The sequence below is a fragment of the Szabonella alba genome, from assembly GCF_016765775.1.
Taxonomy (GTDB): Bacteria; Pseudomonadota; Alphaproteobacteria; order Rhodobacterales; family Rhodobacteraceae; genus Szabonella; species Szabonella alba.
Genome location: NZ_JAESVN010000001.1, coordinates 625,851 through 851,343 on the forward strand (window position 1 = coordinate 625,851; position 225,493 = coordinate 851,343).

Sequence of the window (225,493 nt, forward strand, 5' to 3'; positions counted from 1 at the left end):
TGGTCGCGCGGATGGAGTTGCCTTCCACCAGAAGGCGGAGGATCAGGGCGCGAGTTTTGGTGTCCAACTGTCTCATGCCTCACTTTTATTTCATATTGAACTTTAGTCAAGCATTTCCTGTCGCCACGAAATGAAAATGGGTGACGGTTGCCCGCCACCCCAGTTGAGTTACAGTGAGCCTCTTAGGCCGCATCTCGCATAGCCCAGAAGCCAAAGACTACGTTGTCAGGTCAGCGACTGCGCCAGTGGGCGCAGACATGCTCGACCCGGCCAAAGCGAACGCGCTCGTATGCGTTCACAAAGACACCATGCGACATGTCCCGTCTCCTTATGAGAGGGTTCCCCTTGAAATGGGGCGCAGAAGGTGTCAGATTCTCAGCGTGACCAGAGCATCTGGCAGGGCATCTGCGCCCCGCTACTTTGCCGCCTAGGGGGCCGACCGCAGAAATGCTGGTCGGCCTTTCCCTTTAGTCCCCCTGCAACGCCGAGCGGCTTCCGGAGCAGGGCTTACTCGGTCTTTTCAATTCCTATCCTCGCAACGACATCTTGCGGGGCGAGACGCGCTCTCCCCATAATCCGGACAGTAGCGCACCTGATCCACACCTTCAAGAGCAAAAGTAACCGTGATTGCTCTTGCTGAGTAATGGTGCTATCGTCCTGTCGAGACGCAATTGGAGAGAGTCATGAACACCAAACCTATCCGGAGCCCAGCTTACCCGAGCATGTCTCTCGGCGATGCGATTTCCGCTGTCGGAAAGATTGAGGCGCAGTACCGGTCATCACCGGTGGACCGTGAGAACGGGGCAAAACTGATCGGCTATTCAAGCCTGAGCGGCCCGGCGAACAAGGCGCTGGCGGCCCTCGCTTCGTTCGGATTGGTTGAGCGGGCTGGAAAGGGTATGATGAAGGTCACGACGCGAGCGCGAATGATCTTACACGCCCGCACCGAACAGGAGCGCGTCGATGCACTTAGGCAAGCTGCGACTGAGCCTCAACTCTTCAAAGATATTCGGGAGCGTTTTTCGGATATTGAAATGCCACCAGAAGATGGCGTGCGGACTTACCTGAACCGTGAGGGGTTTAACCCGACTGCGGTAGGCCCGGCGGCAAAGGCTTTCTTGGCAACCATGCGATACATCGAGGAACAAGGCGCAAGCGAAAGTCATGGTCGCGCAGCGCCGACGGTGGCAGAAACAATCTTGCCGGACGATAGGTTCGGCGGAGCGGCCATCGGAGACCTTGTTCAATGGGAAAGCGGCGGCGCGCTTCAGTTTGAAACACCTCGGCGCGTTCGATGGGTCTCAGATGATGGGGCTTGGCTGGCCGTTGAGGGGAGCGAGACAGGCATCCCAATGGACCAAGTTACGATAGAATCAGTGGCCAAAACTTCGCCGCCGAGGGTTTCTCCTCCGCCAGAGGTCCGGCCCGAGGTCGCAGCCGAAAAAGGCTTTTCTGAATGGTTTCGCGCAAAAGTCGGCGCAGACAAACTTGTGACCATTAATTTTAAGGGCGAGGGAGAAATCGGTCCCAAGGAGATTCAGAAGATGATCCTAGTGCTGGAGGCGCAAAAATCCGCGCTGGAGGACTAGTTGCCCCACCGGGTCTTGGCCGCTTTCTGGGCGATAGCCGCGCGCTCATCAGGCGAGAGCTTGTCGGCTCTCGCCTTTCCACCCTTAAGGCCCCCATCGCGCTGGGCCTCATGGTCTGGCAGCGGCACAGACGACTCACCATCCGTCGCCAGGTCCACGATGAACTTGGCAAGCTGGTTGGCGTCGCGGGGGCGTTTGGGTTTGTCTGCCATGGCCATAAGATAGTGCCTGTCCGCGCTGGGCGCAAACCCTGCCTCACGCGCGCGTGAAACTTTCTGATTTCAAACTGACCCACTACCGGTCAAGGTCATGCCGAGGGAGCGCCAGACCACAAGTGGCGTGAGAGCGGTCCGACGCCCGCCGGGCGGGCGCATCCGCGCCGCCGCTTCAGCCCTTGGGCTTGTCGCCCCGCGTTGCGCGGACCGTGTCCCACAGCGCCAGCAGCACCGTCAGCCCGACGATGATCGTCAGATCCAGCCGCTGCACCTTGGTCACAAGGATGCCCAGAAAGGCACAGAAGACGGCAAAGGCGGCCCAGGCCAGCACTCGGTTCATCATGCCTCGATCCTTTCCTGCAGCCCGGCGACATGCCGCAGCATCCAGTTCGCGTTGCGCAAAAGCCGCGCGTCATCGCCGCGCCGCGCGACCATCTGTAGTCCCATCGGCAGGCCGCTTTCCGCATGGAACAGCGGCAGCGTGATTGCCGGTGTGCCGCACAGCGTCCAGAGCCCGTTGAAGACCGCGCTGCCGGTGGAGGACAGCCCTTCCGGCGCCGCGGTCGGTGTCGCAGGGCACAGGATCGCGTCGCAACGGTCGAAAATCTCGTCCAGCCCCGCATTCAGCACCTCGCGCCAGTCCAGCGCGGCCAGATAGTCGCGGGCGAGGATGGATTTGCCCTCCTCCAGTGCGGCGCGCATTTCATCGGACAAAAGGTCGGGGCCGCGTCGTTCAACATGGAAGTAGAACTTTGCCATCTCCGCAAAATTGATCCGCTGGCGGATCGCGGCAGCCTCGTCAAAGGCATTTGGCAGCGGTGTCTGAAAAACCTGATCGCCCAGCGAAGCGGCCAGTTCCTCCATGGCGGCGCTGGTCTCGGAACAGGCAAGCCCGCCCTCGGGCAGCGAGACCATGGCGAAAGTCGGGGCGACAGGAACCCGCGCCCCGGCGGTCGTGACAAGACGCGGGGCGGGCAGGGGTTCGGTCGCGGGATCGCGGGTATCGTGGCCTGCCAGCGCCTCGGCCAGAAGGGCCGCACCCGCAACCGTCAGCGCAAAGACACCGACCGTATCCAGATGCGGCGATTGCGTCAGAATACCCGTGCGCGGGATCAGGCCGAAGCTGGGCTTGAACCCCACGACACCGCAATAGGCCGCCGGGCGGATGACCGATCCGCCGGTCTGGGTGCCGATGGCCAGCGGCACCATCAGCGCCGCCACCGCCGCCGCCGATCCGGCCGAAGACCCCCCCGGCGTATGGGCGGGATCATGCGGGTTGCGCGTCTTGCCGGGATGCAGAAACGCCCCCTCGGTTGTGACGGTCTTGCCCATGATGATGGCGCCCGCCGCCTTCAGCCGCGCGACGACCACGGCATCCTCGGACGGAACGCGGCCCGCATCCACCGCGAAACCGTTCGCGGTTGGAATGCCCTTGGTGTCGATGATGTCCTTCACCCCCACCGGCAGCCCGTGCAGCGGGCCGATGGCGCGTCCCGACTGGCGGCGGGCATCCAGCGCCCGGGCCTGCGCCAAGGCATGATCGCCGTCCAGCCAGGCCCAGGCCTGCACCTGCGGTTCCAGTTCCGCAATCCGCTCAAGACAGGCCTCGACCAGTTCGACCGCGCTTAACGCGCCCCGGGCCAGCCGGTCGCGCAGTTCCACCGCACCAAGCGCCAGCAGGCTTTGCGCAGTCACACGCTTAACAGGCACAGGCTTAACGGGCGCCATAGAACAGCTCCGGCAGGTAGAAGACGATTTGCGGATAGGCATACATCAGCGCCATCGCCATGAACACCATGCCGACATAGGGCAGCACCCCGGCGAAGATCTGCGTCAGCTGGATATGGGGCGGCGCGATCCCCTTGAGGTAATAGGCCGACATCGCCATGGGCGGCGTCAGGAACGAGGTCTGCAGGTTCAGCGCGACCAGCACCCCGAAGAACAAGGGGTCGATGCCAAAGACCGGCAGCAACGGGAGGAAGATCGGCACAAAGATGATGATGATCTCGGACCATTCCAGCGGCCAGCCCAAGAGGAAGATGATGAGCTGCGCCATGATCAGGAACTGGAAGGGCGTCAGATCGAAGGATTTCACGAATTCCGCGATCACATGTTCGCCGCCCAGATAGGAAAACACCGCCGAGAACACATAGGACCCGACAAAAAGCCAGCATACCATCGCGGTGGTCCGCACGGTCAGATAGACGCTTTCGCGCAGGCGCTCAAAGCTCATCGCGCCATAGGCGACGGCCAGCACCATGCCGCCCAATGCCCCGATGGCCGCAGCCTCGGTCGGTGTGGCAAGCCCGAACAGGATCGACCCCAGCACCGAGAAGATCAGCAGCGCCAGCGGCAGGAATGAGGTTGCCAGCATCCATGCCAGCCGCAGGAAGGGTACATCGGGCACTTCCTCCTTGGTCGGGCGCGGCGCCAGTTTCGGGTTCAGCATGGCGCGGGCGATGATATAGACCAGATAGAGGCCCACCAGCACCAGCCCCGGCAGCAGGGCCGCCGCATAAAGCCGCACGATGGAAACCCCTGATGAGGCCGCATAGACGATCAGCATGATCGAGGGCGGGATCAGGATACCCAGCGTGCCGCCCGCGCAGATGATGCCCGATGCAAAGCTGGCATCATAGCGAGCCTTGAGCATGGCAGGCAGCGCCAGAAGGCCCATCAGGGTTACCACTGCACCAACGATCCCCGTGGCGGTTGCAAACAGCGCGCAGGTGATCAGCGCCGCGACCCCCAGCGATCCGGGCATGTTCTTGGTCGCGACCGCCAGCGTGTCGAACAACCGGCCGACGATATTGGCGCGCTCGACGATATAGCCCATGAACAGGAACAGCGGCACCGCCGTCAGCACCTCGTTCGACATGACCGTGTAGGTCTGGTTCACGAAAAGGTCGAAGATCCGGTTGTTGTAGAACCCCTCGACCCAGAGCGAGACACTGTCCCACCAGCCCGCATCTTCATCCAGCCGGTTATAGCCGCGCCACATGCGCGAGGGATCGTAATAGGCGAAGTAGCCAAAGCCGATGCCAAGCGCCATCAGCGTGAAGGCGATCGGAAAGCCCAGAAAGACGAAGGCGATGAAGATGCCGAGCATCAGCAGGGCGACTTGGGGATCGGTCACGGGAAAGCTCCGGTTCTGGACGCGGGGGCAGGGGGCAGGTCGCAGGGCAGGCGGGACTCGGGGTCAGGCACCTGTGGACCTCTCGGCCCGTTCGGCCTCGGCGCGTTGCTTGATCAGCAGGGCCTCGGTTTCCTCGACATCCTCCTCGGCCTCGATCCAGTAACCATCGCGCAGGCACAGGATGCAGCGGAAAACCTGTGCCAGACCCTGTATAAGCAGAAGGATCCCCGCCGCGACCATCACCGATTTGAACTGATAGATCGGGATCCCTGCGGGACTGTTGATGCTGACCTCGGCATAACCCCATGACCGCGATGAGTATTTCCAGCCGGTCAGGGTCAGGGCAAGAATGCCCGGGAAGAAGAAGAGGATATAAAGGACCAGATCGACCAGCGCCTGCCGCCGGGGTGCCCATGTGCGATAGATGAAATCGCCCCGCACATGGCCGCCGCGCGACAGCGTATAGGCGCCGCCCATCATGAACAGCGTGCCATACATGATGAAGGACACGTCCAGCGACCATGGGGTGGGTTTGTTGAACACATAGCGCACCAGCACCTCATAGCTGACCCCGAAGGTCATCAGCATGATAAGCCAGCCGAATGCCTTGCCGAACCATGCCGACAGGCGGTCGGCGAAACGGATGTAACCGAGCATGAAGGGTCCTTGCGGTCAAAGACCCCGGAGGCACGGATCAGGTGCCTCCGGGGATGGGATCAGCGATGCGGAAAGCCGGTCAGAGCTTCAGCTTGCCGGGGAAGTAATGCTCATAGGCCAGACCCAGATCCGGGGCGCCCATCAGCTCGTAATAGGAGACTTTCTCGACCCAGGCGCGCTGGCTGTCCATGACCTTCTTGTTGTAGGGGTCGGTTTCCAGATCGGCGATCAGCGTATCCCATGCCTCAAGCTGGGCTGCGAGGATTTCCTTGGACGTGCGGTGCACGGTCACGCCGTCCTGCGATTGCAGCTCTTCCAGATCCTTGGAATATTCGCGCATCGCCAGCGCAAGGTTCGACGTGGCCGATGCCTCGACGCCATATTTCAGGATCGCCTGAAGATCGGGGTCGAGATCGTCGAAGAAATCCTTGTTGAAGGTGAATTCGAACGCCTCGGACGCCTGATGGTAAGAAGACAGATAGTAGTTCTTGGCCACGTCCTGCGCGCCGAAACGACGGTCGGACGAGGGGTTGTTGAACTCGAACGCATCAATGACGCCGCGTTCCATCGCGGGCACGATTTCACCGCCCGGAAGCTGGGCGACCGACATGCCCATCTGCTGCAGCAGATCGGCGGCAAGACCCACGGTGCGGTATTTGAAGCCCTGGATATCGGCGACGCTATTCACGGTGCCCTTGAACCAGCCGAAGGGCTGGGCGGGCATCGGCATCCCCATGAAACCATAGACATTGAGCCCGAGGATATCCTGCGTCAGTTCGCGGTAAAGTTCCGCCCCGCCGCCCTGATAGAACCAGCCCAGCATGGTGGTGGCCGAACCGCCATAGACCGGCCCGGTGCCGAAGAACGAGGCCGCCTTGTGCTTGCCATACCAATAGACCGGCACGGTATGGGTGGCGTCGATCACGCCGTCATGCACCGCATCCATCACCTGAAAGGCGCCGACCACCGCCCCGGCGGGCAGCAGATCAACCCGCAGGCGGCCGCCTGACATCTCTTCGACCCGGGCGGTGTATTCGCGGGCGAAATCCATCCAGATATCCGAGGCAGGCCACGACGTCTGCATCTTCATCACGAGCGGGGATTGCGCCAGAACGGCGGGTGCTGCCAGCACCGACCCGGCGGCGGCCCCTCCGGCCAGTGCACCGGTGCGCAGGAAAGAGCGGCGCGAAAGCGCCTGCTTGTTGGAAACGGTCATATCATCCTCCCAGATGGTCTATCCCGGGTTTTGCCCGGTGACATTGGTCATTTTTGGTCACCAATTCTGGCAGTTCAGCAATTATCACTCGTTAAAGCAACAAAAAACCGAAGGAATTGGCAACCCGGTGGCTGAATACTCCCGGGGCGCGACACTTTCTGCGAAAGTCCGCTCCGGTCGGGCTTGCCGTTGGTCCCGCGCTTTCAGGCCTTGTCTGACCGCCAGCGGCATAGCTGCAGGGTTGGTGGCGCGGCATGACCGGTCTTGTGATGCCGGGCGGGGCGGGCAATGCTGCGCGCGGACCGGGCCGCAGACGCGGCCGGAAAGCCAGTGACAAAGGGGGAAAGAATGAATTTCGATGTGGCAGACCTGCCGCCGGGGCTAGCCTACAAGCTGCTGACCGCGACCATCGTGCCACGCCCGATCGGCTGGGTTTCGACGATCGGACCCGGGGGGGCCGTCAATCTGGCGCCGTTCAGCTTTTTCAACGCGATGGGCGGTGCCCCTCCGGTGGTGGCGCTTGGCCTGATGCGCGCCCCGGCGGGCGGGCGCAAGGATACCGCCCGCAATATCGCGGATCAGGGTGAGTTTGTGGTCAATCTGGTATCCGAAGATCTGCTGCCGCAGATGAGCATGACCAGCGCGCCCTTGCCCCCCGAGGAAAGTGAGCTTGAGGCGGCAGGACTGACGGCACTGGCTTCCGTCCATATCGCCCCGCCACGACTGGCCGAAAGCCCGGTTTCCTTTGAATGCCGGACCCTGCACTGCCTTGAGACCGGTCCCGACCAGATCCTTGTCGTGGGTTCGGTTCTGGCCATCCATGTCGCCGACCGTTTCGTGCTGGATGCCGAACGCGGCCATATCGACACTCCGGCGCTTGGGCTGGTGGCGCGGATGCATGGGGCAGGCTGGTATGCGCGCAGTTCGGATCTTGTGCAGCTTGACCGCCCGGCAGGCGGTGGCAGGCTCTGACCGCAAGGCGGGAATCCCGCGCCGCCTTGCCCTGCGGCGGGCCGGGTGGCATTGAGGCCGTGACAGAACCGAACCGGGAGAGAACCATGCTCGACGAATCCGCCAAGGGTGTTTTCACCATCGCGGTCACGCCTTTCCTGCCCGATGGGGCGCTGGATCTCGACAGCGTCGGGCGGATGACCGATTTTTATCTGGAAAAGGGGGCCACGGGCCTCACCATCCTCGGGATCATGGGGGAGGCGGGCAAGCTGACAGCGGCGGAATCGATGGCGGTCGTGCGGGCGGTGACGGCGCGGGCCGGCGTTCCGGTGGTCGTGGGCGTCTCGGCCCCCGGTTTCGCGCAGATGCAGGCACTGGCCACCGAGGCGATGGAGGCCGGGGCGGCGGGCGTGATGGTCGCCCCGACCCCTGCCTTGCGCAATGATGACCAGATCGCGGGATACTATCGCAATGTGGCCGAGATATTGGGGCCGATCCCCTTCGTGCTGCAGGATTTCCCGCTGGTGACCGGGGTCACGATCCCCACCTCGGTCATCCTGCGGATCGTCGAGGATTGCCCGACCATGGTGATGCTGAAACATGAGGACTGGCCGGGGCTGGACAAGATTTCGGCGCTGCGGGCGGCGTCCGATGCCGGGGCGCGGCGCATTTCAATCCTTTGCGGCAATGGCGGCCAGTTCCTGCCCGAGGAGGTGGCGCGCGGGGCCGATGGCGCGATGACGGGCTTTGCCTTTCCCGAAATGATGGCGGGCGTTGTCGCCGCTGCCGAAGCGGGCAAAATGGAGCGCGCGCGCGATATCTTCGATTGCTACCTGCCGCTGGTGCGCTTTGAGGCGCAGCCGGGGCTGGGGCTGTCGGTGCGCAAGTATATTCTGGCGCGGCGCGGCGCGATTGCCCATGCCACGCTGCGCAAGCCCGGTGCGGGCCTGAACGCGGCGGGCATTGCCGAGGTCGAGGCCCTGATCGCGCGGCAGGACCGGCGGCTTGCGGCCCTTGGCTGAGGTTTCGACGGCGGGGCTCCGGCATCGCGATACCTTCGGGGCGCATCCATGCCGCCCCGAAGGCCGCTGTGCCTGAACGGGCGAAAGGACGGCATGACCGGATTTGTCATGCGGCAAAGGCTTTTCAGCGGCGTCGGGCAATGGCACTCTGGCGCAGGTTTGGTCAAGGACAGGATGGTGACATGAGCCCCCGGACATTGCGACGCATTCTTGGTTCCGCCGCGATTGCGGCCTGTCTGACCAGCCCCGCCGGGGCGGAGGACCGCAGCGGCATGAACCTTGCCGAAGGCACCCCCGCCGCGCAGAACGCGGCCCCGGGGGGCGTCGCGCAATTCGCGCTGGCGCAGGATCTGCATGCTTTGGGCCTGCAGCTTTCGGATGCGCTGCTGGTGCTGACGGCGGCGCGGATCGCCTCGGGTGTGGTGCTGACCGATGTGACGCGCGAACGGCAGGGAGAGGCCGCGCCTTTCGTGATGACCGGCGAGGCCGCCGTTGCATCCTTGCCCGACAGCGCCCGGATGCTGGAGGATGCCCGCACCCTTGCCGGTGAGGATGAGCTTTTGCTGTCACTGGCCGATGATATCGAGGCCGAAGGCGCGCGTGGCCGGATTGGCGGGGCCTCGCGTGAGACCGTGCGGCTGGCGGCCGGGTCCAGCGATGTGTGGAAAGTGCCCTTCTATGGCGAGGCGCAGGCCGAGATCGGGGTTTCGGGCGGCGGGGATATCGCCTTTTCGGTCGTGGTCGAGGATGAGAACGGCAACCGCATCTGGTGCCCCGCCGGAATGCGGGTCAGTTTCTACTGCGATTTCACGCCGCGCTGGAACGGGTTCTTTCTGGTCACCGTTTCGAATACCGGGGCGGCGGAAAGTTCCTACATGCTGCTGACGAACTGACCGGGCAGGGCGTTGGGCAAGGGAAAGGCGGGTCCGCTGGACCCGGTTTTTGCTTTTGTGGCATCGCGTCTGCCGCGCGCGGTCATGAAGCGGTGGGGGAGCGCCGCCCAGCCGCCCCGACCGGCAAGGGACCGGCCCGCCACCAAACCTTGCCCCATAACCTGACAAGCACCAGGTCGTTTTGCTTCTTCAGCAGAAAAATTGCTCTCCCCCGGGATCGGCGTCAAAATCGGGCTTTCGCGGCACCGGGAACGAGCGTCTGCTATGCGGACGGAGCGGTTGATGAGGGATATACTTGTCCTAAGCGCCCGGAGGTGTGGAAAGCCGGTGCCAAGCATCCCTAAATTGTGGCTGATCGTAGGCCTTCGGTTGGAGCCAGTATGACTGCACCCCGCCGCGGCTCTTTTCGGGATCGCTGTGAAAACAAAGATCCGCAACCTCCTGCCGCCTCAAGATGAAGCAGGTCGGGGTGTCCGATTTCGCGTTGACCGTAATGATCCACCAATCCGACCGAAGGTTGCCCAGATTCGATCCCAGCCCAACCGGAGCTCTTTTAGACAGGCCCTTGCTCTGTACACCGAAAATGACGGTCTCTGCATCGTTGGCGCAATACAGGTCGCTTCCCTTCGCGTTCCGCGTCGTGGGCATCACGTTCCAGCCCCTCTTTGAAAGCTGCCATGCGACATAGTGCATGGCAGCATTTCCCGTCGCCTGCGATGATCTTACATCCACGTTGGTGCCCTCAGCCCCTATTCGAGGGAAATCTAGTCTTACCCTATCCTATCTGACAAGTCCGACACGGCTTGCGCTGCGCCGTGCCCGAAGGTCTCTGATGCCCTCCTTTCAGCCGTTCTCTGTGCGCCGTCCCGATGGCCGATTCCGCGGCACCGGTGCGCGTGGCGCGTCTGGTGTACGGCAAGCCTGTCTGACAATGAAGGCAGGTCCTGCGTCGGACAGGATTTTCACCTTACTGTTTACAAAGGAAAATTCATCGCATTCGAAGCAGAGCCTTGTGGCAATTCCCACAACCCGGCCACCACGGCCCCGCCAGGGCGGACGCCAGAGGAGGCATATGTGGCCAACGCAAAAGACCCCCCGACCGGTGCCGGGGGGTCTTGCCATGTTTGCGGGCGCGCTTCGCGGATCAGTTCGCGCCGATCACCGAATTCAGCCAGGGCAGGTAGTTCGACACCCGCGTATAGGCTGAAAACGGCGCGGTCTCGTCACAGCCCTTGCCGCCCGCACCCGACAGGCCCCAGCTGACCACTCCGGCCTGAATGAAGTTGCCATCCTGCAACTGCACCATCAGCGGCCCGCCGCTGTCGCCCGAACAGGCGGTCTTGCCGCCCTCATAGGTGCCCGAGCACAGCATATTCGTCGACATCGGGATCTTCGCCCCCGCGACCAGCACATCCCAGGCGCGATAGGCGTCGTCCTCGTTCAGCCCGAAGACCTGCACCGCATGGGCAAAACCCTTGACCGCCTCTTCTGCCAGATTTTCCAGCATGACCTGATTGCACAGGTTGCGGTCCATCATCTGGATCTCGACCTGCCGCAACTGTTCGGGATGGCTGCCGCCCTCGGTCAGGCCCCAACCGGTGACAAGGGTGATGACGCCGGGCTGATCAAGGTAATCGCCGAATTCCGCATCCGGCACGGTGATGGTGGAATAGCGGGTCTGCGGCGCGCGGGCCAGCTTGACCAGGGCGATGTCATTGTCAAACTCGGTTCCGCGATAATCGGGATGCACGAAGATCCGGTCAACCGGGACCAGATCGCCCTCACCCGGGGCGATGGTGTTCGTGCCGGCCAGAACCGAAATGGCGCGCGGGTTCACATCGCCGAAATTGCCATCATTATCGGCCATATGCACGCAATGCGCGGCGGTCAGCACCCAGCGGTCCAAGAGCATGGAACCGCCGCAGAAATGACCCTCGGGCGACATCGGCGCGCCGTTGATCATGAACCCCACCTGCCAGGGCCAGGCACCGGGTTCGGCAACCTGCCCGCCGATGATCCGCGCGCCTTCCTCGGCCGTTTCGGCCTTCTTGACGCGGGCGGCCTTCAGCCCGGCTTCGGCAAAGGCGAAGGGCGAGGCCAGCGCGGGGTTGGCCGCCTGCGCTGCCGCGCCAGCGAAATCGGGACGGTCCTGCGCCAGGGCGGGCAGGGCCGTCAGGGCGGCGGTCACAACAGCCGTCAGGGCCGGAATCGGGAAGGCCGGAATCGGGAAGTCTCGGGTCATGGAATGGTCCTTTCAGAAAGACCCGCCGGGGCGGGCGGTAAGGCATCAGGGGCGGGATGGCGCCAGCACCGCAACGGGCTGGGACAGCAGGGTCAGGGACGGGCGGCGCAGCGCAAAGCCGCGGTTCGCGCCCCCTGTTTCAGGGTCAAGCAGCACCCCGACCGCCGAGAGCAGCGTCTCGGAGGGCGCGCAGCAATCGGCGGTGCGGGGCAGGTCGCGCAGCCGGTCCGGCGTAGCAAGCGCGGTCAGATCGCCGCGCCGTCCCCGCGCATCGGGGGGAAGGGCCAGCACAAGGATTTCCTCCTGCGCCGCCGCATCCGGGGTGGTCGCCTCGATCCGCAACCCGATCCGGGCGCTTTCCCCCAGCCCCAGCCGGTTGGACAGGTTCCGCACCGGCCAGATCGGCGTGATGGTGAAGTCCTGCGCCAGATACAGAACGGTGACATCCTGCGCGCTGCCTGACCGGTTGGTGACGGTCAGCCACAGTTCATCACAATCGGCGACGCCGCGGGCGGGGTCATGCGCGGTTTCCGGGCCGCTGGCGCGACAGGCGCCCCCGGTGCGCTTGCCCGCGCGGCGCTCGACTTCCAGCGTCAGGGGCGGGCCGCCGATGCCCAGACCGCGCCCGGCCATGCCGGCCAGCACCGCGCGGGTGCGCAAGCTGTGGGCGGCGTTTTCCAGCAGGCGGGCGGTGGCCTCGTTCAGGGTCTCATCCGCGCGGGGGCGGGCGCGCAGGGTTGAACCCGGTCCTTTCGGATCCAGCACACCGTCCGACAGCGCGAAGGCCAGCACCCCGCCGGTTTCTACGGGCACCAGATCGGGGCGGGCCGCATCCTCGACCGCAAGCCCTGCCGCCAGCGCCCCGGCAATCGCCTGCTGCGCGGCCGGGCTGGCCCCTTCGGGCAGGGGCGCCAGCCGCAGAGGCGGCGGCGGGGCGGGGCTTGTGACCTCAACCCAGCCGCCCCGGGGCAGGGGGTGGGCATCCAGCGGGTCAAGCTGCGCGGAACGCGCAGTCAGCGCGGCCAGCCTTGCATGGGCAACCGGCGCGCCACCTGACGGCGTTTCGAACAGCGCGACCTCGCTGCCTTCGGTCAGCCCCTCCAGCAGGCCAACCGTCAGTTCCGCCCCGGTCGCGGGGTAACGCTGCGGCAGGTCAGCCAATCCCCCGAAAACCGCCGCCTGCAGCAGTGGGCCTTCGCCATCGGGATCCTGCCGGACCGAACCCTGGCGCATCTCCTGCCGCGCGATGGTCAGCATCTGTTCCCAGCTTGCATCGGGCAGGCTGCGCAGCGCGCGGGCCAGCGCCAGCGTGAAGGCCCCATGCCAGGGCTGCCCCGCAGCCAGCGGAAATTCGAAGGACCGCTGATCGGGCTGTGAGGAGTAGAGAAAGGCGAAACCGCCCCCCGTCAGGCCCGGGTCAGGTCGCGTCAGGGGCGGATCGGGCAGATCATCGGGAATGCCCAGCAGATCGGGCGCGATCTCGCGCGCAACACCCTGTCCGCCCGCCGCGCGAAAGCCGGTGCCGGAATGACAGGCATCGAGGATCGCGATCAGCCGCACGCCGCGCCCGGTCAGCCCCTGTGCCCAGTCATGCAATTCGTCATCGACAATCGCATTCCCGACCATGGCAACTGCGCCGTTCCAGCCCGAGGCATCACGGGGCAGCAGGATCTCATCCGCGCCGCCGCCCTCATCCCCGTTCAGATCGGGGGCCTGACTGCCATGGCCCGAGAAATAGAACAGCACCGTGTCGCCGGGGACGGTTTCTTGCGTCAGGCGGTCAAGCTCGGCCATGATCGCGGCGCGGTCGGGCAGGCCCCGGCGCAGACCCTGCGGCAGATCGGGATGATCCGGCGCGGTGGTCAGCGCGGTGATCCGCGACGCCGCGACACCACGTTCGGTCAGCACCTGCGCCATGAGTGCCACGTCATTGGGCGGGCCCTGCAGATCGGCATCCAGATGCAGGTAGTCACCGACCCCGATCAGCAGGGCACGCACTTCGGCCACCGCAGGCAGCGGGGTCAGGATCAGGGCCGGCAGGCCAAGGACAAGGGCAATCAGGTGCGGTTTCATGGCAATACGATAGCCGCGCCGCGCAACCCCGCAACCCCCCGAACGGAGGTGACGGGATTTGTCATGCGCAGTCCCCGCTGTGGCGGTGAACCCGGTCATGGTACGGTTCCCGGCCAGTCGATTTCCAGCGCGAAACCGCTTTCGGTTTGCGGCAGATGCAGTTTTGCGCCATGGCGCGCGGCGATCGCCTGCACCAGCGCCAGACCCAGCCCGTGACCGGGTTTGTCGCGGTCGCGCGCGCCGCGGGCAAAACGCTCAAACCCGCCTGCGCGCAGCTCCGGGGGCAGGCCCGGGCCGGTATCGCGGATCGACAGCAGGATGCGCCCGCCGCCCTTCGCATCCCCGCTCCCGGCACCGCCTTGCGTCAGGGCCAGATGCACGGCATCGCCGGGGCGGCAGTATTTCACCGCATTGTCCAGCAGATTAGCCAGAATCTGCCCGATCAGCGTTGCATCGCCCAGAACCCTCAGGCCAGGCTCGACCCCCTCGGTCAGGGTCAGGCCCTGATCCTCGGCCAATGGGGCGTAAAGCTCGGCCATATCCGTGCAAAGGGCTGACAGATCCACAGGCCGCAGGCCCGAACCGTCACCCTGATCCGCCTCGGCCCGGGAAATATCCAGCAACGCGTCGAAGACACGGATCGTCGCGCGGATCTCCTCCTGCAGTTCGGCCTGCCGCGCGGGAGGGGCGTCCAGCGCCGCAACGCGCTGCGCGATCCGGTTCAGGGGGGTGCGCAATTCATGCGCGATATGATCCGACAGGCGGTGCGTCGCCCGGTTCAGCGCCGATATGCGGTCCAGCATGGCATGGACATGGGTTTCCAACTGGCCGAATTCATCCGGACCCGCCGGGCCGGGAAGGCGGGCCTGCAAGTCACCCGCGGCAACCCGGTCGGCCAGCCGGTTGACGCGGGCAAGACGCGCCATGACCCGGCGCGCCGCCCACCATCCGGCCAGTGCGGAGGCCAGCAGCATCGCCGCCCCCAGCCCCGCCATGCCACGCCTGAGTGCGGCCAGCGTGGCATCCATCGGCGCCAGCGATTGCGCGACCAGCAGTGGAAAGCCGCCGGGCAGCAACCGGCCCACCCCCAGCCAGCGCTGCCCGTCTTCGGTGAAGACCTGCGCCTGATCGGTGCCGAACCCGGCCCTGAATCCGGCCCCTGCGGGCGGCAGCGCGCTGGGCCAGTCGCTGCGCGTTCCGGCCAGCCATGCCCCGGCGCGGTCCTGCAGCAGCAGCATCTCGGCCCCGCTGGCGCTGGCGGCGCGATAGGCGATGGCCTCACGCAGGGCGATCACGCGGCGCTGGTCGTAAAGCGCGCCGAAGCCCTCCATCTCGGCGGCCAGCAGCCGGTGCTGCGCCTCCATCAGCCGGTCGGAGATCAGCCGGTATTGCAGCGCCATTCCCGTCAGCGACAGCGCGATCACCACCCCGGCCACAAGCGCCGCCAGCCGCAGCGTCGCCCGGGGCCTGCGGGGGGGCGGGGACGATTGCGGTGACGGCAGGCCGGGCAGGGTCACGTCGCGTTCCGCGACAGCGGGGTGAAGACATAGCCTTCGCCCCGCGCGGTCTGGATCAGCGGGCGGCCCGCCGCTTCTTCCAGCTTGCGGCGCAGGCGGCCGACATGGACATCGACGACATTGGTGCCGGGGTCGAAATGCAGGTTCCAGACTTGTTCCAACAATTGCCGCCGGGTCACGACCTGCCCTTCATGGCGGGCGAAATGCACGATCAGATCGAATTCGCGGGGCGACACCGCGACATGCACCCGCCCGACATGCACGGTGCGCGCCTTCAGCCGGATCTCCATATCGCCGAAGGCGATCAGGTCATGGCTTTCGCTCTGGGTTCCGGCGCGGCGCAGCAGGGCGCGCAGGCGGGCGCGCAATTCCTCGGGCGCATAGGGTTTGGCCAGATAATCATCTGCGCCTTTCTCCAGCCCCTCGACCCGGTTTGCGGCGCGGCCCAAGGCTGACAGCATCAGGATCGCCGCTCCGCCCCCCGCCCCGGCGCGGATCCGCGCGATGGCATCCACCCCGTCGCCCCCCGGCAGCATCCGGTCCAGCACGATGACACTGTGCCGCCCGGTCGCGGCCTCGTTCAGCCCGGCGTCAAACGTGTCACACAGAACGGCCCGGCAGCCAAGCGCTGCAACCTCGGCAGCGATGGCGCATGCGGTGGGGGCATCATCCTCGACGATCAGGATCGAGGGCGACGGATCCCGTGCCGGATGATCGGATGCGGGGCAGGAGTGTGGATCGGTCATCGGGGGTATCCTTTGCTGCGCGGATGTCAGAACAGCACGATGGCCGGGTCAAGCATATTCGCGGCACTCGAGACGCGCGGCACCTCCTCTGCGGCGCGATCCCAGGGATCAAGCATCACATGGCGGGTGCTTCCCTCGCCGCGTTCAGCCAGAAGAAGTGCAGGCGCGGTCAGTTCAAGACGGCGCAGCGCCGCCACATCAAAGGCATGGCCGTTCAGTGTCAGGATGCGGTCGCCCGGGGCCAGCCCGGCAATCGCGCCGGGGCTGTTTCCGGTCAGCCGCAGCACGCGGCCCTCATCGTCCAGCCGGATGCCCATATCCTCCAGCCGGTAGGCGGTGATGCGCGACAGTGCCGCCGCCCCGGCCATGCCGCGTGTGGCAAGTTCGGTGCCTTGCGCGGCTTCCAGCGGCAGCGAAACCGCGATCACCGCCCCGTCGCGGATCAGCGTCAGATCCAGACTGCCACGCGCCTGTGCCGCCTCCAGCGCGAAGGCCAGATCGCCGGGGTGGCGCAGCGCCTGCACACCAGCCGACAGCAGGATATCGCCGGGCAGCAGCCCCGCCGCCGATGCCAACCCGCCCGCCAGAACGCGGTCCAGCAACAGGCCCCCCGGTTCCAGCGCAAGGGCGGCAGCGATGCGGCGGTCGACGGCGCGCAGATGCAGGCCCAGATGGGGCAGGGTGGCATGGCTCTCGTTGATCATCGCGGGCACGATCCGGGCCAGATCGGCGGCGGCGATCGCATAGCCGATGCCGGTGTTCAGCCGTGAACCGTCCGCAATGCGGATATTCATTCCCACAAGCCGCCCTTCGGCATCGACCAGCGGCCCGCCCGAGGATCCGGGGTTGAGGGCGGCATCATGCTGGATCAGGTCCAGCGGCACGGATGGGGCAACCTGACGCGGCCGGGCCGAGATCATGCCCCGCGTCACCGTGAAATCCGCCTTAAGTGGCGCTCCAAGCGCCCAGACCGTCCCCCCGATATCCGTCTCTGCAAGGACCGGCGGCGGGGACAGTCCCACCCCCCGGGCCTTGACCGCGATCAGCGCGATGTCGCGCTGCGGGTCGCGGGCGATCACCTCGCCGATCTGTTCCTGCCCAAGATGGTCGGTCAGCCGCACCCGGTCAGCCCCGCGCAACACATGATCGGCGGTCACGGCAACCGATCCGTCCCCCCAAAGGAAGGCCGAACCAAGGAACCGGTCATGATTGTCGGCCGTGCGCAGCACATAAAGCGATTCAAGCGCCGAGGCGGGGCCGCGTTCGGCGGCGCTGGCCCCGCTGGCGGCCAGTACGGTCAGAAAGGCAAAGGCGGCCAGCACCGAAAGAACCGGGCGCAGCAGACGCGGCAGGGCAAGGTTCGGGGTCATCGTGGTGTCCTCCACTTGTCAGGTTGGCTTGATGGTATCGGGGGGCTTTGGAAGGGTCACATGACAAAAACCGTCATCTTGCGCGTGGTTGTTTACAGGGCTGCGGGGGGCTTTCTATTGTGGCTGGCGAAGGTCCGGCATCCGGGCCATGGAGTGTGCGCATGCAGGCCCGTTCCCCGTTGCCGATCCAGCCGCCGCAGCGACCCGTTGCCCGGTCGCTGCGCGCCGCTTGTGCCGCGCTGATGCTTTCGGCGCTTCTGATCCTGCCGCAACCCTTGCTGGCGGATCCTGCCCCGGCAAATCCCGGCCTGACCGATCTGCAGCGGATGGAGCTGTCGATGCGCCTGCACCGGGCGGGGCGGGCGGCGGGCGATGCGGTTCTGCTGCTGGCCGCCGCGCGGCTGCGGCAATCGGTGGCACCCCTGCGTGCCGCGGACTGGCCGGTGCTGCCGGAGGGGGATGCGATGGCGCATGGCGCCTCATCCCCGCTGAACGCGGCCGATATGCTGGCGCAGGCCCGCAGGCTTGCGGAAGGTCAGGACGCCCTGCTGGCGCTGATCGAGGATGCCGAGGCCGAACGCATGAAGGGCGTCGCCTCGGGACCGCTGCACCGGCTGGGCACCATCGCCCCGGATGCGCGCGACCGATACGAGGCGCTGCCCTTCCGGGGCGGCGAATATGCCGAGGTCTATGCCGAGGCGCAGGGCGGGGCCGATCTGCTGCTGACGGTACTGGATGCCGAAGGCCGGACCGTCTGTGCCGACAGCGACAATTCCGCGATTGCCTATTGCGGCTGGCGGCCTGAGCGTGCCGGCGAATTCACCATCATTCTGGAAAACCGGGGCGAAGGCGCCAGTTATGCCCTGATGACCAACTGACCCCGGCTGCCCGCCCCCGCCCGACCGCCCTGTCCAACTGATCCGACCGACTGGAGGACCATATGACGATACGCCGCCTGCTGTTTGCCACACCCCTTGCCCTTGCCTTGCTGCCGGGCCTGACGGGCCTTGCCCTTGCCCGCGAAAACCATGCGCTGCTGATCGGGGCCTCGACCTATCCCAAGCTTGAGGAACGGTTCTGGCTGCGCGGCCCGGCCAATGACATGCGGCTGGTCGCGACCTACCTGACAACACAGGCGCCGGTGCGCTTCGATCCGGGTAATGTGACCATCCTTGCCGACGGGGTGGAAGCGGCAGCGGGTGATCCGACCCTTGCCGCGATCCGCGCGGCCTTTGCCGGTCTGACCGAACGGGTGCAGCCGGGGGATTTCGTCTATCTGCATTTTTCGGGCCATGGCAGTCAGGCCCCGGCGAAAGACCCCGAGTCCGAGTTGAACGGGCTGGATGAGTTGTTCCTGCCGATGGATATCGGACCGTGGAGCGATACGGTCGGCACGGTGGAAAACGCATTGGTCGATGATGAGATCGGGCAGATGCTGGATGCGCTGCGCGCCAGGGGGGCCGATGTCTGGGCGGTGTTCGATGCCTGCCACAGCGGCACCGCAACCCGTGCCGCCCCTTCGGGCGATGAAGAGGTGCGGATGCGACAGTTGGCGCCCGAGGCGCTGGGCATTCCGACCGAGGCGCTGGACGCGGTGGCAAGCCGTGCGCTGCCGCAGCCCGAGGATCCCCGCGCAGCACCGGTCGCACCGGTTGTGACGCCCGTTGTCACCGCTGCCACCTCTGCTGCAGGCACTGTCGCGCCGGGCCGTCTGGTCGCGTTCTTTGCCGCACAAAGCGATGAGGTGACACCCGAAAAGCGCCTGCCCGCAGGCAAGCCGGGCCGCGTGCCGCAGGGGGTGTTCACCTATGCGCTGTTCGAGGCACTGGCCGAATATCCCGGTGCCACCTATGCCCAGATCGGGCAGGAGGTGCTGCGCAAATATGCGGTCAAGAACATGGCCCGATCCACCCCGCTGTTTGAGGGCGATCTGGATGCGGTGGTGTTTTCCGGCGATCCCGCGCCGCGTGTTGCGCAATGGCCCGCAACCCCCGATGACGCGGCGGGATTCACCCTTCCGGCAGGCAGTCTGCACGGGCTGGCGGCTGGCGCGCTGATGGCGGTGATGCCGGGGGCCGCCGCCCCGATGGAGGAGGCGCTGGGCTATGTCGCCCTGCGTGAGGTCGAGACCTTCACCGCCCGCGCCGAAGCGGTGGCGCATGAGGGCGTCACCCTGCCCGAAACGCTGCCGCGCGGGGTCTGGCTGCGCCGCATCGGCACGGATGTCGATTTCACCCTGACCGTGGCGCTGCCCGAACCGGGCAATGCGCCTGCAGACCGGCTGACGCAGGCGCTGGACAGTCTGCACGATGAGGCCGGACCGCGCCTTGCCTTTGTCGCGCCGGGGGATGCGGCCGATCTGCGCCTTGCCGTGATCCCCGACAGCCCCCGCCCCGATGCGATCTGGATCCTGCCCGCAACCGGGCTGGCCGAGGATCTGGGCCAGACGCCCTCGGTCGCGACCACGCACAAGACGGGCGAGGAACTGGCCGTCACGCTGGCCGATACGCTGATTCATATGGCCAAGGCGATCAATCTCCTGAAACTTGGGGCCGCGGTTTCCGGCAATGATCTGGCGGTTTCAGTCGATCTGATGACGCGCTCACCCGAGAACCGGACGCTGCGGGCGCTGGCCACGACGCCGGTGCCGCGCCTTGTTCCCGATGACGAGATTCATGTCGAGGCCGCCAATGACAACGCCTTTCCGGTGGATGTGAACGTCCTTTATGTCGGCTCGGATTACTCGGTGACGCATATGTTTGCCGGGCGGCTGGGGCCGGGGGACCGGCTGCGTCAGGGTTTGCTGCGCATCACGGATGAGGCCTTCGGGCGCGACCGGCTGGTGCTGGTCATGACCCCCGCCGCGACCCATTCGGCGGTGGAAAACCTGTCCTTCCTGTCGCAGGACGCGGTCGAGGTCACCCGTGCCGCTGGGGCGGTGGCCCAGACGGCGCGGCCCGGTCTGGCCGGTGCGTTGTTCGAGGCCGGGTTTGGCCAGACCACCCGCGCGGCGGCCAGCCTGATGGATGAGGAGGAGGAGGCGGGCGGTCCGGCGCCGATGATCCTGCAATTCGATCTGGATACGGTCTCGGCCGACTGACAGTCGGGTTTGGCCCTAGGGCCGGTCGGTCCTGCCTGTTCTGCAGGCGGCAGGGCCGACCGACCGCGAGGGTCAGGCGCCTATCGGGCAGACAGACCTTGCGCCAGCCGCATCAGGCTGATGGCCTCGGCGCGATAGCCGAATTCATCCGCGCCCCGGCCCTCCAGCGCCAGCGCGATGGCTTGCGTCCAGCCCCAATCCCCCAGATAGGTGGCCCCGGTCAGCAATTGTCCGAAGCCCGCAATCGCGGCGGCAAAGCGCGCCTCGGGATCGGGTTCCCCGCTGCCCGGCAGGATCGGCGCTTCGATCAGCGCCGATTGGGTTTCCCCCGGGGCCTTGTAGCGCAGGCGCAGAAACCCCAGTTCATCCGAGGTTTCGGCCACCGGTTCCGCCACCTGATAGCGCAGGGGCGGCAGGCGCAGGGCGGGGCTGTCGGGGGCGGTCACCTCATAAAGTGCCGTCACCGAATGGCCTGCGCCGATTTCCCCCGCATCAACGCGGTCATTGTTGAAATCCTCCCGCGCCAGCATCCGGGTTTCATAGCCGATCAGCCGGTATTCCGCGACTTCTGCCGGGTTCCATTCGACCTGTATCTTCACATCATCGGCGATGGAAAACAGTGCGCCTGACAACTGGTCCACCAGAACCTTGCGCGCCTCTTGCAGCGTGTCGATATAGGCGGCCTGCCCGTTGCCGTTCTGCGCCAGTGCCTGCATCGTGGCATCATCGAGATTGCCGCGCCCGAAGCCCAGAACCGACAAATAGATGCCGCTGTCCCTTTCCCGCGCGATCTGGTCGCGCAGCGCATCCGGGCCGGATGCGCCGACGTTGAAATCGCCATCCGTCGCCAGCAGCACGCGCGACACTTCCCCCGCGCCGGTCATGCGCCGCGCGGTGCGATAGGCCAGATCCAGCCCCTGCGCGCCTGCGGTCGATCCGCCCGCCTCCAGCCGGTCAAGGGCGGCAAGGATCGTCTCGCGCTCTTCGGCGCGGGTGGGGGGCAGCACCTCACCGGCGGAACCGGCATAGGCGACCATGGCGACCTGATCCTCGGGGCGCAGTTGCGGCAGCAAAAGACGCAGCGACTGTTTCAGAAGCGGCAGCCTGTCCGGCCCCTGCATCGACCCGGATGTGTCGACCAGCAGCACAAGGTTCAGGGGCGGGCGGTCGGCAATCGCGGGCAGGCGGCCCTGCAACCCGATCCGCACCAACCGCGTATCGGCATTCCACGGCGTTTCCATCACCGCGACCGAGGCATGGAACGGCGCCTCTCCCTCGGCCGGGGCGGGGTAATCATAGGGAAAATAATTCACCATCTCCTCGATCCGCACCGCATCGGCCGGGGGCAGGGCACCGGCCATCAGCGATCGCCGGATCACGGCGTATGAGGCCGTATCGACATCGACCGAGAAGGTGGACACGGGGTCCTCCACCGTCACCCGGACGGGGTTCGCCGCCGCATTGGCAAAGCTGTCGCGATCCTCGGGCACAAGGCGCGCGGGCAGATCGGTCGGGGCCGGGGTGACCGACCCGACCACCGCCACACCGGGCATTACGGCCTTGGGCGAGGCATCGCCCTGCACGCGGCTGCGCGCGGCGGGGGCGGGCGGTGCCGGGGCGGGCGGCGGCGGGGCCGCTTCCATCTGCGGTGCGGCCAGCATATCGGCATCCGCAGCCGAGGGCGGCAGCACGGTTTCGATATCGCGGCCGGGTGGCGCGCTTTCGGGGGCCATCAGGGTCTCGGCGGTGGGGGGGGTAACAGGGGGGGCTGGATTCGTGCCCGCCCTTATTTGCGGGCCGTCGGATTGTGGGTTCTCGGATTGAAATCCCTCAGGCGTGGTTTCCCCGACTGTCAGGCCGGGCGGCATGACCGGGCCGGGATTTGTGCCGATCATGGGCAGCAGGACGAAAAGACCGACCCCCAAAGCGGCGGCAGAGGTGGTTGCGGCAAGCACGGGGCGAAAGGCAAGATTGGACAACATGGTGCGAACTCCGGTCAGAAATCCCGCCCCCGAAACCGGGCGGTCCTGACTGGAACGCATCTGCGCGCCCGATCCTTGGGCGTCTGCCTGCGGCAAGGCGTCAAATGCGGCCAGTGCTGCCGCCATGGCCCGGTCGCGCGCGCCATCCGGAGCGGGCGGGGTGGCGGCAAGCAGGCCGCGCTGCAGCCTGTCCAGATCGCTGTCCTTCTGGTCGCGGGTCATGGCATGGCCTCCTGCCGCGCAATCGCGCGCAGCCGTTTCTTCACTTCCGACATCCGCCAGGCAATCGTGCCCTCGGACAGGCCCAGAACGGCGGCGGCCTCGGCCTGTGTCATGTCTTCCTCCACCGTCAGGGCCAGCGTGTCGCGCAATTCCTCAGGCAGCATCGCCATCGCCGCCCGCAGCCAGTCCTGTGCGGCACTGGCCTCGGACAGATCGGCCTGACGGTTCACCTCCCAGTCGCCCCAGCCAATGGCGGCACGGCTGGCGGCCCCCGTCCGGCGGCGGCGGTCATGGGCGGCATTCACCGCAACCCGGTAAAGCCATGTGGTGAACCGCGCCTCGGCCCGCCAGTGGCGCAGCTTGGCGGGCAGGGCCAGGCAGATATCCTGCGCCAGATCCTCGGCTTCGGCCCGGTCCCCGGTCAGCCGCCAGCAAAGGCGATAGAGCCGGTCGTAATGCCGCGCCAGCAGCCCCGCGAACGCATCGCGGTCACCGCGCGCGGCGGCAAGGGCAAGGGTGTCATCTGCGGTTTCCATCAGCATCACGATATTTGAGACGCGCCCCGGTGCGCAATCCTTGGCGCGATGACACAGAAAATCTGCCTCATGTTCCAGTCGTCGGAAAAGGCAATGGCAGGAAGGTGGGTCAGGGGGTGGCGGGAGTGCGAAAGCGCGGCGCGTTCAGGTCCCGCCCTTGGGGCTGTCCCCGAGGCTGTCGCCGAGACTATCCTTGGGGGGGTCTTCGGTGGCCGCCGGTTCGGGTAAGGGAAAGCGGCCATTCGGCCCCGCGGCGGCGGGCAGCGTGCCCCAGACCGAGACATGCAGATCGGCCTTGCCGTCCGGGGCCAGATGTTCGGGTGTGATCCCCACGATGCGCACCCGCAGACTGCCGCGCCGCGCCAGAAGGGGGGCCACAAGCGCCGCCGCTGCCGGACCAAGACAGCCGATCGTGCCCTGTTCCCGGCGGCTGAGAAACAGGAATCGCCGCCGGATCTGTGCCGCAACCCCGATCCGGCCATCCGTGGTTTCGAACAGTTCCGCCGCATCCCCGATGGAAAGACCGGTCCGGTTGATCCCCTGCCGCAGCCCGTAGACCGGGGCCTTGTGAAGGATGGGTTGTAGGAAATCCTGCATCGCGATGCCCTTTTCGGCAATTCTGTTGGCCCCATGGTCATCGCATGGCCCCGGATCGCAAGCCCCGCCGGGTTCCTTCCGGCCTGGACTGGCCGATCCCCGCCGAGGGGTCGTGCCGCAGTCGGCGGGGATCAGCCGCCGGGCTGCAGGGCCGATGCGAAATGGGGCGGATCGCCCGCCCCCGATGCCCCGTCCGGTCCTATCCCGGGCCGCAGGTCAGACCAGCAGCGCCTCCATCAGCGCATGCGCCCCGGCAAGGCTTTCCAGCCCGCCCGTGCGGCCCGACTGGCGGGCAAAGGCATAGATCGCCTCATGCGTACGCGGACCGAAGGCCCCGTCGATGGCGCCGCCGTAATAGCCATAGGCGGCCAGCCTGCGCTGGATCGCCTGACGCCGGGCGGGGCTGTAGCTGTTGAAGGCCCTTGCGCTGGCAGTCTGGTAAAGCCCCGAACTGACCGGCGGCTCTGCCCCCACGACCCGGCCCCGGCGGGGGCCGTAATCCTGCGCGCGCGGCCGGTCATGGTCGCGGTAGCGCGGCTGACCGTGATCCTGATAGCGCGGCGGCGGGTTATAGTGCGGCACCACCTGCTGCGGCGTGGCCGCGCGGGCCTGACGCTTGCGCTGGTCCAGAATGATTGCCCCGACAATCGCGGCAGCGGCGGCACCTTTCAGGAAATTGCGTTCATTCTTGCCAAGCGCATGGGCGGGCGCGACGGGGGTGGCGATCAGGGCCAGACCGGCAATCGCGGCGGCAATTGTGGTGCGGAACATGGGCAGCATGTCTTGTCCTTTCGATGGGCGCCCGGTGTTTCGGGTCGCAATGGACCAGAGATGGCCCGTAGCACTACGATAGGCAAAAACCGCCGCACGCTATCGAATAGCAAAAGGAATTTCAAAGACTTGGTGCCGCTCCTTTCATCTTGGAAAAAATACCTCACTGGGGGTCCGGGGGGCCTGAAGCCCCCCGGCCTTGGCCACAGTGGCGCAGCCAGACGCAGGGTCAGACGCGCGCTCAGACACTGAGGCAGATGTATTTCATCTCCAGGAAGTCCTCCATCCCGTGATGCGACCCTTCCCGGCCCAGACCAGATTGCTTCACACCGCCGAACGGGGCCACCTCGGTCGAGATCAGCCCGGTATTCACGCCGACGATGCCGTATTCCAGCCCTTCCTGCACTCGCGTCACCCGCCCGATATCGCGGGCATAGAAATAGGCGGCAAGGCCGAAGATCGTGTCATTGGCCCGGGCGATCACCTCCTCCTCGGTCGAGAACCGGAACAGCGGCGCCATCGGGCCGAAGGTCTCTTCATTGGTCACGGCCATATCCTGCGTCACATCGGTCAGGATGGTGGGCTGGAAATAGCTTCCGCCCCGTTCATGACGCGCCCCGCCCATCATGACCTTGGCGCCCTTGGCCTTGGCATCGGCGATATGGTCCTCGACCTTCTCGACCGCTGCCATATTGATCAGCGGGCCGAAATCCACCGCCTCGGTCAGGCCGTCGCCGACCTTGGTTTTTGCGACCGCCTCGGCCAGCTTGGCCGAAAAGGCGTCATAGACGGCGTCCTGCACATAGATCCGGTTCGCGCAGACGCAGGTCTGGCCGTTATTGCGGAACTTCGAGGCCATGGCGCCCTGCACCGCCGCATCCAGATCGGCATCGTCAAAGACGATGAAGGGCGCGTTGCCGCCAAGTTCCATCGAGCATTTCATCACCTGATCGGCGGCTTGCCGCAGCAGGATGCGCCCGACCTCGGTCGAACCGGTGAAGGTCAGTTTGCGCACGGCCGGGTTCTCGCAGAATTCCTTGCCGATATCCGAGGACTTCTTCGATGTAATGACCGAAAAGATACCCGCAGGCAGGCCCGCGCGTTCCGCCAATACCGCGATGGCCAGCGCCGAAAGCGGGGTTTCGGCGGCGGGGCGGGCGACAAAGCCGCAGCCTGCAGCAAGGGCCGGGCCGCATTTGCGGGTGATCATCGCATTGGGAAAGTTCCAGGGCGTGATTGACCCGACAACCCCGATCGGCTGTTTCAGCACGGTGATGCGCTTGTCGGGCTGATGGCCGGGAATGGTCTCGCCATAAACCCGCTTGGCCTCTTCGGCGAACCATTCGATGAAGGCCGCGCCATAGGCAATTTCACCCTTCGCCTCGGCCAGCGGCTTGCCCATTTCGGCGGTCAGGATCGCGCCCAGATCGTCCTGCGCCTCCATCATCAGATTGAACCATTTGCGCAGGATATTGGCGCGCTCCTTAGCTGTGCGCGCGGCCCAGCCTTTCATCGCGGTCTCGGCGGCGGCAATGGCGCGGGCGGTTTCGGCGCGGCCCAGATCGGGCACGCTGCAGATCACGTCGCCGCGTGCGGGATTGGTCACTGCAAAGGTCGTGCCATCATCGGCGTCGATCCATTCGCCTGCGACATAGGCTTTGGTCGCCAGCAGCGTCGGGTCCTTGAGCAGTGACTTGAGATCGGTCACGGTGTCGAGCATTGAGTATCCTCCGGTAAGATTGGCGCAATGCAATCACGCCAGCCCGGGGAAGTCCAGAAAGGGGAACGGGGATGAATATAGACCGCGCTTATATGAACGGTGCCTTCATCGCGGGGGCCGATGCCTATCCGCCCCGGTGGGAGGCGAAGGCTGCGGCCTTCCGGCAAGGCTTGGGCAAGCGGGCAGAGACCGGCATCGCCTATGGGTCCGGCGCGCGGCAGGCCTATGATCTGTTCCGCCCCGAGGGGACAGCGCGGGGGCTGATGGTCTTCATCCATGGCGGCTACTGGATCCGGTTTGACCGCTCGATGTGGTCGCATCTCGCCGCCGGGGCGCTGGCGCGGGGATGGGCCTGTGCGATGCCCTCCTACACGCTGGCCCCGGAGGCGCGGATCCGCGAGATGGGGCAGGAGATGGTAACGATGCTGGCCCATGCCGGGGCCGCCGTTCCGGGGCCGCTGGTGGTGACGGGACATTCGGCAGGCGGGCATCTGGCCGCGCGCATGGCCTGTGCCGATATCGCGGTTGCCGGGCTGCGCCGGGTGGTGCCGATTTCACCGCTGACCGATCTGGAACCGCTGTCGCAAACCGCGATGCAGGCGCAGTTGCAGCTTGATGCCGCCGAGATTGCCAGCGAAAGCCCCGCGCGCCTGAACCTGCGCACCGGGGTCGAGGCGCATATCCGTGTCGGCGGGCAGGAGCGCCCGGCCTTTCTGTGGCACGCAAGACTGCTGGCCGAGGAATGGAATTGTGATTGGTCGGTCGCGCCCGGCCTGCATCATTTCGATGTGATCGACGCGCTGGAGGATCCCGACAGCGAGTTGACGGAGATCCTGCTGGGCGGGTTTTAGCGGATTGCAAAAATAGCCGTTCGGGGGTGCAGGAAGCGGAGCGTCATGCCAGACTGCGCGGTAGTTATGACTGTTTCAGGCGGACGAGGAAAAGCACCGCTTTTCCCCGCCTGCAGCGCAAACTTCACCCCGGGACCGTCAGCCAGAAGCGATGACAGAGGCCAGCGCCCGCCCGGGCGGGCGCTGTCCGGCGGCCTTTGGGGCCACCGGACGAAAAGCGGCCACCGCTGCGCTTGACCGGGGTGATGGCCGTTACCATTGGACGATCCGGAGAGGTCTCCTGTTCTGAATATGTCGCGACGGGTTGCGGCACTTTTGTCGGCAACCTGTTGGTCCGCCAGACAGCGCCCGCCCGTCCCGAAGGCTGGCGATGTCCTTTGCTGTCGTTTTCAGCAGGCGGTCATTGGCAAGCGCCGGGGCGCCTTGCCTTCAGCCCCTGAAGGCAAGGCGAGCGGTGGCCCAGCTTGCAAGGGCCAACCCCGCTGCACCCAGAAGGAACAATCCGAACCCGGCAGCCGGCGCGGGCAGCGCGGTGATCCCCGGCATCAGCGCCGACCAGAAGCCCGGCAGCGCCCCGGTCACCACCGCAGCCCCCAGCGTCACGGCAAAGAGCAGCACCATGCCAAGCGCCGCGCCTGCCAGCAGGTGCCGTGCGGGCCGCGCCTCGGGCCGCTGTATCCGGGCGGCGCGGCGCAGGGCGCGCAGCCGCTTGCCGATATCCATCTGGATCGCCAGCACCGCAGGCACCAGCACCAGCACCAGCACCATGCCGAAGCCCAGACCATAGACCAGCGTGATGACGGTGGGTTTCAGGAACTCTGCCTGACTGGAGCGTTCATAGAGCAGCGGCGCCAGACCCAGCACCGTGGTCAGTGTCGTCAGCAGCACCGGGCGCAGCCGGTCGCGGACCGCTGCCACGATGGCGGGGTAAAGCCCGCGCCTTGCGGAATATTCGTCGATCGTCGTGATCAGAACGATGGAATCGTTGATGATGATGCCAGTCATGCCGATCAGCCCCACGACCGAGAACAGCGACAGCGGAACATCCCACCACAGATGCCCCCAAAGCGCCCCCGTCAGGCCGAAGGGGATGACGGACATGACGACGAAGGGCCGTGACCAGCTGGCAAAGACCCATGCCAGCACGAGATAGATGCCCAGAAGGCACAGGATCAGCCCAAGCTGCGCATCGCCCAGAAAATCGCGCTGCTGTTCGGCAAGGCCGCGTTCGCGCGTGGTGACACCGTAATCGGCCTCGATCCGGGGCAGGATCTCTTCGACAAGGGCGCGCTGCACCTCGGCGGCGCGGGCCGGATCATCCTCGGACACATCGCCGGTGACCGAAACAATGCGCAACCCGTTCTCGCGCCGGATGGTGGAAAAGCCTGACCTGCTTTCGACCGTCACCACATCGGCCAGCGGCACGTAGGTCCGTGCGGCGACGCGAATCAGGGTGGATTCAAGGAAATCGGCGGTCAGTTCCGTCTCGGGCAGTTCGACCCGGATCGTGGCCGAACGCGGACCCTCGGCAAAGGTCGCGGCCTCGATCCCGTTCAGCCGGTCGCGCAGCGTGCGGCCCAGATCCTCCATCGACAGGCCAAGCGCATGGCCCTGCGGTGTCAGGTTGAGGATCAGCTCTTCCTTGTCATAGGCAAGGCTGTCCTCCAGCGCCGAAACCTCGGGATAGGCCGCCAATGCGGTTTTCATCGCCTCGGCGGCGGCTTTCAGCGTTTCGGCATCCCCGCCCGCCAGATCGACCGACAGCGCATCGCCGCCCGGGCCGAAGCGCCCACCCCGGAAGCTGAGTTCTTCCAGCAGAGGATGGGGGCGCACCTCCTCCTGCAGGGCCGAGACGAAAACCGCCGAGGAATAGGGACGGAAATCAGGATCGACAAGATCGATGGAAATGCCGCCCAGCAGATCGGCATCCTTGTTTTCCGCGCTGGCCAGTCCGCGCCCCGCCCCGCCGCCGATCTCGGCCAGCGCGAAAAGGACCGGATTGCTGCCATGTTCGGTCTCAAGCCGGGCCGCAACCGTCTCGGTCGCGCGCTGCATCTCGCGCATCATGGCAAGACTGTCCTCGCGCGTCGCCCCCGGCAGCATGGCGAAATTGCCGTTGACCGAGGCCTGTTCCGGCCCGCTGAAGAACCGGAACTGCAGATCGCCGCGCAGGAAACTGGCGGCCTGTAGCGACAACAGCAGCACCGCCAGCGCCAGCACCACATAGCGCCCGGCCAGAACGGCGCGGGTAAAGGGGGCCATGATGTGCCGCGTGAACCATCCCAACCCGCGATTGACCTGCCGTGAGGGCCAGTCATACCACGCCTCGCGCGCCGAGGCCGCCAGCGCATGGCCCATATGGTTGGGCAGGATCAGGAAGCATTCGACAAGGCTGGCCAGCAGAACCGCGATCACGGTGAAGGGGATATCGGCGATCATCTCGCCAAAGCGGCCGCCGACCACTGTCAGCCCGGCAAAGGCGATCACCGTGGTCAGGGTCGAGGCGATGACCGGCATCGACATCCGCCGCGCCGCGCGTTCGGCGGCCACCATGGGCGGTTCCTTCAGATGGCGCGCCCGGAAATCGGCATGTTCGCCCACCACGATGGCATCATCGACGATGATCCCCAGCGTGATGATCAGCGCGAAAAGCGAGATCATGTTGAGCGTGAGGCCGAAAGCATACATCACCCCGATGGCCGCCAGCAATGCGACCGGAATGCCCGCCGCCACCCAGAAGGCCGTGCGCGCGTTCAGAAACAGAAACAGCAGCACCACCACCAGACCCAGCCCCATCAGCGCATTGTCCAGCAGCAGCGCCAGACGCCCCGAGATCTGTTCGGCCCGGGCGCGGACCAGTTCGATCTGCATTTCCGGGGGCAGCGAGGGCAGCATTTCTGCGACAACCCGTTCCACATCGGCCTGCATGCGGATCGCATCGCCGGTGTCGTTGCGGTCCACCCGGACGGTCATCGCCGGAAAGGGGCCGACAAAGGTGGCTTGCCCCCGGTCGGCGGCCTCGGCCCGGACATCGGCCAGATCGCCGACGGTCAGGCGCTCACCCTCCACCCCCTGCCGCAGCACCAGTGCCGCGATGGCCTCGGGGCTGCGCGCCTCGGTGCCGGTGCGGACCCGGGCAGTCCCGGCGCCCACATCCCCGGCAGGGGAGGTCTGCACCGCCGAGGAGATGGCCTGCGCCACCTCGGACAGGGTCACGTCATGGCGGATCAGCGCAACCGAGGGGATTTCGACCAGAATCTGCGGATCGGCCAGCCCGCGGATCGTGGTGCGGGTGATGCCTTCGGCGAAAAGACGCGTCACGAATTCATCGGCAAAACGGCCCAGCTGATCCAGCGAGACCGGCCCCGAGATCACCACATCCGTCACCTGATCGCGCCATGCGCTGCGGCGCACGACCGGGTCTTCGGCCTCGGCAGGCAGGTTGTTCACCGAATCCACCGCTGCCTGCACATCCTCGGCGGCCTGCATCAGGTCATGGCCGGGCTCAAAGCTCAGCGAAAGGCGGGCCGAACCTTCCGAGGCGCGCGAGGTCGCATCCGTCACCCCGTCCACGGTCAGCAGCGCGGGTTCCAGTACCTGCACGATCCCCCGGTCCACATCCTCGGCCCCCGCACCCGACCAGGCGACCGAGACCGAGATTTCCGAGATGACCACATCGGGAAAGAACTGCGCCCGGATCCGGGTCGAGGCGGCCAGCCCCGCGACGATCATCAGCACCAGAAGCAGATTGGCCAATGTCCGGTGGCGGGTGAAATAGGACAGGATGCCGCCTTCGGGGCGGTCCTCTCCGGGCCCTTCACTGCTGGACCGGTCACTGCTGGGCTGGTTGCTGGCCGACGGGGGGCCGTTCGGGTGATCGTGCACGGGAGGCGTCACAGGTCAGCCCCCCATCCGGCTTTCCAGCCGCTCGATCATGCGGGCGGGCACTTCTGGTTCGGCGAGTTGCGCAAGGATGCGGGCGCGGGCCTCGGGCGGGATGCGCGACAGGCCCTCGACATGGGCGATCAGCCGGGCGCGGCGGTCCTCGGTCAGGGTCATCATGGCCGGGGCGGCATCGGTCGCGGCCATGCGCGCGGGTGCGCCCGGGGCGTCCTGCGCCGTGTCCCCGGGCGTGCCGGGTGCCGCCTCGGGGCGCACGGGGCGCACCTTGATACCGGCCCCCAAGAGGGGCGAGCGTTCGGTGACGATCTCGCGCCCGGCAATCGCTGCGGCCTCGATCACGACATGGTCATCCTGACGGCGGATCAGCGTGACCGGCAGTTCCTCCAGCCGGTCCTCATTGCCTAGGGCCAGAACGGTGCCGCGCTGGCCAAGTGCGGTTGCAGGCAGGATCACGACCCCGTCCAGCAGCGGTTCGGCCACGCGGACGGTGACGAAATCGCCCGGACGAAAGCCGCCCGCCGCCTCAAGCGTCGCATAGACCAGCCGTCCGGTCTGGCCTTCGCCCACGGCCGCCCCCGCCCGGTCCAGCCGTCCCCGGGCCAGAATCTCGGTGCCCGCAATATCAAGGCCGACCGACAGTTCGGCGTCGATCAGGGCACCATCGGCCCCGATCAACCGCCCGAACTGGGTGGTCGAAAGGCGGAATGCCACCTCCATCGCGGTCGGGTCGATCAACTGGCCCAAAGCCTCATTGGCGCCCAGAATCCGGCCCTGCACGACGGAAACGCCCGACAGCACCCCGTCGAACGCGGCGTGAAGCCGGGTCTCGCGCAGCGCGCGTTCCGTCTCGGACAGCGCGATCTGCGCGCGGGTCAGCGCGGTTGCCGACTGGTCCACCCGCGCCTCGGCGGCATTCAGGGCCGATGCGCGTGACAATGTGGATTGCCGGGCCGAGGACAAGGCCAGGGCTGCGGTTTCAACCGTGGCCTCGGACCCCGCGCCGCGCACAAGGATTTCCCGCTGTCGTTCAAGGGCTTGCCGTCGCAGGGTTTCCTGTTCCTCGGCCGCCACAAGATCGTCGCGCGCAAGGGTCAGCGCGCGCGCGGCATCGCGGGTTTCGGCCTCGGCATTGGCCAGATCGACCTCTGCCAGATCCAGCGCCGCCTGCGCATCCGACGGATCCAGCCGCACCAGCAATTCCCCCGCCTGCACCGTGGCGCCATCGCGGAAACCGGGGGAAAGCTCCAGCACCTCGCCGCCGCGCGGCGCGCGCAGTTCCAGCGTGCGTGAGGACCGAATTTCCCCGAAGGCCAGCGTGACCGGGGCGAAATCCACCGGGGTTGCGGTCATCAGATTGGCGGTGAAGACGCGTTCGCGGGCGGGCATGGCCGGTCCGCCGCCCTCAAGCCTTGTCTGAACCGCATCGGTCAGCACTCGCCCGGACAGTGCCAGCAACCCCAGCGTCAGCGCCAGCAGGAAAAGCCCGCCAAGAGAGCGTGTCAGAAACCGCATCACATGCCTCGCATCACTGTCTGGTCCCCGTTCATGGGTCTTGAAGCCGATATAGGACGAATGCGCGCCGGGGGCATACGTTCTGCATCATTTACGCAGGAGCGGGGCATTTCCGTCGCGGCAGTCTGCAATCCGACCCTCCGGGGTGATTTCCGGAACGATGATCTGCTGACCGAGCGTGCAGGGGGGCGCTGCCCCCCTCTTTGGCTGCGCCAAATTCACCCCCCGGATATTTGGAGACAGAAAAAGGCAGGGAGGGGTGCAACGCGACAACCCGGAAAGACGCGTCACTTCCGGCGATGATGTTCGTCGAGCCGGGGGAAGATCTCGACGAAATTGCAGGGGCGGTGGCGGTAATCAAGCTGCCAGCGCAGAATCTCGTCCCAGGCATCGCGGCAGGCGCCGGGACTGCCGGGCAGGGCAAACAGATAGGTGCCCTGCGCCACCCCGCCCGTGGCGCGGCTTTGCACCGCCGAGGTGCCGATCTTCTGCATCGAGACCATGGTGAAGACGGTGCCGAAGGCCTCGATCTCCTTTTCATAGACATCGCGATGCGCCTCGACCGTCACATCGCGCCCGGTCAGCCCGGTGCCGCCGGTCGACAGGATCACATCCACATCCGGATCAGCGCACCAGTCGCGCAGGCGTGCGGCGATCACGGCGCGGTCATCTGTCACGATGGCGCGGGCGGCAAGGACATGGCCCGCAGCGGTCAGCCGGTCAACCAGCGTATCGCCCGAGCGGTCATCGGCAGGGCCGCGCGTGTCCGAAACGGTCAGCACCGCGATGCGGACGGGAATGAAGTCGCGGCTGTCATCAATTCGGGACATCTGTAAAATCTCCGGTTGTCAGGCGCGGGTCATCAAGGCAAGGCGCAGGGCCAGCAGGCTGAAAATCCCCGCCGTCGCAATGCCAAGAACCCGCGCCGCGCGGGCCGAGGCAAGGCGGCTGCCGAAGCGTCCTGCGGTCAGCCCGACCGCCGAATTGACGATCATGCCGCCCAGCCCGAGGATCGCCCCCAGCATCACGAATTGCAGCACCGGCTGGCCGCGTGCGGGATCGACGAATTGCGGCACGAAGGCCAGCACGAACAGGATCACCTTGGGATTGGCAAGATTGACAAGGAACCCGTCGCGAAAGGCCCCCAGTGGCGAAAGCGGGCGGCGGCGGTCGGGTGTTGCGCCGCCGGATCGCAGCGCGGAGACGGCGAGCCACAGCAGATAGGCCACCCCGATCCAGCGGATCACGTCGAACAGCACCGGCTGGGTCGCCAGCACCGCGCCAAGTCCCGCAGCGGCAAGGCCGATATGGACGAAACAGCCCGCCGTGATGCCCGCCGCCGCCCCGATGGCCGCCCCGGCCCCGCCACGCAGACCCTGACCCAGCGTGAACATCATATCGGCCCCGGGCGTCAGGTTCAGCGCCAGCGCCGCCGGAACGAAGGTCAGCACAGTCAGCAGATCCAGCGGAAAGGACATGGTGGCAACCTTTGTCAGGGGGCAGGTATCAGGAGTTCAGGTATCAGGAGTTCAGGTATCAGGGTGGTCAGATATCAGGCTGGTCAGGCAAGACTGTCCAGCCTTGCGCGGATTTCAAGCAGATCGGCCCATGCCTCGCGCTTGGCGGCGGGTTCGTGCAGCAGATAGGACGGATGGGTGATCGGCATCAGCGGATGCCCCCGCCAGTCCTGCCACTGGCCGCGCAGCCGCAGGATGCCGCGCTGACCCAGCAGGGCCGCGCAGGCGGTATTTCCGGTTGCGATCAGCAGGCGGGGGCGGGCCAGTTCGATATGGCGCGCCAGAAAAGGGCGCATCATCGCGATTTCCTCGGGTGACGGATCGCGGTTGCCCGGCGGGCGCCATGGCATCGTGTTTGTGATGTAGAGCGCGCGGGCCGGGTCGGTTTCCTGTCGCGACAGGCCGATGGCCGCAAAGATCCGGTCCAGCATCTGTCCGGCCGGTCCGACAAAGGGGCGGCCGCTGCGGTCTTCCTCGCGGCCCGGGGCCTCCCCCACGATCATCACATGCGCGCCGGGCAGGCCATCGGCAAAGACAAGATTGCGCGCGCCCAGCTTCAGCTCGCACAGATCGAAAGCCGCCATCGCCTCACGCAGCGCGGGCAGGTCGGGGGCGGCGGCGGCGGCTCGGGCGGCACTGTCCTCGGGCGGCTCGGCTGGGGCGGGGGGCGTTTGCGACGCAGAGGGTTGACGCCCCGGCCTCGCCGCGGCCCTGTCGGGCTGGGCGGCACTGCGCGGCGTCTCAAGCCGCTCGGGCAGGGCATAGGCGTCACAGGGCGTGTCCCCGATCACCTCGGTCACGCCAAGCTCGGCCTGCCAGACCAGTGCCGCCAACGCGCCATGCCAGTCCAGCCCGCCAGCCTCTGCCGCCTGTTCGATTCCCGTCACCTGTTCCATGGCACAAGGCTAGGCGCAGGCCCGGGGCGGGGCAATGCGATTTCGTTCGCGCCCGGGGCGCCGGGTTCGTTCGCACCGGACGCGCCGGGCGATTCCGGCCCCGCTTTGCGGCGGGGGATCGCCGCCGGGGCCGAATTGGCGATTGCCCCGCGCGGATGGCTTTGCGATAAGCCTCCTCGCCAACCGGACCGGAGCAGACATGAGCTTTCGCGCGCGCCACCTTCTGGGCATCCAGCACCTTGCCCCCGATGAAATCCGCAGCGTGCTTGATCTGGCGGAACGCTATGTCGATCTGAACCGCCGCACCGTGAAGCAATCCGATGCGCTGGCGGGGATGACGCAGATCAACATGTTCTTTGAGAACTCGACCCGCACACAGGCGAGTTTCGAACTGGCCGGAAAACGGCTGGGCGCGGATGTGATGAACATGGCCGTCGCACAATCCAGCGTGAAGAAGGGCGAAACCCTGATCGACACCGCGCTGACGCTGAACGCGATGCATCCCGATCTGCTGGTGGTGCGGCACGGATCATCCGGCGCGGTCAACCTTCTGGCCGAAAAGGTGAATTGCGCGGTTCTGAATGCGGGCGACGGGCGGCATGAACATCCCACGCAGGCGCTGCTGGATGCGCTGACCATCCGCCGCGCCAAGGGCCGCATCCAGCGGCTGACCGTCGCGATCTGCGGCGATATCGCCCATAGCCGGGTCGCGCGGTCGAACCTGATCCTGCTGGGCAAGATGGAAAACCGCATCCGCCTGATCGCGCCGCCGACGCTGATGCCTTCGGGCGTCGATGAATTCGGGGCCGAGGTGTTTGACGACATGAAGGCGGGGCTGGAAGGTGCGGATGTGGTGATGATGCTGCGCCTGCAGCGTGAACGGATGGATGGCGGTTTCATCCCCTCGGAACGCGAATATTTCCACCGCTACGGGCTGGATGCCGAGAAACTGGCCCATGCCAAACCCGATGCCATCGTCATGCATCCCGGCCCGATGAACCGCGGGGTCGAGATCGACGGCACCCTTGCCGATGATATCAACCGCTCCGTCATTCAGGATCAGGTGGAAATGGGTGTGGCCGTGCGCATGGCCTGCATGGACCTGCTGGCGCGCAACCTGCGGGCCGAACGCGGCGCGAAGGCGGCGGGGGACATCTATGTCTGAGAGCCGGGCAAACGCGTTTCGTGACGGGGCCGCAGTCTGATGGAGAAGCCGATGACGCTGTTTCTGGAAAACGCGCGGGTGATCGACCCCGAGGCGGGGGAGATCCGCGAGGCCAATGTCATTCTGGACAATGGCCTGATCGCGGCAATTGGCGATGCCTCCGCCCCCATGGATGCCCGGATCATAGATTGCGGCGGCAAGTACCTTGCCCCCGGCATTGTCGATATCGGTGTGAAGATCGGTGAGCCCGGTGAGCGGCACCGCGAATCCTTCCGCTCGGCGGGGCTGGCGGCGGCGGCGGGCGGGGTGACGACCATCATCGCGCGGCCCGATACAGTGCCTGCCATCGACACGCCCGAAGTGCTGGAATTCGTGACGCGCCGCGCGTTGGAATCCTCCCCCGTCCGCATCCGCCACATGGCCGCGCTGACCAAGGGCCGGGCCGGGCGCGAAATGACCGAAATCGGATTTCTGCTGGATGCGGGTGCTGTGGCCTTCACCGATGGCGATCATGTCGTGACCGATACCAAGGTTCTGAGCCGCGCGCTGACCTATGCGCGCAGTCTGGGCGCGCTGGTGATCGGCCATCCGCAAGACCCCGGACTGTCGGCGGGTGCTGCGGTTACATCGGGCAAGTTCGCCTCGCTGATGGGGCTGCCCGGCGTGCATCCGATGGCGGAACGGATCGGGCTGGACCGCGATCTCGGGCTGATCGAGATGACCGGCGCGCGCTATCATGCAGATCAGATCACCACCGCGCGCAGCCTTCCGACGCTGCAGCGGGCCAAGGCCAACGGTCTGCCGGTGACGGCGGGTGTCTCGATCCACCATCTGACGCTGAACGAACTGGATGTGGGCGACTATCGCAGTTTCTTCAAGCTGTCCCCGCCCTTGCGATCAGAAGAGGACCGGCTGGCCGTGGTTGCCGCCGTCGCCGAAGGGCTGATCGACGTGATCTCATCCATGCACACCCCCGCCGATGAGGAAAGCAAGCGCCTGCCTTTCGAAGAGGCGCAGGCGGGCGCGGTGGCGCTGGAAACCTTCCTGCCCGCGATGATGCGGCTTTACCATGCGGGGGCGCTGAGCCTGCCGGACCTGTTCCGCGCGGCATCGCTGAATCCCGCGCGTCTGCTGGGCCTGCCGCAGGGCCGGATGGAAGAGGGCGCGCCTGCCGATCTGGTGCTGTTCGATCCCGATGCGCCCTTCCTGCTGGATCGCTTCACCCTGCGCTCGAAATCGCGCAACACGCCCTTTGACGGGCAGCGCATGGAGGGTAGGGTGCAGGCAACCTTCGTCGCGGGACGGCAGGTTTTCGGGCAGGAGGGCTGAACCATGCCGGAGCTGACGACCGATCCTATGCTTCTGACGCTGGTGGCGGTGCTGTCCTATCTGCTGGGCTCGGTGCCCTTTGGCGTGGTCATCACCCGGGCGATGGGGCTGGGCGATCTGCGCCAGATCGGATCGGGCAATATCGGTGCCACGAATGTGCTGCGCACCGGCAACAAGGCGGCGGCGGCGGCGACGCTGATCCTGGATGCGGCCAAGGGCGGGGTGGCGGTTCTGCTGGCCCGCGCGCTGCTGGGTGAGGATGCCGCACAGATGGCCGCACTTACCTCGTTTCTGGGCCATCTCTATCCGGTCTGGCTGCGCTTCCGGGGCGGCAAGGGGGTCGCGACGTTTTTCGGCACGCTGCTGGCGCTGGCATGGCCGGTGGGACTTGCGGCCTGCGCGACATGGCTGGTCGTGGCGGCGCTGCTGCGGATCTCGTCGGTCGCGGGTCTGGCTGCGGCGGGATCCTCGACCGGCTGGATGCTGCTCTTCGGGCGCTCCGAGATGTTCTTTCTGGGCGTGGTCCTGACAGCCCTGATCTATTGGAAACACCGCGAGAACATGGTGCGCATCAAGGCAGGCACCGAGCCTCGGATCGGCAGCAAGCGCTGACCCCATTGCCCGGCAGTCGCCTTCCCGGGCGGATGGACGGTTGTGCGGGGATATCTTGCCGCGCGTCAAGATTGCGGCTTGCAAATTTCGTGCGGGGCCGCATCCTGTAAAGATCGGAGGAAAGATCCCGCAGGAAAGGCCCGCGACCGGCATGACAAAGATCAGGAACATGGAGGAGTTTGCCCGGCTGACCGGAATTTCACGGCCGACCGTGTCGAAATTCTTCAACGATCCGGCGAGTGTCCGCGTCTCGACCCGCAACCGGATCGAGAAGGCGCTGGAACAATATGACTACCGGCCGAATATCTTTGCCATCAACCAGAACCGCAAACTGACCAAGAATATCGGCATTCTGGTGCCCTATCTGGCCGATCCCTTCTTTGCCGAGATCGCGCGCAAGATCGAACGGCGCTGCATTGATGCCGGATTCTGGCCGATCCTGTTCAGCGCCCATGGCGAACAGAAAACCGAGAATGACATTCTGGACAGTCTGCGATCGCTGAAACCGGCAGGGGCGCTGCTGGCGCCCTTGGGGCGGCGGTCCGACCGCGCGGCGCTGGAACAGTTCTGCCGTGCCGTGCCGACCGTGCTGTTCGACAGCAATATCGAGGGTATCGGCACGGCCTTCATCGGTTCGGACAATGCCCATTTTGTGGGCCAGATCGTCGAATATCTGTGCCGCACCGGCGAGCCGCCCTGTTTTTTCGAGATGCAGCCGGTCAATCCCAACGCCAACAAGCGCCGCAATGCCTATATCGCGGTGATGGAGCGTCTGGGCCATGTGCCCAATGTGCTGCGTGTTGAAGGGGGCGGCTGGGATTTCGAGAAGGTGGGCTATGAGGGCGCGCTGGCCATGCTGGACGCGAATCGCCTGACGACCAACACGGTGCTGTGCAGCAATGACCGGCTGGCCATCGGCTTTCTGACCGCCTGCTATGAACGGGGGCTCAAGGTCGGCTATGCCGAAGGGTGCGCGCTGCGCGTTGCAGGCATCGACGACCACCCGTTTTCACGCTTCACCTGCCCGCCGCTGACCACCGTGGCGCAGGATTACGAATCCGTTTCAAACCGAAGCACTGAAACGCTTTTCCAACTTATCGACAGTGACGGCCCGCCTGCGACGCGGGTCGAGATGCTGTTCGAGGGGCGGCTGGTGATGCGGGCCTCGGCCTGAGGGCGGCTTTTGGCTGTCCCGATAAATTTACGCGCGGCAAGTTTTTATTGACTGCGCGCCGAATTTTGACTTAGCCTGAGAGACATCATCCAAAAGAACAAGGGAGGAGTTCGGATGTCTTTCAGAACGTCACTCGGTCTCGCGAGTGCGCTGGCCGTGGCTGCGTCCATGGCGGCCCATGCCCAGACCCCCAGCGGCACGATCACCATTGCCACCGTGAACAATGGCGACATGATCCGCATGCAGGGGCTGACAAGCGAATTCAACGCGCAATATCCCGATATCAAGGTCGAATGGGTGACGCTGGAGGAGAATGTCCTGCGCAGCCGTGTCACGCAGGACGTGGCCACCAAGGGCGGCCAGTTCGATGTCATGACCATCGGCACCTATGAGGTTCCGATCTGGGGTGAGAATGGCTGGCTGGTCTCGCTGAACGATCTGCCCGCCGAATGGGATGCCGATGACATCCTGCCCGCGATCCGCAGCGGGCTGACCGTAGACGGAGAGCTTTACGCAGCGCCGTTCTACGCCGAAAGCTCGATGGTGATGTATCGCACCGATCTGATGGAAGCGGCCGGGCTGACCATGCCCGAGGCGCCGACATGGGAATTCATCCGCGAGGCTGCCGAAGCCATGACCGAGGGTGATGTCTATGGCATCTGCCTGCGCGGCAAGGCGGGCTGGGGTGAAAACATGGCCCTGCTGTCGGCCATGGGCAACAGCTTTGGCGCGCGCTGGTTCGATGAGGACTGGCAAGCCCAGTTCGACACCGAGCAATGGGCAAACACGATCAATTTCTACATGGACCTGATGACGAATTACGGCCCTCCGGGTGCTGCGAATAACGGGTTCAACGAAAACCTGTCGCTGTTCCAGCAAGGCAAATGCGGCATGTGGATCGACGCCACCGTTGCGGCATCCTTCGTGACCAATCCCAACGATTCCACCGTGGCCGACAAGGTTGGTTTCGCGCTGGCCCCCGATAACGGGCTGGGCAAGCGGGGCAACTGGCTCTGGGCATGGTCGCTGGCGGTTCCGGCAGGTTCGCAGCAGACCGAGGCGGCGAAGGCCTTTGTCGCCTGGGCCACAAGCAAGGAATACACAGCCCTTGTCGCCGAAAAGGAAGGCTGGGCCAATGTGCCCCCGGGCACCCGGCAGTCGCTTTATGACAATGCCGAATACACCTCGGCGGCCAGCTTTGCCGATATGACGCTGCGCTCGATCAATTCGGCCGATCCGACCCAGCCCACCGTCGACCCGGTCCCCTATACTGGCGTGCAATTCGTGGCGATCCCGGAATTTGCGGGTTTCGCGACCGAAGTCGGGCAGGAATTCGCGAATGCGCTGGCAGGCCAGCAAAGCGCGGAACAGGCACTTGAGCGTGCTCAGGCCGTGACCACGGACGCGATGGAAGCGGCAGGCTACTAACGGCTCCTCCCTGGCCGGAGGGCAGGCGCAAGCCGCGCTCTCCGGTCCTTTTCTCTTCGAGTGTATCACGATTCCCGGGCCGGCCAGGCTGCCGTCCCCAGCGGAGGCATGACCATGGCAACGCAGCATTCCCGAACTGCGGCCCGTCTGATGCTGGCACCCGCTGTCATTCTGCTTTTGGGCTGGATGCTGGTGCCACTGACGATGACGCTGCTGTTTTCGTTCAAGCAATATCTTCCGATGCGGGGCGGTGACCTCGGTTGGGTCGGGTTCGACAACTATATCCGCTTTGTGGGATCCAGCGCCTTCTGGCCCTCGGTTGTCACGACACTGGTGATCGTGGGCAGCGTTCTGGTCATCACCATCGTTCTGGGTGTCCTGCTGGCGCTTCTGCTGGATCAGCCGATGTGGGGGCAGGGGGTCGTACGTATCCTTGTCATTGCGCCCTTTTTCGTGATGCCCACGGTGTCGGCGCTGGTCTGGAAAAACATGTTCATGGATCCGGTGAACGGGCTGTTCGCGCATCTGTGGAAATTCTTCGGGGCCACGCCGATCTCATGGCTGTCCGAGGCCTCGATGACCTCGATCATCATGATCGTGTCATGGCAATGGCTGCCCTTTGCGACGCTGATCCTGTTGACGGCGATCCAGTCGCTGGACAGTGAACAGCTGGAAGCCGCCGAAATGGACGGCGCCCCGCCGCTGTCGCGTTTCGGCCATATCATCCTGCCCCATCTGGGGCGCGCCATCGCGATTGTCGTGCTGATCCAGACGATCTTTCTGCTGGGCGTCTTTGCCGAGATCTTCGTGACGACCCAAGGGTCCTTCGGTACCCGCACGCTGACCTATCTCATCTTCCAGCGCGTGCTGGAAAGCCAGAATGTCGGGCTCGGTTCTGCCGGGGGCGTCTATGCAATCATCCTTGCCAATATCCTTGCCATCTTCCTGATGCGCATCGTCGGCAAGAATCTGGACAGGTGAGGAACACATCATGGCCCGCGCCGTCACACCCCGCCGCAAAGCCGTCAACACCGCCCTTGCCTGGGCCGTTGGACTGCTGATCTTCTTTCCGATCCTCTGGACGATCCTGACCAGCTTCAAAACCGAGGCCACGGCAATTGCCGATCCGCCGGTCTGGTTGTTCTTCGACTGGACGCTGGAAAACTATGCCGTCGTGCAGGAACGCTCGGACTATTCGCGCTTTCTGTGGAATTCGATCATCATCGCAGGGGGCTCGACCCTTCTGGGGCTGATCATCGCCATTCCGGCCGCATGGTCGATGGCCTTCGTGCCCTCGCGCTTTACCAAGGACATCCTGCTGTGGATGCTGTCCACCAAGATGCTGCCGGCGGTGGGGGTGCTGTATCCGATCTACCTGATCTTCATCCAGTTCGGACTTCTGGACACGCGGATCGGCCTGACCGTCGTCATCATGTTCATCAACCTGCCGATCATCGTCTGGATGCTCTACACCTATTTCAAGGAGATCCCCGGCGAGATCCTTGAGGCGGCACGGATGGATGGTGCCACCCTGCGGGAGGAAATCCTGTATGTCCTCACACCAATGGCCATTCCGGGCATCGCCTCGACGGTTCTGCTCAACGTGATCCTCGCCTGGAACGAGGCGTTCTGGACGCTCAACCTGACGGCGGCCAAGGCCGCCCCCCTGACGGCCTTCATCGCCAGCTATTCCAGCCCCGAGGGCCTTTTCTACGCCAAACTCAGCGCGGCCTCGACCATGGCCATCGCGCCGATCCTCATTCTGGGCTGGTTCAGCCAGAAACAACTTGTGCGCGGCCTGACCTTCGGCGCGGTGAAATAAGGAGAACAGTGATGGGACGTATCGTTCTCGAACAGGTGACGAAAAGCTTCGGCGAGGTCACCGTCATTCCGCCGCTGGACCTGACGATCGAAGACGGGGAATTCACCGTTTTCGTCGGTCCGTCGGGCTGCGGCAAATCCACCCTGCTGCGGCTGATCGCGGGGCTTGAGGATGTGTCCTCGGGCAGGATCGCGATTGACGGCACGGAGGCGACGGCGCTTTCGCCGTCGAAACGGCGGCTTGCGATGGTGTTCCAGTCCTATGCGCTTTACCCGCATATGACGGTGCGCAAGAATATCGCCTTTCCGCTGCGCATGGCGGGGATGGACAAGGCTGAACAGGAACGCCGCGTGACGCAGGCCGCGTCCGTTCTGAACCTGACGGATTATCTGGAACGCCGCCCGGGGCAGTTGTCGGGCGGTCAGCGCCAGCGTGTGGCCATCGGCCGGGCCATCGTGCGCGAACCGTCGGCCTTTCTGTTCGATGAACCGCTGTCGAACCTTGATGCGGCGCTGCGGGTCGGCATGCGGCTGGAAATTTCCGAACTGCACAAGCGGCTGGCCACGACGATGATCTATGTCACCCATGATCAGGTCGAGGCGATGACCATGGCCGACAAGATTGTCGTGCTGCGCGCGGGCCATATCGAACAGGTCGGCAGCCCGCTGGACCTTTATCACAATCCGCGCAATGTCTTTGTCGCGGGCTTCATCGGGTCGCCGACCATGAACCTGATCACTGGGCCCGAGGCCGCCAAGCACAATGCCAGGACTATCGGCGTGCGGCCCGAACATATCACGGTTTCGGCGACCGAAGGCCCCTGGTCGGGCACGGTTGCGGTTTCGGAACATCTGGGTTCGGACACGTTCTTTCATGTCCATGGCACGGGGCTGGCGGACTCGATCACCGTGCGCGCCGGTGGCGAGGTAGGTTTCCGTCACGGTGACCGCATCCACCTGACCCCGCGTGCCGATGTCATCCACCGTTTCGATGACAAGGGGCTGCGGATCGCATGAAGCGGCTTGAAGGGAAGACCGCCCTGATTACCGGGGCGGCGCGCGGGATCGGTCTGGCCTTTGCCGAGGCCTATCTGCGCGAAGGCGCCCGCGTCGCCATCGGCGATATCGACATCGCCCGCGCCCGGGCCGAGGCCGCGCGCCTCGGCCCGCATGTGATGGCGGTGGACCTGGATGTGACGAAAGATGACAGCATCGAGGCGGGCGTGGCGGCGGTCGCCGCACAGTTCGGCCAGATCGACATTCTGGTGAACAATGCCGCGATCTTCACCGCCGCGCCTTTGGTGGACATCAGCCGCGCCGATTATGCCCGCACCTTCGACATCAATGTCGCGGGCACGCTGTTCACGATGCAGGCCGTTGCCCGGCACATGATCGAACGCGGGATCAGGGGCCGGATCATCAACATGGCCTCGCAGGCCGGGCGACGCGGGGAATCGCTGGTCGCGGTCTATTGCGCGACCAAGGCGGCGGTCATCAGCCTGACGCAATCGGCGGGGCTGAACCTGATCCAGCATGGCATCAATGTGAATGCCATCGCGCCCGGCGTGGTGGATGGCGAACATTGGGACGGGGTCGATGCCTTTTTCGCGAAACATGAAGGCAAGGCTCCGGGACAGAAAAAGCGCGAAGTGGGCGAGGCCGTGCCCTATGGCCGCATGGGCCGCGCCGGGGATCTGACCGGAATGGCCGTGTTTCTGGCCTCGGATGAGGCGGAATATATCGTGGCGCAGACCTATAATGTGGATGGCGGCCAATGGATGAGCTGATCCCGCTTTCGCAGGCCAGTTTGGCGCGCCTGCCCGCATCCGTGCGCGTGCCGCGCTATGATCGTGGGGCGCTGACGCCCGGCATCGTGCATATCGGTCTGGGCAATTTCCACCGCGCGCATCAGGCCTGGTATCTGCACCGGCTGTTCGACATGGGTCTGAACCATGACTGGGCGATCATTGGCGCAGGCGTGCGGGCCAATGACGCGCAGATGCGCGACCGGCTGCTGGCGCAGGACTGTCTGACAACGCTGATCGAGCTGGACCCGGCCGGAAAATCGGCCGAGGTCACCGGCGCGATGATCGGCTTTCTTGCCGTGGAAGAGGGCAATGCCCCCCTGATCGCGCAGATGGCGGATCCGGCGATCCGCATCGTCGCGCTGACCGTCACCGAAGGCGGCTATTACCTTGATCCGGCAACGGGCGGGCTGGATGCGGCCCATCCCGATATCGTGCATGACGCCGCCCATCCCGACCGTCCGCGCACGGCCTTCGGCGCCATGGTCGCGGCATTGCGGATCCGGCGGGACCGGGGCACGGGTCCGTTCACGGGGCTTTGCTGCGACAATCTGCAGGGCAATGGCGCGGTGCTGCGCCGCGCGGTCGTGTCGCTGGCGCAGTTGTCGGATCCCGATCTGGCGGCATGGATCGACAGCGCCTGTTCCTTTCCCAATTCCATGGTCGATTGCATCGTGCCCGCCACCGGCCCGCGTGAAATCGCGCTGGCGCGGGATCTGGGCATCGCCGATGCCGCCCCCGTCACGCATGAAAACTTCCGCCAATGGGTGATCGAGGACGCCTTCTGCGCCGGGCGGCCCGACTGGGACCGCGTGGGGGCGACCTTCTCGGATGACGTCCATGCCTATGAGATGATGAAAATCCGCATCCTGAATGGCGGACATCAGATAATCGCGGCCCCGGGCGAAGTGCTGGGGCTGACGACGATCGCCGAAACCATGGCCGATCCGGGGATCCGCGCCCTGCTGCGCCGGGTCGTCACCGAGGAAATCGCGCCGCATGTCGCGCCGGTGCCGGGGATCACACCGCAGGATTATCTGGACCTGATCGACCGGCGCTTTTCCAATCCCGAGATTGCCGATACGACGCGCCGTGTTGCCTTTGACGGCTCCAGCCGACAGCCGGGCTTCATCCTGCCCTCGATCCGCGACGGGCTGCGCAGCGGCGCGCCGGTTGCAGGGCTGGCGCTGGTTTCGGCCCTTTGGGCGCGCTATTGCCGGGGCCTGCGCGAGGACGGGCGCGAGATCGCGCCGAATGATCCGCATTGGGGCCGGCTGCAGACCGTCGCGCTGGCGGCGGAAAGCCGGCCGATGGCATGGCTGGAACAGCGCGACCTTTACGGCGATCTGGCTGCCGAGCCGCGCTTTGCCGGTGCCTTTGACGGCTGGATGCAACAGATGCGCGAGAATGGGGTCGCGGCGGTGATTGCCGCCTATTGCCTGTCCTGACCATCGCGCGCGGCGGGACTATGGATGTGACGGGGACGTGGTGCTTGCCTCCATGGGATGATTGGTTATATTATTTTACCAGTTTCCCGGGAGAGGATCGCCATGGACATGCCCCAAGCCAATCCTGCGGTGCTGTCGCGCAAGGCAGAGCTTGTGGCCGCCCTGCACGGCTTGCTTCCCGGCGATGCGGTCATCTGGCAGGAGGAGGCGCTGCGTGCCTATGAATGCGATGCGCTGACCGCCTATCGCTGCCCGCCTTTGGTGGCCGTTCTGCCGCGCAGCACCGAGGAGGTCGCGGCGGTGCTGCGGCTGTGTCATTCCATGGGCGTGCCGGTCGTTCCGCGCGGATCGGGCACCAGCCTTGCCGGGGGGGCGCTGCCGACCGCCGATTGCGTCATTCTTGGCGTGGCGCGGATGAACGGTGTTCTGGAAACCGATTATGACAACCGCTTCATCCGCGTGCAGTCGGGCCGCACCAACCTGTCGGTGACCGGCGCGGTCGAGGCGGACGGATTTTTCTACGCCCCCGACCCCTCCAGCCAGCTTGCCTGCGCGATTGCGGGTAATATCGCGATGAATTCGGGCGGGGCGCATTGCCTGAAATATGGTGTCACGACCAATAACCTGTTGGGTGTGACCATGGTCACCATGGCGGGCGAGGTGCTGGAGATCGGCGGGCCCTGGCTGGATGCGGGGGGCCTTGATCTGCTGGGGGTGATCTGCGGGTCGGAAGGGCAGTTGGGTGTGGTGACCGAGGCGACCCTGCGCATCCTGCCGAAACCCGAGGGTGCGCTGCCGGTGCTGATGGGGTTTGACGCCAATGAGGTAGCGGGGGAATGCGTGTCCGATATCATCAAGGCGGGCCTTCTGCCTGTCGCGATCGAATTCATGGACCGGCCCTGCATCGAGGCGACCGAAGCCTTTGCCAAGGCGGGCTATCCGATGTGCGAGGCGCTCTTGATCGTCGAGGTCGAGGGCAGTCGCGCCGAGATTGACGAACAGATCGCCCGCATCCGCGAGATTGCCATGCGCCACAATCCGGTGGAGTTCCGCGAGGCGGCGGATGAGGATCAGGCAAGGCGCATCTGGCTGGGCCGGAAATCGGCCTTTGGGGCGATGGGTCAGATCAATGACTATATGTGCCTTGATGGCACGATCCCGGTATCCTCCCTGCCGCATGTGCTGCGCCGCATCGGGGAGATGAGCGCCGAGTTCGGGCTGGATGTCGCCAATGTCTTCCATGCGGGCGATGGCAATATGCATCCGCTGATCCTGTTCGATGCAAACAAGCCCGGCGATCTGGAACGCTGTGAGGCCTTCGGGGCCGAGATCCTGAAGCTTTGCGTCGAGGTGGGGGGCTGCCTGACCGGGGAACATGGTGTGGGGATCGAGAAACGCGACCTGATGACGGCGCAATATGCGCCCGACGATCTGGAGGCGCAGTTGCGCATCAAGGATGTGTTCGATCCGGAATGGCTGCTGAACCCGGCCAAGGTGTTTCCGCTGCATGTGACGGCCAGCCGCCGTGCGGCCTGAAATGTCCGGGGGGGCTGCTGTCTGCCCCAACAATGTAGCGCCGGGGGGCTGTCTGCCCCCCGGACCCCCCGAGGATATTTCGGAACAGATGAAGGGGCAGCGAATGCGGCCTGCGAATGAGGCGGAACTGGCAGAGGCGGTGCGGGCGGCAAATGGCCCGCTGCGGATTTCTGGTGGCGGGACGCGGGGTATTGGTCTTGCGTCGGGTGAGGCGCTTGCGACCGGGGGGCTGTCGGGGATTCGGCTTTATGAACCCGGGGCGCTGACGCTGGTGGCGGGGGCGGGCACGCCACTGGCCGAGGTAGAGGCGGCATTGGCCGCCGAAGGGCAAAGGCTGGCCTTCGAGCCGCCGGATCTGCGCGGGCTGCTGGGGCGGGACGGCCAGTCGACGCTGGGCGGGGTGGCGGCGGCCAATGCCTCGGGTCCGCGCCGTGTACAGGCCGGGGCCTGCCGCGACAGCATGATCGGGCTGCGTTTCGTCGATGGCAGCGGCACGGTCATCGCCAATGGCGGGCGGGTGATGAAGAATGTCACCGGCTATGATCTGGTCAAGCTGCTGGCGGGCAGCCATGGCACGCTGGGGGTGCTGACGGAACTGGCCTTCAAGCTGCAGGCCCGGCCCGAGGCCGAGGCGACACTCATCTGCCGGGGGCAGGGGGCAGAGGCGGGAATCGCGGCGCTGACTGCCGCCCTTGGCACGCCCTTTGACATCAGCGGTGCGGCCTGGCTGGATGCGGGCGCGACCGGCGCCGATGCGCGCACGCAGGTGCGGGTCGAGGGGCTGGCCGCCTCGGTCGCCTACCGCGCGGGACGGTTGCGGGATGGTGTGCTGCGCAATTTCGACATTGTCGAGGGGGAGGCCAGTGCGGCCCTGTGGCGCGAGGTGCGCGATGTGACGCCGTTTGCCGGGCGGGCCGGGGCGGTCTGGCGGCTGTCGGTCACGCCGACGCTGGCTGCGGGCGTGGTGGCGGCGATCCGCGCTGCGGGCCATGATGACCTTGCGGCGATCCATGACTGGGGCGGCGGGCTGATCTGGCTGCTGCTGCCCGTAGCCGGGGATGCCGAAAGCGGCGATGCGGGGGCGGGCGCGGTCCGGGATGCAGTGGCGCAGAGGGGCGGGCATGCGACGCTGATGCGCGGCCCGGCGGGTATTGCCGCCTTTCCGCCGCAACCCCCGGCCCTTGCGGCGATCGAGGCAGGGCTTCGGGCGCGGTTCGATCCGCGCGGGATCCTCAATACCGGATTGATGGGATAGGCCATGCAGACGAATTTCACCGCCGAACAGCTTGCCGATCCCGACACCGCGCGGGCCAATGACATCCTGCGCTCCTGCGTGCATTGCGGGTTCTGCACCGCGACCTGCCCGACCTATCAGGTGCTGGGGGACGAGTTGGACAGCCCGCGCGGGCGGATCTATCTGATCAAGGACATGCTGGAAAAGGACCGGCCTGCCGATGCGCAGACGGTCAAGCATATCGACCGTTGCCTGTCCTGTCTGGCCTGCATGACGACCTGCCCTTCGGGCGTGCATTACATGCATCTGGTCGATCATGCCCGCGCCCATATCGAGGCGACCTATCGCCGCCCCCTGATGGATCGCGTCCTGCGGCGGGTGCTGGCGGCAGTGATCCCGCATCCGACGCGGTTCCGGCTGGCGCTGCTGGGGGCGAAGATCGCGCGGCCTTTCGCGTGGCTGATCCCGGATGCGCGGTTGCGCGCGATGCTGGCCATGGCGCCGAAAACCATTCCCCCCGTCAGCCGCAATGACGATCCGCAGGTCTTTGCCGCGACGGGCGCGCGGCGGATGCGGGTGGCGTTGTTGACAGGCTGCGCGCAGAAGGCGCTGAACACCGATATCAACGATGCGACCATCCGGCTGCTGCGGCGTCTGGGATGCGAGGTTGTCGTGGCGCGCGGCATGGGCTGCTGCGGGGCGCTGACCCATCATATGGGCCGCGTGGAAGACAGCCATGCCAGTGCGGCGGCCAATATCCGCGCCTGGATGGCCGAGAAGGCAGCCGGGGGTCTTGATGCCATCGTCATCAACACCTCGGGCTGCGGCACGACGGTCAAGGATTACGGCCATATGTTCCGCAAGGGTCCGCTGGCCAGTGATGCGGCAGAAGTGTCGGCGCTGGCGCTGGATGTGTCTGAACTGCTGGCGCGGCTGGATCTGCCGCAGGGCGGGGCGCTTGTCGGGGCGCGGGGCCTGCGTGTCGCCTATCACGCGGCCTGTTCATTGCAGCATGGCCAGCAGGTGAAATCGGCGCCCAAGGATCTGCTGAAACGCGCGGGCTTCGAGGTGGTGGAACCCGCCGACAGCCATCTGTGCTGCGGCTCGGCGGGAACCTACAACTTGCTTCAGCCCGAGATTTCGGCCGAGTTGAAACGGCGCAAGGTGGCCACCCTTGAGGCAAAGAGCCCCGATGTAATCGCGGCCGGCAATATCGGCTGCATGATGCAGATCGGATCGGCCAGCGGGGTGCCGGTCGTCCATACGGTCGAACTGCTGGACTGGGCCACGGGGGGGCCGGAACCGCGGGCCTTGCGGGAAATGTTGCAAGCGTTCTGAGCAGGTCATAAAATCGCCCAGATGCGGGCCCAAGGAACAGCCCTGTCCGGAGGGTCCATGTCTGCCAGAATGCTTGCCTTTTTCCTGACTGCCCTGATTGCGGTGGCCGGGGTTTCCGCTGTGCCTGCCTTGGCGCAGGACGGTGCCTTGCGGCAGCTGGAAACCGGCGATGACAGTCGTGGCTGGAACGCGGTCGGGCGGCTGAACATGGGGCGGCGCAGTTTCTGCACCGGGGCGCTGATCGCGCCGCAACTGGTGCTGACAGCGGCGCATTGCCTGTTCGACAAGACCACCGGCAACCGCATCCCTGTCTCCGAGATCGAGTTTCTGGCAGGCTGGCGCAATGGCCGTGCTGCGGCCTATCGCGGCGCGCGGGCGGCAGTGGCGCATCCCGATTACACCTATGGCGGTGCCCGCATGGCGCGCGTCGCCCATGACCTTGCGCTGATCGAACTGGATCAGCCGATCCGCCTGCGGTCGATCCAGCCTTTCGGCACCGGATTGCAGCCGGAAAAGGGCGACCGGGTGGGCGTGGTGTCATACGCCTATGACCGGTCCGAGGCGCCTTCGGTGCAGGAGGTCTGCGAGGTTCTGGAGCGCCAGCCCGATATCCTGATGTTGTCCTGCACTGTCGATTTCGGATCCTCGGGCGCGCCGATCTTTGCCATGCGTGACGGGGTGGTGCGCGTGGTCTCGGTGATCTCGTCCAAGGCTGAATATGCCGGGCGCAATGTCGCCCTTGGCACCGCGCTGGAGGGCCCGTTGCAGGAATTGCGCGCCACGCTTGAGGCCGGGTCAAGGCCGTTTCAACAGGCCGATCCGTCGCGCCGCATGATGGAGGCGGGGGCGGGAAGCAGCGCGAAATTCCTCAAGCCTTAAATTCCTAAAGCTCTGAGGCAGGGCCTGGTTCCTGCGGTCCTGCAAGGCGGGGCAGGGCATTGCCGCGCCGCTCACATCGCCGTGAACGGGTCGGTGGGGCCGCGCTCTTGAAACGCACCAAAAACCTTCCCAGATCAAGTGCAGCCGGATGCCAGCAAGGGTCCGGCGTCCCGGCCCGTCCCGACACGGGAGGGCCACCAGACGCATCGCTTTACGGAGGATGACATGCGCAATCTCGACTTCGCACCGCTTTACCGGGCCACCGTCGGTTTCGACCGGATCGCCGATCTGATGGACCGGGTACTGGCCACCGATGTGGCCCAGCCCACCTATCCGCCCTATAATATCGAAAAGACCGATGACCATGCCTATCGCATTTCGGTCGCGGTTGCGGGCTTCGCGCCCGAGGAACTGACCGTCGAGGTCAAGGAGGCGACACTGGTCATCGCGGCCCGCAAGGCCGATGAGGATGGTGAACGCCGCTATCTGCATCGCGGCATCGCGACGCGCGCCTTTGAACGTCGTTTCGCGCTGGCCGATCATGTCCGCGTGACCGGGGCCAGCCATGAAAACGGCATGCTGCATATCGACCTTGTGCGCGAGATGCCCGAGGCGCTGAAGCCCCGCCGGATCGAGATCGCGCGGCAGGCGGATACCGCCCGCACCCGCGTTCTGGACAAGTCCGCGACCGAGGCCCAGACCATCGACGCCTGAATCCGGAAACAAAGCCTGAATCCGGAAACAAAATGTTACAGCGCGCGCCCCAATGGGCGCGCGTTTGTCATTTCCAGAGGATTTTCCGCCTGAGCGGCGCGGGCGGCGGCTTCTGCCCCGCTGTCTGCAGGGGATGCCGTGCTTTCAATTGTCGTGGGACGTGATACCGTTTTGTCATCCGTGGGGGCGGCATGACGGTTTCGGAAAAGGCGGGGCGCGGGTGTGAAAGTCCTTGTCGCAGACGACCATGACCTTGTGCGCGAGACCATCGCGGCCTTCCTGCTGGCCGAAGGCATTGCGGATGTGGAAACCGCCGCCTCGCTGGATGAGGCAATGGAGAAGATGCGCCTTGGCGGGTTCGATCTGGCCTTGCTGGATTTCGACATGCCCTCGATGCAGGGCTTTGCGGGGCTGGGGCTGGCGCTGGACGCCTCATGCGGCAGGCCGGTGGCGCTGATGTCGGCCAGCATATCCCGCGAACTGGCCGAGGCGGTGCTGGAGGCCGGGGCCATCGGCTTCGTGCCCAAGAAAATGCCCTCACGCGCCATGGTCGCCGCTGTCCGCCTGATGGTGCGGGGCGAAAGTTTCGCCCCCATCGGATTGCTGCGATCCGACCTTGCGCCGGGGGCACCGCTGGCGATGCTGACCCGGCGTGAGATTTCGGTGCTGCGCGGCATCTGCGAGGGCAAGTCGAACAAGGAGATCGCCCGCGACCTGACGCTGCAGGAGGTGACGGTGAAGCTGCATGTCAAGACGCTCAGCCGCAAGCTGGGCGCGAAGAACCGCACCCATGCCGCGATGATCGCGCGCAATGGCGGGATGACTTAACCCTTTGGACCGCTGGCGAATTCCGCGATCCGGTCACAGGCCACCGCAATCACCGCATCGGGTTGTGTCAGGCTGAGCCGCAGCCAGCCCCGCAGCGTTTCCCCGAACGAACCGCCGGGCATGGCTGCAACGCCGGTGCTTTCCAGCAGTGCCATGGCAAACGCCTCCCCATCCGGGGTGATCGCACTGACATCGAGAAGCGCGAACATGCCAGCCTGCGGGCGATGGACGCGCAACCCCGCAACCCCCTCCAGCCGGTCCGCGATCATATCCGCCCTTGCGGCAAAGCGCGCGCGCATCCCGTCGGCCACGGTCGGCGGCTGCATCAGCGCCTGTGCGGTCATATCGGCAATGAAGGGTTGATTGCCGAACAGCATTGTCTCGGACAGTGGCAGCAGCGCCGCGGTCAGACCCTCCGGGGCAACGCACCAGCCGGAACGGAATCCCGGTGCTGCATGGGATTTCGAGATCGAGGAGGCGACCACCACCCGGTCGGCCAGTTCCGGCAGATCCAGCGGAGATGCGAAGGGAGCGCCGTCAAAGACCAGATCCTCATAAACTTCATCGCTGAGGATCCACAGATCGTGCAGCCGGGCCAGTTCGCCGATCCCGGCCAGATCCGCCCGCGACAGCACGGCCCCGGTGGGGTTATGCGGGCTGTTGAGGAAGATCACCCGGGTTGCGGGTGTGATCCGCGCCGCCAGATCGGCGGCGGTCATGCGAAACCCGTTCTCGGCCCGCAGCGGCACCGGCACCATCCGGGCGCCCGTGGCGGCGATCAGCCCTTCATAGGTCGCATACATCGGATCACCGATCAGAACCTCATCCCCCGGGCCGGTCAGGCCGGTCAGCACGGTGTAAAGCACGGTCTGCGTGCCCGGAAAGCACAGGATCCGGTCGGTTCCGATCTCATGGCCCCGCCGGGCGCTGTAGCGCGCGGCCAGCCCGCGCAAAAGCCCCGCCTCACCCCGCCCGTTGCTGTAACCCGTGCGCCCGTCCCGCATCGACCGGGCCGCGACCTCGACCAGTTCGGGAGGGGTCGGCACATCGGGTTCCCCGATGGTCAGTTCGATCACGTCGCGCCCTTCGGCGCGCAATTCGCGGGCGCGGAAATGGACCTGCCATTTCGCGCCGCCAAGACCCGCCAGCCGGTCGAGGATTGCCGCATGTTTCATCGTTATTCTGTCCTTGTTTCCGGGGGGGCGGGTTCATCAGTGAAGGGCGGGGGCAGATGCGCGGCCAGGTCCAGCCCGAGGATCGCGCCCACGGCCTGCAGACCGATGGTGACAAGTTCCCCCTCGTCAAAGGCGTCAGGAAGGGCCGAGCCTTCCAGCCACAACCCGTCGATCACGCCGTTGCAGGCAATCGCATCGGCGCGCAACTGCCGCGCATCCGCCTGCCGGGGCAGGGCCGCAATCAGCCTCTGCAACTGGTCGCGATATTCCAGATAGGTGGCACGGTGGACTGCCCTGATCCGCGCATCGCGCCGGACCAGATGCAGAAAACCCGCCCACAGCCCCATCGCATCCGGGTCCATCACCGGCGGGCGCAGTGAGGCTGCGACAAATCCCGCCAGCCGCGCCTCGGCACCGTCGCCGACATGCGCGATTGCGGCAAGGCTGTTTTCGGTCATCCGGCCCATGATCCGGCCATAGGCGGCGAGCATCAGTTCATCCTTGCCGTCAAAGTAATGCCGGATCAGCCCCGCCGTCACCCCGGCCCTGTCGGCAATCGCGCGCACGGTTGCTGCCTCGGGGCCGCTTTCGGCCATCAGCGACAGGGCCGCCGCGATCAGCGCCTCGCGCCGGGCTTCCTCTCCCTGCCGGATGAATTTGCGCCGGTCCTCGGTCATGGGCGCTCCAAAACTATACGCTTGCATAAATACTATTCTGCGGGCTTACTGGAAATGTCAAAGCCCTGTGGAGCGAAATGTCGCAAAACCCGCCCGAGACAAGACCCGAAGCGATCAGGATCGAGAACCTGCACAAATCTTTCGGCACACTGGATGTGCTGAAAGGGGTGTCGCTTGTAGCGCGTGAAGGCGATGTCGTGGCGATCATCGGCGGCTCGGGTTCGGGCAAGTCGACAATGCTGCGCTGCATCAATTTTCTGGAAACCCCCAGTTCGGGCCGGATCGTGATCGGTGGCGAAGAGGTCGCAATGCGCCCCGATGGCAGCCCGGTCAGCCGCCGCCAGATCGAAAGGCTGCGGCGGCGTCTGGGCATGGTGTTCCAGAGCTTCAATCTGTGGACCCACAAGACGGTGCTGGAAAACCTGATCGAGGTGCCGGTGTATGTTCTGGGCGTGTCCCGGGCCGAGGCGGTGGAACGGGCCGGAAAACTGCTGGCACGGGTCGGGCTGGCGGAAAAATCCGGGGTCTATCCGGCCTTCATGTCGGGCGGCCAGCAGCAGCGCGCGGCGATTGCGCGCGCGCTGGCGATGGAGCCGCGCGCCATGCTGTTCGATGAACCCACATCCGCGCTGGACCCCGAACTGGTGGGTGAGGTGCTGGGCGTGATCCGCGATCTGGCCGCCGAGGGCCGCACGATGATCCTTGTGACCCATGAGATGAAATTCGCCCGCGAGGTGGCCAGCCATGTCATCTATCTGCACAATGGCCGGATCGAGGAGGAAGGCCCGCCCGAGGCCTTGTTCGGGGATCCGAAATCGGAACGGTTGCAACAGTTCCTGAAATCCGTGTCCTGACGCGAAATGTTCGAAATTCATAAGAAAGCCGGGGTAAACCCGTATAATCCCAACAGAAAGGTCGAAAAAATGAAAAAGATCCTGCTGACAACACTTGCAGCCCTCAGCTTTGGCAGCGCCGCAATGGCGCAAGAGGTCAAGGTTGGAATCGCCGCTGAACCCTATCCGCCCTTTGCCAGCCCCGATGCTGCCGGCAACTGGATCGGCTGGGAGATCGAGATGATCGGCGCGGTCTGTGCCGCGGCCGAACTGGACTGCGTGATCACCCCGGTCGCCTGGGACGGGATTATTCCGTCGCTGACCTCGGGGCAGGTCGACGCCATCATGGCCTCGATGTCGATCACCGAGGAACGGCTGAAAACCATCGACTTCTCGGACAAGTATTACAACACCCCGACCGTGATCGCCGTGGCCAAGGGATCGGGCATCGCGCCGACGCCTGAAGGGCTGGCAGGCAAGATCCTTGGGGTTCAGGTCTCGACCATCCATCAGGATTATGCGCAGACCCATTTCGGCGATGCCGAGATCAAGCTTTACCAGACGCAGGATGAGGCCAATCAGGATCTTGTCGCGGGCCGTATCGACGCCACGCAGGCTGACAGCATCGCGCTGGATGCGTTCCTTGCCTCGGCCGAAGGCACAGCCTGCTGTGAAAGCGCGGGTGCCGTGGCGGATGATCCGGCGATCCTTGGCCTTGGGGTGGGTGTCGGACTGCGCAAGGGTGAGGACGATCTGAAGGCGAAATTCAACGCCGGCATTGCCAAGATCCTTGAAGACGGCACCTATGAAACGATTTCGGCGCCCTATTTCGACAGTTCGATCTACGGCGGCTGACACTTGCTGGAGGCGCTTCTCGACGCGTTCCCGACCCTTGCCCTGCTGGCATGGGAGCCTCCGGGCTGGGGCGCCAACCTTGCGCGCGGTCTGGTCAATTCGGTCCAGATCGCGCTGGGGGCCTTTGCCCTTGGCCTCGTGATCGGCACGGCGGGGGCTTATGGCAAGCTTTACGGCGGGCCGGTCACGCGCGATCTGCTGGCGGTCTATACGACCGTTGTGCGCGCCGTGCCGGAACTGGTGCTGATCCTGATCCTGTATTTCGCGGTCACCGATCTGGTCAATCAGGCGCTGGTCAGTTTCGGCTATGCGCGGGTGCAGATTTCGGGCGTTGCGGCAGGGATCGCGGTGCTGGGCGTAGTGCAGGGGGCCTATTCGACGGAAGTGCTGCGCGGCGCGATCCTTGCCGTGCCGTCGGGCCAGATCGAGGCCGCGCGGGCGATGGGGATGCCGCCTGTGACACTGGCGCGGCGCATCACCTTTCCTCTGATGCTGGCCAATGCGGTGCCGGGGCTGGCCAATCTGTGGCTGATCGCGACCAAGGACACGGCGCTGCTGGCCATTGTGGGCTTTGCCGAACTGACCCTGCAGACGCGGCAGGCGGCGGCCTCGACCAAGGCCTTCCTGACCTTCTTTCTGGCGGCGGGGCTGCTTTACCTGCTGGTCACGCTGATCTCGACCTTCTTGTTCGCCCGGGCCGAGAAATGGGCTCGGCGCGGTCAACGCGGGGGGCAGGCATGAGCCGGGGCTTCTGGCAGCCGCACCGGATTGTGCTGATCGGGCTGGCGGTCCTGCTGGCGCTGTGGTGCGGTTGGGCGCTGCGCTGGGACTGGCTGCCGCGCTATCTGCCGCTGATGGCCGAGGGCATCTGGCGCACGATCTGGCTTCTGGCGGTGACGGTCACGCTGGGCTTTCTGCTGGCGATCCCGCTGGGGTTGGCGCAGGCGGCGGGCCCCTGGTATCTGGCGGCCCCCGCGCGGTCCTTCTGCACGGTGGTGCGCGGCACGCCGCTGCTGCTGCAACTTTGGTTGCTCTATTACGGGCTGGGGTCGCTGTTCCCGCAATATCCCTGGATTCGGGAAAGTGAACTTTGGCCCTATCTTCGGCAGGCCTGGCCCTATGCGGTTCTGGCGCTGACGATTTCCTTCGCGGGCTATGAGGGTGAGGTGATGCGCGGCGCCTTCAAGGGCGTGCCCTCGGGGCAGCTTGAGGCCGCGCGCGCGATGGGGATGCCGCGTTTCACCATCCTGCGCCGGATCTGGCTGCCACAGGCGATCCAGCGCGCCCTGCCCACACTGGGGGGCGAGACCGTGCTGCAGCTCAAGGCGACACCCCTTGTCGCGACGATCACGGTGATCGACATCTATTCCGTGGCTTCGCGCGTGCGGCAGGATACGTTCATCGTCTATGAGCCGCTTTTGCTGCTGGCGCTGGTCTATATGGCGATCACCGGGATCATCGTGCTGGTCTTCCGCGCGCTGGAGGCGCGGGTGCCGAGCCGGGTGGCCTGATGCAGGCGCCGGAGGGTAAAGCCGGGGGCGCTGCCCCCGGATCCCCCCGGACCCTTGAGGTATTTTGGCCAAGATGAAAACGGCAGGGTCAGTCAGGACGCGGGGCTTAGTCAGGACGGGCGACATCCTTGTGGATGATCACATCGGCCTGCGGATAGGCCAGCATGATCGTGCGGCGCAGGCCCGCACCGATATCATGCGCCTCCCGCAGGGTCAGGGTGCCATCCAGTTCGATATGCAGATGGACAAAGACCCGGCTGCCCGCGGTGCGGGTCTTGAGGTCGTGAAAGCCGCGCACCTCGGGCCAGTTGCGCGCCAGCGTCGCGATACCCTCGACAATCTCGGGATCGGCGGCGCGGTCCATCAGCGCATCCCAGGCCCCTTTGCCGATCTTCACCGCGCCAAGGGCAAGGAAGGCGGCGGCGGCAAGCGCGACGACCGAATCGATCTGCGTCAGCCCGAAGGCACTTGACGCCCAGAGCGCACCGATTGCACCAAGATTGGGGATGAGATCGCCCAGATAATGCAGCCGGTCGGCGGCAACGACGCGGTTTTTCGTGCGCCGCGCGATGCGCCCCTGCCAGAGCACCAGCAAAAGCGTCAGCACGACCGAGGCACCCATCACCAGCATGCCGCGCAGTTCCGAGGCAAGCTGCACGGGCTGGGGTGAGACCAGCCTGCCAAGGGCTGCAGCGGCAATGACAGCGGCGGAAACCATGATGAAGACTGACTGACCAAGGGCTGCCAGATCCTCGGCCGAGGAATGGCCGAAGCCGTGATCCTCATCCGGGGGGCGGGCCGCGTAAAGAATCGCGGCCATCGCCCCCAGCGACATGATGAGATCAAGCGCACTGTCGGCAAGTGAGGCCGCGACCGAAAGCGCGCCGGTTTCCGCCAGCGCCCAAAGCTTGAGCGCGACAAGGATCAGCGCCACCGTCACCGAAGCAGAGGCGGCGGAAAGGTTCATCCGTGTGGTGTCATTCAGGGCCATGGCCCGGTCCCTTTTCCGGCTATGGGTCCGCCGGGGCAGGCCGGGCAGGTCAGTCTAGTCGAAGCTTTCACCGGGTTCCACACCCCAAAGGGCCTGCCGCTCGATCCAGCCGCTGTCGGATCCGGCCGCGACGCGGCACCAGTCGCCCTGACAGGCCAGAGGCCGCACGATCACCCCGGCCTCGGCGCGCAGGATAACCGGCGCATCGGGCTGCGGGTTGCTGCGCAGATCTGCAATTTCGGGACGGATCAGCGCCGAACGCACGCCCGAAAGCAGCGAATAATGCACCCAGCCGCCCAGTCCGTCGGCATCCTCGACCCGGCGCCAGTTGTCATGTTCGGCGGTGATGCGCAGGGGCATTCCGGCGGTGGTGAACACCCAGTCGATGCGATGCGTCAGGCCGGGGCCGCGCCGGGCGTTGCCCTCCCGCGCCTTGAGCGAGACATAGCGCGGCAGGGGCAGGTTGGTGACAGCCCCGCGCTGGATGCCATCGACGGCTGGCACCGCGGTTTCCGCCACGCCCTGCGCGCGCAGATCCGCCGCCGCAAGGCCAAGCGCCAGCATCATGGAGGTGACGATCGGAAGAATCCGTCGTTTCATTGTCCTGTCCTGCCCATCCGGCGCATGCCGGCCTCGATTTGCGCCGCATTTCGGGCAAAGCGGCCCGGGTGCGGCGTCATTCAACGGCTTCATCGCCATCCTGTTCGCGGCAGGGGTTGTGCCGCCCTCCGCTTCCCGGCACCTTGCCAGTTGGGAAACCGATTTGGAAGAGGAACGGGATAGACATGCCTTCATCGCGCCTGTGTGTTGTCGTGACGCGACGCCTGCCTGAAGTGGTGGAAACCCGGCTTAAGGAGCTTTTCGACGTCGAGTTGCGCGACCCCGATACCAAGATGACGCGCGAGGAACTGGCCGCAGCCCTTGGCCGCGCCGATGTGCTGGTGCCTTGCGTGACCGATCAGATTGATGCCGGATTGCTGGCGCAGGCGGGGGAACGGCTGAAGCTGATCGCGAATTATGGCGCCGGGGTGGACCATATCGACGTGGAAACCGCGCGGCGCCGGGGCATACTGGTGTCGAACACGCCCGGCGTGGTGACCGAGGATACCGCCGACATGACCATGGCACTGCTGCTGGCGGTTACCCGGCGCATTCCCGAAGGGCTGGCCGAGATGCAGGCCGGAAACTGGGGCGGCTGGGCGCCGATGGCGCATCTGGGCGGGCGGATCGGCGGGCGCCGGCTGGGCATTCTGGGCATGGGGCGGATCGGTCAGGCCGTTGCGCGGCGGGCGCGGGTCTTCGGCATGCAGATCCATTATCACAACCGTCGCCGTCTGCGCCCCGAGACCGAGGCGGATCTGGATGCGACCTGGTGGGAAAGCCTGGATCAGATGATCGCGCGGATGGATATGATCTCGGTCAACTGCCCGCATACGCCCTCGACCTTCCACCTGATCAATGCGCGGCGGATCAAGCTGATGAAGCCGACAGCGGTGATTGTGAACACCTCGCGCGGGGAGGTGATCGACGAGAATGCGCTGACGCGCGGGCTGCGGGCGGGCGATATCGCGGGTGCCGGGCTGGATGTGTTCGAACATGGCCATGAGATCAACCCGCGCCTGCGGCAAGCGCCCAATGTCGTGCTGCTGCCGCATATGGGATCGGCCACGGTCGAGGGACGAATCGAGATGGGCGAAAAGGTCATCATCAATATCAAGACCTTCGCCGACGGCCACCGCCCGCCGGATCAGGTTCTGCCGGGGATGCTGTAGGGTCGGCCAAGGAGGCCAGTGGTTCGCGCCCGATTCTCAAGGAAACCGGGACAGCCTGCGCGCCTGATCGGATGGATTTGGAGCGGGCGACGGGAATCGAACCCGTGTCTCTAGCTTGGAAGGCTAGGGTCTTACCATTACACAACGCCCGCGTTGCCGGAACGGTATAACCGCCGAAACCGGCGGCTGCAAGACTTGCGGGGCGGATTTGGCGGCGGCGCGGCGGGATGCTGCGCCGGTTTATGCGTGAACGTCCTGAAGGTCGTGACTGTCCGGGAAGGCGGGGAATCGGGGCGGGACAAAGGGCGCGCGGGGCGGGGCGACAAAACACAAACGGGCGGCCCCGGCGAAACCCGGGCCGCCCGTCAGTCGCTGGCATTGCGCCTTATTTCACCGTGATGCGGCCATCCAGTCCGGCCTTCACCACCCCGTTTGCGGCGATATATTCGGCCAGCACATCGGCCAGATCGGGGCCGTAATCATAGGCGTTCTGCGCGTCGATGAAGACGCGGAACCCGTCGCCGCCCTGACGGACATAGTTGTTCGTCACTGCGCCATAGGTGGCATCGGGATCAATGGGCACCCAGCCCTCGCCGTCGCGCACCATCACCTCCGAGACGCGCGCGCCCGGTTCGGCGGCGGGGTCGATGGTGTATTTCAGCCCCGCGACCTGCGCAAAGCGGCCTGCGGCATCTTCCATCTGGCTGGCGCCGTTTTCCAGCGCCGCGACAACCTGCGCCCCGGTCACCTGAAAGGTTGAGAGCGTGTTCTGGAAGGGCAGAACCGCCAGCACCGCGCCCATGGTCACTTCACCCGCCGGGATGCTGGCGCGGATACCGCCGCCGTTCTGGATTGCGATGGTGACGCCCTGATCCTTCACCCGGTCCAGCATCGATTCCGCGATCAGATTACCAAGCGCGCATTCCACGGCCCGGCAGGTGTCGCGGCTGCCATCCAGATCAACCGGAGAATTCGCCACGATCCGGGATTTCAATTCCTCGATGGGACCGGCAAGCTCGGCCACCCGGGCCTCGATGGCCGGATCGGGCGTGACCGAGGCATCCAGCAGGATCGTGTTGCCCCCGGCATGGATCAGATTGCCCGCGTCATCGAAGGTCAGTTCGGCATGGCCGAGATATTTCGAATAGGCATAGGCCTGCACGACCGGCACGATGCCGCCCGCCTCGGTATCGACCCAGGTCGGATAGGGGCCGTGACGGTCGGGATTATCGGCCGAAAGATAGGTGTGCGAATGGCCGCCCACCACGATATCGACGCCCGCGACGCGGGCCGCGATCTCCATATCCTTGCTATAGCCGACATGGGTCAGTGCGATGATCTTGTTCACGCCTTCGGCCTCAAGGGCTGCGACATCGGCCTTCAGGCTGTCGATCTCATCCTGAAAGATCACATCGGGGCCGGGGCTGGAGGTGTCCACCGTATCGGTGGCCAGCGCCGAGATGATGCCGATCTTCTCGCCCCCCACATCCAGCACGACATGATTCTTCACGCGGTCGGCGAGCAGATTGCTCCGGCTGACATCCAGATTGCCGGAAATCACCGGAAAGCTGATCTTTTCGATGAAATCGGCCAGCGCCTGCGGACCGTCATCGAATTCATGATTGCCGACGGCCATGACGTCAAAGCCGATCTGCTCCATGAACTCTGCCTCAACCGCGCCCTTGTAGGTCGTATACATCAGGCTGCCCTGAAACTGGTCGCCCGCATCCAGAACGATCACATTCTGGCCGTCAGCGCGCAGCGCCTCACGCAATTCGTTGATCTTGGTTGCGACCCGCGCCACACCGCCGAAACATTTGTTTTCGGCCGCATCCTCGGCCGAACAGGTCGAATCATAGGCGTTGATCGCCTCGATACGGCTGTGCAGGTCATTGATGTGCAGCACATGCAGCGTGTAATCCGCCGAAGCGGTGCCGGCGGCCCAGATCAGGGCCGTCGAGGCCAGAAGTCGCGCGATCATCGGTCAGGTTCTCCCCGAAGTTGGTGATGGCTCAAGACTGCTGCGGTTGCCCTGCAGAGTCAAAGCCTGTTATCGGCACGACCCTGCCAGAGTTTTCCGGCGCTTATGTGACAGTCGGACTGGCTTGCGCGCCCCGCATCAGTGAAGGGCTGTGTCACGCCTTGTGATCCCGCACTGGCCCATTGACCGATCCCGCGCCACAGGGCATGAGGCAGCCATGCTGATCTTCAAGATTTTCCGCCGATCCGAATGGAATGACCTGATCGCCGCCGGCGAAAGCGCGGGCGCGCCCGTGGATATCGCCGATGGCTATATTCATTTCTCAACCGCAGCACAGGTGGCCGGGACGGCCGCGAAACATTTCGCGCGTGAAAGCGATCTGGTGCTGGTCGCGGTCGAGGCTGACCGGCTGGGCGTCGATCTGAAATGGGAAGCCTCACGCGGGGGGGCGCTGTTTCCGCATCTTTACCGGCCCTTGCGCCATGCGGATGTGGTCTGGGACAAATCCCTGCCGCTGGGGGCCTCAGGCCATATCTTCCCCGAAGGCCATCTGTTCCCGGGGTCACGGGCATGAGTGTGGCGGGCGCGCCCAACGGTCTGCGGGACCGGATCGGACTGGCGCTGCTGCACCGGCTGGACCCGGAACGCGCGCATGGCCTGTCTCTGACGGCGCTGCGGCTGGGGCTGGCGCCCTTGCCCGGGCCGGTGACGGGCGCGCGGCTGCGCTGCACTCTGGCGGGGCTCGATCTGCCCAATCCGGTCGGGCTGGCCGCCGGATATGACAAGAATGCCGAAGCACTCGCCCCGCTGATGCGCGCCGGTTTCGGCTTTCTTGAGGTCGGTGCCGCAACGCCGCTGCCGCAGCCCGGCAATCCGCGTCCGCGCCTGTTTCGCCTGACCGGGGACCGCGCCGCGATCAACCGCTTCGGGTTCAACAATAACGGGATGGAACCTATTGCCGCCCGTCTGGCGGCGCGGCCACAGGGCATTCCGGTCGGGCTGAATCTGGGAGCCAACAAGACATCGGCCGACCGCGCCGCCGATTTTGCCCACGTTCTGGCCCATTGCGGCCCCCATGCGGATTTTGCGACGGTCAATGTCTCCTCGCCCAATACCGAAAAGCTGCGCGATCTGCAGGGCCGCGCGGCACTGACGGCGCTGCTGGGGGGCGTGATGGAGGCGCGGGCGGGGCTGTCCCGGCCGATCCCGGTCTTTCTGAAGATCGCGCCCGACCTGACGGCGGATGAACTGGCCGAGATCGCCGAGGTGGCGCTGGCCTCGGGCCTGTCGGGGATCATCGCGACCAACACGACCCTGTCGCGTGAGGGGCTGACCAGCCCGCATCGCGCCGAGGCGGGGGGCCTGTCCGGCGCGCCGCTGTTTGAACGCACGACCCGCATTCTGGCGCAACTGTCGCAACTGACCGGGGGGCGGTTGCCGCTGATCGGGGTGGGCGGCATCGGATCGGCGGATCAGGCCTATGCCAAGATCCGCGCCGGGGCCTCGGCGGTGCAGATCTATACGGCGATGGTCTATCGCGGGCTGGGACTTGCCGCCGAAATCGCGACCGGGCTGGAGACGCTGCTGGCAAGGGACGGATTTGCATCGGTCGCCGAGGCGGTGGGAACGGATCGCGACCGCTGGCTGTAGGCCTTGGGCGCCTCGGACGGGGTGCCTTGCCGTGAAACCGGCCGCGGTGAGGGAACCGGGGAAGCCTCAGGCGGAGGTATTTTTGCCAGGATGAAAGACCGGATGAATGCCGGTGCTGTATTCCGGCGATCAGAAGGCGCGGAAGGTCATCGTGGTCAGGGTGCGCATGATGCCCGGAATGTCGAAAAGGCGTTCCGACAGGTAATGGCCGACATCCTGATCGGCGGGGATATAGATCTTGGCGATCAGGTCATATTCGCCGCTGGTCGAGAAAAGCTCGGACACGATCTCACGGTCATAGATGGCATTTGCCACCTCATAGGTCTTGCCGGGGGTGCAGCGGAACTGGACGAATACGCAGATCATCGGGGCCTCATCGGGTTTCGGGTCGATCCTAGGGCAAGCGCCTGCGCGAAGGAAGGGGTCAGCCGCCGCCCGACAGGTTGAGCGGGGCGGCAGGGCGCGGCAGATCCTCGATGCCCAGCGGTTCGGCGGGGCGGGCCAGCCGGTTGCGCACGACCCAGATCAGCCGTTCCTGCGCGCGGGTGATGGCGACATAGGCCAGACGTTTCCACAGTGGCAAGCCTGCCTCGGATCGCCCGGCCTGTGCTGCGGCCCAGAGATCGGGGGCAAAGACCTGCACCTGTTCCCATTGACTGCCCTGTGCCTTGTGGATCGTGACCGCCGCCCCATGCAGAAAGGCCGCGCCCATCCGCGCGGCGGAGGGGATGAAGGGTTCCTCTTCATCGGGTTTCTCGATCTTGATGATGGATGCCGCCGAAACCTGCGGTTCCTCGGCGCCGATGACATGCAGCCGGGCGAAGCCATCCCGGGCGCCGGGACCAAGATAGATGACCTGCGCGCCCTTGATCAGGCCGCGCGCCTCAAGGTCGATGCGTTTCTTGCGGTGTTTCAGGGGCAGTTCGATTCCGTCGCAGATCAGCGGCTCGCCGGGGATCAGCGCAAATTCCGGCGCGCCATGGGCGGTGCGGAAGGCGGTGATCAGCCGCACACGGGTCGCGTTGCGCCAGACCAGCACGGGGCTGCGCGCCATCAGCCCGGCATCGACGCGCTGCGCCACCTCAACCCGCGAATCGCGCTGTGCGGCCTCTTCGACCATGCGTTCGAAACTTTCAAAGGTCAGACCGGGATCGGCCAGCGCATGGGCCAGATCAAGGATCGGGTTTCCGGCGGTCTGGCGGTGGATGCGGCTGAGTTCAAGCCGTCGCGTCGGGCCCAGCCGGTCAAAGACCATCTGCCCGGACTGACCCACCGGGGCCAGCTGTGCCGGATCACCGAACAGGACCAGCGTGGGAAAGATTTCGCGCAGGTCGTCGAACTGGCGTTCGTCCAGCATCGAGGATTCGTCGACGAATCCCACATCCAGCGGTTCCTCCCGCCGTTTCCAGCCCTTGATGAAATCGGACCCGCGCAGACCCGCCGCCGCCAGCGCCCCGGGGATCGAGGCAACCTGATCGTAAAAGGCCTTGGCCCGGTCCAGTGCCAGTTCGGTCAGCCCCTCGACCTCGGGGCGGGGGCCATTGCCCGCCAGCCATTCGGCGATCTTTTCATATTGCGGGTCGTAAAGCGGAGTATAAAGGATGCGGTGGATAGTCGTGGCCGGAACGCCGCGCAGCCGCAGGACCGAGGCCGCCTTGTTGGTTGGGGCAAGGATGGCCAGCGTCCGGCGGTCCTTGCGCTTGCGGCCTTCATAATCGCCCGAAACGATGTCGACCCCGGCCGCAACCATGGCCTTGTAAAGGGCGGCAAGCAGCATGGTCTTGCCCGATCCGGCCTTGCCGATCACCGCTGTCACGCTGGCCTTGCCCTCGGCCCCGGGGGTCAGGCTTGCGTCATCCAGATCAATGCCCATGCCGCGCATCTGATCGGCAAGCCGGTCCCAGGCTTCGGCCTGATCTTCGGAAAAGGTAAGCGCGGGCACGGACATGGCGCGACATTATCCGCAGGCCGCGGGATAGGCCAGCACTGGCGGGCGGGTTGTGGCGCGAAAACGATGGGGGAAAGGCCCGGGCTGCGGCGTCAGTCGCGGCGCAGGCGGCCCTTTGCCGGATCGGGTGCATCCGCGTTGCTTTCATGGCAACCGTCTTCAGCCCCCGATGCGGCGGCTATTTCGGCCCGTGCCACGCGCAGCGCAAGATCTGCCTGCGCGGCAAGGGCCGGCAGATCATGGCGAAGCGCGTAGGATTGCAGATCCGTCAGCACATCGAAAATCCAGTCATGGCGCATCGGCGTCGGTCCGGTCAGGCGGCTTTGCCGTCAACAGTACCACCCACAGGCCGGGGCGGGTATCCGCAGCCCGGGTGACAGTCTGTCACCCCTGCCGAAACGGTCAGGCACCACAGACCGGCCCCGAGGGGCCTGCCTGATCTCCATGCTGCCCTGTCAGCGCCCGCGTCCGGCCTCAAGCGTGTCCTCGAAGGTGCGCAGACCTGTGCGCGGGGCCTGCACCAGCACCGCCATATTGCCGGGTTTATGCTCGTTGCGGCGCATCTTCATATGGGCGGCGGGGATCTCGTCCCAGCCGAAGACCTCGGACATGCATGGGTCCAGCCGCCGCTCGATCATCAGGTTGTTCGCCGCCGAGGCCTGCGCAAGATGCGCGAAATGCGAGCCCTGAAGCCGCTTTTGATGCATCCACATATAGCGCACGTCGAAAGTGCAGTTGAACCCGGTGGTGCCTGCGCAGATCACGACCATGCCGCCCTTCTTGCAGATCAGCGAGGAGACGGGGAAGGTTGCCTCACCGGGATGCTCAAAGACGATATCGGGATTGACGCCCTTGCCGAAAATGTCCCAGACCGCCTTGCCGAATTTGCGCGCCTCTTTCAGCCAGTCATTATATTCAGGGCTGCCAACCTTGGGCAGTTGGCCCCAGCAGTTGAAATCATTGCGGTTGATGACGCCCTTTGCGCCAAGGCCCATGACAAAATCGCGCTTGGTCTCATCCGAGATCACGCCGATCGCATTGCCGCCCGCCGTGTTGACCAGCTGGATCGCATAGGACCCAAGGCCGCCGCTGGCACCCCAGACCAGCACGTTCTGGCCGGGTTTCAGATCATGCGGCGCATGGCCGAACAGCATCCGGTAGGCGGTGGCCAGCGTCAGCGTGTAGCAGGCACTTTCCTCCCATGTCAGGTGGCGGGGGCGCGGCATGAGCTGCTGGGCCTGCGCGCGGGTGAATTGTGAGAACGACCCGTCGGGTGTCTCATAGCCCCAGATGCGCTGCGTGGGCGAATACATCGGATCGCCGCCATTGCAGAATTCATCATCGCCATCGTCCTGATTGCAGTGGATCACCACCTCATCGCCGACCTTCCAGCGTTTCACCGCCGAACCGACCGCCCAGACGATGCCCGCCGCATCCGACCCCGCGATATGATAGGGCTGTTTGTGCCCGTCAAAGGGACTGATCGGTTCGCCCCGGCTGGCCCAGACACCGTTGTAATTCACGCCGGCCGCCATCACGAGAACCAGCACCTCATTGCTGTCCAGCGCCCAGGTATCGACCACCTCGACCTGCATGGCCGTGTCGGGTTCGCCGTGCCGTTCACGCCGGATCGCCCAGGCATACATCTGGCGGGGCACATGGCCCAGCGGGGGCATTTCCCCGATCTCGTACAGGTCTTTTTGCGGGGCATCATAGGGGGTGATGCGGGAATGCGTGTCCAGTGCCATAGGGGGCCTCCTGAGCGGTTTTGAAATGCCGCAACGCAGAATCATGCGGCCTTGAGCGAAGGGATAGGGGGCTTCACGCAACAATGCAATGGGGTGCAGCTCTATTTTGTAATTTTATGTCCGCCGCGTCGCGGCATTTCCGTCGGGCGGTGCTTCCAGCCTTTGACGGACCTGCGCGGCATAGAAGGCCAGAAGGTCGTGCTTTCCGGGCAGCGGCGTTCCATCCGCGCCCAGGACGCCGCGTGCGGTCAGAACCGCGCGCCCCTCGGCCCGGGCCTGTGCGGCGCCGCCGGGCGGCAGTTTCATCACCGCGCCCTGCGCCAGCAGACGTTCGGCCAGCGCCTCCTCCGTGGTGTGTTCCAGAATCGCGGCGGCGCAAAGCGGGACCGGCAAGACCGGAACGGCGCGGCCGACCTCCTCCATCAGATCGGCGGCAAGGCTTTCCAGATCGCGCCCGGCCGCCAGATGCGCGCGCAGGCTGACCGGGGGGCCGAAGCCCACCCCGGCAGAGCCGAACAGATAGAGATGCCCGCTGGCGCGTTTCAGCCCGATCACCAGTGCCTCCCATGCCACGCGCAACAGGCGGGGCCGGAAGCGGCGCGTGCCGTCCTTGCCCGCCTGCACCAACAGCAGATCCTCGGGCACCCGGTCATAGGAAAGGCCGACCGGCACGAAGATCACATCGCGTCCTGCCGGGTCGAACCCGTCGATGATATAGTGCAGCAGGCCCAGTTTTGCCGGTCCGATCCGCCCGTCAAGGCTGAGCCCGCCTTCGGGAAAGAGCGCCTGCGTGATGCCGTCTGCTGTGGCCATCTGCACATGCCGTTCCAGCACCTTGCGATAAAGCGGATTGGACCGCCCGCGTCGGATGAAATAGGCCCCCATCGCCCGGATCATCGCGCTGAGCGGCCAGACCCGCGCCCATTCCCCCACCGCATAGGACAGTGCGCCACGCCGGGCGACCAGCCATGTGACCAGAACATAATCCATGTTCGACCGGTGATTGATGACAAAGATCACCGTCGCCTTGGGGTCGATGGCGTCAAGGGCTGCATCCATCCGCCCGATCCGCACCCGGTAAAGCACCCGCGACAGCGCCCGTGCGGCCCATGTTGCAAAGCCGAAATACAGCGTCGCGGAAAAGCCCGGCACGATTTCGCGCGCATAGCGGCGGGCCTGTTCGAAGACCACATTCTGCGGCACGCCGGTTTCCGCCGCCTGATCGGCAACCGCCTGCATCACCTTGGGATCAAAAACCAGACGCACGATGCGGTCCTGCCGCCGCATCAGCTTGAACGGCTCGATCGGGCGCTGCAGCCGCTGGTTCAGCCGCACGACAACCCGTTCCATGCGGCGGCGCAGAAACCAGCGAAGCGAGGGCACCAGCACACGATCCAGCGCACCAAATCCCGCAAGCAGCAGGGCCAGCACCACGATCCAGACAGGAATCTCGACAGTCTCGGTCATCTGCGCAGCCTAGGGCTTTGGCTGTTGGCGGTAAATCCACCCATGCCGCAGTGCGGCGAATTGACAGCGCCAGAAAGTTGCGTCTATTTGCGGGAGGTGGAAATAAAATTGCGTTTGTGATTCCGGAGGCTCAGAGTGACCCAGCCCAGCATGACCCAGACCGAAGCGGACCAACCCGACGCGGCGCAGAAAGACAAGCCCTGGCTGTTCCGCACCTATGCGGGCCATTCGACGGCAGCGGCCTCGAACGCGCTTTACCGCACCAATCTGGCCAAGGGGCAGACCGGCCTTTCGGTGGCTTTCGATCTGCCGACCCAGACCGGCTATGACAGCGATCATCTGCTTGCACGGGGTGAGGTGGGCAAGGTCGGTGTGCCGGTGGCGCATCTGGGCGACATGCGGGCACTGTTCGACCGGATCCCGCTGGACCAGATGAACACCTCGATGACGATCAACGCCACCGCGCCGTGGTTGCTGGCGCTCTATGTCGCCGTGGCCGAGGAACAGGGGGCCGATATCGCGGCCCTGCAAGGCACGGTGCAGAATGACATCATCAAGGAATATCTGTCGCGCGGCACCTATATCTGCCCGCCGAAACCCAGCCTGCGGATGATTACCGATATTGCCGCTTGGACGCAGGGCGCGATGCCGAAATGGAACCCGATGAATGTCTGCTCCTATCACCTGCAAGAGGCGGGGGCGACGCCGGAACAGGAACTGGCCTTCGCGCTGGCCACGGCCCTTGCGGTGCTGGATGACCTGAGGGGTAAGGTGCCTGCGGCGGATTTCCCCAATATGGTGGGGCGGATCTCTTTCTTCGTGAATGCGGGCATCCGGTTTGTCACCGAGCTTTGCAAGATGCGGGCTTTCGTCGATCTGTGGGATGAGATCCTGCTGGAACGCTATGGCATCGAGGACGCGAAATACCGCCGCTTCCGCTATGGCGTGCAGGTCAATTCACTGGGCCTGACCGAACAGCAGCCCGAAAACAACGTCTATCGCATCCTGATCGAGATGCTGGCAGTAACGCTGTCGAAAAAGGCCCGTGCGCGGGCGGTGCAGCTTCCGGCGTGGAATGAGGCGCTGGGACTGCCGCGCCCCTGGGATCAGCAATGGTCGCTGCGGATGCAGCAGATCCTGGCCTATGAAACCGATCTGCTGGAATTCGATGACCTTTTCGACGGCAATCCGGCGGTGGATCGCAAGGTTGCGGCGCTGAAGACCGGCGCGCGGGATGAACTGGCCCGGATCGACGCGATGGGCGGCGCGGTGGCGGCCATCGACTATATGAAGGGGCGGCTGGTCGAGGCCAATGCCGAACGCATCGGGCGGGTTGAAAGCGGTGAAACCGTGGTGGTCGGCGTGAACCGCTGGACCGAGGCTGCGCCCTCGCCCCTGACGGCGGGGGAAGGCGCGATCATGGTCGCGGATGCGCGGGCCGAGGCAGACCAGATTGCGCGGCTTGAGGCATGGCGCGCGGCCCGCGATGCGGCCGAGGTGCGCGCGGCGCTTGAGGCGCTGTCGCAGGCCGCGCGGGACGGGGGCAATATCATGCCGCCCTCGATCCGCGCAGCCAAGGCCGGGGTCACCACCGGCGAATGGGGGGCCACGATCCGTGCGGCTTTCGGTGAATATCGCGCGCCGACCGGAGTTTCCAAATCCCCGTCAAACCGCACCGAGGGGCTGGAGCCGATCCGTGAGGCCGTGGCCGATCTGGCCGCGCGTCTGGGGCGACCGCTGAAATTCGTCGTCGGCAAACCGGGGCTGGACGGCCATTCGAACGGTGCCGAACAGATTGCCGCCCGCGCCCGCGATTGCGGCATGGATATCCATTACGAAGGCATCCGCCTGACCCCGGCCGAGATTGTCGCGGCGGCGGCGGATCAGAAGGCGCATGTGCTGGGCCTGTCGATCCTGTCGGGCAGCCATCTGCCGCTGATCGCCGAGACCATGGCCCTGATGCGCGAGGCCGGGCTGGCGCATGTGCCGGTCGTGGTGGGCGGCATCATCCCCGAAGAGGATGCCGAGGCGCTGCGCGCCATGGGCGTGGCAGCGGTCTATACGCCCAAGGATTTTGAGTTGAACCGCATCATGATGGATATCGTGACGCTGGTGGACGGCGCGCCGCTGGCAGCCTGAGCGGGGCAGGGCAGGGGGGGCGGGATCGCCCCCCGCCTCCATCATGCCCCGGGAACCAGATCCCCGGGCAGATCCAGCCCCAGTTTGCGGGCCAGCGCGCGCAGCGTTTCCGTATCACCCGTCCAAGGGGCGGTGCGGGCGGCAAACAGCACCGCCTGTGAGCGGTGGATCATGCCATCCTCCAGCACCTTGAGGTGATTGGCCCGCAGCGTTTCGCCCGATGAGGTGATATCGGCAATCGCCTCGGCGGTCTGATGCTTGACGGTGCCTTCGGTGGCGCCCTGACTGTCGACCAGCTGATAATCCGCCACGCCTTGTGCGGTCAGGAAATCCCGCACCAGCCGGTGATATTTCGTGGCGATCCGCAGACGGTGGCCATGGCTGCGGCGAAAGGCGGCGGCGGCAGCGTCCAGATCATCCACCGTTTCCACATCGACCCAGCAGCAGGGCACGGCCAGAATAAGATCGGCATGGCCAAAGCCAAGCGGGGCCAGTTCCACCACCTGACGCGGCCAGTCGGCCAGTTTGTCGCGCACAAGATCCGACCCGGTAACGCCCAGGTGGATGCGCCCGGCGGCCAGTTCGCGCGGGATCTCACCGGCCGACAGCAGCACCAGTTCCACCCCGGCGATGCCATCCACCGCGCCCGCATATTCGCGGTCATTGCCGGTGCGGGCCATGGTGACGCCGCGCGCGCCGAACCAGCCAAAGGTCTTTTCCATCAGACGGCCCTTCGAGGGCACCCCGATCCTGAGACTCATGCCGCATCCCCCCGCAATCCGGCCACCAGCGCGGGGCGGATCACGCCCCCCACTGCCGGGATCGACCGGCCCTGTCCCAGAACCTCGGTCAGCGCGTCATAGCGCCCGCCGGTCGCCACGGGCGGCAGATCGGGGTTGGCGGCGTGGAAGCTGAACACGAACCCGTCGTAATATTCCATCGAACTGCGGCCATGGCCCGCCTCGAAGGGCAGGGTTTCGGGGTCAATGCCATGGGCGGCCAGTGCGGCCAGTCGCGCCTCAAACCGGTCCACGGCGGGGGCGATGGCGGGCAGCATTGGTTCGATCCCGCGCAGATGGCGCAGGGCAGCCCCTGCCGGGGCTTCAAGCGTCAGAAGATCATAAAGAAGTGCCGCCTCGGTGGCCGCAAGCGGCGGGGCGGCGGCATCTTCGACAAGGGCGGCTGCGCGGGCGGCAATCTCATCCTCGCTGCGCAGGCCGATCATCGGGCCTGCGGCCCCGATCAGGTCCTGCGCGCTGCCCGAGGTCAGCCGTTCCAGCAGCCGCGCGCGGGCGGGGGCCATGGCGGACCGGCCCGAAAACCGGTCCAGCAGCGCGCGGAATCGGTGCGGCCGCCAGACATGGCGCAAAAGCGCGGCGCGGCGGCGTTCGGTTGTCTTCAACCCGCGCACCGCCGCCATCAGGATGCCGATATCGCCGGTCACGGCGCGCAGGCCCAATGGCGCCAGCGCCTGCGCGAACAGCGCAAAGACCTCGGCATCCGCCGCCTGCGGCTCGGTGCGGTCAAAAAGCTCGAACCCCACCTGCAGGAATTCGCTGGGGCGCGCGCCGGGGCGGTCCTGTTTGCGGAACACCTCGCCCAGATAGCAATAGCGGGCGGGATCGGCACCATGGGCCATATGGGTTTCGACCACCGGCACGGTGAAATCGGGACGCAACATCATCTCTCCGCGCAGCGGGTCGGCGGTGACATAGGCGCGGGCGCGGATATCCTCACCATACAGATCCAGCAGCGTGCCTGCGGGTTGCAGCATGTCGCATTCGACCGGCAGCGCGCCTGCCGCGCGGAAGGTGGCCATGAGCGCCTCCCCCTCGGCCCGGACGGCGGCGCGGGGGGGTGCGATTTCGGTCATTGCGCCAGCATCCGTTGCACGGCGGCGACCAGATCGGCGCGCGGCACCTCGACCTGTGCAGGGCGGTCCTTCCATTCCTCGAGCGTGGCGTTTTCGGCGATCTTCGCGCCAAGGATCAGGTCTTTCAGAACCACGGTGCCGTTGGCTGCCTCATCTCCGCCCTGGATGATCGCGATGGGGCTGCCGCGTTTATCGGCATACTTCAACTGGTTGCCGAAGTTTTTCGGATTGCCCAGATACATTTCGGCGCGGATGCCTGCGGTGCGCAACTCGCCCACCATGGCCATGTAATCGGCCATGCGGTCGCGATCCATCACCGTCACGACCACCGGGCCGGGCGCGGGCGCCCCGGCATGGCCCTTGGCGCGGAGGGCGGCCAGCAGGCGGTCCACCCCGATGGAAACGCCGGTTGCGGGCACGGACTGCCCGGTGAAGCGTTTCACCAGATCATCATAACGCCCGCCCCCCGCGACCGAGCCGAATTGACGCGGGCGGCCCTTTTCGTCGAGGATTTCGAAGGTCAGTTCGGCCTCATAGACCGGGCCGGTGTAATAGCCCAAGCCCCGGACGACGGAAGGGTCGATCACGATGCGGTCGGGGCCGTAGCCTTGGGCGGCGAGAAGGGCGGCGATTTGTTCGAGTTCTTCAACTCCTTCTTGGCCAATTTGGCTCTGGCTCACTAAGCCGCGCAAATGGTCTAGGACCCCTGCATTCCAAACTGCCCCAAAGCCCTCGCGCACAGCTTCATTTTCGATGTTTGGGTTAGCATTCTGGCTCGCAGCGCCGCGGCGCAGAAAGTCAGCTTCTCGCGGGTTGCTGCCAACTTGCGACAACAAGGTTGTTCTGACTGCGCTATTCGCTCCAACAAACCCCATAACCACGTCCGCCTGTGCGTCACTCAGCCCGGCCCCCTTAGTGAAATCGCCGCTCTCATCCTTGCGGCCCTCGCCCAAAAGCGCGCGCACGCCCTCTTCCCCCAACCGGTCCAGCTTATCAATCGCGCGCAGGACGATGCCGCGTTCGGCCTCCTTGTCGTCGCCCGACAGGCCCGCGACCTCCATCACCCCGTTCAGCACCTTCCGGTTATTCACCCGCACGATGTAATCGCCCCGGTCGATCCCCACGGCCTCCAGCGTATCGGCCAGCATGGCGCAGATCTCGGCATCCGCCGCCACGGATGCAGCCCCCACCGTATCGGCATCGCATTGGTAAAACTGCCGGAACCGCCCCGGACCGGGCTTTTCATTGCGCCAGACCGGTCCGAAAGTGTAACGGCGATAGGGGGAGGGCAGGTCATTGCGGAACTGTGCGGCCACCCGTGCAAGCGGCGCGGTCATGTCATAGCGCAGGGCCAGCCACTGGTCATCCTCATCCTGCCAGCCGAACACGCCTTCATTCGGGCGGTCCACATCGGGCAGGAACTTGCCCAAAGCCTCGACCGTCTCAACGGCCGATGTCTCCAAGGGGTCGAAGCCGTAGCGCTCATAGACTTCGGAAATCTTCTGCAGCATGTCGCGCCGCTCGGTCACCTCCGCGCCGAAATAGTCGCGAAAGCCCTTGGGCGTCTCGGCGCGCGGGCGCCGGGGGGATTTGTCCTTGGCCATCGGGGAAACCCTTTGCTGCGGTCACGCGGGCGGTGTAACGGATGGCCGGAGGCGCGGCAAGCAAGGAGAGGGTCATGGCAGACCGCATCGAGGCGGCAGAGGAACAGATCGCCCATCTGATCCGCCTGACCGAGGATTTGTCCGGGATCGTCGCGAAACAGGCCGACCGGATCGACCTGCTGGAACGCCGGGTCGCGATGCTGCTGAACCGGGTTGCCGAACCGGATGAGGGCGGCGTGTTTCTGGCCGACCAGCGCCCGCCGCACTGGTAGGGCAGGGCGCCCCGGTATCAGGGTTCAGGCCCGACGGGACATGCCGAAATTCACCCGGGACGACAGCATCCCAAGGGCGAAGGGGGGCCTGCCCCCCTCTTTGGCTCTCGCCAAATTCACCCCCCGGGATATTTGGAGACAGAAAAAGGAAGCGGAGCGTTTCACAGGCGACAGCCCGTAAAAACCCCTGACATGACTTGCCTTTTCCGGCGGCATCCGGTTTTGTTGCCGCGCAAGCGCGGGTCCTGGGCGATCCGCGTGACCGCGAGGACCGCCTTTGCCCCTGCATCCGACAAGCCGAAAGTTCCACCCCGTTGGGGTGATTGTGACATTGGCCCTTGCGCTGACCGGGGGAATCGCGGCCACGCTGCTGCATCTGCCGCTGGCGCTTTTGCTGGGGTCGATGGTCGCGGTGGGGGCGGTTGCGATGGCGGGGTGGAAACCCATGGGCCATGAGGTCGGCCTGCCGGGCCTGTTCCGCCTGATCGCGATTCCGGTGATCGGCATCGCCATCGGCGGCAGTTTCACCCCCGACATCCTGCGGCAGGCGACGCAATGGGCCCCCAGCCTGCTCGCGCTGTCGCTTTTCGTGCCGCTGGCCCATATCCTTGCCTTCGGCATCTACCGGGCGGGCGGGGTCGATCCCGTCTCGGCCTATTGGGGCACGGTGCCGGGGGGGCTGATCGAATCCGTCACGCTGGGGGAGGAGGCGGGGGCCGATCCGGGAATGCTGGTGCTGATGCAGTTCCTGCGGTTGATCCTGACCATCGTGGCGGTGCCGCTTTTGTTCGTGATCCTGACCGGGGAAATGGTCGGATCGGGGGCGGGCGTGGCCCTGCAGGGATCGGACAAGGCATTGCGGCTGGCCGATATCGCCATTCTGGCCGTTGCGGGCTTTGCGGGCTTCCATCTGGGCCATCTTTTGCGCCTGCCGGCCGCGGTGATGACGGGGCCGCTGATCGCCTCGGCCGTCGTGCATCTGACCGGGCTGACCGAGGGCGTGCCGCCGGGCTGGGCCATCGCCGCGACGCAGGTCGTTGTCGGGGCAGGGCTTGGCGCGCGGTTCACAGGCATGTCGGGATCGGTGCTGCGGCGCGGTTTCGTGCTGGCCATGATCGCGACCATGGTCCTGCTGGCGGTGGCATGGGCCTTTGCGGTGCTGCTGGCCCCTTGGGTCGGGCAGCCGGTCGCGGCGCTGTTTCTGGCCTTTGCCCCCGGCGGGATCACGGAAATGAGCCTGATCGCGCTGAGCCTGCAGATCAGCGTGGTCTTCGTGACGCTGCATCATATTGTGCGGATCGTGTTGTCCATCGCGATTGCACGGGCCTTGGCGGGCCGTTTCGGCGGGCTGCACCGCTGACGCGCGGTTTGTGCCCCTACGGGGGGTGTCAGACCTCCTCCACCGTCAGCACCCCGCCCATGGCCTTGATCGCCCCCTTGACCTGCGGCGTCACCGGATAATCGCGCGGCAGTTCAAGGTCGATCTCTTCACCCGTATCGGGATCGGGCACGCAGAAGGTGATCGCGCCGCGCCCGCGTGCGCCCTTGCCGTCCAGCCCCGCCAGCAGCGCCGCGACCGAGGCCACGGCCTCGGCCCGGTCGATATGGATGCGCAGATTGCTGCCGCCCGCCTGCTGGGCGACCTGATCAATCGGCTGGGCGGCGCGCGCCAGCAGTTTCAGCGTCTCACCCTCCAGCGTCGCCTCAACCGTCAGCACGACATTGCTGCCCGGTTCCAGCGCATCCCGCGCAGCCTCCAGCGTGTCGGAAAACACCGTGACCTCATAGAGCCCGGTCGGATCGGACAGTTGCACGAAGGCAAAGCGGTTGCCGCGCGCCGATTTGCGTTCCTGTTTCGACGAGACCGAGCCTGCGATCTTTTCAACCCTCGGCCCACCTTGCGCCAGTTGCGTGATCTCGGCCAGCGTGCGCACGCCCTTGCGTTTCAGCGGACCCATGTAATCATCCAGCGGATGGCCCGACAGGTAAAACCCGATGGCCTTGTGTTCTTCGGTCAGCCGTTCCACCGGCAGCCAGTCATCGCGTGACCCAAGGCGCGGCTCGGGCACATCCGCGCCCGCCTCGCCGAACAGGGAAACCTGATTTGACGCCCGCGCCTCATGGATCGCCGCCGAAAAGGCGGTCAGCGCATCCAGCGCCTCAAACACCCGCGCGCGGTTGCGGTCCAGCATGTCGAAGGCCCCGGCCCGGACCAGCATTTCAAGCGAGCGTTTGCCGACGCGTTTCAGATCCACCCTGCGCGCGAAATCAAAGAGCGAGGCAAAGGGCCGGTCGCCGCGCGCCTCGACGATCATCCGCATCGCCTCGACGCCCACATTCTTCAGCGCCCCCAGCCCGTAAACCAGCGCGCCATCGGTCACGCTGAAGGTCGCCTGACCGCGGTTCACGCAAGGTGGCACCGTGGTCAGGCCCAGCCGGTCCACCTCACGTTTGTAGATCGCCAGTTTGTCGGTCAGGTGAAGATCGCAATTCATGACGCCCGCCATGAATTCCACCGGGTGATTGGCCTTCAGCCAGCCGGTCTGATAGCTGACCACGGCATAGGCGGCGGCGTGGGATTTGTTGAAGCCGTAATTGGCGAATTTTTCCAAGAGGTCGAAGACCTCACCGGCCTTTTTCGCGTCGATATTGTGGGTCTTCTTCGCGCCTTCGATGAATTTCGGCCGTTCCTTGGCCATTTCCTCGGCGATCTTCTTGCCCATGGCGCGGCGCAGAAGATCGGCGCCGCCAAGGCTGTAGCCCGCCATGACCTGCGCGATCTGCATCACCTGTTCCTGATAGACGATGATGCCCTGCGTTTCCTTCAGAATATCGTCAATCGTCGGATGGATCGAGGTGAGTTCCCGAAGCCCGTTCTTCACCTCGCAATAGGTGGGGATGTTTTCCATCGGGCCGGGACGATACAGCGCCACCAGCGCCACGATATCCTCGATGCAGGTCGGCTTCATGCGCCGCAGCGCATCCATCATGCCCGAGCTTTCCACCTGAAACACCGCGACCGTGCGGGCGGCGGAATAAAGCTCATAGGTGGCCGCGTCCTCCAGCGGGATATGGCCGATATCATTCTCGGTCCCCGGCTCGGGATCATAAAGCCGTCGTCCGTCCGACGTCTCATGCAGGCCGCGCCCCGAGGCACGGATCAGTTCGATGGCGTTCTGGATCACCGTCAGGGTCTTGAGACCCAGAAAGTCGAATTTCACCAACCCGGCCTGTTCGACCCATTTCATGTTGAACTGGGTCGCGGGCATGTCGGAACGCGGGTCCTGATACAGCGGCACCAGCGCATCCAGCGGCCGGTCGCCGATCACGACCCCCGCGGCATGGGTCGAGGCATTGCGCAACAGCCCCTCGATCTGCTGGCCATAGGTCAGGAGGCGGTCCACGACCTCCTCCTTCGCAGCCTCGCGCAGGCGCGGCTCATCGGCCAGCGCCTTGGTGATCGAGACGGGTTTCACCCCCTCGACCGGGATCATCTTGGACAGGCGGTCGACCTGCCCATAGGGCATCTGCAGCACCCGGCCCACATCGCGCACGGCGGCCTTGGACAACAGCGCGCCGAAGGTGATGATCTGGCCCACCTTCTCGCGCCCGTATTTGCGCTGGACATACTGAATGACCTCCTCGCGGCGGTCCATGCAGAAGTCGATATCGAAATCCGGCATCGAAACGCGTTCGGGATTCAGGAAGCGTTCAAACAGCAAGGCATAGCGCAAAGGGTCAAGATCGGTGATGGTCAGCGCATAAGCCACCAGCGACCCCGCACCTGACCCCCGGCCGGGGCCCACCGGAATGCCCTGATCCTTGGCCCATTTGATGAAATCGGCCACGATCAGAAAATAGCCCGGAAAGCCCATTTTCTCGATGATGCCCAGTTCGAAATCCAGCCGCGCCTCATAGTCACTGACCGGGGCGGCATGGGGAATGACGGCCAGCCGCGCTGCCAGCCCGGCCTTTGCCTGACGACGCAGTTCCTCCACCTCATCCTCGGCGAATCGCGGCAGGATCGGGTCGCGCCTCGCGGCGGCAAAGGCGCAGCGCCGAGCGATTTCCACAGTGTTTTCCAGCGCCTCGGGCAGATCGGCGAACAGCGTCGCCATTTCCGCCTCGGATTTGAAATAATGCTGCGGCGTCAGGCGGCGGCGCGGCGCTGACTGGTCGACATAGGCGCCTTCGGCAATGCAGATCAGCGCATCATGCGCCTCATACATCTTGGCTTCCGGGAAATAGACGTCATTGGTCGCGACCAGCGGCAGATCCATCGCATAGGCCATTTCGACAAAGGCGCGTTCGGTCACACGCTCGGCCTCGGGCAGTGCGCCGCCCGGCCCCGGATGGCGCTGCAATTCCACATAAAGCCGCCCCGGATAGATCGCGGCCAGCCGCGTCATCAGGGCCTCGGCCTTGGCCGCCTGCCCGCCCTGCACCAGCCGCCCGACCGCGCCTTCCGGCCCGCCCGTCAGGCAGATCAGGCCCTGCGCATAGGTCGCAAGCTCTTCCAGCGTGACCTGCGTCACCTGCCCGCCCTTGTCGAGGTAAAGGCAGGAATTGAGCTTCATCAGGTTCATGTACCCCGCTTCATCCTGCGCCAGCAGGACAATCGGGGCGGGCGGGCGCGGGCGTTCGCCGGGGCGGGCCGGATCATGGTCAAGGGCGACCTGACAGCCCAGGATCGGCTGCACCCCCGCCCCCCGTGCCACGACCGAAAATTCCAGCGCGGCAAAAAGGTTGTTGGTATCGGTCACCGCAACTGCCGGCATCCCGGCCGCCGCGCAAAGCTTCACCAGTTTCTTCAGCGGAACCGCGCCTTCCAGCAGCGAGTATTCCGTGTGGCAGCGCAGATGGATGAATCGGGGAGCATTGGACATGGCCACAGCCTAGCGATCCGGCAGGTCGGGGAAAAGGGCGCATCACTTTCAGGCAAATCCGGAAACTGCTTCGGCGCCTTCCCGAAAACTTGTGCTTGCCATGTAGCAATGCGCGGGGCTTCATGATTGACAGGGAAAAGGTGCCTTATCCGCTTTACGCCGCATCGGGCGGGCAGGCAACGCTTCGTGGGGATCAGCACCCCCCGAAGCCCTGAACGGGGAGAAGGCGGCGGGTTACCACATGACCGATATCGCGTTTCACCTGAACGGAACGCCGATCCGCCTTGGTGCCGGGGATCCGACCCGGACCCTGCTGGATTACCTGCGTGAGGATCGCGGACTGACCGGCACCAAGGAAGCCTGCCGCGAAGGCGATTGCGGGGCCTGCACAGTGATGGTGCGGGATGGGACGGGCCGGGCACAGGCGTTCAATTCCTGCATTCTGTTTCTGCCGCAACTGCAGGGCAAATCCGTCACGACGGTCGAGGGGCTGCGCGGCCCCGCAGGGCAGATGCATCCGGTGCAAGAGGAGATGATCGCCCATCACGGCAGCCAATGCGGGTTCTGCACACCGGGTTTCATCATGTCGATGGCCACCGCCCATCTGAACGGCGACCAGAACCACGACCGCGCGCTGGCCGGCAATCTGTGCCGCTGCACCGGCTATGCCCCGATCATCCGCGCGGCCGAAGCCGCCGCCGCCCGGCCCGTGCCAGACTGGATGGGGCAGGATGCGGCTTTCACCTGTTCCGAAATATCCTCGGGGGGGGAGGCCCGCACGGGCCTCGGGGGGCAGACAGCCCCCCTTGCGACCGGGTTCAGCCCCGCCAGCACCGACGATCTGGCGCAATGGTATCTGGCGAACCCTGATGCCACGCTGATCGCGGGGGCGACCGATGTCGGGCTCTGGGTCACCAAACAACTGCGTGACCTTGCCCCCGTGGCCTTTCTGGGCGGTATCGCCGATCTGGCCCAGATCCGGCAGCAGGACGGGCAGTTCCATGTCGGTGCGGGCGTCACCATCACTGATCTGATGGCGGCGGTCGAAGATACGCTGCCCTCTTTCGCGGCCCTTCTGGCGCGCTATGCCTCGCAACAGGTGCGCAATGCCGCGACCATCGGTGGCAATATCGCCAATGGCTCCCCCATCGGGGACGGACCGCCCGCGCTGATCGCATTGGGTGCAAGCCTGCATCTGCGCCGGGGCGATGCGCGGCGCCTGATCGCGATTGAGGATTTCTTTCTGGACTACCGCAAGCAGGACCGCCAGCCGGGCGAGTTTGTCGAGGCAGTCAGCTTTGCCGATACGGCGCCGGATCTGCGCTGCTACAAGATCTCGAAACGCTTCGATCAGGATATTTCCGCGATCTGCGCCTGTTTCAATGTCACCGTCGCGCAAGGCCGTGTGACTGCGGCACGGCTGGCCTTTGGCGGCATGGCGGGGATTCCGAAACGCGCGGCTGCGGCCGAGGCGGCGCTGACCGGGGCGGAATGGTCGCTGGACGCGATCCGGCAGGCTCAGGCGGCGATGGCGGGCGATTTCATGCCGATGTCCGATATGCGCGCCTCTGCCGCCTATCGGGCCGAGGTCGCGGCGGCGCTGCTGGAGCGGTATTTCCACGACCTTGCCGGCACTGCCACCGATATTCTGGAGGTGCGGGCATGAGCATGGGAAAACCGCTGCCGCATGATGCGGCCCCGCTGCATGTCTCGGGCGCTGCGCGCTATGTCGATGACATCCCGCTGCCTGCCAATGCGCTGCATCTGGCCTTTGGCCTGTCGACTATCGCGCATGGCGAGATCACGGCGATGGATCTGTCGGCGGTGCGGGCAGCACCCGGCGTTATCGGCGTCTGGTCGGCGGATGATCTGCGCGCGCGCTTCGGCGCAGTGCCGGATTGCTCGCCTTCGGCGCATGATGAACCGCTGCTGGCTGACGGTGTGGTGAAATATCTGGGCCATCCGGCGTTTCTGGTCGCCGCAACCAGCCATCTGGCCGCCCGCAAGGCCGCGCGACTGGGGCGGATCGACTATCGCGAATTACCCGCCCTTCTGACCGTCGATGACGCGCTGGCCGCCGACAGCCGGTTCGAGGACGGGCCGGTGATCTGGCAGAAGGGCGATGCCAGCACCGCCATCGCCGCCGCCCCGCATCAGGTTCAGGGCAGTTTCGAGGTCGGCGGGCAGGAGCACTTTTATCTGGAAGGTCAGGTCGCGGCCTGCCTGCCACAGGATGGTGGGGAACTTGTCATCCATTCCTCGACCCAGCACCCGACCGAGATCCAGCACAAGGTCGCCCATGCTGCCCATCTACCGATGAGTGCTGTGCGCGTCGAGGTGCGCCGCATGGGCGGCGGTTTCGGCGGCAAGGAAAGTCAGGGCAACCATCTGGCCATTGCCTGCGCGCTGGTTTCGCTGGAGACCGGGCGCCCGGCCAAGATGCGTTATGACCGGGACGATGACATGATGATCACCGGCAAGCGCCATGATCTGCGCATCCTTTACCGTGCGGGGTTCGATGCCGAGGGCCGGATTGCGGGGGTGGAGTTCACCCATCTGATGCGTTGCGGCTGGGCGCAGGATCTGTCCCTGCCCGTCGCCGACCGGGCGATGCTGCATTCGGACAATTGCTATTTCCTGCCTGCGATCCGCATCGAAAGCCACCGCTTGCGCACCCATACCCAAAGCGCCACCGCCTATCGCGGTTTCGGCGGGCCGCAGGGCATGGTCGGGATCGAACGGGTGATCGACCATGTCGCCCATGCGGTCGGGCGCGATCCGGTCGCGGTGCGGCAGGTGAATTTCTATGCCCCGATGGGGGAGGGCCCGGCAGAGGCCGGGGGCGCTTCGCCACCCCGTTCTACAAACTGGCCCCCCGAGGATATTTTCAGACAGAAAAAGGCCGGAGAGATCCAGACGACGCCCTATCATATGCCGGTCGAGGATTTTGTCGGCGATGCGATGGTGGCCGATCTGCTGGCCTCGTCGGACTATCACGCGCGGCGGGCGGCGATTTCCGACTGGAACCGCAACAGCCCGATCCTGAAGCGCGGGATTGCCCTGTCGCCGGTGAAATTCGGGATTTCCTTCACGCTGACGCATCTCAATCAGGCAGGCGCGCTGGTCCATGTCTATCAGGACGGTTCGATCCAGTTGAACCATGGTGGCACCGAAATGGGGCAGGGCCTGTTCCAGAAGGTCGCGCAGGTCGTGGCAGGTGTGTTCGGAGTGGATGCAGCGGTGATCAGGATCACCGCCACCGATACCGGCAAGGTGCCCAATACATCTGCCACGGCGGCAAGCTCGGGCAGTGACCTCAACGGGATGGCGGCGCGGGCGGCGGCCCTGACGATCCGTGACCGCATGGCCGACTGTCTGGCGCTGCAGCATCAGACCACGGCGAACACCGTGCGCTTTGAGGATGGCCATGTTCATGTCGGGGCCGAGGTTCTGGGTTTTGCCGAGGCGGCGGCGCGGGTCTATGCGGCGCGGGTCTCGCTGTCCTCGACCGGGTTCTATGCGACGCCCAAGATCATCTGGGACCGCAAGCGCGGCACCGGGCGGCCCTTCCTTTATTTTGCCTATGGCGCGGCGGTAACCGAGGTGGTGATTGACCGCCTGACCGGCGAAAACCGCATCCTGCGCACCGATATCCTGCATGATACCGGATCAAGCCTGAACCCGGCGCTGGATATCGGGCAAGTCGAAGGCGCCTATGTGCAGGGCGCGGGGTGGCTGACGATGGAGGAACTGGTCTGGGACGCCAAGGGCGCCTTGCGGACCCATGCGCCCTCGACCTACAAGATCCCGGCCTGTTCGGATCGTCCTCCGGTCTTCAATGTGCGGCTCTGGAACCGTCCGAACCGCGAGGACACGGTGGGCCGGTCCAAGGCGGTGGGGGAACCCCCCTTCATGCTGGGCATCTCAACCTTTCTGGCGCTGTCGGATGCGGTTGCGGCCTGTGGTGACGGCTCGGTTTACCCGGCGCTGGACGCGCCCGCGACGCCCGAACGGGTGCTGGCGGCGGTGAAGCGGGTGGCGCGCGATGTTTGACCGGGCGGGAGTGCTGGCCGCGATTGCGGCGCATGGCCCGGTGGCGCGGGTCGTGGTCGCGGGGATCGAAGGATCGTCCCCGCGAGAGCCGGGGGCGGCGATGCTGGTCTGGCCGCAGGGACAATCCGGCACCATCGGCGGCGGTGCGCTTGAATATCAGGCGGCGGCGCGCGCGCGGGACCTGCTGGCCCGTCGCGGCGCGCGGGTAGTGGACCGCGTGCCTTTGGGCCCGGCCATCGGCCAATGCTGCGGTGGCGCGGTGACGTTGCTGACCGAGATCTACAGCGCGTCGGACACGATCCCCGATGATGTCGTTGCGCGCCCGGTCACGGGGGAGGCGACAGAGCCGCCGCTGGCCGTGCAGCGCCTGCTGGCGCGGGCGCGCGGACAGGGACAGCGCCCGGCCCCGCAACTGCTTCAGGGTTGGATGGTCGAACCCGTCCTGCGGCCCGAGCGGCAGATCTGGATCTGGGGCGCGGGCCATGTCGGGCGCGCGCTGGTGGGTGTGCTGGCCCCGCTGCCGGGCTTTGGCCTGACATGGGTGGATACCGCGCGGGACCGCTTTCCTGACGCGATCCCCGAAGGGGTCGAGGCGCTCTGGACGCCGCATCCCGAACGGCTGGCGACCCATGCGCCGCAGGATGCCGAACATCTGGTGCTGACCTATTCGCATGCGCTGGATCTGGAATTGTGTCACCGGCTGCTGGGCCGGGGATTTCACCGGCTGGGCCTGATCGGGTCCGCCACCAAATGGGCGCGTTTCCGGTCACGGCTGGGCGCGCTGGGACATGGGGCGACATCCATCGCCCGGATCGACTGCCCGATAGGAGACCTCGCTCTGGGCAAGCACCCGCAGGCCATCGCCATCGGCGTTGCCGCGCAACTGATGAACAGACAACAACAATCCGAGACGGAGATCACGGATGACCTCAGGGATGACAGAACTTTTGCGGCTGGAGGGGCTGACCAAGGCCTATCCGGGCGTCGTCGCCAATAGCGACGTTTCCTTCGCCATCGGGACCGGTGAGGTCCATGCCCTTCTGGGGGAAAACGGCGCCGGGAAATCGACATTGGTGAAGATGATCTACGGGCTGGTGAAGCCCGATACCGGCAGGATGGTCCTGCGCGGCCAACCTTATGCACCCGACAGGCCCGCCGAGGCGCGGCGGCAGGGGGTGGCGATGGTGTTTCAGCATTTCAGCCTGTTCGAGGCGCTGGACGTGGCCGAGAATGTGGCGCTGGGCATGGAAAACCCGCCGCCCATGCGCGAACTGGCCGCCCGGATCCGCGCGGTGAGTGAGGAATACGGCCTGCCGCTGGACCCCGACCGCATGGTGGGCGATCTGTCGGCGGGCGAACGCCAGCGCGTCGAGATCGTGCGCTGCCTGTTGCAGGATCCGAAACTGCTGATCATGGATGAACCCACCAGCGTTCTGACCCCGCAAGAGGTCGAGATCCTGTTCCGCACCCTGCGGCAGCTTTCTGCAGAAGGCACGGCGATCCTATACATCAGCCACAAGCTGGAAGAGATCCGCGCGCTGTGCGACGAGGCAACGATCTTGCGGCGGGGCAAGGTGGTCGCCACCTGCACCCCGCGCGAACGGTCCGCGCGCGAGATGGCCGAACTGATGGTCGGCGCGGTGCTGACCCCGCCCGCCAAAAGCGCCAAGCCCAAGGGCGAGGTGGCGCTGGAGGTGCGCGACCTGTCCGCCGCCTCGCCTATCCCCTTCGGCACTTCGCTGAAACAGGTGAATTTCACCCTGCGCAAGGGCGAGGTTCTGGGCATTGCCGGGGTTGCGGGCAACGGGCAGGACGAATTGCTGCTGGCCCTGTCGGGAGAGTTGAAGTCCGATCCGGGCATGGTGCGGATCGCCGGGCGCGACATGGGGGCCACCGGTCCGCAGGCGCGGCGCGCGGCAGGGCTGGTTTCGGCCCCCGAGGAACGGCTGGGCCACGCCGCAGCCCCCGACATGTCGCTGGTGGAAAACGCGCTGCTGTCGGGTGCACTGCGCAAGGGGCTGGTGCGGAATGGATTCATTGACTGGGCCGCGACCGAGGATTTCGCGGCGGGTATCGTCAAGGATTTCGACGTGCGCACACCGGGCACCCATGTCGCGGCCCGGGCACTGTCAGGCGGAAACCTGCAAAAATTCGTGGTGGGCCGCGAACTGAGCCAGAGCCCCGAGGTGATCGTCATCAACCAGCCCACCTGGGGCGTCGATGCGGCGGCGGCGGCGGCGATCCGTCAGGCGATCCTTGACCGGGCCGAGGCCGGGGCGGCGGTTGTCGTCATCAGCCAGGATCTGGATGAACTGCTGGAAATTGCAGATGATTTTGCCGCGCTGAACGAGGGACGGCTGACACCGACCCGCCCTGTCGAGGGGCTGGGGATCGAGGAGATCGGCCTGATGATGGGCGGCGCGCATGATATGGAGGTGGCACATGGTCACTGAGGCACGGCGCGATTTGCGCCCTCTCGCGGCCCCGATGGGCCGGTTCACCCCCGGGGATGGCCCGGAACTGCAAGGGGCGGCCATGCCTGCGGGTTGCGCGCGTCATGGACAGGGGGGCACGGCATGATCCGGTTGGAAAAACGACCCTCCCCCTCGCGCTTCTGGCAGGTGGCGACACCGGTTCTGGCAGTCATTCTGACGATGATCGCGGGCGGGATCATGTTCGCGCTGCTGGGCAAGGATCCGGTTGCAGCGATCCGCACGATCTTCTGGGATCCGCTGTTCCATCCGCAATTTGCCGATTATTCGCGGCCGCAGCTTCTGGTGAAGGCCGGGCCGCTGATCCTGATCGCGGTCGGGCTGAGCCTTGGGTTCCGCGCCGGGATCTGGAATATCGGTGCCGAAGGCCAGTATATCATGGGCGCGATTTGCGGGGCTGCGGCGGGTCTGGCGCTTTACCCTGCCGACAGCCGCCTGATCTTTCCGCTGATGGTGATTGCGGGGGGCTTGGGCGGATGGGCCTGGGGGATGATCCCGGCGATCCTGAAGACACGATTCAACACCAATGAGATCCTTGTCTCACTGCTGCTGGTCTATGTGGCGCAATCGCTGCTGGCCTCGATGGCGCTGGGGCGTCTGCGCAACCCCGAAGGCGGCGGCTTTCCGGGCAGCCGGAACCTCAGCCGCTGGGAAAGCTCGGCCAATCCCGAACTGATTGCCGGGACGGGGATGCATTGGGGCGTGGTCGCGGCCTTCATCGCGGTGATCGCGGCTTATATCCTGCTGCAGCGTCATATCCTTGGCTTCCAGATCAAGCTGGCCGGACAGGCGCCGCGTGCGGCACGCTTTGCCGGTGTCAATCCGGCGCGGCTGGTGGTGCTGTGCCTTGGCATCTCGGGGATGCTGGCCGGTCTTGCGGGCCTGTTCGAGGTGACGGGGCCTGCGGGGCAGATCAGCATCGACTTCAATTCGGGCTATGGGTTCACGGCGATCATCGTGGCCTTTCTCGGGCGGCTCAACCCCCTTGGCATCCTGCTGGCGGGGCTGTTGATGGCGCTCACCTATATCGGGGGGGAACTGGCACAGCTGATGCTGGGGCTTCCCGCAGCGGCGATCCAGGCCTTTCAGGGGATGCTGCTCTTCTTCCTTCTCGCGGTGGACCTTCTGTCCAATTACCGCATCAGAATTGCCGGACCGGCGGGGGTGGCGTGATGGATTTCGGTGGTATCAATCCTGCGGTGCTGATCGCCTCGCTGATGGTGGCCTCGGTGCCGATCCTGCTGGCGGCGCTGGGGGAACTGGTGGTCGAGAAGGCGGGGGTGCTGAACCTTGGCGTCGAGGGCATGATGATCATGGGCGCGGTCTGCGGCTTCATCACCGCGGTCACGACCGGCAGTCCGCTGCTGGGCTTTCTGGGGGGTGCCCTGGGGGCGGCGGTGCTGAGCCTGATCTTCGCGCTGCTGACGCAGGTGCTGCTGGCCAATCAGGTGGCGACAGGTCTGGCGCTGACGCTGTTCGGGCTGGGACTGTCAAGCCTGCTGGGGCAGGGCTATGTCGGCATCAAGCCGCCCGCGACGGGGGTGGTTCCGCTGGGGCCGCTGGCCGATATTCCGGGGCTGGGGCGGATCCTGTTCCGGCATGACTGGATGGTCTATGCCTCCATCGCGATGGTGGCGGCGGTCTGGGCGGTGCTGCGCTTCACCCGCATGGGTCTGATCCTGCGCGCGGTGGGCGAAAGCGCCGATGCCGCCCATGCGCTGGGCTACAAGGTGACGCGCATCCGGATCATGGCGATTCTGTTCGGGGGCGCCATGGCGGGGCTGGGCGGGGCCTATGTCAGTCTGGTGCGCGTGCCGCAATGGACCGACGGGATCACCGCAGGCGCGGGCTGGATCGCGCTGGCCATCGTTGTCTTTGCCAGCTGGCGGCCGGGCCGGGTGCTGATCGGTGCCTATTTGTTTGGCGGAATCACCGTGTTGCAGCTTAATCTGCAGGCAGCGGGGGCGCGAATCCCCGTCGAATACTTGTCGATGTCGCCCTATCTGATAACCATCCTTGTGCTGGTCATCATGTCCTCCGGCAAGGGCCGGGCCTCGCTGAACGCGCCCGCCTCACTGGGCCGGAATTTCCACGCCTCGCGCTAGCGCGGGGCAAAACGCAGAAACGCCGCGCGGTGACGCGCGGCAAAAATCCAACAGGGGCCGGAACAAGGCCCCGCCAACCGGGAGCACCCCATGAATCGTAGAACTTTGCTGGCAACCGCAGCCCTTGGTCTGGGCCTTGGCCTTGGGGGCGCGGCCTCGGCGCAGGGCATGGACAAGGTCAAGGCCTGTTTCGTCTATGTCGGTCCGGTCGGCGATGGCGGCTGGACCTATCAGCACCATCAGGGCCTTCTGGCCGTAGAGGCGGAATTCGGCGACCGTGTCGAGACCGCCTATCAGGAAAGTGTGCCGGAAGGCGCGGATGCCGAGCGTGTGCTGACGCAGATGGCGCTGTCGGGCTGCAACATCATCTTCACCACCTCCTTCGGCTATATGGATGCCACCAACAACGTCGCGGCGAAGTTCCCCGATATCAAGTTCGAGCATGCGACCGGCTACAAGCGCGAACATCCGAATGTCTCGATCTACAATGCGCGCTTTTATGAAGGCCGCGCGGTGACCGGGCTTATCGCGGGGCATATGACGAAGTCGAACAAGATCGGTTATATCGGGTCTTTCCCGATCCCCGAGGTTGTCCAGGGCATCAACGCGACCTACCTGCATGCCAAGAAGGTCAATCCCGATGTCTCGATCTCGGTCGTCTGGGCCTATACCTGGTTCGATCCGGCGAAAGAGGCCGATGCCGCCAAGGCGCTGATCGAGCAGGGCGTCGATGTGATCGTGCAGCATACCGATTCGACCGCGCCGCTGGCCGAGGCCGCCAAGACACCCGGCGTGATCGGGTTCGGTCAGGCCTCCGACATGTCGGAATACAAGACCAATCCCGATGGCACCCCTGGCCCGCGTGTTTCGTCGATCATCGACGAATGGTCGCCCTATTACATCAAGCGCGTCGGTGCGCTGCTGGACGGGACATGGGAATCGATCGACAGCTGGGAAGGCATTGCCGCCGGTGAGGTTGTGATCGGTGAGATCACCGAGGCCGTGCCCGCCGAGGTGAAGGCCGAGGCCGAGGCGCTGCGCGATGCGATTGCCGATGGCAGCTATCACCCCTTCACCGGCCCGCTGAACAAGCAGGACGGTTCGGCATGGCTGGCCGAGGGTGAAACCGCCAGCGACGGGGATCTGCTGGGCATGAAGTTCTATGTCGAGGGCATTTCGGGCGATATCCCGAACTGATTGCCGGTCCGGGCTGACATGCGGTGAAGGGGGGCCTTTGTGCCCCCCTTTTCCTTGCGCCGAAGCCGTGGCAGGTTGCGCGGCATGGATATGGATTTTCTCATCATCGGGGGGGGCATCGCCGGGGTTTCGGCCGCCGCGCGTCTGGCCCCGCTTGGATCGCTCATGCTGCTGGAGGCCGAGACGGCACTGGCATGGCACGCCTCGGGCCGTTCGGCAGCCCTTTATGAACCGAATTACGGCTCTCCCCCGGTTGTGGCGCTGTCGCGCGCCTCGGGTGATTATTTCCGGCAGGCCGAGGGCGTGCTGTCGGAACGCGGATTGCTGCTGCTGGCGCGCGCGCATGAGGTCGCGGAGTTTGACCATGATCTGACCTCGATGGACTTCGCCGAAATATCCGTGGATGAGGCGCTGGCGAAAGTGCCGGTGCTGAAACGCGATGTCCTTTCGCGTGCGGGCTTTGCCGCTCATGCCTGGGATATCGACACCGATTTGCTGATTCAGGGATTCGCCGCGCAGGCCCGCGCCGAAGGGGCGCGGATCGTGACCGATGCGCGCATTACCGGCCTGCGCCGCGACGGGGCGGGCTGGCAGGTCACCTCGACCGCAGGCACCTTCACTGCGCGCATGATCATCAATGCCGCCGGGGCCTGGGCGGATGAGATTGCGAAACTGGCGGGGGTGCGCCCGCTGGGATTTCAGCCCTATCGCCGGTCGATGGCGCGGATCCCGGCACCGGGCGGCCATGATGTCAGCCGCTGGCCGATGATCTTTGGCGCAGGCGAAACATGGTATGCGAAACCCGATGCCGGCGCGCTGATCGTATCGCCGGCCGAGGAACATCCGATGGTGCCGCATGATGCCTGGGCCGATGACATGGTGCTGGCCGAGGGGCTGGCACGATACGAGGAATTCGTGACCGAACCGGTTACGCGGATGCTGGCGAACTGGGCCGGATTGCGCACCTTCGCGCCGGACCGCGCGCTGGTGATCGGCCCGGACCCGGTTGAGCCGGGGTTTTTCTGGCTGGCGGGGCAGGGCGGGCAGGGCTTCCAGTCCAGCCCCGCCGCAAGCCTTCTGGCCGCCGATCTGGTGGCCGGGCGCGCCCCGGAGGTCGGGGCCGATATCGTGGCGGCGGTGTCCCCGGCGCGCTTTGGCTGATCCTTCGGGCGTTGCCTTCGGGGGCGGGGTGACATTGCGCCGGGCGCCTGACAGACTGGCGCGCAAAGCAGGGTAAGAGGCGGGGCAGGCAGGCATGTGGCGCATCGGGGCGGCGTTTCTGGCAGTGGCGATCATGGCGGCGGGCTGTGGCCCGCGCGCGCCGCAATCCACAGGGCAGAGCGGTGCGGCAGCCCTGCCTGCAGTGGTCGTCAATCCGCCGCGTTTCGGCGATGACAAGCCCCATCCCTGGGACGGGCGCGACCCGTCCTCCTATCCTGTGCACGGGATTGATGCGGCCCGGTTCCAGACCGGGGTGGACTGGTTGCAGGCGCGTGAGGCCGGGGTCTCCTTTGCCTTTCTGAAGGCGACCGAGGGCGGCGACATGCTGGACCCGGAATTCCGAAGCCACTGGCAGGGGGCAGGCCGGGCGGGCATTCCGCGCGGCGCCTATCACTTCTTCTATTTCTGCCGCCCGGCCATCGAACAGGCGCGCTGGTTCATCGCCAATGTGCCGCGCAGCCCCGGCGCGCTGCCGCCGGTTCTGGATATGGAGTGGAACGCCCATTCACCCACATGCCGCCTCCGCCCCGATGGCGCAAAGGTGCGGGCCGAGGCGGGGATCTTCCTTGATGCGCTGGAACGCCATTACGGGCAGCGCCCGATCGTCTATACGACGGTGGACTTCTACCGCGACAACGATATGGGCCGCCTGCCCCGGGTGGAATTCTGGTTGCGCTCGGTCGCGGGACATCCCTCAAAGGTCTATCCGGGGCAGGACTGGCGCTTCTGGCAATATAGCGGCACGGGCCGGGTTCCGGGCTTTCCGGGGCGCACCGATCTGAACGTCTTTTCGGGATCGGTCGGCGACTGGCAGCGCTGGCTGGCCGCGCGCCGCCAATAGCCGCGCGTTTCCAGCCGCTTATCATGATGAAAGCAGCAAACATGGATGCCCTGACGGGCAATCCTGCGGATCCGGATGACTTGCTTGGGGGGGAATGCGGCATCCCCAGGGAGGAGGAGAGGGGATGCCGCCAGTCCGTCCGACCCAGGGAGGAGGAGAGGGTCGGCCGTGCCGTCCGGGGACACATATCCCCGTATCTGGTTGCGGCATCCCCAGGGAGGAGGAGGGGGATGCCGCCAGTCCGTCCGACCCAGGGAGGAGGAGAGGGCCAGCCGTGCCGTCCGGGGACACATATCCCCGTATCTGGTTGCGGCATCCCCAGGGAGGAGGAGGGGGATGCCGCCAGTCCGTCCGACCCAGGGAGGAGGAGAGGGTCGGCCGTGCCGTCCGGGGATCCATGTCCCCGTATCTGGTTGCGGCGACCCCAGGGAGGAGGAGGGGGCCGCCGCGTGCTCCTTTCGGCCCAGGGAGGAGGAAGGGCCGTCCGGTATTCGGCTCGGAAACCTGCCGTTTCGGCGATTTCCGGAAGAAAGGTGCGGCGACACCAGGGAGGAGGAGAGGGTGCCGCCGCTTTTGCTACAAGACCCGGGAGGAGGTGGGCCTTCGCAAAGACATGTTACTTGCCGTAAGCCGCTTCAAGAGCGATACGGGTGATCATCGTGCGATGGATGCCGAGATCGGCAAGTTCGCGCGAGGAAAGGGCGTTCAGCTCACGCTGCGTCTGCTTGAAGACGCGGCGGCGGTGCAGGGTCAGGCGGATGGATTTGACCATCTCGTCGAACCGTTCCGACAGGCTGGCGGTGAAACCGCGGGAGATGCTGATATAAGCCATGATGGGCCTCGTCTTTACTTTCTGCTGGCGTTCTGATCGTTGCGATCTGTGCCGTTGAAGCCAAGATGCCCCCTATGCTGCAATTGCACAATACCGATTGGCTGCAATGCTGCCATGCAGCATCGGAATGGCTGGGTGCTGAAATTACCCTGCGTAAACAGGCGCATCGCCTTAAATTTAGGCGCTGAAGTAAAGCGGGCTTGCCGTTTCCGACCGGAATGACAAGGTGAGTCGCACAATTGGGCAAAGGAGAAACGCATGGAAGCGGATCGCAAGCGGATCCTTGAGGCGCTGGCGGGCATTGCCTGCCCCGGGGGCGGCACACTTGTGTCGCGTGATCTGATTCGGGCGCTGTCGGTCGAGGGCGGTGCGGTGCGCTTTGTCATCGAGGCCGCCAGCCCCGATGAGGCGCGCGCGCTTGGCCCGGTTCAAGCGCAGGCCGAGGCGGTGCTGCGCGCGCTGCCCGGCATCGCGTCGGTTCAGATCGTGATGACCGCGCATGGCCCGGCGGCCAAGCCCGCCGCAGCCCCGCCCAGCCTGAAGATCGGCCAGCATCCGACCCCGCAACAGGGCGGTCCGCAGCCCTTGTCAGGCGTGGACCGGATCATTGCCATCGGTTCGGGCAAGGGCGGGGTGGGCAAATCCACCGTTTCCTCCAACATTGCCGTGGCGCTGGCCCGGCAGGGGCGGCGCGTGGGCCTTCTGGATGCCGATATCTACGGGCCCAGCCAGCCGCGCATGATGGGCCTGTCGAAACGCCCCGCCTCACCCGATGGCAAGACGATCATTCCGTTGCAGGCGCATGGTGTCACGGTCATGTCCATCGGATTGATGCTGAATGATGGTGAGGCCGTGGTCTGGCGCGGCCCGATGATCATGGGGGCGTTGCAGCAACTGATCGGTCAGGTGGAATGGGGCAAGCTGGATGTCCTGCTGATTGATCTGCCGCCGGGAACCGGGGATATCCAGCTGACCCTGTGCCAGCGCACGCAGCTGACGGGGGCCATTGTCGTCTCGACACCGCAGGATGTGGCCCTGATCGACGCGCGCCGCGCCATCGACATGTTCCGCAAGCTGAAAACCCCGGTGCTGGGGCTGATCGAGAACATGTCCTTTTATCACTGCCCCAATTGCGGGCATGAGGCGCATCTCTTCGGCCATGGCGGGGTCGCGGCCGAGGCGCAGGCGCTGGACCTGCCGTTCCTTGGGGCGTTGCCCATCGACCTTGCGGTGCGGCAGGGCGGGGACGGGGGCATGCCCGCCGCCCTAGGCGATGGCCCCGCCGCCGAGGCCTATGGCGCGATGGCCCGCCGCCTGATTGACGGCGGAATGGGCTGAGGCGGGATATTCCGGGCCCGTCTGTGGCACCGCCCGGGTCGGGGCGGGCGGCAGGTGGGACCGGGTGGGACGAGGCCCGGGGCGGCCATCCCGTTCCGAATCACTTTCGATGCCGGAACCGTGAATCGGGGTGAGTCCGCGAGGATTTCACCCCGATTTTTCAATGCGGGGATGCGTTGATCGGCCGGTAATGGAGAAATCTTGGGAAAACGTGGGACGAATTCTGGCGGCGGAGTATTCTGGCGGTTTGACTATATATGGTAGTATCTCAACATGCTTTTCGCCAGAGTTTGGTCTGATTGCCCCTGAGTAGCCACAATATCCTGTAATGCGCAGGGGGCCGGCACCAGATCTGCGCGGCATTTGCCCAGCTGGACCCATAGAAATCCGTTGCTTCCCATGAATTCCCATGGCATCAAGGTTTCACGGAAGCAGAGCGGCACGGAACAGGGGCAACCAAAGACCCCGAAATGGCGAAAAAGCAGGCTCATACAGGCAACCTCTCTGCTTCCGAAAATAAAGGATCCGGCGCGCGAGCGAGCAGACATCCCCCCAGGTGGCGCGCGCAGTCGGACATTCCCGGAGACGGGACAGGGCGGCGGATCGGGCAGTGGCAGCAGCCCGATCCGCCGTTGTCCGTTTCAAGGGGCTTGTTGGGGCAGTCGAGGTAACAGGAACGCGAGGCCGTGGCCGAGGATTTCAGGGGCGAATACTACCAGAAGGTAGATGGCAAGGCCCGGGTCTCTATCCCGGCTGCCTTTCGCCGTGTCCTTGAAGCTGGCGATTCCCCCAGCCCGGAATTTCCCCGCACCCGCATCGTGATGGTTTACGGCGACAAGCGCCGGCAGTTCGCCGAAGGCTACAGCCAGACCGGCGCCGAACGTCTTTCGAAAATGGTCAGAAAACTGCCCTTCGGGTCCAAGGCCCGATTGCGGGCCGAGCGTGACCTGCTGATCAGTTCGCTGACCATTGAAATCGACGAGGACGGCCGGATCGTGCTGCCGCAGAAGGTGCGCGACAAGATCGGCTTCACCGAGGGTGAGATCGTTCTGGCAGGCTCGCTTGACCGGTTCCAGATCTGGCGGCGCGATACCTATGAAGCGGTCTTTGATGCGCTGGATGACGATGACGACATCCTGCCCGAAGGCGCTGATATCCTGTCGCTGCTGAGCGATGTCGACACGGAGGAATGAGCCGTGCCGCGTCGTGATCCCGAAGCCCCTTCCGTTGAACCGAAATCCGCCGGGCCGCATGTCCCGGTCCTGATCCGTCCGCTGATCGACCTTGTCGCGCCGGTGGCGGGGGAATGGCTGGATGGCACATTCGGTGCGGGCGGCTATGCGCGCGCGTTGCTGGCGGCCGGGGCGGGGCGGGTGACCGGGGTTGACCGCGACCCGCTGGCGCTGGAGATGGCAGCCCCGCTGAAGGCCGAGTTCGGCGACCGGCTGCGGCTGGTTGCGGGGCGTTTTTCCGAACTGGACGCCCATGCGCCCGGCCCTTTGGACGGGGTGGTGCTGGATCTGGGCGTCTCTTCCATGCAGCTTGATATTGCTGAGCGCGGATTTTCCTTCCTGCGCGATGGCCCTCTGGACATGCGGATGAGCCAATCGGGCGAAAGCGCCGCTGATCTGGTGAATTTCGCCAGCGAGGAACAGCTTGCCGATGTGATCTATCACTTTGGCGAGGATCGCGCCGCGCGCCGCATCGCCCGCGCCATCGTGGCGGCGCGCAGCCCCGAGCCGATTACCACGACCCTGCGGCTGGCCGAGGTGGTGGCCTCGGTCCTGCCGCGCCCCAAGCCTGGGCAAAGCCATCCCGCCACCCGCGCCTTTCAGGCGATCCGCATTGCCGTCAATACCGAGTTTTCGGAACTGGTCGAGGGGCTTGCCGCCGCCGAACGGGCGCTGAAGCCCGGCGGGGTACTGGCTGTGGTCAGCTTCCACAGCCTTGAGGACCGCATTGTGAAGCGGTTTTTCCAGTCGCGGTCCGGTGGCGGCGGGCAGGGCAGCCGCTATGCGCCCGAACGACCCGCCGAGACGCCCCGTTTCACGCTTCTCAACCGCAAGGCCATCGGCCCGGATGAGGCCGAACTTGCCGAAAACCCACGCTCCCGTTCTGCGATCCTCCGGGCCGGGCGGCGCACCGATGCAGCCCCCGGTCCGCTCGATCCGGCCGAACTGGGCGTGCCCCTTCTTCCTGCTGCCAACAAGAAAGGACGCCGCTGATGCGCCCCTTCCTCTCTGTCCTTGCCGCCCTTGCGCTGATGGCGCTGGCCTTCTGGGCTTACCGCGAGAATTACACCACACAGGCCGCCCTGCGCGAGGTTTCGGCCCTCAATCAGGAAATTGTCGGCCTGCGGGAATCGCTGAACCTGCAGCGGGCGGAATGGGCCTATCTGAACCGGCCCGACCGGCTGCGCGATCTGGCGGTGCTGAATTTCGACCGGCTGGGCCTTCTGCCGATGGAGCCGGAACAGTTCGGCCGCGTCGATCAGGTGGCCTTCCCGCCGCCGCCGCCGCTGTTGCCTGCTGATCTCAACCCGGTCGATATCGCCGCCGCCATCGAGGGGGATCCGCTGTGACCCGCACCCCGCTGCGCCCGCTTGCCCGGATCCTGTCGGCCCGCGAGAAAGGCGAGAACCCCGACCATATCGAGGCCGAGAACAAGCGCCTGCGCGCAGAGGCCAGCCGCGACCGGCAGCGTGGCCGGGCGGAGGGGCGGTTGCTTATCCTCGGTTTTGCCTTCTTTGTCGGCTTTGCCGTGGTCGGGCTGCGGATGGGCGATCTGGCGGCTTCGGTCCCCGAGGAACCGCGCAGTTTTGCCTCGGGCGCGCAGATCAGCGCCGCCCGCGCCGATATCACCGACCGCAAGGGGCGGCTTCTGGCCACCAACCTGTCGACCCATGCGCTTTATGCCCATCCCAAACAGATGATTGATCCGCCCCGTGTGGCGCGGGAACTGGCCGCGCTGTTTCCCGAGATGAAGCCCGAGGATCTGGAACGCCGCTTTACCGATGGCCGGTCCTTCCTCTGGCTGCGCCGCAAGCTTAGCCCCGAACAGATGCAGGCCGTGCATGAAATCGGCGATCCGGGCCTTTTGTTCGGGCCGCGCGACATGCGGCTTTATCCCAATGGCACGCTGGGCGCGCATATCCTTGGCGGCAGTTCCTTCGGGGCCGAGGGCGTTCATTCCGCCGAGGTGATCGGCACAGCGGGGATCGAGCGCGCGATGGATGCGCGCCTGCGCGATCCCGCACTTGCCTCGCAGCCGCTGGCGCTGTCCATCGACCTGTCCGTGCAGACCGCGATGCGCGAAGTTCTGGATGCGGGCATGGTGATGATGAATGCCAAGGGCGCGGCCGGCATCCTGATGGATGTGCGCACGGGTGAGGTTCTCAGCCTTGTCTCGCTGCCCGATTTCGATCCGAATGACCGGCCCAATCCGCTGGTCAAGGGCGATCCCGCCGACAGCCCGCTGTTCAACCGCGCAGTGCAGGGCGTCTATGAACTGGGCTCGACCTTCAAGATATTTGCCACCGCGCAGGCGTTGGAACTGGGGCTCGTCAATCCCGATACGATGGTCGATGCCAATGCGCCGATGCGCTGGGGCAAACACACGATCAATGAGTTTCAGCGCAAGAATTACGGGCCGAAACTGTCGGTGACCGATGTGATCGTGAAATCCTCGAATGTCGGCACGGCGCGTCTTGCGCTGCAGATCGGGGCCGAACGGCAGCAATCCTTCCTGCGCAGGCTGGGCTTTTTCGCGCCGACCTCGCTGGAACTGTCCGAGGCCCCCGGTGCGCGTCCGCTGATCCCGGCGCGCTGGCCCGAAATTGTGACGATCACCACCTCCTACGGTCACGGCATGTCGGCCAGCCCGATGCATCTGGCCACCGCCTATGCCGCGATTGCCAATAAGGGCGTGATGGTCCAGCCGACGCTTTTGCGCCGGGAAGGCACGGTCGAGGGCGTTCGGGTGATGTCGGAACGTACCGCGCAGGCCTCGGTCGAGATGCTGCGCAAGGTCGTGACCGAGGGCACCGCCAGCTATGCCGAGGTTCCGGGCTATGCCATCGCCGGAAAGACCGGCACGGCGGACAAGCCGAAGCGGACGGGCGGCTATTACAAGGACAAGGTTATCAATACTTTCGCCTCGATCTTTCCCGCCGAGGACCCGCGCTATGTGCTGATCGTCACGCTGGATGAACCGGTCGATACCTCCGGACCCGAGCCGCGCCGCACCGCCGGCTGGACGGCCGTGCCGGTCGCCGCCGAGGTGGTGCGCCGCGTCGCCCCGTTGCTGGGGGTGCGGCCACAGATTGAAACCCTCGTACCGGATGCGGTATCAGCACGGCGCAACTGACGACAAAAAGGATGCCCCCGTGACCGTGGCCAGACCGCTTTCCGACCTTGGCCTGACGGCGCGCGCCGGGGCGAATCCCGCAGTGACGGGCCTATGCATCGACAGCCGCAAGGCCGGGCCGGGGGTGCTGTTTGCCGCGCTGCCCGGATCGGTGATCCATGGCGCGGCCTATGCCGAGGGGGCGCTTGCCCGGGGGGCGGTGGCGCTTTTGACCGATGCCGAGGGGGCCGCCCTTGCCACCGAGGTGATCACGCGATACCGCCCCGCCGTCATCGTGGCGCAGGATCCGCGCGCCGCCCTTGCCGCAACGGCGGCGCTGTGGTTCGGGGCGCAGCCCGACTGCATGGCTGCAGTGACCGGCACCAATGGCAAGACCTCGGTCGCGACGTTCACCCGGCAGATCTGGGCCGCCCTTGGCCATGCCGCGATCAATATCGGCACCACCGGGGTCGAAGGGGCATGGACCGCGCCATCGCCCCATACCACGCCCGAACCGCTGACCCTGCATGCCATGCTGGCCGATGCGGCCGGCGCCGGGGTCACCCATGCCGTGATGGAGGCCTCCTCGCACGGGCTGGACCAGCGCCGCCTTGACGGGGTGCGGCTGCGCGCGGCGGGCTTCACCAATTTCACGCAGGACCATCTGGATTACCATAAGACGTTTGACGCCTATTTTGACGCCAAGACGGGGCTGTTTACCCGGCTTCTGCCCGAGGATGGCGTGGCCGTGGTCAATCTGGATGATCCGCGCGGTGCCGATGTGGTGGCCTTGGCGCGGGGGCGGGGGCAGCGGGTTCTGACCGTGGGGCAAGGGGCCGGGGCGGATCTGCGCATCCTTGGTCAGCGGTTCGATGCCACCGGACAGGATCTGCGCCTGCAATGGGCGGGCCAGCCGCATCAGGTCCGGCTGGATCTGATTGGCGGCTTTCAGGCGGCGAATGCCGCCCTTGCCGCCGGGCTTGCCATCGGCGCGGGTGAGGATCCGCAGGCGGTGCTGTCTGTGCTGCACCGCCTGTCGGGGGTTCGGGGCCGGATGGAACGGGCCGCGACGCGGACCAATGGCGCGGCGGTCTATGTCGATTACGCCCATACGCCCGATGCGCTGGCCACGGCCCTGCGTGCGCTGCGTCCGCATGTGATGGGGCGTATCGTGGTCGTCTTCGGCGCCGGTGGCGACCGTGACCGGGGCAAGCGCCCGCTGATGGGGCAGGCGGCTGCCGAAAATGCCGATGTGCTCTATGTCACCGATGACAATCCCCGTTCGGAAGATCCTGCCACGATCCGCGCCGCGATCCTTGCCGCCTGTCCCGAGGCCGATGAGATCGGCGACCGCGCCGAGGCGATCCTGCGCGGGGTTGATGCGCTGGGGCCGGGGGATGCGCTGCTGGTCGCGGGCAAGGGCCATGAAAGCGGGCAGACCATCGCAGGCCAGACCTATCCTTTCGACGATGTCGAACAGGCCTCGGTCGCGGTCGCGGCGCTGGACGGGCTGATCTGATGCCCGGCACCGCAAGGCCTGCCGCATCAGCGCGAAAATTCCCCTGTCGCCTTCACCTTTGTCCAGATACCGCGCAGGGGGTAAGGCGCGCCCGCATCTTTGGGGGCGCAAAGCCCCGCTGCGCCCCGCCTGACCCAAGGATTTGCAACCCGAGAAAGGAGATGATGACATGACCGACCTAACCCCTCTCTGGACCTCGGCCGAGATTGAAGCCGCAACCGGCGGTCGGGCCGCGCGCAGCTTTGACGTTCAGGGAATATCAATCGACACTAGGACCTTGCAGCCGGGCGATCTGTTCGTGGCGCTGAAGGATGCGCGCGACGGGCATGAATTCGTGGCGCAGGCGCTGCAAAAGGGGGCGGCTGGGGCAATGGTCTCGTATCGGCCCGAAGCGCTGGCGGCCGATGCGCCGCTTCTGGTCGTGCCCGATGTGCTGGCGGCGCTGACAGCGCTTGGCGCTGCCGGGCGCGCGCGCCTTGCACCGGATGCCCGGGTGATCGCGGTCACCGGGTCGGTCGGCAAGACCTCGACCAAGGAAATGCTGCGCGCGGCTTTCGAGGCGCAGGGCGCGCTGCATGCGGCCGAGGCCAGTTACAACAACCATTGGGGCGTGCCGCTGACGCTGGCGCGGATGCCCGCCGCAACCCGCATCGCGGTGCTGGAAATCGGCATGAACCATCCCGGTGAGATCGCGCCGCTGGCGCGTCTGGCCCGCCCGCATCTGGCGCTGATCACCACCGTCGCCCCCGCCCATATGGAGGCTTTTGCCGCGATTGGCGGTCTTGAGGCGATTGCCCGCGAAAAGGCCGCGATCCTTGACGGGCTGGAGCCGTCGGGCATTGCCGTGCTGCCCGCGGATCTTGAGGTGACGCCGATCCTGACTTCGGTGGCGTCACTGGCCGGGGTGACGACGCTGATGTTCGGCAGCCATGCGCAGGCCGATTACCGGCTGGCCGATGTGCAGGTCACCGATAGCGCGACCATTGCCCGCGCCCATGCCCCCGCCCTGCCGGGCGAGGAGGGCGGGGCCGGTGGCCCGACGGGCCGGGATCTTCTGTTCAAGTTGTCCACGCCGGGGCGGCATTTCGCAGCCAATGCGCTGGCGGTGCTGGCGGCCTCGGATGCGCTGGGGTTCGATCCGACGATCACCGTCACCGATCTGGGCCGCTGGGCGCCGCCTTCGGGGCGCGGCCGGCGCGAAACTATCCTGCTGGATCCGGTCGAGGGGCTGGAATTCGGACTGATCGACGACGCGTTCAATGCCAATCCCGCCTCGATGGCGGCGGCCCTTGACCTGCTGGCGGCCTGCGCGCCGACCCATGGTATCGGACGGCTGCTCACGGGGCGCCGCATCGCCATTCTGGGCGACATGCTGGAACTTGGCCCCGAGGAAACCGCCCTTCACGCCGCCATCGCCACCCACCCGGCGCTGGCGCAGGTGGCCCTTGTCCATTGCGTCGGTCCAAGAATGCGCGCCCTGCACACCGCCCTGCCGCGCAATCGTCGTGGCCATTGGGTCGAACGGGCCGAAGATCTGGCCGCCATGGCCCCGGCGCTGGTTGATGCGGGCGATATTCTGCTGGTCAAGGGCTCCAAGGGGATCCGGGTCAGCCTTGTGGTTGACGCCCTGCGGAAATTGGGGCAACCGACGGCGGGCCGAACCGAAGGGACGTAACGGATGCTCTACTGGCTGACCGAGTTTTCAGACGGCGGAGATGTGTTCAACCTCTTCCGCTATATCACCTTCCGGGCGGGCATGGCCTTTGCGACCGCGCTGATCTTCGGCTTCATCTTCGGGCGGCCGCTGATCAACCTCTTGCGCCGCCGTCAGGGCAAGGGACAGCCGATCCGCATGGACGGGCCGCAGACCCATCTGGCCAAGGCGGGCACGCCCACGATGGGGGGGCTGCTGATCCTGTCGGCGCTTTTGTTCTCGACGCTGCTTTGGGCACGGCTCGACAATCCCTATGTCTGGATCGTGCTGGGGGTGACGGTGGCCTTTGGTCTGATCGGGTTTGCCGATGACTATGCCAAGGTCTCGAAACAGAACACCAAGGGCGTCTCGTCGCGTGTCCGGTTCCTTCTGGGTCTGCTGATCGCGGCACTGGCCTGCTGGTTCGCCGCCGCATCGCATCCCGAGGCACTGGCGGGGCAACTGGCGCTGCCGGTCTTCAAGAATGTGCTGGTGGATCTGGGGATTTTCTTCATCCCTTTCGGCATGATCGTCATCGTCGGCGCGGCCAATGCGGTGAACCTGACCGACGGGCTGGACGGGCTGGCAATCATGCCGGTGATGATCGCGGCGGGCACGCTGGGCGTGATTGCCTATATCGTCGGGAACTTCAATTACACCGATTATCTGGGCGTCCATTTCGTGCCCGGCACCGGGGAATTGCTGATTTTCACCGCCGCACTGTTCGGGGGCGGGCTGGGGTTTCTGTGGTATAATGCGCCCCCTGCTGCGGTGTTCATGGGCGATACCGGATCGCTGGCCCTTGGCGGTGCGCTTGGCGCAATCGCGGTCTGCGCCAAACATGAGATCGTGCTGGCGATTGTCGGTGGCCTTTTTGTGGTCGAGGCGCTGTCGGTCATCATTCAGGTGCTGTATTTCAAGCGCACCGGGCGGCGCGTCTTCCTGATGGCCCCGATCCATCACCATTTCGAAAAGAAGGGCTGGGCCGAGCCGCAGATCGTGATCCGCTTCTGGATCATCTCGCTGATCCTTGCGGCGATCGGTCTGGCGACGCTGAAACTGCGCTGAAAGCCGTGCGCCGGGGCTGGCCCCGGCGGCAAAGCCTGTTAGCCTGCATCCGGTGCCCACAGGCGGGGCACAAGACAGGCGACAGGCCCGATTGCGCATGACCGACGACCCGCAGACCCGCAGCCCGACCCGGCCCGAGATCCTGCCGCTGGGGCCGGACGGGGTGGTGCTGCGCGTCGCCCTGCGCGCCAGCGATGCTGCCAGCGCCCGGGTGCAGGCCCTTGCCGCCGCCCTGCGCGCGGCCCCGCCGCAGGGCATGGCCGAAATGGCGACCGCGCTTGCCTCGGTCTGGTTGCGCTTTGATCCGGCGCTTGTGTCGCGGGCGGAATTTCTGGCCAGGCTGTCGCCGTTTCTCGACATGCCTGCCGATCCCCCCCCCGCCCCGGTGTTGCGCCGCTGGACGGTCCCGGCGGCCTTTGGCGGGCAGGCCGGGCCGCAACTGGCCGAACTTGCCGCCCTGACCGGTCAGACCGAGGCGGCGGCGGTGGCCGGTCTTTGCGCGGCGGATCTGCGGGTGCTGGCCATCGGTTTCGCCCCGGGTCAGCCCTATCTGGGCCTGCTGCCGCCCGACTGGGACATTCCGCGCCAGACCGCCCTGACACCGCAGGTGCCCGCAGGGGCGCTTGTCGTGGCAGTGCGGCAGGTGGTGCTGTTCGCCAATGCGTCGGCCACGGGCTGGCGGCAGGCCGGGCGCTGCGCTTTCCGGCCCTTCCTGCCTGACCGGGCCCAGCCTTTTGCCCTGCGGGCGGGCGATGCGATCCGCTTTGCCCCGGTGGCCGAGGCCGAGCTTGCCGCGCTGGAAGGCGGTGACGGGCTGGGCGGGGCAAGGCTGGAGTCTCTGGCATGACGGGCGCATCGGGCACGAATGCTGCAAATGCGGCGAAAGACGCGGCACGGTTGACGGTGCTGAGCATCGGGCCGCAGGTGACCGTGCAGGATGGCGGGCGGCCCGGCCATATCGCGCAGGGCCTGTCGCGGGGCGGTGCGGCGGATCCGCTGGCGCTTCTGGAGGCGGCGGCGGTGCTGGGACTGGCGCAGCCCGGCCCGGGGCTGGAACTGGCAGGGTTTGGCGGGCGCTTTCGGGCCGGGGCCGACCTGCGTCTTGCCCTGACCGGTGCGCCGATGCAGGCGGAAATCGAGGGGCAACGGCTGGACTGGAACCGCGCCCATTGGCTGCGTGCAGGGCAGGTTCTGTCCATCGGAGGCGCGACGGCGGGTCAATATGGTTATCTGACCTTTGCCGCGCCGCTGCGCGCGCCTTTGCTGCTGGGCAGTCCGTCGGCCCATCTGGCGGCAGGGCTGGGATCGGTTCTGCGAGCCGGGGACGTGCTGGAATTCGGCCCTGATCCCGACCCCGCCTTACCGATGATCGCCCTGGCGGTGGCCGACCGGTTTTCGGGGGGCAGCCTGCGCATCGCGCCCGGACCGCAGACCGGGCTTTTCGATGCCTCTTGCCGCGCCCGGCTGGCGGAAACCGACTTTCGCCGTGGCGCGCAGGCCAACAGGCAGGGCATGCGGCTGGAGCATCCGGGGGCGGGGTTCAGTACTGCCGCAGCGGCCGGGCTGGTTTCGGATTTCGTGGGACCGGGCGATGTGCAGATGACCGGCGACGGGCTGCCCTATATCCTGCTGGCCGAATGTCAGACCATCGGGGGCTATCCGCGCATCGGCACGGTGATCGGCGCCGATATTCCGCGCGCTTCACAGTCCGGACCGGGTGCGCCCTTGCGATTCCATTGGGTCACCACCGACGAGGCGGACCGCCTGCGCCCCGATCCGCAGGCAATGCTGGCGGCGCTGCGCCGCACCGCGCGCCCGGTGATCCGTGATCCGGCGACGATACCCGATCTGCTGGCCTATCAACTGGTCGGGGGCGTGACGGCGGGTGATGATCTGGACAGGGGGAAGTGAATGCCAAGCGTCGATCTGAATGCCGATATGGGCGAAAGTTTCGGGCCGTGGCGGATGGGCAATGATGCGGGGCTGCTGGATATCGTGACCTCGGCCAATATCGCCTGCGGCTTTCATGCGGGCGATCCCGATGTGATGGCCGCGACGATGCGGCTGGCGCAGGACCGGGGCGTCGGCATCGGTGCGCATCCGGGTTTTGCCGATCTTCAGGGCTTTGGCCGCCGCAGGATGGCAGTTTCGACCGGGGAGCTGGGCAATCTGATCGCCTATCAACTGGGGGCAGCACAGGGCATGGCCCGGGCGATGGGCAGCGAAATCCGGCATCTGAAACTGCATGGCGCATTGTCAAACATGGCCTCAGAGGATGCCGGAATCGCGCGGGCCTGTTTTGAGGCCGCGTTGCGGGTCGCACCGGGGATCACGGTCATGGTGCTGGCCGCCACGGCAATGGAACAGGCGGCGCGTGATCTGGGCTGCGCCTGGGCCGGTGAGATCTTCGCCGACCGCGCCTATGAGGATGATGCAACCCTTGTGGCGCGGGGAAGCCCGGGGGCGGTACTGACCGATCCCGACCGCGCGGCCGGGCGGATCCTGCAGATGCTGCGCGAAGGCGCGATCATCAGCCGCAACGGACGGCGCATCCCGACCCGGATCGACACGATCTGTCTGCATGGTGATGGTGAGAGCGCCCTGCCCATGGCGCAGGGGCTGCGCCGCGCGCTTGAGGCGGCGGGGGTCCGGATCGCGCGGTTCTGAAGGTTTTACGCGGAATGCTGGTCAGGGCAGCGGGGCGCGTTCTCCCCCGCTGCACCGATAGGCGCGATCAGAAAAACGCCTGCAACCCCGTCACGGCGCGGCCAAGGATCAGCGCATGGACGTCATGCGTGCCTTCATAGGTGTTGACGGTTTCCAGATTGACCATATGGCGCATGATCTGGAAATCCTCCTGAATGCCGTTGCCGCCATGCATGTCGCGCGACCAGCGCGCGATTTCCAGCGCCTTGCCGCAATTGTTGCGCTTGATGATGGAAATCATCTCGGGGGCTGCATTGGCCTCATCCATCAGGCGGCCCACCCGCAGGCTGGCCTGCAGGCCAAGGCTGATATCCGTCAGCATATTGGCCAGCTTCAACTGGTAAAGCTGGGTCTGGGCAAGGGGGCGGTTGAACTGCTTGCGGTCCAGCCCGTATTGCCGCGCGGCCTGCATGCAGAATTCCGCAGCCCCCATGACACCCCATGAAATGCCATAGCGCGCGCGGTTGAGACATCCGAACGGCCCTTTCAGCCCCTCGACATGCGGCAGCAGGGCATCCTCGCCGACCTCGACATCCTTGATCACGATTTCACCGGTGATCGAGGCGCGCAGCGACAGTTTGCCGCCGATCTTCGGCGCTGACAGTCCTTTCATGCCCTTGTCCAGCACAAAGCCGCGGATCTTGCCGTCATGCGCCTCGGATTTCGCCCAGATCACGAAGACATCTGCGATCGGAGAATTCGAGATCCACATTTTCGCGCCGTTCAGCACATAGCCATTGGCGGTCTTTTTCGCGACGGTCTTCATCCCCGCCGGGTCCGAGCCCGCGTCGGGTTCGGTCAGGCCGAAACAGCCGATCCATTCGCCGCTGGCCAGTTTCGGCAGGTATTTCTGCCGCTGCGCCTCGGACCCATAGGCATGGATCGGATACATCACCAGACTGGACTGCACCGACATCATGGACCGGTATCCGCTGTCGACGCGTTCCACCTCCCGCGCGATCAGGCCATAGGCGACATAGGACGCGCCCAGCCCGCCATATTCCTCGGGCACCGTGACGCCCAGAAGGCCCATCTCCCCCATCTCGCGGAAGATCGCGGGATCGGTGGCCTCCTCACGATAGGCCGCCGTCACGCGCGGCTGCAGCTTTTCCTGCGCATAGGCACGGGCGCCGTCGCGCAGCATCCGCTCCTCCTCGGTCAGTTGATCCTCCAGCCGGAACGGGTCCTCCCAGTCGAAACGGCCCAGATCCGGGGCATCCTTGGGCTTCAGCTTGGGGCGGGCGGTCTGGTCCATCTGCGGTCTCCGGATCGGGTTTTCCTGACCTTCCTACGCCGAATCCCGGCCTGTGTTCAAATGAATTGCCTTTACAGGTTCATGAGTATTCCGCATGAACCAAGGGATGACACGTCGCAATTACACCCCGACATTGCCCGAATTGCAGGCCTTTGCCGCCTGTGCGCGGCAGGGCACGGCGACGCGGGCGGGGGCGGAACTGGGGCTGACGCAAAGCGCGATCAGCCGCGCGCTGGGGTCGCTTGAGGCACGGCTGGGGGTGGCGCTGTTCCATCGGATCCGTCAGCGCCTTGCCCTGTCGGATGCGGGCCGGGCCTTTCTGCCCGAGGCCGAGCGATTGCTGGCCGATCTGGACCGTGCCGCCCTGACGGTCATGAGCTTCGGGGGCCATCGCGATGTGCTGCGCCTTGCCTGCCTGCCGACCTTTGCCACGCATTGGCTGATCCCCCGGCTGGCGGGGTTTCAGCGTATCGCCCCCGGGATCAGCTTTGACATCACCGCAACCCTGACCGCGCCGGATTTCGACCGTGATCCGCGCGATGCGGCGATCCTGCGGGCGGGCCCGGGGGCAGGGGCGACCCTGCGGGGGGCAGGGCAGGATGTGCTGCTGGAGGAACGGCTGATCGTCGTGGCCGCCCCCGCCCTGCTGCCCGAGGGGGATCTGCCCGGGGATGCGGCCCTGTCGCAACTGCCGCTGTTGCAGCAGGCAACGCGGCCCGATCTGTGGCTGGACTGGTTCCGCGATGCCGGCACCGCGCCGACCCGCATCCTGCGCGGCCCCCGGTTTGAACAGTTCGGCATGGTGCTGGCGGCGGCGCGGGCAGGTCTGGGGGTGGCGCTGCTGCCCGAAGTGCTGGTCGCCTCTGATCTGGCCTCGGGCGCCTTGCGCGCGGCCTCACCGCGCAGCATGGTCACCGCCACGCCTTATGTGCTGATGGCCCCGCCGCGCAGTCATGACCTGCCCGCCTTCACCGCCTTTCGCGACTGGCTGCTGTGTCCCGGGGCGGTCCCCCCCCTCCATTGGTCGCAGGCGGCCCCATGCGGCCTTGACCGCCCGGCGGCGGCCCGCCACCCTGTGGCAGGGCAGGGACCATCACCCCAAGGACAGACCCCCCAAGGACAGGCCCGCAAGGAAGGCAAGCCGTGACCGCGATACCGCATTCCATCGACGCGACCGAAACCCTGCTGGCCGGGCAGGGCTATGTCGCCTCGCGCGCGCTGGCCACCGTGGTGTTCCTGTCGTTGCGTCTGGGTCGCCCGCTGTTTCTGGAAGGGGAGGCCGGCGTCGGCAAGACCGAGATCGCCAAGGTTCTGGCCGCATCCCTGGGTCGCCGCCTGATCCGGCTGCAATGCCATGACGGGCTGGATGCGGCCTCGGCGGTGGCCGACTGGAATTTCGCCGCGCAGATGATCGCGATCCGCACCGCCGAGGCGGCAGGCAATGCCGATCGCGATGCGCTGCGGGCCGAACTGTTCACCGAGGACTATCTGATCGAGCGCCCGCTTCTGGCCGCGATGCGCCCGCAACCCGGCGGTGCGCCGGTCCTGCTGATCGACGAACTGGACCGCGCCGATGAGCCCTTTGAGGCGTTTCTGCTTGAGGCGCTTTCGGATTTTCAGGTCACGCTGCCAGAACTGGGCACGATCCGCGCGCCGGAACCGCCCATCGTGATCCTGACCTCGAACCGCACGCGGGAAGTGCATGATGCGCTGAAGCGGCGCTGTCTTTATCACTGGGTCGATTATCCGGGTGCCGCACAGGAAATGCAGATCCTTGCCGCGCGCGCCCCCGAGGCGCAGGCGGTTCTGTCGCGGGAAATCGTGGCCTTTGTGCAGCGGCTGCGCGCCGAGGATCTGTTCAAGAAACCCGGCGTGGCCGAGACCATCGACTGGGCGAAGTGCCTGCTGGCGTTGGATGTCATCACCCTGACGCCCGAGGTGATCGCCGATACGCTGGGGGCGATCCTGAAATATCAGGACGATATCCAGAAGATCCAGGGATCCGAGGCGCGCCGTCTGCTGGAAGAGGCCCGGGCGGGTCTGGCCCCGGCATGATATCCGCCCCCTTTCATCTTGGCCCAAATACCTCACGGGGGGTGCGGGGGGCGTGAAGCCTCCCGCGCGGTCGATCATGGCTCGATACGCTGATATCCTCCTCCCGGTAGACGGCAAACTTGCCCGGAACATCGGGTATTTCGCCCGCGCGTTGCGCAAGGCGGGCCTGCCCATCGGGCCGGGCCGGGTGATCGACGCGATCCGCGCGGTCGAGGCGGCAGGCTTTACCGAGCGGCGGGATTTCTACTGGGTGCTGCATGCCTGTTTCGTCTCGCGGCCCGAACAGCGCGCGGTCTTCGGGCAGGTGTTCCGGCTGTTCTGGCGTGATCCGCGCTATCTGGAACATATGATGTCGCTGATGCTGCCTGCGCTGCGCGGCGCGCAGGAGGAGCGCAGCGCGCAAGCCGCCGAGAAACGCGCGGCCGAGGCATTGCTGGACGGGGCCGACCGGAACCTGCCCGCGCCCGATGAGGCCGCCCCGCCCGAGGATGCCCCGGTCGAGATCGACGCCTCGCGCACCTTGTCGACCGAGGAACGGCTGCGCAGTCTGGATTTCGAACAGATGTCGACGGCCGAGATTGCCGAGGCGCGGCGCATGCTGGCGCGGCTGTCGCTGCCGGTGAAACCCATTGTCACGCGCCGCCAGCAGCCCGCCGTCAGCGGGCAGGCCGATCCGCGCGCCAGCCTGCGCGCCGCATTGCGCCGGGGCGGAGAGATGTCGCGCATCATCCGGCGCGAACCCCGCACACGCTGGCCGAACCTTGTCGTGCTGTGCGATATTTCCGGTTCCATGAGCCAGTATTCCCGCATGGTGCTGCATTTCGTTCATGCCGTCGCCCATGCAAGGGGGCAGGGCTGGGCGCGGGTCCATGCCTTCACCTTTGGTACGCGGCTGACCAATATCACCCGCCATCTGACGGATCGCGATGTCGATCAGGCACTGGCGCGGGCCGGGGCGCAGGCGCAGGACTGGTCGGGGGGCACGCGGATCGGATCTTGCCTTGCGGCCTTCAACCGCGACTGGTCCCGCCGGGTGCTGGGGCAGGGGGCGGTGGTGCTCTTGATCACCGACGGGCTGGACCGGGATGATGCGGGCGATCTGTCCCGGCAGATGCAACGGCTGCATCTGTCCTGCCGCAGGCTGATCTGGATCAACCCGCTGCTGCGATGGCAGGGATTCGCGCCGAAGGCAGGCGGGATCCGGGCCATGATGCCCCATGTCGATGCCTTCCGCGCGGGCCATTCCATCGCCTCGCTTCAGGCGCTGGCCCGCGCCGTCTCGGACCCGCATGACCGGGGGGAGCGGGAGCGGATGCTGACGGCAATGAGGGCCGGAATGTCGGCACAGCCGGACTGACCGGCAATGCGCTGTGGTCATGATGCGCGTGAGGGCACCGGCGTCCTGCCTTTCGCGGCCCCGCTATCGCATGGCCGGGTGGCGCTATCGCATAACATCGCCGGTTCTTCCAGAAATGGGAACGTAATTGCGCCCTGCGACGTTCTCGCCGCAGACCCCTTCACGGGGAGCGCGACCGTCACCTGTCCTGAAAGGATGCCCGATGAAACGTCTGCTGACCTCGACCACTGCCCTTTCCCTTGCTTTCGCGCCTGTTTCCACCCTGCCTCTGGCCGCGCAGGTGGCGGTGGATACGGCCGGAGGCAGCGCGATCTGCCTGACCGCCGATAATGATCCTTGCCCGGAAGGCGAGGTCTGTTTTCTGGCCGAGGGTGGTGATTGCGCAGGTGAGGGGATCGCGGCCAAGGCCGATGCCGCGCTACAGGCCTCGGGCGGTGCGCCGGGGCTTGTCACGCCCGATATGATGCCGGGGCCCGATATGACGCCGGGGACTGCCGAGGCTGCCCCGGCTGAGGAGCCTGCGGGCGAGGCTGTGCCCGAAGGAAGCCCCGAGACCGCAGAAACGGCTCCGGAAGTGCCCGCGGAAGGGATGCCGGAGGCCCCTGCCGCCGCGGTGGAGGCCGAAGCTGCCGAGGAACCGGCAGAGGAAGCCGCAGCACCGGAAACCCCGGCAGCGGAAGCTGCGGAGGAACCCCCGGCAGCTGAAAGCGCTGAAACCGCGCCTGCTGCTGAGGCGCCCGTGAGCGAACCCGCCGCCGAAGAACCTGCCGCCGAAGACGCTGCAACGGAAGCTCCCGAAGCCGAGGCTCCCGATACGGAGGCTCCCGCCAGCGACACGGCCGCCGATCCTGCGCCCGAGGGCAGCCCCGAGGGCAGCACAGACGATGCCGCGCCCGAGACTGCAGCATCAGAGGCTGAAACACCCGACGCCCAGACCCCGGAAAGCGCCGTGACCGAGGCCCCGGCGGCCCCGGCGGATGCAGAGGCCGAAGCTGCGACTGCAGAACAACCACCGCAGGACGAACCCGGGACCCTTGGTGAGGCCGCGACGGCGCTGCAGGATATCCTCGGGATCACCCCCGATGCGGCAGGCAGCGGAGCCCCGGCTGCCGCGGCTGCCGGTGCGTCCGCCGAAGGTGGGGCCACCGAAGACGAGGCCGCAGGAACAGAAGAGGCGCCGGCCGGCGATGTCACCGAAACCGAGATCACCGAGGAAAATACCCGGTCCAGCGATGAGGAGTTCGCCCCGGCCCGGACCGAGACTGCCGAATCTGACGACCGTGATGAGGGCATGTCCGATCTGGAACGCTTCGGCCTTGTGGCGCTTGGCGCACTTGCGGTCGGTGCGGTGCTGAAGAATGGCGACCGCGTCCTGTCCAATACCGGCGACCGGGTCGTGATTGAGGATGACCGGGGTGCGGTGCGGGTTCTGAAAGATGATGACACCCTGCTGCGCCGCCCCGGATCGCGCGTCCGGACGGAATCCTTCAGTGACGGATCGACCCGCAGCACGCTGGACCGCGATGACGGATCTTCGATTGTCACGATCCGCGATGCGTCGGGCCGGGTGTTGCGCCGCGCGCGTTATGCGCCGGATGGCACTGAACTGGTGCTGATCGACGATCTGCGCGAGGTGGAAACGATTGACATGTCGACCCTGCCGCCGCCGCCCGCCCCGCGGGACCAGACGGTGATTTCCTCGGCACAGGATGCCGGTGACCTTGCCCGCGCCCTCGCCGCGATCGAAGGGCGGGAAAACGCGCGCGCCTACAGCCTGCGGCAGATCCGCGACTATCGTGAAGTCCGTGCGCTGGCCCCGACCATCGACGTGGAAAGCATCACCTTCCGCACCGGTTCGGCGGCAATCGACGTGACCGAGGCTGAAAAACTCAGCCAGCTTGGTGGCTTGATTGCCGAAGTTCTGGTCGAACGGCCCTATGAGATCTTCCTGATCGAAGGCCATACCGATGCGGTCGGATCGGCGGCGTCAAACCTTGCGCTCTCCGACCGCAGGGCGGAATCAGTGGCCCTGGCACTGACCGAGTATTTCGGCATCCCGCCGGAAAATCTGGTGGTGCAGGGCTATGGTGAGGCGGAACTGCGCATCGCCACGCAGACCGATGAGGCACGCAACCGCCGCGCCGCTGTCCGGCTGATCTCACCGCTGATGCGCACCGCTGGTCTGCGCTGACCGCCGCTAACGAGGATCATCCACGCCGCGCCCCTGTCCTGAGGACCGGGGCGCGGTCTTGCATTGTGGTGCTGTCCGCCCCCCAATCCTCCCTTTGCCACCCCACCTTTTGCCACCATTGGACAGTGGCATCCCGCCCCGCTTCGCGACATGATGCGCGGGCCGAGGGAGGACATCATGACCGATGAACGAACCGAAGACATGCCGGAATGCGCACTGGACTGGCACCGCGCCGGGCAGGGCGCGGTGCTGGCCACCGTGATCGAGACATGGGGCTCCGCCCCCCGGCCCGTCGGTAGCCAACTGGCGATCTCGGGCGACGGGCGGATGATGGGCTCGGTCTCGGGCGGCTGCGTCGAAGGCGCGGTCGTGACCGAGGCGCTGGAGGCGCTGGCCGATGGCCGCCCCCGTGTTCTGAGCTTCGGGGTCGCGGATGAAGAGGCGTTTGCCGTGGGGCTGGCCTGTGGCGGGCGCATTTCGGTTCTGGTGGAACCCGTCGGAGCCGGGCCGGATGCCTTGCCCGAGGCGCTGCTGGCCGATCTGGTTGCCGCCCGCGCCAAGGGCCGTGCGGTCGCATTGCTGACCCGTCCGGGCACGGGTGAACGCCGCCTGACGACGGGGGAGGGCGACCCGCTGGCCGGGGTGATTGACGCGCGGATGCGCGCCGACCGTTCGGGGCTGGAAGAGGACGGCTGGTTCATCGCGATCCACAATCCGCCCCTGCGCATGATCGTCGTGGGCGCCGTGCATATCGCGCAGCCGCTATTGCCGATGGCGCGCGCCTGTGGCTATGCGCCGGTGCTGATCGACCCGCGTGGCGCTTTCGGATCGGCGGCCCGCTTTCCGGGTGAGACGATTATGGATGACTGGCCGGATGAGGCGATGGCCGCCCTTGCCCCCGATGCCCGCACCGCAGTTGTCACCCTGACCCATGATCCGAAACTGGATGATCCCGCGCTGATTGCGGCGCTTGCCTCGCCTGCCTTCTATATCGGCTGTCTCGGCTCAACGCGCACCCATGCCAAACGTCTTTTGCGCCTGCGCGAGGCGGGCATTGACGACGCGGCCATTGCCCGCCTGCATGCGCCGGTGGGGCTGGATATCGGCGCGAAATCCCCTGCCGAGATCGCGGTTTCGATCATGGCCCAGATCACCCAGAGACTGAGGCAGGGCTGATGGAGTTTGGCGAGGTTCCGCTGGACCGGGCGCTGTCGGCAATTCTTGCCCATTCTGTGGCGCTGCCCGACGGGCGGCTGCGCAAGGGCAAGCGGCTGCAGCCTGCCGATCTTGACCGTCTTGCGGCGGCGGGGATCGGTTCGGTCACGGTGGCGCGGCTGGCCCCGACGGATGTGGATGAGGATGCAGCTGCCCTTGCCATTGCGCAGGCGCTCGTGCCTGATCCCGCCGCTGCCGGGCTGGACCTGCGCGCGGTCGGCACGGGCCGGGTCAATCTGCATGCGGCGGGGCCGGGCATCCTGCGCGTCGATGCCGCCGCGATCCATGCGCTGAACGCGACCGATCCGATGATTACCGTCGCCACCGCCCCGGAATGGCAGCGGATGGACCGGGGTGGCATGGTGGCGACGGTGAAGATCATCGCCTATGCTGTCGACGGCCCAGCGCTGTCGGCCGCTTGTCGGGCGGGCGGGGCGGCCCTGTCCTTGTTGCCGCCCCGCCGCCGCCGGATCGCGCTGATCCAGACCCGTGTCGATCCGCGCGAGGATGGCGCGAAGGGTCTGGCCGCGATCGCGCTGCGCACGGCGCGTCTGGCGGCGAAGATCACGCAGACCGATCTGGTGGGGCATCGTATCGCTGATCTGGCGGCGGCCATCACGGCCATCCGCGACTGCGACCTGATCCTGATCCTGACCGGTTCGGCCACCTCGGACCCGCGCGATGTCGCGCCCGAGGCGCTGCGCGTGGCGGGCGGGCAGGTCGATCATTTCGGAATGCCGGTCGATCCGGGCAATCTGCTGTTTCTTGGCGCGCTTGGCGCGGTTCCGGTGATCGGCCTTCCGGGCTGTGCCCGGTCCCCCGCGCTGAACGGCGCCGACTGGGTGATGGAACGGCTGATCTGCGGGCAGCCGGTGACGGCGGCGGATATTCAGGGCATGGGCGTGGGCGGTCTGCTGAAAGAGATCCCCACCCGTCCGCGCCCCCGTGATCCGGCAGCCCGCAGGCCGCCTGCCGATCCCGGGCCCGTTTCAGAATCAGATCCCGATCTTCCCGGGACCTGATTTCATCTTGGTGAAAATACCTCGGGTGTGCGGGGGCTGGCCCCGCCGGTCCCCCCGGAGGCCCGCTCCCTTAAAGGATCAGGCCCCGCAAAGGTCAGGCGCCGGTAGAGTTTGGATGACGGGCCTTATTTCGGCCCGATCATCATCACCATCTGCCGGCCTTCCAGCTTCGGCATCGTCTCAACCTTGCCAGCCTCGGCCTCGGCCACATCCGCGGCCACGCGGTTCAGCAATTCCAGACCCAGTTCCTGATGCGCCATCTCGCGGCCCCGGAAGCGCAGGGTGACCTTCACCTTGTCGCCTTCATCCAGAAATTTCAGGACCGAGCGCATCTTCACATCGTAATCATGCTTGTCCGTACCGGGTCGGAACTTGATTTCCTTGATCTCGATGATGTGCTGCTTGCGCCGTGCCTCGGCCTCACGTTTCTGCTGTTCATATTTGAACTTGCCGAAATCCATGATCTTGCAAACCGGTGGTTCCGCGTTCGGGCTGATCTCGACAAGGTCAAGCCCCGCCTCCTCGGCCATCGCCATCGCGCGGGCGGGCGTCACGACACCCACATTCTCGCCGTCGGCGCCGATCAGCCGGATTTCATTCGCTCGGATACGGTCATTCACACGGGGGCCCGTCTCGCGTTGCGGAGGGGCGTTGTGGGGTCTGCGGGCTATGGTTGTGTTCCTTCTTCGATGAACAGGACGGCTTTCGCCGAGGCGTAAAATAGACAGGCGCGCGCGCTTGTTCAACCGCAAACCGTGGCGAACCGCCATGTTCCGCATGCCAAAGGCGTCTTTGGGGGCCCGGATGCCGAAGGCTTTCGTGTCGCGGCATCAGGGTTTCCAAGTTCTGAATTTTCTGAAATAGGATGCGGCATCAATGCCGGGGATCGGCATGAAAGGAGAGATTATCATGAACAAGTCCGTCGTCATCGGGGCCGTGCTGATCGTCGTCGCGGGTCTTGGCTATTACCAGTTCAGCCATTTGCCCGCACAACGCGCCGCCGAACAGGCCGCCATGGAGGCTGAACAGCGCGCGGCTGCCGAGGCTGCCGCCGCTGAAGAAGCCGCTGCCGCTGAAGCCGCCGCTGCAGAAGAGGCCGCTGCCGCCGAAGCCGCAGAAGCGGAGGCCGCCGCTGCCGAAGCCGCCGCCGCAGAAGAGGCCGCTGCCGCTGCTGAAGCCACCGCAGCCGCCGAAGCCGAAGCCGCTGCTGCTGCCGCCGAGGCGGAAGCCGCTGCCGCTGCCGAAGCTGCCGCTGCCGCCGCAGAATCCGCGGCCGAGGCCGCCGAGGAAGGTACCGCCGAGGCAAGCGACAATGCCGCGCAATCGGCAACCGAGGCGGCCTCGGATGCCGCCGAGGCCGCCCAGTCGGCCGCCGAATCCGCCGAGACCGCTGCCGAGGCGGCCGCCGAGGCCGTGAACCCCGACGAGGCGCTGGACGCGTCCAGTTTCGATCCGGCACAGGTCAATGCGCTGATCGACAACTCGTCGCTGGATGAGACGACCAAGACCACGCTGAAAGCGGCGGTCGATGCGGCGCGCGACAACCCGGTGCTGGTTCAGGGTGTCATCGCCCAGGTCCGGGCCGCGCTGGGGCTCTGACCCGGCATCCGGCATCTGCCAGACAGAAAGGCCGCGCAAGGGATTGCGCGGCCTTTTTCATGGTTATTGTGAAAATCTGATGCACTGCTTTTCGCGGTCGTCCCGGGTGTGGCGGGGTCCGATCCCCCCTCAGATTCCCTCGCCGACAAAGGCCTTTTCGACCACATATTCGCGCGGGTCGGAATTGGCGCCCTCGGTCAGCCCATAGCTTTCCAGCACGGCCTTCACGTCGATATTGAAGGCCAGACTGCCGCAGACCATGGCCCGGTCTTCGGTGGCGTTCATCTCGGGCAGGCCCAGATCGGCGAAAACCTTGCCCGAGGACAGGTTGTCGGTGATCCGCCCCATCCGGTCTGAGGTTTCGCGCGTCGTGGTCGGGTAATAGTGCAGTTTGCCCTCGACCATTTCACCGATCAGCTCATCTGCGCGCAGGTTTTCAACCACTTGCCGCCCGTATTCCAGTTCGGCGCGTTCCCGGCAGGTATGCATCATGATGACGCTGTCGTATTTCTCATAGGTTTCGGGATCGCGCATCAGGCTGGCAAAGGGCGCGATGCCGGTGCCGGTGGCCAGAAACCACAGCCGTTTGCCCGGCAGCAGCGCATCATGGACCAGCGTGCCCACGGGTTTCGGCCGCAGGATCATCTGGTCACCCGGCTGGATATGCTGCAGGCGCGAGGTCAGCGGGCCATCCGGCACCTTGATCGAATAGAATTCCAGCCCGTCATCCCAATTGGGCGAGGCGATGGAATAGGCGCGCAGCAAGGGTTTGCCGTTGTCGCCCGGCAGCCCGATCATCACGAATTCGCCCGAGCGGAAGCGCAGGCTGGCGGGCCGCGTCACACGGAAGGAGAAGAGCGTATCCGTCCAGTGCCGCACCTCGGTCACGGTCTGGGCGTCGGGCAGCGTGGCTTGGGGCAAAGTGGCGGGGCGGGGGTCTGTCACGGTCAGGCTTTCGGTCATGGCGGGGCTCTTTCAGCGATGGGGCTGTCGCGCTGCACAGGAAACCGCTTTCGCAACCTTGCGTCCATCAGACGGAAAGTCGCATGAAAACTTGTTTCTATGCAAACAATATTTCGGGGGTCAGGCGCGCAGGCGCGCCTGATAGTCATGCGCCTGCCAATCGGCGCGGAACACCCATTGCGCCGCAGGCTGGCGGGCGGCGAGCTCTTGCGAGATTTCAACCTCGTCAAAGCCCACACGCCGCGCCATCGCATATTGATCGGCCAGAACATGGCCGCGCGCACGCAACCGGCCCTTGTAGCCCATCATCCGCAGCCGCCGCGCCAGCGTGAAGCCGCGCCCGTCGCTGAAGGCCGGGAAATCCACCCGTATCAGGCGCAGATCTGCCAGATAGGGGGTCAGGGCCGTGGGGTCATCGGTGTTGGTCAGGTCAATCGCGCCTTCATGGAAGGGCAGTTGGTCCAGCGTCACATAGGACGGGATCGGGTCTTCGCTTGCGAAGCCCTTGTCGGTGACGATCACGCTCATGCCGCGTTCTCCTGTTTGATGCGGACGGGTTTGCCGTCGATGAAATGGATGCCGCATTCGGTTTTCTGGCTGCCGCGCCAGCGTCCTGCGCGCGGATCCTCACCCGGTTTCACCGGGCTGGTGCAGGGTGCGCAGCCGATGGACGGATAGCCCTTTGCCACCAGCGGATGCCGGGGCAGGCGGTTGTTGACGATATAGTCTTCCAGATCCTCCCGCCCCCAATGGGCCAGCGGATTGACCTTGATGCGGGTATCGCCCTCGGCCTCGAAAAACTCCACCTCCTGTCGCGTCGCACCCTGATAGCGCTTGCGCCCGGTGATCCAGCCATCGAAACCGGCCAGCGCGCGTTCCAGGGGTTCCACCTTGCGCAACCCGCAGCAGGCATCGGTATTGAACTGGTGCAGCGTGCCGTCCGGATCCTCGAAATCCAGCCGGGCCGGATTGGCGCGGATCGTGCGGATGTCGCAAAGGTGCAATTTCTCGGCCAGTTCACGCTGATAGTCCAGCGTTTCGGGAAACAGCATCCGCGTGTCGATGAACAGGACCGGCGTTTCGGGGGCGATCACCGAAACCAGATGCAGCAGCACCACCGATTCCGCCCCGAAGGACGAAACCAGTGCCACCTCGCCCAGATCGGCATCCTTCAGCGCAAGCTCCAGCACCGCCGTCGCCGAATGGTGGCGATAACGGGCATTGAGTGTCGCAACCCGGTCGGCGACCGGGCCGGGATTCAGGTCACGCGGCATCCCGCGCCCCTTCCGCAGGGTAAAGGGCTGCCTTGAACGGCGCCAGACCAAGCCGGCGATAGGCGGCAAGGAAGGGTTCCCCGGGGCCTTCGCGATGCTCCAGATACGCCCGGACAAGCCGTTCGATTGCCGGGACAATTTCATCATAGGCAAAACCGGGACCGGCCCGTTCGCCGATGGTGGCCGTCTCGGTGCCATCGCCGCCAAGGGTGATCTGGTAATTTTCTACCCCCGCGCGATCCAGCCCCAGAATGCCGATATGGCCGACATGGTGATGCCCGCAGGCATTGATGCAGCCCGAGATCTTGATCTTCAGCGCACCGATATCATGCTCCAGCTTCAACTCATCGAACCGCGTCGCGATTTCCTGCGCGACGGGGATCGAGCGCGCGGTGGCCAGCGCGCAGTAATCCATGCCGGGGCAGGCGATGATATCCGAGATCAGCCCGATATTCGCGGTCTCAAGCCCGGTGCCGCGAAGCTCGGCATGAAGGGCGGCAAGGTTCGATTTGTGAACATGCGGCAGGATGACATTCTGTTCATGACTGATCCGCAGTTCCGAATGGCCATAGCGTTCGGCCAGATCGGCGATCAGGCGCATCTGATCGGCCGTGGCATCGCCCGGCGTGGCGCCATGCGCCTTGAGGCTGATCGACACGATGGCATATTGGTCATTGCGATGCGCGGCCAGATTGGTGTCGGCCCAGGCGCGGAACACCGGATCGGCCTTGCGCTGCAGATCATATCCGTCAGTCGGGGCATTTACAAAGGCGGGCGGCGCAAAGGCCGCCTCGATCCGCGCCAGCAGCGCCTGATCATGGCCACCGAACAGCGGGCGGATCTCTTCGAACCGCTCCTCGATCATGCGGGAAAGCTCTTCCTTTCCCGTTTCATGCAGGGTGATCTTGATGCGCGCCTTGTATTTGTTGTCGCGCCGTCCCAGCGTGTTGTAAACGCTCAGGATCGCCTCGACATAAGGCAGAAGATCCGCCTTGGGCAGGAAATCCCGCACCGTTTGCCCCACCAGCGGCGTGCGGCCCAGTCCGCCGCCCACGATCACCTCGAACCCCGGTTCGCCCGCCGCGTTGCGGACCATCCGCAGCCCGATATCATGGGCGCGGGTCACGGCGCGGTCATTGGGACTGCCGGTGATGGCAATCTTGAATTTGCGGGGCAGAAACTGAAACTCGGGATGATCAGTGGACCATTGACGGAGCAATTCGGCCACCGGGCGCGGATCCTCGATTTCATCGGCGGCGGCGCCGGCGAAATGATCGGCGGTGACATTGCGCACGCAATTGCCCGAAGTCTGGATCGCATGCATCCCCACATCGGCCAGCGCCGACAGTATGGCGGGCACATCGGGCAGTTTCGGCCAGTTGAACTGAATGTTCTGGCGCGTCGTGAAATGGCCATACCCCTTGTCAAAGGTCTCGGCGATCATCGCAAGCTGGCGCATCTGGCGCGGATTGATCGTGCCGTAGGGGATGGCGACCCGCAGCATATAGGCGTGCAGTTGCAGATAAAGCCCGTTCATCAGGCGCAGCGGGCGGAATTCATCCTCGGTCAGGGATCCGTCGATGCGGCGGCGCACCTGATCAGAGAATTGTTCGGTGCGGGCGCGGACGAAGGCCTCATCGAAATCGGTATAGTCATACATGGGACTGCTCCACCTGCTTGCCATGGCGGTAGTTGGAGGGCCCGCGCGTGCGGAAGGCCTCCCGGAAATGCACGGGCTCGGGGCCGTCGGGGCCGGGGCGCGCATCGGCCAGATAGGGGCCCACGGCACTAGCGCGCTGCGATTGCGCATGCAGCAGCCGCAACTGGGCATGGGCCTCATCCTCGATCAGTTCGGCCTCGTGATGCAGGCGCGACCAGCGGTCATCGGCGGTCAGATAGATCACGTCGCCCTCCAGCAGCGCATTGGCGGTGACGACTTTGGGGGTGAATGCGCGGCTCATGCGTGGGCCTCCTGCTGCGGATCGGGGGGCAGTTGTTCAAGCGAAGCGGCGGCATGGCGCGGGGCCAGACCATACAGCAGCACCGCCGGGCCATCGACCCCGTCCAGTGCTCCGGGCAGGGCGGCCAGCACCGTGCCGATAATGCGTTCATCGGGGCGCGAGACATTCTCGACCACTGTGACCGGCGTTCCGGGCAGCGCGCCATGCATCATCAGGCGGCCCTGCAGGAAACGGGCGGATTTCTTGCCCATATAGATCGCGGCCACCGCCCCGGGGGCGGACAGACCGCGCCAGTCCTGATCTGCGAAACCGGCCATGTCATGTCCGGTCAGAATGCGCAGCGACCGGTTGCGCCCGCGCCGCGTCAGCGATTGGCCGATGGCGGCGGCGGCAACGGCGGCGGCGGTCAGGCCGGGAATGATCTCGAATGGCAGGTGATGCGCCTCAAGCGCCTCCATCTCTTCGTCCAGCCGCCCGAAAATCCCGCAATCGCCGCCTTTCAGCCGCACCACCCGGCGCCCTGTCAGCGCCTTGGCGACAAGGGTCGCATTGATCGCGGCCTGCGGGGCCGAGGGTCCGAACCCCTCCTTTCCCATGTCGATCACTTCGGTTCCCTGCGGGATCAGGGCCAGAATCTCGGGGCCGACCAGCCGGTCATGGATCACCACCTCGGCCTGACGGAGTGCGTCCGCCGCGCCGAGGGTCAGATGGCACAGCGCGCCCGGTCCTGCGCCGATGAAACGGACGGGTTGGGGCGGGAGGGCGATCTGGCGCATGGGGCGGTCCTTTTATTTGCTGCAGGGAATATAGGACATTTTCCCGGATCGGGGCCATATGCCCTTGCAGATAAGGATGTTTGTTCCGATACTGCGCCGGATTGGAACAGTGTTCGGGATCATGGGGGATTTGAGGAATGGCCGCCCGGCTGGATGAGATGGACCGGAAAATCCTTGCCGAATTGCAGGAGGATGCCGCGCAGTCGCTGGATGAGATCGCCAAGAAGGTGGGGTCGTCGAAAACACCTGTCTGGAATCGTATCCGGCGAATGAAGGACAGCGGCGTGATCCTGCGCCAGACCGTGCTCTTGGAGGCCGAGGCGCTGGGGCTTGAGGCCTGTTTTTTCGTGCTGATCCGCACATCGGAGCATGAGGCCGAATGGCAGGCAAAATTCCTGCGCGCCCTGCGCGAGCGCCCCGAGGTGATGGAGGCGCATCGTCTGGCCGGAGAGATCGATTACATCCTCAAGGTCCGGGTGCAGAATGCCCGCGCCTATGACGTGTTCTATCAGGCGTTGATTTCCGAGGTGCGGATCTTCAACGTGACCGCGCTTTTGTCGATGGAAGAGATCAAGTCGACGACGGCGCTGCCGTTGTGACCCGCAGGCGCTGCGCGGCGCGGATCGCGGAGGAAGACGCATCAACCATCGGCAGGGTCACGAAACACCATGCCGGAAGGGGCGCGCGCCCCAGCCGCGCCGAGGCCGATTGCGGCAGGCGTGCCGATGACAGCACCCGCGCTGCCACCGAATTCAGCGCCGCCATCTGCTGCCCCGGGCGGGCCAGCACCCCAAGGGCTGCAAGATCCGCGATGCCGCGCCAGTCCTCCCAGCGGTGGAACTGTGCCAGATTGTCGGCCCCCATCAGCCAGACAAACCGCACCCCAGGATAAAGTTGTACTAGCCGCCGCAGGGTCTGCGCCGTATAGCGCGTGCCGATCCGCGCCTCCAGATCGGTGACCAGAACCCGGGGATGCCGCATCAGGTGCCTTGCGCGGGAAATGCGATCCGCCATCGGGGCCGGCTGATGGGCCTTCAGCGGATTGCCGGGGCTGGCCAGCCACCAGACCGCATCCAGCCCGAAGCGGCGCAGCGCGGCATGGGTGATCGCGACATGGCCTTCATGCGCCGGATCGAAGGATCCGCCCAGGATGCCGATTACCTGACCGCGCGCCGCAAAGGGAAGGTCCGCGCGTCTCATGCCGCGCGCCTGCGCGCAGGCCCTGTCGTCATTCCGTCTGTCTCCCGGTCCTTTTGTCGCCGCCCCGAGCCGCGCCCGCGAAGGCCCCGGCATCTTGTCCCCGGGCCGTGCTGTGCCCATCTGGGCCACGTTGCCCTCGGCCCCGACTGCCGTTAGAAGGGCCGCAAATGCACGGATGAGGGATGATCATGGCCAGCTACCAGTATGTCTATCACATGGACGGGGTTTCCAAGACCTATCCGGGCGGCAAGAAGTGTTTCGAGAACATCAATCTGAACTTCCTGCCCGGCGTCAAGATCGGTGTCGTGGGCGTCAACGGCGCGGGGAAATCCACGCTGTTGAAGATCATGGCGGGGATCGACACGGATTTCAAAGGCGAGGCCTGGGCCGCCAAGGGCGCGAAAGTGGGCTATCTGCCGCAAGAGCCCTGGCTGGACCCGAACCTTGACGTCAAGGGCAATGTCATGCTGGGCGTGGCCGCACAGCAGGCGATCCTTGACCGCTATAACGAACTGGCGATGAACTACTCGGACGAGACCGCCGAGGAGATGGCGCAGCTTCAGGACCAGATCGACGCGCAGAACCTGTGGGAGCTTGAGGCGACCGTCGGCGTTGCCATGGACGCGCTGCGCTGCCCGCCGGATGATGCCAATGTCGAGGATCTTTCGGGCGGGGAACGCCGCCGCGTCGCGCTGACCAAGCTGTTGCTGGAAAAGCCCGACATGCTGCTGCTCGATGAACCGACCAACCATCTGGACGCGGAATCCATCGCCTGGCTGCAAAAACACCTGATCGACTACAAGGGCACGATCCTGATCGTGACCCATGACCGTTATTTCCTTGACGACATCACCAGCTGGATCCTTGAGCTGGACCGCGGCCGGGGCATTCCCTATGAGGGGAATTATTCGGCTTGGCTGGACCAGAAGGCCAAGCGGATGCAGCAGGAGGCGCGCGAGGACAAGTCCAAGCAGAAGGCGCTGGAAAAGGAACTGGAATGGATCCGCTCGGGCGCCAAGGCCCGGCAGGCCAAGGGCAAGGCGCGGATCGCCAAATATAATGAGATGGCCGGACAGACGGTGCGCGAACGCTCCACCTCGGCGCAGATCATCATTCCCAATGGCGAACGTCTGGGCAACAAGGTGATTGAGGTTCAGGGCCTGAAAAAGGCCATGGGCGACAAGCTCTTGATCGAGGATCTGACCTTCACCGTTCCGCCGGGCGCCATCGTCGGCGTGATCGGTCCGAACGGCGCGGGGAAATCCACGCTGTTCCGCATGATCACCGGGCAGGAACAACCCGATGAGGGCACGGTCACGCTGGGCGATACGGTGCAGCTGTCCTATGTCGACCAGAGCCGCGACGCGCTGGATCCGAACAAGACCGCGTGGGAGGAAATCTCGGGCGGGTCCGAAGTCATCCATCTGGGTGATCTGGAAATGAACAGCCGCGTCTATACCGGGGCCTTCAACTTCAAGGGCACCGACCAGCAGAAGAAGGTAGGCCTGTTGTCGGGCGGGGAACGCAACCGGGTGCATATGGCGAAACTGCTGCGCTCGGGCGGGAATGTGCTGCTGCTCGATGAACCGACCAACGATCTGGACGTCGAAACGCTGCAGGCGCTGGAAGCGGCAATCGAGGATTTCGCGGGCTGTGCCGTGATCATCAGCCACGACCGGTTCTTCCTTGACCGTCTTTGCACCCATATCCTTGCCTTTGAGGGCGATGCGCATGTGGAATGGTTCGAAGGCAATTTCGAAGACTATGAACAGGACAAGATCCGCCGTCTTGGCCCTGATGCACTGGAGCCCAAGCGCGTGAAATACAAGCGCTTCAGCCGCTAAGACGCTGAGTTGCCGACCTTTGTCCCGCCGGCATCGGACGGGGCATCGCAATCCCAAGCCTGCCATCGTTTCGCCTGCAGAAGCGATGGCAGATATGGAGTCGACCTGTTGCCCCGACGCTAGCATTTGTGTCGATCCCGGTTCCTGTCGACCAGTTTTCCCTTTACATTCCGGGCGGCTGGCGGCAATCCTGTCAGCGACAATTATAATGCGGTGTGCCCGGGGGGGTTAAGGCTGTGAACAGTCAGTTCATTCATAGGATTTCGGCCTATGCCGGCGCGGTTGCGCTGGCGCTTGGCCTTGCGGTGGCGGGGCCGGTTGTGGCCCAGCCGAAAGTTTCCGGCGTGGTCGAATGGGGTCTGTGGGTCGACGATGACGGCTGCATGCACTGGTGGGCCGATGGCGGGCTCGAGGGCTATATGGTGCCGCGCCGCAATCCCCAGACGGGCAAGCCGGTCTGCCTGCGGGTCAATACCTGTCTGGTCGAGAATACCGACGCGCTGTTTGCCACGGACAGCCATCACCTGACGCAGCAGGGCCGCGCGCGTCTGGAACAGTTCTTCCGCGGGTCGGATGCGTTCGGCTATGGCATTTACGGCCATACCGACAGCCGCGCCTCGGATGAGTACAACATGCGTTTGTCGGATCGCCGCGCCAAGGCCGTGGGCGATGTGGCCCGGTCCGTGGGTGCTATGGTCGAGCGTCAGCAGGGTTACGGCGAACGCCGCCCGGTTGCCTCGAACAGCACCGCCGCCGGGATGCAGCAGAACCGGCGCGTCGAAATCGTTTGCTACAGGTGGTAACGGACATGATGACAATGAAAGTTCCCCTTATCGGTCTTGTCATGGCTTTCGGGCTTTCGGCCTGCACTGACGGCTTGCGGACGGCGCGTGGCGACGGAACGGATGTGATCGCGACGGGTGTCGACAAGGGCTATGATACCGGCGCGCTGCAGAACGGCCGGGCCGCCATCGTCTATGATCCGGACGGTTGCCAGAACTGGATGATTGATGACGGTGTGGAGGGCTATGCCAGCCCGCGCTATGACCCGGTCTCGGGGCTGCCGATCTGCAACAATCTTTACCCGCCCGGAACCGTGCTGCGCGATTACCAAAGCGCCGATCCGGGCATCCGTGACCGTGTGCCCGGGCCGGGGCGCAAGACGGTGGTGGTGCGCCGCTGATGCGGGCTGTGCGACCGGAAAAGATAGAGGCCGCGGCGAAAGCCGCGGCCTTTTTCGTTCCGGGCCGGAATTTTCGGCAAATTCCGGCCGGGGTGACACGGAAATTTTGCATCCGCGAACAAAGCTGGGGCAGGGGTGTCAGACTCTCTTGTCCCGGGCCTGCCGAAACCCCACAATTGGAAAAGGGACCCGCACCAGGGGTCCCCATTTGAAGGAGAGCCACTTGGGCATCAGCGCGCTGACCCCCCCGACCGCCCCGGATGATATCGTGGAAACGCTTATCGAATTTCCGGACAATCGGCTTTTGATAGATCTTTGCGGCGAATATGACCGCAATCTTGCGCAGATCGAACATCAGACCGGGGTTCACGTGCTGCGACGCGGAAACCGCCTTGCGGTGATCGGCGACAGGGATGCGCGGGAACTGGCATCGGCCGTCCTGCGCGCGCTTTATGCGCGGCTTGAGGCCGGGCGCGGGGTGGTCGCGGGCGATATCGACGCGGCACTGCGCATGGGCCGTCCGATGCCGGATGCGCCACTTGGCCTGACGGATCAGATCGAGATGTTTTCAGCCTCGCGCTATGAATTGCGCACCCGCAAGAAACCGGTTGAGCCGCGCACCGAGGCGCAGAAGGCCTATGTCGCCAATCTGTTCGACAATGAACTGGGTTTCGGCATCGGCCCGGCAGGCACGGGCAAGACCTATCTGGCGGTCGCTGTCGGCGTGTCGATGTTCATCAGCGGCGCGGTGGACAAGATCATCCTGTCGCGCCCGGCCGTCGAGGCGGGGGAGCGACTGGGCTTTCTGCCCGGCGACATGAAGGAAAAGATCGACCCCTATATGCAGCCGCTTTACGATGCGCTGAACGATTTCCTGCCGCAAAAGCAGATGCAGAAACTGATGGAGGAAAAGCGCATCGAGATCGCGCCGCTGGCCTTCATGCGCGGGCGCACGCTGTCCAATGCCTTTGTCGTGCTGGATGAGGCGCAGAACGCGACCACCATGCAGATGAAGATGTTCCTGACGCGGCTGGGCGAAGGGTCGCGCATGGTCATCACCGGCGACCGCACGCAGGTCGACCTTCCGCGTGGTGTGGCGTCCGGGCTGGCTGATGCCGAGCGGATCCTGAACGGCGTCAAGGGCGTCAGCTTCAACTACTTCACCGCCAAGGATGTCGTGCGCCACCCGCTTGTCGCGCGCATCATCGAGGCGTATGAGGCCCATGATGGAGCCTCTGGTTGACACGATAATCGAAGACCCGCGCTGGCAGGCAATCGACCTGCCGGCGCTGGCCGAACGCAGCGCAAGGGCGGCGCTTGCTGAGCTTGGGCTGCCGTCTGAGGGCTTTACCCTGTGTCTGATGGCCTGCGATGATGCGCGGATCGCGGCGCTGAATGCCGATTTCCGGGGCAAACCGCAGCCGACCAATGTGTTGTCATGGCCCTCGGAAGAACGCGGCGCGGATATCGAGGGCGCGCCGCCTGAACTGCCGGAGCCTGGCAGCGCCGATGCGCCCGAGGAACTGGGTGATATCGCGCTGGCATGGGAAACCTGCTGCGCCGAGGCCGAGGCGGCGGAAAAGCCGCTGGGTGACCATGTGACGCATCTGGTGCTTCACGGAATATTGCATCTTCTGGGTTACGATCACATCCGTGACGGCGATGCGGAGTTGATGGAGGCAATCGAGTCGCGCATACTTGCGCAACTCGGGGTCGCGGACCCATATGTGTGATGGCCCGCAATGGCGGGTGTTTTTGGAAAAGGAACGATGGGCAGTACGAATTTCGGGCCGTCAGTGATGCAGGATGCATCTGGCCCCAGCGATGCGGACGCTTCCGAACCTCCGCAGCGAAGCTTGCTCGGCCGTCTTTTTGGCGCGTTGGGCCCCTCGGACAGCGATACCTCGCGCGGTGAAAACCCTGCAGATGCAAGGCCAGCCCCGGTTGCCGCCTCCGCGTCGCTTCATGGTATCGCCAATCTGCGCAAACTGCGCGTCGATGATGTCGCCATCCCCAAGGTCGAGATCGTGGCCGTGCCGCTGGATATCGGCAAGGATGATCTGGTCGAGGTGTTCCGCGAACACGGATTTTCCCGCGTTCCGGTCTACAAGGGCACGCTGGACCATCCGCAGGGTCTGATCCTTCTGAAGGATCTGGCGCTGCAATACGGGTTCAACGGTTCGGCCGGGCGATTCTCCTTGCGCAAGATGCTGCGCCCGATGCTTTACGCTCCGCCCTCGATGCCGATCGGCGTGCTTTTGCAGAAGATGCAGAAAGAGCGTGTGCATATGGCGCTGGTGATCGACGAATATGGCGGCGTCGACGGTCTGGTGACCATCGAAGACCTGATCGAGACCGTCATCGGCGAGATCGAGGACGAACATGATGAGGTCGAGGGCGCGCTTTGGAAAGAGGACGGCCCCGCCAGCTATGTCGCCAAGGCAACGGCACCGCTGGACGAATTCGAACAGGCCATCGGCCTGACGCTGCGCAATGGCGAAGAAGACAGCGAGATCGACACTCTGGGCGGTCTGGTCTTCCTGCGCATTGGCCGGATCCCCGCAAGGGGGGAGGTCGTGGCCCATGAAAGCGGCGTGGAATTCGAGATTCTGGATGCCGATCCGCGCCGGATCAAACGGTTGAAGGTGCGCCTGCCGGGTGCTGCCGGACGACGCGCCGTGCCGGCCCTTCCTCCGCCCGAAAAGGCAAGGCCGGAAGCCGTGCCCGCCAAGTGACCTCGACAGACGAAATGCACCCGGCGCGGCGCGGTCTGCTGCGCCGGATGCGGTCGGTCTGGCCCGGACGGCGGCAGATCGCGGTGGCCTTTCTGCTGGGGGCCGCCATGGCGCTGGGGCAGGCGCCGTTCGGTCTCTGGCAACTGACGCTTCTGGCGCTGGCCGTGCTTTTCGCACTGCTGGTCCGCCAGAACGGCGCCGGTGCCGCCGCATGGATCGGGCTTTTTGCCGGGGCGGGGCATTTCGCGCTGGCGCTGAGCTGGATCATCGAACCGTTCCTGATCGCGCCCGAACGGCATGGCTGGATGGCCCCGTTCGCGGTGGTGCTGATCTCGTTCGGGCTGGGCCTGTTCTGGGCGCTGGCCTTTGCCACCGCGCATCTGACGGGACGGCGGGGCGCATGGATCGCGCTGGCGCTGCCGCTGACGCTGACCCTTGCCGAATTGCTGCGCGGGCGGATTTTCACCGGGTTTCCATGGGCAATGCCCGGCCATGTATGGGTCGATACCCCCGTCGCGCAACTGGCCGCGCTGGCCGGGGCGGGGGGGCTGACGCTGTTTCTGGCGCTGCTGGCCGTGCTGCCCGTGGCGTTGCAGTCCCGGCGCCGATCCGCCGCCGTGACCCTGGCGGTGCTGCTGGGCGCGGTCTGGTTCTGGGGGCAGTCGCGGCTTGCGGCGGAACTGCCCGTTCGCGCGGATGCTGCGGTGATCCGTCTTGTCCAGCCCAATGCCGAACAAAGCCTGAAATGGGATCCCGATCAGGCCCGTGTCTTTTTCCGCCGCCTGCTGGATCTGAGCGGCGAACCGCCTGCGGGCAACGGGCCGCGCCCCGATCTGGTGGTCTGGCCCGAAACCTCGGTGCCGTGGCTGCTGGAGACCGAGGGCGCGCTTTTGCCCACGATTGCCGAGGCTGGAAACGGGGCGCAACTGGCCGTCGGGATCCAGCGGGCCGAGGCCGGACGCGGCTGGAACAGTCTGGCGTTGATCGGCCCCGGGGCCGATCTGCGCGCGGTCTATGACAAACATCATCTGGTGCCCTTCGGCGAATATGTGCCTTTCGGCGATCTGATGTGGGACTGGTTCGGCATCGGGGCCTTCGCGTCCCAGCTTGGCGGGGGCTATTCGGCAGGGCCGGGGCCGGTGCTGCTGGATCTGGGCCCCCGTCTGGGGCGGGCGCTGCCCCTGATCTGTTATGAGGCGGTCTTTCCGCAGGATCTGCACGCGGCCCCGGCGGGCGCGGACTGGATCCTGCAAATCACCAATGACGCATGGTTCGGCACGCGGACGGGGCCATGGCAGCATCTGGCACAGGCGCGGCTGCGCGCGGTGGAACAGGGCCTGCCCTTCCTGCGCGCAGCCAATACCGGCGTTTCGGCGGTGATCGACGCGCGGGGGCGGGTGGTGATGCAACTGGAACTGGGGCAGATGGGTGTTCTGGACACGCCCCTGCCGCCTGCCGTGCCGGGGGGAACCGTCTATGCCCGCACCGGCGATCTGCCGCTTGGTCTGGCGATGCTGGCTGCACTGGCGCTGGTCGGACTTGCCGCCCGTCGGGCGAATGCGTCGCAGGGCCGGGGGCTCAGGGGGGCTTGACCTTCCGCCGGGGCGCGCGTAACCGGATCGGATGTACCGTCACAACGGCTTCCTGGCGTGACGGGTGTTTTTCAACGGAGCACTTCCCCATGAGTCGCAAGAATTATGTTTTCACCTCCGAATCCGTTTCGGAGGGGCATCCCGACAAGGTCTGTGACCGCATTTCGGATGCAATCCTCGATGCCTTCATCGCCGAGGAACCCCAGGCGCGGGTTGCCTGCGAAACCTTCGCCACCACCGGCCGCGTCGTCGTCGGCGGTGAGGTGGGACTGTCCGATGAGGGCAAGCTGGACAAATTCCTGGGCCGGGTCGAGGGAATCGTGCGCGATTGCGTCCGTGATATCGGCTATGAGCAGGATGAATTCCATTGGAACACCATCGAGGTGCAGAACTACCTGCACCGGCAATCCGCCCATATCGCGCAGGGCGTGAATGCGAATGAAGGCACCGGCAAGGAAGAGGGCGCGGGCGATCAGGGCATCATGTTCGGGTATGCCTGTTCCGAAACCTCGGTCCTGATGCCTGCCCCGATCCACTATTCCCATGCGATCCTGCGGCGTCTGGCCGAGGTGCGCAAATCCGGGGCCGAGCCGCTGCTGCGCCCTGATGCGAAATCGCAGATCTCGCTCCGCTACGCCGATGGCCAGCCGGTCGAGGTGACATCCATCGTGCTGTCGACCCAGCATGAAAGCGAAAAGCAAAGCAGCGCCGATATCCGCGACATCGTCGAACCCTATATCCTCGAAGTCCTGCCCTCGGGCTGGATCACCGATGCAACGCAATGGCATGTGAACCCCACCGGCACTTTCGTGATCGGCGGGCCGGATGGCGATGCGGGCCTGACGGGCCGCAAGATCATCGTGGACACCTATGGTGGGGCTGCACCGCATGGCGGCGGCGCATTTTCGGGCAAGGATCCGACCAAGGTTGACCGTTCTGCCGCCTATGCCGCGCGCTATCTGGCCAAGAATGTCGTGGCGGCCGGTCTGGCCGAACGCTGCACGATCCAGCTGTCTTATGCGATCGGCGTGGCGCGGCCCCTGTCGATCTATGTCGACACGCATGGCACCGGCAGCGTGCCGGATGCCGAGATCGAAAAGGCGGTTGCCGGTTCGATGGATCTGACGCCGCGCGGCATCCGGGAACATCTGGGCCTGAACCGCCCGATCTATGCCCGCACATCCGCCTACGGCCATTTCGGTCGCGCACCCGAGGCTGATGGCGGCTTTTCCTGGGAACGGACCGATCTGGGCGAAGTGCTGAAAAAGGCGCTGTGATCCACCCTTTGCAGGGGTAATCCGGCAGGGCCGGGGCGATCAGTCGTCCCGGCCTTTCCATTTTGCGGCCAGCGCCCGCGCGCTGCGGGTCAGCAGCGCGATATCCTGATCGACAGCGGTGAACAGCGTGCCCGCCTCGACCGCTTCGGCGGCAAAGGCAGGGTCGGACATCAGGATGCCCGCAGGCTTGCCCGCAGCCCGCACCCGGCGGATGGCGTCGAAGATGCGCGCCTTGACCTCGGGGTGCGAGGGTTGCCCCGGATAACCCAGTGAGGCGGCCAGATCGGCAGGGCCGATGAAGATGCCGTCCACCCCGTCAACCGCCGCGATCTCCTCGATCCGGTCCAGCGCCTGCGCGGTCTCGACCTGGACCAGAAGGCAGATCTCGGCATTGGCCCGTGCGGTGTAATCCTTGACCCTGCCATAGCGTGAGGCGCGGGTGGTCCCAGCCACCCCGCGCATCCCTTCGGGCGGATAGCGCACGGCGGCCACGGCCTGTGCGGCCTCATCCGGCGACTGGACATAGGGCACGATGATCGACTGCGCGCCCAGATCGAGGATGCGCTTGATTTCGGTCGCGTCATTCCAGCCCGGCCGCACAACCGCATGAGTCGGATAGGGTTCGACCGCCTGCAGCATGGCCAGCATGGTCGGCAGGTCCAGCGCGGTATGTTCGCTGTCGATCACCAGCCAATCGAAACCGCAGCCCGCAATCGCCTCGGCTGAGCCGGAACCGGGGATCGAGACCCAGATGCCGATCTGCTGGCGCCCTTCGCGCAGCGCCGTCTTGAAGCCGTTTTTCGGCAGATCCATCCTGTGTTCCCTTCTGCTATTGCGCGTCGATCAGGACGCGCCGCCGTTCGGCGGCCGCCAGTTTTATCGCCTCGATGACCTGAAGCGTCTTCATACCGTCCCGCCCCGACACCAGCGGCGCCTCGGTTCCCCGGATCACGGCGGCGAATTGCGCGATCTGCCGGATCAGCGGATCCGCCCGGTCATGCGGATGGATCGTGGCGGCCAGCGGTTCCCACCAGCCCTGCCGCCCCTCATGCCGCCAGAGCCGCAGGCGCGGCAGGTCCAGCGCACCCTCGGTCCCGCCGATCAGATAGCAGGACTGGTCGCTGGCCGGATAGGCCGGGTTCTCGGCGGCGGTCATTTCCCAGGACCAGGGCGCGGGGATCGTGTCCGAGACATTGACCGTGCCAAGCGCGCCATTCGCGAATTCCAGCAGGATCACGGCGGTATCCTCAACCGCGAAGCCGCGCGCGGCGCGGGCCTCGACCGCCTGAACCGACACGATATCGCCCGCCAGATGGCGCAGGAGGTCGATATCATGGATTAGGTTCACCAGAACCGGCCCGGCCCCCGCTTCGCGCCGCCATGCGGTGTCGTAATAGTCATCGGGCTTGCGCAGCCAGAACTGCGCCTGCACGCTGACCAGACGCCCCAGCCGACCTTCGTCGATCATGGCCCTGGCCTTGGCGATCAGCGGATTGTGGCGGCGGTGATGGCCGGTCAGGACCGGCACGCCCGCAGCCTCACCCGCCCCCACCAGTTCGCGCGCCTCGGCAACCGTTGTCGCCAGCGGCTTTTCCACCAGAACCGGCAGGCCCATCCCGATTGCCGCCAGCGCCCCGGACAGGTGCAGGGCATTCGGCGTGGCAAGGATCAGCCCGTCCAGCAGGCCCGGGCGCAGATCTTCGGGGCTGGCAAACCAGTCCAGCCCGCGTTCGGCGGCAAGTGCGCGGGCTGCCGGGGCGGGGTCGATGACCGCCCCCAGTCGGACCCCCGGCACTGCGTCGATGGCCGCGATATGGCGCAGCCCGATCAGCCCGGCCCCGGCCAGCCCGATGCGCAGATCACCCATGTCAGGCCAGAAGCTGTGCCAGACGGCGGACGGCGGCCTTGTAACCCTCGGTCCCCAGACCGGCAATCACCGCCTCGGCCCGGCCAGAGACGAAGGAATGATGACGGAATTCCTCGCGCTTGTGGATATTCGAGATATGCACCTCCATCACCGGCCCGTCAAAGGCGTTCAGCGCATCGAGGATCGCCACCGAAGTATGCGACAGCGCGCCGGGGTTGATGATGATGCCCGCTGCCTTGTGACGCGCCTCATGGATGGTGTCGACGATCACGCCTTCATGGTTCGACTGGAACAATTGCACCTCAAGCCCCAGTTCCGCCCCAAGCGCCGCGCAGGCCTCGCCGACATCGGCCAGTGTTTCGCGGCCATAGATTTCGGGCTGGCGCTGGCCCAGCAGGTTCAGGTTGGGGCCGTTGAGGATATAGACGGTTTTCATGGGCAGACGCCTCCGCTTCGCTGTCCGGATTTCATGTCCGGGGAGGGTCCCCCCGAATCCCGGCCCAATCTGCGCGGGGATGGGCTGCCATACAAGAGGCCACGGCCCATCCCGGGGGCTGCTCCCAAGGCCCGGGCAGTTGACGCAGGCCCCCGCGCCGGATAGGCCCTGCGCGCCTGACCCGGAGCCCGCGACGCCATGACCGATCCTGTGACCGATCCCGTGAACGACGACGATACCGCGCAATCCGCCCCGGATTCGGTGCCGGATTCGGCGCAATGGCGCAACTTCTATGGCCGCCGCCATGGCAAGACCCTGCGGCAAAGCCAGAAGGGTTATCTTGAGGATCTGGACCATCTGCGCCCGCGCGGGATCTGGCCTTCGGAAAACCCCGAACGCGCGCCGCTGGACCTTGCCGCCCTATTCGGGGCCACGAAGAATGGGGACCGCCCGGTCTGGCTGGAGATCGGCTTTGGCGGGGGCGAACATATGGTTCATATGGCCGCGCGCTATCCCGAAATCGGGATGATCGGCTGTGAACCCTATGTGAACGGGGTTGCGATGCTTTTGGGCAAGATCCGCGCGGCGGGTGTGACCAACCTTGCCGTGCATCCGGGCGATGTGCGTGAATTGTTCGACGTGCTGCCCGCAGAATCGCTGTCACGCGCCTTTCTGAATTACCCCGATCCCTGGCCCAAGAAGCGCCATCACCGCCGCCGTTTCGTGACACAGGATCATCTGCAACCGCTGGCCCGCGCGATGCGCCCGGGGGCGGAATTCCGCGTTGTGTCCGATATTGCCGATTACATGCGCCAGACCTTTGAAGAGGTGCCGCAGGCCGGATTCGATCTGGTTTGCGAAGGCCCCGAGCCATGGGAGGACTGGCTGTCCACCCGCTATGAACAAAAGGCCCTGCGCGAAGGCCGCCCGCCGCATTACGCGACCTTCCGTCGGCAGGGCTGAATTCCGCCGGAATTTTGCACCGCATTTGCCTGAACCGCCCGGCCCTGCCATTCTGGCAGCACAGCACAGGGGCGCAAAGGAGGGGCGGCATGGCGACGTTTGTCTATGGAATGAACCTGTCGCTGGACGGCTATGTCGACCATATGGCCTTTGACCCCGATCCGGATCTGTTCCAGCACTGGACCGATCATGTGCGGGGGCTTTCGGGCAGTCTCTATGGGCGGCGCATGTATGAGGTCATGCGCTATTGGGATGACGAACTGCCCGAATGGACGCCCGCGCGGCGCGCCTTTGCGCAGGTCTGGCGGGCGCAGCCGAAATGGGTGCTGTCGCGCAGTCTGACCGGCGTCGGGCCCAATACAACGCTGCTGACCGGTGATACCGAGGCCGAGATTCGCCGCATCAAGGCGCAGCATGACGGCGAGATTGCGGTTTCCGGCACGGTTCTGGCGCAGGGTCTGGGGGCGCTGGGGCTGATTGATGAATACCGGATGTATCTGCATCCGGTGGTGCTGGGCGGCGGCACGCCTTTCTTTGCCGGGGCCCGCCCGCCGTTGCGTCTGTTCGGAACCGACCGTTTCGGGGCCGGGGTGATCCGCCTGACCTATCGCCCGCTCTGACGGTCTTTCGGGGACGGATCGCCCGTTACTTCGCCATAATCGCCTGAATTCGCAGCAAGCAAACAATCCCTGCGGTCCGATCCGGCCTGTCCGATGCGGCCAGTCTGGAATCACAAGAAAAAATATTTCTTGAAGGGCAAATTTTCCTTTGTGACAGCGCATAACTGCGGCACTCTCCGCCAGCAGGCCCGCCAAGGGCCGCAGGGCCGGAACCGGAGACAGGCCACCTCTGCCATCGGGGTGGCAACGCCGGGCCGGGAACCATGGGAACAGGGGAGTTCACGATGGAAAACGAAACCGTGGCATTATTTGCGGATCAGGTAACGCTGAATTCGCTTGTGCAGAATCTCGTCTATGCCTCCGGCACGGTCGGGGCGATTTTTGTTGTTGTCGGCCTTTTGATGATCGATGCGGGTACGACCCGCAGAAAGGCGCTGTTCAACTCCACCATCGAGAAGGTGACGGGGTTCTTTCTGGGGTTCACCACCTATTATGTAATCGGTTTCGGATTCTGGGCGGCGCAGTATTACATCATCGAAGGCGCCACGATGACCGACAGTCTGAAGGACTGGTGGATCGGTGGCCCGCTGCTGAACGCCATCGCGCAGGAAACGGATCCGGCGGTGTTTCCGGGGATCAACACTTTCCAGATCTTCGTCTTCTTCCTCGCCTGCTTTGCCGGGATCGTGAACATCCTGTTCCACTTTGCGGTGGCCGAGCGGATGCGGGCCAAGGCCTATTACATCTTCGCGGTCGTCGCCGCACTGGCCTCATCGGTGCTGAGCTTCTTCACATGGGGATCGGTCGGTCCGCTGACCAATGCGGGCTTTCACGACTTCTTTGGCGTGGGCTTTGTCTATCTGTTCCCGGCAGGCATGGCGCTGGCCGTGGTGCCGATGCTTCCGGCCCGTCCGGGCATGTTTTCACCGCATCCAAGGGTGCCGGGCTATTACGCGCCCTCGATCGGTCTGGCGGCGGCGGGTCTGCTGACGATCTTTGGCGGGCTGCCCATGGTGATCCTGTCCTGCCTGTTCTTCGTTGATCCCGAGGCACTGGCGGTTTCGGTCACGATGGCGACAACAAGCGTCGGCATCGCCTTCAACAATTACGGTCTGGCCTGGGCCGGGGGCATGATCTCGGGCGCTGTCATCGCCTATTCGACGCGGAAATATGCCTATCTGCTGCTGGGGCCGCTGGCGGGCTATGTCGCCGGGGCCTCGGGCTTTGATGTCTATCTGCCCTGGCAGATCTTCCTTGTGGCCCTTGGCGCGCCGGTCGTGGCCTGGCTGGTCTATGAATTCACGCTGCGGCGCGGACTGGATGAGCATAAGCTGATCCCGCTGTTCATCGGGGCAGGCAGCTATGGGCTGATCATGCTGGGGATCGTCAAGGCGGGCACCCCACGCGGCGGCTATATCGGCATCGAAGAAGGCATCTATGCCTTCCAGAACGGCCAGATCGGGCTGGTGATGCAGGTTGTCGGGGTCGTGGTCTGTATCGGTGCGGGGGTCGTTACGGCGCTTGTCACCGCGATGGTGGCGAAGGCGACCGTCGGTCTGGCCGTCACCGAAGAGGAAATGGTCGAGGGTCTGGACGGTCTCTACTGGGGTCTTCAGGCCGATGTCGTGACACGGGAAGACCTGCCCCGCGACTGATTTAGGTCGGGGCGGAGCCGATGCATCCGCCCCACGACGGAAAACCAATGCCGGGGCGGAGCCATTGCATCCGCCCCGGCGCTTGTTCCGGTCACGAATGAACCGCAACCGCGTGCAGATCGGGCCGTCGCGACCGGCATTATTTCTCTCATGGGAAATATTGTTGAACTTGATTATTGATTTTTGGCGGGAATCGCCCGAGACTTGACGGAAATCAACGACCTTCTGGGAGAGTGCAGATGACCAATTCCTGGCGTTTTTCGGCGCTGATGGACCGCCACCGGGCCTTGGGCTCGGATCTTGAGGACTGGAGCGGGATGGGCACGGCCTGGTCCTATACCAAGGGCGATCCGGATGCCGAATATATGGCGGTGCGCACCAAGGCCGGGCTGATGGATGTGTCAGGGCTGAAAAAAGTGCATATCACCGGCCCTGCGGCCAGCCATGTGATCGAGCGGGCGACGACCCGCAATATGGAAAAGCTGATGCCCGGCCGCGCGGTCTATGCCTGCATGCTCAATGATGCAGGGAAATTCGTCGATGACTGTGTGATCTACCGCATGGGGCCGAATTCCTTCATGGTGGTGCACGGGTCAGGGCAGGGGCATGAACAACTGACCATGGCCGCGGCGGGGCGCGATGTTTCGATCCGCTTTGACGACAATCTTCATGATCTGTCGCTGCAGGGACCGCTGGCGGTGGATTTTCTGGAAAAACATGTGCCGGGCATCCGCGCCTTGCCCTATTTCAGCCTGATGCAGACCAGCCTTTTCGGCAAACCTGCGATGATCTCGCGCACCGGCTATACCGGTGAACGGGGGTATGAGTTGTTCGTGCGCGGGCAGGATGCGCCGATGATCTGGGACCGCATTCTTGAAGAAGGGGCCGGAATGGGGATCATTCCCTGCCGCTTCACCACGCTGGATATGCTGCGGGCGGAAAGCTATCTGCTGTTCTTCCCCTATGACAATTCCGAGATGTATCCCTTCGACGACGAGGGCCCCGGCGATACGCTGTGGGAACTGGGGCTGGATTTCACCGTGTCCAAGGGCAAGACCGGGTTCCGCGGCGCCGAGGAACATTACCGCCTGAAGGGCAAGGAACGCTTCAAGATCTGGGGGCTGAAGCTGGAGGGCAAGAATGCGCCCGGCAATGGCGCACCGGTCTTCAAGGGGGAAAAGCAGGTCGGTCTTGTGACGCAGGCCATGTATTCGCCGCTGAACGACTGGACCGTGGCCATTGCCCGCCTGCCGGTCGATTGCGCCAATGACGGCACGAAGCTTGAGGTGCGCTGCGGCACCCATGGCCCGATCGCGGCAACCACCCATTCGATGCCGTTCTATGACGTCAAGAAGGAACGCCGCACCGCCAAGGGCTGACCGGTCTGGCCTGTCCGGGGGGTGTTTTTGCAATTGCCCCCCGGACGCCATCCCTGAACGTCGGCCCCCATCCGTCACACCCACCGGACTGATTGCCACCGGAAGGAAAAGATGACCCTGACCCCCGTTGCCCCCACGATCCGATCCCGGCCCGTCTATGCCCCCCTTGCTGCCGTCCCCGGCCATCTGCATCTTGTGATCGCCGATGGTGAGGGCGCCGAGGCGGTCACCGATATGCTGGAGCGCGCGCCCGATGCGGCGGGCTTTCTGGCCTTGACGCATTTTCTTTACTGCCCCGGGCCGACGGGCACCGACCTGTCCGACCGGCTGCAGGCGCTTGGCGCGATGCAATTCTTTCGCGCGCCCACCATCCCTGCGCTGTTGCCGCGCCTGCAACGGGTCCTGACCGATGCCCATATGGGCAGCCGTTTCTATCTGGCCGGGTCCGAGGGGCTGATCGGGCAGGCCGAACGCGATATCATGGCCACGGGTTTTCCCTTCGCGGCGATCCAGAAGGAACATCGCGGATCGACCCTGCGCCGCGTGCAATGCGTCCATTGCAAGGGCATCACCGAAAATGTCGCGACCGATCCGTTTCAATGCAGCCATTGCGGGCTGAACCTTTTTGTCCGCGACCATTATTCGCGCCGCCTCGCGGCCTTTCAGGGCGTCAATATCGACGCCGAGGATCCCGGCGAGGTGCCCGAAAGCGTGGTGAGGTTCACATGAGCGGTGTTGCAAAACTGGCGGTCCGCGTGGCCGATGTGGTGCCGGTCAATGATCTGGTGACGCGGTTCCGGTTCGAGGCGCGGGACGGATCGCTGCTGCCGGCCTTTTCGGGTGGTGCCCATACGGTTGTCGAGATGGACGACCATGGCACAAGGCGGCTCAACCCCTATTCGCTGATGTCCGATCCGGGCGACCGGTCAGGCTATGAAATCTCGGTCCGGCGCGATGATGCGGGGCGGGGCGGGTCGCTGTTCATGCACCGCCATGTGCGGCCGGGGATGGAGATGGTTCTGTCCCATCCGGTCAACCTCTTCGGGTTGGACAGTCGCGCGCGCAAATATCTGATGATCGCGGGCGGCATCGGCATCACGCCCTTCCTGTCGCAGATTGCGCAATTGTCGCGGACGGGGGGGCGGTTCGAGTTGCATTACGCCGCCCGCAATCCAGCGCTTGGGTCTTATATGGACCGGCTGCAGGCTGCGCATCCCGACCGGGTGCAGTGCTATTTCGACGATGACGGCCAGCAGATCGACCTTGCCCGCGTCCTGTCGAGGCAGCCCATCGGCACACATCTTTATGTCTGCGGGCCGAAAGGCATGATTGCCTGGGTTCTGGGCACGGCCGAACGGATGGGCTGGCCGCCGCAATCGCTGCATTCTGAGGAATTCATCGCGCCGCCCGTCGGCCAGCCCTTCACGGTGGAACTGGCCGCCTCGGGCCACACACTCAACGTTGGTGCGGCACAATCGCTGCTGGAGGCGATCGAGGCCTCCGGGGTCGATGCGCCCTATCTGTGCCGGGGCGGGGCCTGCGGGCAATGCGAAACGAAGGTGATCCGCTGTGATGGCCAATTGCTGCACAATGACCACTGGCTGACCCCCGAGGAGCAGGCCGAAGGCCGCAAGATCATGCCTTGTGTCAGCCGCGCGGCAGGCGGCACGCTTGTCATCGACCGATAGGAGACGACCATGAGCCTTGATTACAAGTTCGCGTTCTCTCCGGACCATTTCGACGGGTTCTTCCGCGATGAAACCTTCCGGGGCGATTTCACCTATCGCAACACCGATCCGCGCCGCTTTCCCTTTCCCTTCGACCGGGACGATTACATGTATGCGGTCAATATCGAACCGCATGTGCCGGGCCGGAAGGGCACGGCCTTTGAGCATCTTCTGGATGTCGACGAACATTACATCGCCGAGATGACCGACCGCGCCAAGGTTCTGGCCGAGGATCCGCTGCGCTGCCAGTCGCTGCCGCATATGGAACTGGCGGGCTGGGATGTGCTGGAACTCATCATGGAGGCCAAGGCGCGCGACTATCCGCAATGGTTTTCGCTGGAACGCGACGGCAATCGCTGGCGCTGGATCAACCGGCCGCTGGGCATCGACGAAAGCTTTACCTTCCTTGATGCCTCAACCCTGCCTTATGGCCCCTTCGAATATATCATGCGCCAGACGCAGGGCGACTGGACCTTGCAGGATGAACGCGAGGGCACGCTGTGGATGGATGCGGGGATCGCAACCTCGCAGGCCGACTGGTCGCTGGATTTCGACATCGGCATGAATTTCCATGAATGGCATGCCCCGGTGCCGATGGCGCATGAAAAGGGCATTTTCGACCGGGCGCTGAAATTCCTGCTGAAACTGCAGCACGGTGCCCCGGTGCGGCGGTTCAACTGGACGATGACGGTCAATCCGCTGCTGGATACGGCCCCCGAGACCTATCCGAAATGGGGCACGATGAAGACCAGCGTGACGCCGGAAAATATCGGGCGGAAACAGCATCTTCGGGTGGAACTGCAATCGCTTTACCGGCTGCCCCGGTCCAATGCGATTGCCTTTGACATCCGGTGCTATCTGGCCAGTTTCGACGAGATCGTGACCGTGCCGAAATGGGGGCGGCGGCTGCATCGGGTGGTGCGCGATTTGCCCGAAGAACTGGCGACCTATAAGGGGTTCATCCGCAACCGCCCCTTGATGGTGGAATGGCTGTCGCAGTATGACGACGGCGCGCCCACGTCTTCGGGCTGGTTTGCCGATGACTGACGGGGGATCATGATGACTGTGGACGGGCCGCTGCGGCTTGGGTTCCTGATGTTTCCGGGCTTTCCGATGGCCTGCCTGACCTCGGCCATCGAGCCCTTGCGCGCGGCCAATGAAATCACCGGGCGGCGGGAGTTTCGCTGGCAGTTGCTGGCCGAGACGGCGGTGCCGGTCCGGTCTTCGGCCGAGATCGGGTTTGAACCCGATATCCTGCTGCAAGAGGCCGAAGGGCTGGATCAGCTTTACCTGATCGCGCCACCGACGGCGGAATTCGCGGATGCCCGCCGCAGCCCGGCCCGGCTGCGCTGGCTGGAGCGCACCGGCGTCACGCTGGGGGCCTTTTCGGGCGGGATCTTTCCACTGGCCCGGACGGGGCTGATGGAGGGGCGGCCCTGTTCGGTCCATTGGTGCTATGAGGCCGCCTTCAAGGCCGACTTTCCCGATGTCGAGGCGCGCGAGACCTCGATCCTGCGTGAGGGGCGGCGGATCACGGCCAGCGGATCAGGCGCGGTGTTCGACCTGATGCTGCGGCTGATCGAGGAACGGCTGGGCCGCGACTGCATGACCGAGGTGGCCTGCTGGTTTCAGCATCCGTTCATGCGCGACGCCGATGCCAGCCAGAAAGTGCCGGTCGCCCGGGCCGGGGGCACCACCGATGCGCTGCCCGCCCCGATCCGCGAGGCGATCCGCCTGTTCGAGACCCATGTCGAGGATCCGCTGCGCATTCCCGATGTCGCCGCCGCCATCGGCTTTTCGGGGCGGCATTTCGAACGCATGTTCAAGCGTGAAACCGGGCAAAGCCCGCTGCGGTATTATCACCACCTGCGGCTGATGAAGGCGCGGCAACGGGTGCTTTACTCCAACGAATCCCTGCGCGAAATCGCGGCCTCGGTCGGGTATATGACCTCAAGCCCGATGATCCGCCATTATACGCAGTTCTTCGGCGTCGGCCCGCGGGAGGAGCGGCGGATGATGCAGGAATTGCGCCGGGCCGGGCCGGGCCGGGTGGCAGCGGCGGAATAGGGCAGGGCCTGTCGGTCGGGGGTCAGCCCCGTAAACTCAGCGCGCCGATGCCGGTAAAGACCACCGCAATGCCCAGCCATTGCACCGGGCGCACGCGTTCATGCAGGAACCATGCCGCCAGAAGCACCGTCACCACCCCGAACAGCGCCGAGGCGACCGAGGCATATTCGGCCTTGGGCAGGCCGCCGGCGACGGTGACGAAACCCAGCGACAGCGCGTCCAGCACCCCCATGGCGCAAAGCACCCAGATCTGCGACCGCAGCAGCGGGGGCCTGCCCTTGCCGGTTCGCACCATGCGCAGCAGGATCAGAAAGGCCGCCAGCGCCGTGATCCGCGCCACCAGCATCACCGGCAGGTCCGATCCCTGACGGACCGCCTCTTGCGCCAGTGCAAAGGTTGCGGCGAATCCCAGTGCCGAAAGCGCCGCCCAGCCGGTCGCGACCGCTGGTCCCGCCGCATAGCCCTCAGGCCCGTCGCCTCGCGCCGCCAGCGCCACGATGGCGATGCCCGCCACGATTACCGCCACGGCCAGCCAGTCGCCCGGTGTGACCGGACGGCCCTGCGCCACCGCGATCAGCAGCACCAGCATCGGATAGGACCCCACGACGGGTGAGACCAGCCGCACCGGCGCAAGGCTGAAGGCGCGATACAGACTGCCCACCGCCAGCGCAAAGGCCAGACCCGAGGCCGCCGCCCCTGCCCAGGCGCGGCCGGTCATCGTCGACCAGTCCCCCGCCAGCAGCACCAGTGGCAGCAGCGCCAGCGCGCCCGAGGCCAGGACGATCAGCGCCATCGCCACGATGCCGGCCCCCTGGCTCAGCTTGCGCGCCAGAAGATCATGCACCGCCCAAAGCAGCGCCGCCGTCAATCCAAAACCCAGTGCCAGCATTCGGTCCGCTTTCCCCTGCTTTCTTACGCGCTTTTCACCGCGTGGCGCTTGTGTCAGGCTTACCCTGACGCTATTCTTCTGGATGAACAAGTTTTATCCTCATTAAACCTGCGCGGCACGATCCGCCGCCGGAACAGCCGGGGGAAGCCATGCTTGACACCTATCCCGCCATCCGTCCGGGCCCGCCCCGGCCCAGCCGGATCCTGACGCCGCAGACTGTGTCGCGCCATCCGGGACGGGAACGTCATGTCATTCCCGGCGCGGGTGCGGTCATGCTGCATTTGCTGCCGGGTGACCGGCTGGTGCTGGTCAATGACGAGGGCGGCCAGCCTGCCGAACTGATTGCGGCGGGGGCGGACGGGCGGATTGATGCGGGGCTGATCGGACGCGCGCCGAATTCAGCGGCCGAAGGGTTGAAGGCGATGCTGGGGCGGGGCGATGCGGGGCTGGAACGGCTGCGCGCAGGTCTGGCCCGGCGCGGCATCGACCTTGGCCGCGCGGGTGCGGTGCGGCTTTTCGCGCCCGATACGGTCGCGGGCAGCCGCGAAGAATTCGCAGCACTGGCCGAGGGCTGGCTGATCGTCGCCGCCCCGGGCCTGCCCATGGCCCCCGAGGCGCAGGACACCGCGACGCCGCTGACGCTGCTGGTCGAACGCGCCAATCCGCGCATCCTGGGCCATCATGACCTGCCCGACCCGCTGGCCGATCCGATCCTTGATCTGCGGGTGAAATCGGCCACGGCGGAAAGCTATTTCGTCAAGGCGGGCGATTACATCCAGATCCTGGATGTCGACGGGCGGCAATGCACCGATTTTCAATGCTTCGACGCGCGCAAGCTGGACCGGGGCATCCAGCACCCGCTGGATGTGACGACGACCCGCACCCTGATGGGGCACGCCTATCCGATGCCGGGCCTGCATTCGAAATATTACGATCATGACTGGGTGCCGCTGGTCGAGGTGGTTCAGGATACCGTCGGGCGTCATGACGCGTTCGCCATGGCCTGCGCCGCCAAATATTATGATGAAATCGGCTATCCCGGTCATGTGAACTGTTCTGACAATTTCAACCGCGCGCTGGCCCCGCATGGGGTGGAGGCGCGGCCGGGCTGGATGGCGGTCAATCTGTTCTTCAACACCGCGATTGACGCCCATGGCGTGCTGATCGCCGATGAACCCTGGTCGCGCCCGGGCGACTATGTGCTGTTCCGCGCCCTGACCGATATCGTCTGCGTGAATTCGGCCTGCCCCGATGACACATCGCCCGCGAATGGCTGGTATCTCAGCGATATCCATGTGCGGACCTATTCCGGGCAGGAGAAGTTCTCCCGCGCGGTCGCCTATCGCCCCACGCCCGAGACGGAGCCGAAAATGACCAAGGAAACCGCCTTCCACTCCCGCATCGCCGAGCGGACACGGCACCATGTCGAATACAAGGGTTATTGGCTGCCGCAGGTCTATTCGTCCAATGGCGCGCTTGAGGAATACTGGGCCTGCCGCGAAAAGGCGGTGGTGATGGATCTGTCGCCACTGCGCAAGTTTGAGGTCACGGGTCCGGATGCCGAGGCCTTGATGCAATGGGTGCTGACGCGCGACATGAAGAAGCTGTCGCAGGGGCAGGTCGTCTATTCCGCCATGTGCTATGACCATGGCGGCATGATCGACGACGGCACCGTGTTCCGGCTGGGGCGCGATCAGTTCCGCTGGATCGGCGGCGATGATTACGGCGGGGTCTGGATCCGCGAGCAGGCCGAGAAGCTGGGACTGCGCGCGATGGTGCGCAGCAGCACCGACCAGTTGCACAATCTGGCCGTGCAGGGGCCGAACAGCCGGGCGATCATGCAACGCATGGTCTGGACCGCCCCGCATCAGCCGACCATCGCCGAACTGGGCTGGTTCCGCTTTACCGTGGGCCGTCTGGGCGGGCCGGACGGCGCGCCGCTGGTCGTGTCGCGCACCGGATATACCGGTGAATTGGGGTATGAGGTTTTCTGCCATCCCAAGGACAGCGCGGCGGTCTATGATGCCGTCTGGACCCATGGTGAGGATCTGGGCCTGCGCCCGATGGGTCTTCAGGCGCTGGATATGGTGCGGATCGAGGCCGGGCTGATCTTTGCGGGCTATGATTTCAGCGATCAGACCGATCCGTTCGAGGCCGGGATCGGCTTTACCGTGCCCCTGAAATCCAAGACCGATGATTTCATCGGGCGTGAGGCGCTGATCCGCCGCAAGGAGCATCCTGCCCGCAAGTTTGTCGGGCTTGAGATCGCGGCCGAGGTTGATGTCGGCCATGGCGATTGCCTGCATGTCGGCCGCGCGCAGGTGGGAGAGGTGACATCCTCGGTCCGCTCGCCTCTGCTGGGCAAGAACATCGCATTGGCGCGGGTCGATGTGGCCCATGCCGCCCCCGGCACGGAACTGGAGGTCGGCAAGCTGGACGGGCATCAGAAACGCCTGCCTGCGGTGATCGTGCCCCTGTCGCATTACGACCCGAAAAAGACCCGCCCGCAAAGCTGACGCGCCGCGGGGCCGTTCTGTCTGGCCGGGCCGGTTCGGGACCGGGGGCATGCCTTGCCCTTGCGCCTTGACCTGCCCCGGTGCGGATGTCGGTGGCAGGATCATGCGCAGCGCTGTCCTTGCGGTTTGCCGAAGCGCGGGTCCGGCAGTATCAGGGATCTGCCGCAACCTGTCCGGGACCTGCGGCATTAAACGGCTGAACGCGGGGGGACGATGAAAGCGGGATTTTATGGAACTGCGCTTGCCGCCGCCTTCATGGTGATTGGCGCGCTGTCGCCCCTGCGCGCGCAATCACCTGCACTGCCATGGTCCTGCACGATTATGGCCGATGCGCAAAGCGGGGATGAGATCCTGCGGCAGGGGGTCTGCGATCAGCCCGTCACGCCGATGTCGAGTTTCAAGCTGCCGCTGGCCGTCATGGGCTTTGACAGCGGCATCCTGACCGGCCCGCATGATCCGGTCTGGCCGATCAATGAGGCGTTCAATCCTTCGCAACGCGAGCGCGCCTTTCCCCGCGTCGATCCCGAAATGTGGGAGCGGGAATCGCTTTTGTGGTTCTCGCAGGAGCTGACAACCCGGATGGGGATGGCGCGTTTCGCGGGTTATGTGCAGGGGTTCGGCTATGGCAATGGTGATCTGTCGGGACGGCAGGGCGACGGGCTGACGCGGTCATGGCTGTCCTCATCGCTGCGGATCTCGCCCGAAGGTCAGGTCGGCTTTCTGCATCGTTTCCTGACCGGGGATCTGCCGGTCACGCCCGCCGCGATTGCCCTGACACGGCAGATCATTCCGCAATTTGACGGCAGCGATGGCTGGCAGGTGCAGGGCAAGACCGGGTCAGGCTGGCTGCGCGATGGGTCAGACCGGATTGACCGCAGCAAACCGGTCGGATGGTTTGTCGGCTGGGCCGAAAAGGACGGCCGGCAGGTGGTTTTCGCCGAAATGCTGGTCGCGGCCGAGAGGCTGGACCGGCCCGGCGGCTTTGTCGCGCGCGACCGGATGCTGGCCCGGATCGGCGATCTGATGGCCGGACGGGAATAGGCCGCGCAACCGGGGTTGCCGCACGGCGCAGCGTCGGGGCAGGATAGCGGGCAGCAGCGCCGGAGGCGGAGAGGATGCACACAATCACGGCGGACGGGCTGATGGCGCATCTGTTGGACCGGTCTCTGGCAGCGGCGCAGCATCACGGGGCCGGACGGATCTTCTGCGCCATTGCCGGGCCGCCTGCATCCGGCAAATCCACGCTTGCCGAAGGTCTGACCGAGGCACTGAACCGGCATCAGCCCGGTCTGGCCGCACTTTTGCCGATGGACGGCTTCCATTACGACGACCTCTATCTGGGCCCTGCCGGGCTTCGCCCGCGCAAGGGCGCGCCCGAAACCTTTGATGTGGGCGGGCTGCGCCATGCGCTGAACCGCCTGCGCGCGCGGGAGGAGGAGACGGTTGCCGTCCCGGTCTTTGACCGGGAACTGGAGATCGCCCGCGCCGGGGCGCGCCTGATCGCGCAGACGGTGCAGATCATTCTGGTCGAAGGGAACTATCTGCTTCTGGACCGCGCGCCATGGGACGGGCTGCGGGACGCGTTCGATGTCACGGTGCGGATTGATCCGCCTGAAGGTGTGCTGCGCGCGCGGCTGGTCGCGCGCTGGCAGCATCACGGGCTGACGCCCGACGCAATGGCGGCGAAGATCGACGGGAATGACCTGCCAAATGCGCGGCTGGTTACGAAGGTCAGCCGCGAGGCGGATTTCCTGCTGCGGCAGGACAGATGATTCAGGGCGTCTGCACAGATGCCCCGGCACTGGCCGGTCCACGCCGCCCGGTGATGCGCCGTCCCATCAGTTCCTCAAGCCATGCGGCAAAGATTGCGAGGCGGCGCAGGCTGGCGGATTGCCCGATGAACAGCAGCGACATTTCCATCGCCTCGGGCCGGTGGTCGGGCATCACTTCGATCAGTTCGCCTGCGGCAAGGTGATGGGCGACGTCATAGGCCGGGATCTGGATCAGCCCAAGACCCGACAGCGCGCAGGAGATATAGCCTTCGGCGCTGTTGGCGCTGGCCCGCCATGGCACGGGTCGCAGATGGGTCCGGCCCTCGATATGCCATTCCCAATCGGTGATCCGCCCGGTTGTGGCCGAGGCGAAGGCCACCTGCCAGTGCCGGTCCAGATCATCAGGCGTCAGCGGCGTGCCATGCCGCGCCAGATAGCCGGGACTTGCGACATTGATCTGCGCGATCTTTCCCAGCCTGCGTGAACGCAGGCCGGAATCAGCCAATTCCCCCACGCGCAGCGCGCAATCCACCCTTTCGCTGACAAGGTTCACCGCCCGGTCCGTCATACCAAGTTCCACCCGGATGCCGGGCCATTCATCCAGAAATTCCGGCAGGGCAGGGGCCACGATCAGCCGCCCGATCCGGCTGGGCACATCAACGCGGATCCGCCCCTCGACCTGATGCGGCGCGGTGCGGAACATGGTTTCAAGTTCTTCCGCCTCGGACAGGAAGGCGCGGCAGCGGTTCAGGAACGCCTCGCCCTCATCCGTGGGGGTGACGCTGCGGGTGGTGCGGTTCAAAAGCCGCGTGCCGATCCGCGCCTCCAGATCCGCGATGGCCGTCGAAACGCTGGAGCGCGGCATCTGCAATGTATCGGCCGCACGGGTGAAGCTGCGCGCCTCGACCACGCGGACAAAGACATTGTAAAGCTGGATCCGGTCCATTGTTCGGATTTCCTGACAGGTGAATTCGGTCTGCGCAGCTTTATGCCTGTGTTTCAAACTGTCAATGAACCGACCGGAAACCCCCTAGGGATAATCTGCCCCTCGTCATGGATGCGTGCTATAGGCGCGCCACGGGATTCGTATGCGCATGGATCCTGCGGTGATGAGTGTGGCGCGGGACGCGCGGTTAACGAGGGAGATTTGGCGCAATGCATATGGCATCGGTAATATTCGGGGGGCTGCTGTTGCTGGCGGTCTTTGCCCTGTTCGGACGGCTTTGGGGCCATGACGCCGCAGGTGCTGCGCTGGGGGCAAGATGGTTCATTCCGGTCTGGGTCGGGGTTGCGTTGGTCAATATGTGGGTGGGCGTGACCCGTGCGGGCTACAGCGTCGCGCAGGAACTGCCGATCCTTGCGCTTGTGATCGCTGTTCCGGCCGTGCTGGCGCTGCTGCTGTCCCTGCAACTGGCGCGGGGCTGAGACGATGTCGGATACTCTGGATCACGCTGCGGACGCCGCGCATCACGGCTTTGACCTGCTTCCCGTCATTGTTCTTCTTGCTGCCGCCTGTATTGCAGTGCCGCTGTTCCGCCGGGCCGGACTGGGCACCGTTCTGGGCTATCTGGCCGCAGGTCTGCTGATCGGGCCTTATGGCTTGGGTTTCTTTCAGGATGCGCAGGCGATCATCCATTTCGCGGAACTGGGGGTCGTGCTGTTCCTGTTCATCATCGGTCTGGAAATGCAGCCCTCACGGCTCTGGACCATGCGGGGGGAGATTTTCGGCCTTGGCGTGATGCAGGTCGGGCTTGCGATCTTCGCGCTGGTCTGGGTCGGCATCCTGCTGGGCTATCCGCTTGAGGCAAGCTTTGTCGCGGGCACCGGTTTCGTGCTGACCTCAACCGCAATCGTGTTCCAGATGCTGCAGGAACGCGGACAGATGACACAGCCCGCCGGGCGGCGGATGATCTCGATCCTGCTGCTTGAGGATCTGGCCATTGTGCCGCTGCTGATCCTTGTCGCCTTCCTTGCCCCTGGCGGGGAAGAGGCGACCATGGCAGATCGTGTGACCGCCATCGGCATCGGGCTTGGCGCGCTGGTCATCGTGGTGGTGGCCGGGCGCTACCTGCTGGACCCGATGTTCCGCATCCTTGCCCGTTTCGGCGTGCGTGAAATCATGACGGCGGCGGCGCTGCTGGTCGTGCTGGGGGCTGCGGTGCTGATGGCCGAGGCGGGGCTGTCCATGGCGATGGGGGCCTTCCTTGCCGGCGTTCTGCTGTCGGAATCCACTTTCCGCCATCAGCTTGAGGCCGATATCGAACCCTTCCGGGGCCTGTTGCTGGGCCTCTTCTTCCTTGGCGTCGGCATGGCGCTGGATCTTGATGTGATCGCCGCGAACTGGGTGGTTGTCGCAATCTCGGTTCCGGCCTTCATGATCTTGAAGATGACGGTGATCTATGGCGTCGCGCGGTTCCTCAAGGCCGACCGGTCCGAGGCGCTGCTGCGCATGGTGCTGATGGCGCAGGGGGGCGAATTTGCCTTCGTCCTTTATGCGGCGGCCACGCAGGTGGGCATCCTGACCCCGGAATGGAACGCCAATCTGACCGCGATCGTCATCATCTCGATGGTGCTGACGCCGCTGATGATCCTGTTGCATGACCGTTTCGCGCCGAAAGCCCAGCCTTCGATGGACGGGGTGGAGACGGCCGAGGGACTTGCCGGTCGGGTGCTGCTGATCGGCTTTGGCCGCTTTGGCCAGATCGCCAGCCAGCCGCTGCTGGCGCGCGGTCATTCGCTGTCGATCATCGACACCGATCCGCAGGCGATCCGCGATGCCGAGAAGTTCGGCTTCAAGGTCTTCTATGGCGACGGGTCGCGGCTGGACATCCTGCATGCCGCAGGCGCGCATCAGGCCAGTCTGATCGTCGTCGCGGCCTCGGATCGCGATGCGATTTCCCGCATCGTTGAACTGGCACGGCACGAATTCCCGATGGTGCCGGTTCTGGCACGGGCGCTGACGCGGCAACATGCGCTGGAACTGGTTGCCCATGGCGCGGCCTTCCAGATCCGCGAGACCTATGAATCAGCGATGCTGATGGGGCGTGAGGCGCTGGCGCGGCTGGGAGAGACGGCCGAGACGGTCGAGGAAACCATGGCCGATGTCCGCGCCCGCGATGCCGAGCGCATGGCGCTGGAGCAGGTGGGCGGCATGGATGCCAGCAAGGCGCTGATCCATGGCAACCTGAACCAGACCGGGGGCGGCCATTGAGGCTGCCCGTCCCGGGCGCCGGTGCCGTGGTTGACTACTGGCACGCCGCAGGGGACCGGGGTGAATGGTTTTCCAAGCGCCCCGGTTTCGACCGGGATTTCCGCGACAGGTTTCAGACGTTGCATGAAACTGCGGCAGAGGGGGGCTGTGACGGCTGGATCGCCACGCCGGAAGGCGCGCTGGCGCTGATGATCCTGCTGGACCAGTTCCCCCGGAACGCCTTTCGCGGCACGGCGCGGATGTATGCAACCGATGCCCGCGCCCTGCCTTTGGCCCGTGAGGCCGAAAAGCGCGGCCATTGGAGCGCGGTGGAGCCTGACTTGCGGCTGTTTCTGGCGCTGCCCTTCTCGCATTCCGAAACCCTGGCCGATCAGGATATTTCCGTTCGGCTGAACACCAGGCTGGGCCAGCCCTGGCTGTCCCATGCCGAGGGGCATCGCGATATCATCGGCCGGTTTGGCCGGTTTCCGCATCGGAACGCCATTCTGGGGCGCGAAACGACGCCGGAGGAAGCGCGTTTCCTGCGCAAGGGCGGTTTCAGGGGCTGAGCGCAGGACCGGCCAGCCAGTGCAAGAGCCAGTGCCGACATGATGCGAAGCCAATTGCAGGGCCGCGCGGATTTCGTGCCGGGGCTTGACCTTTGTCCGATCAAGTAACATATGAAGTTACATGAATCGCGACAGCAGACTTTCCACCGTTCTTCACGCCCTTCTGCACATGGCCGAGCAGGAGGGACCAATGACATCCGAGGCGCTGGGCCAATGCCTTGGTGCCAATCCGGTCGTGGTACGCCGCACAATGGGACTTTTGCGCGAGGCTGGTCTGGTCGAGGCCGGGAGGGGCCATGCCGGGGGCTGGCGTATCGTGGCCGATCTGGAACGGGTCAGCCTGCGGCACCTGCATGCGGCGCTGGGGGAACCGGCGGTCTTTGCCATCGGCAACCGCAATGCCATGCCGGATTGTCTGGTGGAACAATCGGTCAATGCCGCGCTGGACGATGCCTTTGCCGAGGCCGAGGCCCTGCTGCTGGCGCGGTTCGAACAGGTGACACTGGCCGATCTGGCCCGGGATTTCGCGCAGCGTTACGCAAAAAGGCGCAGCAGACAGGAGTAGGACATGCAGGATTTGATCGTGATCGGGGGCAGCTACGCCGGAATGGCCGCCGCCCTGCAACTGGCGCGTGCGCGGCGCAAGGTTCTGATGATTGATGCCGGACAGCGGCGCAACCGCTTTGCCGGGCATTCCTACGGCTTTCTGGGCCAGGATGGCAGGGATCCGGCGCAGATCTGGACCGAGGCGCGCGCGCAGCTTGCCGCCTATCCCGGCGTGACATGGCTGCAGGACAGCGCGACCCATGCGAGCGGTGCCAAGGATGCCTTTACCGTCACCACGGCGGGGGGCGCAGAATTCACGGGGCGGCGCATCCTGCTGGCGACAGGTGTTACGGACGAACTTCCGCCGATTCCGGGGCTTGCCGAACGCTGGGGGCGGTCGGTCTTTCACTGCCCCTATTGCCATGGATATGAGCTGAATCAGGGGCGGATCGGCGTAATCGCCGCCGGACCGATGTCTTTTCATCAGGCGCAACTGCTGCCGGAATGGGGCGATGTAACTTTTTTCACGGACGAAAAACTGACCCTTGCGCCGGATCAACGGCAGGATCTGGTTCAGCGCGGCGTGACGGTCGAAGACACCGCGATCGCCGCCGTTGAGGGAGATGCCGATATCCGGCTGGCTGATGGACGGGTTCTGCCCTTTGCCGGGCTGTTCACGGCCAGCCGCACGCGGCCTTCAGATCCGATTGCCGGGACCATGGGGTGCGCGATGACAGAAACCGGCATGGGCAGCCAGATCCGCACGGATGAAGCAAAACAGACAAGTATTCCGGGGGTTTATGCCTGCGGCGATGTGGCGCGCGCGCCGCATTCCCTGTCGCTTGCGGTGGGGGATGGGGCCTGGGCCGGGGCGCAGCTGCATCGCTCACTGGTCTGGCCCGATGACTGACGGGCAGGCCCCGGTCACAAGGCGCGGGCGGAGCCGCGAATCACCGGCATCGCGCTGCGGTTCTCCGGTCCTGTCCTGCGCCGGTCCCTGCCGCTTTTCGCGGCCCTGATTTGCGGTCTGCCCTGTCGCCGGGCAGGCCCGGCCCGGGTGCTGCGGTGCAGCGGGATCAGGCCGGATTTTTTGCACAAGCCCTTTCCCTTCGGCGAATCCGCTGATTAACTGGTAGGCAAATGGACAGGCCGAAAGGCCGGAAGAGTGCGGGGAGTTTGCGTGTGACAGGCTATTTCAATGAAATGTATGACGGCGCGTCGGTGCGCCCGCCCTATGCAAGGCTTGGGGACTGGGTGAATGCGATGCCTGCCGAATTGCGCCAGATGAAACAGGCCGAGGCAGAGGCGCTGTTCCGCCGCATCGGCATTACCTTTGCGGTTTACGGCGAAGGCGGCGATCCGGATCGTCTGATCCCCTTCGACATGTTTCCGCGCGTCTTTACCGGGGCCGAATGGGCGCGGCTCGACCGGGGGGTGAAACAACGTGCGCGTGCGCTCAACGCCTTTCTGGTCGATGTCTACGGCCGTGGCGAAATCGTGCGCGCGGGCCGCATTCCGGCGCGGCTGGTCTATCAGAACGACGCCTATGAAAAGGCCGTCGCGGGCATCGTGCCGCCGAAAGGTGTCTACAGCCATATCGTCGGCATCGACCTTGTGCGCACCGGCCCGGATGAGTTTTTCGTGCTGGAGGACAATTGCCGCACGCCGTCGGGGGTCTCCTACATGCTGGAGAACCGTGAAATCATGATGCGGATGTTTCCGGCGCTGTTCCGTGAGAACCGTATCGCGCCGGTCGAGAATTATCCCGAGATCCTGCGCCGCACGCTGGCCTCGGTTGCGCCCAAGAAATGCAATGGCGAACCGACAGTGGTGATCCTGACGCCGGGGCATTTCAACTCGGCCTATTATGAACACAGCTTTCTGGCTGATCTGATGGGTGTGGAGCTGGTCGAGGGGCAGGATCTGTTCGTCGAGGGTGAATTTGTCTGGATGCGGACAACCGAGGGCCCGCGCCGGGTGGATGTGATCTATCGGCGCATCGACGATGCCTTCATCGACCCATTGTGTTTCCGTCCCGACAGTATGCTGGGGGTTCCGGGGCTGATGGATGTCTATCGTTCGGGCGGTGTCAGCATCTGTTCGGCGCCCGGGGCCGGGGTCGCCGATGACAAGGCGGTCTATACCTATGTGCCCGAGATGATCCGCTTCTATCTGGGAGAGGAGCCAATCCTGAACAATGTGCCGACATGGCAATGTTCCAAGGCCGATGACCTGAAATATGTGCTGGAGCATCTGGCCGAACTGGTGGTCAAGGAGGTGCATGGCTCGGGCGGCTATGGCATGCTGGTCGGACCGAAATCAACCGCAGCACAGGTTGCAGCCTTCCGTGAACGGCTGATTGCCGATCCGGGCAATTACATCGCCCAGCCGACGCTGGCGCTGTCGACGACGCCGACCTTTGTCGAAGAGGGTATCGCGCCCCGCCATGTCGACCTGCGCCCCTATTGCCTTGTCGGCGAACGGGTCGAACTGGTGCCCGGCGGCCTGACGCGGGTGGCGCTGACCGAGGGGTCACTGGTGGTGAATTCCAGTCAGGGCGGCGGCGTGAAAGATACATGGGTGCTGGCGGAGTAATGAGTATGCTGAGCAGAACCGCAGACAATCTTTACTGGCTCGCCCGCTATATGGAGCGCGCCGAAACCGCAGCCCGCCTGCTGGAAGTGGGGGCGCGGATCTCGCTGATCCCCTCGGCCCATGGCTATCGCAACGAATGGGACAGCCTGCTGCTGGCCGCCGGCACCGCCCATGCCTTTGCGCAGAAATACAAGGATCCGGTGCAGCGCAATATCGAAAGCCATCTGTTTTTCGATCTGGACAACCCGACATCGGTTGCCTCCTGCATCGGATCGGCACGGGAAAATGCGCGCATCGTGCGCACCGCACTGACCACGCAGGTCTGGGATGCGATCAACACCGCCTTTCAGGAATTGCGCCAGCTTGAGCGTCTGCCCCGGTCCGAGGTCGATCTGTCGCGCATGACCGACTGGACGATGCGCCATGCCGCACAGGTGCGCGGTGCCATTGATGCCACGCAATTGCGCAATGACGGCTGGGATTTCCTGAAACTGGGCTATGCGCTGGAACGCGCCGACAATACGGCGCGGCTGATCGACGTGAAATATTACGTCCTTTTGCCGCAGCTGGAATTCGTGGGGTCCGAACTGGACAATTACCAATGGACGACGCTGTTGCGCGCCATGTCCTCGCACCGGGCCTTTCACTGGGCCTATGGCGGCGATGTGACCGCCAAGAAGATTGCGCATTTCCTGATCCTGAACCCACAATGCCCGCGTTCGCTGATTACCTGCATCGAAAGTGCCAATCAGCATCTGGACCGTCTGTCGCGCGGCTATGGGCGGGCGACCGACGCGCAGTCGCAGGGGCGCAAGCTGCTGGCGGGGCTGTCGGAATTGCACACGGATGATGTGTTTGACGAGGGCCTGCACGAATTCCTGACCCGTTTCATCGGTGAAAATGGCAACCTTGGGGCTGCCGTGCATGACAGTTATCTGAGCGGGGACATACGCTGATGTTGCTGAGTGTCGATCACGTTACACGTTATTTCTACGATCAGCCGGTTCGCGCCGTGGTCCAAAGCCATCGCCTGACCCCTTCGGTTTTCGAGGGGCAGAAGGTGCTGGACTGGCAGGTGACGGTCACCGATGGCCTGCCCGGCGGTGCCTTTCGCGACGGGGCGGGGGACCGGGTGCAGGGGTGGTCGGTGCAGGGCCCGCTGACCGAGATCGAGGTGCGGGTGACGGGCCGGGTGGAAACCTTCGATCTTGCAGGGGTGTTGCGCGGGCATCGCGAAAGCGTGTCACCGCTTTGCTATCTTGACGATACGATGCCCACCCGCGCCGATACCGCGCTGGTCGAACTGGCACGGAACGCCATGGGTGAGGAGGCCACGCTTGCGGCGGCGCATCGCCTGTCCGATGCGGTGGCTGATGCGATCCGCTGGACCCCGGGCGTGACCGAGGCCTGCACCACCGCCGCCGAGGCACTGGCTTTGGGCGAAGGGGTCTGTCAGGACCATGCCCATGCCCTGATCGCGGTGGCGCGCGCCTCGGGACTGCCTGCCCGCTATGTCTCGGGCTATCTGATGTCAGGCAGTGAGGGGGCCACCGGGGATGCCGCCCATGCCTGGGCCGAGATCTGGATCGAGGGGCTGGGCTGGGTAGGCTTCGATCCGACCAACCGCTGCTGCCCCGATGACCGCTATATCCGGCTTGGTTCGGGCATGGATGCGCAGGAAGCGGCCCCGATCCGGGGCGTTGCGCGGGGAGCGGGACAGGAAAGCCTTGATGTCTCTGTTGCGGTCCAGCTTGCTGAACAATAAGGTCTCCGCGATATGAGTCTGCGGAGTTGCGAATGACCTATTGCGTGGGATTGCTGCTGGACGAGGGCATTGTGCTTCTCTCCGATACCCGCACCAATGCGGGGCTGGATAATATTGCGACCTATCGCAAGATGTTCACCTTTGAGGAGCCCGGCGAAAGGGTCATCACGATCCTGACCGCCGGGAGCCTGTCGGTCACGCAGACGACCCTTGCGCGGCTGAACGACGAGATCCGCGACCCGAATGCCGATGAGACGAGTTCGATCATGAAGGCGCCGACCATGCTGAAGGTGGCCGAGATGATCGGGGCCATGCTGGCGCGGGTGCGGGCCGAAGTGGATGAGAAACTGTCGATGGCGCAGGGGGCCTCGGCCTCGCTGATCGTGGCGGGACAAAGGGCGGGGGGCGAGATGCGCCTGTTCCTGATCTATCCCGAGGGCAATTTCATCGAGGCGACCGAGGACACGCCGTTCCTGCAGATCGGTGAGCATAAATACGGCAAGCCGATTCTGGACCGGGTGGTGAAACGCTCGACCAGCCTCGCCGAGGCGCAGAAGGCGGTTTTGCTGTCGATGGATTCGACGCTGCGCTCCAACCTGTCGGTCGGCATGCCGCTGGATCTTGCCGTGATCCGCAAGGATGACTGCCGCGTCTCGGAGCGCCGCCGGATCGAGGCGGGGGATGAACAGTTCCGCGCGATGTCCGAGGCATGGTCGCGGGCGCTGCGCGACGGGTTTTCGCAGATCGCGCTGTGACGGGCATTTCGGTTCTGGTCACCGAAGCGGTGCATGAGGATGCGCTGGCATTGCTGCGCGATGCCGGATGCGATCTGCGGCAGGCCGGTCCGGAACTGGAACCCGCCGATGCGCTGCTGGTGCGGGTGCGGCCGGTGCACGGCGATGCGCCCGGAAAGTTCCGGCTGATCGCCAAGCACGGGGTCGGGGTCGACAATATCGACACGCAGGCGGCAGCGGCGGCGGGGGTTGCGGTGATGAACACGCCGGGCGCCAATGCGGGCGCGGTGGCCGAACAGGCGCTGATGCTGATGCTGGCGCTGGCGCGGGACCTGCCCGCACAGCAGGCCGCCGCCCATGCCGGGGCGGCCCCGCCACGGGTTGCCGGGCTTGAGGGGCGGCGGCTGCTGGTGGTGGGATACGGGGCCAGCGGCGCGCGTCTGGCGCAGCATGGCCGCGCCCTTGGCATGGCGGTCACGGTGCTGAGCCGCCGCCCCGAAACGGTGCGCGCAGCAGGTTTTGCCGCCACCGATGATCTGGATGCGGCCCTGACCGAAACCGATGTGCTGTCGCTGCATTGCCCGCTGACACCGCAGACGGCAGGGCTGATTTCGGCGCCGCAACTGGCGCGCCTGCCCAAGGGGGCGCTGGTGGTGAACTGCGCCCGGGGCGGGCTGGTCGATGGGGACGCGCTGGCGGCGGCACTGGTTTCGGGCCATCTGGGCGGGGCGGGGCTGGATGTGACCGATCCCGAACCCTTGCCCGCCGGTCATGCCCTGCGCGCCGCACCCGGGCTGATCCTGACGCCCCATGCCGCCGCCATGTCAGAAGGCGCCTTTCGCCGCATGGGAATGATGGCCGCACAAAACATTCTGGACCATTTTGCAGGCCGTCCCGACCCGGCACATGTGGTACTGCCTGCCGCAGGCTGAACGCCCCGGATTTTCGAATGTTTTCCGTGTTTCGGTGGATCAGTGGCGCGGTATCACGCTGCGCTGTCAAACAGATCCAGCACGGATTGCAGGGCCGCATCGCGCAGGGCCTTCTGCTCCATCAGCAATTCATGCGCGGCCCCGTTAAGCATCTGCAGCCGCGCCGAAGGCCAGCGCGCCGCCAGCCGGTGGATCGCGGCGGGATCAACGATGCTTTCCCGGCTGCCCAGTAGGCACAGCACCGGCAGATCGGGCAGCGGCGCGCCTTCCAGCGCGCGCCCCTCGGCAATGGCAAGGCCCAGCCAGTGGAGTCCCGGCCCGCCAAGTCCAAGCGCCGGAACCTTGTGCAGATGGGCCTGCATCCATGCATAGGCGGCCTCATCCCCGGTCAGGAAATTATCGGCAAAGGGCGTGGCAAGGATATGGCTTTCGGACCTTGTGCTGGGCGTATACTGCTGCCCGCGCCCGGTCAGCCGCGCCGCGCCTGACATCAGCCGGGCGATCTGCCGCATCCCGGGGGAAAAGCGGATGCCCCACATCGGTGCCGAAAAGGCCGCCGCTCGGGGTGCGATCCGCCCGTCGACAAGCGCGCGCAGGCCAATGCAGCCGCCCATCGAATGGGCCAGCAGAAAGCGCGGCATCCCGGGTTCCGCCGCATCCAGATGCGCCAGCACCGCCGCCACATCGTGCTGATAGTCGGAAAAGCGCCCGACATGGCCCAGCATCGGATCGGGGGTCAGCCGGTCGGCCAGTCCCTGTCCGCGCCAGTCCACCGCCACCGAGCCATAGCCCGCCTGCGCCAGATCCTGCGCAACGCGGCCGTATTTCTCGATATATTCGGTGCGCCCCGGAAAGATCAGCACGCGCCCTTTCGGGCCTGCGGGCCAGATGCCAAGCCGGATGCGCACCCCGTCATGGGTGCGCAGCCAGACGGCGTGGCCCCCTTCCGGCCCCTCGGCCAGATCGGCATGGAAGGGGGCAGCCCCGGTCATCCCAGCGTCGCGCCCAGCTGCATCGCCATCCCCATCGAGCCGTCGACCGTCAGCTTGCCGGACATGAAGGCCGCCGTCGGGTTCAGATCACCGTCAAGGATCGCCTTGAAGGTTTCGGCATCCGCCGTCAGCGTCACATCCGCCGCCTCATCGCCGGCGCGCACGCCATCGCCATCGACCATGATCGCGCCTTCACCGGTGACGACGAATTTCGCCACCCCGTCGAACCCCTGCACTTTTTCGCTCAGCGCCACCACGGCGGCATCAATGATCTCGCTCATCCCGTCATCCTCCTGTTCGCGACCTCTCGCGGTTTCGTGCATGCGCGGCTCTGGCTTTTCGGCCACCCTGCGCTACATTGCCCTGTATGAAAGCCCCGCGTCTCTTTCTCAATCGTATCGTTGCGGCATTTGTCGCGATTTTCATTGCTGTATCCGGCCTTTCTGCGCAGGAGGCCGATCTGGACCGGCTTTTTGCCGAACTGCCCGGGGCCGAAGGGCGCAGTCTGCAACGGATTGAACGGCAGATCTTCGCTGAATGGTCGAAATCGGGATCGGCAACGGCGGATCTTTTGCTGACGCGCGGGCGCGATGCGCTGCGCGAGGGGGAGACCACGCTGGCCATCGAACATCTGACCGCGCTGGTCGATCATGCGCCGGATTTCGCCGAAGGCTGGAATGCACGCGCGACCGCCTATTTTCAGGCCGGACAATACGGGCCAGCGGTGGCCGATATCGTCCAAGTGCTGCGGCTCAATCCGCGCCATTTCGGGGCGATGACCGGCTTTGCCCGCATCCTTGAGGAGTCGGGCCGTGAAACCCAGGCGCTTGCGCTCTATGACGCCGCGCTTGCTATACATCCCCGGCTTGACGGGGTAAGGGAAGCGGCGGATCGGTTGCGTGTAAAGGCAACCGGGCAAGACCTATAAGCAACAGGCAGGCCAATGCAGGCACTCGGGCGGGTGACGGCGGTTCTGGGACCGACGAACACCGGAAAGACCCATTACGCCATCGAGCGGATGCTGGGTCACAGGACCGGGGTCATTGGACTGCCGCTGCGTCTGCTTGCGCGGGAGGTTTATGACCGGATCGTCGCCTTGCGCGGCCCTTCGGTCGTGGCGCTGGTCACCGGTGAGGAACGCATCGTTCCCGACCGCACCCAATACTGGGTCTGCACGGTCGAGGCGATGCCGCAGGAGATCGGCGCCGATTTCATCGCCATAGACGAGATCCAGCTTTGCGCCGATGCCGAGCGTGGCCATGTCTTCACCGACCGGCTGCTGCGCGCACGTGGGCGGCATGAAACCCTGTTTCTGGGGGCCGACACGATGCGCCCGGCCATCGCAGCGCTGGTGCCGGGCGTGCAGTTCATGGCGAGGCCGCGCCTGTCGGAACTGACCTATACAGGTTCGAAAAAGATAAGCCGACTGCCCGAAAGATCGGCAATCGTCGGATTTTCTGTTGAAAATGTATATGCGATTGCGGAACTGATCCGCCGCACCAAGGGCGGTTGCGCAGTGGTGATGGGCGCGCTGTCGCCCCGGACGCGCAATGCGCAGGTGGCTTTGTATCAGAATGGCGATGTGGATTATCTGGTCGCGACCGATGCCATCGGCATGGGGCTGAACCTTGATATCCGGCATGTGGCCTTTTCCTCGACCGTCAAATTCGACGGACGCCGGATGCGCGGACTGACCCCGCAGGAACTGGCGCAGATCGCAGGGCGGGCGGGGCGCTACATGACACCCGGCACCTTCGGCGTGACGGGAGAGGCCCGGCCTTTGACCGAGGATGTGATCGAGGCGATTCAGGAGCACCGCTTCCTGCCGGTGCGCAAACTGTCCTGGCGCAACGAAATCCCCGATTACGGGTCCATCGACCGGCTGATCGGCGCGCTGGAAAAGCATACCGGCAATGAATGGTTGAGCCGCGCACGCGATGCCGATGATCTGCAGACACTCAAGGCGCTGGCGGCGATGCCCGAGCTGCGGGACATGGTGCAGAGCCCGCAGGATGTGCGGCTTTTGTGGGATGTCTGCCGCGTGCCGGATTTCCGCGGCCAGTCGGACACCGATCACGCGACGCTGCTGTTGCGGATCTTCGAATTCCTGCGGGCCGGGCAGGTGCCTGCGGACTGGCTTGCGGCGCAGGTGGCGCGGATCGACCGGACCGAAGGCGATATTGACACATTGTCCCGGCGGCTGGCCTATATTCGGACATGGACCTATGTCACGCAACGCAAGGGATGGGTTGCTGACGAATCCCATTGGCGCGACGAGACGCGCGCGGTAGAAGACCGTTTGTCGGATGCGTTGCATGCGCGCCTGACCCAGCGATTTGTTGACCGGCGCACATCTGTTCTGATGCGGCGGTTGAAACAGAAGGAGAGCCTTGTGGCCGAGGTGAATGACAAGGGCGAAGTGACGGTCGAGGGAGAGTTCATCGGCCGTCTGGAAGGGTTCCGCTTCCGGCAGGACGGGACCGCATCGCCCGATGAGGCCCGCACGCTGCGGGCGGCTGCGGTGCAGGCGCTGAAGCCGGAATTCCATCTGCGGTCGGACCGTTTCTACAACGCGCCCGATACGGAACTGGATTTTACCGAACAGGGCGGCCTGATGTGGGGCACGCAGGCGGTGGGCAAGCTGGTCGCGGGGCCGGATGCGCTGCGCCCGGGCGTCGAGGCCTTTGTCGATGAAGATGCAGGCCCCGAGGTCGCCGAAAAGGTGCGCCGCCGGTTGCAGCATTTCATCGACCGCAAGGTGGCCGCGCAGTTTGAGCCGCTGACCAATCTCAGCCGGGATGAGACGCTGACGGGCATGGCGCGCGGCTTTGCCTTCCGTCTGGTTGAGGCATTGGGCGTATTGCCGCGTGATGCGGTCGCCGAGGATGTGAAAACGCTGGATCAGGAGGCGAGGGGCGCGCTGCGCAAGCATGGCGTGCGCTTTGGCCAGTATACGATCTTCCAGCCCTTGCTGCTGAAACCCGCGCCGACCCGGCTTCGGCTGGTGCTCTGGAGCCTTTACAGCGGCTTGCAGGAATTTCCCGAAAGCCCGCCGCCCGGTCTGGTGACCATTCCGCATATCACCGAGGTACCACGGTCGCATTACACGCTGGCGGGCTATCACCCGGCAGGCGCACGGGCGATCCGTATCGACATGCTGGAACGGCTGGCCGATCTGTTGCGCGCCAAGGACAGCCGCGGTGGGTTCGAGGCGACGCCGGACATGCTGTCGATCACGGGCATGACGCTGGAACAGTTTTCCGACCTGATGGGCGGGCTGGGCTATCGCGCCGAGCGGGGCGAACGGCCCAAGCAGCGTGAAGCGGCCCCCGAAGTGGCGGCAAAGCCCGATGTCGCGGCGGAAGCTGGCCGCGATGGTGCTGCAAGCGGGGCTGTGGCCGGGCCGGTCGATACCCCCACCGATGGGGTGGCAGATTCTGACACGACGGCCGATGCAGCGGCAGAGCCTGTGATACCCGCCACCGATGCGGCGGCGGAACCCGCTGCCGAGACCGCAACGGAGACTGTGGTCGAAAGCGCAGCCCAAGCCGCTGCCACGGCTTCGCCCGAGGCCGAAGTGATCCCCGAGGCCGAAACGCCTGCCGAAGCCGAAGCTAACACGCAGGCCGCCGGGGCCGAAGCGACCACCGAAGCCGAAGTGGCCACCGAAGCCGAAGCGACTGCCGAGGCCGCCCCGGCGGCGCCTGTCGAGATGGAAAGCTTTGTCACCTTCACCTGGGCACCGCGTCCGCGCCGGGACCGGGGTGATGGTGGCCGGCAGGGCCGGGGCCCGCGCCGTGAGGCGGGCGCCGATGGCGAGGGGCGTCGCGGCCCGAAACCCGAAGGCCGCCCGGACCGTGGACCGAAACGCGCAGGCGGCGATGCTCCGCGCGGTGGCGGGCCTGATGCTGGACAGGCGAATGCAGGACAGGCGAATGCAGGTCAGGCCCGGTCAGGTCAGGCCAAGTCCGGGCAGGGCGGCAAGCCCCGGGGCAAGGGCGGCAAGCCCGGCAAGGGTGGCGAGCGTGAGAATGACCGCGCCCGCAGCTATGAGGCCCGCCCGCCGCGTGCTGAAAAACCCATTGATCCCGACAATCCCTTTGCCGCGCTTCTTGCGCTCAAAGGCAAGGTCTGAGGCTTGGCGGCGCCGCAGGACAGGCCGGGCACCCGCCCTGTCCTGCGGCTGGACAAATGGCTTTGGCAGGCGCGATTCGTCAAATCGCGCAGCCTTGCCGCCGCCCTTGTTTCGGGCGGCCATCTGCGGGTGAACGGACAGCCCGTCAGCAAACCCGCCCATGCGATAGGCCCGGGGGATGTACTGACCCTGCCTTTGCCGGGACGGGTGCGCGTGATCCGGGTGCTGGATCTGGGGCTGCGGCGTGGCCCCGCCCACGAGGCCCGCGCGCTTTATGCCGATCTGGATGCGACAGCGCCGCCACCTGAATGCGCGGCCCCGCTTGAATGATCCGTCTGCCTGTTCTAACGAGGCGCGACCGAGCCTGAGGATAAGACCCGATGACCTATGTGGTGACCGATAACTGCATCGCCTGCAAATACACCGATTGTGTCGAGGTCTGCCCCGTCGATTGCTTCTACGAGGGGGAGAACATGCTGGTGATCCACCCCGATGAATGCATTGATTGCGGGGTCTGTGAACCGGAATGCCCGGCCGATGCGATCCGCCCCGATACCGAGGCGGATATGGAAAAATGGGTTGAGTTCAACCGCAAATATTCCGAGGCCTGGCCTGTCATCGTGACCAAGAAGGATCAATTGCCGGAGGCCGAGGAACGCGACGGTGAGACCGGCAAGCTGGAGAAATATTTCTCGGAAGCGGCGGGCGAGGGCGGCTGATCCCCGGCCGGCCGAATCGCCCGGTGATCCCCGACAGGGATTGAGCTGCGTCAATTTGGCCTGCTGCGGGCCGGGCCGGGCTTCATGATGATCGCAAAGCCGGAATCCGGTTCTGCCCGTTTGCGCGGCAGTTGGAATCGGGGTGATTCTGTGGTATACATTACAGACATGTAAACAATGGACGATCCGGCCCGGTTCAGAGCTGCTCGCCTGAACCCGGTTTTTATCTGACAGAAATGCGCATCGTCGGGGTCGATTTGACCGCGAACGGTGTTTTGTGTCGGGTAATGTCGGGGCGCCCTTCCTGAGGAAAGACCGGATGACCAAAGTCAAGAAGCCTGAATTCCGTCCCAACGAGTTCGTCGTTTACCCTGCGCATGGCGTCGGTCGGATCATTTCCATCGAAGAACAGGAAATCGCCGGACTGCGGCTGGAACTGTTCGTCATCTCCTTTGAAAAGGACAAGATGACCCTGCGCGTGCCGACGCATAAGGCCACGGAAATCGGCATGCGTTCGCTGTCCTCGCCCGATATCGTCACCAAGGCGCTGGACACGCTGAAGGGCAAGGCGCGGGTGAAACGCGCGATGTGGTCGCGCCGGGCGCAGGAATATGAACAGAAAATCAACTCGGGCGATCTGCTGTCGATTGCCGAAGTGGTGCGCGACCTGCACCGCACCGACGATCAGCGCGAACAAAGCTATTCCGAGCGTCAGCTTTACGAGGCGGCGCTGGAGCGGCTGACGCGCGAGGTTGCTGCGGTTTCGGGCGTTGACGAAAAGGGTGCGCAGAAAACCGTGGATGAGGTTCTGCTGTCCCGCGCGGCCTGATCGTTGCGGCAGGTCTGACCCTGCAAGGAAATTCTGGCGGCGGTCCTTCGGGGCCGCCGTTTCTGCATTCCGGGCGTGGAACTGCGCGTTCTGTCCCTTGCAGGCCGGAAATGGCCGAGGCCCACCATTGCGCAGTCAGGGCAAAAGAAGTGCGGCCAGAACGGCAAGGCAGGCCGCCTCGGTCAGTTGCTGGCTGGCCCCCAGCACGTCGCCGGTCTGTCCGCTGATCTTGGCGCGGGCCAGTGCACCAAGCGCCAGCGTGACCAGAAGGGCTGCCAGAAGTGCCAAAGCGCCCGGCATGACGCCACAAAACGGCAGGGCGATCAGCGCAGCCAGCGCCAGCGACCCGCCTGCAGTGCTGGCCATGGGTCGCCCGACCGCGCGGGACAGACCGCCCGTTCGCGCAGCGGGCAGGAATGCCATCAGCAACGCCATGGGTGCACGGCTCAGCGCCCCCACCGCCAGAACTGCAGCCCATTCTCCGGCCGCCAGCAGCGCGGTCAGCGCCGACCAGCGCAGAAGCCCGATGACCAGCAGCGCCATGACGCCATAGCTGCCGATATGGCTGTCCTTCATGATTTCCAGCCGTCGCGCGCGATCCCATCCGCCCCAGAACCCGTCGGCGGTATCGGCCAGCCCGTCCTCATGCATCGCGCCGGTCAGCATCGCCTGAACCCCCAGAACCACCACCGCCGCTATCCCTGCTCCGGCAGGCAGGGCAAGCCGTCCCGCCAGCAGCGCCAGCGCGGTGACCAGAAGGCCGGCCAGCGGCCAGGCCCAGGCCGAGGCGGGGCGCGGTGCGGCCTCCGAGGCGGGCAGCGGCAACCGTGTCAGCAGGCGTAGCGCCTCGGGGAGATCAGACAGGCGGGGAAGGTCGGATCTGGGCATGGGGTGGTCCGGTTCCGATCTGGTCAAGCGGCGTATCTGTCGATAACCAGACCGTGACGATTGGGCAAGGCGAGGGCGCAGATGACAATTGGATCGGTTGCGGAATTGCTGGCGGAACTGCGTGCGGCTCCGGGCCCGGATCTGGCCGCCCGCACCGCTGCGCAGGCCCGCGACGCGCAATTGACCAAACCCCCCGGTTCGCTGGGAAGGCTTGAAGAGATCGCACTCTGGTATGCGGGCTGGCAGGGTGATCCGCGCCCCAGCGGTCTTGCGCCGCAGATCGTGATCTTTGCAGGCAATCACGGCATTGCCGCGCGCGGCATTTCGGCCTTTCCGGCGGAGGTGACGGCGCAGATGGTCGGAAATTTCCGGGCAGGCGGCGCGGCGGTCAATCAGCTTGCCCGTGCCTTCGGCGCCTCGATGACGGTGCAGGCACTGGATCTTGACCGCCCGACCGCCGATTTTACCGAAGGCCCGGCCATGGATGACACGGATCTGCTGGCAGCGCTGAACACCGGCTGGTCATCGGTCGATCCCGGGGCGGGGCTGCTGGTTGTGGGCGAAATGGGCATCGGCAACACGACATCCGCCGCGGCCATGGCCTGCGCCCTTTTCGGCGGCGCGCCGCAGGACTGGATCGGGCGCGGCACCGGCGTCGATGCGGCGGGATTGCAGCGCAAGGCCGATGTTGTGGCCACCGGACTGGCGCACCATGCCGGGGCGCTGGCCGATCCGTTTGAGGTGCTGCGCCGTCTGGGCGGGCGTGAGATCGCGGCGATGACAGGCGCGCTGGCGCGGGCGCGGGTGCTGCGCATTCCGGTGCTGCTGGACGGGTTCATTGCCTCGGCGGCGGCGGCGGTGCTGGCGCGCGCGGTGCCCGCGGCACTTGATCACTGTCTGGCGGGTCATTGCAGCGCCGAGGCCGGACATGCGCGGTTGCTGGAAGCGCTGGACAAGGCACCGATCCTGTCACTGGGCCTGCGGCTGGGCGAAGGATCGGGCGCGGCGCTGGCCATCGGTATCGTGCAGGGGGCGCTGGCCTGCCATTCCGGCATGGCAACCTTTGCCGAGGCGGGGGTGGCGGGGGGCTGACCGTTTAGGCTGCACCGTCCTGCGGCCCTTGCGGGGCAGCGAGATCAGGGGCGTTTATCAGGGACGGTCAGCCGCGCGGCATCGCCAGGCTGAGCATCCGCCCGCCCTTCTGATAGCGCAATTCGTTTGAGGTGATCGCGGCCACGGTGCCACCATCGATGCGGTCGCCGACCTTGACCTTGGTGAAACGTCCGTTCCCGCTGCGCACCAGCGCATAGCGGTTGCTTGCGGTTCCATACACCCCGATCAGATTGATCCGCGACAGGTTGATCGCGTTCGAGAAGGTGGCCTGCTGCGCGACCGAGGCACGGGTCGGGATCCGGGGGGCGGCGCTGACCGCAACCTCGGGCTCATCCTCTTCCTCGATCTCGGCGGGGGCGGCCTGACGCTGCGCGGGGGCTGCGGCAGCGGCGGTGCTCGCCTGCGTTGCCGAGGCAACGGCAGCGGCCACCGCGCGTGAGAAATCGGCGGGCCGCCCGGCAGGGCGCAGCGAGATGGGCACGGGCAGCGCGGCCAGACGGGCGGCTGCGGCCTCTGCCTCGGCAGCCGCTGCCGCAGCGGCCAGTGAGGCGGCTTCGGCCAGTTCCTCGGGGCGCAGGCGGGGGCGGGCCCCGGCAAGCTGGCTGTCGGCGGTGGTGGACAGGGCCGCGTCATCTTCGGCCTGTTCGCTGGCGGGTGGGGCGCTGTCGTCCTGTTCGGGGGGTTCGGCGCTGGCCGGGCGGGTTTCGGGACGCCGCCGCGTGACCTCGGATGAGGGGGCAAAGACCAGTTCCGCGTCAGCCTCGGCCCCATCTTCGGCGGGCCCGGCGGGGGGCGTGTCTGTCGTCCCGGCAGCGGTTTCGGTCTCCGTCGCGGGCTCCGACGCGATCTCAGCCGCCGGATCCTGCGGCAGATCGCTGCCCGGGGTCGCACTGGTGTCAGTTTCCGCGCGGCTGCCCGTCTCGGCGGCCTGAGGTTCTGCGGTCTCGGCCTCGGGTTCCGCGCCTGCGGGACGTTCGGGCGGCAGGATCGGCGGGCGGGCCGCGATCAGCCAGAACCCGTCCGGCGTGACGACCCCGGTGGTCCCCGCGCGGATGGTGCCGTCGGGCTCGAATTCATAGCGTGTTCCTGCGGGCGGCGGCGGGGCTGCCGCCTCGGGCGGCGCATCCGGCCCCGTGCCCGGACGGGGCAGGGTGATGGCGTCAAAGGCCGGGGGCGGCCCGTCCATCGCGGCCAGCACGATCTCATCCTGCTGCCCGGCCTCGGATGCCGGACCCGCAGGCCCCGGACCTGCCGCTTCGGCATCGTCGGTTATCTCGGGGCGGAAATCGGTCGCAGTCGTCGTTTTGGTGGTGGTTTCGGTTTCAGAGCCGGTCTGCGCTGCGGTCTCGGCGGTCTCGGAAGCTGCCGGAAGCGGTTCAGCCTCTTCCGCCACTGTTTCGGCGGTGGGGACTTCCTGCTGCGGGCTGTCGGTGGCCGCGTCACCCGGAAGGGCGGCGGTGGAAACCGCACCGGGCGTCTCGGTTCCGGCCACGCCGATTGTCTCGGGGGCGCTGTCATCGCGCGACAGATAGACCGAGGACCATGCCGCGATCAGCGCCAGCACCACCAGCAGCACACCGGTCAGCGCCAGACCCAGAAAGCGCGGCTTGCCACGCTGTCTGTGCACCCGGTCGCCAAAAGCGCCCATGCCGGTGGCATCAGATCCCGGCGTGGCGGCGGACCGCGGCGTCAGGGCTTTCGGCCGCTGCGGCAGGTCTTTGGCGGTACTCGCAGAGGATTCACTGCTCTGGGCCGCAGGGATTGCGGGTTTGCGCGGCGGTGCGGAACCGTTGCGCCCGGGGATCTTGGCCGCCGTGACCATCGCGGCAAGCCGCTTGGCCGGGGACAGACCCTCGGATGAAACGGGGCGCGTGGGTGCTGCACTTCCGGAGGCAGGGCTGCCGGATGCGGGTGCCCGGGGCAAAAGCGTCTTGCCCGCCTGTGACGGCGGAACATCGCCCTGCGGCACGATCCTGACCGTCGGCGCCTTGCCCGCATCCGCCGGTGTGGCGGGGCCTGCGGATGGCTTTGCCAATCCGGCGGCGGGAGTGGGGGCGGAATTGGGCGCAGGTCCGGCGGCGGCTTCCGTGGCGGCCACGTCCTGCGTCGACACATCCTTGGCATCGCTGCCGGCCGGGGTCTTTTCTCCCGTCAGCGGGCCCGCTTGTTGCGGCTGCGGCAAAGTGGATTTGTCGCCGGTTCCGCTGCCGTCAGCTGCCTTGACGTTCTGCGCCGGGGCCGGGTTTCCGATCGAAGGCATTGCGCCAGCACCATCCTTGCCGGGTGCGCCGCCAAGCGACGGCCCTGCGGCGACCGGTGTCGTCGCGGACTGGGAACCAAGGGGCCGGGGCGTGCCGGAAGGCGCAGCCGTCGGAGAGGCGACGGGCGGTGCCATCGGAGGCGCGACAGAGGGTGCCGCGGGCGGGGCAGCAGGCGGGCGGGCAATTGCAGAAAAACCATTGCCGGGTGATGCGGCCTGCAGGGCCGGTGTCGCGGCAGAGGTTGCGGTGGAAAGCGGTGGCTCGGCGCGGCGTTCCTCACGCCTACGGCTGGCAAAGGTTGGAACCGGGCTATCGGTGCCGGTCGCATTGCCACCCCCCGCATCGCCATCAAGTGCAGGCGTCGCGGCCGGTTTTTCCGCGGCGAGCGCGGCTGTGGCGGCCCGGCGTGCGGCCTCTTCCTCGACCCGGCGCGCGGCCTTCTCGGCCTCGCGGCGTTCGGTCAGCAGCCGTTCTGCCTCAGCCTCGCGGGCTGTGGCCTCGGCGCGCATGCGGTCGGCTTCGGCACGATCGGCGGCCACACGCTCGGCCTCGGCGGCAGCGCGCTCCTCGGCTTCAGTCTCGGCCTTTGCGGCGGCTTCGGCCTCGGCTATGGCTTCTGCGGCCTTGGTATCGGCGTCCTTGCCAGCGGTATCCGTGCCTTCGCCAGTCTTGTCCGCATCCGCCCCCTCCGACCCTGCCGCATCCGTGTCGGATTTCGTCTCGGACCGATCACGGGACAGAATCGTGACCGGATCCTGATCGCGGGTGACCTTTTCGCCCTCGGGCAGCAGTTTCGCGCTCAGCTTCGACGTGCCGAACCACGGTTCCCCTGCGAATTCCGGGCTGTCGGGAATGGTGACAAAGGACACCGGGTTCAGCCGATGCGTCTCGGCAAAGGCCTCAGCCTCCTCCAGCGTTTCACGCGCCACGACGGCAACGCGCACCTCCGGCCCCTTGCCCCACCAGTCAAAGACCAGTTCATCCGGCGCATAGGGGGTGCGCCCGTCCAGCGCCTCAAGGATCTGCGCGCGGCGTGTGGCCTTGTCCGGTCCGGGGGCCTCGACCGTCAGGTAAAGCACCTGTGATCGCGGCAGCACCAGCTTGGTCGTCATGCCTTGCGGCGACAGGCCAAGTGCCGAGGCCCGCAGATAACCGATGGCCTCCTCCAGATCGGGATTGTCAAAGGCGACCTCACCCACGGGCATCCAGCCCCGCGAGGTGCGATGCAGGAGCGAGACATGGGATTCAGTGATATCGAGGGCGAAATTCGGTTTCATTGCACCGGTCTAGCACAGGGGTCCGAGTGCCGGGGAGTCCCCCGCCACAGGCTGCCCTTTCCTACAGCAGCTTTTCGCCGAATGAAAGAAAAAGCCCTGCAACTTTCTGTTGATCCGCGCCAAGGATCGCCCATCGGGATACGTCTGATCAATATCTGACCCGAATTTGCATGATGGAGAGTGCTATGCGTCTTGTCAAAACCGCCCTATTGGCCGCCCTGCTGCTGCAACCGCTGACCGCTGCGGCAGAAACTGCGCCGCCCCGGATCACCGTCACCGGTGAGGGAAGGGTCGAGACCCGCCCCGATATGGCAACGGTCAATCTGGGGGTGACCACCGAGGCCCCGACCGCAGCCGAGGCGATGGCGGCCAATTCCGATGAACTGGCCCGCGTGCTGGAACGGCTGCGCGCCGCCGGGATTGCAGAGCGCGATCTGCAGACCTCATCGCTGTCGCTGAACCCGAACTGGCATCACGCGGCAGGCGCCGAACAGCCGCGCATCACCGGCTATATCGCCTCGAACCAACTTATGGTGCGGGTGCGCGATCTGACGGCGCTTGGCGGCGTGCTGGATGCCGCCGTGAAGGACGGGGCCAATACGCTGAACGGGGTCACCTTCGGTCTGACCGATCCCGAACCGATGCTGGCCGAGGCGCGTCGCAAGGCGGTTGCTGATGCCCGCGCGCGTGCCGAACTGCTGGCCGAGGCGGCAGGCGTGGCACTGGGGCCGATCGATTCGATCACCGAGGCGGGGGCCATGAACGGTCCGCAGCCGATGTATCGTGGTGCCGCGGTCGCAATGGAATCCTCGATGCCCGTGGCCGAGGGGGAACTGTCCATCGCCGCCAATGTCACCGTGGTCTGGCAGATCAGCCAGTAATGCCCTGCGCCAAGGGCTGATCCTTGGGCGGATCTGCGGGCGGGCGGGCCAGTTGCGTAAGGCCTGCCCGCATCGCGTCGGGGTCGATGCCCTCGGCCAAAAGCCGCGTATCAAGCTGCGCATGGGCCGCGACCCAGACCGCATGGGCCCGCAGCATCAGCGCGCGGCCCTCGGGTGTCAGATGCAGATGGCGGGCGCGGCGATCCTTTTCACCGGGCTTTGTCACCACCAGTCCCCGTCGTTCCAGCGGTTTAAGGGCGGCCGTCAGCGTCGTGCGGTCCATCGCCAGAAAAGGCGCCAGTTTCCCGATGGTTGGCGGATTTTCCTGATGCAGCGCCATCAGCAGTGAAAACTGCCCATTGGTCAGGCCAAACGGGCGGAACGCCTCATCAAACTGCCGCGCAAGCGCGCGCGCCGCCCGCTGCACATGCAGGCAGAGGCAGGCATCCCGAACTGCGATCACCTGATCGCGGGTCAGGCCGGGTTGACTTTCAGATGTCATCATGTGTTGATATCAACCTATATCACGTGATGCAACAGATCAGGAGGATGTCATGGACTATGTGGATGGCTTTGTCGCGGCTGTGCCAGAGGCAAACCGCGAAAAATATATCGCACATGCGCGCGAGGCGGCGGTGCTGTTCCGCAATCTTGGTGCCACGCGGATCGTGGAATGCTGGGGCGATGATGTGCCCGAGGGCAAGGTGACGTCCTTTCCCATGGCAGTGAAGCGTGAGGAAGGGGAGGCCGTGATCTTCTCGTGGGTCTGCTGGCCTTCGAAAGAGGTTCGCGATGCCGGATGGAAGAAGATGATGGAAGACCCGAACATGGCGAATATGGAAATGCCCTTTGACGGCAAGCGGATGATCTATGGCGGTTTCCGGATGGTCGTGGATGACTGATCCCACGCCTCTTTTTAGGTCAGGGTTATTGACTTAAATCCAGCGCCCCGCCATTCTTTGCCGCAGTCAGGGACGGGAGGGGCGCATGGACTGGCAACAGGTATTCGCGACGCGGATGGGGCGGATGAAGGCGTCCGAGATCCGCGAGCTTCTGAAACTTCTGGATCAGCCGGATATCATTTCCTTTGCGGGCGGCATTCCCGATCCCGCGCTGTTCCCCTCGGATGCCTTTCAGCGCGCTTTTGCCCGGATCTTTGCCGAAGGCCGGGCCGAGGCCGCGCTGCAATATTCTGTTTCCGAGGGGTATTTGCCGCTGCGCCAATGGCTGGCCGGGCAGATGGCGGCGCTTGGCGTTCCCTGTGGCGCGCAGAATATCCTCATCACCTCAGGCTCTCAGCAGGCGCTGGATTATCTGGGCAAGCTGATGCTGTCGCCCGGGGATACGGCATTGGTGGGCTGGCCGACCTATCTGGGCGCGTTGGGGGCCTTCAACGCCTATGAACCCCGCTATGACCGGCTGGATCCGGGCGCGAATCGCAGCGCCGCCGATTATGCCAATGCCGCCACTGCGACGGGTGGGCGGGTGAAATTCGCCTATACTTCGGCCGATTTTGCCAATCCGACGGGCCGCACGCTGGACCGGGCCGCGCGCGAATCGCTGCTGGACATGGCCGACGCCCTGGACTGTGCGGTGATCGAGGATGCCGCCTATCAGGCGCTGCGTTTTGACGGTGATTCCGTGCCGCCGATCCTTGCGCTGGAACTCGCGCGCAATGGCACAATCGAGGACTGTCGCACGCTCTATTGCGGTTCCTTCTCCAAGACCCTTGCGCCGGGGTTGCGTGTGGGCTGGGTCTGTGGGGCGGCGGAAGTGATCGGGCGGCTGGTCCTGATGAAACAGGCCGCCGACCTGCATTCCGCCACGCTCAACCAGATGGTGATTGCCGAAGTGGCGGGTGAAATGTTCGATGCCCATGTGACAACGATCCGCGCCGCTTACCGCGAAAGGCGTGATGCCATGCTGGCGGTGCTGGATCGCGAGATGCCGCACGGGGTGGACTGGACCAGACCTGAGGGTGGCATGTTCGTCTGGTTGACCCTGCCCGAAGGGGCCGATGGCGCCGCATTGCTGGCCCGGTCGCTGCAGACCGAAAAGGTGGCCTTCGTGCCGGGATCGGCCTTCTTTGCCGACGGATCGGGCGGCAACACGATCCGTCTGTCGTTTTCGCATAGCCCGCCCGAGGTGATCGAGCGTGGCATCGCCGCCTTGGGGCGGCTGTTGCGCGGGTCGCTGGGCGGTTGAGGGATGCGGGGCCCGGGCGGGGCTTTTTTCCTTCGCCCGGGCCTTGTCCTGTCAGGCCGTGGCCTTGTCCAGCGCCTGATCGAGATCGGCGATGATATCCGCCGGATCCTCGATCCCGATCGACAGGCGCACGATATTGGGACCTGCGCCTGCCGCGATCTGCCGGTCTTCGGGCAGTTGCCGGTGCGTGGTCGAGGCCGGATGGATGATCAGGCTGCGGGTATCGCCAAGGTTTGCTACATGGGAAAACAGTTGCAGACTGTCCACCAGCTTGACGCAGGCCGCATAGCCGCCCTTGACCGCCACCGTGAACAGCGCCCCCGCCCCCTTGGGGCAGACCCGTGCAATCCGCCCGTAATAGGGTGAGCTTTCCAGCCCTGCATAGGTCACGGCCTCAACGCGGGGATCGGCCTCAAGCCATTTCGCGACGGCGCGCGCGTTTTCCACATGGCGGGCCATGCGCAGCGACAGGGTTTCGATCCCCATCAGCGTGTAATGCGCCGCCTGCGGGTTCATCGTCATGCCCAGATCGCGCAGCCCGATGGCGATGGAATGGAAGGTGAAGGCCATGCCGCCAAGGGCCTCATGGAATTTCAGCCCGTGATAGGCCGGTTCGGGCGCCGAGAGGGACGGAAACTTGTCCGAGGCCGACCAGTCGAATTTTCCCGAATCGACGATGCAGCCCCCGGTCACCGTGCCATTGCCGGTCAGGTATTTTGTGGTGGAATGCACGACCAGCGTGGCGCCCAGTTCGATGGGACGGCACAGATAGGGCGTGGCCGAGGTGTTGTCGACGATCAGCGGCAGGCCGACCTTGTCGGCAACCTTGGCGACCGCCGGAATATCGGTGATATAGCCGCCCGGATTGGCGATGCTTTCGCAGAAGATCGCGCGGGTATCGCCATCCACGGCCGCCTCAAGTGCTGCCAGATCATCGAAATCGACGAACTTCGCCGACCAGCCGAATTTGCGGATCGTATTGGCGAATTGCTGCATCGTGCCGCCATAAAGCCGGGTAGAGGCAACCACATTGCAGCCAGGGCCCATCAGCGGGAACAGCGCCATGATCTGCGCAGCATGGCCCGAGGAACAGCAGACCGCCCCCGCGCCACCCTCAAGCGCCGCAATCCGCTCGGCAAGGGCCGAGACGGTGGGATTGGTCAGCCGCGAATAAATGTAACCCACTTCCTGCAGGTTGAACAAAGCCGCCGCATGATCGGCATCGCGAAAGACATAGGCAGTGGTCTGGTAGATCGGTACCTGCCGCGCGCCGGTTGCCGGATCGGGGCGGGCACCGGCATGGATCTGCAATGTGTCAAAGCCGTAGGTCGGGGTGTCGGTCATCTTGTCCTCCCAGGGAACGGAAATCGGTCTCCGCGCCGTATCGGGGTCGCCGTATCGCGGGCGCGGTCGCTGATGACGTTAGGACAAAGGTCCGGACGATACAACGCCGGGGCAAAGACCGAGGTAGAGGACGGGGTACAGGGCGGGGCCGCGGCGGCACAGGCGGGAAGTTGCGCGATGACAAGGCCGTGTCTAGGCAAAGACCGCGCAGCCGCGATAAAGGGGGCCGAGCCATAAGGATCGCCGCCCATGCCCGCATTGTCCCGCCGCCTTGTTCTGTCAACCGCCCTTGCCTTTGCCGCTGTCACCGTCGCGGGCTGTGGCGGCACGTCAGATAGCGGCCGGATGGAGATGTTCGATCCGCCGCTGCATGTCAATGAAACGCCCGAATTGCGGCGGCTGATCAACCAATATGCCGATCTTTACGAGGTGCCGCGCCCCTTGGTGCATCGGGTGGTGATCCGCGAAAGCCGCCACCGGCCGGGCGCGCGCAACGGCCCCTATTACGGGCTGATGCAGATCCTGCCGCAGACCGCGCGGACCATGGGCTATCGCGGTGACGCGGCGGGCCTGCTGGATGCCGAGACCAACCTGCGATACGCCGTCCGCTATCTGCGCGGTGCCTGGCTTTTGGCCGATGGCAGCCATGACCGGGCGGTGATGTGGTATGCGCGCGGCTATTACTACGAGGCGCGGCGTCGCGGCATGCTGGTGGAAACCGGCCTGCGCAGCTGATTGCCGGGCCGTCCAGTTCCGGTCCATCTGTCCAGAACTTTACTGCCCCGCTAGATCATGGCGGCGGTTTCCGCGCGGAAATTCCGCCCGTTCCTGCAAAGGAAAGGCAGGATATTTCCATGCAGCGCGCGGCGCCCGGAATGACCGCAACAGTCAATTTCACAGTTGGTTCATACGGGAAAGATGGTGGGCGACCCTGGAATCGAACCAGGCACGAGTCGCCTCGGCGGAGTTACAGTCCGCTGCCGCACCTTGCAGCACGTCGCCCACTGGGGACGCTCATTAGTCGCAGCCCCGGGGGGCGTCAAGCGCAAAGCGGCAGGAAAATTGCGCGATTGCGCGGGGGGCTGCCCTTGCGCCGCGCGGCCACGCGGATCATTGTCTAAGCGGACCGGCGGGGCAGGGCCCCGCCACGAAAGGGCAGGACATGACGACGAAAAAACCCGCATGGGTGATCGACAAGGAACGCGCGAAGCGGCAGGCGGCAACCGAAACCGTCTGGCTGTTCGGGCTGCATGCGGTGCGGGATGCACTGGTCAATCCGGCGCGGGAAAAGCTGCATCTGGTGGTGACGCGCAATGCCGCCGACAAGCTGGCCGATGCGATTGCCGAGGCGGGGATCGAGCCGGAAATCGCCGATCCGCGCAAATTCACCGCGCCGCTGGATGAGGGATCGGTCCATCAGGGCGCGGCGCTGGAGGTCAAACCCCTGCATTGGGGCAAGCTGGACGAGGTTTGCGTCTCGGGGCGTGGTGCGCCGGTTGTGGTGCTGCTGGACCGGGTGACGGATCCGCATAATGTGGGCGCCGTGCTGCGCTCGGCCGAAGTGTTCGGCGCAAGGGCGGTGATTGCGCCGCAACGCCATTCCGCTCCGGAAACCGGCGCGCTGGCCAAGACCGCCTCGGGCGCGTTGGAACGTCAGCCCTATCTGCGGGTCGTCAACCTGTCCGAGGCGATGGAAACGCTGCGCGGCATGGGATTCGCGCTGATCGGTCTGGAAGGGGAGGCGGATCTGACACTGGCCGAAGGGCTGGTGCAGGCGGGCACGCGGCCGGTCGCGCTGGTGCTGGGGGCCGAAGGGCCGGGGCTGCGGGAAAAGACGCGGGAGACCTGCGATATTCTGGTGAAGATCCCGGCCTCAGGCGGTTTCGGCTCTCTGAACGTCTCGAATGCGGCGGCGATATCGCTTTATGCGGCGGTCAATCGCTGAATCTTCACAGATGCGCGACCGGGACTTTTCTTTTCCTGACTGCTGCCCATCTGACACATATGGCATCGGGTCCGGAACCCCCGTTGTCCCTTTACTGTCCCTCGTTCCGCGACTGGCGCCCGGCCTTTCCAAAGGCTCGGGCGCTTTTTTATGGGCCGTTCGCGGGGGCCTTGCCATGAGACGCCGCCACCCCGGGATCCTTTTGCCCTGACCCTTGCCAGAACCGCCGGAGATATCATGATGACCGATGACAAATTGCGCGAGATCCTGAACCGCACCCGCTGTGTCGCCTTGGTGGGGGCGTCGATGAACCCCGCGCGGGCCAGCCATTTCGTCGGGCAATATATGGTCGGGCGCGGCATCCGCGTTCTGCCGGTCAATCCCGGCCATGCGGGCGAAAGCCTGTTCGGTGAAACGGTTTTCGCCCGGCTGGCCGATATCCCGCCCGAATGGCCGGTCGACATGCTGGATATCTTCCGCCGCTCGAAGCAGGTTCTGCCCGTGGTGAAAGAGGCCCTGACCCATCTGCCGCATCTGAAAACCGTCTGGATGCAGATCGGCGTGCAGAATGAGGACGCGGCGGCACTGGCGCGGGCCGAGGGCATCGACGTTGTGCAGAACCGCTGTCCGAAACAGGAATTCCCGCGCCTGTTCGGGGATGGCTGACAGGCCGGGTCGGGGGGCAAGCAGGGTCTGTGGCCGAAACCGGCAATGGCCGCTCTCAGCCGCGCGCGGCCTTTTCGGCCAACCCGCTGCGGGATTCGCGGCGTGCAAGCTCGGCCTCGACATCGGCCAATGTCACATCGCGCGCGGCCAGCATCACCAGCAGATGATACAGCACATCGGCGGCTTCCGAGGTCAGCCGGCCACGGTCGCCCTTGACCGCCTCGATGATCGCCTCGATCGCCTCTTCCCCGAATTTCTCGGCGCATTTCTCGGGGCCCTTGGCCAGCAGTTTCGCGGTCCATGAACTGTCGGGATCGGCGCCCTTGCGGGCCTCGATCGTGGCGGCAAGCCGGTGCAGCGTCATTGCAGCCTCATGGGAATACCGGCGGCGGCCATGTGGGCCTTGGCCTGACCAATCGTATAGGTGCCGAAATGGAAGATCGAGGCGGCCAGCACCGCCGAGGCGCGCCCCTCGGTCACGCCCTCGACCAGATGGTCCAGCGTGCCCACCCCTCCGCTTGCGATGACCGGAACGGGCACCGCGTCGGCGATCGCGCGTGTCAGCGGCAGGTTGAACCCCGCTCTTGTGCCGTCACGATCCATCGAGGTCAGCAGGATTTCCCCCGCCCCTTTCGCAACGACAGTGCGGGCGAAATCCACGGCGTCAATGCCGGTGGGACGGCGTCCGCCATGGGTGAAAATCTCCCACCGGCCGGGCGCCACGGTTTTCGCGTCAATGGCGACGACAATGCACTGGCTGCCGAAGCGGTCGGCGGCCCCGGCCACCACATCCGGATCGGCCACGGCGGCGGAATTGAATGACACCTTGTCCGCCCCCGCCAGCAGCAGCGCGCGCACATCGTGATGGGTCCGCACACCGCCGCCCACGGTCAGCGGCATGAAACACTGTTCCGCCGTGCGGGTGACCAGATCGAACATCGTGCCCCGGTTTTCATGGGTGGCGTGGATATCGAGAAAACACAGCTCATCCGCGCCCGCCGCATCATAAGCGCGCGCGGCCTCGACCGGGTCGCCAGCATCGACCAGATCGGTGAAATTGACGCCCTTGACCACGCGGCCATCGGCGACATCGAGACAGGGAATGATGCGGGTCTTGAGCATGGGCCGATCCTAGCGCCTTTGGCGGGGCGGGGGGAAGGGGGCGCTGCCCCCTCGGGCCTTGCGGCCCTCACCTCCGGGATATTTACGGACAGAAAAAGATCATTCGGCAAGGGCGGCCAGCGCCGCCGCAAGATCAATTGCCCCGTCATAAAGCGCGCGGCCCGAAATGGCCCCGGCGATCACGCCCGTGTCGCGCAGCGCGATCAGATCGGCCATGGAGGAAACGCCGCCCGAGGCGATCACCGGGATATGCACGGCGCGGGCCAGTGCCTCGGTCGCCTCGATATTCGGCCCCGCCATGGCCCCGTCGCGGTCGATATCGGTATAGATCAGCGCCGCAACCCCGGCATCCTCAAAGCTGCGGGCCAGATCGGTGACCATCACATCGGTTTCGGTGGCCCAGCCCTTGGTGGCCACACGGCCCTTGCGGGCGTCGATCCCGACGGCAATGCGGCCCGGAAAGGCGCGCGCGGCCTCATGCACAAGGCCGGGGTTTTCAACCGCAACCGTGCCGAGGATCACCCGGGCCAGACCCTTTTCCAGCCACATCGCGATGGTGTCCATGTCGCGGATGCCGCCGCCTAGCTGTGCGGGCACGGTGATCCGGGCAAGGATCGCCTCAACCGCCGCCGCGTTCACCGGTTGGCCTGCAAAGGCGCCGTTCAGATCGACCAGATGCAGCCAGTCGCACCCCGCTTCCTGAAACTTTGCCGCCTGTGCTGCGGGATCGTCGCCGAAGACGGTCGCGGCCTCCATCTCGCCACGCAGCAGACGGACGCATTGGCCGTCCTTGAGGTCGATGGCGGGGTAGAGGATCATCGGCTTTCTCCGCATGGCCGGGGGCATGGCCGGTCTTTGGCATGGCGGGGCGGGGGCGGCAAGGGCCGATGGACCCCACGTCACGCTTGATCGGGGGATGATTCGGCCCACAATGGCGGCAGGCTTCAGGGAGGAGGCAGAAATGCGGAAACTGGTTCTGGCGGCGGCACTGGTCCTGGCGGGGGGGATGGCCTCGGCCGATCCCGTGATCGGGGTCTGGCAGACGCAGGTCGATGACGGCGCCTATGCACATGTCGACATGTCGGTCTGCAGCGGCAAGATCTGCGGCACGATTGCGCGGACCTTCAACGATACGGGCGAATACAAATCCCCCAATATCGGCAAACGGCTGGTCTGGGACATGTCGCCCGACGGCAAGGGCGGCTATGGCGGCGGACGGATCTGGCAGCCTTCGACCGGCAAGGAATACCGCTCCAAGATGGCGCTGGCGGGGAACCGGCTGGATGTCTCGGGCTGCGTCGGGCCGATCTGCCGCAAGCAGGTCTGGAGCCGCGTGAAATAGGCGCAGCTTTCGGGTCGCCCATGCCAGCGCGTCGTGCCAAAGGGGGTGCAGCACAGGCGGGGGCAGCATGGCAAGGCAGGACTGGTTCTGGATCACGGCGCTTTCGGTTCTATGGGGCGGGTCGTTCTTTTTTGTCGAGATCGCGCTGACCGGGCTTTCGGTGACGGCGGTGGTCTGGCTGCGGGTGGCGCTGGCGGCGCTGATCCTTGGCGCGGTGCTGCTGCTGCGGGGCGGGAACTTTCCGGCCCGGGCGCATTGGCCCGGCCTTCTGGTGATGGGATTGCTGAACAATGCGCTGCCTTTCTGCCTGATCGCGCTGGCGCAGGAACAGATCACCAGCGCGCTGGCCTCGATCCTGAATGCGACCACACCGCTGTTCACGCTGATCGTGGCACATCTGGCCACCACGGATGAACGCATCACCCCGCGTAAGGCGGCGGGCCTGGGGCTGGGCTTTGCCGGGGTGGTGGTGATGATGGCGGGGGAAAGCCTGACAGGCGCGGGGGCGGCCAAGATCGCCGTGCTGATGGCGGCTTTCTGCTATGCGTTGGCTTCGGTCTGGGGGCGGCGGTTCCGCGCCGCAGGGCTGGCGCCGCTGGGCGTGGCCTTCGGGCAGGTCACGGCGTCCACGGCGCTGCTGTTGCCGGTGATGCTGGTGCTGAACCGGCCTTGGGAGGCGACATTGCCGCCTGTGGGGGTGTTGCTGGCGGTGTTGGGGTTGGCGGTATTTTCCACCGCGCTGGCCTATCTGATCTTTTTCCGGCTTCTGGCCAGTGCCGGGGCCACGCGGCTGTCGCTGGTCACCTTCCTGATCCCGGTCAGCGCAACGGCACTTGGCGTGTTGCTGCTGGGCGAGGTGCTGCTGCCCCGGCATGTCGCGGGCTTCGCGCTGATCGCGGCAGGGCTGGCGGCGATCAGCGGCGGCAAAAGACCGGTCGCGGCAGCGGTTTTACCGCGCTGATGTTCGATACTGTAAAGCGGGGCCCCTGAAACGCCCGCTTTACGGCTTCCATTGCAGGAAATTTGCAATCAGCCGCAGGCCGGTGGCCTGACTTTTTTCGGGATGGAACTGCGTTCCCACCATCGTGTCACGCCCAATGATCGCGGTCACATCGCCCGCATAGTCGACATACGCCAGCCGATGCGCCGGATCGGTAACACGGAACTGGTAGGAATGCACGAAATAGGCGTGATCACCGGTCGAAATGCCCTCCAGCACCGGATGGGCATGGTCGATTACCAGATCGTTCCAGCCCATATGTGGCACTTTCAGCGCAGGATCGGCGGGGGTGATGCGCGCGACAGTGCCACCCACCCAGTCAAAGCCGGGGGTCTCGGAATATTCCAGACCCCGCGTGGCCATCATCTGCATGCCGACACAGATGCCAAGGAAGGGACGGCCGCCATGACGCACCGCGGTTTCGATTGCCTCAAACAGCCCGCCGCGATCACCAAGAGCACGGCGGCAGGCGGGAAAGGCGCCATCCCCCGGCAGCACGATCCGGTCGGCGCGGGCCACATCGTCAGGCCGGTCGGTGACCAGCACCTGCCCGCCGCCGACCTCGGCCGCCATCCGCTGAAACGCCTTTTCGGCGGAATGCAGATTGCCGCTGTCGTAATCGACCAGAACGGTCAGCATCGCCTACAGCATCCCCTTGGTCGAGGGCAGCGCATCGCCTGCGCGGGGGTCGGGTTCGACCGCCATGCGCAGCGATTTTGCCACGGCCTTGAAGGCGGCCTCGGCGATATGGTGGCTGTTGATGCCGTGGATCAGGTCCAGATGCAGGGTGATCCCGCCATGGGTGGACAGCGCCTGAAAGAATTCGCGCACCAGTTCGGTGTCGAAGGCGCCGATCTTGGCGGTGGGAAAGGGCAGGTTGCAGATCAGGAAAGGCCGCGCCGACAGATCCAGCGCGCAGGCCACCTGCGCATCATCCATCGCCAGCCGGAAATGGCCATAGCGGCGGATGCCGCGCTTGTCGCCCACGGCTTTGGCAAGCGCCTGTCCAAGGGCAATGCCCACATCCTCAACCGTGTGGTGATCGTCGATATGCAGATCGCCCCTGGCCGATATCGTGATGTCGATCAGCGCATGGCGGGCCAGCTGGTCCAGCATGTGATCGAAGAATCCGACGCCAGTCTTGCAGTCGGCACGTCCGGTGCCGTCCAGATTGACCGACAGGGTGATGTCGGTTTCATTCGTCTTGCGGGCGATCTCGGCCTTGCGCATGGGCGGCTCCGGATGGGTCAGGACATGGGCGGCTTATAGGGGGCGGGGCCGGTCTTGGGAAGGGGCCGGGCGGGGGAAGGGGTGCTGCGCCCTTGCCGGATCGCGGCAAGGGCCAGCATCCCTCCGGCCAGCACCGCGATCATGCCCGAGGCCGAGACAGAGAACCCCAGACCCAGCCAGAGCGGCCCGTAACCGCCCAGAACCACCCCGCCCGCCCCGGCAAGGATGGCAAGCAGAAGGCTCAGCCCGATCTGCCGGGGCAGGCGGTCGGTCAAAAGCCGCGCGGTGGCGGCGGGCACGATCAGCATGGCAATCGTCAGAATTGATCCGACCGCGGCAAAGGCCGCCACGGCGGCAAGTGCCGTCGCCACCATCAGTCCGGTCGAGATCAGCCGCACCGGCAGCCCCGCCACGGCGGCATGGATGGGGTCGAAACTGGCCATGACCAAGGGTCGGCGGAACAGCGCCAGCGCCAGTGCGAGCCCCGCAAGGATCAGCGCCATGCGCGGCAGTTCCGGCGGCAGACCCGCCCATGCCGCAGGATCGGTCAGCGCGCCCGGACCGGCGGCAGCTTCCAGCCAGACAAGGCTTTCCAGATTGCCGTAAAGCGCGTGTTCCACATCAAGATGCACCTCGGAGGCGCCGGTGGTTTCCAGCAGCACGACCCCTGCGGCAAACAGCGTGGTGAAGGTGATGCCCATGGCAGCCCCCGGATCAAGCCGGGCAAGGCGGGTGATCGTCTCGGTCATCCCGGCCGCCAGCAGCGCCGCCCCGACCGCACCTGCGTAAACCGCAGCCCCCTCGACGCGCCCGGTGATCAGAAAGGCCGTGACCAGTCCGGGCAGCACGGCATGGGCCATCATGTCGCCCAGCATTGCCTGCCGCCGCAGGATCAGGAAATTACCGGGAAGCGCGCAGGCGCAGGCGGCAAGGGCGGCCACCAGCATGGGCACAAGACTGAGCATCAGGAATTCGGTCATGCCACGCCGCCATTTCCGCCGCGTCGCAACACTCCGCGCGCCGATCCGAAAAGCAATGAGACAAGGAAGGCCGCGAAGGCCAGCAGCACGATCACGGGTCCGGTCGGCAGCCCGGGAAAGGAGGCCGAGAGTGCCGCACCACCATAGCCCGCACCGGCCCCGATCCCGGCGGCGATCAGCGCCATGATGCCGGCGCGGTCGGTCCACATCCGCGCCGCCGCCGCCGGGGTGATCAGCAGCGCGACAATCAGGATCGCCCCGACAACGCGCAGTCCCAGCAGAACCACGCCCAGAACCAGCGCCATCAGCGCCAGATCGACCCTGCCGGTGTCGATCCCCGCAACGCGCGCATGCAGCGGATCGAAGGCGACCATGACAAACGCGCGGCGCAGCAGGACCAGCAGCACCAGCGCAAGACCCGCCCCGCCCGCGATCAGTTGCGCATCCGCCGCCAGCATTCCCGAAGCCTGCCCCAAAAGGAAACTTTCCAGCCCGGCGGGGCGGCCCAGCCCCAGCCCCTGCACCAGTGTCAGCACCACAATCCCCGCCCCGTAGGAGACGGATAGCACCGTGCCGATGGCGGCATCCTCGGGCAGGCGGGTGCGGCTTGCCAGCGTCTGCAGGATCCACAGCCCCGCCAGCGCCGACAGCCCCGCCCCCAGCAGCAGACCGGGCAGATACCGGCCCTCGCCCCCGAAGGTGGCCATGATCAGAAAGGCGATACCCAGCCCCGGCAGCGTGGCATGGGCCATCGCATCGGGCACCAGCGCCCGGCGGCGCAGGATCAGGAAGGATCCGACCGCGCCTGCCGCTGCCCCCAGTGCAGCCGCCCCCAGCGTGACCAGCGTTGCGTTGTAACCCGCCTGCAGGAAAAGCGCGTCAATCAGCATCTGGGCGTTCCGGGCGGATCATGTGTTGCGCTCAGGCCGCCAGTATCGGGGGCAGGGCGCCACCATAGGCCTGTCGCAGGGTTTCGGGTGTGAAACTGCTGGCAACCGGGCCTTCGGCGATTACGCGGCGGTTCAGCATCAGCACGCGGTCGAAGCGGGCCGCAACGGATGCCAGATCGTGATGCACTGCCACCACGGCAGCACCCCGGTCGCGCAGATCCTGCAACACGGTGGCAATCGCGGCCTCGGTCGCGGCATCGACCCCGGCAAAGGGCTCGTCCAGCAGATAAAGATCCGCACCCTGCGCCAGCGCGCGCGCCATGAAAACCCGCTGCTGCTGCCCGCCTGACAGCGCCCCGATCTGGCGCGTGGCGAAATCGGTCATGCCGACGCGGTCCAGCGCGGTCAGGGCCGCATTGCGGTTATGCGCGGCAAGGGGACGCCAGAACCCGGTCTGCCGGTGCATCCCCATCAACACCACGTCGATCACCCGCACCGGAAAATCCCAGTCCACCGCCGCGCGCTGCGGCATATAGGCCACGCGCGCGCGGTGTTCCGCCAGCGCCCCACCAAAAAACCGAACCTCACCCGCATCAGCGGACATCAGCCCGAGAGCCCCTTTCAGGAGTGAGGATTTCCCCGCCCCGTTCGGCCCGACAATCGCGGTCAGTTGCCCGGCGGGAAAACGGGCCGAAACATCCTCAACCACGCGCAGCCCGTCATGCGACAGGGTCAGCCCCGAGATGGTCAGGGCATCCGTCATGTGCCTGCCGCCAGTTTGCCAAAGGCGCCGCGTTCCGGCGCGCTGCCGCCAAGGGCGCGGGCGATGGTGGTCACATTATGGTCGATCATGCCGGGATAGGTGCCTTCATGGCTGCCCTCGGGCCCCATCGCATCGGAATAAAGCTCTCCTCCGATGACGACGGTATGTCCGCGCGCGGCGGCACCTTCGATCAAGGCACGCATGGCCCGATCCGGCACCGAGCTTTCGACAAAGACCGCGCGGATGTCGCGTTCAACCAGCAGATCGACCAGATCGCGGATGCGCGCCAGCCCGGCCTCGCTTTCGGTCGAGATGCCCTGCAGGCCTTCGACCTCAAACCCGTAGGCGCGGCCGAAATAGCCGAATGCGTCATGCGCGGTGACCAGCACGCGCGCGGCGGGGGGCACGCTGGCCAGAACGCACTTGGCATAATCCTGCACCGCCGTGATTTCGGCGCGATAGGCGGCGGCATTTGCGGGAAGGGTTTCGGCGGGTTCGGGATCGGCCCCCGTGGTCGCGCCAGTGATTGCATCGGCGATGGCGGCGACCACCTGTAGCCACAGATCGGGATCCATCCACAGATGCGGGTCGGGCTGATCGGGGTAATCGGGGCTGCGCAGCAGGCGTGCAGGATCCACGGTCTCGGCCACGGCGACAACCGGGCCGCGTGCCTGCAGCGTTTCCATCAATCCTGCAAGCTGTGCCTCAAGCCGCAGCCCGTGCCACAACACCAGATCGGCCGAAACCAGCGCCGCAATATCCGACCGGGTCTGACGATAGCCATGCGGATCGACGCCCGGCCCCATCAGCCCCTGCACCCCGCCGCCCGAGATCGCGCGCGCGGCATCGGCGATCATGCCGGTGGTTGCGACGATGCGCAGCGGGGTCTGTGTCCGGGCTGCGCGCGGCAGCGAAAGCCCCGCCAATGCTGCCGCGCCAAGCGCCAGAAGGCTGCGGCGGGACAGGGAAGGGGTCATCATTGCAGAGTGCTCCATTGGGCTATGCCTGACACTTAATGAGAGTCATTCGCAAAGTCAATGATATTGAGAATTATTCGCAATAAGGAAGGCCGGAGACGGATGCCCCCGGCCTTTCATGCTTGTCTGCGGTCAAGGCCCCGCCCCAGGGCGGGGCCCCGGTCCGGCTGGATCAGGCCAGATCGAACCGGTCGGCGTTCATCATCTTGGTCCAGGCGGCGGCGAAGTCGCGCACGAACTTCTCCTTGTTGTCATCCTGGGCATACACCTCGGCATAGGCGCGCAGCACCGAGTTGGACCCGAAGACCAGATCCACCCGCGTCGCGGTCCATTTCACCGCACCGGAGTTGCGGTCCTGAATCTCATAGAGATTCGCGCCCTTCGGCACCCATTTGAAGGCCATATCGGTCAGATTGACGAAGAAATCCGTCGTCAGCGCGCCGACCCGGTCGGTAAAGACGCCATGCCTTGTGCCGCCGTGATTGGTGCCGATCACCCGCATGCCGCCGATCAGGCAGGTCATTTCGGGCGCGGTCAGCCCCATCAGCTGCGCGCGGTCCAGCAGCAGTTCCTCGGCGCTGACGACGTAATCCTTCTTCAGCCAGTTGCGGAAGCCGTCGGCCACCGGTTCCAGCGGCGCGAAGGATGCCGCATCGGTCATGGCATCGGACGCATCGCCCCGGCCCGGTGCAAAGGGCAGATCAAGCGCGACACCGGCGGCTTTTGCGGCCTTTTCCACGCCCAGATTGCCCGCCAGCACGATCACATCGGCAAGGCTTGCGCCGGACGCGGCGGCAATCGGTTCCAGCACGGACAGCACGCGGGTCAGGCGGGCGGGCTCATTGCCCTCCCAGTCCTTTTGCGGCGCCAGCCGGATCCGGGCACCATTTGCCCCCCCGCGCAGGTCGGAACCGCGGAAGGTGCGGGCCGAATCCCATGCGGTCGCAACCATGTCCGACACCGAAAGGCCTGCCGCGGCGATCTGTGCCTTGACGGCGGCCACATCGTAATCCTTGCGGCCTGCGGGCACCGGATCCTGCCAGATCAGGTCTTCCTGCGGGGCCTCGGGGCCGATGTAGCGGTCCTTCGGTCCCATGTCGCGATGGGTCAGCTTGAACCATGCGCGGGCAAAGGCATCATCCAGCAGCGCGGGGTTCTGGTAAAACCGTTCCGCGATCTCGCGATAGATCGGGTCCATCTTCATCGCCATATCGGCATCGGTCATGATCGGATTGCGGCGGATGGCGGGGTTTTCCGCATCGACCGGCTTGTCCTCTTCCTTGATATCGACCGGCTCCCACTGCCAGGCACCCGCCGGGGATTTGCGCAATTCCCAGTCATGGTTCAGCAGCATGTGGAGATAGCCGTTATCCCATTTGGTCGGATGGGTGGTCCATGCCCCCTCGATCCCGGAGGTGACGGTATTGGCCCCGATCCCGCGCGTCGTGTTGTTCATCCAGCCAAGGCCGCCTTCCTCAAGCCCGGCCCCTTCGGGTTCAGCGCCCAGCAGGTCGGCGCTGCCATTGCCATGGCATTTGCCGACCGTATGGCCGCCAACGGTCAGGGCAAAGGTTTCCTCGTCATCCATGGCCATCCGGGCAAAGGTTTCACGCACCTGCTGTGCTGTGGCCAGCGGATCGGGCTTGCCGTTCACGCCCTCCGGGTTGACGTAGATCAGGCCCATCTGGACGGCGGCCAACGGGTTTTCCATCGTCGAAGGGTTGGTCACATCGTCATAGCGGTTGTCGGACGGCGCCAGCCATTCCTTTTCGGCGCCCCAGTAGACATCCTTTTCCGGTGCCCAGATATCCTCACGTCCGAAGGCGAAACCAAAGGTTTTCAGCCCCATGGATTCGTAGGCGACCGTGCCCGCCAGCACCATCAGATCTGCCCAGCTGAGCTTGTTGCCGTATTTCTTCTTGATCGGCCACAAAAGACGCCGCGCCTTGTCAAGATTGGCATTGTCAGGCCAGGAATTCAGCGGCGCGAAACGGTGATTGCCGGTCGAGGCCCCACCCCGGCCATCGGCCAGACGATAGGTGCCCGCCGCATGCCAGGACATGCGGATGAACAGCCCGCCATAATGGCCCCAATCGGCAGGCCACCAGTCCTGACTGTCGGTCATCAGCGCCAGAAGATCCTTTTTCAGACCGTCAAAATCCAGCGATTTGACCTCTTCGCGATAGTTGAATCCCGCCAGCGGGTTCGCCTTCCGGTCATGCTGATGCAGGATGTCGAGATTGAGCGATTTGGGCCACCAGTCCATGACCGTCGTTCCGGTCTCGGTGATCGCGCCATGCATGACGGGGCATTTGCCGCCCGTCCTGATTTCATTTCCGTCCATCTCTGTCTCCGATCTGGCTATGGTCCAATGGCTTCGAAAAGGGGCGGGGCAGGCCCGTTTGGCGCGCAGGGGCGAATCCCCCGCAAAGCCTGCGACCCTTTTCGTTGCGCGTTTGGTATCATGAAGGTGCCATAATGAGAATTTGCATTTTCAAATGATCTTGATATGAAAAACTTATGATCAATCTTTCGATGAAACATCTGCGCTATTTCGATGCGCTGGCGCGGCACGGCCATTTCGGACGGGCTGCCGGGGCCTGCGCGATCTCGCAACCCGCGCTGTCCTTGCAGATCAAGGAACTGGAGGATCTGCTGGGTGCGCCGCTGGTGGAACGGGGTGGGCGACAGATCCGCCTGACCAGTCTTGGCGAAAGTTTCGCCGAGCGCGTGGGCGACATTCTGCGCGCAGTGGATGAACTGGGCGATCTGGCCCGCGCCTCGTTCAGCCCCCTGGCCGGGCGGCTGCGGCTGGGGGTTATCCCGACCGTGGCGCCCTATCTGCTGCCGGCTGTCATCAAGGATCTGAGCGCCGCCTTCCCGGGCCTCGATCTGCGCCCGCGTGAGGCGGTGACGGATCGTCTGATCGGTGATCTGCTGGAGGGGCAACTGGACTGCGCCATCCTTGCCTTGCCGGTCCCGGAACCCTCACTGGTGCAAGAGCCGCTGTTTGACGAGGAATTCGTGCTGGTCCGCGCCCTGTCCGAGGCGGCGCGCCCCGTGCCCAATCCAGAAACCCTGCGCGAGATGCGGCTTTTGCTGCTGGAGGAGGGGCATTGTTTCCGCGATCAGGCGCTGTCTTTCTGCCGCTTGTCAGGCGCGGTGCCGCGCGATCTGATGGAGGGCAGTTCGCTGGCCACGCTGGTGCAGATGGTGGGGGCCGGGATCGGCGTGACGCTGATCCCGGAAATGGCGGTGGGGATCGAGACGCGATCAGCCGCTGTCGCCGTCGCGCGGTTGGCCCATCCTCGACCCAACCGCCGCATCGGCATGGTCTGGCGGCGCACCAATCCGCTGTCAGGGCAACTGACCCATATCGCGGGCATCATCCGGGACGGGCATCTGAACGGCAGGGGCGGGGCGGGGGATCAGTCCCGCCAGAACGGGATCACCGGGCGGCAATAGCTGCCGACCGCCATACCCAGCGACATGGATCCGTCACGCGGCCCCGATCCGTATTCGGACAGGCCCGCGCCCTCGGCCTTTTTCGTTTCGTCCAGCGTGAACAGGATGCCATTGCCGACCCGCGCCGAGGCGGGCGTTGCCCGCCAGAGCCGCGTCCGGTTGGTCAGCCCCATCGCGCGGACCGCATAATCCCCGGCAGCGCACCAGTAATCCGTTGGCCGGGCCGAAGGGCGCGGCAGGACCAGAATTTCGGTCGGTCCCGCCTGTCGGGCCTGCATCCCGTTCTGCGCGATCATCACCCGTGTTTCTGCCATGGCGGTTAGCGGCGACAGCAGCAGGGCGGCAGCCAGAAGGGTAAGGATGGGCTTGCGCATGGGAACCTCCGGTTTCAGACAGGATAGCGCAATAAACGGCACAGGTCGCGCGCCCCGGCGCGCGCCCTGCATCAAAGCGTCGTGAGGGGAGGACGCGTGCGCAGGGGATAGCGGGCCAGTTCCTCATAATGCGGGGGATCGCCGCCCAGATGCGACCGGAACAGGATGAAATCACGCACCTCGAACAGGTCCGACCCGGTCCCGGACCCTGCCACGACCGCGCGTTCCAGCCGTGCGGCCTCCTCCGGGGGCTGGGGCGGGAAGCGGCCCAGTGTGATATGCGGCACGAAGCGCCGCTTTTCCGGCGTGGCACCCGCGCGCCGCAGCGCGGTTTCCAGTTTTGCTTGCAGCGCCTCCAGCGCGGGTTCCGGTGCGAGGCCTGCCCAAAGCGCGTTCGGCGCGGACCGGCCGAACAGGCCCAGCCCCTCGATCCGCAGTGCAAAGCCGGGCATCGACAGCGCCTCTGCGGCCTCGTGCAGGGCCTGCAGCCTGTCGGGCGGGACCTCGCCCAGAAAGACCAGCGTCAGATGCAGATCCTCTGGCGCCACGCGGCGCGGCAGGCGCAGGGCCAGCGCCTCGACCGCCAGCCGGTTGCGCAGATGAACGGGCAGATCCAGCCCGAAAAACACCCGCCATCCCTCGGGCCGCCGGCGCTTTGCCATCATCCTCTCCCGGTGGGTTCGCGCGGGTTCCGGACCGCGATGGTGTCGCGCCGCACAAGGGCGCCAAGGGCCGCGCGGATCTCGGGGCGGACCATGCCTTCGCGCGGGAGATCGCGCAAGGTGGTGACCATCGTCTCGGGGGGCATGGACCTGCCGCCGCCCCGCCAGTCCAGCCCGCGCAGCACCGCCTCGGCGGCGGGGGGCAGGCGTTCGGGGATCGCGGCCCCGGTCAGGTCCGCCCAGACCCGCGACCAAAGCCGCCCGACCGACCAGGGATTGTAACCGCCGCCCCCCAGCACCAGCAGGCGGGGTGCCAGCGGGCGCAATGCGCGCAGCACTTCGATATGGGCGTTGTTCGACAGCCCCAGCCGCGCCAGCGGGTCCTCCTCCAACGCATCGGCACCGCATTGCAGGATCACCGCATCGGGCCGGAAATCGGTGACGCGGGGCAGGATCAGATCCTGCAGCACCGCGCGCATCTCGCTGTCATTGAACCCGCGCGGCACCGGCAGGTTGAAGCAGTTGCCGCCGCCATCTTCCTCAAGCGTGCCGCTGAAAGGCCAGCGACCGGCCTCATGCACCGATATCAGCAGCGCCTCGGGATCCCCGGCAAATCCTGCCTCAACCCCGTCGGCATGATGGGCGTCGATATCGACATAGGCCAGCCGCCGCACCCCCATGTGCCGCAGCGCGATCATGCCAAGGACAACATCGTTGAGATAGCAGAACCCGTTGGCGCGATCCGGCATGCCGTGATGCGTGCCGCCGCCGGGCAGATGCACGATCCCGCCGCCTGCCAGCAATTCGGCGGCCAGCATCGCGCCGCCCGCGCCCGTTGCGGGGCGGCGGAACATTTCGGGAAAGACCGGGTTCGACAGCGTGCCCAGACCGAAACGCGCCTGAATTTCGGGACTTGCCTTGCCGATTGCCTCGGCCTCTTGCAGCGCCGCGATGTATTCGGGGTGATGCCAGAGTTCCAGCGCCGCAGGTCGGGCGCGCGGGCTGGTGCGATACTGCTCTGCGGGCAACCATCCCATGGCGCGGCACAGGTCCATCACGGTGGAAACCCGCGGCACGCGCAACGGGTGACGCCCGCCATAAGAGGTGCTTCGGTAAATCTCGGATCCGATGAAGACCGGCACGGGCGTGGCGGGCCGGACGCGGGGGGCCGTTGCCTGTGCCGCTGGTGTTTCCGGCGCTGGCCGATCCATGCAATTTTTACCTTCTTGATGCCTGATCGGACGCGGAATGCCGCAGTTCTGCCTTTGGATGGTTCTGCAACGCAACTATATTGCGGCCGCATGGCAGGGCAAGGTCCCGCCCGGACCGGTTTGCGTGATCGGCGCGGTTTTCCGGTGGCGGGGCAGGACAGGCCGGTTTTGCGTGGTATGAGTAAGGACAGGTTTAAAATGGTTAAGGCGATGGACCGGACCGGGGCAGAGGCGCTGCAGCATGGGGCGCTTTGCTGGCGTGAGGGCGCGCAGGGGCGTGAGGTGCTACTGGTCACCAGCAGGGAAACCGGGCGCTGGGTGATCCCCAAGGGCTGGCCGATCAAGGGGCTATCCCCGTCCGAGACCGCCGCGCGCGAGGCTTGGGAAGAGGCCGGGGTCAAACCCGCCGCACCGGAAGAGATGTGGCCGCTGGGCGATTACGGCTATGACAAGGTGCTGGACCGGGGTGGCGCCGCCGAACGGGTGCAGCCCTGCCGGGTGCAGGTTCATGCGCTGCGGGTGGCGGTGCTGACACAGGACTTTCCCGAGCGGGAGGAGCGTGATCGTCGCTGGTGCCCGGCATCCGAGGCGGCAAGGCTGGTGGAGGAACCGGAACTGCGCCGACTGATCGAAGGCTTTGCCCGGGCAGCCCTTCCCGAAGCCTGAAATGCGACGCGCCCTGAACCGCGATAGGCGCTTAATCCTGACAACCCTCAGACGCGGCAGGTCCTTCAACGCGACGGGCGCTTGAGCTTTCCGCAGCCGCGCTTATGTTTGACCAGGGCTTCGGCATGGCCGGAGACAGCAAAGGGCGTGGAAAATGATGGTCTATTCGCTTCGCTGTGCGGAGGGACATGGGTTCGAAAGCTGGTTCAAATCCTCGGATGCCTTCGAGGCATTGCGCAAGGGTGGCCATCTGGCCTGCCCGCAATGCGGTGATGCCCGCGTTGAAAAGGCGCTGATGGCCCCGGCGGTCAGTTCCGCGACGCGGCAGGATGTTGAATCGAAAGCGTCTGAAGGCGCGGCGGAACCGATGGGCGGTGCTGGACCGGTTTCGCTGGCGCGGCCCACGACCGAACTGGAACGCGCCATCGCCGCGCTGCGCCGCAAGGTCGAGGCGAATTCCGATTATGTCGGCCCGCGTTTCGTGCAGGAGGCCCGCGCGATGCATCTGGGCGAAGCCCCCGAACGCGCCATCCATGGCGAGGCCCGCCCCGAAGAGGCCCGGCAACTGGCCGAAGAGGGCGTGCCGATCCTGCCCTTGCCCTTCATGCCGGGCCGCAAGACGAACTGAGGGGGTGGGATTTCTGGTGGCGTTGGGCTGCTGGGGGGAAAGTTGGCGGTTTGGCCGAGGTCGCCATCTTTCGGGCAATAGGAAAGCGTTTGTAGGCGATTGTCGGATGTGCGGGACGGAGCCGCCGTTGGCCTTGGCCGGACCTACTGCGCTCCGGCCAAGGTCAGCATCGCGGCGACGAATGCTGTGGGGGCCTCTTGCGGCAGGTTGTGACCCACTCCATTTATGAGTCTGCGCTCATAGAACCCTGTGAAATGTTTGCAGTCGAGATCGTCATCTGCGGGCGGATCGACCCCATCATCCTGCCCCTGAAGCACGATACATGGCACGGTGATATCCGGCTGGGCGGCCAGTAATGCCTCGATCCTGTCATATGACGGATCACCGGAAACACCGCCAAAGCGATGCCGGTAGGAATGGAGCACGATCTCCACAAAGTCCGGATTGTCGAACGATGGGGCTGTTGCGCCCCATGTCACATCACTAAAACGCCAGCCAGGCGACCAGAGTGACCAAATATGACGGCAAAGGTCATGTCTGTTCTGGGTCAGTCCAACCCGCCCTCTTTCAGTGTGGAAGTAATACATATACCAATATCGGGCCTCTTCTACTGGTGGAGCCGGTCGCCACGCGTTTGCAATGTCTTGAATGTTGTAGCCTTGGCCGCAACTGATCAGGCCCCGCACACGCTCCGGCCAGAGCGCCGCGACGATACAGGCCGCACGTCCGCCCCAGTCATATCCGCCAAGGAAGGCGCTCCTGATGGCCAGCGCATCCATGAAGGCCAGAAGGTCAGCCCCGAGCGCAGCCTGCTGGCCCGAACGCATCGTCTCGGATGAACGGAAGCGGGTTGGTCCGTAACCGCGCAAATAGGGAACGAGGCAGCGGAATCCTCGCGCGGCAAGATCAGTCGATACGGCATCATAGGCATGGGCATCATAGGGGAAGCCATGAAGCAAGATGACGGGATCGCCCGCCTCCGGCCCGGTCTCATGATAGTGGATCTCGAGACAGCCTGCCTTAATTGACTTCATCAACCTCACCTTCCGCGCATTTTTCCGATGCTAGGGCATGGTGCCGACCGACGGCAATGGCTTCATACCACCTAAGACATGGACTCACCCAGTCCAGCACCCAGTCACCGACCAACGCCAGTTCCGCGCCCTGTCTCACAACCACCGCCCCCCATTCCCCCCAGACCCTCACACCTCCGGCGTTTCCCCCGCCAGAATCGCCCGCATCCAGCCCCGGTCGATATTTCCGCCGCTCAGCACCACGCCCACGCGCTGCCCCGCCAGTTGATCGCGTTCCGACAGGGCGGCGGCCAGTGCGGCGGCGCCTGCGCCTTCGGCAAGGTTGTGCGTGTCGGAATAATAGATCCGCACCGCCTCGGCCACTGCATCGTCGCTGACGGTGATGATGCGCTCTGCGCCTTTGGCGTAGATCTCCAGCGCCTCGGGCACCGGCACGCGCACGGCCATGCCATCGGCAAAGGTGCGGGCGGTGTCGGTCGGGGTGGGGTGGCCGTTTTGCACCGAGAGCAATGCGCATTGCGCGCCCTCACTGACCACGCCCACGATCCGGGTTTTCAGCCCCAGCGCATCGCGCGCGGCAATCGTGCCGCAGAGGCCCGAGCCGCAGCCGATCGGCACATAGACCGTATCCAGATCGGGCCGGGCGGTGAACATCTCCATTCCATAGGTGGCAACGCCGCGCAGCAATTCGCGGTGAAAAGGCGGCACGGGAAACAGCCCCTCGGTCGCGGCAACCCGCATCGCCTCTTCCCGCGCCATGTCGAAATCACTGCCGAATTCACGCAGCTCCGCCCCGAAGGATCGCATCGCCGCGTTCTTTTCGACCGAATTGCCCCTGGGCACATAGATCACCGCGCGCAGACCGGCGGCGGTGGCGGCGCGGGCCTGACTTTGCCCGTGATTGCCGCGCGTGGCGGTTATGACACCGGGACAATCGGAATGGGCGCGGCGCAGCCAGTCGATGAAGGTGATGCCGCCGCGCAGCTTGAACGCGCCGGTAGGCCCGTGATTTTCATGCTTGACCCAAAGTTCGGTGCCCAGCCGGGCGGAAAGCTGCGGCCAGTGATGCAGCGGGGTCGGCGGCATATGGGCGGAAACCAGATGGCAGGCGGCATCGAGTTCGTAGCGCGTGAACTGCATAGTCTTCCCTTTACACGGATGCGCCGAATCAGACCGGGCCATCCGCCGCCTGTCAAGCCGGGGCTGGTCAGATCGCCGCGCCTTATGGCAAGGATGGTTCGGGCGCGCTGGGGGGTGGCTCGGGCTCCGGTCCGTCGTCGCGGCGCGGCAGCACCGCTGCGATCTCGGCGGCCATCCGGTCGGGGTTCAGCGGTTTGGACAGATAGCCGTCGACGCCGCTGGCCAGATATTGGGCGCGATGGTCGATCAGCGCATCGGCGGTCATCGCGATCACCGGGATCCGCCCCGGCGCATCGGGCAGTGCGCGGATCTGGCGGATCGTTTCACGCCCGTCCATTCCGGGCATGTTCATGTCCAGAAGCACCAGATCGGGCAGGTCGCGCACCAGCAGGCGCAGCGCCTCTTCGCCGCTGGCCGCCTCGACTGTGCCTGCACCCAACATGCGCAGATAGGTCGCGGCGACAAGCCGGTTGGTGGCGATGTCATCGACCACCAGCACCCGCAGCCGCCGTCCGCGCTGGGCAGAAGGCAGGTTTTGTGCCGGATTGGCGGTCTGCGTCGCGACTGGCGCAGTGGTGGCATTTTCCAGAGCTTCGGATCGTTCGGGAAGCGCTGGCAGCGCGATGGTCAGACGGAACACTGCCCCCCGCAAGGGGCCTGCCCCCCCGTCCTCGCGGCTGGGGATGATGACCAGATCGCCGCCCATCTGGCGCGCCAGCGCGCGGCTGATCGACAGGCCAAGCCCGTTGCTTTCCACCGGCAGGGCCGGGGGCGCGGTTGTGCCGGTCCGGATTCCGCCCTGTCGTTTCTGCAGCGCCACCGGCATGCCGGGATCGTTGCAGAAGGGTTCAAAGACCAGTTCATGCAGATGTTCGGGAACGCCGCTGCCACTGTCGGCCACGTCGATCTGCAACCGGGCCGTGCCGTCGGGCAGGTCGATGCGCTGCGCGGTCACGCGGATTTCGCCCTCCTGCGTGTGTTTCAGCGCATTCGACAGCAGGTTTGACAGGCATTGCCGCAGGCGCTGGGCATCGGCCATGTCGGTCCGGTCCAGCGCGCTGTCGATCCGCAGACGCAGCGCCAGCCCCGCCGCCTCGATCCCCGGCTGGAACAGGCCCGCCGCCGCCGTGATCTCGCGCGATGGATTGACAGGCTGCCGCCGGATCGGCATGCGCCCTTCCTGAATCGCGGTCAGATCCAGAATATCGTCCAGGATCGAGGACAGCCCCTCGGCCGAGGCCATCAGCACCGAAAGCCGCTGCTGGCTGAGCATGTCACGGTTGCGGCGCAGTTCGGCATGGCCCATGCCCAGAATCGCATTCAGCGGTGTGCGCAGCTCATGGCTCATCTGGGCAAGGAAACGGCCCTTGGCGCGCTCTCCCTCTTGTGCGGCGCGGCGGGCGCTGGCGATTTCGGCATGCATCCCGTAATTGGAATAAAGCGCCACGATCGCATAGGCCAGCCCCGTCAGCGCGGCCACCGTCGACAGCACGAGGCCCGCGGCGTCATTCTGGTCGATCCAGTAGACCGCATTGCCCGGTATGATGACGACCGCGACCCCGGTAATCCCCGCCAGACCGAAAGGCTGGTGCAGCGCCCGCACCGTGGCCAGTTGCAGCAGGGTCGACATCACCATGCCGACAGCAAAGGCCTTGGCGTAATCGTCCGGGCTGTGCCAGGCAAGAATCGGAGGCAGGGTGAAGGAAATCTCCATCACGAAGCTGACAAAAATAGTCAAACGATAGCGCCACGGCATCCGGGCCGGGTCCAGCCGTTCCATCAGCATCATCGTCGCGAATTCGGCGGCAAGATTGGCCAGCGCGCAGATCAGCACGATCCAGACCGGAACGAAGATCGCACATAATGCGAAAGCGACATTGGTCAACCCGATCCGCTGCCAGCGCTCACGCCGGATCAGACAAAGTTGCCGGGTGATCTCATCCGGGGCGTCGGGTCCGGGCGCAACGGTCAGGGCAGGACGATTCGGCAAGGCGCGTGACGCTCCGTTCACAAAGGCTTGGGCAGTTGAGGCGGGCAAAGCTTCGCTGTCAACCACAACCGCAGGATGAGATGTCCGTCATGGCCCTTCAGGGACCGGTCAGACCGACCTCTTGCAAAAGCCGCCCGTCGGGCGCGAAGACCAGCAGGCGGTTATCCGAAGTGGCCACCGCCAGCCAGCCCTCGCCGAAGGTGATGGCGCGGGGTGTGGTGCCCTCGGGCAGGCGCACGGTTTCGGGAAGGGCGGGCAGCGGGCGCACCGCCTGCGGCATCCGGGTGACAATCACCGCAACCACCGTTATGACACCGCCGATCAAGGTCAGCGTGAGAACGATCACCAGCGCCTTGAGAAACCGCAGGCCGGGCGGCAGCCTGACCTCATCTTCCGGAGCCTGATCCATGTCCTTGCCGCCTTCCGTTCTGATCGTGACGATCGGGGAAGATCCCCCGGAACGCCTTGATAAGGCGCTGGCGCGCGATGTGCCAGAGCAGGCGGCCCTCTCGCGTTCACGCCTTGCACGGATGATCGCAGAGGGGGCGGTGACACTGGACGGGCGCGCGGTGACTGATCCCAAGGCGAAAGTGGCCGAGGGGCAGGACTATGCGCTGACGCTGGAACCGGCGGCTGAGGTGGACACCCTGCCCGAGGATATCCCGCTGACGGTCCTGTGGGAGGATGACGACCTGATCGTGATCGACAAACCCGCCGGACTGGTCGTCCATCCCGCGCCGGGATCCTGGACCGGCACGCTGGTCAATGCGCTGCTGCATCATTTCGGCGGCAATCTTTCGGGCGTGGGCGGCGAGCGGCGCCCCGGCATCGTCCACCGCATCGACAAGGAGACCAGCGGGTTGCTGGTCGTGGCGAAATCCGACCGCGCGCATCACGGGCTGGCCGCGCAGTTCGAAGCCCATAGCGTGACGCGACGCTATCTGGCCGTCACCCATGGTGTGCCCGATGCCGCCGATCCACGCCTGCGCGGTGTGGCCGGGCTGGGGTTTGAACCCGGCGGCATCATCGTCATCCGCACCCATCTTGCCCGGCACCGGACCGACCGGCAGCGGCAGGCGGTCTGTGCCGAGGGCGTGGGGCGCCATGCGGTGACGCGGGCTCGGGTGCTGGAGCCGTTCGGCAGGCCCCCGGCGGCGGCGCTGGTGGAATGCTGGCTTGAAACCGGGCGGACGCATCAGATCCGTGTGCATCTGGCCCATGCCGGGCATGGGCTGATCGGCGATCCGGTCTATGGCGGGCGCCGGAAGCTGGCCACCCGCGCCGTGGGAGAGGCGGGCGTCGCGGCGGTTACGGGTTTTGCCCGGCAGGCGCTGCATGCCGCAACGCTGGGCTTCGATCATCCGGTGACGGGGGAACGCCTCGATTTCGTCTCTGAGCTGCCGGAGGATATGACCGCCCTGATCGCTGCCTTGAGCGGCAGCGTCTGACCCTGCCGGTTTTTGCGGCAAGGCGGTGTTCTGCGGGCCGCCGCCGCAGGGCAAATTCGCTGTCAAAGGGTCACGGCGGGTGACATATGCGTGAAACTCCTGACACAGACCTGTCAGAGCGACGGAACCACAATCATCATCCGTTCATTGGATCATGACAGGGGCAGGCTTGACCTGCCGCGCCACGATCCCCAGATAGGCCGATCCCCGCGGCCGCCAGAGGGCAAGCCGGCAAGGCAGAGCCACCAAGGCAGACCGGGGCAGGAGGACAGTGCCAATGACGACTTATGCCAATTTGCCCGCCCCGAGCCCGGAACAGGGTCTGAACCGCTACATGCAGGAAATCCGCAAATTTCCGCTGCTGGAGCCGGAAGAGGAATATATGCTGGCCAAGCGCTGGGTCGACCATCAGGACGCGCAGGCGGCCCATCGGATGGTCACCTCGCATCTGCGGCTGGCCGCCAAGATTGCCATGGGCTATCGCGGCTATGGCCTGCCGCAGGCCGAGGTGATCTCCGAGGCCAATGTCGGGCTGATGCAGGCGGTCAAGCGCTTCGATCCCGAAAAGGGCTTCCGCCTTGCGACCTATGCGATGTGGTGGATCCGGGCCAGCATTCAGGAATACATCCTGCGCAGCTGGAGCCTTGTGAAACTCGGCACGACCTCGGCGCAGAAAAAGTTGTTCTTCAACCTGCGCAAGGCCAAGGCCAAGTTGGGCGCGCTGGAAGAGGGCGATCTGCGCCCCGAGAATGTCGCCCAGATCGCCAAGGATCTGAACGTCACCGAGGATGAGGTCATCTCGATGAACCGCCGCCTGTCGGGGGGGGATGCGTCCCTCAATGCGATGGTCGGCTCCGACGATGGCGGCGGCACGCAATGGCAGGACTGGCTGGAAGATGAAGACAGCGATCAGGCCGCCGACTATGCCGAGCGTGATGAGCTGGAAACCCGGCGCGAATTGCTGACCGAGGCGATGTCGGTGCTGAATGACCGTGAAAAGGACATTCTGGTGCAGCGCCGTCTGACCGATGTGCCGGTGACGCTGGAGGAACTGTCGGAAGGCTATGGCGTCAGCCGCGAACGCATCCGCCAGATCGAGGTGCGCGCCTTTGAAAAACTGCAGGGCAAGATGCGCGAACTGGCCCGCGGCAAGGGCATGCTGATCCCGGCCTGACGGGTCTTTTGCAGATCTGTTGCTGAAAAGGAAGGGGAGGGGGCTGTCTGCCCCCTCTGCCTTCGGCATTCACCCCCGAGGATATTTCGGAACAGATGAAGCTGCAGGGCGGGTTAGGTCGCTGCCGTTGCGCTGAATGTTTCAGGGCCATCAGCCGGGACTCCACAAGCCGTGTGATGTGACCTAGGGTCGCCGCAACCAAAGCGGGAGAGCGACATGGGTGATGCGGTGAAATGGGGCATTCTGGGGGCGTCGAAATTTGCCCGTGAATTCATGGGGCCCGCGATCCATGCGGCCCATGGCGCCGACCTGCTGGCGCTGGCGACCTCGGACCCGGCCAAGGCTGACCCGTTCCGGGCGTTCTGCCCCGGTATCCGGATCCATGACAGCTATGACGCGCTGCTGGCCGATCCTGAAATCGAGGCGGTCTATATTCCGCTGCCCAATCATCTGCATGTCGACTGGACGCTGAAGGCGGCGGCAGCGGGCAAGCATGTGCTGTGCGAGAAACCCATCGCCCTGAGGGGCGCGGATTTCGACCGGCTGATCACGGCGCGGGAGGCGTCGGGGCGTCTGATCGCCGAGGCCTATATGATCGTGCATCACCCGCAATGGATCCGTGCTGCGGAACTGGTGCAGGGCGGAGCCATCGGGCGGCTGCGTCATGTCGATACGGTGTTCTGCTACAACAATCCCGACCCTGCCAATATCCGCAACCGCGCCGATGCGATGGGGGGCGGGATCCGCGATATCGGGGTCTATACCTATGGCGGCGCGCGATTTGTCACCGGGGCCGAGCCTGACGACCTTCGCGCGCGCGTCATGACGGAAAAGGGGGTCGATACATGGGCGCAGGTGACGGGCAGTTTTGCCGGGCCGATGGGGCGCTTCACCTATTCCGCGCTGACCTCGACCCGGCTGTTCCCCCGGCAGGAAATCGTCTTTCAGGGTGATGAGGGGCTGCTGCGGCTGACCGCGCCGTTCAATGCGCGGGTCTTTGGTGAGGCGCGGGTGGAACTGCACCGCCCGGGCCTGTCGGTCACGACCGAGCGGTTTCCGGCGGTCAGCCAGTATGAATTGCAGGTCGCGGCCTTCTGCCGGTCGGTTCGCGATGGCGCAGCCTATCCCTGCCCGCTGGAGTTTTCGCGCGGCACGCAGGACATGATCGACCGGGTGTTCGATGCCGCCGAAGAAATCGCAGCGCCTTAGTGACGGGATTTGTCTTTCATCTTCCGGGATCGGTGCTGCGTGACCGCAGCCTGATGAAACCCTATTACGTCCGGCTGACCGAAGGGCTGGGCGCGCGTGGGTTCCCCCTGCGGCTGGTGGTGCATGACCGCGCCTGCCTGCTGGACCTCGTGGCACAGGACAGCGATTTCCACATTGTCGATCATGGATGGCAGCGCCATCCGCGCCTTCTGAACACAGGGATTGCCTATATCTATCCGTTCTGGAACCTTGACCCTTGGGGGATACGGGCGCATTCCTCGATTGTCGGCATGTCCTTTGATCCCGAAGCTGTGGATGCGGGTGCAGCTGCGGCATTTGCCGCCCGCCTGCGCCGTCGACTGTTGGAGGCGCGCAAGTCGCGCTATGAGCAGCCAGTGGCGGTGACGCCGGTCCCCCCGGGCTGCATTGCGGTTTTCCTGCAAGCCGAGGCGCATCGCGACGTGGCCGAGACCTGCCACCTGACGCTACGCCAGATGGTGCGGGGCCTGATCGCGCGTGACGATCCGCGCGCCATTGTCATCAAGCCGCACCCTTTGGATACTGACCCAGACACCCGACGCTTTCTGCGCCGCATGGCGGGGCGCGATGCGCGGGTGCAGGTGCTGGAGGCGAATATCCATGACATTCTGGCGCAGGCCTCTGTCACGGTGACGATCAATTCCGCCGTAGGTCTGGAAAGCCTGCTGCACCGAGTGCCGGTCGTGCTGTGTGGGCGCACCGATTTTCACCATGGCTGCCGCACCGCAACCGATGCCGCCAGCCTTGATGCCGAGATCGGCCAGGCGGCTGCCCGCCCGGTGCCGTTTGACGCCTATCTCTACTGGTACCTGGGGCTGAATTGTCTGAATGCGGGTAGCCCCCGGCTATTGGACGACTTTCTGGGCAGGGTGGCCGCGACCGGCTTTGGGATATCGCAGGCGAAATGATCCACGACCTTCACGCTTGCGCCTCTGATCATGGCGCTGCGGATGCCTTTCGCCACCCCTCCTGTCGGAGGAGGGGAGGCAAGGGCAGAGAGGTTATCAGTCCTCCATCGCCTCCAACTCGTCAATGAAGCCTGCGATCATCGACAGGCCCTTGTCCCAGAAGGCCGGGTCAGACAGGTCCAGCCCGAAGGGTGCGAGCAATTCGCGGTGATGTTTGGACCCACCCGCGGACAGAAGATCGAAATACTTCTCCTCGAACCCCGGCAGACCGTCCTCATAGGCGGCGTAAAGCGCATTCACCAGCCCGTCGCCGAACGCATAGGCATAGACGTAAAAGGGTGAATGCACGAAATGCGGGATATAGGCCCAGAAGGTTTCATAGCCTTCCATGAAATCGAAGGCCGGCCCTAGGCTTTCGGCCTGAACGCTCATCCACAGGGCGTTGATGTCATCGGGGGTCAGTTCGCCCTCGGCCCGCGCGGCATGCAGCTTGCATTCGAAATCATAGAACGCGATCTGCCGCACGACCGTATTGATCATGTCCTCGACCTTGCCGGCCAAAAGGGTGCGGCGTTCGGCAGTGGTTTTCGCGCCGTCCAGCAGCTTGCGGAAGGTCAGCATCTCACCAAAGACCGATGCGGTTTCGGCCAATGTCAGCGGTGTGGCCGACAAAAGCTCACCCTGCGCTGCGGCAAGGCGCTGATGCACACCGTGGCCCAGTTCATGCGCCAGAGTCATCACATCGCGCGGCTTGCCCAGATAATTGAGCATGACATAGGGATGCACGGTGCTGACCGTCGGATGGGCAAAGGCACCGGGGGCCTTGCCCGGCTTCACGCCTGCGTCAATCCAGCCTTGGGTGAAGAAGGGCTCGGCGAGTTCGGCGAGTTTCGGGGAAAAGGCGGCATAGGCATCGGTGACGGTCCTGCGCGCCTCGTCCCAGTCCACAAGGCGCGGCGCATCCATCGGCAGGGGCGCGTTGCGGTCCCAGACCTGCAGCCGGTCAAGCCCCATCCATTTCGCCTTCAGCGCGTAATAGCGGTGGCTGAGGCGCGGATAGGCGGCGACGACCGCATTGCGCAGCGCCTCGACCACCTCGGGTTCGACATGGTTCGACAGATGCCGCCCATGCTGCGGGCTGGGCATCTTGCGCCAGCGGTCCTCGATGGCCTTTTCCTTGGCCAGCGTATTATGAACGCGCGAAAACAGCTTGATATGCTTGTCGAAGGTTTCGGCCAGCACCCGCGCTGCCGCCTCACGCCGGTTGCGGTCCGGATCGGTCAGCAGGTTCAACACCGCCTCAAGGTTCAGCGGCTCATCCTCGAACGGCAGGGCAAAGGTCAGCCCGGCCATGGTTTCATCGAACAGCCGGTTCCAGGCGGCGGCACCGATGCTGGACTGGTCATGCAGGAACCGCTCCAGCTCATCCGATAACTGGTGCGGGCGCATGGCGCGCATGCGGTCAAAGACCGGGCGATAGCGGGCGAGATCGGCGTTTTGCGACAGCAGTTGATCAAGATGCGCATCGTCCAGCCGGTTGAATTCTAGGCTGAAAAACACCAGCGGCGTGGTGAAGGCGGTGATGCGGTCCTGCGCATCGGCCATGAATTTCGCGCGCTCGCTTTCCATCGTGTTCTGATAGTAGCGCAGCCCGGCATAGGACATGATGCGCCCGGCGGTGACGTCGATCGCCTCATAATCCTGCACGCAGGCCAGAAGGGCGTCGGCGTCCAGCGTGGCCAACTGCCCCTCATGGCGGGCAGCGAAATCGGTGCAGGCCGTTTCCAGCCAGCCCATGTCCCGGGTGAATTCCGGCGCATCGGGGGCGGGGTAAAGATCGCGCAGATCCCATTCCGGCAGCTTGCCAAAGCCCCCCGAACCGGTACTGGCGTCGAAAACGGGGCGGGGCAGCGGCAGGGTCATCGTCTCACCTTCTGGATTGGTCATGACCCATCTAGGGGGAGGGTCCCCCGGGTTTCAACCCCCGGGTTTCCGTCACGCGCGGTCGCGCTCAATGTCCGTCGGCGGAAAGGTCGGGCGGCGCGTCGGGGGCTTTCGCGCCGCTGCGCGCGGCTTCCAGCGCGCGGACGACGAAATCCTGCCCGCGCCTTGCGGCCAGCCGGATGCGGATCGAGGTCATGAAGGCCTCTTGCAGCGTGGGAGACGAGGCGCCGACGATCCGGCCAACCTTTTCATAGAACCGGTCGTCGTCAATCTCGTCCATCGCCGCAAGCGTGGCCTGTGCCAGATGGTCGCCCAGATCCTCGGCCACGCCCATGGATCAGCGCGACCCTTCGCCAAGACGGCGGCGGACATAATCCGAGACCGTGATGATCATCGGCGACATATGCGCCTCATCATCCTTGAAGAAGTGATCCGCCCCTTCGATCTGTTCATGGGTGACGGTGATGCCCTTCTGCTCATGCAGCTTGTTCACAAGGCTGACGGTATCTTTCGGCGGGGCCACCTTGTCGGCGCTGCCGTTGATGACCAGTCCCGACGACGGGCAGGGCGCAAGGAAGGAGAAATCGTAAAGATTGGCCGGAGGTGAGACCGAGACGAAGCCGGTGATCTCGGGCCGCCGCATCAGAAGCTGCATGCCGATCCAGGCGCCGAAGGAAAACCCCGCAACCCAGCAATGTTTCGAGTTCTGGTTCATCGATTGCAGGTAGTCCAGCGCCGAGGCGGCATCGGACAGTTCCCCAATACCCTGATCATATTCGCCCTGACTGCGCCCGACGCCGCGGAAGTTGAAGCGCAGCACGGTGAAGCCCAGATTGTAAAAGGCGTAATGCAGGTTGTAGACAACCTTGTTGTTCATCGTGCCGCCGAATTGCGGATGCGGATGCAGCACGATCGCAATCGGCGCGTCACGTTCCTTTTGCGGGTGGTAGCGACCTTCGAGACGGCCTTCGGGGCCAGCAAAGATGACTTCGGGCATGGGTCCGCCTGTTTCCTTCCATCGCGGGCTTTGATAGACAGAGCCGGCGAAATAACTTAGAACGATTCAAAACTGGCCGTCCTGAGACGCCAGAGATCCAATGCTGAGTTAAGCGGCCTGCCCCGGCAGGTCAATGGAGAAGCGGGAAAGGGAGGGCCGGGGCATGAAACTCTCGACAAAAGGGCGCTATGCGATGGTGGCGCTGGTCGATCTTGCGATGGCCGGCAGGGAGGACCTTGTGTCACTGGCCGCGATATCAAAACGTCAGGATATCTCGCTGCCCTATCTGGAGCAGCTTTTCGTGAAACTGCGCCGTGCCGGGCTGGTCGAGGCGGTGCGGGGGCCGGGGGGCGGCTATCGTCTGGCCCGTCCGCCTGTCGAGATCCGTGTCAGCGAGATCATGGAAGCGGTGGAAGAAACGGTGAATGCGATGCATTCCGGGGCAGGGGCCTCGGGCGGTGTTTCGGGAACCCGGGCGCAAAGCATGTCGAACCGCCTGTGGGAGGGGCTTGCGGCGCATGTCTATGTCTTCCTGCATCAGACGCGGCTTTCGGATGTGATCGGCAACGGGATGAAACCCTGTCCAGCGGTTCCGGCCCTGTTCCGGGTCGTGGATGAGGACTGACCGGCGCGGTGGGTGAACCGGGGCAGGGGGGCTGTCTGCCCCCCCGCCCCGTTTGCAGGCAAACGGGGCGCCCCCCGGAGGATATTTTCAAACAGGTGAAACGGCAGGGAACGGGACGTGAGCGGGCGCAGCTATCTCGACTGGAATGCGACGACGCCGCTGCGCCCCGAGGCGCGGGCGGCCATGGTCGCGGCGATGGATGTTCCGGGCAATCCATCCTCGGTCCATGCCGAGGGCCGGGCGGCCAAGGCGTTGCTGGAACGGGCGCGGGCGCAGGTGGCTGCGGCATTGGGGGCCTCGGCGGCCGATATCGTCTTTACCGGCTCGGCAACCGAGGCGGCGGCCATGGCCGCCGTGGGCCGCGCGCTGTCCTGTGGGGCGGTGGAACATGATGCGGTGCTGGCGGTCTGCAATCCCGATCTGGCGGTGACGCCTGCGGGCCGGGTGATCGTGCCGGATCCGGGACAGGCCGCGCTGCAACTGGCCAATTCCGAAACCGGCGTGATGCAGGACCTGCCGCCGGGGCTGGCGCTGTCGGATCTGACGCAGGGTTTCGGCAAGGTGGCCTTTGCCTTTGACTGGCTGGGGATCGAGGCGGGGATCGTCTCGGCGCATAAGCTGGGCGGGCCGAAGGGGGTGGGCGCGCTGGTGCTGCGGCGGGGCCTCGACCTTCCGGCGCTGATCCGGGGCGGCGGGCAGGAAATGGGCCGTCGCGCGGGCACCGAGAACCTGATCGGCATTGCCGGTTTCGCCGCTGCGGCCGAGGCGGCGGCGCGGGATCTGGCCGATGGGGTCTGGGACCGGGTTGCCGAACTTAGAAATATTCTAGAAAAGGCATTGGCATCTGCTGCGGATGGGACTATTTTTGTCGGGAAAGAGGCGGCAAGGCTTCCCAATACGCTTTGCCTGATGACCCCCGGCTGGAAAGGGGAGACGCAGGTGATGCAGATGGATCTGGCGGGATTCGCAATCTCGGCAGGGTCGGCCTGTTCGTCCGGCAAGGTCCGGGCAAGCCGCGTGCTGACGGCCATGGGCCATGATGCGGATCACGCCGCTTCGGCGATCCGCGTCTCGCTGGGGGCCGATACGACCGAGGACGATGTGCTGCGCTTTGCCGATGCCTGGCTTGCCGCCGCGAAACGATACCGCAGCCGCGCTGCGGGCTGACAACCGATCACCGGGCCCGGCCCGGAAGGAGAGACCGAATGACCGCCATGGACCAGATCGAGCTTGAAGTGCGCGAAGGCGTTGATCGTGAGACGATCGAAACCGTGCAGGCCATGGCCGGCAAATACAAACACGGCTGGGAAACCGAGATCGAGACGGAATATGCGCCGAAAGGGCTGAACGAGGATATCGTGCGGCTGATTTCGGAAAAGAACGGTGAGCCGGACTGGATGCTGGACTGGCGGCTGGCGGCGTTCCGGCGCTGGCAGCAGATGGAAGAACCCCGCTGGGCGATGCTCAACTACCCCGAGATCGACTATCAGGATCAGTATTACTATGCCCGTCCGAAAAGCATGGCCGAAAAGCCCAAAAGCCTTGATGACGTGGATCCCAAGTTGCTGGCAACCTACAAGAAGCTGGGGATCCCGCTGAAGGAACAGATGATTCTGGCCGGGGTCGAGGGGGCCGAAGCGCTTAGCGAGGCGCCGCGCAAGGTGGCGGTGGATGCGGTGTTCGATTCGGTGTCGGTCGGCACCACCTTCAAGGCTGAACTGGCCCGGGCGGGCGTGATCTTCTGTTCCTTCTCCGAGGCCGTGCGCGAGCATCCCGAACTGGTGAAAAAATATCTGGGCTCGGTCGTGCCGCAATCGGACAATTTCTTTGCCACGCTGAATTCGGCGGTCTTTTCCGACGGTTCCTTCGTCTATATCCCCGAGGGCGTGCGCTGCCCGATGGAACTGTCGACCTATTTCCGGATCAATGCCGAAAATACCGGACAGTTCGAACGCACCCTGATCGTGGCCGAAAAAGGCAGTTATGTCAGCTATCTGGAAGGCTGCACCGCGCCCAAGCGCGACACCCATCAGTTGCATGCGGCGGTGGTCGAGATCGTTATTCTGGAGGATGCGGAGGTCAAGTATTCCACCGTGCAGAACTGGTATCCGGGCGATGAGGAAGGCCGGGGCGGGATCTACAATTTCGTCACCAAGCGGGCCGATTGCCGGGGCGACCGGGCCAAGGTGATGTGGACGCAGGTTGAAACCGGATCGGCGATCACCTGGAAATACCCGTCCTGCATCCTGCGCGGCGATGACAGCCAAGGGGAATTCTATTCCATCGCGATTGCCAACAATGCCCAGCAGGCCGATACCGGCACCAAGATGGTGCATCTGGGCAAGCGCACCAAAAGCCGGATCGTGTCCAAGGGCATTTCGGCGGGCCGGGCGCAGAACACCTATCGCGGGCTGGTCTCGATGCATCCGAAGGCCAAGGAAAGCCGCAACTATACCCAATGCGACAGCCTGCTGATCGGCGATAAATGCGGCGCGCATACCGTGCCCTATATCGAGGTGAAGAACAATTCGAGCCGGGTCGAGCATGAGGCGACGACCTCGAAGGTCGATGACGATCAGCTGTTCTATTGCCGCTCACGCGGGATGGATGAGGAAGAGGCGGTCGCGCTGGTCGTGAACGGGTTCTGCAAGGAGGTGCTGCAGGCGCTTCCGATGGAGTTCGCGATGGAGGCGCAGGCGCTGGTGGCCATCAGCCTTGAGGGTTCGGTGGGCTGAAGGCCCGTCGCGGAAAAGGGGATCGGGTCACATGGCGGAAGGGGCGAAGGCACGGCTTGCCTGGCTGGCGCAGCGCATCGCGCCGGCCCGCCCCCTGCGCATTGCCGATGTGGGGGCCAATCCGCTGGGCAAACCGCCCTATCTGCCGCTGTTGCGCGCCGGATTGGCCGAGGTCTGGGGCTTTGAACCCGATCCGCTGGCCCTTGCCCGGCTGGACCGGACCGATCCGGCGGTGCATGTGCTGCCCCATGCGGTGGGGCGGGGCGGGGTGGCCGATTTCCATGCCTATCCGGCCTCGGAAATGTCCTCGCTCTACCCGCTCAGCGCGGCGGCAATCGGCTATCTGGGGCATTTCCGGCGCCATCTGGGAACCGAGACGCGCAGCCGGATCGAGACCCACAGGCTGGATGACATGGACGACCTGCCGCGCCTCGATCTGTTGAAGATGGATGCGCAGGGGGCCGAACTGGCAGTGCTTGAGGGCGCGCGTGACCGGCTGACCGGGGCGGTGGCGGTGGTCACCGAAATGCGGTTTTACCAGCTTTATGACGGTGAACCAGCGCTATGGGAACTGGACCGCGCGCTGCGCGAACAGGGCTTCGTTCTGCACCGTTTCCTGCATCAGAAAACCCGGATGCTGCATCATTCGCAGCGGGCCCGGGTCGATGCGCGGGCCATAGGGTCGCAATTGATTGATGGGGATGCGGTTTATATCCGCCGTTTTGAGGATCGCGCGGCTTGGGATGACGCGCAGATTGCGGCGCTGGCGCTTCTGGCCTGCGGGGTCTTCGGCAGTGAGGATCTGGTGCTGCTATGCCTTGACGAACTGGCCGCGCGGGGGCGGGTGAAGCCGAAGGTCGCGGCGGCCTATGCGGATATGCTGCCGCAGGCGGTGCCGGCATGAATGACACAACCCTTTCCGCGCCGGAACTGACCATGCCGCCCGAAGCGGCAGATCTGCTGCGCGAGACCTATGCAGGCGCGGGCGTGATCCTTGAATATGGCTCGGGCGGATCGACCGTGCTGGCGGGGTCGATGCCGGGCAAGCGGGTCTTTGCGGTGGAAAGCGACACGGGCTGGATCACCCGGATGAAGGACTGGTTCGCGGGCAATCCCCCGGCATCCAAGGTGGTGCTGCATCACGGCGATATCGGGCCGACCGGAAAATGGGGCCATCCTGTCGACGAAAGCCATTGGCGGCGGTTCCTGAACTATCCGCTGACGGTCTGGGACCGGCCCGATTTCGCCCATCCCGATGTGGTGCTGGTCGATGGGCGGTTCCGCATCGGCTGCTTTCTGGCGGTGCTGATGCGGATCACCCGGCCGGTGACCCTGCTGTTTGACGATTACACGGGGCGCGCGTCCTATCGCGCGGTTGAGGATTTCGCCCGCCCTGCGGGCTTTGCCGGGCGTATGGCACGGTTCGAGATTACGCCGCGCCCGCCCCGTCCCGAGGAATTCGGCCGCTGGGTCAAGCTGATGCAGCGCCCGCTTTGACATAGGCCCGGCACCGGGCAGCACAGATGAAATGAGGAAGAAATGCTGAAGATCGAAAATCTGCACGTCAAACTGGAAGAAGAGGACAAGGTCATCCTGAAAGGGGTCGATCTGACCGTCGAGGCCGGAAAGGTCCATGCGATCATGGGGCCGAACGGGTCGGGAAAATCGACGCTGTCCTATGTGCTTGCGGGCCGCGACGGCTATGAGGTGACCGAGGGGTCGGCGCAGCTGGATGGCGTGGAACTGCTGGACATGGATCCCGAGGAACGCGCGGCGGCGGGGCTTTTCCTTGCCTTCCAGTATCCGGTCGAAATTCCCGGCGTCGGCAACATGACCTTCCTGCGCACGGCGGTGAATGCACAGCGCAAGGCGCGTGGCGAGGAGGAAATGTCGGCGGGCGAGTTCCTGAAGGTGATCCGCGAAAAGGCCAAGGCGCTGAAGATCGATGCCGACATGATGAAACGCCCGGTCAATGTGGGCTTTTCGGGCGGTGAGAAGAAGCGCAACGAGATCCTGCAGATGGCGATGCTGGAACCCCGCATGTGCATCCTCGATGAAACCGATAGCGGGCTGGATGTCGATGCGATGAAACTGGTTTCCGAAGGCGTGAACGCGCTGCGCGATGCGGGCCGGGCCTTTCTGGTCATCACGCATTATCAGCGGCTTCTGGACCATATCAAACCGGATGTCGTGCATATCATGGCCGATGGCCGCATCGTGAAGACGGGCGGGCCGGAACTGGCGCTGGAAGTGGAGCGCAATGGCTATGCCGGTATCCTGTCCGAGGTGGCGTGATGGCACTGGCACAACGCAAATCCGACGCGCTGACGGCGCGGATCGCCGGGCTGGATCTGCAGGTCGGTGACTGGTCCGAGGCCGCACGCAAGGACGCGCTGTCGCGACTGGCCGCCATGGGCCTGCCCGACCGGCGTGATGAATACTGGCGCTATACCGACCCCGCAGCCCTGACCGCACCTGCGGCCCCGGCGGCGGCCCCGTCGGATGCCGATGATGGCGCGCTGGTCTTTGACAGCATCGACCGGCTGCGGCTGGTCTTTGTCGATGGCGTTTTCGACGCGGCGGCCTCGGACGATCCGGCGCTGGCGGGGGTCGAGATTTCCCGTCTGGCCGAAGGCGGCGCGCTGCATTGGGCGCGTGACCTTTACGGCACGCTTGAGACGCGGGCGCAGACCCCTGTCGCCCGTCCGCTGGCGACGCTGAACACCGCATTCGCGCGCGATGGCGTCCTGATCCGTGTGACGGAGCGGGCGGTCAGGCCTGTTGCGCTGATTTATCGTCAGGGCTCAAAGGGTTCCGACGCGATCCTGCATCACTGTGTGAAGGTCGAGGCCGGGTCGGAACTGACGGTTCTGGAAAGCGGCACGGCGGCGGCGCGGGTCAATTGCGTGCTGGAGGTCGATATCGCCGAAGGCGGGCGTTTCCACCATATCCGCATGCAGGGCCGCGACCATGACCGCCATGCGCTGACCCATGTCTTCGCGCGGCTGGCGGCGGAATCGCTGTTCAAAAGCTTCACCCTGACCGCCAATGGCCGCCTGACCCGCAATGAGGCGGTGATCGAGATCCTTGGCGACGATGCCGTGGCCCATGTCGCGGGCGCTGCCTTGGGGGATGGCGATTTTCATCAGGACGACACTGTCTTCGTCACCCATGGGGCCGAACGCGGCGAAAGCCGTCAGGTCTTCAAGAAAGTGCTGCGCAACGGGGCGACGGGCGTCTTTCAGGGCAAGATCCTTGTAAAGCAGGGCGCGCAGAAAACCGATGGCTATCAGATCAGCCAGAGCCTGCTGCTGGATGAGGACAGCCAGTTCCTTGCCAAGCCCGAACTGGAAATCTACGCCGATGACGTGAAATGCAGCCATGGCTCCACCTCGGGCGCGATTGACGAGACGGCGCTGTTCTACCTGCGCTCCCGCGGGCTGCCGGAAAAGGCGGCGCAATCGCTGCTGGTGCTGGCCTTTCTGGCCGAGGCACTGGCCGAGATCGAGGATGAGGCGCTGGCCGAGGATATCCGCGCAAGGCTGGAAAACTGGCTGACGCGGCAAGAAGCCTCTGCCGCGACCATGGACGGCGACGCCCCGGAGGCCCGGGGCTGAATGTCCGTCACCCGCGATATCGTGGCAAGCTGGCGCGGCCCCCGGGCCGTGATGCGGGCGCATCTGGCCCGGCCCCGGTCGGAGCCTTTTGCCTTCACGCTGCTGGTCACCTTCCTGATCGTGGCCTTTGTCGCGCAATGGCCCGCTGCCAGTCGCCAGACGGTGCTGCAACCCGATGTGCCGATGACGCAGCGCCTGCTGGCCGCGGCACTGGCGCTGGCGGCACTGGTGCCCTTCTGGTATCTGCTGGCAGCCATCGGCCATTGGGTGGCGCGGGCCATGGGCGCGGGGGGCGATCATTACCGCGCAAGGCTTGCGCTGTTCTGGGCGCTGGTCACGGTCTCGCCGCTGATGCTGCTGCAGGGGCTGGTCGCGGGCATGATCGGGCCGGGACCGGCGCTGACCTCGGTTTCGGTGCTGGCCGGTCTGGCCTTTCTGACCTTCTGGGTCATCAATCTGAATGAGGCGGGGCGCTGAGCGATGGATTTCACAGTATCAGGCTTGCTCAATCTCGCGCGGGATTCGGTGACGGATCCGCGCGGCGTGGCGCGCAGGATCATGGGGCTGGGCCTGCCCGCGCAGGTGGGCTGGATGGCGCTGGGGCTGATGGCGGTGGCCTCGGCCCTGCTGACGCATCTGAGCCTTGCGCTGTCCCCGCCCGCCGCGCAGGAGTTTTTCGGGGATGCCATGGCAAGCCCTTTGCGCACGGCGGTGCTGCAAGGGCTGGTGATGGTGATATCGGTCCATCTGATCCACCGCATCGGCGCGTTGCGCGGCGGGATCGGGGGGCTGACCGAAACCATCCTGCTGGTGGCCTGGGTGCAGTTCCTGCTGCTTCTGGTGCAGATGGTGCAGATGGCAGCACTGGTGCTGCTGCCGCCGCTGTCGGATCTGCTGGGGCTTCTTGGCCTTGCGCTGTTCTTCTGGCTGCTCAGCAATTTCGTGGCCGAACTGCATGGTTTCCAATCGGTCCCGAAGACCTTTCTGGGCGTTCTGGCGGTGATGGTTCTGGCGGGCTTCGTTCTGGCCATCATTCTGGCCACGCTGTTCGGCGCGCCGGCAACGGGGGTTTGATCCATGTATGACGTGACCAGGATCCGCGCCGATTTCCCGATTCTTGCCCGGCAGGTGAATGGCAAGCCGCTGGTCTATCTGGACAATGGCGCCTCGGCGCAGAAGCCGCAGGCGGTGATCGACGCGGTCACGCAGGGCTATGCGCAGGAATATGCCAATGTCCATCGCGGGTTGCATTATCTGTCGAACCTTGCGACCGACAAATATGAGGCCGTGCGCGGCAAGATCGCGCGCTTTCTGAATGTCCCCTCCGAGGAGGAGATCGTCTTTACCACCGGTACGACCGAGGCGATCAATCTGGTCTCTTACGCCTGGGCCGCGCCGCGCCTGCAGCCGGGCGATGAGATCGTGCTGTCGATCATGGAACATCACGCCAATATCGTGCCCTGGCATTTCCTGCGCGAGCGGCAGGGTGTGGTGCTGAAATGGGTTGATTGCGATGCCAATGGCGATCTGGATCCCAAGGCGGTTCTGGCCGCCATCGGACCGCGCACACGGCTTGTTGCGATCACCCATATGTCGAATGTCACCGGCACCGTCGTCGACATCGACGCGATCTGTGCTGGCGCGCGTGCCAAAGGCGTGCCGGTGCTGGTCGACGGGTCGCAGGCCGCCGTCCATATGCCGGTGGATGTGGCCGCAATGGGCTGCGATTTTTACGCCATCACCGGGCACAAACTTTACGGTCCCAGCGGTTCGGGCGCGATTTTCATCAAGCGCGACCGCATGGCCGAGATGCGCCCCTTTCTGGGCGGCGGCGACATGATCCGCGAGGTTGCACGGGACGCGGTCAGCTATGCCGATCCGCCGATGCGGTTCGAGGCGGGAACGCCCGGCATCGTGCAGCAGATCGGTCTGGGCGTGGCGCTGGATTACCTGACGGATCTGGGGATGGACAACATCGCCGCCCATGAACGCCGCCTGCGCGACTATGCCCGCGACCGTCTGGCCGGGCTCAACTGGCTGTCGGTGCAGGGCAATTCGGCAGGCAAGGGCGCGATCTTCAGCTTCACGCTGGAGGGGGCGGCCCATGCCCATGACATTTCCACAGTGCTGGACAAGCGCGGGATTGCCGTGCGGGCGGGCACGCATTGCGCCATGCCGCTGCTGACCCATCTGGGCGTGGGGGCGACCTGCCGGGCCTCCTTCGGGCTTTACAATACCGAGGCCGAGGTCGATGCGCTGATTTCCGCGCTTGAACTCTGTCACGATCTTTTCGCCTGAGATCCCGCTTCCGGCCGGGATCCGGGCGCGATTTGGCGTTGCAACCGCGTCCCATCTTCGTTACCTAATCGCGCAGAACGACCGGCGCGGGGCCGGACCCATCCCGCACAGCGCAGAAATGCGATGGTCCCATAGCTCAGCTGGATAGAGCGCTGCCCTCCGAAGGCAGAGGCCGCACGTTCGAATCGTGCTGGGACCGCCATTTCCGCCCCTTCTTTTCCGCTTCCTCCCCGGCATGCTGACCCTGTTCTGTCCACGGCTTTTCGCCGCCGGGTCGATTTTCCCTGGCTTGGGCGTTGACTATCCCGGGCGTTTCATGGACCTAGTATGGCAGTTTGTGATGCACCCCGGCCAGTACCTGCGCCGGGGCAGCAAGGGGGGCGGAATTGGGACGACTTGCAGGAAAGACAGCCTTCGTCACGGCGGCGGGGCAGGGGATCGGGCGCGCATCGGCGCTGGCGCTGGTACGCGAGGGCGCAAAGGTCATTGCGACCGATATCAACCCCGAAACGCTGGCAAGCCTGAAGGCCGAAGCACCGACGATTGAGACGCGGATCTTCAATGTGCGCGATGCCGATGCGGTCAAGGCCATGGCGGATGAGGTCGGCGCGCCCGATATCCTGTTCAACTGCGCGGGCTTTGTCGCCGCAGGCACGATTCTTGACTGTGACGAGGATCAATGGGCCTTTTCGGTCGATCTGAACATGACCGCACTTTACCGCGTGTTGCGCGCCTTCCTGCCGGGCATGATCGACAACGGCGGCGGCTCGATCATCAACATGGCCTCGGTCGCGGGCTCGGTTCTGGCCGCGCCGGGGCGGTTCGTTTATGGCGCCAGCAAGGCGGGCGTGATCGGGATGACCAAATCCGTCGCCGCCGATTTCGTGACCAAGGGCATCCGCTGCAATGCGATCTGCCCGGGCACCGTGGAAAGCCCGTCGCTGGAACAGCGCCTGCGCGATACCGGCGATTATGACGCCGCCCGCGCCGCCTTCATCGCGCGTCAGCCGATGGGGCGCATGGGCAAGGCCGAGGAAATCGCGGCCCTCGTCGTCTATCTCGCCTCCGATGAAAGTGCCTATACGACCGGCGTCGCGCATGTGATCGACGGCGGCTGGGCCAATACCTGAAGAAAGGACATAAGATGAAACTTCTGCGTCACGGCCCGCGCGGCCAGGAAAAGCCAGGAATGCTGGCTGCCGATGGCACGATCCGCGATCTGTCGGCCCATGTCGCCGATATTGGCGGCGATGTGATCTCGGATGCGGGGCTTGCGAAACTGGCCAAGATCGACCCGGCCTCGCTGCCCGAGGTTGCCGCCGGAACCCGTCTGGGCGCCTGTGTCGCGGGCACCGGCAAATTCATCTGCATTGGTCTGAACTATGCCGATCACGCTGCAGAATCCGGCCTTGCCGTGCCGCCCGAACCCGTGGTCTTCATGAAGGCCACCTCGGCGATCTGCGGGCCGAATGACGACATCATCATCCCACGCACGTCCGAGAAAACCGACTGGGAGGTGGAGCTGGCCGTCATCATCGGCAAACATGCCAAATATGTTTCCGAGGCCGATGCGCTGGATTATGTCGCAGGCTATGCGGTGGCCAATGACGTGTCCGAACGCGCTTTTCAGGCCGAGCGCGCAGGCCAGTGGACCAAGGGCAAAAGCTGCGACAATTTCGGTCAGCTTGGCCCCTGGCTGGTGACCCGGGATGAGGTCGCCGATCCGCAGAACCTGTCGATGTGGCTGACCGTCAATGGCGAAAAGGTGCAGAACGGCTCGACCACGACCATGGTCTACGGCGTTGCCCATGTGATCAGCTATCTCAGCCAGTTCATGTCGCTGCATCCGGGCGATGTCATTTCCACCGGCACCCCTCCGGGCGTCGGCATGGGGATGAAACCGCCGCGTTACCTCAAGGCCGGTGATGTCGTGGAACTGGGCGTCGAACGTCTTGGCCAGCAGCGCCAGGACGTGATTGCCGACGCGTGATGGGCCAAGGGGAGGGCAAGGCATGAATATCTATGACCTGAAAGGCCAGGTGGCCGTCATCACCGGCGGTGCGCAGGGGATCGGCCTTGCCGTTGCCGAACGCATGGCCGCCTCGGGCGCCCGCGTCGTGCTGTGGGATCAGGACGGCGCGATGGCCGAGGCTTCGGCGGCGAAGCTGGGCCAGGGCGCGATCGGGATGCAGCTTGACGTGACCGATGCGGCGGCCTGTTCGGCGCTGGCCGAACGGGTGGTTGCGGAATGCGGCCGGATCGACATTCTGGTTGCGTCTGCCGGGGTCGCGGGCGTCAATGCCCATGTCGCCGAATATTCGGTCGAGGAATGGCACCGCGTCATCGCGATCAACCTGCATGGCGTCTTTCATTGCTGCCGCGCCGTGCTGCCGCAGATGATCGCGCAGAAATACGGGCGGATCGTCAATATCGCCTCCATCGCGGGGAAAGAGGGCAATCCGACGGCGGGGGCCTATTCGGCCTCCAAGGCGGGGGTGATCGGGCTGACGAAATCCATCGGCAAGGAAACCGCCGGCATGGATATCGCGGTCAACTGCGTGACGCCCGCCGCCGCCAAGACGCGGATCTTCGACCAGATCACCCAGGCGCATATCGACTTCATGCTGTCGAAAATCCCGCGCGGTCGCTTCCTTGAAGTGGCCGAGGCCGCCTCGATGATCACATGGCTGTGCACGAAGGAAAATTCCTTCACCACCGGCGCGGTCTTTGACCTGTCGGGCGGGCGCGCGACCTACTGACGGCGCAGCCAAGGTTCTGAAATCAAAAAGGGGGCGGTGAAAAACCCGCCCCCTTTTTCTGTCTGAAAATATCCCGGGGGGAGTCGCGGCACGCGACGGGGGGCAGCGCCCCCCGCCTTTCTCCCGTCAGTCCCGCGTTCCGGCAAAACGCTGCGCCCAGTCGGCGCGCTCCTCATCCGTGATCTTGCGGAACAGAACCTCGGGCACGGTGAAGGCATGGCCCACCGGCAGCGCGGTCAGGGCCGATGCCAGATCGCCGGGCCAGGACCAGTCCTGCGTTCCCATCCCCTCCATCATCGACGCTGCGGCATCGGGAATGAACGGGGCCGAAATCACCGCATAGACCCGGATCAGGTTCAGCGCGAGGCGGATCTGGGCTGCGGCCTGCGCGGGGTCGGTCTTGACCACCGTCCAGGGGGCCGCCGATTGCAGATATTCGTTGCCCGCAACCCAAAGCGCGCGCAATTCAGCCGCGGCCTTGCGCACCTCCATTGCCTCCATCAGCGCCTCATAGCTGCGCAACCGGCCCTCAAGCTCTGCAATCAGCGCCTCTTCCGCCGGTCCCCATGCGCCGCCCTCGGGCACGGTTTCCCCGAATTTGGAACGGCAGAATTTCGTCACACGGCTGACCAGATTGCCCAGAACATCGGCCAGATCCTTGTTCACCGAGCCCTGGAAATTCTCCCATGTGAATTCCGCGTCAGAGGATTCCGGCGCATGGGACAACAGCCACCAGCGCCAGTAATCGGGCGGCAGAAGGCTCAGCGCCTGATCCATGAACACCCCGCGCCCGCGTGAGGTGGAAAACTGGCCACCATCATAGTTCAGGTAATTGAAGGACTTGATGTAATCGACCAGTTTCCACGGCTGTTCCGATCCCAGGATCGTGGCCGGGAAGGACAGGGTGTGGAAGGGCACATTGTCCTTGCCCATGAACTGCGTATAGGTCACGTCCTGGGCGCCCTCGTCGGTCCGCCACCAGCGCGCCCAGTCGCCGCCCGTCGCATCCGCCCATTCCTGTGTTGCGGCGATATATTCGATGGGCGCATCGAACCAGACATAGAAGACCTTGCCCTCCATCCCCTGCCATGGCGCGCCCTCGAACTGCACCGGAACGCCCCATTGCAGATCGCGGGTGATGCCGCGGTCCTGCAACCCGTCCCCGTCATTCAGCCATTTCTTCGCGATGGAGGTGGTCAGCAGCGGCCAGCCGGTCTTGCTGTCGATCCAGTCGGCCAGCTTTTCCTTCATGGCCGACTGGCGCAGATACAGGTGTTTCGTCTCACGCAGTTCCAGATCGGTGGATCCGGAAATCACCGAACGCGGCTCGATCAGATCGGTCGGGTCCAACTGCTTGGTGCAATTGTCGCATTGATCGCCGCGCGCCGAGGTATAGCCGCAATTCGGGCAGGTCCCCTCGATATAGCGGTCCGGCAGAAAACGGCCATCGGCGCGGGAATACATCTGCTTTTCGGTGACCTCGCGGATCAGCCCGATTTCGGCCAGCCGCGCCGCAAAGGCTTGGGTCAGCGCATGGTTCTGCGGGCTGGAGGAGCGCCCGAAATGGTCAAAGGACAGCCGGAAACCGCGCGCAATCTCGGCCTGAACCGCATGCATTTCGGCGCAATAATCCGCAACCGGCTTGCCTGCCTTGGCGGCGGCCAGTTCGGCGGGCGTGCCATGTTCATCCGTGGCGCAGATGAACATCACCTCATGCCCCCGCGCACGCAGGTAGCGGGCATAAAGATCTGCCGGCAGCTGGCTGCCGACAAGATTGCCCAGATGCTTGATCCCGTTGATATAAGGGATGGCGGAAGTGATAAGATGTCTGGCCATGTCGCGCCCTTCGCAAAGGTTCCGGCCCGCTCTTTAGCGCATGGTTGGCCTGAGGGCCAGAAGCGGCTTGACCGCGCCGGGGCGGCACGATCCTGTCAGCGCTCGTCATCCTTGCGGCGGTCACGCCCGCGTCCCAGCAGCCGCCCGATCAGGAAAGATGTGCGCGGCTCATAGGTATAGGCGGTTTTTGAATCCGGGGCAGGGCGGGCCCGCATCCGCGCGATGCCGAAGCCGATCAGCGCCAGATTGGACAGCGCGATCATCAGGAACATCGCCGAGGGACCGAAATGCTCGATCCCCAGCGAGGCGACCCAGGGGCTGGCAATTGCGCCGACCGCATAAAGAAACATCAGGGCCGCCGAAAGCTCGACCCTTTCGCGGGTTTCGGCAAAATCATGGGCATGGGCGGTGGCGACGGAATAAAGCGGCAGGGTGGCAAAGCCGAACAGGGCGGCCGCAGTAAAGACCGCGACCGTTCCGCCCCCCGCCAGCAACACGGTTGCGGCACAGGCAATGGCGCTGCCGACCGAAAGCCCGATCAGCACGCCGCGCCGGTCATATTTGTCGGCGATCCAGCCCACCGGCACCTGTGCCAGTGCGCCCCCCAGCACATAGGCCGCCAGAAACAGCGCGATCTGTTCGGCGCGCAAGCCCACCTCGATCCCGTAGACCGGGCCGACCATGCGGAAGGCCGCCCCCGTGACGCCCGAAACCACCACCGCCGCCGCCGCCAGCGGTGACCGCTGCCAGGCCAGCGAAGGGCGCAGGCGCGGTGCTTCGGGTGTTTCGGGCGGTGCGGTTTTCGTCAGGGTCAGCGGAAACAGCGCCGCACAGCACAATAGCGCCAGCAGGTTGTAGGAGACATATGAGGCAGGCTCCAGCACCCCGATCATCAGCTGCGCGCCAAGGCTGCCGCCAATATCGACCACCCGGTAGACCCCCATCGCCCGGCCCCGGGTCGCATTGGTGACCTTGGCCTGCAACCAGGCCTCGATGATCGTATAGCAGCCCGCGATGCACAGGCCTGACGCCACGCGCATCAAGGCCCAGGCATGGGCGTCGATTACCAGCATATGCGCCAGAATCCCGATCGTGCCGCAGGCGACAAAAGCCGCGAAGGCGCGGGAATGGCCGACCTCGCCCATCAGACGCGGCGCCCACCAGCAGCCGATGAAGAAGCCGAAGAAATGCGCCGAGCCCAGAATCCCGATTTCCGACGTGGAAAAGCCAAGCGCCGCGCCCGAAATCGCATCCAGCGGTGCCACCCCGCCCGATCCCAGTTGCAGCAGGATCACCGACAGGAAGAGGGCAGCGAATGAGATGAGAAGGCGCATTCCGGCAGAGGCTTTCGCAGATCGGAGCGGGGTCTGGGGTCGGATGTCCGGGCCGTCAGTCTGACCGGGGCGCGGTGCGGCCATCCTGTCGCGGTGACGCGGCGGCGTCCAGCCTTGATCTGCCCTGCCGGCGCGCAATCGGCACCGCGCGCTTTTCGGTCCGGCGCGCGGTCTCTTGCCCTTGTTTCCGTCCCGGCGGCACGGCTATTCTGCGCCGCGATCCCTGCGGCCACGGCCCGTCGGGGCGGCGAGGGTCTGCAGGAACGGGACAGGAATGGCGCGCGGTTGGGTAATACGGGGGGCGGTTGCGGGGACGGGGCTGGGTCTGGCGGTCGCGGTCGGGGTGCTCTGGTCCGGATGGCTGTTCACCGGGGATGCAATGTCGCCCGCCACGCAGCGGCCAGACCCGTCAGCCGGGATGATGCCCCTGCCCGCTGCCTTGCCCGCATCGGTGATTTCGGTGCTTGAAGCCGATCTGACAACGGTCAGGGCGGGCCTTGCCACCGCGCCCGAGGCGGAGAGGGCCGCATTTCTGCGCCGTCAGGACCGGCTGTTACGCATGCTGTCGCGTCCGGCTGAGTCACAGTCGGAAACCGCCGCCTTGCAGGCCGCGATGACAGAGGCGCTGACCGGATACGGTCTGATGCCGCAGGGTGAGGTTCTGGAGCGGTTTGCCGCAGGCGATCCCACAGCACTGCGCCCCGCCCTTGTTCAGGCCCGGACCGAGGCCGAGGCCGCGCTGCGGCAGGCGGCACGGACGGCCCATGCCTTTGGCCTTCTGGCGCTGCGGGACGGCGATGTCACGGCGGCCTCGGGCTTTCTGATCCGCGCGGCGGAACTCGATGCCCGCACCGACCATCTGCGCGAGGCCGAAGAGGCGGCAAGGTCGGCGGGCAATCTGGCGGCGGCGCTGGCCCTGGGGCCGCGCCTTCTGGCGGCGGTCGAGGCTGAACAGGGCGCGCAAAGCCCCGAATTTGCAGCGGCCCAGGCGCAGGTGGCCCAGACCCTTCTGGCCACTGATCGCCGGGATGAGGCGGCGGCATTGCTGCGCAAGGCGCTGGCAACCGCAGAGGCGGCGGGCGCGGGTGAGGGGGCGGCGCAGGCGCATCGGCTCAACCTGCTGGCGACGCTTCTGCATGCGGGCGGGCAGCATGATGAGGCCGAGGCGTTTTATCGTCGCGCGTTGGATCTGGACCGGAAGGGCATGACCGGTGAGGCCGGAGCGGATCACATGGACGAGGGCGGGACGGTGGCGGCCTCCATCGTCGCGGGCGCGGACCCGGTTGCCGAAACGCGCGTCGCGGCGCAGGGCCCTGCCGCAGATCTGATGGGGGCGGCACGGGGGCTGGATCTTTCCGCCCGTTCGGCGCCGCAGGGCTTCGGGCCGGATCAGGATGCCGCTGCCGTGCTGGTGCGTTTCGGCAATCTGGCAACACTTCTGGCCGCGACGGGTCGCGCCGATGCGGCGCTGGCCCTGCGGGCCGAGGCGTCAGCACTGGCGCGGACAGGCCTGCGCCCCGACCATCCCGACCTTGCCGCCCATCTGGCCGCCGAGGCCGATCTGCGCCGGGGGGCGGGGCAGGGGGCACAGGCGGTGGCGCTGTATCTTGAGGCGGCAACTGCGCTGCGGGCGGCTTTGGGCACAGCGCATCCCGACCTGACGAACGGGCTGGATGCGCTGGCCGGGGCGTTGCGGGCTTCGGGCGGTCTGGCCGAGGCCGAGGCACTTTACCGTGAAGTGCTGGAGCGCCGCGCGGCCACGGCCGGGCCTGCCCATGCCGATTACGGGCGGGCGCTTAACAATCTGGGGCTGGTGCTGCGCGATGCGGGGCGTCGGCAGGAGGCTGGCGAGAGTTTCCGGCAGGCCATCGCGGTGCTGACCACAGCGCTTGGTCCCGATCATGCCAATATCGGCACCGTGCGCGCCAATCTGGCCGGGTTGCAGCCCTGAAAGGGGCAGGACAGCCGCCCCCTGAGAGGTCTTCAGAGTTGCCAGCGCAATTCCGTTGTGGGCAGGGGTAGCCGCCAGTCCCGGGGCGGGGCGCTGCGCGCGCGCAGCCGCGACAGCAGCCAGCCCTCGGGCCGGTACTCCATCCACCAGCGGCTTTCGACCCCCGGAGCGCCGCCCTTGTCGGGCAAAAGCAGCAGCCCCAGCGGGGCCGACGCCATCCCGCGCCGCGCCATTCCGGCCTCGGCGGCCAGATGCAGGCGGCGCACCGGCGTCAGTTGCGGCGGCTCTGCCAGTTCGGCCACCACCAAGGGCACCGCACCGCTGCGCAGCGCCTCTTCCATCGTCCACAGGATATCCGGCGCCCGGGGCGCCTCGACAAGGATCAGCGCCCCGGGGTCGATGAACCCCGCCACCCCGCCGGGATAAAGCCGCCCCGGCAGCCAGCCCGGAACGATCCACAGCACCGAAGCCGAAGGCGGGGCCGGGGAAGATGCCGGGAATGCGCCCTTGCGGGGGGCGGGGGCAAAAGAGGTGGCCCCCCCGGGGGGCGGCTCGGCAAACCAGTCCGGGGGCGTGCCGTCCGCCGGATGGGCAGGGGTGGCCTGCAGATCCCGCCCGTCCATCGGGCCGGACGGCATGGCGCGCGTGGCAGGCGGGCCGTCGGGGCCAGATCCGCGCAACGCCCCTGCCTGCATCAGCAAAAGTGCCAGAACCCGCCGGGCCGGGCCGCAGAATTCATGCACCCGGCCCCGCAAAAGATCGGCCTCCACCCCGTATTGCGGGGGCAGCAGGGGCTGGGCCACCCGTTCGGGCCCGCGCCGCAGCGCCTTGTGCAGATCCTCGACGAACATGGCGCGATCCTGCCATGTTCACTTTATGTTCTCAAGCCCTTCGCTTGCGGAACCTTGCGAATGATGCAACCTTGCGCCCGCGTCCGGCCGGTTTCCGGCAGGCCGCCCAACCGGCCCGAAAGGCCACGCTTGCATGGAAAGGACCGCGGATGCGTCAGATCCCGCTTGGAAAAACCGGATTGACGGTCTCGGAGCTTTGCCTTGGCACGATGACATGGGGCAGCCAGAACACCGAGGCCGAAGCCCATGGCCAGATCGCCATGGCGCTGGAGGCCGGGGTGAATTTCTGGGACACGGCCGAGATGTATCCGACCAATCCGGTCCGCCCCGAAACCATCGGCGGCACCGAGACGATCATCGGCAACTGGTTCGCGAAGGCCGGCGGACGCGACCGGGTGGTGCTGGCCACCAAGATCACCGGCAAGGGCAAACTTGTGCGCCCCGATCAGCCGGTGACGGCCAGCAGCCTGCGTGCGGCGGTTGACGGCTCGCTGACGCGGCTGCAGACCGATTACATCGACCTGTATCAGATCCACTGGCCCAATCGCGGGTCGTATCATTTCCGTCAGATCTGGGGCTTTCAGCCCAAGACCGACCGGGCAGGCACGCTGGCCAATATGGCCGAAGTGCTGGCCGAGGCGGGTAAACTGATTGCCGAAGGCAAGATCCGCGCCATTGGCCTGTCGAATGAATCGGTCTGGGGCGCGGCCAACTGGATGCGTCTGGCCGAGGCGACGGGCCTGCCGCGCATGGCGACCGTGCAGAATGAATATTCCCTGCTCTGCCGCCAGTTCGACAGCGACTGGGCCGAGTTTGCCGCGATGGAGGAGATGCCGCTTCTGGCCTATTCCCCGCTGGGCGCAGGGCTTTTGTCGGGGAAATACGCAGGCGGTGTCATCCCTGACGGCACACGCCGGGTGCCGACGCCCGAACTGGGCGGGCGCGTGACGCCGCAGGTCTTTGAGGCGGTTGCGGCCTATATGGGCGTTGCAGCAAGGCACGGGCTGGATCCCTGCCAGATGGCGCTGGCCTTCGTGCTGGACCGGCCCTTTCCCTGCATCCCGATCATCGGGGCGACAAATCCGGGCCAGTTGCGCGCCAATCTGGGGGCGGTGGACCTTACATTGTCCGATGAGGTCAAGGCCGAGATCGCAGCGACCCACCGCGCCTTTCCGGCGCCGTATTGACCATGGCGGCGGGCGGGGCGGCCATGCTGCGCGGCGGGCGGGGGGCGCGTCTGCTTCCGGCGCTGGCGCTGCTGCTGGCCCTCGGGGCTTGCCTGCCCATGGGCGGGTCCGATCCCGCCCCGCCGATCACGGGGCCAGAGGTGGAAACCTCAACCCTGCCGCCGATGGGCGATGCGGGCGGCCTGACTGCCTCTGAGGTCACGCCGAGCAGGACCGAAGCGGTCTCGGCCGAAACCACCGCTTCTGAGACCGCTGCCGCCGATGCCATGGCGACTGCACCCGACGATGCAGAAATCACCCCGGCCGAACCGGCCCCCGCCGCCGAGGCGCCCGCGCCGGTGGTCAAATCCGCCGCGCATATCGCCTGCGAGGCGGATCGTGGACGCTATGTGCGCGTCGGATCGGGTTCGGTGATGGCCTGTCAGCGCCTGACGCGCGATGCCGGAGAATCCTGCAGCGTCAAATCCGATTGTCAGGGCGAATGTCTGGCCCGGTCCCGAACCTGCGCGCCGCTGACCCCGCTTTTCGGGTGCAATGAGATCTTACAGGATGACGGACGGCGGGTTTCCCTATGTATCGACTGATTGCCCTTGCCTTGCTGCTGTCGGCCTGTGGCGGGGCGCAGACGGTTCCGGGCTATCGCAAGCCCGGCACGGATATCTGGTCCAATGCCGTGCTGGAGGTGCCGCGCCTTGCCGGGGACTGGCGGCAGGCGGCGGATTTTGCGCCGCCGGGCGCGTCCTGCGCCGCCGGAGGGTTGACGATCCGCCCGGTTGCGGCGGGCGGGCTGGAGGTTTCCGGGCGGCTGTGCCTTGGCGGGCAGGCGCGTGCAATATCGGGGCAATTGGCCGCCTCGGGTCCGGGGCGGTTTAGGCCTTCCGGGCCGGGCTTTGCCGGGGCCGATGCCGAATGGTGGGTGCTCTGGGCCGATACCGGTTATCGGTCGCTGGTGATCGGCACGCCCTCGGGGGCTTTCGGTTTCGCGCTGGACCGGGAGGGCGCGCTGCCTGCCGACCGCCGGGCCGCCGCACGTGAGATCCTTGACTGGAACGGCTATGACGTGACCCGCGCGGTTTTCGTGGACTAGCGGACGGGTGGGAAGCGCGTCGCAACCCTCTGTAACCTAGAAAGAAAGCCGAGTTGCCTCGGCGGGTGCTTCGCCCCCGCCCGGGCAGGCGCTGTCCTCTGTTATTCTGCTTGGCAGGTGGTCCCGTTGCAACGCTTGCGCTTTGGGCGGGGAAAAGCGGTGCTTTTCCTTATCCGCCCGAAACTGCCGTAGCGGCCGCGCGGAATATCCTTTCCAACCGGATAGACCCGCCCCGCACCACTTACCCCCCTCAAATCACCCCGTCCCGCAGCTCGCGCAGATGGCCCGCCACGTCCCGCGCGCCAAAGGCGGCCTCACGCAGCAGCCAGTCGAAATGCCGGGTGATCGTTTCCACCCGCCCGGAATCGCGGAAGGCGATGTAATGGCGGCCCAAATACAGCACCGCCAACAGCGGCCCGAACACCGTGACCGGGGCCGAAAACACCCGTCTTGCGTCGAAAAGATAGATCCGCAGCGACGGGTAAAGCTGATCGCAAAGCCCGATCATGTGGTCCAGCTGCGCGCGCCGCAGATCCGCCCCCAAGCCGGCGTAATAGCCCGTTCCGGCGGCAAAGGCCGTGACCTCATGAAGGGGCAGGGCGATTTCATAATCCGACCGCGCCGCCCGCATCCAGTCCAGCCGGTCCTCTGACGCGCCGATGGCCTGCGCCGTGGTCCGGCCCAGATGCGGGTCATATTCCCATTCCAGCATCGCCCGGGTCTTGAGCATATCGGGAAGCGTCGCGGGAACATGGCGGATCTTGTAGCCTGCGGCCTCGCGATGCCAGTTGAAGATCTGTTCATCCACCAGCGCGCGCGGTGCCTCGGTCATGGTCATTGAGGCCGCCAGCAGATCGGCACCGCTCTGCGGTTGCTCGCTCAGCCCCAGCAGCCAGTCTGCACTGACCGAAAGCGCCAGCGCCGCCTCGGCCACGGCCTGCGCATTGGGCAGGCGCGTGCTGTTCGGCGCCAGAAGTTGCGAGATGGTCGAACGGTCCACCCCCACGGCCCGGGCAAGGGCGGCCTGCGACATCGCCTGATCGGCCATGGCGGCGGCAAGGCGGCTGCGGAACAGCGTGGCGCGGTCGCGTCTGTCGTGAATTGTCTGCATTGGTTATCTAAATCACCAAAGTTACGAAAAACTTGCGCATATACAGTCTACCGCAACATTACATTGCCCGCTATCCCCAAGACAACCCGGAGACAGTTTTGGACACAGCCCGCAGAACCCTTGTAAAAGCCCTTGTCTGGCAAGCTCTTGGCCTGTTGGTCATGGCGCTTGTGGGATGGGGCTTCACCGGATCGGTGGCCCTTGCCGGGGGCATGGCACTGGCGAATATGGCCATCGGCTTTGCCTCATACTTCCTGCATGAACGGATCTGGGCGCGGATCGGCTGGGGCCGGATGCCGCAGGGCGAAAGGCGTGGCGCATGAGCCTGCGGAACGCCCGGGCGCGGTCCATGGTCGAATGGCCGACGCTGGCGCTGTTTGCCGCGACGCTGATCCTCTGGGCTCTGGCGACATCATCGCTTTACACGTTTTCACCACTGGCAGGCATCCTGCTTGCCGGAATCGCGATTGCACAATTCTCCTCGCTTCAGCATGAGGCGCTGCACGGCCATCCGTTCCGCTCGGCCAGACTGAACGAGGTGATCGCCACGCCCGGCCTGTCGTTGACCGTGCCATACGGGCGCTTTCGCGAAACCCA

The 225,493-nt window shown here is 65.4% G+C and carries 211 protein-coding genes, 3 tRNA genes and 1 riboswitch (2 of these 215 only partly in view); of the genes, 131 read left to right on the forward strand and 83 right to left on the reverse strand.

The window, feature by feature from the left end; all coding sequences use genetic code 11:
• Nucleotides 1-76: the 5' portion of an IS1 family transposase gene (locus tag JL811_RS02880; RefSeq protein WP_202686792.1), read on the reverse strand. 821 nt of this gene lie to the left of the window's left edge; the window shows 76 of its 897 coding nt (coding positions 1-76); the start codon lies at nt 74-76; the stop codon falls past the left edge of the window.
• 607 nt (nt 77-683) lie between these two features.
• Here JL811_RS02880 and JL811_RS02885 point away from each other — a divergent pair.
• On the forward strand, nt 684-1,589 hold the full coding sequence (locus tag JL811_RS02885; protein ID WP_202686793.1) for a hypothetical protein: 906 nt from the start codon (nt 684-686) through the stop codon (nt 1,587-1,589).
• On the opposite strand, the gene JL811_RS02890 is transcribed toward JL811_RS02885, so the two are convergent.
• The 6 genes from JL811_RS02890 to JL811_RS02915 form a co-directional block, all read right to left on the reverse strand.
• Nucleotides 1,586-1,807 (reverse strand): histone H1, encoded by a 222-nt coding sequence (locus JL811_RS02890; protein ID WP_237684745.1) that lies wholly within the window; start codon nt 1,805-1,807, stop codon nt 1,586-1,588. The two genes, JL811_RS02885 and JL811_RS02890, sit on opposite strands and share 4 nt — an antisense overlap.
• A gap of 169 nt (nt 1,808-1,976) precedes the next feature.
• Nucleotides 1,977-2,147, reverse strand: a complete 171-nt coding sequence (locus tag JL811_RS02895) for a hypothetical protein (protein WP_202686794.1) — start codon at nt 2,145-2,147, stop codon at nt 1,977-1,979.
• Nucleotides 2,144-3,532, reverse strand: a complete 1,389-nt coding sequence (locus JL811_RS02900; protein ID WP_202686795.1) for an amidase — start codon at nt 3,530-3,532, stop codon at nt 2,144-2,146. The genes JL811_RS02895 and JL811_RS02900 overlap by 4 nt, the downstream gene beginning before the upstream one ends.
• Complete coding sequence (locus JL811_RS02905) at nt 3,519-4,940, reverse strand: TRAP transporter large permease subunit (protein WP_202686796.1); 1,422 nt, start codon at nt 4,938-4,940, stop codon at nt 3,519-3,521. The genes JL811_RS02900 and JL811_RS02905 overlap by 14 nt, the downstream gene beginning before the upstream one ends.
• 63 nt (nt 4,941-5,003) lie before the next feature.
• Entirely contained in the window at nt 5,004-5,597 is a 594-nt protein-coding gene (locus JL811_RS02910; protein WP_202686797.1) for a TRAP transporter small permease subunit, read from the reverse strand.
• Between the two features lie 79 nt (nt 5,598-5,676).
• Nucleotides 5,677-6,813, reverse strand: coding sequence for a TRAP transporter substrate-binding protein (locus JL811_RS02915; RefSeq protein ID WP_202686798.1), 1,137 nt, complete (start codon nt 6,811-6,813; stop codon nt 5,677-5,679).
• A 348-nt stretch (nt 6,814-7,161) separates the two neighbouring features.
• On the opposite strand from JL811_RS02915, the gene JL811_RS02920 reads away from it, so the two are divergent.
• From JL811_RS02920 to JL811_RS02930, 3 genes are all read left to right on the forward strand, one after another.
• The gene (locus JL811_RS02920) at nt 7,162-7,785 is read left to right on the forward strand and encodes a flavin reductase family protein (protein ID WP_202686799.1); all 624 of its coding nucleotides are present in this window, start codon (nt 7,162-7,164) and stop codon (nt 7,783-7,785) included.
• Nucleotides 7,786-7,871: 86 nt separating this feature from the next.
• Entirely contained in the window at nt 7,872-8,786 is a 915-nt protein-coding gene (locus tag JL811_RS02925; RefSeq protein WP_202686800.1) for a dihydrodipicolinate synthase family protein, read from the forward strand.
• Between the two features lie 182 nt (nt 8,787-8,968).
• Nucleotides 8,969-9,679, forward strand: a complete 711-nt coding sequence (locus JL811_RS02930; protein WP_202686801.1) for a hypothetical protein — start codon at nt 8,969-8,971, stop codon at nt 9,677-9,679.
• Nucleotides 9,680-10,823: 1,144 nt separating this feature from the next.
• On the opposite strand, the gene JL811_RS02935 is transcribed toward JL811_RS02930, so the two are convergent.
• The 5 genes from JL811_RS02935 to JL811_RS02955 are packed head-to-tail and all read right to left on the reverse strand — an operon-like array spanning nt 10,824 to nt 17,627.
• Nucleotides 10,824-11,921 carry a serine protease gene (locus JL811_RS02935; RefSeq protein WP_202686802.1) on the reverse strand — a complete coding sequence of 366 codons (1,098 nt, stop codon included), beginning with the start codon at nt 11,919-11,921 and terminating at the stop codon, nt 10,824-10,826.
• Nucleotides 11,922-11,966: 45 nt separating this feature from the next.
• On the reverse strand, nt 11,967-14,093 hold the full coding sequence (locus JL811_RS02940; RefSeq protein ID WP_202686803.1) for a caspase family protein: 2,127 nt from the start codon (nt 14,091-14,093) through the stop codon (nt 11,967-11,969).
• Nucleotides 14,090-15,511: an ATP-binding protein gene (locus JL811_RS02945; RefSeq protein WP_202686804.1), complete on the reverse strand. Its 1,422-nt coding sequence runs from the start codon at nt 15,509-15,511 to the stop codon at nt 14,090-14,092. The genes JL811_RS02940 and JL811_RS02945 overlap by 4 nt, the downstream gene beginning before the upstream one ends.
• A complete protein-coding gene (locus JL811_RS02950; RefSeq protein WP_202686805.1) occupies nt 15,508-16,257 on the reverse strand; it encodes a response regulator transcription factor in 750 nt (249 codons plus the stop codon). The genes JL811_RS02945 and JL811_RS02950 overlap by 4 nt, the downstream gene beginning before the upstream one ends.
• A 26-nt stretch (nt 16,258-16,283) precedes the next feature.
• The gene (locus JL811_RS02955; protein ID WP_202686806.1) at nt 16,284-17,627 is read right to left on the reverse strand and encodes a S1C family serine protease; all 1,344 of its coding nucleotides are present in this window, start codon (nt 17,625-17,627) and stop codon (nt 16,284-16,286) included.
• A gap of 161 nt (nt 17,628-17,788) precedes the next feature.
• Here JL811_RS02955 and JL811_RS02960 point away from each other — a divergent pair, with 161 nt between their 5' ends.
• Nucleotides 17,789-18,505 carry a hypothetical protein gene (locus JL811_RS02960; RefSeq protein WP_202686807.1) on the forward strand — a complete coding sequence of 239 codons (717 nt, stop codon included), beginning with the start codon at nt 17,789-17,791 and terminating at the stop codon, nt 18,503-18,505.
• Nucleotides 18,506-18,567: 62 nt separating this feature from the next.
• On the forward strand, nt 18,568-20,727 hold the full coding sequence (locus JL811_RS02965; RefSeq protein WP_202686808.1) for a caspase family protein: 2,160 nt from the start codon (nt 18,568-18,570) through the stop codon (nt 20,725-20,727).
• Nucleotides 20,728-20,807: 80 nt separating this feature from the next.
• Here JL811_RS02965 and JL811_RS02970 read toward each other — a convergent pair whose 3' ends face one another.
• From JL811_RS02970 to JL811_RS02990, 5 genes are all read right to left on the reverse strand, one after another.
• On the reverse strand, nt 20,808-22,931 hold the full coding sequence (locus JL811_RS02970) for a vWA domain-containing protein (protein WP_202686809.1): 2,124 nt from the start codon (nt 22,929-22,931) through the stop codon (nt 20,808-20,810).
• Nucleotides 22,928-23,467 (reverse strand): RNA polymerase sigma factor, encoded by a 540-nt coding sequence (locus JL811_RS02975; protein WP_202686810.1) that lies wholly within the window; start codon nt 23,465-23,467, stop codon nt 22,928-22,930. Before JL811_RS02975 ends, JL811_RS02970 begins: the two co-directional genes overlap by 4 nt.
• A gap of 144 nt (nt 23,468-23,611) precedes the next feature.
• Nucleotides 23,612-24,064, reverse strand: coding sequence for a hypothetical protein (locus JL811_RS02980; RefSeq protein ID WP_202686811.1), 453 nt, complete (start codon nt 24,062-24,064; stop codon nt 23,612-23,614).
• A gap of 216 nt (nt 24,065-24,280) precedes the next feature.
• Complete coding sequence (locus JL811_RS02985; RefSeq protein ID WP_202686812.1) at nt 24,281-24,844, reverse strand: peptidoglycan-binding protein; 564 nt, start codon at nt 24,842-24,844, stop codon at nt 24,281-24,283.
• 232 nt (nt 24,845-25,076) lie between these two features.
• Complete coding sequence (locus tag JL811_RS02990) at nt 25,077-26,555, reverse strand: NAD-dependent succinate-semialdehyde dehydrogenase (protein WP_202686813.1); 1,479 nt, start codon at nt 26,553-26,555, stop codon at nt 25,077-25,079.
• Nucleotides 26,556-26,626: 71 nt separating this feature from the next.
• Between JL811_RS02990 and JL811_RS02995 the strand changes: the two genes are divergently transcribed.
• Entirely contained in the window at nt 26,627-27,406 is a 780-nt protein-coding gene (locus tag JL811_RS02995) for an alpha/beta hydrolase (protein WP_202686814.1), read from the forward strand.
• Between the two features lie 429 nt (nt 27,407-27,835).
• Here JL811_RS02995 and JL811_RS03000 read toward each other — a convergent pair whose 3' ends face one another.
• The 5 genes from JL811_RS03000 to JL811_RS03020 form a co-directional block, all read right to left on the reverse strand.
• Nucleotides 27,836-31,192 (reverse strand): efflux RND transporter permease subunit, encoded by a 3,357-nt coding sequence (locus JL811_RS03000; protein ID WP_337924712.1) that lies wholly within the window; start codon nt 31,190-31,192, stop codon nt 27,836-27,838.
• Nucleotides 31,193-31,306: 114 nt separating this feature from the next.
• The gene (locus tag JL811_RS03005; protein ID WP_202686815.1) at nt 31,307-32,821 is read right to left on the reverse strand and encodes an efflux RND transporter periplasmic adaptor subunit; all 1,515 of its coding nucleotides are present in this window, start codon (nt 32,819-32,821) and stop codon (nt 31,307-31,309) included.
• 287 nt (nt 32,822-33,108) lie between these two features.
• Complete coding sequence (gene moaB / locus JL811_RS03010; protein ID WP_202686816.1) at nt 33,109-33,651, reverse strand: molybdenum cofactor biosynthesis protein B; 543 nt, start codon at nt 33,649-33,651, stop codon at nt 33,109-33,111.
• Nucleotides 33,652-33,669: 18 nt separating this feature from the next.
• A complete protein-coding gene (locus JL811_RS03015; RefSeq protein WP_202686817.1) occupies nt 33,670-34,299 on the reverse strand; it encodes a LysE family translocator in 630 nt (209 codons plus the stop codon).
• Between the two features lie 83 nt (nt 34,300-34,382).
• Nucleotides 34,383-35,234 (reverse strand): uracil-DNA glycosylase, encoded by an 852-nt coding sequence (locus JL811_RS03020; protein ID WP_202686818.1) that lies wholly within the window; start codon nt 35,232-35,234, stop codon nt 34,383-34,385.
• Between the two features lie 199 nt (nt 35,235-35,433).
• Between JL811_RS03020 and JL811_RS03025 the strand changes: the two genes are divergently transcribed.
• The 16 genes from JL811_RS03025 (at nt 35,434) to JL811_RS03100 (ending at nt 52,545) form a co-directional block, all read left to right on the forward strand.
• Nucleotides 35,434-36,399, forward strand: a complete 966-nt coding sequence (locus tag JL811_RS03025; protein ID WP_202686819.1) for an aspartate carbamoyltransferase catalytic subunit — start codon at nt 35,434-35,436, stop codon at nt 36,397-36,399.
• A 51-nt stretch (nt 36,400-36,450) separates the two neighbouring features.
• A complete protein-coding gene (gene pyrC / locus JL811_RS03030; RefSeq protein WP_202687192.1) occupies nt 36,451-37,728 on the forward strand; it encodes a dihydroorotase in 1,278 nt (425 codons plus the stop codon).
• Nucleotides 37,729-37,731: 3 nt separating this feature from the next.
• The gene (gene plsY / locus JL811_RS03035) at nt 37,732-38,340 is read left to right on the forward strand and encodes a glycerol-3-phosphate 1-O-acyltransferase PlsY (protein WP_202686820.1); all 609 of its coding nucleotides are present in this window, start codon (nt 37,732-37,734) and stop codon (nt 38,338-38,340) included.
• Between the two features lie 151 nt (nt 38,341-38,491).
• Complete coding sequence (locus JL811_RS03040) at nt 38,492-39,514, forward strand: LacI family DNA-binding transcriptional regulator (RefSeq protein WP_202686821.1); 1,023 nt, start codon at nt 38,492-38,494, stop codon at nt 39,512-39,514.
• Between the two features lie 114 nt (nt 39,515-39,628).
• Nucleotides 39,629-40,942 carry an ABC transporter substrate-binding protein gene (locus JL811_RS03045; RefSeq protein ID WP_202686822.1) on the forward strand — a complete coding sequence of 438 codons (1,314 nt, stop codon included), beginning with the start codon at nt 39,629-39,631 and terminating at the stop codon, nt 40,940-40,942.
• A gap of 114 nt (nt 40,943-41,056) precedes the next feature.
• Entirely contained in the window at nt 41,057-41,923 is an 867-nt protein-coding gene (locus JL811_RS03050) for a carbohydrate ABC transporter permease (RefSeq protein WP_202687193.1), read from the forward strand.
• Between the two features lie 10 nt (nt 41,924-41,933).
• The gene (locus JL811_RS03055) at nt 41,934-42,764 is read left to right on the forward strand and encodes a carbohydrate ABC transporter permease (RefSeq protein ID WP_202686823.1); all 831 of its coding nucleotides are present in this window, start codon (nt 41,934-41,936) and stop codon (nt 42,762-42,764) included.
• 11 nt (nt 42,765-42,775) lie between these two features.
• A complete protein-coding gene (locus JL811_RS03060) occupies nt 42,776-43,780 on the forward strand; it encodes an ABC transporter ATP-binding protein (protein ID WP_202686824.1) in 1,005 nt (334 codons plus the stop codon).
• Nucleotides 43,777-44,550, forward strand: coding sequence for an L-iditol 2-dehydrogenase (locus JL811_RS03065; protein ID WP_202686825.1), 774 nt, complete (start codon nt 43,777-43,779; stop codon nt 44,548-44,550). The genes JL811_RS03060 and JL811_RS03065 overlap by 4 nt, the downstream gene beginning before the upstream one ends.
• Nucleotides 44,538-46,016, forward strand: a complete 1,479-nt coding sequence (locus tag JL811_RS03070) for a mannitol dehydrogenase family protein (protein ID WP_202686826.1) — start codon at nt 44,538-44,540, stop codon at nt 46,014-46,016. Before JL811_RS03065 ends, JL811_RS03070 begins: the two co-directional genes overlap by 13 nt.
• Nucleotides 46,017-46,118: 102 nt before the next feature.
• Nucleotides 46,119-47,552 carry an FAD-linked oxidase C-terminal domain-containing protein gene (locus JL811_RS03075; protein ID WP_202686827.1) on the forward strand — a complete coding sequence of 478 codons (1,434 nt, stop codon included), beginning with the start codon at nt 46,119-46,121 and terminating at the stop codon, nt 47,550-47,552.
• A 103-nt stretch (nt 47,553-47,655) separates the two neighbouring features.
• Complete coding sequence (locus JL811_RS03080; RefSeq protein ID WP_202686828.1) at nt 47,656-48,807, forward strand: FAD-binding protein; 1,152 nt, start codon at nt 47,656-47,658, stop codon at nt 48,805-48,807.
• A 3-nt stretch (nt 48,808-48,810) separates the two neighbouring features.
• On the forward strand, nt 48,811-50,124 hold the full coding sequence (gene glcF / locus JL811_RS03085) for a glycolate oxidase subunit GlcF (protein ID WP_202686829.1): 1,314 nt from the start codon (nt 48,811-48,813) through the stop codon (nt 50,122-50,124).
• A 57-nt stretch (nt 50,125-50,181) separates the two neighbouring features.
• Nucleotides 50,182-51,003: a trypsin-like serine peptidase gene (locus JL811_RS03090; RefSeq protein WP_237684746.1), complete on the forward strand. Its 822-nt coding sequence runs from the start codon at nt 50,182-50,184 to the stop codon at nt 51,001-51,003.
• Nucleotides 51,004-51,228: 225 nt separating this feature from the next.
• Complete coding sequence (locus tag JL811_RS03095; protein ID WP_202686830.1) at nt 51,229-51,717, forward strand: Hsp20 family protein; 489 nt, start codon at nt 51,229-51,231, stop codon at nt 51,715-51,717.
• A 222-nt stretch (nt 51,718-51,939) separates the two neighbouring features.
• Nucleotides 51,940-52,545 (forward strand): response regulator, encoded by a 606-nt coding sequence (locus JL811_RS03100; protein WP_202686831.1) that lies wholly within the window; start codon nt 51,940-51,942, stop codon nt 52,543-52,545.
• Here the strand turns inward: JL811_RS03100 and JL811_RS03105 are convergent.
• Nucleotides 52,542-53,720, reverse strand: coding sequence for a pyridoxal phosphate-dependent aminotransferase (locus JL811_RS03105; RefSeq protein WP_202686832.1), 1,179 nt, complete (start codon nt 53,718-53,720; stop codon nt 52,542-52,544). The two genes, JL811_RS03100 and JL811_RS03105, sit on opposite strands and share 4 nt — an antisense overlap.
• A 2-nt stretch (nt 53,721-53,722) precedes the next feature.
• A complete protein-coding gene (locus tag JL811_RS03110) occupies nt 53,723-54,397 on the reverse strand; it encodes a TetR/AcrR family transcriptional regulator (RefSeq protein ID WP_202686833.1) in 675 nt (224 codons plus the stop codon).
• 77 nt (nt 54,398-54,474) lie between these two features.
• Here JL811_RS03110 and JL811_RS03115 point away from each other — a divergent pair, with 77 nt between their 5' ends.
• The 4 genes from JL811_RS03115 to JL811_RS03130 all read left to right on the forward strand — a co-directional run bounded on the left by JL811_RS03115 (nt 54,475) and on the right by JL811_RS03130 (nt 57,596).
• Nucleotides 54,475-55,251 (forward strand): ABC transporter ATP-binding protein, encoded by a 777-nt coding sequence (locus tag JL811_RS03115; RefSeq protein ID WP_202686834.1) that lies wholly within the window; start codon nt 54,475-54,477, stop codon nt 55,249-55,251.
• Nucleotides 55,252-55,320: 69 nt separating this feature from the next.
• Complete coding sequence (locus JL811_RS03120) at nt 55,321-56,085, forward strand: transporter substrate-binding domain-containing protein (protein ID WP_202686835.1); 765 nt, start codon at nt 55,321-55,323, stop codon at nt 56,083-56,085.
• Between the two features lie 6 nt (nt 56,086-56,091).
• Nucleotides 56,092-56,826 carry an ABC transporter permease gene (locus tag JL811_RS03125; protein ID WP_202687195.1) on the forward strand — a complete coding sequence of 245 codons (735 nt, stop codon included), beginning with the start codon at nt 56,092-56,094 and terminating at the stop codon, nt 56,824-56,826.
• Nucleotides 56,823-57,596 (forward strand): ABC transporter permease, encoded by a 774-nt coding sequence (locus JL811_RS03130; protein WP_237684747.1) that lies wholly within the window; start codon nt 56,823-56,825, stop codon nt 57,594-57,596. The genes JL811_RS03125 and JL811_RS03130 overlap by 4 nt, the downstream gene beginning before the upstream one ends.
• Nucleotides 57,597-57,702: 106 nt before the next feature.
• On the opposite strand, the gene JL811_RS03135 is transcribed toward JL811_RS03130, so the two are convergent.
• On the reverse strand, nt 57,703-58,587 hold the full coding sequence (locus tag JL811_RS03135; RefSeq protein ID WP_202686838.1) for a cation diffusion facilitator family transporter: 885 nt from the start codon (nt 58,585-58,587) through the stop codon (nt 57,703-57,705).
• A 54-nt stretch (nt 58,588-58,641) separates the two neighbouring features.
• Nucleotides 58,642-59,187, reverse strand: coding sequence for an SH3 domain-containing protein (locus JL811_RS03140; protein ID WP_202686839.1), 546 nt, complete (start codon nt 59,185-59,187; stop codon nt 58,642-58,644).
• 185 nt (nt 59,188-59,372) lie between these two features.
• On the opposite strand from JL811_RS03140, the gene JL811_RS03145 reads away from it, so the two are divergent.
• Nucleotides 59,373-60,359, forward strand: coding sequence for a 2-hydroxyacid dehydrogenase (locus JL811_RS03145; RefSeq protein WP_202686840.1), 987 nt, complete (start codon nt 59,373-59,375; stop codon nt 60,357-60,359).
• 78 nt (nt 60,360-60,437) lie between these two features.
• On the opposite strand, the gene JL811_RS03150 is transcribed toward JL811_RS03145, so the two are convergent.
• Together JL811_RS03150 and JL811_RS03155 are read right to left on the reverse strand one after the other, a co-directional pair.
• Nucleotides 60,438-60,511 (reverse strand) — tRNA-Gly (locus tag JL811_RS03150).
• A gap of 233 nt (nt 60,512-60,744) precedes the next feature.
• Nucleotides 60,745-62,340, reverse strand: a complete 1,596-nt coding sequence (locus JL811_RS03155) for a bifunctional metallophosphatase/5'-nucleotidase (protein WP_202686841.1) — start codon at nt 62,338-62,340, stop codon at nt 60,745-60,747.
• Between the two features lie 217 nt (nt 62,341-62,557).
• On the opposite strand from JL811_RS03155, the gene JL811_RS03160 reads away from it, so the two are divergent.
• Together JL811_RS03160 and JL811_RS03165 are read left to right on the forward strand one after the other, a co-directional pair.
• A complete protein-coding gene (locus JL811_RS03160; protein WP_202686842.1) occupies nt 62,558-62,914 on the forward strand; it encodes a DUF952 domain-containing protein in 357 nt (118 codons plus the stop codon).
• Entirely contained in the window at nt 62,911-63,990 is a 1,080-nt protein-coding gene (locus tag JL811_RS03165) for a quinone-dependent dihydroorotate dehydrogenase (protein WP_202686844.1), read from the forward strand. Before JL811_RS03160 ends, JL811_RS03165 begins: the two co-directional genes overlap by 4 nt.
• Before the next feature lie 129 nt (nt 63,991-64,119).
• Here the strand turns inward: JL811_RS03165 and JL811_RS03170 are convergent, their stop codons facing one another.
• The 5 genes from JL811_RS03170 to JL811_RS03190 form a co-directional block, all read right to left on the reverse strand.
• On the reverse strand, nt 64,120-64,356 hold the full coding sequence (locus JL811_RS03170; protein ID WP_202686846.1) for an Lrp/AsnC ligand binding domain-containing protein: 237 nt from the start codon (nt 64,354-64,356) through the stop codon (nt 64,120-64,122).
• Nucleotides 64,357-64,414: 58 nt separating this feature from the next.
• Nucleotides 64,415-65,938, reverse strand: a complete 1,524-nt coding sequence (locus tag JL811_RS03175) for an ATP-dependent DNA helicase (RefSeq protein ID WP_202686848.1) — start codon at nt 65,936-65,938, stop codon at nt 64,415-64,417.
• 92 nt (nt 65,939-66,030) lie between these two features.
• Nucleotides 66,031-66,237: a hypothetical protein gene (locus JL811_RS03180; protein ID WP_202686850.1), complete on the reverse strand. Its 207-nt coding sequence runs from the start codon at nt 66,235-66,237 to the stop codon at nt 66,031-66,033.
• A gap of 156 nt (nt 66,238-66,393) precedes the next feature.
• Nucleotides 66,394-67,686 (reverse strand): crotonyl-CoA carboxylase/reductase, encoded by a 1,293-nt coding sequence (gene ccrA, locus JL811_RS03185; protein WP_202686857.1) that lies wholly within the window; start codon nt 67,684-67,686, stop codon nt 66,394-66,396.
• Nucleotides 67,687-67,800: 114 nt separating this feature from the next.
• The gene (locus tag JL811_RS03190) at nt 67,801-69,153 is read right to left on the reverse strand and encodes a 1-acyl-sn-glycerol-3-phosphate acyltransferase (RefSeq protein ID WP_202686863.1); all 1,353 of its coding nucleotides are present in this window, start codon (nt 69,151-69,153) and stop codon (nt 67,801-67,803) included.
• Between the two features lie 150 nt (nt 69,154-69,303).
• On the opposite strand from JL811_RS03190, the gene JL811_RS03195 reads away from it, so the two are divergent.
• Nucleotides 69,304-71,292: a protein meaA gene (locus JL811_RS03195; protein ID WP_202687196.1), complete on the forward strand. Its 1,989-nt coding sequence runs from the start codon at nt 69,304-69,306 to the stop codon at nt 71,290-71,292.
• A gap of 41 nt (nt 71,293-71,333) precedes the next feature.
• Here JL811_RS03195 and hisG read toward each other — a convergent pair whose 3' ends face one another.
• Genes hisG through hisS form a run of 3 tightly spaced genes read right to left on the reverse strand, consistent with a single transcriptional unit; the run spans nt 71,334 to nt 74,769 of the window.
• The gene (gene hisG, locus JL811_RS03200; protein WP_202686865.1) at nt 71,334-72,053 is read right to left on the reverse strand and encodes an ATP phosphoribosyltransferase; all 720 of its coding nucleotides are present in this window, start codon (nt 72,051-72,053) and stop codon (nt 71,334-71,336) included.
• Nucleotides 72,050-73,165, reverse strand: coding sequence for an ATP phosphoribosyltransferase regulatory subunit (locus tag JL811_RS03205; protein ID WP_202686867.1), 1,116 nt, complete (start codon nt 73,163-73,165; stop codon nt 72,050-72,052). Before JL811_RS03205 ends, hisG begins: the two co-directional genes overlap by 4 nt.
• Nucleotides 73,162-74,769, reverse strand: coding sequence for a histidine--tRNA ligase (gene hisS, locus JL811_RS03210; RefSeq protein ID WP_202686870.1), 1,608 nt, complete (start codon nt 74,767-74,769; stop codon nt 73,162-73,164). Before hisS ends, JL811_RS03205 begins: the two co-directional genes overlap by 4 nt.
• 74 nt (nt 74,770-74,843) lie before the next feature.
• On the opposite strand from hisS, the gene JL811_RS03215 reads away from it, so the two are divergent.
• Nucleotides 74,844-75,041 (forward strand): SlyX family protein, encoded by a 198-nt coding sequence (locus JL811_RS03215; protein ID WP_202686872.1) that lies wholly within the window; start codon nt 74,844-74,846, stop codon nt 75,039-75,041.
• Nucleotides 75,042-75,366: 325 nt separating this feature from the next.
• A complete protein-coding gene (locus tag JL811_RS03220) occupies nt 75,367-76,401 on the forward strand; it encodes an AbrB family transcriptional regulator (protein WP_202686874.1) in 1,035 nt (344 codons plus the stop codon).
• 28 nt (nt 76,402-76,429) lie between these two features.
• On the opposite strand, the gene dnaE is transcribed toward JL811_RS03220, so the two are convergent.
• Nucleotides 76,430-79,927, reverse strand: a complete 3,498-nt coding sequence (dnaE, locus tag JL811_RS03225; RefSeq protein ID WP_202686876.1) for a DNA polymerase III subunit alpha — start codon at nt 79,925-79,927, stop codon at nt 76,430-76,432.
• A 241-nt stretch (nt 79,928-80,168) separates the two neighbouring features.
• On the opposite strand from dnaE, the gene xdhA reads away from it, so the two are divergent.
• From xdhA to JL811_RS03270, 9 genes are all read left to right on the forward strand, one after another.
• Nucleotides 80,169-81,593 (forward strand): xanthine dehydrogenase small subunit, encoded by a 1,425-nt coding sequence (xdhA, locus tag JL811_RS03230; protein ID WP_202686878.1) that lies wholly within the window; start codon nt 80,169-80,171, stop codon nt 81,591-81,593.
• The gene (gene xdhB, locus JL811_RS03235) at nt 81,590-83,980 is read left to right on the forward strand and encodes a xanthine dehydrogenase molybdopterin binding subunit (RefSeq protein ID WP_202686880.1); all 2,391 of its coding nucleotides are present in this window, start codon (nt 81,590-81,592) and stop codon (nt 83,978-83,980) included. The genes xdhA and xdhB overlap by 4 nt, the downstream gene beginning before the upstream one ends.
• Entirely contained in the window at nt 83,973-84,977 is a 1,005-nt protein-coding gene (xdhC, locus tag JL811_RS03240; RefSeq protein WP_202686882.1) for a xanthine dehydrogenase accessory protein XdhC, read from the forward strand. Before xdhB ends, xdhC begins: the two co-directional genes overlap by 8 nt.
• The gene (locus tag JL811_RS03245; RefSeq protein ID WP_202686883.1) at nt 84,916-86,433 is read left to right on the forward strand and encodes an ABC transporter ATP-binding protein; all 1,518 of its coding nucleotides are present in this window, start codon (nt 84,916-84,918) and stop codon (nt 86,431-86,433) included. The genes xdhC and JL811_RS03245 overlap by 62 nt, the downstream gene beginning before the upstream one ends.
• A 123-nt stretch (nt 86,434-86,556) precedes the next feature.
• Nucleotides 86,557-87,645, forward strand: a complete 1,089-nt coding sequence (locus JL811_RS03250; RefSeq protein ID WP_202686885.1) for an ABC transporter permease — start codon at nt 86,557-86,559, stop codon at nt 87,643-87,645.
• Entirely contained in the window at nt 87,645-88,577 is a 933-nt protein-coding gene (locus JL811_RS03255; RefSeq protein WP_202686886.1) for an ABC transporter permease, read from the forward strand. The genes JL811_RS03250 and JL811_RS03255 overlap by 1 nt, the downstream gene beginning before the upstream one ends.
• A gap of 90 nt (nt 88,578-88,667) precedes the next feature.
• Entirely contained in the window at nt 88,668-89,774 is a 1,107-nt protein-coding gene (locus tag JL811_RS03260; protein WP_202686888.1) for a BMP family ABC transporter substrate-binding protein, read from the forward strand.
• 84 nt (nt 89,775-89,858) lie between these two features.
• Nucleotides 89,859-90,935 carry an NAD(P)/FAD-dependent oxidoreductase gene (locus JL811_RS03265; RefSeq protein WP_202686890.1) on the forward strand — a complete coding sequence of 359 codons (1,077 nt, stop codon included), beginning with the start codon at nt 89,859-89,861 and terminating at the stop codon, nt 90,933-90,935.
• 94 nt (nt 90,936-91,029) lie between these two features.
• Nucleotides 91,030-91,836: a glycoside hydrolase family 25 protein gene (locus JL811_RS03270; RefSeq protein WP_202686892.1), complete on the forward strand. Its 807-nt coding sequence runs from the start codon at nt 91,030-91,032 to the stop codon at nt 91,834-91,836.
• Nucleotides 91,837-92,452: 616 nt separating this feature from the next.
• On the opposite strand, the gene JL811_RS03275 is transcribed toward JL811_RS03270, so the two are convergent.
• Entirely contained in the window at nt 92,453-92,668 is a 216-nt protein-coding gene (locus JL811_RS03275; RefSeq protein ID WP_202686893.1) for a DUF1127 domain-containing protein, read from the reverse strand.
• A 258-nt stretch (nt 92,669-92,926) separates the two neighbouring features.
• Between JL811_RS03275 and JL811_RS03280 the strand changes: the two genes are divergently transcribed.
• The 11 genes from JL811_RS03280 (at nt 92,927) to JL811_RS03330 (ending at nt 105,297) form a co-directional block, all read left to right on the forward strand.
• Nucleotides 92,927-94,006 carry an Mrp/NBP35 family ATP-binding protein gene (locus tag JL811_RS03280; protein ID WP_202686894.1) on the forward strand — a complete coding sequence of 360 codons (1,080 nt, stop codon included), beginning with the start codon at nt 92,927-92,929 and terminating at the stop codon, nt 94,004-94,006.
• Nucleotides 94,007-94,692: 686 nt separating this feature from the next.
• Nucleotides 94,693-95,199: a division/cell wall cluster transcriptional repressor MraZ gene (locus JL811_RS20235; protein ID WP_202686896.1), complete on the forward strand. Its 507-nt coding sequence runs from the start codon at nt 94,693-94,695 to the stop codon at nt 95,197-95,199.
• A gap of 3 nt (nt 95,200-95,202) precedes the next feature.
• Nucleotides 95,203-96,231 carry a 16S rRNA (cytosine(1402)-N(4))-methyltransferase RsmH gene (gene rsmH, locus JL811_RS03290; protein WP_202686897.1) on the forward strand — a complete coding sequence of 343 codons (1,029 nt, stop codon included), beginning with the start codon at nt 95,203-95,205 and terminating at the stop codon, nt 96,229-96,231.
• Nucleotides 96,231-96,587, forward strand: a complete 357-nt coding sequence (gene ftsL / locus JL811_RS03295; RefSeq protein WP_202686899.1) for a cell division protein FtsL — start codon at nt 96,231-96,233, stop codon at nt 96,585-96,587. Before rsmH ends, ftsL begins: the two co-directional genes overlap by 1 nt.
• Entirely contained in the window at nt 96,584-98,371 is a 1,788-nt protein-coding gene (locus tag JL811_RS03300; RefSeq protein WP_202686900.1) for a penicillin-binding transpeptidase domain-containing protein, read from the forward strand. The genes ftsL and JL811_RS03300 overlap by 4 nt, the downstream gene beginning before the upstream one ends.
• Before the next feature lie 19 nt (nt 98,372-98,390).
• Nucleotides 98,391-99,869 carry a UDP-N-acetylmuramoyl-L-alanyl-D-glutamate--2,6-diaminopimelate ligase gene (locus JL811_RS03305; protein WP_337924702.1) on the forward strand — a complete coding sequence of 493 codons (1,479 nt, stop codon included), beginning with the start codon at nt 98,391-98,393 and terminating at the stop codon, nt 99,867-99,869.
• A 169-nt stretch (nt 99,870-100,038) separates the two neighbouring features.
• Entirely contained in the window at nt 100,039-101,544 is a 1,506-nt protein-coding gene (locus tag JL811_RS03310; protein WP_202686902.1) for a UDP-N-acetylmuramoyl-tripeptide--D-alanyl-D-alanine ligase, read from the forward strand.
• Between the two features lie 3 nt (nt 101,545-101,547).
• Nucleotides 101,548-102,630 (forward strand): phospho-N-acetylmuramoyl-pentapeptide-transferase, encoded by a 1,083-nt coding sequence (gene mraY, locus JL811_RS03315; protein WP_202686904.1) that lies wholly within the window; start codon nt 101,548-101,550, stop codon nt 102,628-102,630.
• Between the two features lie 97 nt (nt 102,631-102,727).
• Complete coding sequence (locus JL811_RS03320; RefSeq protein ID WP_202686906.1) at nt 102,728-103,477, forward strand: 5-oxoprolinase subunit B family protein; 750 nt, start codon at nt 102,728-102,730, stop codon at nt 103,475-103,477.
• Complete coding sequence (locus JL811_RS03325) at nt 103,474-104,541, forward strand: 5-oxoprolinase subunit C family protein (RefSeq protein ID WP_202686908.1); 1,068 nt, start codon at nt 103,474-103,476, stop codon at nt 104,539-104,541. Before JL811_RS03320 ends, JL811_RS03325 begins: the two co-directional genes overlap by 4 nt.
• Nucleotides 104,542-105,297 carry a LamB/YcsF family protein gene (locus JL811_RS03330; protein ID WP_202686910.1) on the forward strand — a complete coding sequence of 252 codons (756 nt, stop codon included), beginning with the start codon at nt 104,542-104,544 and terminating at the stop codon, nt 105,295-105,297. It abuts the gene before it with no gap.
• A gap of 67 nt (nt 105,298-105,364) precedes the next feature.
• Here JL811_RS03330 and JL811_RS03335 read toward each other — a convergent pair whose 3' ends face one another.
• Nucleotides 105,365-106,591, reverse strand: coding sequence for an acyl-CoA dehydrogenase (locus JL811_RS03335; RefSeq protein ID WP_202686912.1), 1,227 nt, complete (start codon nt 106,589-106,591; stop codon nt 105,365-105,367).
• Between the two features lie 106 nt (nt 106,592-106,697).
• On the opposite strand from JL811_RS03335, the gene JL811_RS03340 reads away from it, so the two are divergent.
• The 6 genes from JL811_RS03340 to JL811_RS03365 all read left to right on the forward strand — a co-directional run bounded on the left by JL811_RS03340 (nt 106,698) and on the right by JL811_RS03365 (nt 114,431).
• Nucleotides 106,698-107,738 (forward strand): LysR substrate-binding domain-containing protein, encoded by a 1,041-nt coding sequence (locus JL811_RS03340; RefSeq protein ID WP_202686914.1) that lies wholly within the window; start codon nt 106,698-106,700, stop codon nt 107,736-107,738.
• Nucleotides 107,735-108,646, forward strand: coding sequence for an AAA family ATPase (locus JL811_RS03345; RefSeq protein ID WP_202686916.1), 912 nt, complete (start codon nt 107,735-107,737; stop codon nt 108,644-108,646). The genes JL811_RS03340 and JL811_RS03345 overlap by 4 nt, the downstream gene beginning before the upstream one ends.
• A gap of 76 nt (nt 108,647-108,722) precedes the next feature.
• Nucleotides 108,723-110,003 carry a vWA domain-containing protein gene (locus JL811_RS03350; RefSeq protein WP_202686918.1) on the forward strand — a complete coding sequence of 427 codons (1,281 nt, stop codon included), beginning with the start codon at nt 108,723-108,725 and terminating at the stop codon, nt 110,001-110,003.
• A gap of 202 nt (nt 110,004-110,205) precedes the next feature.
• A complete protein-coding gene (locus JL811_RS03355) occupies nt 110,206-112,194 on the forward strand; it encodes an OmpA family protein (protein ID WP_202686920.1) in 1,989 nt (662 codons plus the stop codon).
• A 177-nt stretch (nt 112,195-112,371) separates the two neighbouring features.
• A complete protein-coding gene (locus JL811_RS03360; RefSeq protein WP_202686921.1) occupies nt 112,372-113,370 on the forward strand; it encodes an XdhC family protein in 999 nt (332 codons plus the stop codon).
• Nucleotides 113,370-114,431 (forward strand): molybdopterin-binding protein, encoded by a 1,062-nt coding sequence (locus JL811_RS03365; protein ID WP_202686922.1) that lies wholly within the window; start codon nt 113,370-113,372, stop codon nt 114,429-114,431. The genes JL811_RS03360 and JL811_RS03365 overlap by 1 nt, the downstream gene beginning before the upstream one ends.
• Before the next feature lie 125 nt (nt 114,432-114,556).
• Here JL811_RS03365 and infC read toward each other — a convergent pair whose 3' ends face one another.
• The gene (gene infC / locus JL811_RS03370) at nt 114,557-115,051 is read right to left on the reverse strand and encodes a translation initiation factor IF-3 (RefSeq protein ID WP_337924704.1); all 495 of its coding nucleotides are present in this window, start codon (nt 115,049-115,051) and stop codon (nt 114,557-114,559) included.
• Between the two features lie 289 nt (nt 115,052-115,340).
• On the opposite strand from infC, the gene JL811_RS03375 reads away from it, so the two are divergent.
• Complete coding sequence (locus tag JL811_RS03375) at nt 115,341-116,030, forward strand: hypothetical protein (protein WP_202686923.1); 690 nt, start codon at nt 115,341-115,343, stop codon at nt 116,028-116,030.
• A 129-nt stretch (nt 116,031-116,159) separates the two neighbouring features.
• Here JL811_RS03375 and JL811_RS03380 read toward each other — a convergent pair whose 3' ends face one another.
• The 6 genes from JL811_RS03380 to cobA all read right to left on the reverse strand — a co-directional run bounded on the left by JL811_RS03380 (nt 116,160) and on the right by cobA (nt 121,004).
• The gene (locus tag JL811_RS03380; RefSeq protein ID WP_202686924.1) at nt 116,160-116,993 is read right to left on the reverse strand and encodes a ferredoxin--NADP reductase; all 834 of its coding nucleotides are present in this window, start codon (nt 116,991-116,993) and stop codon (nt 116,160-116,162) included.
• Between the two features lie 120 nt (nt 116,994-117,113).
• Nucleotides 117,114-117,521: a DUF934 domain-containing protein gene (locus JL811_RS03385; protein WP_202686925.1), complete on the reverse strand. Its 408-nt coding sequence runs from the start codon at nt 117,519-117,521 to the stop codon at nt 117,114-117,116.
• Nucleotides 117,518-118,267 (reverse strand): phosphoadenylyl-sulfate reductase, encoded by a 750-nt coding sequence (locus JL811_RS03390; protein WP_202686926.1) that lies wholly within the window; start codon nt 118,265-118,267, stop codon nt 117,518-117,520. The genes JL811_RS03385 and JL811_RS03390 overlap by 4 nt, the downstream gene beginning before the upstream one ends.
• Nucleotides 118,257-119,927, reverse strand: coding sequence for a nitrite/sulfite reductase (locus tag JL811_RS03395; RefSeq protein ID WP_202686927.1), 1,671 nt, complete (start codon nt 119,925-119,927; stop codon nt 118,257-118,259). The genes JL811_RS03390 and JL811_RS03395 overlap by 11 nt, the downstream gene beginning before the upstream one ends.
• The gene (locus JL811_RS03400; protein ID WP_202686928.1) at nt 119,920-120,228 is read right to left on the reverse strand and encodes a DUF2849 domain-containing protein; all 309 of its coding nucleotides are present in this window, start codon (nt 120,226-120,228) and stop codon (nt 119,920-119,922) included. The genes JL811_RS03395 and JL811_RS03400 overlap by 8 nt, the downstream gene beginning before the upstream one ends.
• Nucleotides 120,225-121,004 (reverse strand): uroporphyrinogen-III C-methyltransferase, encoded by a 780-nt coding sequence (gene cobA / locus JL811_RS03405; protein WP_202686929.1) that lies wholly within the window; start codon nt 121,002-121,004, stop codon nt 120,225-120,227. The genes JL811_RS03400 and cobA overlap by 4 nt, the downstream gene beginning before the upstream one ends.
• Nucleotides 121,005-121,141: 137 nt before the next feature.
• On the opposite strand from cobA, the gene JL811_RS03410 reads away from it, so the two are divergent.
• Entirely contained in the window at nt 121,142-121,603 is a 462-nt protein-coding gene (locus JL811_RS03410; RefSeq protein ID WP_202686930.1) for an Lrp/AsnC family transcriptional regulator, read from the forward strand.
• Here JL811_RS03410 and JL811_RS03415 read toward each other — a convergent pair.
• Nucleotides 121,575-122,204 (reverse strand): nicotinate-nucleotide adenylyltransferase, encoded by a 630-nt coding sequence (locus JL811_RS03415; protein WP_202686931.1) that lies wholly within the window; start codon nt 122,202-122,204, stop codon nt 121,575-121,577. The two genes, JL811_RS03410 and JL811_RS03415, sit on opposite strands and share 29 nt — an antisense overlap.
• A 188-nt stretch (nt 122,205-122,392) precedes the next feature.
• On the opposite strand from JL811_RS03415, the gene ettA reads away from it, so the two are divergent.
• The 8 genes from ettA to metK all read left to right on the forward strand — a co-directional run bounded on the left by ettA (nt 122,393) and on the right by metK (nt 130,835).
• Nucleotides 122,393-124,048 (forward strand): energy-dependent translational throttle protein EttA, encoded by a 1,656-nt coding sequence (ettA, locus tag JL811_RS03420; RefSeq protein WP_202686932.1) that lies wholly within the window; start codon nt 122,393-122,395, stop codon nt 124,046-124,048.
• Nucleotides 124,049-124,284: 236 nt separating this feature from the next.
• A complete protein-coding gene (locus JL811_RS03425; RefSeq protein ID WP_202686933.1) occupies nt 124,285-124,851 on the forward strand; it encodes an OmpA family protein in 567 nt (188 codons plus the stop codon).
• A gap of 14 nt (nt 124,852-124,865) precedes the next feature.
• Nucleotides 124,866-125,231, forward strand: a complete 366-nt coding sequence (locus tag JL811_RS03430; RefSeq protein ID WP_202686934.1) for a hypothetical protein — start codon at nt 124,866-124,868, stop codon at nt 125,229-125,231.
• A 223-nt stretch (nt 125,232-125,454) separates the two neighbouring features.
• A complete protein-coding gene (locus JL811_RS03435) occupies nt 125,455-126,474 on the forward strand; it encodes a PhoH family protein (protein WP_202686935.1) in 1,020 nt (339 codons plus the stop codon).
• The gene (gene ybeY / locus JL811_RS03440; protein WP_202687199.1) at nt 126,458-126,964 is read left to right on the forward strand and encodes an rRNA maturation RNase YbeY; all 507 of its coding nucleotides are present in this window, start codon (nt 126,458-126,460) and stop codon (nt 126,962-126,964) included. The genes JL811_RS03435 and ybeY overlap by 17 nt, the downstream gene beginning before the upstream one ends.
• A gap of 36 nt (nt 126,965-127,000) precedes the next feature.
• Entirely contained in the window at nt 127,001-127,966 is a 966-nt protein-coding gene (locus tag JL811_RS03445; protein WP_202686936.1) for a hemolysin family protein, read from the forward strand.
• Nucleotides 127,967-128,013: 47 nt separating this feature from the next.
• Nucleotides 128,014-129,558: an apolipoprotein N-acyltransferase gene (gene lnt / locus JL811_RS03450; protein WP_202687200.1), complete on the forward strand. Its 1,545-nt coding sequence runs from the start codon at nt 128,014-128,016 to the stop codon at nt 129,556-129,558.
• Nucleotides 129,559-129,591: 33 nt separating this feature from the next.
• A riboswitch (SAM-SAH riboswitch) is annotated at nt 129,592-129,640 on the forward strand.
• A gap of 7 nt (nt 129,641-129,647) precedes the next feature.
• A complete protein-coding gene (gene metK / locus JL811_RS03455; RefSeq protein ID WP_202686937.1) occupies nt 129,648-130,835 on the forward strand; it encodes a methionine adenosyltransferase in 1,188 nt (395 codons plus the stop codon).
• A 39-nt stretch (nt 130,836-130,874) separates the two neighbouring features.
• Here metK and JL811_RS03460 read toward each other — a convergent pair whose 3' ends face one another.
• The 3 genes from JL811_RS03460 to aroQ are packed head-to-tail and all read right to left on the reverse strand — an operon-like array spanning nt 130,875 to nt 133,138.
• Nucleotides 130,875-131,648 carry an HpcH/HpaI aldolase family protein gene (locus JL811_RS03460; protein WP_202686938.1) on the reverse strand — a complete coding sequence of 258 codons (774 nt, stop codon included), beginning with the start codon at nt 131,646-131,648 and terminating at the stop codon, nt 130,875-130,877.
• A 16-nt stretch (nt 131,649-131,664) separates the two neighbouring features.
• Complete coding sequence (locus JL811_RS03465) at nt 131,665-132,702, reverse strand: Gfo/Idh/MocA family protein (RefSeq protein ID WP_202686939.1); 1,038 nt, start codon at nt 132,700-132,702, stop codon at nt 131,665-131,667.
• Between the two features lies 1 nt (nt 132,703).
• Nucleotides 132,704-133,138 carry a type II 3-dehydroquinate dehydratase gene (gene aroQ / locus JL811_RS03470; protein ID WP_202686940.1) on the reverse strand — a complete coding sequence of 145 codons (435 nt, stop codon included), beginning with the start codon at nt 133,136-133,138 and terminating at the stop codon, nt 132,704-132,706.
• Between the two features lie 198 nt (nt 133,139-133,336).
• Here aroQ and trmB point away from each other — a divergent pair, with 198 nt between their 5' ends.
• From trmB to JL811_RS03510, 8 genes are all read left to right on the forward strand, one after another.
• Nucleotides 133,337-134,101, forward strand: coding sequence for a tRNA (guanine(46)-N(7))-methyltransferase TrmB (trmB, locus tag JL811_RS03475; RefSeq protein ID WP_202686941.1), 765 nt, complete (start codon nt 133,337-133,339; stop codon nt 134,099-134,101).
• 89 nt (nt 134,102-134,190) lie between these two features.
• Complete coding sequence (locus JL811_RS03480; protein WP_202686942.1) at nt 134,191-134,721, forward strand: dihydrofolate reductase family protein; 531 nt, start codon at nt 134,191-134,193, stop codon at nt 134,719-134,721.
• 284 nt (nt 134,722-135,005) lie between these two features.
• Complete coding sequence (locus JL811_RS03485; protein ID WP_202686943.1) at nt 135,006-136,376, forward strand: ammonium transporter; 1,371 nt, start codon at nt 135,006-135,008, stop codon at nt 136,374-136,376.
• 239 nt (nt 136,377-136,615) lie between these two features.
• Nucleotides 136,616-137,755 carry an aminomethyl transferase family protein gene (locus tag JL811_RS03490; protein ID WP_202686944.1) on the forward strand — a complete coding sequence of 380 codons (1,140 nt, stop codon included), beginning with the start codon at nt 136,616-136,618 and terminating at the stop codon, nt 137,753-137,755.
• Between the two features lie 111 nt (nt 137,756-137,866).
• Entirely contained in the window at nt 137,867-138,484 is a 618-nt protein-coding gene (locus JL811_RS03495; RefSeq protein ID WP_202686945.1) for a dimethylamine monooxygenase subunit DmmA family protein, read from the forward strand.
• Nucleotides 138,481-139,443 carry a PDR/VanB family oxidoreductase gene (locus JL811_RS03500; RefSeq protein WP_202686946.1) on the forward strand — a complete coding sequence of 321 codons (963 nt, stop codon included), beginning with the start codon at nt 138,481-138,483 and terminating at the stop codon, nt 139,441-139,443. The genes JL811_RS03495 and JL811_RS03500 overlap by 4 nt, the downstream gene beginning before the upstream one ends.
• A 9-nt stretch (nt 139,444-139,452) precedes the next feature.
• A complete protein-coding gene (locus tag JL811_RS03505; protein ID WP_202686947.1) occupies nt 139,453-140,529 on the forward strand; it encodes a heme-dependent oxidative N-demethylase family protein in 1,077 nt (358 codons plus the stop codon).
• Nucleotides 140,530-140,538: 9 nt separating this feature from the next.
• A complete protein-coding gene (locus JL811_RS03510) occupies nt 140,539-141,549 on the forward strand; it encodes a GlxA family transcriptional regulator (RefSeq protein WP_202686948.1) in 1,011 nt (336 codons plus the stop codon).
• A 22-nt stretch (nt 141,550-141,571) separates the two neighbouring features.
• On the opposite strand, the gene JL811_RS03515 is transcribed toward JL811_RS03510, so the two are convergent.
• Nucleotides 141,572-142,438, reverse strand: a complete 867-nt coding sequence (locus JL811_RS03515; RefSeq protein WP_202686949.1) for a DMT family transporter — start codon at nt 142,436-142,438, stop codon at nt 141,572-141,574.
• Nucleotides 142,439-142,587: 149 nt separating this feature from the next.
• Between JL811_RS03515 and JL811_RS03520 the strand changes: the two genes are divergently transcribed.
• The 3 genes from JL811_RS03520 (at nt 142,588) to JL811_RS03530 (ending at nt 146,726) form a co-directional block, all read left to right on the forward strand.
• Nucleotides 142,588-144,954: a trimethylamine N-oxide demethylase gene (locus JL811_RS03520; protein ID WP_202686950.1), complete on the forward strand. Its 2,367-nt coding sequence runs from the start codon at nt 142,588-142,590 to the stop codon at nt 144,952-144,954.
• A 213-nt stretch (nt 144,955-145,167) separates the two neighbouring features.
• Nucleotides 145,168-145,995, forward strand: coding sequence for a class D beta-lactamase (gene blaOXA / locus JL811_RS03525; RefSeq protein ID WP_202686951.1), 828 nt, complete (start codon nt 145,168-145,170; stop codon nt 145,993-145,995).
• A 101-nt stretch (nt 145,996-146,096) separates the two neighbouring features.
• On the forward strand, nt 146,097-146,726 hold the full coding sequence (locus JL811_RS03530; protein ID WP_202687202.1) for a nucleoside triphosphate hydrolase: 630 nt from the start codon (nt 146,097-146,099) through the stop codon (nt 146,724-146,726).
• 1 nt (nt 146,727) lies between these two features.
• On the opposite strand, the gene JL811_RS03535 is transcribed toward JL811_RS03530, so the two are convergent.
• Nucleotides 146,728-147,672 (reverse strand): LysR family transcriptional regulator, encoded by a 945-nt coding sequence (locus JL811_RS03535; protein ID WP_202686952.1) that lies wholly within the window; start codon nt 147,670-147,672, stop codon nt 146,728-146,730.
• A gap of 209 nt (nt 147,673-147,881) precedes the next feature.
• On the opposite strand from JL811_RS03535, the gene JL811_RS03540 reads away from it, so the two are divergent.
• The 10 genes from JL811_RS03540 (at nt 147,882) to JL811_RS03585 (ending at nt 157,057) form a co-directional block, all read left to right on the forward strand.
• Nucleotides 147,882-148,151, forward strand: a complete 270-nt coding sequence (locus JL811_RS03540; protein WP_202686953.1) for a hypothetical protein — start codon at nt 147,882-147,884, stop codon at nt 148,149-148,151.
• 4 nt (nt 148,152-148,155) lie between these two features.
• Nucleotides 148,156-149,937: a monovalent cation:proton antiporter-2 (CPA2) family protein gene (locus tag JL811_RS03545; protein WP_202686954.1), complete on the forward strand. Its 1,782-nt coding sequence runs from the start codon at nt 148,156-148,158 to the stop codon at nt 149,935-149,937.
• Nucleotides 149,934-150,485 carry a DUF924 family protein gene (locus JL811_RS03550; protein WP_237684749.1) on the forward strand — a complete coding sequence of 184 codons (552 nt, stop codon included), beginning with the start codon at nt 149,934-149,936 and terminating at the stop codon, nt 150,483-150,485. The genes JL811_RS03545 and JL811_RS03550 overlap by 4 nt, the downstream gene beginning before the upstream one ends.
• A 121-nt stretch (nt 150,486-150,606) precedes the next feature.
• Nucleotides 150,607-151,050 (forward strand): RrF2 family transcriptional regulator, encoded by a 444-nt coding sequence (locus JL811_RS03555; RefSeq protein WP_202686955.1) that lies wholly within the window; start codon nt 150,607-150,609, stop codon nt 151,048-151,050.
• 3 nt (nt 151,051-151,053) lie between these two features.
• Nucleotides 151,054-151,941 (forward strand): NAD(P)/FAD-dependent oxidoreductase, encoded by an 888-nt coding sequence (locus tag JL811_RS03560; protein ID WP_202686956.1) that lies wholly within the window; start codon nt 151,054-151,056, stop codon nt 151,939-151,941.
• A 293-nt stretch (nt 151,942-152,234) separates the two neighbouring features.
• Entirely contained in the window at nt 152,235-153,626 is a 1,392-nt protein-coding gene (locus tag JL811_RS03565; RefSeq protein ID WP_202687206.1) for a circularly permuted type 2 ATP-grasp protein, read from the forward strand.
• A 5-nt stretch (nt 153,627-153,631) separates the two neighbouring features.
• A complete protein-coding gene (locus JL811_RS03570; RefSeq protein WP_202686957.1) occupies nt 153,632-154,582 on the forward strand; it encodes an alpha-E domain-containing protein in 951 nt (316 codons plus the stop codon).
• Entirely contained in the window at nt 154,582-155,391 is an 810-nt protein-coding gene (locus tag JL811_RS03575) for a transglutaminase family protein (protein WP_202686958.1), read from the forward strand. The genes JL811_RS03570 and JL811_RS03575 overlap by 1 nt, the downstream gene beginning before the upstream one ends.
• Before the next feature lie 32 nt (nt 155,392-155,423).
• Nucleotides 155,424-156,146: a proteasome-type protease gene (locus JL811_RS03580; protein ID WP_202686959.1), complete on the forward strand. Its 723-nt coding sequence runs from the start codon at nt 155,424-155,426 to the stop codon at nt 156,144-156,146.
• Nucleotides 156,143-157,057: an NAD(P)-dependent oxidoreductase gene (locus JL811_RS03585; RefSeq protein ID WP_202686960.1), complete on the forward strand. Its 915-nt coding sequence runs from the start codon at nt 156,143-156,145 to the stop codon at nt 157,055-157,057. Before JL811_RS03580 ends, JL811_RS03585 begins: the two co-directional genes overlap by 4 nt.
• A 53-nt stretch (nt 157,058-157,110) precedes the next feature.
• On the opposite strand, the gene JL811_RS03590 is transcribed toward JL811_RS03585, so the two are convergent.
• Together JL811_RS03590 and JL811_RS03595 are read right to left on the reverse strand one after the other, a co-directional pair.
• Nucleotides 157,111-158,049, reverse strand: a complete 939-nt coding sequence (locus tag JL811_RS03590; RefSeq protein ID WP_202686961.1) for an alpha/beta fold hydrolase — start codon at nt 158,047-158,049, stop codon at nt 157,111-157,113.
• On the reverse strand, nt 158,046-158,330 hold the full coding sequence (locus JL811_RS03595; RefSeq protein WP_202686962.1) for an SCP2 sterol-binding domain-containing protein: 285 nt from the start codon (nt 158,328-158,330) through the stop codon (nt 158,046-158,048). The genes JL811_RS03590 and JL811_RS03595 overlap by 4 nt, the downstream gene beginning before the upstream one ends.
• An 86-nt stretch (nt 158,331-158,416) precedes the next feature.
• Here JL811_RS03595 and JL811_RS03600 point away from each other — a divergent pair, with 86 nt between their 5' ends.
• From JL811_RS03600 to JL811_RS03620, 5 genes are all read left to right on the forward strand, one after another.
• On the forward strand, nt 158,417-158,977 hold the full coding sequence (locus tag JL811_RS03600) for a tetratricopeptide repeat protein (protein WP_202686963.1): 561 nt from the start codon (nt 158,417-158,419) through the stop codon (nt 158,975-158,977).
• A 15-nt stretch (nt 158,978-158,992) separates the two neighbouring features.
• Nucleotides 158,993-162,184, forward strand: a complete 3,192-nt coding sequence (locus tag JL811_RS03605) for a helicase-related protein (protein ID WP_202686964.1) — start codon at nt 158,993-158,995, stop codon at nt 162,182-162,184.
• A 3-nt stretch (nt 162,185-162,187) separates the two neighbouring features.
• Nucleotides 162,188-162,514, forward strand: coding sequence for an RNA-binding S4 domain-containing protein (locus JL811_RS03610; protein ID WP_237684751.1), 327 nt, complete (start codon nt 162,188-162,190; stop codon nt 162,512-162,514).
• A gap of 50 nt (nt 162,515-162,564) precedes the next feature.
• Nucleotides 162,565-162,903 carry a ferredoxin FdxA gene (gene fdxA, locus JL811_RS03615; protein WP_202686965.1) on the forward strand — a complete coding sequence of 113 codons (339 nt, stop codon included), beginning with the start codon at nt 162,565-162,567 and terminating at the stop codon, nt 162,901-162,903.
• Nucleotides 162,904-163,222: 319 nt separating this feature from the next.
• Nucleotides 163,223-163,732 (forward strand): CarD family transcriptional regulator, encoded by a 510-nt coding sequence (locus tag JL811_RS03620; protein ID WP_202686966.1) that lies wholly within the window; start codon nt 163,223-163,225, stop codon nt 163,730-163,732.
• A gap of 135 nt (nt 163,733-163,867) precedes the next feature.
• Here JL811_RS03620 and cobS read toward each other — a convergent pair whose 3' ends face one another.
• Entirely contained in the window at nt 163,868-164,620 is a 753-nt protein-coding gene (gene cobS, locus JL811_RS03625; protein WP_202686967.1) for an adenosylcobinamide-GDP ribazoletransferase, read from the reverse strand.
• Nucleotides 164,621-164,701: 81 nt separating this feature from the next.
• Between cobS and cobT the strand changes: the two genes are divergently transcribed.
• Nucleotides 164,702-165,712 carry a nicotinate-nucleotide--dimethylbenzimidazole phosphoribosyltransferase gene (gene cobT, locus JL811_RS03630; RefSeq protein WP_202686968.1) on the forward strand — a complete coding sequence of 337 codons (1,011 nt, stop codon included), beginning with the start codon at nt 164,702-164,704 and terminating at the stop codon, nt 165,710-165,712.
• A gap of 67 nt (nt 165,713-165,779) precedes the next feature.
• On the opposite strand, the gene JL811_RS03635 is transcribed toward cobT, so the two are convergent.
• Nucleotides 165,780-169,271 (reverse strand): hypothetical protein, encoded by a 3,492-nt coding sequence (locus JL811_RS03635; RefSeq protein ID WP_202686969.1) that lies wholly within the window; start codon nt 169,269-169,271, stop codon nt 165,780-165,782.
• Between the two features lie 185 nt (nt 169,272-169,456).
• Here JL811_RS03635 and JL811_RS03640 point away from each other — a divergent pair, with 185 nt between their 5' ends.
• A complete protein-coding gene (locus tag JL811_RS03640) occupies nt 169,457-170,152 on the forward strand; it encodes an SIMPL domain-containing protein (protein ID WP_202686970.1) in 696 nt (231 codons plus the stop codon).
• Here JL811_RS03640 and JL811_RS03645 read toward each other — a convergent pair.
• A complete protein-coding gene (locus tag JL811_RS03645; RefSeq protein ID WP_237684752.1) occupies nt 170,142-170,657 on the reverse strand; it encodes a MarR family winged helix-turn-helix transcriptional regulator in 516 nt (171 codons plus the stop codon). The two genes, JL811_RS03640 and JL811_RS03645, sit on opposite strands and share 11 nt — an antisense overlap.
• A gap of 49 nt (nt 170,658-170,706) precedes the next feature.
• On the opposite strand from JL811_RS03645, the gene JL811_RS03650 reads away from it, so the two are divergent.
• A complete protein-coding gene (locus tag JL811_RS03650) occupies nt 170,707-171,054 on the forward strand; it encodes a DUF1428 domain-containing protein (protein WP_202686971.1) in 348 nt (115 codons plus the stop codon).
• Between the two features lie 85 nt (nt 171,055-171,139).
• Nucleotides 171,140-172,357: an aminotransferase-like domain-containing protein gene (locus tag JL811_RS03655; protein ID WP_202686972.1), complete on the forward strand. Its 1,218-nt coding sequence runs from the start codon at nt 171,140-171,142 to the stop codon at nt 172,355-172,357.
• Between the two features lie 51 nt (nt 172,358-172,408).
• Here JL811_RS03655 and JL811_RS03660 read toward each other — a convergent pair whose 3' ends face one another.
• Nucleotides 172,409-173,701, reverse strand: coding sequence for an O-acetylhomoserine aminocarboxypropyltransferase/cysteine synthase family protein (locus JL811_RS03660; protein ID WP_202686973.1), 1,293 nt, complete (start codon nt 173,699-173,701; stop codon nt 172,409-172,411).
• Nucleotides 173,702-173,950: 249 nt separating this feature from the next.
• Between JL811_RS03660 and JL811_RS03665 the strand changes: the two genes are divergently transcribed.
• Nucleotides 173,951-174,436: a lytic transglycosylase domain-containing protein gene (locus JL811_RS03665; RefSeq protein WP_202686974.1), complete on the forward strand. Its 486-nt coding sequence runs from the start codon at nt 173,951-173,953 to the stop codon at nt 174,434-174,436.
• Nucleotides 174,437-174,620: 184 nt separating this feature from the next.
• Here JL811_RS03665 and JL811_RS03670 read toward each other — a convergent pair.
• Nucleotides 174,621-174,704, reverse strand: a tRNA-Tyr gene (locus JL811_RS03670).
• A gap of 159 nt (nt 174,705-174,863) precedes the next feature.
• Here JL811_RS03670 and rlmB point away from each other — a divergent pair.
• Nucleotides 174,864-175,646: a 23S rRNA (guanosine(2251)-2'-O)-methyltransferase RlmB gene (rlmB, locus tag JL811_RS03675; protein WP_202686975.1), complete on the forward strand. Its 783-nt coding sequence runs from the start codon at nt 174,864-174,866 to the stop codon at nt 175,644-175,646.
• Nucleotides 175,647-175,883: 237 nt separating this feature from the next.
• Complete coding sequence (locus tag JL811_RS03680; protein ID WP_237684753.1) at nt 175,884-176,312, forward strand: CoA-binding protein; 429 nt, start codon at nt 175,884-175,886, stop codon at nt 176,310-176,312.
• 55 nt (nt 176,313-176,367) lie between these two features.
• Here JL811_RS03680 and JL811_RS03685 read toward each other — a convergent pair whose 3' ends face one another.
• The 3 genes from JL811_RS03685 to hisA form a co-directional block, all read right to left on the reverse strand.
• A complete protein-coding gene (locus JL811_RS03685) occupies nt 176,368-176,676 on the reverse strand; it encodes a phosphoribosyl-ATP diphosphatase (protein WP_202686976.1) in 309 nt (102 codons plus the stop codon).
• Nucleotides 176,673-177,434: an imidazole glycerol phosphate synthase subunit HisF gene (hisF, locus tag JL811_RS03690; RefSeq protein WP_202686977.1), complete on the reverse strand. Its 762-nt coding sequence runs from the start codon at nt 177,432-177,434 to the stop codon at nt 176,673-176,675. Before hisF ends, JL811_RS03685 begins: the two co-directional genes overlap by 4 nt.
• A 99-nt stretch (nt 177,435-177,533) precedes the next feature.
• Nucleotides 177,534-178,253, reverse strand: coding sequence for a 1-(5-phosphoribosyl)-5-[(5-phosphoribosylamino)methylideneamino]imidazole-4-carboxamide isomerase (hisA, locus tag JL811_RS03695; RefSeq protein ID WP_202686978.1), 720 nt, complete (start codon nt 178,251-178,253; stop codon nt 177,534-177,536).
• 142 nt (nt 178,254-178,395) lie between these two features.
• Between hisA and JL811_RS03700 the strand changes: the two genes are divergently transcribed.
• Together JL811_RS03700 and JL811_RS03705 are read left to right on the forward strand one after the other, a co-directional pair.
• On the forward strand, nt 178,396-178,776 hold the full coding sequence (locus JL811_RS03700) for a DUF2147 domain-containing protein (RefSeq protein WP_202686979.1): 381 nt from the start codon (nt 178,396-178,398) through the stop codon (nt 178,774-178,776).
• 67 nt (nt 178,777-178,843) lie between these two features.
• A complete protein-coding gene (locus tag JL811_RS03705) occupies nt 178,844-179,737 on the forward strand; it encodes a DMT family transporter (RefSeq protein ID WP_202686980.1) in 894 nt (297 codons plus the stop codon).
• Between the two features lie 39 nt (nt 179,738-179,776).
• Here the strand turns inward: JL811_RS03705 and hisH are convergent, their stop codons facing one another.
• The 7 genes from hisH to katG all read right to left on the reverse strand — a co-directional run bounded on the left by hisH (nt 179,777) and on the right by katG (nt 186,960).
• Nucleotides 179,777-180,415, reverse strand: a complete 639-nt coding sequence (hisH, locus tag JL811_RS03710) for an imidazole glycerol phosphate synthase subunit HisH (RefSeq protein WP_202686981.1) — start codon at nt 180,413-180,415, stop codon at nt 179,777-179,779.
• Nucleotides 180,416-180,418: 3 nt separating this feature from the next.
• Nucleotides 180,419-181,006, reverse strand: a complete 588-nt coding sequence (gene hisB / locus JL811_RS03715) for an imidazoleglycerol-phosphate dehydratase HisB (RefSeq protein WP_202686982.1) — start codon at nt 181,004-181,006, stop codon at nt 180,419-180,421.
• 17 nt (nt 181,007-181,023) lie between these two features.
• On the reverse strand, nt 181,024-181,986 hold the full coding sequence (locus tag JL811_RS03720; RefSeq protein WP_202686983.1) for a metal ABC transporter permease: 963 nt from the start codon (nt 181,984-181,986) through the stop codon (nt 181,024-181,026).
• Nucleotides 181,983-182,876, reverse strand: a complete 894-nt coding sequence (locus JL811_RS03725; RefSeq protein ID WP_202686984.1) for a metal ABC transporter permease — start codon at nt 182,874-182,876, stop codon at nt 181,983-181,985. Before JL811_RS03725 ends, JL811_RS03720 begins: the two co-directional genes overlap by 4 nt.
• Nucleotides 182,877-182,907: 31 nt before the next feature.
• Nucleotides 182,908-183,639, reverse strand: a complete 732-nt coding sequence (locus JL811_RS03730) for a metal ABC transporter ATP-binding protein (protein WP_202686985.1) — start codon at nt 183,637-183,639, stop codon at nt 182,908-182,910.
• Entirely contained in the window at nt 183,636-184,619 is a 984-nt protein-coding gene (locus tag JL811_RS03735) for a metal ABC transporter solute-binding protein, Zn/Mn family (RefSeq protein ID WP_202686986.1), read from the reverse strand. Before JL811_RS03735 ends, JL811_RS03730 begins: the two co-directional genes overlap by 4 nt.
• Before the next feature lie 169 nt (nt 184,620-184,788).
• Nucleotides 184,789-186,960, reverse strand: a complete 2,172-nt coding sequence (gene katG / locus JL811_RS03740) for a catalase/peroxidase HPI (protein ID WP_202686987.1) — start codon at nt 186,958-186,960, stop codon at nt 184,789-184,791.
• Between the two features lie 176 nt (nt 186,961-187,136).
• Between katG and JL811_RS03745 the strand changes: the two genes are divergently transcribed.
• Nucleotides 187,137-188,081 (forward strand): hydrogen peroxide-inducible genes activator, encoded by a 945-nt coding sequence (locus JL811_RS03745; RefSeq protein ID WP_202686988.1) that lies wholly within the window; start codon nt 187,137-187,139, stop codon nt 188,079-188,081.
• Here JL811_RS03745 and JL811_RS03750 read toward each other — a convergent pair.
• The 3 genes from JL811_RS03750 to JL811_RS03760 all read right to left on the reverse strand — a co-directional run bounded on the left by JL811_RS03750 (nt 188,045) and on the right by JL811_RS03760 (nt 190,328).
• Entirely contained in the window at nt 188,045-188,455 is a 411-nt protein-coding gene (locus JL811_RS03750) for a hypothetical protein (protein ID WP_202686989.1), read from the reverse strand. The genes JL811_RS03745 and JL811_RS03750 overlap by 37 nt on opposite strands.
• A 71-nt stretch (nt 188,456-188,526) precedes the next feature.
• Entirely contained in the window at nt 188,527-189,120 is a 594-nt protein-coding gene (gene thpR / locus JL811_RS03755) for an RNA 2',3'-cyclic phosphodiesterase (protein ID WP_237684754.1), read from the reverse strand.
• Complete coding sequence (locus JL811_RS03760; protein ID WP_202686990.1) at nt 189,117-190,328, reverse strand: acetoin utilization protein AcuC; 1,212 nt, start codon at nt 190,326-190,328, stop codon at nt 189,117-189,119. Before JL811_RS03760 ends, thpR begins: the two co-directional genes overlap by 4 nt.
• A gap of 198 nt (nt 190,329-190,526) precedes the next feature.
• Between JL811_RS03760 and JL811_RS03765 the strand changes: the two genes are divergently transcribed.
• Nucleotides 190,527-190,994 carry an NUDIX hydrolase gene (locus JL811_RS03765; protein ID WP_202686991.1) on the forward strand — a complete coding sequence of 156 codons (468 nt, stop codon included), beginning with the start codon at nt 190,527-190,529 and terminating at the stop codon, nt 190,992-190,994.
• 154 nt (nt 190,995-191,148) lie between these two features.
• Nucleotides 191,149-191,622, forward strand: coding sequence for a DUF1178 family protein (locus JL811_RS03770; protein ID WP_202686992.1), 474 nt, complete (start codon nt 191,149-191,151; stop codon nt 191,620-191,622).
• A gap of 143 nt (nt 191,623-191,765) precedes the next feature.
• Here the strand turns inward: JL811_RS03770 and JL811_RS03775 are convergent, their stop codons facing one another.
• The 4 genes from JL811_RS03775 to JL811_RS03790 form a co-directional block, all read right to left on the reverse strand.
• Complete coding sequence (locus JL811_RS03775) at nt 191,766-192,656, reverse strand: alpha/beta fold hydrolase (RefSeq protein WP_202686993.1); 891 nt, start codon at nt 192,654-192,656, stop codon at nt 191,766-191,768.
• A 168-nt stretch (nt 192,657-192,824) separates the two neighbouring features.
• A complete protein-coding gene (locus JL811_RS03780; protein ID WP_202686994.1) occupies nt 192,825-193,796 on the reverse strand; it encodes a threonine dehydratase in 972 nt (323 codons plus the stop codon).
• Nucleotides 193,797-193,878: 82 nt separating this feature from the next.
• Nucleotides 193,879-195,786: a response regulator gene (locus JL811_RS03785; protein WP_202686995.1), complete on the reverse strand. Its 1,908-nt coding sequence runs from the start codon at nt 195,784-195,786 to the stop codon at nt 193,879-193,881.
• A gap of 97 nt (nt 195,787-195,883) precedes the next feature.
• Complete coding sequence (locus JL811_RS03790) at nt 195,884-196,195, reverse strand: DUF6476 family protein (protein WP_202686996.1); 312 nt, start codon at nt 196,193-196,195, stop codon at nt 195,884-195,886.
• On the opposite strand from JL811_RS03790, the gene JL811_RS03795 reads away from it, so the two are divergent.
• From JL811_RS03795 to JL811_RS20240, 4 genes are all read left to right on the forward strand, one after another.
• The gene (locus tag JL811_RS03795) at nt 196,194-197,234 is read left to right on the forward strand and encodes an RluA family pseudouridine synthase (protein WP_202686997.1); all 1,041 of its coding nucleotides are present in this window, start codon (nt 196,194-196,196) and stop codon (nt 197,232-197,234) included. The two genes, JL811_RS03790 and JL811_RS03795, sit on opposite strands and share 2 nt — an antisense overlap.
• 277 nt (nt 197,235-197,511) lie before the next feature.
• A complete protein-coding gene (rpoH, locus tag JL811_RS03800; protein ID WP_202686998.1) occupies nt 197,512-198,408 on the forward strand; it encodes an RNA polymerase sigma factor RpoH in 897 nt (298 codons plus the stop codon).
• 216 nt (nt 198,409-198,624) lie between these two features.
• On the forward strand, nt 198,625-199,617 hold the full coding sequence (locus JL811_RS03805; protein WP_202686999.1) for a Gfo/Idh/MocA family protein: 993 nt from the start codon (nt 198,625-198,627) through the stop codon (nt 199,615-199,617).
• On the forward strand, nt 199,617-200,564 hold the full coding sequence (locus JL811_RS20240; protein ID WP_202687000.1) for a capsular polysaccharide export protein, LipB/KpsS family: 948 nt from the start codon (nt 199,617-199,619) through the stop codon (nt 200,562-200,564). Before JL811_RS03805 ends, JL811_RS20240 begins: the two co-directional genes overlap by 1 nt.
• 96 nt (nt 200,565-200,660) lie before the next feature.
• Here the strand turns inward: JL811_RS20240 and JL811_RS03815 are convergent, their stop codons facing one another.
• The 3 genes from JL811_RS03815 to JL811_RS03825 all read right to left on the reverse strand — a co-directional run bounded on the left by JL811_RS03815 (nt 200,661) and on the right by JL811_RS03825 (nt 203,505).
• Nucleotides 200,661-202,487 (reverse strand): M3 family oligoendopeptidase, encoded by a 1,827-nt coding sequence (locus JL811_RS03815; protein WP_202687217.1) that lies wholly within the window; start codon nt 202,485-202,487, stop codon nt 200,661-200,663.
• Nucleotides 202,488-202,575: 88 nt separating this feature from the next.
• Entirely contained in the window at nt 202,576-202,842 is a 267-nt protein-coding gene (locus JL811_RS03820) for a hypothetical protein (protein ID WP_202687001.1), read from the reverse strand.
• Between the two features lie 3 nt (nt 202,843-202,845).
• Nucleotides 202,846-203,505 (reverse strand): alpha/beta hydrolase, encoded by a 660-nt coding sequence (locus tag JL811_RS03825; protein ID WP_202687002.1) that lies wholly within the window; start codon nt 203,503-203,505, stop codon nt 202,846-202,848.
• Between the two features lie 163 nt (nt 203,506-203,668).
• Between JL811_RS03825 and iscR the strand changes: the two genes are divergently transcribed.
• The 14 genes from iscR (at nt 203,669) to JL811_RS03895 (ending at nt 215,539) form a co-directional block, all read left to right on the forward strand.
• Complete coding sequence (gene iscR, locus JL811_RS03830; protein WP_202687003.1) at nt 203,669-204,130, forward strand: Fe-S cluster assembly transcriptional regulator IscR; 462 nt, start codon at nt 203,669-203,671, stop codon at nt 204,128-204,130.
• Between the two features lie 117 nt (nt 204,131-204,247).
• The gene (locus tag JL811_RS03835) at nt 204,248-205,297 is read left to right on the forward strand and encodes an aminotransferase class V-fold PLP-dependent enzyme (protein WP_202687004.1); all 1,050 of its coding nucleotides are present in this window, start codon (nt 204,248-204,250) and stop codon (nt 205,295-205,297) included.
• 38 nt (nt 205,298-205,335) lie between these two features.
• On the forward strand, nt 205,336-206,865 hold the full coding sequence (gene sufB / locus JL811_RS03840; protein ID WP_202687005.1) for a Fe-S cluster assembly protein SufB: 1,530 nt from the start codon (nt 205,336-205,338) through the stop codon (nt 206,863-206,865).
• 31 nt (nt 206,866-206,896) lie between these two features.
• Nucleotides 206,897-207,769 (forward strand): FkbM family methyltransferase, encoded by an 873-nt coding sequence (locus JL811_RS03845; protein ID WP_202687006.1) that lies wholly within the window; start codon nt 206,897-206,899, stop codon nt 207,767-207,769.
• Nucleotides 207,766-208,362, forward strand: coding sequence for a hypothetical protein (locus JL811_RS03850; protein ID WP_202687007.1), 597 nt, complete (start codon nt 207,766-207,768; stop codon nt 208,360-208,362). The genes JL811_RS03845 and JL811_RS03850 overlap by 4 nt, the downstream gene beginning before the upstream one ends.
• A gap of 42 nt (nt 208,363-208,404) precedes the next feature.
• On the forward strand, nt 208,405-209,160 hold the full coding sequence (gene sufC / locus JL811_RS03855) for a Fe-S cluster assembly ATPase SufC (protein WP_202687008.1): 756 nt from the start codon (nt 208,405-208,407) through the stop codon (nt 209,158-209,160).
• Nucleotides 209,160-210,482, forward strand: coding sequence for a Fe-S cluster assembly protein SufD (sufD, locus tag JL811_RS03860; RefSeq protein WP_202687009.1), 1,323 nt, complete (start codon nt 209,160-209,162; stop codon nt 210,480-210,482). Before sufC ends, sufD begins: the two co-directional genes overlap by 1 nt.
• A complete protein-coding gene (locus JL811_RS03865; RefSeq protein ID WP_202687010.1) occupies nt 210,483-210,959 on the forward strand; it encodes a YIP1 family protein in 477 nt (158 codons plus the stop codon).
• A 3-nt stretch (nt 210,960-210,962) separates the two neighbouring features.
• Complete coding sequence (locus JL811_RS03870; protein ID WP_202687011.1) at nt 210,963-211,556, forward strand: YIP1 family protein; 594 nt, start codon at nt 210,963-210,965, stop codon at nt 211,554-211,556.
• A gap of 3 nt (nt 211,557-211,559) precedes the next feature.
• The gene (locus JL811_RS03875) at nt 211,560-212,780 is read left to right on the forward strand and encodes a cysteine desulfurase (RefSeq protein WP_202687012.1); all 1,221 of its coding nucleotides are present in this window, start codon (nt 211,560-211,562) and stop codon (nt 212,778-212,780) included.
• A gap of 125 nt (nt 212,781-212,905) precedes the next feature.
• Nucleotides 212,906-212,982, forward strand: a tRNA-Arg gene (locus JL811_RS03880).
• 184 nt (nt 212,983-213,166) lie between these two features.
• Complete coding sequence (locus JL811_RS03885) at nt 213,167-213,910, forward strand: SDR family oxidoreductase (RefSeq protein WP_202687013.1); 744 nt, start codon at nt 213,167-213,169, stop codon at nt 213,908-213,910.
• 14 nt (nt 213,911-213,924) lie between these two features.
• Nucleotides 213,925-214,770: a fumarylacetoacetate hydrolase family protein gene (locus JL811_RS03890; RefSeq protein ID WP_202687014.1), complete on the forward strand. Its 846-nt coding sequence runs from the start codon at nt 213,925-213,927 to the stop codon at nt 214,768-214,770.
• Between the two features lie 22 nt (nt 214,771-214,792).
• Complete coding sequence (locus JL811_RS03895; RefSeq protein WP_202687015.1) at nt 214,793-215,539, forward strand: SDR family NAD(P)-dependent oxidoreductase; 747 nt, start codon at nt 214,793-214,795, stop codon at nt 215,537-215,539.
• Between the two features lie 126 nt (nt 215,540-215,665).
• Here JL811_RS03895 and metG read toward each other — a convergent pair whose 3' ends face one another.
• Together metG and JL811_RS03905 are read right to left on the reverse strand one after the other, a co-directional pair.
• Nucleotides 215,666-217,375: a methionine--tRNA ligase gene (gene metG, locus JL811_RS03900; RefSeq protein ID WP_202687016.1), complete on the reverse strand. Its 1,710-nt coding sequence runs from the start codon at nt 217,373-217,375 to the stop codon at nt 215,666-215,668.
• Between the two features lie 95 nt (nt 217,376-217,470).
• Nucleotides 217,471-218,709: an MFS transporter gene (locus JL811_RS03905; RefSeq protein WP_202687017.1), complete on the reverse strand. Its 1,239-nt coding sequence runs from the start codon at nt 218,707-218,709 to the stop codon at nt 217,471-217,473.
• 274 nt (nt 218,710-218,983) lie between these two features.
• Between JL811_RS03905 and JL811_RS20130 the strand changes: the two genes are divergently transcribed.
• Entirely contained in the window at nt 218,984-220,660 is a 1,677-nt protein-coding gene (locus JL811_RS20130) for a tetratricopeptide repeat protein (protein ID WP_202687018.1), read from the forward strand.
• A gap of 32 nt (nt 220,661-220,692) precedes the next feature.
• On the opposite strand, the gene JL811_RS03915 is transcribed toward JL811_RS20130, so the two are convergent.
• Nucleotides 220,693-221,511, reverse strand: a complete 819-nt coding sequence (locus tag JL811_RS03915; protein ID WP_202687019.1) for an ImuA family protein — start codon at nt 221,509-221,511, stop codon at nt 220,693-220,695.
• Between the two features lie 149 nt (nt 221,512-221,660).
• On the opposite strand from JL811_RS03915, the gene JL811_RS03920 reads away from it, so the two are divergent.
• The 3 genes from JL811_RS03920 to JL811_RS03930 are packed head-to-tail and all read left to right on the forward strand — an operon-like array spanning nt 221,661 to nt 223,785.
• A complete protein-coding gene (locus JL811_RS03920) occupies nt 221,661-222,698 on the forward strand; it encodes an aldo/keto reductase (protein ID WP_202687020.1) in 1,038 nt (345 codons plus the stop codon).
• Nucleotides 222,695-223,282: a hypothetical protein gene (locus JL811_RS03925; RefSeq protein WP_202687021.1), complete on the forward strand. Its 588-nt coding sequence runs from the start codon at nt 222,695-222,697 to the stop codon at nt 223,280-223,282. Before JL811_RS03920 ends, JL811_RS03925 begins: the two co-directional genes overlap by 4 nt.
• Nucleotides 223,270-223,785 (forward strand): lipocalin family protein, encoded by a 516-nt coding sequence (locus tag JL811_RS03930; protein ID WP_202687022.1) that lies wholly within the window; start codon nt 223,270-223,272, stop codon nt 223,783-223,785. Before JL811_RS03925 ends, JL811_RS03930 begins: the two co-directional genes overlap by 13 nt.
• Before the next feature lie 250 nt (nt 223,786-224,035).
• Here JL811_RS03930 and JL811_RS03935 read toward each other — a convergent pair whose 3' ends face one another.
• The gene (locus JL811_RS03935; RefSeq protein WP_202687023.1) at nt 224,036-224,896 is read right to left on the reverse strand and encodes a helix-turn-helix domain-containing protein; all 861 of its coding nucleotides are present in this window, start codon (nt 224,894-224,896) and stop codon (nt 224,036-224,038) included.
• Between the two features lie 98 nt (nt 224,897-224,994).
• Between JL811_RS03935 and JL811_RS03940 the strand changes: the two genes are divergently transcribed.
• On the forward strand, nt 224,995-225,219 hold the full coding sequence (locus JL811_RS03940; RefSeq protein ID WP_202687024.1) for a DUF2061 domain-containing protein: 225 nt from the start codon (nt 224,995-224,997) through the stop codon (nt 225,217-225,219).
• A protein-coding gene (locus JL811_RS03945) for a fatty acid desaturase (RefSeq protein ID WP_202687025.1) crosses the window boundary here: on the forward strand, nt 225,216-225,493 show its start. It continues 661 nt past the right edge of the window; only the first 278 of its 939 coding nucleotides appear in the window; its start codon is at nt 225,216-225,218; its stop codon lies beyond the right edge, outside the window. Before JL811_RS03940 ends, JL811_RS03945 begins: the two co-directional genes overlap by 4 nt.

Coding starts and splice junctions, on each gene's coding strand:
- JL811_RS03825 (WP_202687002.1), bottom strand. CDS start 203,505: ATGCCCGAAGTCATCTTTGCTGGCCCCGAAGGCCGTCTCGAAGGTCGC.
- JL811_RS03460 (WP_202686938.1), bottom strand. CDS start 131,648: ATGGATCTGCCGAAAAACGGCTTCAAGACGGCGCTGCGCGAAGGGCGC.
- metK (WP_202686937.1), top strand. CDS start 129,648: ATGAGTCGCAAGAATTATGTTTTCACCTCCGAATCCGTTTCGGAGGGG.
- JL811_RS03170 (WP_202686846.1), bottom strand. CDS start 64,356: ATGATCTGCGTATTCGTCCAGTTCCGCTGCACCCCCGGCAAGACCTAT.
- thpR (WP_237684754.1), bottom strand. CDS start 189,120: ATGATGGCAAAGCGCCGGCGGCCCGAGGGATGGCGGGTGTTTTTCGGG.
- JL811_RS03820 (WP_202687001.1), bottom strand. CDS start 202,842: ATGGGCGTGGCCGAGGATCTGGGCGACCATCTGGCACAGGCCACGCTT.
- JL811_RS03620 (WP_202686966.1), top strand. CDS start 163,223: ATGACCAAAGTCAAGAAGCCTGAATTCCGTCCCAACGAGTTCGTCGTT.
- JL811_RS03565 (WP_202687206.1), top strand. CDS start 152,235: ATGTATGACGGCGCGTCGGTGCGCCCGCCCTATGCAAGGCTTGGGGAC.
- JL811_RS03735 (WP_202686986.1), bottom strand. CDS start 184,619: ATGATGACCCCTTCCCTGTCCCGCCGCAGCCTTCTGGCGCTTGGCGCG.
- JL811_RS03365 (WP_202686922.1), top strand. CDS start 113,370: ATGGAGTTTGGCGAGGTTCCGCTGGACCGGGCGCTGTCGGCAATTCTT.
- JL811_RS03310 (WP_202686902.1), top strand. CDS start 100,039: ATGACCGACCTAACCCCTCTCTGGACCTCGGCCGAGATTGAAGCCGCA.
- JL811_RS03380 (WP_202686924.1), bottom strand. CDS start 116,993: ATGACCGAAAGCCTGACCGTGACAGACCCCCGCCCCGCCACTTTGCCC.
- JL811_RS03705 (WP_202686980.1), top strand. CDS start 178,844: ATGGCAAGGCAGGACTGGTTCTGGATCACGGCGCTTTCGGTTCTATGG.
- JL811_RS03385 (WP_202686925.1), bottom strand. CDS start 117,521: ATGAGCGTGATCGTCACCGACAAGGGCTTCGCAAGCGAAGACCCGATC.
- JL811_RS03280 (WP_202686894.1), top strand. CDS start 92,927: ATGGAAGCGGATCGCAAGCGGATCCTTGAGGCGCTGGCGGGCATTGCC.
- xdhC (WP_202686882.1), top strand. CDS start 83,973: ATGTTTGACCGGGCGGGAGTGCTGGCCGCGATTGCGGCGCATGGCCCG.
- JL811_RS03770 (WP_202686992.1), top strand. CDS start 191,149: ATGATGGTCTATTCGCTTCGCTGTGCGGAGGGACATGGGTTCGAAAGC.
- JL811_RS03895 (WP_202687015.1), top strand. CDS start 214,793: ATGAATATCTATGACCTGAAAGGCCAGGTGGCCGTCATCACCGGCGGT.
- JL811_RS03090 (WP_237684746.1), top strand. CDS start 50,182: ATGTCTGCCAGAATGCTTGCCTTTTTCCTGACTGCCCTGATTGCGGTG.
- rpoH (WP_202686998.1), top strand. CDS start 197,512: ATGACGACTTATGCCAATTTGCCCGCCCCGAGCCCGGAACAGGGTCTG.
- JL811_RS03430 (WP_202686934.1), top strand. CDS start 124,866: ATGAAAGTTCCCCTTATCGGTCTTGTCATGGCTTTCGGGCTTTCGGCC.
- mraY (WP_202686904.1), top strand. CDS start 101,548: ATGCTCTACTGGCTGACCGAGTTTTCAGACGGCGGAGATGTGTTCAAC.
- JL811_RS02885 (WP_202686793.1), top strand. CDS start 684: ATGAACACCAAACCTATCCGGAGCCCAGCTTACCCGAGCATGTCTCTC.
- JL811_RS03780 (WP_202686994.1), bottom strand. CDS start 193,796: ATGCAGTTCACGCGCTACGAACTCGATGCCGCCTGCCATCTGGTTTCC.
- JL811_RS20130 (WP_202687018.1), top strand. CDS start 218,984: ATGGCGCGCGGTTGGGTAATACGGGGGGCGGTTGCGGGGACGGGGCTG.
- hisG (WP_202686865.1), bottom strand. CDS start 72,053: ATGAGTCTCAGGATCGGGGTGCCCTCGAAGGGCCGTCTGATGGAAAAG.
- JL811_RS03875 (WP_202687012.1), top strand. CDS start 211,560: ATGTATGACGTGACCAGGATCCGCGCCGATTTCCCGATTCTTGCCCGG.
- ettA (WP_202686932.1), top strand. CDS start 122,393: ATGGCCAGCTACCAGTATGTCTATCACATGGACGGGGTTTCCAAGACC.
- JL811_RS03500 (WP_202686946.1), top strand. CDS start 138,481: ATGAGCGGTGTTGCAAAACTGGCGGTCCGCGTGGCCGATGTGGTGCCG.
- JL811_RS03760 (WP_202686990.1), bottom strand. CDS start 190,328: ATGGATCGGCCAGCGCCGGAAACACCAGCGGCACAGGCAACGGCCCCC.
- sufB (WP_202687005.1), top strand. CDS start 205,336: ATGACCGCCATGGACCAGATCGAGCTTGAAGTGCGCGAAGGCGTTGAT.
- JL811_RS02935 (WP_202686802.1), bottom strand. CDS start 11,921: ATGACCCGAGACTTCCCGATTCCGGCCTTCCCGATTCCGGCCCTGACG.
- xdhA (WP_202686878.1), top strand. CDS start 80,169: ATGACCGATATCGCGTTTCACCTGAACGGAACGCCGATCCGCCTTGGT.
- JL811_RS03750 (WP_202686989.1), bottom strand. CDS start 188,455: ATGCGCAAGCCCATCCTTACCCTTCTGGCTGCCGCCCTGCTGCTGTCG.
- JL811_RS03480 (WP_202686942.1), top strand. CDS start 134,191: ATGGCGACGTTTGTCTATGGAATGAACCTGTCGCTGGACGGCTATGTC.
- JL811_RS03655 (WP_202686972.1), top strand. CDS start 171,140: ATGGACTGGCAACAGGTATTCGCGACGCGGATGGGGCGGATGAAGGCG.
- JL811_RS02925 (WP_202686800.1), top strand. CDS start 7,872: ATGCTCGACGAATCCGCCAAGGGTGTTTTCACCATCGCGGTCACGCCT.
- JL811_RS02970 (WP_202686809.1), bottom strand. CDS start 22,931: ATGACCCGCGACCAGAAGGACAGCGATCTGGACAGGCTGCAGCGCGGC.
- JL811_RS03665 (WP_202686974.1), top strand. CDS start 173,951: ATGCCCGCATTGTCCCGCCGCCTTGTTCTGTCAACCGCCCTTGCCTTT.
- JL811_RS02950 (WP_202686805.1), bottom strand. CDS start 16,257: ATGACCGATCCACACTCCTGCCCCGCATCCGATCATCCGGCACGGGAT.
- JL811_RS03680 (WP_237684753.1), top strand. CDS start 175,884: ATGATGACCGATGACAAATTGCGCGAGATCCTGAACCGCACCCGCTGT.
- JL811_RS03700 (WP_202686979.1), top strand. CDS start 178,396: ATGCGGAAACTGGTTCTGGCGGCGGCACTGGTCCTGGCGGGGGGGATG.
- JL811_RS03590 (WP_202686961.1), bottom strand. CDS start 158,049: ATGACCGGGGCTGCCCCCTTCCATGCCGATCTGGCCGAGGGGCCGGAA.
- pyrC (WP_202687192.1), top strand. CDS start 36,451: ATGACGCTGTTTCTGGAAAACGCGCGGGTGATCGACCCCGAGGCGGGG.
- JL811_RS03215 (WP_202686872.1), top strand. CDS start 74,844: ATGGCAGACCGCATCGAGGCGGCAGAGGAACAGATCGCCCATCTGATC.
- JL811_RS03120 (WP_202686835.1), top strand. CDS start 55,321: ATGAAAAAGATCCTGCTGACAACACTTGCAGCCCTCAGCTTTGGCAGC.
- JL811_RS03115 (WP_202686834.1), top strand. CDS start 54,475: ATGTCGCAAAACCCGCCCGAGACAAGACCCGAAGCGATCAGGATCGAG.
- JL811_RS03375 (WP_202686923.1), top strand. CDS start 115,341: ATGAACAAGTCCGTCGTCATCGGGGCCGTGCTGATCGTCGTCGCGGGT.
- JL811_RS02890 (WP_237684745.1), bottom strand. CDS start 1,807: ATGGCCATGGCAGACAAACCCAAACGCCCCCGCGACGCCAACCAGCTT.
- JL811_RS03075 (WP_202686827.1), top strand. CDS start 46,119: ATGGACATGCCCCAAGCCAATCCTGCGGTGCTGTCGCGCAAGGCAGAG.
- JL811_RS03105 (WP_202686832.1), bottom strand. CDS start 53,720: ATGAAACATGCGGCAATCCTCGACCGGCTGGCGGGTCTTGGCGGCGCG.
- JL811_RS02915 (WP_202686798.1), bottom strand. CDS start 6,813: ATGACCGTTTCCAACAAGCAGGCGCTTTCGCGCCGCTCTTTCCTGCGC.
- metG (WP_202687016.1), bottom strand. CDS start 217,375: ATGGCCAGACATCTTATCACTTCCGCCATCCCTTATATCAACGGGATC.
- aroQ (WP_202686940.1), bottom strand. CDS start 133,138: ATGAAAACCGTCTATATCCTCAACGGCCCCAACCTGAACCTGCTGGGC.
- JL811_RS03790 (WP_202686996.1), bottom strand. CDS start 196,195: ATGGATCAGGCTCCGGAAGATGAGGTCAGGCTGCCGCCCGGCCTGCGG.
- JL811_RS02955 (WP_202686806.1), bottom strand. CDS start 17,627: ATGACCCCGAACCTTGCCCTGCCGCGTCTGCTGCGCCCGGTTCTTTCG.
- sufD (WP_202687009.1), top strand. CDS start 209,160: ATGGCACTGGCACAACGCAAATCCGACGCGCTGACGGCGCGGATCGCC.
- JL811_RS03570 (WP_202686957.1), top strand. CDS start 153,632: ATGCTGAGCAGAACCGCAGACAATCTTTACTGGCTCGCCCGCTATATG.
- JL811_RS03520 (WP_202686950.1), top strand. CDS start 142,588: ATGCTTGACACCTATCCCGCCATCCGTCCGGGCCCGCCCCGGCCCAGC.
- JL811_RS03335 (WP_202686912.1), bottom strand. CDS start 106,591: ATGGACCAGACCGCCCGCCCCAAGCTGAAGCCCAAGGATGCCCCGGAT.
- hisF (WP_202686977.1), bottom strand. CDS start 177,434: ATGCTCAAGACCCGCATCATTCCCTGTCTCGATGTCGCCGATGGCCGC.
- lnt (WP_202687200.1), top strand. CDS start 128,014: ATGCGGTCGGTCTGGCCCGGACGGCGGCAGATCGCGGTGGCCTTTCTG.
- JL811_RS02985 (WP_202686812.1), bottom strand. CDS start 24,844: ATGCTGCCCATGTTCCGCACCACAATTGCCGCCGCGATTGCCGGTCTG.
- dnaE (WP_202686876.1), bottom strand. CDS start 79,927: ATGTCCAATGCTCCCCGATTCATCCATCTGCGCTGCCACACGGAATAC.
- JL811_RS03180 (WP_202686850.1), bottom strand. CDS start 66,237: ATGCGCCATGACTGGATTTTCGATGTGCTGACGGATCTGCAATCCTAC.
- moaB (WP_202686816.1), bottom strand. CDS start 33,651: ATGTCCCGAATTGATGACAGCCGCGACTTCATTCCCGTCCGCATCGCG.
- JL811_RS03065 (WP_202686825.1), top strand. CDS start 43,777: ATGAAGCGGCTTGAAGGGAAGACCGCCCTGATTACCGGGGCGGCGCGC.
- JL811_RS03795 (WP_202686997.1), top strand. CDS start 196,194: ATGTCCTTGCCGCCTTCCGTTCTGATCGTGACGATCGGGGAAGATCCC.
- JL811_RS03485 (WP_202686943.1), top strand. CDS start 135,006: ATGGAAAACGAAACCGTGGCATTATTTGCGGATCAGGTAACGCTGAAT.
- JL811_RS03350 (WP_202686918.1), top strand. CDS start 108,723: ATGGCTCGATACGCTGATATCCTCCTCCCGGTAGACGGCAAACTTGCC.
- JL811_RS03595 (WP_202686962.1), bottom strand. CDS start 158,330: ATGAGCGAGATCATTGATGCCGCCGTGGTGGCGCTGAGCGAAAAAGTG.
- rlmB (WP_202686975.1), top strand. CDS start 174,864: ATGACGACGAAAAAACCCGCATGGGTGATCGACAAGGAACGCGCGAAG.
- JL811_RS03195 (WP_202687196.1), top strand. CDS start 69,304: ATGACCCAGACCGAAGCGGACCAACCCGACGCGGCGCAGAAAGACAAG.
- JL811_RS02895 (WP_202686794.1), bottom strand. CDS start 2,147: ATGATGAACCGAGTGCTGGCCTGGGCCGCCTTTGCCGTCTTCTGTGCC.
- cobS (WP_202686967.1), bottom strand. CDS start 164,620: ATGCCCAGATCCGACCTTCCCCGCCTGTCTGATCTCCCCGAGGCGCTA.
- JL811_RS03865 (WP_202687010.1), top strand. CDS start 210,483: ATGTCCGTCACCCGCGATATCGTGGCAAGCTGGCGCGGCCCCCGGGCC.
- JL811_RS03050 (WP_202687193.1), top strand. CDS start 41,057: ATGGCAACGCAGCATTCCCGAACTGCGGCCCGTCTGATGCTGGCACCC.
- JL811_RS03635 (WP_202686969.1), bottom strand. CDS start 169,271: ATGAAACCGAATTTCGCCCTCGATATCACTGAATCCCATGTCTCGCTC.
- JL811_RS03045 (WP_202686822.1), top strand. CDS start 39,629: ATGTCTTTCAGAACGTCACTCGGTCTCGCGAGTGCGCTGGCCGTGGCT.
- JL811_RS03025 (WP_202686819.1), top strand. CDS start 35,434: ATGAGCTTTCGCGCGCGCCACCTTCTGGGCATCCAGCACCTTGCCCCC.
- hisH (WP_202686981.1), bottom strand. CDS start 180,415: ATGCTGACCGTTCTGGTCGATTACGACAGCGGCAATCTGCATTCCGCC.
- hisB (WP_202686982.1), bottom strand. CDS start 181,006: ATGCGCAAGGCCGAGATCGCCCGCAAGACGAATGAAACCGACATCACC.
- JL811_RS03640 (WP_202686970.1), top strand. CDS start 169,457: ATGCGTCTTGTCAAAACCGCCCTATTGGCCGCCCTGCTGCTGCAACCG.
- JL811_RS03660 (WP_202686973.1), bottom strand. CDS start 173,701: ATGACCGACACCCCGACCTACGGCTTTGACACATTGCAGATCCATGCC.
- JL811_RS02900 (WP_202686795.1), bottom strand. CDS start 3,532: ATGGCGCCCGTTAAGCCTGTGCCTGTTAAGCGTGTGACTGCGCAAAGC.
- JL811_RS03515 (WP_202686949.1), bottom strand. CDS start 142,438: ATGCTGGCACTGGGTTTTGGATTGACGGCGGCGCTGCTTTGGGCGGTG.
- JL811_RS03415 (WP_202686931.1), bottom strand. CDS start 122,204: ATGAGACGCGCGGACCTTCCCTTTGCGGCGCGCGGTCAGGTAATCGGC.
- xdhB (WP_202686880.1), top strand. CDS start 81,590: ATGAGCATGGGAAAACCGCTGCCGCATGATGCGGCCCCGCTGCATGTC.
- ccrA (WP_202686857.1), bottom strand. CDS start 67,686: ATGGCACTGGACACGCATTCCCGCATCACCCCCTATGATGCCCCGCAA.
- JL811_RS03490 (WP_202686944.1), top strand. CDS start 136,616: ATGACCAATTCCTGGCGTTTTTCGGCGCTGATGGACCGCCACCGGGCC.
- JL811_RS03930 (WP_202687022.1), top strand. CDS start 223,270: ATGTATCGACTGATTGCCCTTGCCTTGCTGCTGTCGGCCTGTGGCGGG.
- ybeY (WP_202687199.1), top strand. CDS start 126,458: ATGGAGCCTCTGGTTGACACGATAATCGAAGACCCGCGCTGGCAGGCA.
- JL811_RS03745 (WP_202686988.1), top strand. CDS start 187,137: ATGATCAATCTTTCGATGAAACATCTGCGCTATTTCGATGCGCTGGCG.
- JL811_RS03080 (WP_202686828.1), top strand. CDS start 47,656: ATGCGGCCTGCGAATGAGGCGGAACTGGCAGAGGCGGTGCGGGCGGCA.
- JL811_RS03535 (WP_202686952.1), bottom strand. CDS start 147,672: ATGGACCGGATCCAGCTTTACAATGTCTTTGTCCGCGTGGTCGAGGCG.
- blaOXA (WP_202686951.1), top strand. CDS start 145,168: ATGAAAGCGGGATTTTATGGAACTGCGCTTGCCGCCGCCTTCATGGTG.
- JL811_RS03510 (WP_202686948.1), top strand. CDS start 140,539: ATGATGACTGTGGACGGGCCGCTGCGGCTTGGGTTCCTGATGTTTCCG.
- JL811_RS03890 (WP_202687014.1), top strand. CDS start 213,925: ATGAAACTTCTGCGTCACGGCCCGCGCGGCCAGGAAAAGCCAGGAATG.
- JL811_RS03915 (WP_202687019.1), bottom strand. CDS start 221,511: ATGTTCGTCGAGGATCTGCACAAGGCGCTGCGGCGCGGGCCCGAACGG.
- JL811_RS03095 (WP_202686830.1), top strand. CDS start 51,229: ATGCGCAATCTCGACTTCGCACCGCTTTACCGGGCCACCGTCGGTTTC.
- JL811_RS03330 (WP_202686910.1), top strand. CDS start 104,542: ATGCCAAGCGTCGATCTGAATGCCGATATGGGCGAAAGTTTCGGGCCG.
- JL811_RS03805 (WP_202686999.1), top strand. CDS start 198,625: ATGGGTGATGCGGTGAAATGGGGCATTCTGGGGGCGTCGAAATTTGCC.
- JL811_RS03055 (WP_202686823.1), top strand. CDS start 41,934: ATGGCCCGCGCCGTCACACCCCGCCGCAAAGCCGTCAACACCGCCCTT.
- JL811_RS02910 (WP_202686797.1), bottom strand. CDS start 5,597: ATGCTCGGTTACATCCGTTTCGCCGACCGCCTGTCGGCATGGTTCGGC.
- JL811_RS03245 (WP_202686883.1), top strand. CDS start 84,916: ATGACAGAACTTTTGCGGCTGGAGGGGCTGACCAAGGCCTATCCGGGC.
- JL811_RS02965 (WP_202686808.1), top strand. CDS start 18,568: ATGACGATACGCCGCCTGCTGTTTGCCACACCCCTTGCCCTTGCCTTG.
- iscR (WP_202687003.1), top strand. CDS start 203,669: ATGAAACTCTCGACAAAAGGGCGCTATGCGATGGTGGCGCTGGTCGAT.
- ftsL (WP_202686899.1), top strand. CDS start 96,231: ATGCGCCCCTTCCTCTCTGTCCTTGCCGCCCTTGCGCTGATGGCGCTG.
- JL811_RS03250 (WP_202686885.1), top strand. CDS start 86,557: ATGATCCGGTTGGAAAAACGACCCTCCCCCTCGCGCTTCTGGCAGGTG.
- JL811_RS02920 (WP_202686799.1), top strand. CDS start 7,162: ATGAATTTCGATGTGGCAGACCTGCCGCCGGGGCTAGCCTACAAGCTG.
- JL811_RS03410 (WP_202686930.1), top strand. CDS start 121,142: ATGGCCGCCCGGCTGGATGAGATGGACCGGAAAATCCTTGCCGAATTG.
- JL811_RS03935 (WP_202687023.1), bottom strand. CDS start 224,896: ATGCAGACAATTCACGACAGACGCGACCGCGCCACGCTGTTCCGCAGC.
- JL811_RS03720 (WP_202686983.1), bottom strand. CDS start 181,986: ATGACCGAATTCCTGATGCTCAGTCTTGTGCCCATGCTGGTGGCCGCC.
- JL811_RS03275 (WP_202686893.1), bottom strand. CDS start 92,668: ATGGCTTATATCAGCATCTCCCGCGGTTTCACCGCCAGCCTGTCGGAA.
- JL811_RS03190 (WP_202686863.1), bottom strand. CDS start 69,153: ATGACCGAGACTGTCGAGATTCCTGTCTGGATCGTGGTGCTGGCCCTG.
- JL811_RS03815 (WP_202687217.1), bottom strand. CDS start 202,487: ATGACCCTGCCGCTGCCCCGCCCCGTTTTCGACGCCAGTACCGGTTCG.
- JL811_RS02995 (WP_202686814.1), top strand. CDS start 26,627: ATGAATATAGACCGCGCTTATATGAACGGTGCCTTCATCGCGGGGGCC.
- JL811_RS03260 (WP_202686888.1), top strand. CDS start 88,668: ATGAATCGTAGAACTTTGCTGGCAACCGCAGCCCTTGGTCTGGGCCTT.
- JL811_RS03130 (WP_237684747.1), top strand. CDS start 56,823: ATGAGCCGGGGCTTCTGGCAGCCGCACCGGATTGTGCTGATCGGGCTG.
- JL811_RS03040 (WP_202686821.1), top strand. CDS start 38,492: ATGACAAAGATCAGGAACATGGAGGAGTTTGCCCGGCTGACCGGAATT.
- JL811_RS03160 (WP_202686842.1), top strand. CDS start 62,558: ATGCTGATCTTCAAGATTTTCCGCCGATCCGAATGGAATGACCTGATC.
- cobA (WP_202686929.1), bottom strand. CDS start 121,004: ATGCGCCAGATCGCCCTCCCGCCCCAACCCGTCCGTTTCATCGGCGCA.
- JL811_RS03555 (WP_202686955.1), top strand. CDS start 150,607: ATGAATCGCGACAGCAGACTTTCCACCGTTCTTCACGCCCTTCTGCAC.
- JL811_RS03110 (WP_202686833.1), bottom strand. CDS start 54,397: ATGACCGAGGACCGGCGCAAATTCATCCGGCAGGGAGAGGAAGCCCGG.
- hisS (WP_202686870.1), bottom strand. CDS start 74,769: ATGGCCAAGGACAAATCCCCCCGGCGCCCGCGCGCCGAGACGCCCAAG.
- JL811_RS03920 (WP_202687020.1), top strand. CDS start 221,661: ATGCGTCAGATCCCGCTTGGAAAAACCGGATTGACGGTCTCGGAGCTT.
- JL811_RS02940 (WP_202686803.1), bottom strand. CDS start 14,093: ATGACCGGGTTCACCGCCACAGCGGGGACTGCGCATGACAAATCCCGT.
- JL811_RS03265 (WP_202686890.1), top strand. CDS start 89,859: ATGGATATGGATTTTCTCATCATCGGGGGGGGCATCGCCGGGGTTTCG.
- JL811_RS03270 (WP_202686892.1), top strand. CDS start 91,030: ATGTGGCGCATCGGGGCGGCGTTTCTGGCAGTGGCGATCATGGCGGCG.
- JL811_RS03165 (WP_202686844.1), top strand. CDS start 62,911: ATGAGTGTGGCGGGCGCGCCCAACGGTCTGCGGGACCGGATCGGACTG.
- JL811_RS03360 (WP_202686921.1), top strand. CDS start 112,372: ATGACCGATGAACGAACCGAAGACATGCCGGAATGCGCACTGGACTGG.
- JL811_RS03725 (WP_202686984.1), bottom strand. CDS start 182,876: ATGCTGATTGACGCGCTTTTCCTGCAGGCGGGTTACAACGCAACGCTG.
- JL811_RS03645 (WP_237684752.1), bottom strand. CDS start 170,657: ATGATGACATCTGAAAGTCAACCCGGCCTGACCCGCGATCAGGTGATC.
- hisA (WP_202686978.1), bottom strand. CDS start 178,253: ATGATCCTCTACCCCGCCATCGACCTCAAGGACGGCCAATGCGTCCGT.
- plsY (WP_202686820.1), top strand. CDS start 37,732: ATGCCGGAGCTGACGACCGATCCTATGCTTCTGACGCTGGTGGCGGTG.
- JL811_RS03020 (WP_202686818.1), bottom strand. CDS start 35,234: ATGGAACAGGTGACGGGAATCGAACAGGCGGCAGAGGCTGGCGGGCTG.
- JL811_RS03320 (WP_202686906.1), top strand. CDS start 102,728: ATGACCGACGACCCGCAGACCCGCAGCCCGACCCGGCCCGAGATCCTG.
- JL811_RS03140 (WP_202686839.1), bottom strand. CDS start 59,187: ATGAAACGACGGATTCTTCCGATCGTCACCTCCATGATGCTGGCGCTT.
- katG (WP_202686987.1), bottom strand. CDS start 186,960: ATGGACGGAAATGAAATCAGGACGGGCGGCAAATGCCCCGTCATGCAT.
- JL811_RS03730 (WP_202686985.1), bottom strand. CDS start 183,639: ATGACGGATGCCCTGACCATCTCGGGGCTGACCCTGTCGCATGACGGG.
- JL811_RS03005 (WP_202686815.1), bottom strand. CDS start 32,821: ATGCGGTTTCTGACACGCTCTCTTGGCGGGCTTTTCCTGCTGGCGCTG.
- JL811_RS03530 (WP_202687202.1), top strand. CDS start 146,097: ATGGCGCATCTGTTGGACCGGTCTCTGGCAGCGGCGCAGCATCACGGG.
- JL811_RS03905 (WP_202687017.1), bottom strand. CDS start 218,709: ATGCGCCTTCTCATCTCATTCGCTGCCCTCTTCCTGTCGGTGATCCTG.
- JL811_RS03850 (WP_202687007.1), top strand. CDS start 207,766: ATGAATGACACAACCCTTTCCGCGCCGGAACTGACCATGCCGCCCGAA.
- JL811_RS02990 (WP_202686813.1), bottom strand. CDS start 26,555: ATGCTCGACACCGTGACCGATCTCAAGTCACTGCTCAAGGACCCGACG.
- JL811_RS03540 (WP_202686953.1), top strand. CDS start 147,882: ATGCATATGGCATCGGTAATATTCGGGGGGCTGCTGTTGCTGGCGGTC.
- JL811_RS03400 (WP_202686928.1), bottom strand. CDS start 120,228: ATGAGCCGCGCATTCACCCCCAAAGTCGTCACCGCCAATGCGCTGCTG.
- JL811_RS03845 (WP_202687006.1), top strand. CDS start 206,897: ATGGCGGAAGGGGCGAAGGCACGGCTTGCCTGGCTGGCGCAGCGCATC.
- JL811_RS03445 (WP_202686936.1), top strand. CDS start 127,001: ATGGGCAGTACGAATTTCGGGCCGTCAGTGATGCAGGATGCATCTGGC.
- JL811_RS02975 (WP_202686810.1), bottom strand. CDS start 23,467: ATGGAAACCGCAGATGACACCCTTGCCCTTGCCGCCGCGCGCGGTGAC.
- JL811_RS03765 (WP_202686991.1), top strand. CDS start 190,527: ATGGTTAAGGCGATGGACCGGACCGGGGCAGAGGCGCTGCAGCATGGG.
- trmB (WP_202686941.1), top strand. CDS start 133,337: ATGACCGATCCTGTGACCGATCCCGTGAACGACGACGATACCGCGCAA.
- JL811_RS03340 (WP_202686914.1), top strand. CDS start 106,698: ATGACACGTCGCAATTACACCCCGACATTGCCCGAATTGCAGGCCTTT.
- JL811_RS03395 (WP_202686927.1), bottom strand. CDS start 119,927: ATGTATGACTATACCGATTTCGATGAGGCCTTCGTCCGCGCCCGCACC.
- sufC (WP_202687008.1), top strand. CDS start 208,405: ATGCTGAAGATCGAAAATCTGCACGTCAAACTGGAAGAAGAGGACAAG.
- JL811_RS03495 (WP_202686945.1), top strand. CDS start 137,867: ATGACCCTGACCCCCGTTGCCCCCACGATCCGATCCCGGCCCGTCTAT.
- JL811_RS03145 (WP_202686840.1), top strand. CDS start 59,373: ATGCCTTCATCGCGCCTGTGTGTTGTCGTGACGCGACGCCTGCCTGAA.
- JL811_RS02960 (WP_202686807.1), top strand. CDS start 17,789: ATGCAGGCCCGTTCCCCGTTGCCGATCCAGCCGCCGCAGCGACCCGTT.
- JL811_RS03325 (WP_202686908.1), top strand. CDS start 103,474: ATGACGGGCGCATCGGGCACGAATGCTGCAAATGCGGCGAAAGACGCG.
- JL811_RS03155 (WP_202686841.1), bottom strand. CDS start 62,340: ATGATCGCGCGACTTCTGGCCTCGACGGCCCTGATCTGGGCCGCCGGC.
- JL811_RS03390 (WP_202686926.1), bottom strand. CDS start 118,267: ATGCCGCGTGACCTGAATCCCGGCCCGGTCGCCGACCGGGTTGCGACA.
- JL811_RS03135 (WP_202686838.1), bottom strand. CDS start 58,587: ATGGCCCTGAATGACACCACACGGATGAACCTTTCCGCCGCCTCTGCT.
- JL811_RS03775 (WP_202686993.1), bottom strand. CDS start 192,656: ATGAAGTCAATTAAGGCAGGCTGTCTCGAGATCCACTATCATGAGACC.
- JL811_RS03685 (WP_202686976.1), bottom strand. CDS start 176,676: ATGACGCTGCACCGGCTTGCCGCCACGATCGAGGCCCGCAAGGGCGCC.
- JL811_RS03575 (WP_202686958.1), top strand. CDS start 154,582: ATGTTGCTGAGTGTCGATCACGTTACACGTTATTTCTACGATCAGCCG.
- JL811_RS03175 (WP_202686848.1), bottom strand. CDS start 65,938: ATGTCCGTGCCCGCGCTTACCTTTTCCGAAGATCAGGCCGAAGCCTGG.
- JL811_RS03600 (WP_202686963.1), top strand. CDS start 158,417: ATGAAAGCCCCGCGTCTCTTTCTCAATCGTATCGTTGCGGCATTTGTC.
- glcF (WP_202686829.1), top strand. CDS start 48,811: ATGCAGACGAATTTCACCGCCGAACAGCTTGCCGATCCCGACACCGCG.
- JL811_RS03560 (WP_202686956.1), top strand. CDS start 151,054: ATGCAGGATTTGATCGTGATCGGGGGCAGCTACGCCGGAATGGCCGCC.
- cobT (WP_202686968.1), top strand. CDS start 164,702: ATGACAATTGGATCGGTTGCGGAATTGCTGGCGGAACTGCGTGCGGCT.
- JL811_RS03505 (WP_202686947.1), top strand. CDS start 139,453: ATGAGCCTTGATTACAAGTTCGCGTTCTCTCCGGACCATTTCGACGGG.
- JL811_RS03545 (WP_202686954.1), top strand. CDS start 148,156: ATGTCGGATACTCTGGATCACGCTGCGGACGCCGCGCATCACGGCTTT.
- JL811_RS03580 (WP_202686959.1), top strand. CDS start 155,424: ATGACCTATTGCGTGGGATTGCTGCTGGACGAGGGCATTGTGCTTCTC.
- JL811_RS03015 (WP_202686817.1), bottom strand. CDS start 34,299: ATGTCCTTTCCGCTGGATCTGCTGACTGTGCTGACCTTCGTTCCGGCG.
- JL811_RS03255 (WP_202686886.1), top strand. CDS start 87,645: ATGGATTTCGGTGGTATCAATCCTGCGGTGCTGATCGCCTCGCTGATG.
- JL811_RS03070 (WP_202686826.1), top strand. CDS start 44,538: ATGGATGAGCTGATCCCGCTTTCGCAGGCCAGTTTGGCGCGCCTGCCC.
- JL811_RS02980 (WP_202686811.1), bottom strand. CDS start 24,064: ATGCAGGATTTCCTACAACCCATCCTTCACAAGGCCCCGGTCTACGGG.
- JL811_RS03870 (WP_202687011.1), top strand. CDS start 210,963: ATGGATTTCACAGTATCAGGCTTGCTCAATCTCGCGCGGGATTCGGTG.
- JL811_RS03205 (WP_202686867.1), bottom strand. CDS start 73,165: ATGACCGAAATCGCACCCCCCCGCGCCGCCGTCCGGGCCGAGGGGGAG.
- fdxA (WP_202686965.1), top strand. CDS start 162,565: ATGACCTATGTGGTGACCGATAACTGCATCGCCTGCAAATACACCGAT.
- JL811_RS03060 (WP_202686824.1), top strand. CDS start 42,776: ATGGGACGTATCGTTCTCGAACAGGTGACGAAAAGCTTCGGCGAGGTC.
- JL811_RS03465 (WP_202686939.1), bottom strand. CDS start 132,702: ATGGGTGATCTGCGCATCGGGCTGGCCGGGGCCGGGCTGATCGGGCTG.
- JL811_RS03605 (WP_202686964.1), top strand. CDS start 158,993: ATGCAGGCACTCGGGCGGGTGACGGCGGTTCTGGGACCGACGAACACC.
- JL811_RS03650 (WP_202686971.1), top strand. CDS start 170,707: ATGGACTATGTGGATGGCTTTGTCGCGGCTGTGCCAGAGGCAAACCGC.
- JL811_RS03355 (WP_202686920.1), top strand. CDS start 110,206: ATGAAACGTCTGCTGACCTCGACCACTGCCCTTTCCCTTGCTTTCGCG.
- JL811_RS02930 (WP_202686801.1), top strand. CDS start 8,969: ATGAGCCCCCGGACATTGCGACGCATTCTTGGTTCCGCCGCGATTGCG.